This window comes from Caloramator sp. mosi_1 (assembly GCF_028622835.1).
GTDB lineage: Bacteria > Bacillota > Clostridia > Clostridiales > Caloramatoraceae > Thermobrachium.
On record NZ_CP117677.1, the window covers coordinates 2,212,175 to 2,442,860 of the forward strand.

The window sequence follows — 230,686 nt, forward strand, 5'->3', positions numbered from 1 at the left end:
TCGGAAAATGGTTATGAAATAAATCATAAAGAAGGCTATAACGCCGGAAAGTGGATATTGTTAGATTATGGTGAAGTAATTGCTCATATATTTTATGAAGAAGATAGAGAATTTTATGATTTAGAGAGACTTTGGATAGATGCCGAAGCGATAAATATATAATCTTTGACATATTAAGATTATTATAGTATAATATACAAAAATAAATATTATTGTCTTCTGAGGAGTAGTAGGAATTTACGACATTCAGAGAGCTGGTGGGTGGTGCAAACCAGTTGTACGAAGTTCTGAACTCGCCTCGATAAAAAGAAGGCAGGGAGACCTATATCTAATTAAGTGGACCAAATTTTGGTCAAATAGGGTGGTACCGCGAGAAGTAGCCTCGTCCCTATCGTTAGGGGTGAGGCTTTTTATATTGCAAAAATTACGGAGGTGTAGTTATGGCATTTTATGATTTTGAGAGAATAGAAAAAAGTGGCAAGAAAAATGGAAGCATAATAACAATTTTAATGGAGAAGATTTCTCAGAGAAACCTAAATATTATATGCTTGTAATGTTCCCATATCCATCAGGGAAAATTCATATGGGACACGTTAGAAATTATTCTATAGGTGATGTTATTGCAAGATTTAAGAGAATGCAAGGGTATAATGTACTTCATCCTATTGGATTTGATGCGTTTGGACTACCAACTGAAAATGCTGCAATCAAACACGGTATTCCTCAAAGGAATGGACAATAAGCAATATGTCAGAGATGGAGGAACAATTAAAAAGATTAGGATTTAGCTATGACTGGGAGAGAGAAGTTAAAACTTGTATGCCTGAATACTATAAATGGACTCAGTGGATGTTTTTACAGATGTATAAAAACGGTTTAGCTTATAAGAAAAAATCATTTGTAAATTGGTGTCCATCCTGTGAAACAGTTTTAGCAAATGAGCAGGTTGTAAATGGAGAATGCGAAAGATGTGGAACACCTGTTGGTAAAAAGAATTTAGAGCAATGGTATTTTAAAATAACTGATTATGCAGAGAGGCTCTTAAATGATATTGAAAGATTAAAGGGATGGCCAGAAAAAGTTAAAATAATGCAAGAAAATTGGATAGGTAAAAGCACAGGTGCTTTAATTGATTTTAAAATTGAAGGAAGAGAAGAGAAGATTACAGTATTTACAACAAGGCCAGATACAGTTTTTGGTGTTACGTATATAGTTCTTGCTCCGGAACATCCATTAGTTCAACAAATTTCAAAGGGTACAGAATACGAAGGGCAGGTTAATGAGTTCATAAATAAAATGCAATTTGTTAACGAAGTTACAAGAACATCATCTGATTTAGAAAAAGAAGGTGTATTTACAGGAGCATATGCTATAAATCCAGCAAATGGAGATAGAATTCCAATTCTTACAGCAAATTATGTACTTTTAGATTATGGAACAGGTGCTGTTATGGCGGTACCAGCCCACGATGAAAGGGATTTTGATTTTGCTAAAAAGTACAATTTACCTATAAAAGTTGTAATCAATCCTAATGAAGAAGTTTTAGATGCTAACACTATGTCTAAGGCATATACTGAAGATGGAATTATGTGTAATTCAGGTCAATTTGATGGAATGAATAATAGAGAAGCATATAATAAAATAATAGACTATTTAAAGGAAAAGGGTGCCGGTGACTACAAAGTAAACTATAGATTAAGAGACTGGTTAATATCAAGACAAAGATATTGGGGAGCACCAATTCCAATAGTATACTGTGAACATTGTGGCGAGGTACCAGTGCCAGAAGATGAGTTGCCTGTATTATTACCAGAAGATGTTGTATTTACAGGAAAAGGTGAATCACCACTTACAACATCAGAGTCATTTATGAATACAGTTTGTCCAAAATGTGGGGCAAAAGCAACAAGAGAAAAGGATACAATGGATACATTTGTATGTTCATCTTGGTATTTCTTAAGATACACTGATGCTAATAATGATAAACAGGCATTTGACTATCAAAAGGCAAAGTATTGGATGGATGTTGATCAATATGTTGGAGGAGTAGAACACGCAATATTACACCTTTTATATTCAAGATTCTTTACAAAGGCTTTATATGATTTTAAAATTTCACCAGTAGATGAACCATTTAGAAATCTATTAACACAAGGAATGGTTTTAAAAGATGGTGCTAAGATGTCAAAATCTAAAGGTAACATAGTAAGTCCTGAAGAAATAGTAAAACAATATGGAGCTGATACAGCAAGATTATTTGTTTTGTTTGCAGCACCTCCAGAAAGAGATTTAGAATGGAGCGATCAAGGAGCTGAAGGTTGCTTTAGATTTTTAAATAGAGTATGGAGATTAGTTGACGAATTAAAGGACAGATGCAGAATAAATAAAGCTATTGATGTTCAACAATTAACAAAAGATGATAAAGAAATGAGAAGAGTATTACATTCAGTTGTTAAAAAAGTTACTGAAGATATTACAGAAAGATTTAACTTTAATACTGCAATAAGTGCTACAATGGAACTTGTTAATGCAATGTATCAATATAAAGAAAAGGATAATGCTAAGGATGAAGTATTAAAAGAGGCAACAGAAAAGTTGTTATTAATATTAGCACCTTTTGTGCCACATATTACTGAGGAGTTATGGGAAATGATTGGTAAAGAGGGAAGTGTGCATAGTCAAATGTGGCCAGAATATGATACAGAAGCATTGAAGCAGGATGAAATAGAAATTGTAGTACAAATTAATGGCAAATTAAGAGGAAAAGTATTAGTTTCACCTACTGCAACTCAAGAAGAAACTTTATTAATAGCAAAGAATGACGAAAAAATAAAGCAAAGCTTAGAGGGAAAACAAATAGTAAAGGAAATAGTTGTACCAGGAAAAATTGTAAATATAGTTGTAAAGTAAAACAAAACTAAGCCATAGGTTGATAACCTATGGCTTTTGCTGTATTTATTAAGGTTTATAGTATTCGTAATATTGAATGATATCTTCTAATAAACGGGTATATTATGAATTAAAATTTGCAAATTTCTTTTATAAGGTTTATAATTAAAATATATAATTATAGGAGGTTGGTATTATGGAAAAACAAGTTATAAGCACAAATAATGCTCCAGCAGCAATAGGACCTTATTCACAGGCAATAAAATATGGTAATTTAGTATTTACATCTGGACAAATACCAATAAATCCTCATACAGGTGAACTTGTATCAAATGATGTAAAACTTGCAGCAAAACAATCATTAGAAAATGTTAAAGCTATATTAGAGGCTGCTGGCACTTCAATGGATAAGGTCATCAAAACAGTAATATTCTTAAAGGACATAAACGATTTTGCAGCTGTTAATGAAGTATATGGAGAATACTTTAAAGAAAAATGCCAGCAAGATCAACAGTTCAAGTAGGAAAACTTCCTAAGGATGCTTTAGTAGAAATTGAGGCAATTGCATACATAGAATAAAGGGCCTATCTTTTGAGGCCCCTTTTTCTTTTATATTTTCTATAAAATCCCCGAATCAGAAAAATGGCGATTATTGGATATAAATAGTTGCTATAATTTTTGGATTTTATATTATAATTAAAACTTGTTATATAGTCTTGAGTTGAAATTAAATCAATTGAATCAATAACCTTTCCATCAAGCAATAATTCTACTTTTCCTACAACTTCGTTTTTGTGAACATTTTTAAGGTTTTGTTTTAAAATTACGTTTTGAGCAGGTATTTTACTATTATTCTTATTTATAAGAAAATAAAAATCCCTGCTACTATAAACAGGTATTAAATTTTTCTCTTGATTTATATGAATATAGGTATAAGGTAAAGTACTATCTATTATTTTTTCTTTACTGAAATTGTTGAATCCATATTCAAATAATTTAATAACATCGTTATAGACTTGGGAGGAGATTTCATTACTACAACAATTAAATTAATTCCATCCTTTGATGCAGAACCAACAAAAGTGTTTTTAGCTTTAATTGTATAACCAGTCTTTACACCTGTTGCAAACTTATAATAATATTTCCCACCGTTCCAAAGAAGCTTGTTATGATTATTAAGGTATCGAGTTTCTGGTTGTTTGTTGGTTGGTGGAATTATATATTGTTTAGTTGCAACAATGGTTCTAAATGTTTCATTCCTCATTGCATATCTTGTTATAAGTGCCATATCAAATGCGGTTGTGTAGTGATTATCATCATAAAGCCCGTGAGGGTTAGAAAAGTATGTGTTTTTACAACCAATTTTTTTACATATTCATTCATTATTTTAGTAAATTCTTCAACGCTTCCAGAGATATGTTCTGCAAGTGCTTCTGCTACATCATTTGCTGAAGAAAGCATTAGTGCATATAGTAGTTGTTCAATAGTAAATTCTTCGCCCTCGTGTATATAAATTTTACTACCACCTACATAGGGGGATTTTTTCCAATTATAACTTTATCCTGCAAATTGCATTTTTCAAGCACAATTATTGTAGTTAAAATTTTAGTAATACTTGCAGGAGCTAAGATGCTATTTGAATTTTTTCGTATAGAATTTGACCAGTATCAGCGTCAATTAATATAGCTGATTCACAATTCAATTCAATATTGTCTTCTGCAAAAGCTGTTAGCCTAAATGGATTTAGACAAAAAATATAGTAACTATTATTATCAATATTTTTTCACCTTTTGTCTCTCTCCTTTCTAGTGGTTTAATTATACCAAAAAAAATCCATTAACAATACAGTTTAATTTTAATACAGTTGGGTAAAATTTTATTGAGGTGGTCAATATGAATTTTACTAAAAATCAAAAGATTGGTTTATATGCTTTATTTTTAATAATGTTAATAGTAGGTTCTATAAAATACTATTCAATTAAAGCAGGAAATAATGACATAGCTGTAATTAAAAGTGAAGATAATTGTAAAAAGAGATAAAAGTGTATATCTGTGGTGAAGTAAAAAGGCCTGGCGTTTATAAAATAGATGATGACAAACGTTTGATAGATTTAATATATATAGCTGGTGGTTTTACTGAGAATGCAAATTCAGAAGCAGTTAATTTGGCAATCAAATTAAAGGATGAAGATTATATAAGAATTCCAGCGAAAGGCATTAAGAATGGTAATGGTGAAGTTGTACTTTCAAATATAAATGAAAATAAGATTAATATAAATAAAGCTACAATAGAAGAATTAAAAAAATTACCCAGAATTGGAGATTCATTAGCAAGAAGAATTATAGAATACAGAGAAAAAATGGACAATTTAAAAGAATAGAAGATATAAAAAACGTAAGTGGAATTGGTGATAAGATGTTTGAAAATATTAAGGATTTTATATGTGTTTATTGATTAGATATGGTTAATGATATAAAATTAATTAGAGGGGAGGGATAATAATGACAGACATAAAGTTAACTCAAATGGTTAAAGCAGCTGGTTGAGCGGCAAAGATTGGTCCTGAGACCTTGGCACAGGTTCTGTGTCAATTACCTAAGGTATTTGATAATAATCTAATTGTTGGAATAGAAACATCTGATGATGCTGCTGTATATAAAATAAATGATGAACTTGCAATTATACATACTGTTGACTTTTTACTCCTGTTGTTGATGATCCTTATATTTTTGGCCAGATAGCAGCAGCAAATTCCTTAAGTGATATTTATGCAATGGGTGGAGATGTACTTTTGGCTCTAAATATAGCTTGTTTTCCTGCCTGCAAAGATATTAATATATTAGGTGATATATTAAAGGGTGGTGCAGATAAAGTAATAGAAGCAAAGGGTATTATTGCAGGAGGTCATACAATTGATGATAATGAGCCAAAGTATGGGCTATCAGTTATAGGATATGTTAATCCTAATAATATTTGGGTTAATTCCAATGCAAAAGCTGGTGATATGCTGATTTTAACAAAACCAATAGGAACAGGTATAATAAATACAGCAATAAAAGGAGACGTAGTAGAAGAAAAACAAATTGAAGAAGCAGTAAAAACTATGTCTACTTTAAATATGTATGCTGCTAATATTGCTAAGAAATATAAAATAAACTCTTGTACAGATATAACAGGTTTTGGACTTGCTGGGCACCTATATGAAATGGCAAAGGGTAGTAATGTTACAATTCATATTCAGTGGGATTCAATTAAATTATTAGATGGAGTTGAAGAATTTGCTAAAATGGGTATAATTCCTGCAGGATGTTATAGAAATAAAGATTATTTAAAGGGTAAATATATTAATTTAAAGAATAGTGAATTTATAGAAGATATAGTATTTGATCCTCAAACATCAGGAGGACTTGTATTTTCTTTAGAAAGTAATGAAGCAATAGAATTGTTAAGCGATTTAGAAAAGAATAATGTACAAGCTTTTATAGTTGGCTATGTTACAGACTTTGATGGAACATACATATATATTGAATAGGAGGTCAAAATGAGCAACTTATTATCATTACTTCCTAAGGTAGACACGTTATTAAATGAAAACAGAATAAAAAGCTTTTGGACAGATATCCAAGAAAATATGTCGTAGATATTGTGAGAGCAGTAATTGAAGGATATAGAAAAGGAGTTTTAGAAGGACAAATAAAAGAAATAAATAAAGAACAAATAATAAGAGATATATGTAATCAATTAGAAATTAATTATAAACCAAGTTTAAAAAGAGTTATTAATGCGACAGGAACAGTTATTCATACTAATTTAGGGAGATCCCCGATTTCAAAATATGCTCTTGAGCGAATTATAGAAATTGGAGGAAGATATAATAATTTAGAATACAATTTAGATGAAGGTAAGAGGGGATCAAGATATAGTCACGTAGAAAAACTACTCTGTAAAATAACAGGAGCAGAGGATGCAATAGTTGTTAATAATAATGCAGCTGCAGTATTATTAGTATTGTCGACAATTGCAAAAAATAAGGAAGTTATAGTTTCAAGAGGACAATTAGTAGAAATAGGAGGTTCCTTTAGAGTTCCGTTGGTTATGGAACAAAGTGGAGCAATACTAAAGGAAGTAGGAACGACAAATAGAACGCATCTATTTGATTATGAAAATGCAATATGTGAAAATACTGCGGCAATACTTAGGGTTCATCAGAGCAATTATAGAATTCTTGGTTTTACAGAGGAAGTTAGTATAGAAGAATTGGTTGAATTAAAGAAAAAATATGGTCTACCTCTTATAGAAGATATTGGTAGTGGAGTTTTTATAGATTTATCTAAGTATGGACTAAGTTATGAACCGACAGTACAAAATAGTATAAAAAAGGTGTAGATATTGTTACATTTAGTGGTGATAAACTATTAGGTGGGCCACAAGCTGGTATAATAATAGGAAAAAAGAATATATTCAAAGGATGAAGAAAAATCAGCTAACAAGGGCATTGAGAATAGATAAGTTTACATTAGCAGCTCTTGAAGCAACTTTAAATCTATATTTAAATGAAGAAGAAGTTATAAAAAATATTCCCATATTAAATATGTTGACACTTGATTATCAAGAATTAAAAAGAAGGGCAAATAAATTATTAAAAATTTTAAAGAAAGAAATAAATGCTGAAAGAGCAAAAATAACAGTTAGAGAAGATTTTTCTACAGTTGGTGGAGGAGCTATGCCTCTTGAGACAATCCCAACATTCGTAGTAACTATAGAGCCAAAAAATAAAAAGGTAGAAGAGGTTGAAGAAGAATTAAGAAAATGTGAGAATACCTGTAGTAGTGAGGGTAAACAAAAATACTATAATAATAGACCTTAGAACTCTTTTTGAGGATGATTATGTAATAATACAGAAAAATCTAAATAGCATCTTATAGGGGCAAAATTAATGCAAAATGTTATTATAGGAACAGCAGGACATATAGACCACGGAAAAACAACCTTAATAAAAGCATTAACAGGAAGAGATACAGATACATTAAAGGAAGAAAAAGAAAGAGGAATTACCATTAATTTAGGTTTTACCTATTTTGATCTACCAAGTAAAAGAAGAGCAGGTATTGTAGATGTCCCAGGACACGAGAAGTTTATTAAGAATATGTTGGCTGGAGTTAGTGGTATAGATATTTTTCTCCTGGTGATTGCAGCAGATGAGGGAATTATGCCGCAAACAAGGGAACATTTAAATATATTAAAATTGTTGGATATAAAAAAGGAATAGTTGTTTTAACTAAAATAGATTTAGTTGATAAAGAATGGCTGGAATTTGTTGTTGAAGATATAAAAGGATATTTAAAGAATACTCCTTTTAAGGATGCACCAATAATTCCAGTATCGTCAACAACTAAGCAAGGAATAGATAACCTAATAATTACAATAGATATATTAACACAAGAAATAAAGGGAGAGATTTAATTACCGACTTTAGGTTGCCAGTTGATAGATCCTTTACTGTAACGGGGTTTGGTACTGTTGTTACAGGTACATTGATATCAGGAAGTGTTTCTGTTGGTGAAGAATGTGAAATTTTTACAAAAGGTTTAAAAGGTAAAATAAGAAGTATACAAGTGCACGAAAAGGAAGTTAAAACAGCCTATGCAGGCCAAAGAGTAGCTTTAAATATTTCAGGTATAAAAAAGAAGATGTTAATAGAGGTGATGTTGTAGCAAAGCCTGGAAGTTTGGAAAATTCTTTAATGATTGATTGTAGATTAAATTATTTAGAGGATGCAACAAAAAATTAAAAAATAGAGACAGAATAAAATTATATCACGGTACCAAAGAGATTATTGGGAGAGTAATTTTATTGGATAAAGAAGAAATAGAGCCAGGAGACTCAGCTCTTGTTCAATTTAGACTTGAAGAGCCAATAGCTGCAAGGAGAGGAGATAAATTTATCATAAGAACGTATTCTCCTATGATTACAATAGGAGGGGAACGATATTAGAACCAAATGCTAAAAAGCATAAGTCGGGAGATATAAGAGTATTAGAAGAATTATTAATAAAAGAAAAGGGTAATGTTAAGGATATTGTAGAAGGGACTGTTGAAAAATATAGCAATCAATTTCCTAATATAGACGATGTAAAACGATTGATAGGAAGTGGAATTGAAAATTTACAAGAAATTCTTGAAAGTTTATGTAAAGAAAAAAGATTTATTTATTTGATTTAGGAAGTGAAAAAATATATCTTCATAGTTCATATATAAAACATATAAAAGAAAAGGCTATTAGGATCTTAAGCGATTATCATATTAAAAATTCTTTAATTAATGGTATGAATAAAGAAGAATTTAAAAATAAAGTATTTGATCAAGAAATAAGAAGTAAATTAGTTGATATTCTTTTCAATATTTTACAGGAGGATACGATTGACATTAAAACAAATTATGTAAAACTTAAAGATTTTGAAGTTAGACTTAATAAAAGGCAATTAGAATTAAAAGAAAAAATATTAAAAGTGCTGAATGAATCAAATTTAATGCCACCTAAAATTGAAACTGTTTTAAGTGATTTTGGAAGAGAAAAAGAAACTGCAAGGAGAATTTTAGATTTGATGATAGAGGATGAAATTATAATAAACATAGAGAATGAGTACTGTTTTTTAAAAGAAAAATTAGAAAGTGCAAAAGAATGGCTTAAGGAGTATATTATAAATAATGGCGAAATATTAACTTCAGAGTTTAGAGATGGATTGCAAATAAGTAGGAAATATGCTGTTATGATTTTAGAGTATTTTGATTCAATAAAGTTTACAAAAAGAATTGAAGATAAAAGGGTGTTGTATTGATAAAATTAATAGATATTTTTTATTTATTTTATTTACAAATATTATTTTTTATGTATAATAATAAAGCACGGGGGTAGATAGGTGCTGGTGTGCCTACCGGTCTTCAAAACCGAGTTGACGGGCTAATACCCCGTTGGGTGGGTTCGATTCCCACATACTCCCGCCAAAATAATGATGAAAACGCCTTAAAGGCGTTATTTTTTAGATAATAAGTTATAAACTAATTTTTCAATGTAGCAGCAAATTTCTTTACTAAAAAGTTTGACAATCAAAACAATATTTTATATAATAATTGTAAACCAAATAATAAATATAAGTTTACAACGGGAGGTATTTATGAAAGCAACAGAATTAGTAATTATTAGTTTGTTTTCTATTTTGACAGCTGTAGGTGCGTACATAAATATTCCTATATTTTATGTTCCATTTACTTTGCAAATTGTTTTTGTTATTATGTCTGGTATTATTTTAGGTTCAAAAAAGCTGCAATTTCACAGGTTGTCTATTTGTTAATGGGACTACTTGGTATTCCAGTCTTTGCAGGTGGAACTGCAGGAGTACAAGTAATACTTAAACCAAGTTTTGGATATTTAATAGGTTTTATATTTGGTGCCTATGCAACAGGAAAAGTATTAGAAATAAGCAAAAACAAAACCTAATTATTATGTTTTTAGCTTCTTTATTAGGTGTCGGTGTTGTTTATTTATTTGGTATAACTTATTTATATTTTATTTTAAATGTATACTTTAAAAAAGTGTTACCGTATTTTGGGCACTTAAGAATGGTATTTTAATATTTTTACCCTTTGATATATTGAAATGTTTGTTGGCTACATTTGCTGGATTTAAAATAAAAAAGTTGCAGATTTATAATTAAAAGTTTTAAAATACCCGATATTAACATATCGGGCTAATTTTTATTTGATATACATATTATGTAGACTTACCTCACCTGAGAGCAACTTTTCAATAGTTCCATTTTTATTTATAATCAATTGACCTTCAGCGTCAATATCAAGTACTTTTGCTACAAACCTTTCATTTGGTTTAATTATTTCTACCTCTTTATTTATTATTGCTGAATTTTTACGAACAATTTCTAAATATGGCATTATATTTTTAGTATATATGTATTCTAAATAAAATTTTTCAAATGTATTTAGTACTTCAGCAGTTAATTTCTTTCTGTCAATGTATTCTCCAGTTTCTATTTTTAATGAAGTTGCAATTTGATTTAGATCTGAAGTAAAGTCTTCAATTTCTTGATTAACGTTGATTCCTATTCCTATAATTAAGTAGTTTATATGATTTAATTCTGCGTTCATTTCCGTTAATATGCCACATAACTTCTTGTTATTTATTAGTATGTCATTTGGCCATTTAATTTTTATATCAATGTTAAATTTGCTTAGTGATTGGTATATTGCAGATGCAGTAAGAATTGTAAGCTTATGTGCTTCTGTTGGAGGTAAATTAGGATGAAGAATAATCGACATCCAAATACCTTTTCCTTCGGAGAAATCCAAGTTCTACCTAATCTTCCTCTTCCTTTTGTTTGTTCTTCTGCAATTATGACTAATCCATCCTTTGCATTATTAACTATAGACTTAGCATAAGAATTAGTAGAATCTATAGTTTGATAATACATAATATCTCTACCAATAAATTCTGTTTTTAGAAACGGATAAATTTCATCATAAGATAAAATATCAGGAGCACTGATTAGTTTATATCCATTATTAGTTAATGATTCAATTGTATAGCCTTCCTTCTTTAATTGATTTATATGTTTCCATATAGCAGCACGAGAAATTCCTAATAATTTACTTAGCTCTTCACCAGAAACAAAGGTATTTGACGCTTTTAATATATTCAGTATTTTGGACTTCATTTAATCACCCCATTGATATTATTACTATAGCCTTGAGCATAACTCAAAGACCTTGATTTTACTAGCCCGATAGGGCCAAATTTTTTATCACTCAAATTTATGTCATAGGATTTCCTCTCTTTTTGTCGAATTATACTATATAACCACACATAATACAAAAACAATAAGGAGGAAATCTCTATGTACCAACGTCAAGAAATATTTAATATAATTGAACTTTTTACTTCTCAAAAACTTATCAATTTTTATACTAAAATCTTTGATAGTCTTGATTTATCTATATTACCCGATAGGATTCCTTCTAAATATGGTCCTAATGGCTATTCTCGCCATGCTCTTTTAGAGCCTTTATTGTTATGAAATGTGAGAAGTTCGGCAAAATTACTGACCTAAAAGATTTTCTAGAAAATAATCTAATCATTGCTCAGCTTTGTGGTTTTAATATTCTTAAGCCTTTGCCTTCATACTCAGTTTTTCAGAGATTTATTAAAAATTTATCTAACTCTTATCTTAAGGAAATCATGAAAAATCAAGTTAATATTCTTAAAGAACTAGGATTTATTGACAACAACTTTATATCAGTTGATGCAACGCCTGTTAAAGCTAACACTAAATTTAATAATCCTAAATGCTTCGCAAATAACAAGTTTTCTAAAAATAACCCGCCTTCTTCTGATAAAGATTGTAAATTAGGTGTTCATACTGCTAATAACTCTATGAATGTTCAAGTTTCAGAAGATAAACCTAATAATTCAAAGAAAAAATATGAATTCTACTGGGGATACAAAAATCATGTTATTTGTGATGCTATCTCTGGTCTTCCCATTGCTGAATTTACTACAACCGCTGATGTCAATGAAATTTCTAACTTTACAGAAATCCTATCTGATACAAATGAGTGGTTCCCACTCAAAGGTAGTTATATTATTGCTGATAAAGGCTATGATTCAAAGCAAAATCATGACTTTATTCGTAATACCCTTAAAGGTCATGCTTTCATTGCATTAAATAAACGTGGAAGAAAGCCTAAAGACTTAACATCCACAGGTAATGTAATATGCGATGCTGGATTAGCAATGCATAAAGATGGCAAACAATATTTTGATTCCTATATTAAACAAAAGTTTTGCTGTCCTTTTAGAACTTCTAAAGATGATTCTTTATGTCCATGTAACCACGAAAAATTCTTTAACGGTAAGAAAAACAGAGGTTGTGTAAAATACATAAGTATTGGCACTGATTATAGATCTTCCATAAATCGTGATTCTATATTTTTCAAGAAAATATACAGTCTTAGAACTGAATCTGAAAGATACAATTCTAGATGGAAGAATCTAAATACTGAGCAAGCTTATGTTAAAAATATTAACTCTGTTGCTAATCTAAATACAATCGGACATATTTGTCTTTTAACTATTGCAATTGCTGCTATAAAATCTGGCTGTGTTGATAAATACAAATCCCTATCGGGATTAAAAGGACAGCTTAAACTAAGTTATATCAAAATTTTTAAGCATCAATTTCACCAAGGGGATAGTCTACCCTTTTTTGTTTCTTTCATTTCAATTTAAATTCCATTTTTGATAGTTAAGCTACGCTTAATAAAAATTGTAATAATTTAACTTTTGTTGTTTTATTTTTTATTTAATTATGCTCATATCTATTATTACTATTTTATTATATATTTAAAAATGTTATATAATCAATAAATAAAAAATATTGCATTCGTAGGAATAAATTGTTAAAATTAATAGAGAGGTGATATATGAAGCATATTATTATAATTATCGGTACAATTTTAGCTTTTTTACAAATACAGTGTATGTAAATGCAAATGTATTAGAAAATCAGTTAAATTGCAAATCTGCTGTTCTAATAGATGCCGAAAATGGAAAGGTTTTATTTGAAAAAATAAGGATGAAATAAGGGCTATAGCGTCCTTAACAAAATTGATGACATATTATACATTTATCGATGCATTAGGTAGTGATTATAAAAATAACTTTGTTATTTATAATTTAGATAATAAAAAATTTAATTATGATGAACCCATATTAAATGTTAATTATGGAGAAAAAGTTAAAGTAGATGATTTAATAACAGCAATGTTAGTATTTTCTGCTAATAATGCACCAGAAGTGCTTGAACAGGAGTATTATAGAGTAAAGAAAGAAAATTTAGTATATAGGATGAATGAAAATGCAAAATTGTTAGGGTTAAATAGGACTTTTTATATCAACTCTTCAGGATTAACTAAAAATAAAAATTACAATATATCAACTGCCTATGAACAGGCTTTACTTGCTTATATCATTTTAAATAAACATAGGGATATATTAAACTATACCTCTTTGCATAGTTTTAAGTTTAAAAATATTATATATCCTTCTACTAATAAGTTATTAGGAAGATTGAAAGGTGTAGATGGGTTAAAGACAGGTTATACAGAAGAAGCAGGATACTGTTTGATTGCAACACTTGATGCAACAAACTCAAAAGGAAAAGGAAAACCCTTAAGATTTATAAGTGTTGTTTTAGGTTGTGAAACAAAAGATGCAAGATTTGAGGATACTAAAAGAATATTAAATTATGCAATAGAAAATTATGAGAATTATGTAATTACAAATAAAACAAATCTTGAGGTTCAAAATAAAAATTATATTGGAAATAAATTGATTTACACACCAAAGACAGATGTTGCAGTGTTAATGAAAAATAATGACAATGTAGAAGTAAGTATAAATTTAAATAGTAAATTAAATAGAAAAATACATAAGGGCGATGTTATTGGTAAAATTGTGATTAAAACTAGTATTGATCAGATAGAAGTAGATGCGGTTGCTGCTTCCGATTTTAGTAAAAAAGTATTTTCTATAAGATAAGAGAATACATTGAAAATTATTTAAAAGGGTTGGGGTGGTTTGGATGGATAAGGTTAAAGATGACTTAATTTTATTGTGTGAGCGTTTTATTGAGCTGCCTGAAAACCTTCTTAAAGAAAATAAAATTTCAAAGGAACAATATGAAGAATTAACAAAAACAAAAAAGAGTTTCTTATTAATATAAAAAGTATGGCGGAGATGGATTAATGTATAAGTTGAATAATATTAAAATATTAATTCTAACCACATTTTTAACAATAATTACAATAGTTGTTGTTAAATTTCATCTATACAATCTTAATGATATGAAATACTTAGTTACCTCATATGGGAAGCTGGCTCCTTTTATATTTTTTATATTATGTATTTTAAGACCAATACTTCTTTTGCCAATAGGTTTGTTTTCAGTTCTTGGGGAATTTTATTTGGTTCTATAAAGGGAACAATACTAACTGTTTTAGGCAGTACAGTTGGTTCTATAATAGCTTATTATATTTCGTGGTTTTTAGGAGCAGATTTTTTCAAAATTATTTTGGAGATAAAATAGAAAAGTATTCATTTAATGAAAAAATGCTTTTAAAATAACTTTTTAATGAGAGTTATACCAATACTGCCCTGTGATTTTGTAAGTTATATCTGCGGACTTTCAAGAGTAAATATAATTAAATATACAATTGCATCATTTATAGGAATAATACCTGGAACATATGTTTATAGTTTATTTGGTAGTTCGTTAAATAACGTTTATTCTAAACAATTTATATTTTCTATTTTTATGATTATTTTATTATCATCAATTCCTTTTATATTAAGACGAAAACAAAAAGGAAAGAAAAGCGATGAACAAATAGTAAAATCATTGTTATCAGATATTGACAATGAAGTTTAAACAGTGTAAAATTTCCTGTAAAGGGAGTAACTCGACTCATTAGAGTATAACCAATCGTCATCGCGGCAAATGCCCGGTTGGTTAACAAGCTTTGCTTGTGAGTAAGACCTTTATCCATTTTTTAATGGATAAAGGTCTTTTGTTTTGTAATAATAAATTGTAAAGGAGGTTTTAGACGATGAAGGAATTTTATAACTTAACAAAGGAAGAACTTTTTAACAACTTACAAACAACAGAAAAGGGTATATCAGAACAAGAGGCAAAAAAGAGGTTAGAACAATATGGATTCAATGAATTTAAAGAAAAAAAGGTAAAACCACTTTCCAAAAGTTTATAGATCAATTTAAGGACTTTTTAGTAATTATTTTAATAATTGCAGCGATTATATCGGCACTTGTTAGTGAAATTGCAGATACAGTAATTATATTATTAGTTGTAATACTCAATGCTGTGTTAGGTGTTATACAAGAAAATAAGGCAGAAGAGTCTTTGAATGCTTTAAAAAGATGGCGGCACCTCTTGCACATATAATAAGAGATGGAATTTCAAAAGAAATTCCTGCAAGAGAACTTGTTCCAGGCGATGTTGTAGTACTTGAAGCTGGTAAATATGTGCCTGCAGATTTACGATTGATAGAGGCTTCAAATTTAAAGATAGAGGAGGCAGCATTAACTGGTGAGTCAGTACCGGTCGATAAAAATAGTGAAACTTTAGAAGAGGTTAATATACCAATTGGTGATAGAAAAAATATGGCCTTTATGTCGTCGATGGTGACTTATGGAAGAGGATTAGGTGTGGTTGTTCGAACAGGAATGGATACAGAAATTGGTAAGATTGCTGATATGATTTCAAAAGTTGAAGATGAAAAAACTCCGTTACAAGAAAAACTGGAGGAAGCAGGAAAGTGGATGGGTATATCTGCTCTTGTTATATGTGGAATAATGTTTGGTATAGGGGTTTTTGAAGGAAGAGAAGTATTTAATATGTTTATGACCTCTGTATCTCTTGCGGTTGCTGCAATACCAGAGGGACTTCCAGCAGTAGTTACTATTGTTTTGGCAGTGGGTGTACAAAAGATGATTAAGAGAAATGCTATAGTTAGAAAGCTACCTGCTGTTGAAACATTAGGTTGTGCAACAGTTATTTGTTCAGATAAAACGGGTACTTTAACACAAAATAAAATGACTGTAAAGAAGGTATATACCCTAAATGGATATGCTGATGATGTTTTAGATGCAAAGAAATTACTTCATATAGCAAATCTTTGTAATGATACAAAAGTAGTTGAAGAAAAAGGTAAAGTAAAGTTATTGGGGGATCCAACAGAAACAGCACTGGTAGATTATTCTTTAAATGTTTCTATTGATAAAAGAGAATTAGAAAACTTATATCCAAGGATAGATGAGATACCCTTTGATTCGGATAGAAAATTAATGACAACCTTCAATAAAATGGAAGAGAAGATCGAGGTAAATGTAAAGGGTGCACCAGATGTATTACTTGCAAAATGCTCATATATATTAGATGGGGAAAATATAAGAGAAATAAATGAGGATGATGTGATTAGGATAAAAGCTACAAATGAAGAAATGGCTAAAGAGGCTTTAAGAGTTTTAGCGTTTGCTTATAAGACAGTTGATAAAATAAATAAGAATGATGCTGAAAACAATCTTGTCTTTGTAGGATTAATTGGTATGATAGATCCTCCAAGAGAAGAAGCAAAGGAAGCTGTTAAAAAGTGTAAAACTGCTGGTATTAAACCTGTTATGATAACAGGAGATCATAAAATTACAGCAGTTGCAATTGCAAAGGAATTAGGTATTTTAAAAAGCAATGATGAAGCTATAACTGGTGCAGAATTAGAAGATATATCACAGGACGAATTGGTTGAAAAGGTTAAAAATTATTCTGTATATGCCAGGGTATCACCTGAACATAAGGTTAGAATAGTTGAAGCTTGGAAAGCTAATGGTCAAATTGTTGCTATGACTGGTGATGGAGTAAACGATGCACCTGCACTAAAGAAAGCTAATATAGGAATAGCAATGGGTATAACTGGAACGGATGTTTCTAAGGAAGCTGCTGATTTAATACTTACAGATGATAATTTTGCTACTATAGTTCTCAGCAGTTGAAGAGGGTAGAACTATTTATTCAAATATACGTAAGTCGATTAGCTTCTTGTTATCTTGTAATATTGGAGAAATATTAACACTTTTTATTGCTACATTATTTAATTGGGCTGAACCACTGTTACCAATACACATACTTTGGGTAAACTTAGTAACAGATACATTCCCAGCTTTAGCATTAGGAATGGAAATGCCAGAAAGCAACGTTATGAATGAACCACCAAGAGATCCAGATGAAGGGTTCTTCTCAAAGGGTCTGGGATTTAGAATAATATTACAAGGCATTTTTATTGGTATAGCCACATTAGTTGCGTTTAAATACGGAGAAAAATATAATGAAGAGATAGCAAGAACAATGGCATTTTATACATTGAGTTTATCACAGTTAGTACACGCATTTAATGTTAGATATTATAGTAAATCTGTAGTTTTTAATAATATGTTTAGTAATAAATATTTAAATTATGGTGTATTAGTTTCACTTTTAATTCAAATGGTAGTATTTGTTACACCCTTTACAAGAAGAATATTTAAAATAGAGTTATTAAACTTAGAACAGGTTATAGTTGTAGCAATATGCACAATATCAATTTTAATCGCTGTAGAAATAGCAAAATTATTTAGAAAAAAGCATAGTTAAAATAAAAAATTTAGGCTGAGGCTGTTAAAAAGTTATAATATACTTGGCCCCTTGAAGGACTTCTTTGGCATTCCTTCATTTCGCTAATCAAGTGTAAGCTTTTCTTTGTTTGAAAAGTCCTACCCTCGCGATGCCCTCATCCTTGAGGGCCGCTCGGCTCGTCACATCGTGTGCCGAATTACGGATTTTTTCAAAGTCTAAAGATGCACTTGCTAAAGCTTATGAAATATGCCAATTTGAAATCCTTTCAAGGGGTAATTTCTTAACCATAGCATCTTTTATGTTTGTCAACAATCTTTGCCTAAGCAAAAACTTAGGCTTTTATATAATATAAATGTTGCAAAAGTTTTTATATATATTACAATCTAAAAGTATTGACAATTGTCATAAAAATTGTATTATATAAAAAATAAAATACCTTTAAAGTGTATCGAAACAATTGGTAAGGGGAATAAAAATGAATAAAAATCAAAAAGTATCAAAGATTGTTACATTAGCTATGGCAATTGCATTAGTTACAGTATGTACTATGGTTATAAGAATACCATCAATAAAAGGATATACTAATTTTGGAGATATTATGATTTTTGTTGTTGCAGCTGTTTTTGGAAGAAAATATGGTTTTATTGCAGGCGGATTAGGTTCAATGCTTGCAGATTTATTAGGAGGATATTTTATATATGCTCCTGCAACATTAATTATTAAAGGAATTGAGGGATTTATATTTGCAATAGTTTATGAAAAATTAAACCAAGAAACTACTATTGCCACTTTAATCGCTGGTCTTATAGCGGCAACAGAAATGATGCTGGGATATTTTGCTTTTAACTACTATATGAATGGATATGCTTCTGCTATTGGTTCATTAATTCCTGGGGATTTAACTCAAGGGTTAGTGAGTTCAATTGTTGCAGTTCCAATAGTAATTGCTATTAAGAAAACAAAATTTAAGTTGATAAATCAAGAATAAATAAATAGTTGTAGGCTTCAATTTGTTGAAGGCAATAAGTATAAATTGACCCCTTTAACCTAATTAGTGACAGAAATCGCCCACTTCTATAAGTGGGTGATGAATGTTGCTAAAAGAGTGAAAAACAAACTACTAAAGTTAGCCATATGAATGGTAAAACTGGGGATGGAACAGCCCTTTGAGCGTGGGTAAACTTGCTCCGATGGGAGTATTGACCACGAAGCCACCACTTCTATAGGTGGTGGTAGTTCACTGTATACTTAAATAACTTACATTAAAGGGGTGTTTTAATAAGTAAAGTAGAGTAAAAGTTTGAAGACAATCTGTGTAATTATAATACAGCCTCTTATATCTGTATAAAGCATTAAAAATATGTTAATACTTTAAATAGCTACTAACATAGGAGGCGATTATATGTTTAATGAATCAAGAGAAACAAGAATTGTTAAAGATGGAGTATATCATCTTTCATTACAAATACCAGAAAAGGAATTCTTTTTAGTATATGATAATGTATCTGAAAACATTGCATCAGAAATATTAAACCACTATCTCAAAATACACCAAGACGATGGTGAACCACAAAACATAAATATTAAACATAACAGAAATGCACATATGATAAATATTGATGCAGATCTTAAGTATATAGGTAATGCAAAAAACAATGAGGGTTAGTGTATGTTTAAAAGTGTTTTACTAAGAATTGTAATACCATATATATTAGGAATATTTCTATTTTTTAATGATTATAATTTGGTTATTAGTGCAACTATTGTTGCACTATTTTTAGTTTATGTCTTTGTTTATAAACGAGATTTACATATATTTATACTATTTGTAATATTAGGAATCTTTATAGCTTTTATATCATCTTTTACTTTTAAAAATAAAACACAAAAGATAGAAAATGAAAATGCCTTTATAGGTGTTGTTACAAGCATTACATTAGATAATAAAAGTTGTATTGTAAGAAGTAGAGATTATAAATTAAAGTTGTTTTTAGATAACGATGTTAAATTATCTGTTGGAGATAAGATAGAGGTTACAGGGAATAGTATTAAGGATATAAATTATAAAAAATTATATAGTAAAAATATAAATGCATATATTAAAGTAACTGATTTAAAGAAAACAGGAACTAACAGAGGTTATATAATTGAATTGCTTAAATTAAGCGATAGATTCAAAAGAAACTTAAATGCCATTGATTCTAAATCTGGTGGAATAATAAATGGTTTGTTGACTGGAGATACAGAGGGGTTAGATCAGTATACTAAAGATGTTTTAAAGGATTTAAATTTAAGCCATATAGTAGTTGTATCGGGAAGCCATCTTGGCATTTTAGCAGTATTCACAGTAATAATCTTTGCTTCAAATTTTAAATTAAGATATATTTTTTAATAGTATTTACCTATAGTTATGTTGTTTTAGCAAATTTTTCTCCCTCTGCAGTTAGAGCCTTTATAATGATTATGTTAGCAATGTTGGCTCAGATTTTAAAGAAACATCCTAATTCTATAAATATACTGATTGCAACTTTTATCTTTATGACAGCAGATAATGCATACATAGTTTATGATATTGGTTTTATATTATCTGTAGTTTGTACCTTTGGGATTACTGTATTGACTCCAATTTTAAAACAAAAGATAGATGAAAAAATAGCTGTTAACCTATCAGCCTATATATTTACAATGCCAATAATATTATATTTAAGTGGATATATTTCTATATTTTCAGTTTTAACAAATGCGTTTATTTCTTATTTGGTTGCTTTTATAACAATTTTTTCTTTAATAACATTTACATTATTTTCAATAGCAAATTATAAGTTTATTTTATATCCTGTATTATTTTTAGGTCATATATTTATTAAATTACTGTATATTCTGAAGACAATTAATTTTAATTTATATGTTCCTAATTTTTCGATATATATGCTTATAATAAGTTATGTTATTATATTAATTTACTTTAATTTAATTAAAACGACAAATAAATTAAAAGAAAAGTACTAATAATATTATCAATAGTATTTTGTATAAATTTTTATCCTCAAAATAAATTGATAATTAACTTTATAGATGTAGGGCAAGGAGATTCAATATTCATAGAAACACCTCACAAAAAACAATATTAATTGATACTGGTGGAAATGTAAATGGAAATAATATGGCACAAAAACGAGTAGCACCTTTTATTAAAAAAGAGGCTATAATAAAATTGATGTATTGGTTATCACACATTTTCATAATGATCACGCTGGGGGATTAGAATATATCATAAATAATTTTGAAGTTAAATCTAAATTTGCATATCAGCCTGATAATAGTGAATTTATTGAATTAAAAAACAACGATAAACTTATAGTCGATGGTGTTGAATTTAGAATTATATCCAGTGAATCAACGCAAAACTCAAATGTAAATGAAAAATGCATAGTGATATCAGGAAAATATAGAGATTTTGATTTTCTTCTAACAGCAGATGCTGAATTGGAGTTAATGGAAAAAATTAATGGAGAATTTGAGGTAGTAAAAATGCCTCATCACGGATCAAGATATTCATTTAATGAAGGAGTTTTAAAAAATATAAAAATGCAAATAGCAATTTTTACTGTAGGAAAAAATAACTTTAATCATCCTTCTAAAGAGGTTATTGATTTGTTAGAAGGAAATAGTATAAAATATTACAGAACAGACAGAGATGGTACTATTCAAATATATACAGATGGAAAAAAGTATAAAATAAAATTAAACAGATAAAAGGATGATGTGAAATGGAATTAAATAATTTTAATGATTTTAAAAAAATATAAAAAATATAAAATCCTTGATTTTAATATATGGACAAGAAAAAACTCTCATCGACAATACAATAGATTTAGTTTACAATCTAATTACGCAGTTTAGAGAATTAAATATATTAATAATGGATGGAGAGAACGTAAACGTAGAATCTATAACAAATGCGTGTGAAACAACGCCTTTTATGTCTGACAGAAGAATTATACACATAAAAATTCGAATTTTGTATTTGAAAATAATGGGCTTTCTAATGAACTTGTTAAGTATTTAAATGATATACCTAATACAAATATTTTGCTTTTTTCAAGCTATACCAATATTAACAAAACAGGAAATTTATATAAATTATTTAAAACAAATGGGATGATTATTGAATATAAAAAATTAAAGGGAGATAGTCTTCAAGAATATATACAAAATTATATTGTAAGTGAAAAGAAAACAATTTCTAAATCAAATTTATTATATTTGACATCGGAACTTTCTCTTTGCAATGAAAATATTGATTTAGAATTAAAGAAATTAATTGACTTTTTAGGAGATAAGACAACTATTGATAAATCAGATATAGATTTAATTATATCTAAAAGTATTGAAAATAATGTATTTAGACTTTTAGACTATTTAATAATAAAAGATTTAGATAATGCAGTTAAAATTTACAATCAGATGGTTCTTCAAGGTGAAGAAGAGCTTATGATTTTGAGTATGATTTTTAGAAATTTCAAAATAATGTACTTGCTTAAAACTTATAGTGAAAACTATAGTGATGTAGTAAAAAGTACAATATAAAAGACTTTGCATTAAAAAATTATATAAAATGGATACAAAAGTATGAATTAAATAATCTTAAACGAAATATAAATAAATGTTATGAATATGATTTAAAGATAAAACAAGGAGAGCTAAATGCTTCTGTTGCTATAGAAAATTTAATAATAGAATTGTGTGCATAATAAAAACACCCTGTAAGGGTGTTTTTATTATGCAAGGGCTTTGTTTAGCTTTACAGTAAGTCTTGACTTCTTTCTTGATGCAGCATTTTTATGTATTACACCTTTTGCTGCAGCCTTATCAAGTGCTTTAACTGCTTGTGCATATAAAACCTTTGCTTCTTCGATATTGCCGCTGTTTAGTGCTATTTCAAACTTCTTTATAGCAGTTTTAACAGCTGACTTTACCATTTTGTTTCTTAGAGTTCTTCTTTCAGTAACTCTTATTCTTTTGATAGCTGATTTAATATTTGCCATTTTAATATCCCTCCTGAAATATTTTAATAAGTGGGACATTACAGCAGTTTGGGGACACGGCGAACAGTTTGTTCGTAACGATAGTATTATATCATTATGACTTAAAATAAGCAAGTGAATTTAAAATAAAAATAAAAAAATTTGGATGTATATACTAAATATAAAGATATAAAGGAGGGATAAGAGTGATAAGTATAAGAACAGATTTAGCTGTTGAAGCAAGGGAAATTTATAAAAAGGATAATAATACTGAAGTTCCAGGTGTTGAAGTAAATGTCAAAAAGCCTTATGAAGATGTTTCGGTAACTGTTGTTGAAATAAAGGATGAACGTGGTGCTAAAATAATGGGTAAGGAAATAGGTAAATATATAACAATAGAAGTACCTGGTATAAAACATTATGATGCTGAGGCACACGATAAAATAAGTGAAGTTTTGGCCAAAGAATTAGAAGAACTGATAGGAATAAAGGATGGAGAAACTGTGTTAGTTGCAGGATTAGGTAATTGGAATGTTACCCCTGATGCATTAGGTCCAAAGGTAGTTTCAAAACTATTAATAACGAGGCATTTAAAGCAGTTAATGCCTGAACATATAGATGAAGGAATAAATCCTGTTTGTGCATTAGCACCAGGAGTATTAGGTTTAACCGGTATTGAAACTGCTGAGATAATACAGGGTGTAATATCAAAGGTTAAGCCAAATTATGTAATAGCAATAGATGCATTAGCTTCAAGAAAAATGGAAAGAGTTGCTTCAACTATTCAAATAGGTAATACAGGCATAGGTCCTGGTTCTGGTGTTGGTAATAAAAGAATGGCCTTAAATAAAGATACTTTAGGAGTACCTGTAATTGCTATTGGTGTACCAACAGTAGTAGATGCTGCAACAATGGCGAATGATACAATTGATATGATTATAGATGAATTGATAAAACAGAGCAAAGATAATAAGGAATTTTATGACATAATTAAAAAGTTGATAAAAATGAAAAATATATTTTAATTAAAGAAATATTAAGTCCATATATTAGTGATTTAATGGTAACTCCAAAGGAGATTGATTCGTTAATAGATGATATGTCAAAAATAATAGCTAATTCAATTAATTTAGCAGTACATCCATCCTTAGATAAAGATGATATAAATAAATATCTTCAGTAATATTTCTAATTAAAAAATAATATATTTTTAAGAGGCCATTTACAAAGGGGATGAGGGAATGAGAAAAAATATGAAAATATAATTTTTAATGTAATTTATATTATACTATTATTGTGGCTTTTAGCATCAATTATTTCACCACTAATGTTGGCAAAAATTTGTATTCAAGCAGTTTTTATATTAGTACAATTAGTAAATCCAACAGTATAATGGATAATGTATATAGGAATATAGAGGACGAAGATAAAGTTAGCATATTACCGTTAGTTGTTAAACAGATTATAGGAATTGATATTGAAGATCCAACAAGTTATTTTGAAAGCCAGATACCATTAATAGGATATCTTGACTTATCTAATTTAATAACAAACCAAGATAAACCTGTAGTTATTGTAGCAGATAGTGAAAATGAGCAAAATAGTGATAATAATGAAATTGATGAACCTAAAGAGCCACCAAAAAAATGATGATTCAATAGCAGTTGTCAATCCAAATGATAAAAGTGATGTAGAAAAGAAAAAATAGATAGAAATAAACCTTTAGTTTTGATTTTTCATACACATACAACAGAGAGCTTTAATCCGAATAATTTAAAGGACAGAAATTTTACAACAGACTATAATTTAAATATTGTAAAAGTAGGTGAGGAACTAAAAAGGAGTTGGAAGAAAAATATGGTATAGCAGTTGTGCACGATATAACAATACACGATTTGCCTACGAGAGAAAAGGGGTATGAAAAATCAAGGCCTACAGTTTCAGCATATTTAAAAAATATCCAAGTATTAAATTAATTATAGACTTGCATAGGGATGCTACTACTTCAGCAAGTAGAACAACAGTTATAATAAACGATGAAAGATATGCAAGGCCTATGTTTGTTGTTGGAGCAAAAATAAAAATTACAAAGCCAATTATGAATTGGCTGAGAAACTAAATACACTAATAAACAATATGTATCCAAATTTCAGTAGAGGCATTGTTAAACAGAATGCAAAATATAATCAAGATTTATCAAGTAAAATGGTTTTACTTGAAGTTGGCTCAAACCTTAATTCATTGGATGAGGCTATTAGAACAAGTAAGATTATTGCAAAAGTAATTGCCATATATTTAAAGTAGGAATGTCACAGGACATTCCTACTTTAATTTCTTAAAACTATGTTGACATATTTATGAATTTTTGTGTTATAATCAATTATGACTATTTTTGTATCTTTTAAGGAGGTTAGGCTATGCCAAGCGATAGACAAAGGAAAATCCGTAATTTCTGTATCATAGCACATATAGATCACGGAAAATCTACATTAGCTGATAGATTGATAGAAAAAACAGGTACATTAACTCAAAGAGAAATGGAAGAGCAAGTATTAGATACAATGGAGCTTGAAAAGGAAAGAGGAATAACAATTAAAGCTCAAGCTGTTAGATTGATTCATAATGATGGTAATGACGAATATATACTTAATTTGATAGATACTCCAGGACACGTAGATTTTAATTATGAAGTTTCAAGAAGTTTAGCTGCCTGTGAGGGAGCAATTTTAGTAGTAGACGCAACACAAGGAATTCAAGCACAAACACTTGCTAACTGTTATTTAGCATTAGAACACGACTTAGAAATAGTTCCTGTAATTAATAAAATCGATTTACCAAGTGCAAGGCCAGAAGAAATAAAAAGGAAATAGAGGATGTAATTGGGCTTGACTGTAGTGATGCACCTTTGATATCTGCAAAGGTTGGATTGGGAATAGAGGATGTATTAAAGGCAATAGTTGAAAAGATACCTTGTCCTAATGGTGATGAAGAAGCACCTTTAAGGGCACTAATATTTGATAGCTATTATGATCCATATAAGGGTGTAGTGTGCTATATAAGAGTAAAAGAAGGTACAATTAAAAAGGGTACGAGAATAAAACTTATGATGTCAGGTAAAGAATACGAAGTTACTGAGGTTGGTATATTTAGACCAAGCTTTATGGAGGTTGAGCAGTTACAGGCTGGAGATGTTGGTTATGTAACAGCAAGTATAAAAAATGTTAGGGATGCAAGAGTAGGAGATACTATTACTGAAGCTGAAAGGCCAGCAACTGAACCATTACCAGGTTACAGACCTGCTATTCCTATGGTTTATAGCGGTATATATCCCGCAGACAGTTCAGATTACAATGATTTAAAGGATGCACTTGAAAAATTACAATTAAATGATGCTGCATTAACCTTTGAACCTGAGACGTCTGTGGCATTAGGTTTTGATTTAGATGTGGATTCTTAGGGCTTCTTCATATGGAAATAATACAAGAGAGATTAGAGAGAGAATATAATTTAAATTTAGTTACTACAGCACCAAGCGTTATTTATAAAATAATTAAAACTAATGGTGAAGTTATAGAGCTTACAAATCCAACAAATATGCCACCAACGACTGAGATAAGCTATATGGAAGAACCAATAGTTAATGCAAGTATTATTTGTCCATCAGATTATGTTGGAGCTGTAATGGAATTGTGTCAGGAAAAAGAGGAATATTTAAAAATATGGAATATCTTGAAACTACAAGAGTTATGCTTCATTATGAAATACCTTTAAATGAAATAATCTATGATTTCTTTGATGCATTAAAATCCAGGACAAAGGGTTATGCATCACTTGATTATGAACTTGCAGGATATAAGAGGTCAGAGTTAGTAAAGCTTGATATTCTATTAAATGGAGATCCTGTAGATGCTTTATCACAAATTGTTCCAAAGGAGAAGGCATATCAAAAGGGAAGAGCAATAGCTGAAAAGTTAAAGGAGATTATACCAAGACAACTTTTTGAAATACCAATTCAAGCAGCCATTGGATCTAAAGTAATTGCAAGAGAGACAGTTAAAGCATTAAGAAAAGATGTTTTAGCGAAGTGTTATGGTGGAGATATATCACGTAAGAAGAAACTGCTTGAAAAGCAAAAGGAAGGAAAGAAGAGAATGAAACAAATTGGAACTGTTGAAGTTCCACAAGAAGCATTTATGGCAGTATTGAAGGTGGAATAATGAAGGGACTTTATATTCATATACCATTCTGTAAAAGTAAATGTTATTACTGCGATTTTAATTCTGTTACTAACACAGAATATCAAGATGAGTATATAGATGTATTAATTAAGGAAATAGACTCGCTTGAAGAGGAAAATTTTGATACTATTTTCATTGGTGGGGGTACTCCCACCATTTTATCTATCAAAAATATGGAAAAATTATTATATAAATTAGAGAAATTTACACCAATAGAATATACTATTGAAGCTAACCCAGGAACTTTAAATAATGAAAAGCTAAGGTTGCTAAAAGCATATGGTATTAATAGGATATCAATGGGTTTGCAAAGTACAAATAACAATATACTTAATTCGTTAGGAAGAATTCATACTTATGAGGAATTTCTAAATAATTATAACGAAGCAAGAAGTTTAGGATTTAATAATATTAATTTGGACTTAATGTTTAATCTTCCAAATCAGAGTGTTAACGACTTTTTAAAAAGTTTAATGAAAGTTATAGAATTAAAACCACAGCACATCTCTTGTTATAGTTTAATTATAGAAGAAAATACTTTATTTGAAGAACTTTATCAAAAAGGTAAATTAAACCTATTAGATGAAGAAGAAGAAAGATTGCTTTATCATACTATGATAAAAACTCTCGAAAAATATGGATATCAACAATATGAAATATCAAATTTCTCTATGCCGGGTTTTGAATGCAAACACAATATTATATATTGGAATGACGATGATTATGTTGGAGTTGGTGCAGGTGCTCATTCATATATAAATGGAATAAGGTATAGCAATTTTAAAGATATAAAAAATATATATATAACATAAAAAAATTTAATAAAGCTGTGGAAGAAACTGTTGTTTTAACAGAAGAGGAGCATATGGAAGAGTTTATGTTCTTAGGGTTAAGGATGAATAAAGGTATAAACGTTAATAAATTTAAAAAATTATTTAACCAGGATATAATGAAAGTATATGGTAAACAAATATTAGACTTGACTAATAAAGGTTTAATTGAGAAATGCGGAGAAAATATAAGATTAACAGAGAAAGGCCGAGATTTATCTAATTTAGTCTTTGTTTCCTTTTAAAATGAAATTTTATAATAATAATGCATATATTGACAAAATATTTTAATAGTGATATTTTAAAATCGTAGTGATTAGCACTCGTAGCAAATGAGTGCTAACAAAAAAGGTGGAATAATGGAACTAGGTGAAAGAAAAAGAAAAATATTAAAGGCTATTGTAACTGACTATATAGAAACTGCTGAACCAGTAGGTTCAAGAACTATAGCTAAAAAATATTTGACTGATATAAGCCCGGCTACTATTAGAAATGAAATGGCGGACTTAGAAGATCTAGGACTATTAGAACAACCCCATACATCTGCTGGTAGAATTCCTTCGGACCTTGGATATAGGTATTATGTAGACCAAATAATGGAGATAAAGTATCCATCCCCACAAGAAATAGAAAAAATCAAATATATGCTTCAAATTCAAACAATTAATGAATTGGATAAAATTATAAAGAGAACCACTAAATTGATTTCTGATATAACAAGGTATACGTCTGCTGTTTTAACTCCTTCTGTTAGAAAGAGTTCAATTAGATCACTCCAACTAATACGTGTGAGTGACTATGATATTGTGGCAGTTGTTGTAACTGATACAGGTATTATAAAAAATGTTGTAATTAAATCACCAAATGCAGTTGATGATTCAAAAATTTTAAAGCTAAATAATTACCTAAACGAAAAATTGTCTGGTTTAACAATTAATGATATAGGTCTTTCAGTAATATCAGATATACAAAGTCATATGAAGGAATATAGTGAGATTTTTTCAGCAATTATTTCAGTAATATATGAAAGTTTAAAGGATGATGATGCAGAAGTATATCTTGAAGGAACAACTAATATTTTCGAGTATCCAGAATACGATGATAAAGATAAAGCAAGAACTTTCCTTTCATTTATAGAAGACAAAAATTATTAACTGACATTTTTTCAGATGATACTAATAATTTTTCTGTATATATTGGTTGTGAAAATGAAAATGATAAAATAAAGGATTGTAGTATTGTAAAAGCAACATATAATATTGCTGATAAAACAGCAGGTACAATTGGAATAATTGGTCCAAAGAGAATGGATTATTCAAGAGTTATTGGTATTTTAAAGTCGATTTCAAATGTCTTAAGCGAGGTATTTGAAAAAACTCTATAGTTGAGGTGATAGTGTGACAGAGGAGATGAAAGTTAGTGAAATGGAATTAGAAAAGGATGAAAAGAATTATCTTCAAAAGATGTTGAAGGTTCAGAAGTTGAAAAAGATGATTTTGAAACTACTTCTAATGATGAAATAACAGAAGATGTTATAACTTTAAAAAATCAGTTAGAAGAAAAGACTAAGGAGTGTAATGAGTATTTAGAATTATTGAGAAGAACTAAGGCAGAGTTCGATAATTTTAGAAGAAGAACACAAAAAGAAAAAGAGACAATATATGATGATGGATTTGCTGATGCAATAAAGAATATATTACCAATTTTAGATAATTTAGAGAGAGCAGTAGTTTCAACAGATGAAAGAAGTCCACTCTATGAGGGAGTTGAGATGACTTTAAAGTTGTTTAAAGATACATTAACAAAGTTAGGGGTAGAGGAAATACCTGATTTAAATGAAAAGTTCGATCCCAATTTTCATAATGCAGTAATGCATATAGAAGACGAAAACTTTGAAGAAAATATTATTGTTGAAGTATTCCAAAAGGGATACAAATATAAAGAAAAAATATTAAGATATAGTATGGTTAAAGTTGCAAATTAATAAAGAGGAGGAGATAAAATGGGAAAGGTAATAGGAATTGACCTTGGTACTACTAACTCTTGTGTTGCCGTAATGGAAGGTGGAGAACCTGTTGTAATTCCAAATTCAGAAGGTTCAAGAACTACTCCATCAGTTGTTGCATTCAAGCCAAATGGTGAAAGAATAGTAGGTCAAGTTGCGAAAAGACAGGCAATAACAAATCCAGATAGAACTATAATATCTATAAAAAGACATATGGGAACAGATCATAAGGTAAAAATAGATGATAAAGAATATACTCCGCAAGAAATATCAGCTATGATACTTATGAAATTAAAGGCTGATGCTGAAGCTTATCTTGGAGAGCCAGTTACACAAGCGGTTATAACTGTTCCTGCTTACTTTAACGATAGTCAAAGACAGGCTACAAAGGATGCAGGAAGAATAGCTGGACTTGAAGTTCTTAGAATTATAAACGAACCAACAGCAGCATCATTAGCTTATGGATTAGATAAGATGGATAAAAATCAAAAAATACTTGTTTATGACTTAGGTGGAGGTACATTTGACGTATCAATACTTGAAATAGGTGATGGAGTATTTGAAGTAAAAGCTACTAATGGTAATACTCATTTAGGTGGAGATGACTTTGATCAGAGAATAATTGATTACTTAGTAGAAACCTTCAGATCAGAAAATGGTATTGATTTAAGAAACGATAAAATGGCTATGCAAAGATTAAAAGAAGCAGCGGAAAAGGCAAAGATTGAATTATCAACTCTTTTATCAACAGAAATTAATTTACCATTTATTACAGCTGATGCAACAGGACCAAAGCACCTAAATGTAACTTTAACAAGAGCAAAGTTTGAAGAGCTGACTCACGATTTAGTTGAAGCTACAATAGAACCTATGAGAAATGCATTAAGAGATGCAGGTCTTACAATTGACCAAATTGATAAGGTTGTATTAGTTGGTGGTTCAACAAGAATTCCAGCAGTTCAAGAGGCAGTAAGAAAGTTTACTGGAAAAGAGCCAACTAAGGGAATAAATCCTGATGAATGCGTTGCGGTTGGTGCTGCAATTCAAGCAGGTGTATTAACTGGTGAAGTAAAAGATGTATTGTTATTAGATGTTACACCACTTTCATTAGGTATTGAAACATTAGGTGGAGTATTCACAACATTAATTCCAAGAAATACAACAATACCAACAAGAAAGAGCCAAATATTCTCAACAGCAGCCGATGGTCAAACATCTGTTGAAATACACGTACTTCAAGGTGAAAGACCAATGGCAAAGGATAATAAAACTCTTGGAAGGTTTACATTATCAGGAATTCCACCAGCACCAAGAGGAGTACCACAAATTGAAGTTACATTTGATATAGATGCTAATGGTATTGTTCACGTATCAGCAAAGGATTTAGGTACAGGTAAAGAAGCTAATATTACAATAACAGCTTCAACTAATTTAACAGAAGAAGAAATACAAAAGGCTGTAAAGGAAGCTGAAAAATATGCAGAAGAGGACAGAAAGAGAAAAGAAGAAATAGAAGTAAGAAATAATGCTGACTCTGTTGTATATCAAACTGAAAAAACATTAAAGGAATTAGAAGGTAAATTAACTCAAGAAGAGAAAAATACAATAGAAGAACAAATTAAAAAGGTTAAGGATGCATTAAATGGTTCTGATGTTAATGCAATAAAGGCAGCTACTGATGAATTAACACAAAAGTTCTATCAAATATCATCAAGAATATATCAACAATATGCACAACAAAATGAAACTGCTTCAACACAAAATGATAATGAAGTTCATGCAGATTATGATGTAAAAGACGACAAGTAATTTTCAACAAGGAGGGAGTATTCCCTCCTTATATAATGAAGGGTGGTGAATTGTTTGGCAAAGGACTATTACAAAATATTGGGTGTAGAAAGAAATGCAACTGATGAAGAAATAAAAAGTGCTTTTAGAAAATTAGCCTTAAAATATCACCCAGATAGAAACCCTGGAAATAAAGAGGCAGAAGAAAAGTTTAAAGAGATAAATGAAGCATATCAAGTTTTATCAGATCCACAAAAGAAGGCACAATATGATCAATTTGGTACAACTGATTTCAATGGCCAAGGCGGTTTTGGTGGTTTTGATTTCTCAAACTTCGGCGGTTTTGGTGGATTTTCAGATATATTTGATGACCTTGGTGATATATTTGGTGGTATGTTTGGACAAAGGAGAGAAAGAACAGGTCCCAAAGGGGAGCTGATTTAGAATATAATTTAGAATTATCATTTGAAGAAGCTGTTTTTGGTGTTAAAAAGGATATTGAAATATATAGAAATGAAGATTGTGACGTTTGTCACGGAACAGGTGCAAAGATAGGTACTTCGCCAAAAACTTGTGATAAGTGTCACGGTACAGGGCAAATAAAAGTACAAAGAAATACTCCATTTGGAAGTTTTGTAAGTGTTACTACTTGTGATAAGTGTCACGGCGAAGGTAAGGTAATTGAAACACCTTGTACAAATTGTGGTGGTAAGGGTAGAATAAGAAAGAAAAAATAATAAGTATAAATATACCAGCAGGCGTTGATAATGGAAATACTATTCCACTAAGGGGGCAAGGTGAACCTGGAATAAGGGGTGGAATGCCAGGCGATTTATATATCAATATAAGAGTTAAATCACATCCAAAATTTGAAAGAAGAGGAACTGATATATTCTGTGAGGTTCCAATATCCTTTATTAAAGCTATATTAGGTGGGGAAATTAAAATTCCAACACTTGAAGGAGATGTTCAACACGTAATTTCAGAAGGGACACAACCAGGAGAAATTATTAAGTTAAAAGGTAAGGGTGTTCCCAAAATTCGTGGTACAGGTAGAGGAGACTTGTATGCAAAATTAAAGGTAGAAATACCAAAGAATTTAAACTCAAAACAAAGGGAGCTATTAAAAAAATTAGCAGATGAGTTTGGAGAAGATATCGACAAAAGAAGACCTTTGCGGATAAAGTTAAAGATATGTTTAGTTAGGCATGTTTTAATACATGCCTTTTTACATATAATAAAAATTGATAAAATTCAATTGTTATAAATATAGATTGTGTTATAATAAAAACGTTAAAATTAACTAAGGAGGAAATGCTATGAATGGAGAATGGATTGAAGTCAAAGTTATTACAAAGAGTGAAGCAGTTGAACCTGTAGCGGGTATCTTTTATTCTTTAGATGTAAAAGGAGTTGCAATCGAAGATCCTAATGATATAACTGAAAGACCATCTGGTCCTTTTACTTGGGATTATGCAGATTATAATATATTTGAATATGGTAAAGACGCAGCTATAGTAAAAGCATATTTTAGCAAAGAAGAGAAAATAGAAGAAATAATAAAAACAATTGAAGAAAAGTTGATGGAAATAAAGGAACTTGGTATTGATGTAGGAATAGGTAAAGTTATAAGAAGTAAAGTACAAGAAGAAGATTGGGCAAATGAATGGAAAAAATATTATAAAACAACGAAAATAGGAAATAGAATAATAATAAAACCTAAATGGGAAGATTATAATCCTAAGGAAGGTGAATTAATAGTTGAATTAGATCCAGGTATGGCTTTTGGGACAGGAACACACGAAACCACAATGATGTGCATTGAATTTTTAGAAAAATATTGTAAAAAGGAGATAGAGTATTTGATATTGGTACAGGTTCAGGTATTTTATCCATTGTTGCTTCAAAATTAGGTGCTGGTGAAGTTATTGGAGTTGATTTAGATGAAGTAGCAGTAGATGCTGCTAAAATTAATGTAGAATACAACAAAGTTAACAATGTTAAAATTTTACACGGAAATTTAGTTGACGTAGTTGAAGGAAAAGCAAATATTGTAGTTGCAAATATAATAGCTGATGTTGTTATATATCTTTCTTCCTTTATAAAAAATTATATAAAAGAAGATGGACTATTTATATCATCAGGAATAATAAAGGATAAAAAGATGAAGTTGAGAAGGCATTGGTTCAGAATGGCTTTGAAATTATTGACATAAATAATAAAGGAGAATGGATTGCAATTGTTGCAAAAAGATAAGGAGGTAATTATGCATAAATTTTTGTCATACCTGACAATATCATAAATGATAAGATTAAAATTGAAGGAGATGATGTACAACACATATCAAAAGTTTTAAGACTTAAAATAAACGATATAATACAAATCTGTGATGGTAATAAAAATGAATATATTTGCAACATAATAGATATAAATAAAAAAATATTATTTGTGAAATAAAAGAAAGCTTTAAAAATGAAAATGAATCAAATGTAAATATTGTACTTTTTCAAGGATTGCCTAAAGCACAAAAATGGAACTTATAATACAAAAGGGTGTTGAAATTGGAGTAAAAGAATTTTACCCTATTTTAACAGAAAGAGTTGTTGTGAAAACAGATGGGAAAGATATAAGTAACAAATTAGAAAGATGGAATAGAATATCCTATGAAGCTGCTAAACAATCAAATCGAGGTATAATACCAAAAGTAAATGATCTACTAAGTTTTAAAGATGCATTGGATGAGCTAAAAAATTTGATTTAGTTATTGTACCTTATGAAAAGGAAAAGTCAATAAGTCTAAAAGATGTTCTTAAAGAAAAAAGATTTTAAAAATATTGCAGTTATAATTGGACCTGAAGGAGGCTTTAGTGAACAGGAAATTAATATTTTTTGGAAAATAATTTTAAGCCAATAACTTTAGGACCAAGAATACTTAGAACAGAAACTGCAGGATTAGTTGCAAGCACTATATTGCTTTATGAGTTATCAGATATAGGAGGAATGAAATGAAAAAGGTAGCATTCTATACATTAGGATGTAGAGTAAATCAATATGAAACAGAAGCTATGGCTGAAATATTCGAAAAAAATGGGTATGAAATAGTTGATTTTGATGACTATTCAGACGTTTATGTAATAAATACTTGCACCGTTACAAGTATTGGTGATAAAAAATCCAGACAAATGATAAGAAGAGCTAAAAAAATAATAAAGATGCAATTGTAATAGCAGTTGGTTGCTATGCTCAAGTTGCACCAGATGAGGTGTCAAAAATAGAAGACGTTGACATTATAATTGGAACTGATAATAAAAGTAAAATATTAGATTATATAAATGAGTATAGATTGACTAATAAAAAATTAAATAAAGTAAAAAATATAATGACAGTTAGAGAATTTGAAGAAATGGAAATAGATCATTATCAAGATAAAACAAGGGCCTTTTTAAAAATACAGGATGGATGTGATAGGTTTTGTTCCTATTGTTTGATACCATTTGCAAGAGGTCCTGTTAGAAGTAAAAGGTTTGAAACAATTATTGAAGAAGTAAAAAACTTGTTGAAAATGGTTATAAGGAAATTATATTATCAGGAATACATGTTGCTTCATATGGGAAAGACATTGGCAATGTAACTTTGGTTGATGTTATTGAAAAATTAAATGAATTTAATGGCTTAGAAAGAATAAGAATAGGCTCAGTAGAACCATCTTTTTTAATATAGAGAATATAACAAGACTTTCTAAGTGTAATAAATTATGCGAACATTTTCATTTATCATTACAAAGTGGATGTGATGAAACATTAAAAAGAATGAATAGACATTACACAACTGAAGAGTATAAAGAGGCTGTTTTTAATTTAAGAAAATATTTTTCTGATGTATCAATAACAACTGACATTATAGTAGGATTTCCTGGTGAAACAATTGAAGAATTTAATAAAACATATGAGTTCTTAAAAGAAATTAAGTTAAATAAATTACACGTATTTAAATACAGCCCAAGAAAAGGTACAAAAGCAGCTGAGTTTAAAGATTCTATAGATAATGAAGAAAAGAGAGAAGAAGTAAATTGTTAATTGAGTTAAGTGATATGTATGAAAAAGAATTTAATATGAAATTTTTAGGAAGGGAAATGGATGTATTGATTGAAGAGAAAAAGATGAATTATTTTATGGTTATACAAGAAATTACATAAAAGTTCAGGTAAGTTCAAAAGAAAACATAGAAGGAGAAATTATAAATACAAAAATAGTGAATGTTAATAATGACATATTAGTTGGTGAAATGGTATAATATGTATATGGGAGGTGAGACAAAATGGAATGTATTTTCTGTAAAATAGCTAACGGTGAGATTCCAGCTTCAAAAGTATATGAAGATGAAAATGTAGTTGCCTTTAAAGACATAAACCCTGTTGCACCTATACATATTTTAATAATTCCTAAAAACACTATGAATCTACATTAGATATAGACACAGAAGGAAATACATTAAATAATATATTTAAAGCTGTAAAAATAATTGTCAAGCAGTTAAATCTACAGGATGAAGGATTTAGACTTGTTACAAATACTGGGGAAAAAGCAGGCCAAACAGTAAAACATATCCATTTTCATCTTCTTGGTGGAAGAGATTTTCAATGGCCACCAGGTTGATGATATTAAATCAAAAATTAACAAATTTAATATATTTTATTGACAATATTTACACCTATAATATATAATATAATGTGTCCTTGATTGTGTGCTTAATTCACGGTACATCATAATAATGTATGCAATATGTTAAGCGGAGGGAGGGATAAAGGTGTCAGAAATTAGAGTAGGCGAAAACGAATCACTAGATAGCGCACTTAGAAGATTTAAAAGAAGTGTGCAATGGCAGGTGTTCTTTCTGAAATAAGAAGAGAGAGCATTATGAAAAGCCAAGCGTTAAGCGTAAGAAGAAGTCTCAAGCTGCTAGAAAGAGAAAGTTTAAGTAATGAAAGAAGGGTGAATATGTCACTCAAAGAAAGAATTCAAGAAGATTGGAAAGCTGCAATGAAAAATAAAGACAGATTTAGAGCTAATGTTCTAAATATGGCTAAAGCAGCAATATTACAAGCAGAAAAAGTTGATGGATCTAAACTTGATGATGAGCAAGTAATAGAAGTTTTAAATAAAGAGGTTAAACAAAGAAGAGACTCCATTGAGGAGTTTGAAAAAGGGAACAGGCAGGATCTTATAGAACAAACAAGTAAAGAAATAGAGATTTTGCTTGAGTACCTTCCTCAGCAATTAACAGAAGAAGAAATATCTGAAATTGTAAAAGAAGCCGTGAATGAAGTGCAAGCAAATTCAGTCAAGGATATGGGAAAAGTTATGGCGATCGTAATGCCAAAAGTTAAAGGAAGAGCAGATGGAAAATTAGTAAATCAAATAGTAAAGCAGTATCTGCAATAATATAAAGGGGTTAATAAAATAAGCAATTGTTATTTTGGGTGGTTTATGAAAAATCGAATTAAAACTAAAATAAGTGAATCTCTTGAGTTGCCAAAGGAAATAATTCTGAACATACCTTTTATTAAAATATTGGGAAACGATGAATTAGAAATTGAAAATCATAAAGGTATAGTTGAATACAGTTCAAATGTTGTACGCTTAAGAAGCAGTATTGGAATTATAAAAATTGAGGGTTCAAGTTTTTGATAAAAGAGATAAGCCAAGAGTCATTGATTTTGACGGGCAAAATAAAAAATTTGGAATTTTTAAAACTATAATCGGAGGGGTATATGGGTAGGGATCAAGATTTGTTAAGTGGATATATAGTTGTTGAATTAAAATCCTTAAGTATAGAAAAGTTCATAAATATTGCTTATAGCAATGGAATAAGATTATGGGATATTAAAAGAATTGATATTACGACTTCTCTCATCAAAACCTCTACCAGTGATTTTAAAAATTAAAAAAAGTTGCTAAGGCAACTAACTCTAAAATAAAGATAGTTCAAAAGTCAGGATTAGGTTTTCATTTATATAAAATTTTTAAAAGAAGACTTTTTTATAGGAATTGTTGTTTTTATTTTTATTTTATACTATTTATCTAATATAATTTGGATTATTGATATAAAAGGAAACAAAAATATATCCAATGATGAAATTATAAAAGTCCTATATAAAAATGGTATAAGAATAGGAGTAATGAAAAACAAATTAAATTTAAATAGGATTGAAGATAATATAATAAACGAAATACAACAAATATCATTAATTGCTTTATCTATAGATGGGGTAAAGTTAAACGTAGAAATAGTTGAAAGAACACTACCGCCAGAAATAGTAGACACAGAAAATCCAGTAGACATATTGGCCAAAAAAGACGGAATAGTTACAAAAATATTTTGTTATAGAGGAACACCATTAATTAAATCAGGGAATATGTTAAAAGGGACAAATATTAATAACTGGAGATATATTTAAAACTAACAGAAATGATAATTCAAAGGAATATGTAAAAACAGTTCATTCATTTGGCAGTGTTTATGCAAAAGTTTGGTATGAAATAATTGAAGAACAGGAGTTACTAAGTAAAGTAACAGAACGTACTGGGAATTTTGTAATAAATGAATATCTTATTATTAATGGGAAGAAGGTATACATAAATAAAAATGATGATAAATTTGAAAATTATGATAAAATAGAAGAGAGAACAAAAATAAACTTATTAGGATATAATTTACCAATTGAAAAAGTCAAAGAAAAATTATATGAAGTAAAAGTTATAAATTTAAATTATACAATAGATGAAGCAATAAAAATAGCAACAGAGAAGGCAGAAAAAGAAATGATTAAACAAATTCCAAAAGATGCTATAGTAATTGATAAAAAATATGATAAAATAATAGAAAAAATAAAGTAAAAGTAAGATTTCTTGTAATAACAGAAGAAGATATTGCTTACGAACAGCATAGATAGTTAGGAGGATAATAATGCAAAAAGAATCAAAAATAGTTATTGATAATTTAGATCAAATAGTTAATCTTTTTGGTAAGTTTGACGAAAATATTAAAATTATTGAACAATGTTTTAATGTCTTCATTGTTAACAGAGATAATGAAATTAAAATTACAGGTTTAGGACAAGTAGATTTAGCAACAAAGGTTGTACTAAAACTTTTAGATATAGCTAAAAGAAATGAAATTATAACAAAACAAACTGTTAACTATATAATTAGTCTTGTATTAGAAGATTGTGAAGAAAAAATTGAAAATATTTTAGATGATGTAATAATTACAACAGCAAAAGGAAAGCCAGTTAAATGTAAAACATTAGGTCAAAAATCTTATATTGAATCAATACGTAAAAATGAAATAGTTTTTGGTATTGGACCAGCAGGTACCGGAAAAACCTATCTTGCAATAGCTATGGCTGTTAAATTTTTAAGAGATAAAAAAGTAAGCAGAATAGTACTAACAAGACCAGCCGTAGAAGCAGGAGAAAGACTTGGTTTTTGCCAGGCGATTTACAAGAAAAAATTAACCCTTATTTAAGACCATTATATGATGCTTTATTTGACATTTTGGGAATAGAAAATTTTAACAAATATATGGAATCAGGTATAATCGAAGTGGCTCCTCTTGCATATATGAGAGGAAGAACACTTGATGACTGTTTTATAATATTAGATGAAGCCCAGAATACAACACCTGAACAAATGAAAATGTTTTTAACACGCTTTGGTTATGGGTCAAGAATTGTAGTAACCGGAGATTTAACGCAAATAGATTTAGGACAAGGTAGAATATCTGGCTTAAAGCAAGTTACAAAAATTTTAAAGAACATTCCTGGTATAGATTTTATATATTTTAATGAAAAAGATGTAGTTAGACATAAATTAGTTTCAGAAATTATAAAAGCATATAATAAATTTGATGAAGAAAATAATGAAAATAGGTGATTTTATGAATTACAAAAGAAAGATAATTGAAGAATTAATAAGTGAAAAAATAAAAAATATATTTGTTTTTACAGTTACATTTATTATTTTATTTTTTATTAGTTTTATTACTGTTATCCCTAAAAAGTATTCGTTACAAATTGGAGATATCGCTCCAGTAGATATAAAGGCTCCAAGGGATTTTGAAGATGATGAAGCAACTCAAGAGAAGATAAATAAAGCTTTAAGTGAAGTATTACCTAAGTACAATAAAGATTTAAATATAGCCAAAAAGTCTATAGACAACATAAATGAATTAATTAATAATGTTAAATATGAAAAAGAACAAAATATTGATGAGACAACAAAAATAGATAACTTAAAAAAGTTAACTAAAATAAACTTAAGTGATGAGGATATTAAGTTATTGCTGACATTAAATGACCAGGAATTAGATAATCTCCAAAAATTTTTAAATGATGTCTTAATAAAGGTTCTTTCATTAGATATAAGGGAAAACAATTTGGAAGATGTAAAAAAGCACAGCAAGATTTAGACTTTTATATAAAATCTTCTACATTAAATAAAAATTTAAAAGATTTATCAAATTCTATAGGAATAGCATCAATAAAACCAAATATGTTTTATGATTATGAAAAAACAGAGGAGCTTAAACAACAAATAAAAAGACAAATTGAACCAGTTATAATAAAAAGAATCAAAATATAGTATTAAAAGGTGAAGTTATTAATGAACATCATTTGAATTTAATGTCTAAAGCAGGTATATTATCACAAAGTAGAAAAAATGATTTTATTTTATTTATTGGTGTGACTATATTGATATTGTCTACTTTAGTTTTAATATTATTTTTAATAAAGAATGAAAGTAATATCTACACCAATTTAACATTCAATATTATTATATGTATTCTATTAATAATATCTGCTGTTTTAACTTTTGCTTTTAAGATTATATCTGTATATTTTATTCCCTCTTGTTTTTACCAATATTATCGACTTTGATATTTGGTCCAAAGACAGGACTTATTCTATCATTAATAAATACACTAATAGTTATTATTATTACCAATTTTAATATTAATGTTTCGGTTATGTATATAATGAGCTGTATTTTAGGAACCTTTTTACATCTAAGGTTCACGAAAGGAACAATATTTTGTTAAGTGGTTTATATGTGGGAATAATAAACTTTTTATTAGTATATTCTATAAATATATTGAATAATACAATTTATACACAAGCACTTTATAGTAGCTTTTTGGTATTATTAAATAGTATAGTCTCAGCTATATTTGCAATAGGGGTTTTACCTGTTTTTGAACAAATATTTGATACTTTAACTCCGATTAAACTTTTAGAGCTATCGAATCCAAATCAAATACTACTTAAAAATTATTATTTGAAGCTCCAGGTACATACCACCATAGTATTTTAGTTGGTAATTTAGCAGAAGCTGCTGCTAATGAAATTGGTGCAAATGCATTACTTGCAAGAGTAGGAGCATACTATCACGATATTGGTAAAATAAAAAGACCATATTTTTTAAAGAAAACCAAATTACAAATGATAATCCCCACGACAAGGTTACTCCAAAATTAAGTGTATCAATTATAACTTCACATATTAGAGATGGTTTAGAATTAGCTCAAAAATATAAACTGCCTAAAGCAATACAAGACATTATAATGCAACATCACGGAACAACACTTGTTAAATATTTTTATGTACAGGCATTAAACGAAGGAGACAATATAGTTGAAGATAATTTTAGATACGAAGGACCTAAACCAAACTCTAAAGAATCAGCTATTATAATGTTAGCAGATAGTGTAGAAGCAGCAGTAAGAACATTAAATAGTCCTACTATTGAAGATATAAAAAATATGGTTGAAAAAATAATAAAAGAAAAGCAGTTTGATAATCAATTAAATGATTCACCATTAACTTTTAAAGATATAGAGAAGATTAAAGAAGTATTTATTAAAGTTTTAATAGGAATTTTTCATACTCGAATCGAATATCCAGAGACAACAAAGGAGGAAATAATATGATAGAATTTGATAATAGACAAAATAAAATTCATTTTACAGATGATATGAAAAAATTAATTAAAAATGCCGTTGAATCTACAATAAGCTACGAAAATTTTAACAAACCATATGAACTTAGCATAATTATAACTGATAACTCTGAAATAAAAGAAATAAACAAACAATTTAGAGGTATAGACAAGGAAACAGATGTACTATCTTTTCCTATGTTAGAATTTGATGATGGTTATTATGAAGATGGTGAAGTTGAAATTGATATTGAAGATATTAATCCAGAGAGTGGAGCGGTTGTATTAGGGGATATGGTTATATCATTAGAAAAAGCAAAGGAACAATCTATAGAATATGGACATTCTTTTGAACGGGAATTAGCATTTTTAGTAGTACACAGTATGCTTCATTTGTTAGGTTATGATCACGAAGAAGATGATGATAGACTAATTATGAGACATAAAGAAGAGGAAATCTTAAATAATTTAGGTCTAATAAGGTAAGGTGAAAATATGAAGTTAAAAAAATATCTGACAGTTTTAATTATGCTATCGAAGGTATAATATATGCCATAAAAACCCAAAGAAATATGAAAATTCACCTTTTAGCAGCAATAATTGTTCTTTTTTAAGTTTATTTTTTGACTTTTCTAAGATAGAAATACTTATTTTGTTTTTTACTATAACACTTGTAATAGTTTTAGAGATGATCAATACAGCTATTGAAGCTACAATAGATGTTACCGCTAATTACTACCATCCATTAGCAAAAATTGCTAAAAATGTAGCAGCAGGAGCAGTTTTAATTTCTGCTATTAATGCTGTAATTGTTGGTTATTTGTTATTCTTTGATAGGTTAAAACCTATATCAAACACAGTTTTATTTAAAATTAAACAATCTGATATAACAGTGGTTTTTATTTGCTTAATACTTGTCATTATAGCAACTGTTATTATTAAGGCTGTTTATGGTGAAGGAACTCCTTTAAAAGGAGGTATGCCAAGTGGACACAGTGCTTTAGCCTTTGCAGCAGCAACAGCAATATCATTATTTATTCAAGATTTACTTATTATTACTTTAGTTTATTTTTTAGCATTTCTTGTTGCACAAAGTCGAGTAGAAGGTAAAATACACTCACTTTATGAAACTATTGTTGGGGCATTACTCGGAATATTGATAACAATTTTCATTTTTAAATTGTTATCATAAAGGGCAATGCCCTTTTATTATTAAAATTTAAATAAATAAAAACTTTTTTATAAAACTATTGAATTTTTCATAAAATTATATATAATAATAATTCCTACAGTATTAATAGAGGGGAATAACAATGGAGTACAAAAACCTAGTTGAAATAGCAAAACAAGCAATGGAGAAGGCTTATGTGCCACATTCAAAGTTTAGAGTAGGAGCAGCATTGCTAACAGATTGCGGAAAAGTTTTTACAGGTTGTAATATTGAAAACGCTACCTATGGAGCAACAAATTGTGCTGAAAGAACAGCAATATTTAAAGCCGTATCAGAAGGATATAAAAATTTTAAGAAAATAGCTATAATTAGTGATAGTTCAAACTATACATATCCTTGCGGTATATGTAGGCAGGTAATAATAGAATTTGGTAAAGATATTGAAGTTATCTGTTCAAATAAAAATGGGGAATATAAAGTATATAAAATAACTGAATTATTACCATATGCTTTTACAAGTGATGATATTGAAAGGAGCAATATAAATGAATAAGGAGTTTAAATCAGGTTATGTAACAATAATTGGTAGACCAAATGTAGGTAAATCAACCTTAATTAACGCGATAATGGGTGAAAAACTATTGATTACATCAAACAAACCACAAACAACAAGAAATACAATACAGGCAATTTTAACTAAAGAAAATTATCAAATAGTTTTTATGGATACACCAGGCCTTCATAAACCTAAGCACAAATTAGGTGAATATATGGTTAAAGTAGCACAAAGTACTTTATCTCAAGTAGATGTAATAGTCTTTGTTACAACTCCAGAAGAAGAATTAAATTTAGGAGATAAATATATAATTGATCAAATAAAAAATTCAAATTCAAGAAAAATTTTAGCTATTAATAAGGTAGATACAACTAATAAAGAAAAATTGGCAAAGACAATAGATACATATTACAATTATTTTAAATTTGATGAGGTTGTTCCAATATCAGCTCTAAAACAAAAAATATTGACGAATTAATTAAAGTTATAGTTAATAACTTACCATATGGACCTAAATATTTTCCAGATGATATGATTACAGATCAACCTGAAAGATTTGTAGTTGCTGAAATAATTAGAGAAAAACTATTACATAATTTACAAGAAGAAGTTCCTCACGGTACAGCTGTTGAAATAGTGACTATGAAGGAAGATAAAGACAAAAATTGTATTGATATAAATGCAACTATTTATTGCGAAAAGGATTCACATAAGGCTATAATAATAGGAAAAGGTGGACAAATGTTAAAAAGAATAGGCCAAACAGCAAGAATTGAAATTGAAAGGTTTTTAGGTTCTAATGTTTATCTTGAACTTTGGGTAAAAGTTAAAAAGGATTGGAGAGACAGTGATTCTATATTAAAAAGTTTAGGATATAAATAAAAAGGAGTGATGATTTTGTCAATACATAAAGTTCAAGGAGTTGTTTTAAAAACAAGGAACTATAGTGATTATGACAAAATCATCACTATTTTTTCTGATAAATATGGTAAAATAGATGTCTTATGTAATGGTGCACGAAAAACAAAAAGCAAACTACTCCATTTAACCCAACAGTTTAGTTTTGGCGAATTTATATTAAGTAGAAGTAAAGATATGTTTGTACTAAATTCTGGTAGTCTCAATAATTCATTTCAAACACTATTAAATGACTATCAAAAGTTAATGTTAGGGACATATTTCTTAGAATTAGTAGATAAATCAAGTGAAACAGAAAACAAAAATGTCTATATATTAGCACTTTTATTAAAAACATTATATATATTAAATGACGGAACTATAGATAACCATCTCCTTAAAGTGACCTTTGATTTTAAATTAATTTCTCTTATTGGATATACTCCACAAGTATTAAAATGTATTAAGTGTGGAAGAATACAAATGAATGAGTGTTTTTTGATGTAACAGAAGGAGGAATAATTTGTAATTCGTGTAATTCTTTAAAAGTAAACAAAATAAATAAAAAGAATTGGAATTATTAATTCAAATAAGGAATATAAAATTAGAAGATTTGGGTAAAATAAATTATGATAAAGCATCGTTAAATAAAATAGATAATCTTTTAGAACAGTATATAAAATATCAATTATCTATTACACTAAATACAGTTAGTTTTATAAAAAATATTTTTTAGGAGATGGTTATATGCAAGATATTACTTTAGAAAAAATTGATATATTAAGACAGCGTGCAAATGTTAGTTATGCTGAAGCAAAAGAAATACTTCAAAAAATAATGGTAATATAATTGATGCTTTAATAGAATTAGAATCTAAACAAAAACTTTTACACAAAATGTTGTTGATGTGAGCAACGAACTAACAGAAACTATTAAAGAGATAATTAAAAAGGTAATGTAACAAGAATTAAAGTAAAAAAGATGAGCGAGTTTTAGTCGATATCCCAGTAAATGCGGGAGTTGCAGCAGGAGCTTTATCATTACTTAATCCATATCTTTTAGTAATTGGAGCTATTGCAGCAATTGCTACTAAAGTATCTCTTGAAATAGAAAGACCAAATGGTAATGTGGAAGTAATTAATGACATAATAAAAGAAAAATATGATGAAGTTAAGGAAAATGTACAAGAAAAAGTAAACGACTTAAAGGCTAATACTTCACAAATCAAGTCAGAAGTAGAAGAAAAATAGAGGAATTTGCAAAAGAATTAAATAAAGAAGGAATAAGTCAGTTAATTCTGACTTATTCAAATTTTGACAAAATATACTATTGCAAAATTTTGTATTAGTGATAAAATATACATAAAAGATAAAAAATACACAAATTCCAGAAATTAAAAAAGATATAAAATGTACAAAAAATTATTACAATTTGTTGTTTTTATATAAAATGTATTGTAATTATTTCTCTGCATTTATATAATAATATATAATATTAGGAGTAATTATGCATATTAAATGCAGAGAGGGTGATTATTATTAAACTGACAAAGAGACAAGAAGAAATTATTGAATTAGTAAAAGAAATCAACCAATTACCAGTGAAAAACTGGCAGAAATGTTGAATGTAACAAGAGCAGCTTTAAGACCTGATCTTGCAATTTTAACAATGACTGGTATACTTGAGGCAAGACCAAAAGTAGGATATTTATATTCAAAAGAAGTAATAATAGTTTAATATACGAAGCAATAAAAGATATAAAAGTTTCTGAAATAAAATCAAAACCTGCAATTGTAACAGAAGATACGACAATATATGATGCAATAGTTCAGCTGTTTTTAAACGATGCAGGAACAATTTTTATAGTTAACAATGGTTATTTAACAGGTGCTGTTTCAAGAAAAGATTTCTTAAAAATAGCTATGGGAAATTCAGATATGCATAAGGTGCCTGTAGGAATTATAATGACACGAATGCCAAATATTATTACAGTTACAGATGAAGACCTAGCCTTTGATGCAGCAAAAAATAATAGAGCACGAAGTAGATAGTCTTCCTGTAGTAGAAAAGGTTATACAGGAGGATGGTAAGGAATTATATAAGATTACAGGGAAAGTATCAAAAACTAATATTACAAAACTTTTTGTTAAATTAGGGGAAGGAAAATAAAGGGGTTATTATTAGCTGCCGGGACATAAATAGTCCCATAGGGTTTGGTAAAAATTATTTAATATAAAGCAACAAAGACAGGGGGTTATCAACATGAGGTCAAAAAAGTATGTTTACCTTTTTAGTGAAGGTAACGCCAGTATGAAGAATTTATTGGGAGGTAAAGGTGCAAATCTCGCAGAAATGACAAACATAGGTTTACCTGTCCCACAGGGTTTTACAGTGACAACAGAGGCTTGTATAAGGTATTATGAGGATGGTCAGGTAGTAGGGGAGGATATAGTTGATCAAATATTTGAGCATCTGAAAAAGTTAGAGGATATTTCTGGTAAAAAGTTTGGAGATCCAGCTAATCCGCTCCTTGTATCAGTAAGATCTGGAGCCAGAGTTTCTATGCCAGGTATGATGGATACTATATTAAACTTAGGTCTAAATGATGAAACAGTTGAAGGACTTGCAAAGCTAACTAATAATGAAAGATTTGCGTATGACAGCTACAGAAGATTTATACAGATGTTTAGTGATGTTGTTATGCAAATAGAAAAGAGTTTATTTGAAAATATATTAGATGAAGTTAAAGAAGAAAACAATGCAAAATATGATACTGACTTAACAGCAGAAAATCTAAAAGAGGTTGTTAGAAGGTACAAGGAATTATACAAAAAGAAAAGGGAGAGGATTTTCCTTCAGATCCTAAGATGCAATTATTAGAGGCAGTTAAGGCAGTATTTCGTTCCTGGAATAATCCAAGAGCAATAGTTTATAGAAAACTTAATGATATACCAAGTGACTGGGGAACAGCAGTAAACGTACAAATGATGGTATTTGGTAATATGGGTGAAACATCTGGTACAGGAGTTGCTTTTACTAGAAATCCTTCAACTGGTGAAAATAAGATATTTGGAGAATTTTTAATGAATGCACAGGGTGAAGATGTTGTTGCTGGTATAAGAACTCCTCAGAGTATTGAAACATTAAAGGAAGTAATGCCTGATTGTTATGAAGAATTTATAAGAATTGCAAATATACTTGAAAAACATTATAAAGATATGCAAGATATGGAATTTACAATAGAACAAGGAAAACTTTATTTCTTACAAACAAGAAACGGAAAAAGAACAGCTCAAGCTGCTTTAAGAATTGCTGTTGAAATGGTTGAAGAAGGTTTAATTACAAAAGAAGAAGCTATGCTTAAGGTTGAACCAAAGCAACTTGATCAATTATTACATCCAATGTTTGACCAAACTGAATTAAAAAATGCAAAGGAAATAGCTAAAGGATTACCAGCTTCTCCAGGTGCAGCTTGCGGAAAAGTTTATTTTACAGCAGAAGAAGCAAAACTTAAGAGACAACAAGGTGAAAGAGTAATTTTAGTTAGAACAGAAACTTCACCTGAAGATATTGAAGGTATGGTTGCTGCGGAAGGTATTTTAACAGCAAGAGGAGGTATGACATCTCACGCCGCTGTTGTTGCAAGAGGAATGGGTAAATGTTGTGTTGCAGGATGCGGGAAATAAAGATTAATGAAGAAGGTAAATATTTTACAGTACAAGATATTACAATAAGAGAAGGCGATTATATTTCAATTGATGGTAGTACAGGAAAAGTGTATGGCCAAAAGATTAAAACAGTAGAACCAGAAATATCAGGATACTTTGGAACATTTATGGAATGGGCTGATAGCATAAGAAAGCTAAAAGTTAGAACTAATGCAGACACTCCAAGGGATGCAGCTCAAGCTGTAAAATTCGGAGCTGAAGGTATAGGACTTTGTAGAACAGAACATATGTTCTTTGAAGAAGATAGAATACCTGCTGTTAGAGAAATGATTGTAGCTAAGAATGAAGAACAAAGAAGAAAAGCATTAGATAAGCTACTACCAATGCAAAGACAAGATTTTATAGGTATTTATGAGGAAATGCAAGATAGACCTGTAACTATTAGATTATTAGACCCACCATTACACGAATTCTTACCACAAGAAGATGAAGATATAAGAGAATTGGCAAGTACAATGGGAATAACTTATGAAGAATTAAAGGCAACTGTTGATAGCTTAAAGGAATTCAATCCAATGTTAGGTCATAGAGGATGTAGATTAGCTGTTACATATCCAGAAATTGCTGAAATGCAAACAAGAGCAATAATTGAAGCAGCAATAGATGTTAAAAGAGATTAGGCTACAACATTGTACCAGAAATTATGATACCACTTGTAGGCGAAGTAAAAGAATTAAAATATGTTAAGGATATTATAGTTAAAGTTGCTGATGAAATAATAAAGAGATCAGATGTTGAATTAGAATATAAGGTTGGTACTATGATTGAAATTCCAAGAGCTGCTTTAACTGCTGATGAAATTGCTAAAGAAGCTGAGTTCTTCTCATTTGGTACTAATGATTTAACACAAATGACCTTTGGTTTCTCAAGAGATGATGCTGGTAAATTCTTAAAGGATTACTACGATAAGAAAATATTTGAATATGATCCATTCCAAAAGCTTGATCAAACAGGTGTAGGAAAACTTGTTAAAATGGCTTGTGAGTTAGGCAAACAAACAAGACCAGAAATTAAACTTGGTATTTGTGGAGAACACGGTGGAGAACCATCATCCGTTGAATTCTGTCATAATGTTGGATTAAACTATGTATCTTGTTCACCATTTAGAGTTCCAATAGCAAGATTAGCAGCAGCACAAGCACAAGTTAAAAATCCAAGAGACTGATTTAAAAGAGGGCTGATTTCAGCCCTCTTAATATTTGTTCTTAAAATATTCTGTTGCTTCCGTTATAAATTGTTTATGATTTTCCTTTTGAGAAGTAATTTCTTTTAATATTTTATAAAATGCTTTTTATTGCAGTGGTGAATGTTTTTATAATAATCGCGAGTTATTTTCCATAATTTATTCGGAAACATTAGCTGTGCAAGTAACAGTTTAAATTCTATATAGTTTATAGAACGTACTTTTTCATAGTTTTCAACAGCTTCTTTAAATAAATTAAAATCCCAACAGGTATTTCTTCTTTTTAATATTCTTTTTATAAAGACATAAAAATCGTTAATAGAATAATCGTATTTTGCCTTATCAAAATCAATAACATATATATCATTGTTAAAAATTATGTTTTTATTTACATAATCATAGTGACAAATTGATTTCTCTAATTTTTACTATTAAAATCAATTTGAGAAAGAATATACAATGAATCCTTAGCACTTTCAATATAATAATCAGAACTATCTAAAAATAGTTTTGAAAAGTCATCTTTATAATAAAAAGCCTTATTAGATGCATTTAACAGTTGTAGAAAATGCTTTTCATAACTTTCATATAAATTGTTGTCACCGTATATTATTTTACTTCCACTAATACTCTTAAAATTTCTTGTCACTAAATGGATTTTTGCTAAATTATAAGAAGCATTCACTACATCGCTTATATTATCATAATCACATTTACGTCCTTCAATCCATTCCATCAATATGAAATATTCTCCTTTATAATTTATATATGGAATACCTTTGCTATTTTTTAAAAATTTAGGGCATCGTATATTGAAGATGTTTAACCATTCAATTATTGAATAAATAAATAATATAGTAGCCTCATCGTGATAAGTTTTTTTAAACATTTTATTCCTGTATCTGTATAAACTTTATATACAGCTCTTGCCTTGTCGGAATCCTTAATCTTAATATTTTCAATTTTAAGTACAGTATCATTATATAAATTTAATATCTTTTTAATTTCATCCTTAGAATAACTTTTTCTTAATGGTTCTATAACATTTAATTCCATCATATCACCTCTTTTATCAATAAAATTATATGTTTATTATGTAAGTATTAGAATAAATATGTAACATATCAAGAATAATAAAATTGTTAGAAAAAATAAATTATCAAATTTAGCAGGTAAACGAAAATTTTTGTTGTATATTATAAATTAATAGATTAAAATATTGTGGTGGTTAAAATGAATATAAGAGAACAATATGAAAAATTAGAAGAAAAAATCTTATCTCCTTTAGCAACCTTATCTAAAAATTCTAAAGGTAGATTAAAAGCCGAGGAAAAATGTTCTATTAGAACTGATTTTCAAAGAGATAGGGATAGGATTATTCATTCAAAGGCATTTAGAAGATTAAAACATAAGACACAGGTATTTATAGCACCTGAAGGTGATCACTACAGAACGCGACTAACTCATACTTTGGAAGTTTCACAAATAGCAAGAACAATATCAAGGGCATTGCGTTTAAATGAAGATTTAACAGAAGCTATAGCCTTAGGCCACGATCTTGGTCATACACCTTTTGGCCATACTGGTGAAAAAGTACTTGACAAAATAACTAAAAGTGGTTTTAAACATTATGAGCAGAGTTTACGTGTAGTTGATTTTCTCGAAAAAGGAACGGGCTTAAATTTAACGCACGAAGTAAGAAACGGTATATTATGCCATTCATCGAATTTGGTAGCTGATACCAATGAAGGAAGAGTAGTTAAATTAGCAGATAAAATAGCCTATATAAACCACGACATTGATGATGCTGTAAGAGCAGGTATTTTATCCTTTGATGATTTACCTAAGGAGTGTATTAATGTTTTAGGTAAAGGACATTCTGATAGAATTAATACAATGATTACATCGGTTATAGATTATGCTTTAAAGTATGGTCAAATTGCATTAGAGGGAGAAGTTGGCCAAGCAACTTGGGAACTAAGGGAGTTTATGTTTAAAAATGTATATATTGGCTCAAAAGCAAAAACTGAAGAAGAAAAAGCTATTAAAATGATTGAAACTCTTTATGATTTTTATATAAATAATTTAGAAAAGCTACCAAATGAATTTCAAAATAAAATAGAACGTTGGGGAAAAGAGAGAGTTGTTTGTGATTTCATTGCTGGTATGACTGATAGATATGCCATAAATGAATTTCTAAACATATATGTTCCAAGTCCTTGGGGAAGAATATTTTAATTTTTTGTAAACAAGAAGGATTTGAATTGATAATGTCGAATAAAATATAATTGTGTCATTTAAATACATAGAATTTAAAATTTCTAAAAATATAGAAGGATTTTAACTAATTTTGTAGAAATATAAAGGTGATAAGATGGGTAGAATTCCAGAAGATATAATTAATAAAATTATTGAATATAATGATATAGTTGATGTTATATCCGATTATGTACAATTAAAAAAGTAGGACGAAATTATGTTGGAATATGTCCATTTCATAATGATAAAGGCCCATCACTAAGTGTATCTCCTGATAAACAGCTTTTTCACTGCTTTGGTTGTGGAGCAGCAGGTAATACAATTGGATTTATAATGAAAATTAGAAAATGTGAATTTAAAGATGCTTTGTTTTATTTGGCAGAAAGAGCAGGTATAGACATTAATTTTGATGATACAACAGATAAAAATAAGGAACAGAAGGAAAGATTGTATAAGATTAATATTGAAGCAGCAAGATTTTTTATAATAACTTAAAATATTCAAAGATAGCAGTAAATTATTTATATTCAAGAGGTATTGATAATAAAATAATTAATAGATTTGGATTAGGATATAGCCTAAACGAATGGGACGCACTACTAAAACATCTTAAAAGTAAAGGATATTCTGAAAATGATATGATTATAGCTGGACTACTAATTAAGTCAGATAAAGGTATTTATGACAGATTCAGAAACAGAATTATGTTTCCTATCTTTGATGTTAAAGGAAGAGTTATTGCATTTGGTGGACGAGTATTAGATGATAGTAAACCTAAATATTTGAATACGTCAGAAACATTAATCTTTGAAAAGGGTAAAAATTTATATGGTTTAAATTATGTAGTAAAAAATAGAAATATTGATAATATTATTGTTGTTGAAGGATATATGGACTGTATAAAACTTCATCAATATGGGTTAAACAATGTTGTTGCCTCTTTAGGGACAGCCTTAACAATAGAACACGCAAAATTGTTGAAGAGATACACTAATAACATATATATATGTTATGATGCTGATGCTGCTGGTCAAGCGGCTACTTTAAGAGGAATTGAAATTTTAGAATCTATGGGTTTAAACGTAAAAGTAATAATTGTTCCCAGTGGCAAGGATCCAGACGAGTTTGTAAAAAACTATGGAATTGATGCATTTAAAAAATTAATTGAAAATGCATTATTTATTACAGATTATAGGTTATTAAAAGCAAAAGAAGGGAAGAATATAAAAAATCAGTTTGATAAGGTTAAATATGTAAATGAAGCAATAGATATAATATCAAAGCTTAGGGATGATGTTTTGATTCAACATTATTCAGAAAATCTATCAGATGAAACAGGGATTTCATTAAATATTATTATTGATAAAATTAATAAAAATAGAACAAATATTACATCGAAGAATAATAATTCAAATATAAGGAATAATATTAAAGGAAATATTTACAATTTGGTACCAGCAAATAAAAAGGCTGAAGCTTATGTATTATCAATACTATTGCATAATCCATCACTGTATGAAAAAGTTTTTTCAAATATTAAACCTGAAGAATTTCTAACTGATGTATACAAAGAATTAGCCTATGATCTTTACTATAAAATTCCCAAGATAGAAGATATAGATAAAGAATATTATTTAAATAAATATCAAGAACAAGAAAAGATAGAGGACATAGCAAGAGTATTTTCATATTCCTTAGATGAACCAGCTAATGTAGAAAACATAATGTATGATGCAATAAAAACAATTAAACGCTTTTATTTAGAAAATAAAATTAATAGTTTAAAGAATGAAATAAAACAATGTGAACAACAAAATGATATACATAAATCTTTGCAATTAATGCAAAACTTAATAGAACTTCAAAAGGAGTTAGACAAAATATAGTGCCTGTGAAAGGAGGTATACTTTTGAAAAAGAAACATCTAAGCAAAAGAAACAAGATAAAAAGGCAGAAGATAATCAGTCAAAGGGCGCTAAAATGTCTGTTGTAAAAGAGTTAATTGAAAGGGGTAAAAAGGCAGGGTTTTTAACATACAAAGAGATAATGGAGACTTTAGGTGATGTAGACTTATCATCCGAACAGATTGATAAGATATACGAAATTTTAGAATCAATGGGTATTGAAGTTTTAGAGGATATGGATGATTTTAATCCAGAACAATTGTTAGAAGAGGATTTAGATTTATCTATTCCTGAAGGAATAAGTATTGATGATCCTGTAAGAATGTATCTTAAAGAAATAGGTAAAGTTCCATTGCTTTCTGCTGATGAAGAAATAGAACTGGCAAAAAAATAGAAAAAGGTGATCAGGAAGCAAAGAAAAAACTTGCTGAAGCGAACTTAAGATTAGTTGTAAGTATTGCAAAAGATATGTTGGAAGAGGAATGTTATTCCTTGATTTAATTCAAGAAGGTAATTTAGGTCTTCTTAAAGCAGTTGAAAAATTTGATTACAGAAAAGGTTATAAGTTTTCAACTTATGCAACTTGGTGGATAAGACAGGCTATAACAAGAGCTATAGCTGATCAAGCAAGAACAATTAGAATACCAGTTCATATGGTAGAAACAATCAACAAATTAATAAGAGTTTCAAGACAGCTTTTACAGGAGTTAGGAAGAGAACCATCAGCTGAAGAAATAGCAAAAGAAATGGATATGGAAGTTGAAAAGGTTAGAGAGATATTAAAAATTGCTCAAGAGCCAATTTCACTTGAAACTCAATTGGGGAAGAAGAAGATAGTCATCTTGGAGATTTTATACCAGATGATGATGCACCAGCACCTGCAGAAGCAGCAGCATATACGATGCTAAGAGAGCAATTGATGGATGTGTTAGATACACTTACCCCAAGAGAGGAAAAGGTATTGAGGTTAAGATTTGGTCTTGATGATGGAAGAGCAAGAACCTTAGAGGAAGTTGGTAAAGAGTTTAAAGTAACAAGAGAAAGAATTAGACAAATTGAAGCAAAAGCTCTTAGAAAGTTAAGACATCCAAGCAGAAGTAAGAAGTTAAAGGATTATTTAGATTAATAGGCTTACAAATGTAGGCCTTTTATTTTTAAAGGGAGTGAAGAAGTTGATACTATCTAATAGATTAGAGTCTGTTTTTAATATGATTGATAAGTCGGAATGTTTAGCAGATATAGGTACAGACCACGGATATATACCAATTAAAGCAATAATTGAAGGAAAGTGTAATAGAGCCATTGCTAGTGATATAAAAAGGGACCTATTGATGTTGCGTTTAAAAATATAAAAAGATATGGTCTTATAGACAAAATTGATTTAAGATTAGGACCTGGACTTTCTACTTTAAAAATTGGAGAAGCTGACACGATTGTTGTGGCAGGAATGGGTGGTAATTTAATTGCTGAAATTATAAAAAATGATATAGAATTAGCTAAAAATACAAATTATATAATACTTCAACCTGTACAATATCCAGAAGTACTTAGACAAGAACTATATAATATGAATTTTTATATTGAAGATGAAAACATTGTAAAAGATGAAAACAAATATTATCATATCTTAAAGCTATATTATGGTAAAAAGAACAACTATAATTCAGAAGCAGAATTTTTTGTTGGACCTGTAAACATACATAAAAAAATAAAGAGATTTTTGTTATATAGACGATAAAATACTGCATTTTGAAAAAATATTAAGGGGATTAGACAAAAATATTCATCATAATAAATACGCTGAAATAATAAATTTAATAAATAGTTTTAAGGAGTTGAAAAAATGTCTGTAAAATTAAAAAAATAATTGATTTTATTGAAAAACTCTATCCCAAAATATTAGCTGAAGATTATGATAATGTAGGACTATTAATTGGTGATGAAAATACAGAAATTAATAAAATTTTAATAACTGTTGATATTACATCAGAAGTCGTAAAGGAAGCAATTGAAAAGAAAGTTGACTTAATTATAAGCCACCATCCATTGATATTTAAACCAATTAAACAATTAAACAGAAAAAATATTATATCATCCTTAGTATTAGACCTTATAAAAAATAATATTAATGTATATGCACTCCATACAAATTATGACTTAGCCAATAACGGTATGAATGATATTTTAGCTGAAAAATTAAATTTGAAAGATATTTCTGTACTTTTAGAAACCAGTAAAGAATGCTTGTATAAAATTATTACATATGTTCCTATAAAGTATGCTGATGGTTTAAAGGAAGCTTTATTTAATGCAGGTGCAGGATGTATAGGTAAATATGATAAGTGTTCCTTTAATAGTTTAGGAGAGGGTACCTTTAGACCTCTTAATGGAACACATCCCTTTATTGGACAAATTAATAAATTAGAAAAAGTTGAAGAAATTAAAATTGAAACAGTAACCACTGAATCTAAATTAAATGCAGTTATTAATGCTTTAGTCAAAAATCATCCATATGAAGAACCAGCATATGATATAATAAAGCTTGAAAACAAGTTAATGCAGGGATTAGGTAGAATTGGATATATAGAAGATTTAATATGTGCTAAAGATTTTGCAATACAGGTAAAAAGATTTTTGATATTGAAAGGATAACTTTAATAGGGGATATAAATAAAATAATAAAAAAGTGGCTGTTGTAGGGGAGCAGGTAGCGACTTGATTAATACTGCAAAATCTAAGAACTGTGACTTAATACTAACTGGAGACGTTAAACATCATATTGCAATTGATGCTATAGAAAGTGGTATAGTTGTATTGGATGCAACTCATTATGGACTTGAGAAGGTATTTATAGATCATATAAGCTCTATATTATTAGATACTTTATCAGGGATCGACATTATAAAATCTTATTCTAAACAACCATATACCTTTATATAGGAAATATATTCTTGTTTACAAAGCATATAATAAGTGATATAATCTAAAAATGTAACAACGAAATATTATTGAGTAAGCTGGATGGTCGCTGCCGTGAATATTCACGGGAGAGGAAAGTCCGAGCTCCATAGGGCAGGGTGCTGGGTAATACCCAGTGGGGGCGACCCTAAGGAAAGTGCAACAGAGATATACCGCCACAATCAATCCTTTGATTGATGAGTGCAACAGATGTTGCGTGGTAAGGGTGGAAAGGTGAGGTAAGAGCTCACCAGCATACTGGCGACAGTGTGGCTCTGTAAACCCCACCTGGAGCAAGACCAAGTAGAAGGGCATTTGTGCTGGCCCGGCACGCCCTCGGGTAGTGTCGCTTGAACCTACTGGCAACAGTAGGTCTAGATAGATGACCGTCCTCGACAGAACTCGGCTTATAGGCTTACTCAATCTATATAAAAAGCACTGCAACTGCAGTGCTTTTTATGCTGTTTCTTCATTTAACACAAATTTCTTTATAACGTGAGCAACTCCATCTTCTTCATTTGTTTTAGTTACATAGTCAGCTATTTTTTAACCTCTGGAAACGCATTACCCATAGCAACTCCTAAACCAGCAAATTTAATCATATGTATATCATTTTCAGCATCACCTATACAGATTATTTCATCCTGTTTAATTCCAAGTTTTTCAGCAAGTAATTTTACTCCATATCCTTTATTTACTTTTTTATTTAAAAATTCTAAGAAAAATGGAGCACTTCTAACTATGGTGTATTTATTATATAGTTCATCAGGAAGGGCTTCTATAACTTTATTTAATTTTTCTTCCGGATCAACAAACATTATTTTAACAATAGTTGTATTAGAATCAATATTATCAAAATCTACAACTTCAAGTGGTATATTATTCATAGTAGCTTCAAGTTCACTATATTTATTTATTCGTGGTGTTATACAGGTATTAGGAGTTAGTGCGTGAATATTTACATCTAACTTTTTGCTTAAATTATACAATAGATTTAAATCATCAATTGTCATTACGTTTTGTGCTATTACCTTTCCAGACTTTACTTCTTGTATCACAGCACCATTATAGGATACAGCATATTCATTTTCACCAATTAGATTAAGTTTCTTTAAATACTTTTCAATTCCTTTAGTTGGTCTCCCAGTTGCTAAAACAACCTTTATACCCTTTTTTCTTGCAAATTTAATTGCCTCTAAATTAGCCTGTGAAATCTCTTTATTTTCATTTAATAAAGTTCCATCCATATCTAAAGCAATTAGTTTGTACATATTTGCTCCCTCCATTGATTTTGTTAAATTAATTATATCAGGTTTTTAAGTATTTTTTATGAATTTATTGTTAAAAATAATACTATATGAATTATATAATACAAATGAATAACTTTTTGTTGATAATAATTTTTGTTACTGTATAATAAATATATAATTATAGGAAAGAAGGGGTAAATATGACAAGAAAAATGAAAACAATGGATGGTAACACTGCCGCAGCAATATGTTGCCTATGCATTTACTGAAGTAGCAGCTATTTATCCAATAACTCCATCTTCTAATATGGCTGAAAAAGTAGATGAATGGAGTGCAGCAGGAAGAAAGAATATATTTGGTCAAGAGGTTAAAGTTATAGAAATGCAGTCTGAAGCAGGTGCTGCTGGTGCGGTACACGGTTCACTTCAAAGTGGAGCATTGACAACAACCTTTACTGCATCGCAAGGATTACTTCTTATGATCCCAAATATGTACAAAATAGCTGGCGAATTGTTACCGGGTGTATTTCATGTAAGTGCCAGAGCAATAGCAGCTCACGCACTATCAATTTTTGGAGACCATCAAGATGTGATGGCCGCAAGACAAACAGGTTTTGCACTGCTTGCATCTGCAAGTGTACAAGAAGCTATGGATTTAGGAGCAGTAGCTCATCTATCAGCAATAAAATCCAGAGTACCTTTTCTACATTTTTGATGGTTTTAGAACATCGCACGAAATGCAAAAGATTGAAGTGCTTGAATATGATGAATTAGCAAAATTAGTAGACTATAAAGCTTTACAGGAATTTAGAAACAGAGCTTTAAGGCCAGAAAGTCCCGTTACAAGAGGAACAGCACAAAATCCAGATATTTATTTCCAAGGAAGAGAAGCTGCAAACAGATTTTATGATGCTGTACCAGACATAGTTGAGTCATATATGAATGAAATTAACAAACTAACAGGAAGAAACTATAAACCCTTTAACTATTATGGAGCACCAGATGCTGAAAGAGTTATAGTTGCAATGGGTTCTGTCTGCGAAACAATTGAGAACTGTTGTAGATTACTTAATTTCAAAAGGTGAAAAGGTTGGTGTATTAAAGGTTAGATTATTTAGACCTTTTTCAATGAAACATTTCATTAACGAAATGCCTAAATCAGTTAAGTATATAGCTGTTTTAGACAGAACAAAGGAACCAGGTTCATTAGGTGAGCCACTATATGAAGATGTTAGAGCAGCGTATTATGATATGAAAGAAAGGCCTGTTATAGTTGGAGGAAGATACGGCTTAGGCTCAAAGGATACTACTCCTGGACAAATAATTGCAGTTTTTGAAAACTTAAAACTTAATGAGCCTAAGAATAAATTTACAATAGGAATTGTAGATGATGTTACATATACATCTTTACCTGTTGCAGAAGAAATAGATGTTACTCCAGAGGGAACAGTTTCTTGTAAGTTTTGGATTTGGATCTGATGGTACAGTTGGGGCAAACAAAAGTTCAATAAAAATTATAGGTGATAAAACAGACCTTTATGCACAAGCCTACTTCTCATATGATTCTAAAAAATCTGGTGGAGTAACAGTATCACATTTAAGATTTGGTAAAAAACCAATCAAACTTCCTTATTTAATTAAAAAGGCAGATTTTATTGCCTGTCATCATCCATCTTATGTATATAAATATGATGTTTTAGAAGGAATAAAAGATGGTGGAACATTCCTATTAAATTGTATGTGGTCTAAAGAAGAGCTGCCTGAAAAACTTCCGGCTGAAATGAAAAAAACACTGGCTGAAAAGAACATAAATTTTTATACAATAAATGCCTTTGACCTTGCAAGTAAAATAGGCTTAGGTGGTAGAATTAATATGATAATGCAAACTGCATTCTTTAAATTAGCTAATATTATTCCTTTTGAAGATGCAGTTAAGTACTTAAAGGATGCAGTAGTTGAAAATTACGGTCTAAAGGGTGAAGAGGTTGTTAGAATGAACCATACCGCAATAGATAAGGCAATAGAATCTTTAGTTAAGCTTGAAATTCCAAAAGATTGGAGTAATGTTGATGTAAATATTAAAGAAGATAAAAATAAACCAGAATTTATACAAAAATATTAGAACCTATGAATAAATTAAAGGGAGATGAATTACCTGTAAGTGCTTTTATTGGAATAGAAGATGGTACATTCCCAGCAGGTACGACAAGATATGAAAAAGAGGCATAGCAGTTAAGGTACCAAAATGGATACCAGAAAACTGTATACAATGTAATCAATGCTCCTTTGTGTGTCCTCACGCAGTAATAAGACCATTCTTATTAACAGATGAAGAAGTTAGAAATGCACCCGAGGGATTTAAACACTTAAAAGCAGGTGGAGAAAAGAATTTTGAAGGATATAATTTTACATTACAGATAAGTGTACTTGATTGTACAGGATGTGGAAACTGTGTTCAAGTATGTCCAGCAAAAACTAAGGCTCTTGAAATGGAATTAATTGAGACTCAAATGCACGAACAAAAGAATTACGACTACGCATTTAGTTTACCAGTTAAGCCAAATCCAATGAACAAAGAAACAATAAAGGGAAGCCAATTTGAACAGCCTTTATTTGAATTCCACGGTGCTTGTGCAGGTTGTGGTGAAACTCCATACATTAAAGTTTTAACTCAACTATATGGTGATAGGATGATTATAGCAAATGCAACAGGTTGCTCTTCGATATATGGTGGAAGTGCACCGTCAACTCCTTATTGTAAAAATGATAAAGGATATGGACCAGCCTGGGCAAACTCACTATTTGAAGATAATGCAGAATATGGATTAGGAATTCATCTAGGAGCGAAACAAATAAGAGAAAGAATGGTAACAAAATTACAAAGTATAGTTGAAATGATAGATGATTCATTAGTTAAAGAAGCGGTTATAAGTTATATAAATAATCACAATGATAAAAAACAGTCAAGGCTTGTTGCTGAGGCAATGGTTGAAAAATTAAAATCATATAAAGCTTCAAATGAAAATATAAAGATGGTTGTAGATGATGTTTTAATGCATAAGTATTATCTATCAAGAAAATCAACCTGGATAATAGGTGGAGATGGATGGGCTTATGATATAGGATATGGTGGATTAGATCACGTAATTGCGTCAGGTGAAGATGTTAAAATTTTAGTATTAGATACCGAAGTTTATTCAAATACTGGTGGTCAATCATCAAAAGCAACTCCAGCTGCAGCTATTGCACAATTTGCGGCATCTGGTAAGAAAACCAGAAAGAAGGACCTTGGTATGATGGCAATGAGCTATGGTTATGTATATGTTGCACAAGTTGCAATGGGTGCAGATAAAAATCAATATTTGAAGGCATTGATTGAGGCAGAAAACTATGATGGACCAGCAGTTATAATAGCATATTCACCTTGTATAAATCAAGGAATAAAGATAGGAATGGGTAATACTCAGGAAGAAGCAAAGCGTGCAGTTAATGCAGGATATTGGCATCTGTATAGATACAATCCTATGCTTAAGGAAGAAGGCAAGAACCCATTTACTTTGGACTCAAAGGAACCAACAATGCCACTTAGAGATTTCTTAATGGGAGAAGTAAGATATGCAGCCCTATCAAAAGTACAACCTGAACTTGCAGAATTAATGTATCAAAAGGCTGAAAAAGATTTAAAGGAAAGATATGAAACTTATAAAAAATTAGCACAAGATTAATTGCTTTAGGCACTGCATTGCAGTGCCTTTTATTTTATAATATAATATACCTATACATAAATTTAAAAGAGGTAAGGTGATAAATTTGGAGTTAGTCGATATACTAAAAGCACTTTCTGATGAAAATATGATAAAAATTATCAAAATGCTCGCTTGCTGCGATATGTGTGTTTGTGATATTTGTAGTAATTTAAACTTAAGCCAGCCTGCAGTATCGCATCATTTAAAGATATTGAGTGATGCTGAACTTTTAAGTACACAGAGAAGAGGAAAATGGATTTTTATTCAATTAACAGGGAAACCTTTGAATTTTTACAAAATGAAATAACAAAGCTTTTAGAAAAACCAAAAGAATGTCCATATAAAAAGTCAGATTGTGACTGTTTAGAATAAATTAAAATAGCTGGTATTTTACCAGCTATTTTAATTTTATTAAATTTATTTTTAATTTTAGTTGAAATTTTTGTAAAAATTATTAATATTTAATTAGGGGTGAGATTATGATATTAGAAAAAACATTATAAATATTGAAGGGGTAAGTTATGCCGAAATTTCTGATAATAAATTAATTTATTATCTTGGGAATAATTTTATCAAAATATCATTTAATAAACATTTATTAATCAAAATTAATGGAAAAATAATTCAAGAATCCTATGAAATCAAACCAGATGATATTATTGATGTTTCATTAGATAATAGTATCTATAAAAAATTATTTAATTTAGAAATTAATAATAATGGCCTTGAAGCCATTTTAAAAATTGATACAAATAAATTAAAAAGTTGGCGTTTGAAAAATACTTCAAAATCCAATACTTTGTATTTGGATTTTGAATTTACAAACGATAATCTTATTGATTCTGAAGTAAAAAACTTATTAATGAATTTTTAAATGAAAATAAAATTGTTTACGGGATAAGGTGGGAAAATTTAAATGATATAATAAAATTCGGCTATGGTATAATTGCACAAGGTAAAAGTCCTGTTGAACCAGTTGATGATAAAATAGAATATTTTTTGATGAAACTAATGGCGAAACTAATAAAGATAAATATTTAGAAATAGAAAATAAAATCGATTATTATAATGAAATAAAAGAAGTAGAATTCGTTGAAGCTGGTAAAGTATTAGCAATAGTTCATTCAGGACAGGATGGAATAGTCGGGTTTGATGTTTTTGGAAAAACAATACTCCCAAGAAAAAGGGAAATAAAAAAATAAAAAAGGACCTGGTTGTGAAGTATTAGATAATTTTAAACGTGCTATAGCACAAGTCTCAGGTATGCCAAGAATAAAAAATGATAGTATATGTGTCTTTCCAACCTATAAAGTTAAGGGAGATATTGATAAAAAAATAGGAAATATCGAATACAATGGATCTATTTATATTGAAGGTAATGTTTTGGAAGGGATAAAAATTATAGCAGGTAAAGAAATTATAATAAAGGGTAATGTAAATCAATCAGAAATTTATTCAAATTCTGATATTAATGTATCTGGTAATGTTATTGGCTCAAATTTAGTTGTTGGTGCAGAAACTATTATATATATGTCAATATACAATTATTTAAATGACATAAAAGATTATTTATTAAAACTTTATAAAGCGTTAACTGAAATTATACATAGCAAAAACAACGAACAAATTACATTAGATAAATTTTCGAAAATATTTAAGATACTAATAATTTCAAAGTTTAAAAATGAAAAGGATAAAATTAATGAAACATACAACAATTTAATAAATTTGCCTAAGATAGATTTGAATTTAAAAAAACAACTTCAGACAGTACAAAACCAACTACAATCTATGGAAATTAGTGGTGATGCAAATTTAATAAACAATGCAATGAAATATGTCGATTCTTTATTACAAAATATTGCATTTGATATGTCTCCAGCAAATATTTATGTAATGTATTGTCAAAATTCTAATATTATTTCTACAAACAATGTAGAAATATTAGGTAGCGGTTGCTATAATACAAATATAAATGCAGAAAACTCAGTAATATTTAAGCAAACGACAAGTGTACTGAGGGGAGGAAAGATTGAAGCTAAAAAATACATCAAGGTAAGTGAAGTTGGTTCTACACTTGGTGTTACAACTACGCTAAAAACTACTAAGGAGGGTGTAATAGAAGCCGATGTAGCTTATCAAAATACGATATTAATTTTTGATGAAATTAAATTTAAGATTGATGAACCTGTTAAAAAGTTAAAGGCCTATATAAAAAGGGAGAGTTAATTGTAGAAAACTTTAAACTTTAGGAGTGATGTTTATGTCTATTGAAAAAGTTGTTGTTTTTAAGCTAAATAATGAAGAATTGCAGTAGATATTCGTCAAATAGAAAGAATACTTGGATATGTTAATCCAACAAAGGTTCCAGAAGCACCTATGTTTGTTAGAGGGGTAATTAAATACCAAGAATCTATTCTTCCAATTATTGATTTAAATATTAAATTTAAACTCCAGTCAAATGAAAATATAAATTCTAAGATAATAGTAGTGAGAAATAATTCAAAATCTATAGGCTTATTAGTAGATGATGTTCAAGAAGTAATAGATATATATGAAAATGAATTGGAATCAACACCGGAAATAATTAATAGCTACTCAAATAAATATATCAATGGAATTATAAAAAGCAGGATAGAATAATAATGAAAATTGATACAGAAAAATTGTTGTCTTACGAAGAACTAAATACAATAACAACACTATAAATGGAGAGATATAAATGCAAGAAATAAAAGTTGGCATAGGAGATATGAATATAGCTAAATCACCAGATAAACTAATTACATTGGGATTAGGTTCTTGTGTTGGAATAGCTTTAATAGATAGTTTTAACAAAATTGCTGGATTATCACATATAATGCTTCCAGACAGCAAAGCGTTTTCAAATCTAAATAATCCAATGAAATATGCCGATACTGCCATTCCAATGTTAGTACAAAAACTAATTTCATCTGGAGCAAGTAGAAATAACTTAAAAGCAAAAATTGCTGGCGGTGCAAGTATGTTTAGCTTTGCTGATAAAAGTCCAATGATGGATATTGGTAAACGAAATGAAGAAGCTGTTAAATCAATATTGAAGGAATTAAATATACCAATAATTTCAGAAGATGTTGGTGGAAACAAAGGAAGAACTATGATTGTCGATCCAGGTACAGGTTCTGTAATTCTTAGAATCACTGGATTAGGTGTAAAGGAGCTGTAGTTATGTTTGAAAAAATAAGAGTTCTAGTAGTTGACGATTCAGCCTTTATGCGAAAAATGATTTCCGATATTATAAATTCTCAAAAGGATATGCAGGTAATATCTACTGCAAAAGATGGAATGGAAGCTATTGAGAAAGCCAGACAACTAAACCCTGATGTAATTACACTCGATGTTGAAATGCCTAAAATAAATGGTTTAGAGGCATTAATTGAATTAAAAAAATTTTCAAATGCACAAATTATAATGCTTAGTAGTTTAACAAGTGAGGGCTCTAATATTACAATCGAAGCCTTAAGATTAGGTGCCTTTGATTTTATACAAAAACCATCTGGAAGTATATCCCTTGATATTAATAAAGTTAAGGACGATATTGCTGAAAAAATAAGATATGCATATTCATATAAAAATAAATCAAAAATCAATCGTATAAAAGAAACTATCAATATCATAAATCATAAACCAAATACAATTAATCGTGGACAGTATAACGTTTTACTTTTAGGTGCTTCAACAGGTGGACCAAAAGTATTATTTGATTTAATTACAAAGCTACCAAAAGACATAAACATACCTGTTCTTGTTGTGCAACATATGCCTGTTGGTTTTACAAAAGCCTTCGCAGAAAGAATGAATAAAGCAAGTAATTTAGAGGTTATAGAAGCAGTTGATAAACAAAAATTAAAGAAAATACTGTTTATATAGCACCAGGTGGATATCATATGACTGTTGTTAATGGCGAAATACATCTTGATCTAACTCCTCAAATTCACGGTGTAAGGCCAGCAGTTGATAAATTGTTTATTAGTGCAGCACATTATTATAAATCAGGTGCCATAGCAGCAATTTTTACAGGTATGGGCAAGGATGGTGCTGAAGGAGTAATAGAGATTAAGAAGAACGGTGGTTTTGTAATTGCTCAAGATGAAGAATCTTCAGTTGTTTTTGGAATGCCAAAATCTGCAATTCAAACAGGCTGTGTTGATGTTGTATTACACGAAAACAATATACTTGATTATATATTAAAACTACTAAAGAGGGCGTGAAGCAATGGAATTCGAAAGAATAGAAAAGTTTGTTCAAAAAGAATATGGAATAAATTTATCAGCATATAAGTCTAAACAGCTAACAAGACGTATTGAAAATTTTATACAGCGTTCAGGTGCTAAAAATGAAACAGAATTTATTTCTAAACTATCAAGTGATGCAAATTTGAGTAAAAAGTTTTTAGATCATTTAACAATTAATGTATCAGAATTTTTAGAAACAAAGAGTTATTTTTAGATTTAGAACAAAAATTAAAGATTATTTAAAACCCGAAAAAAACACTTTAAAAATATGGAGTGCAGCTTGTTCTATAGGGGCTGAACCCTATACCTTAGCTATAATTATGGATAAGCTAACTCCTAACAAAAACATAATATAATTGCAACTGATATTGATCAAACAATATTAGAAGTTGCAAAACAAGGAGTTTATAATAAAAATGAAATTAGAAATGTAGACGATACTACTTTAAATAAGTATTTTACCCAAAAAGATGAGAAATTTTATATATCAGACGATATAAAAAACGAGTGACATTTAAAAAACACGATTTAATATTAGATAGATATGAAACTGGATTTGATTTAATTGTTTGCAGGAATGTAGTTATTTATTTTACACAGGAAACCAAAAATAATATCTATAAGAACTTTTACAATTCCTTAAAACCTGGAGGTCTATTATTTGTAGGTGCTACAGAAAGTATCTACAACTATAAAGAATTTGGCTATGAAAAAGCATCAACATTTATATATAGAAAACCGGGAGGTAATTAATATGGATATGTCCCAATATTTAGATGTTTTTTAGAGGAATCAACTGAAAACTTACAAACTTTAAATGAGAATATTCTCGAACTAGAAAAGGATCCTGAAAATAAAGACATTATTAATTCTATTTTCAGAGTAGCTCATACCTTAAAGGGTATGGCTGGAAGTATGGGGTTCAATGATATTGCTGAGCTAACTCATAAAATGGAAAACGTATTAGATAAATTCAGAAATGATGTTTTAAAGGTTGATTCTAATATAATTAATGTGCTATTCAAGTGTTTAGATACATTAGAAAATATGATAAATAATATTAGAGATGGAAATGATGAAAAGGAAAATATTGAAGATTTAATCAGTCTTTTAGAAGGAGTAGGAGAAAACAAAAAAGAGGAAAATGACAAAATATCCGATATTGATTTTACACTAAATATATATGATGAAAATATAATTAAACAAGCAAAAGAAAAAAACTATAATGTTTATGTAGCAGAGGTAATTCTAACAGATGATTGTCTTTTAAAATCAGCAAGATCCTTCTTAGTTTATAAGACTATAGAAGATTTAGGAGAAATAATAAAAACAGTACCTTCAGTCGATGACCTCGAACAAGAAAATTTTAATGACAGATTTTTTATTATGTTTTTAACTGAAAAGAAGGATGACGAAGTAAAAAAATTGATTATGAATATATCTGAAATTAAGCAGGTAAATATAAGACCTATTGGAAATTTAGAAAAAGCTAATTATGAATCAGAAATAAAACCTCAATCAGTTACTAAGGTCGAAACTAACAATGTTGCTATTACAAATACCAATAAACAGGTGAATATAAAGAGCAAAGAAGATGATAAAAACAAAAAGCCCATCAATCAGTTCGTGTTGACTTAGAAAGGTTAGATAAATTTATGAATCTTGTTGGTGAATTAGTTATTCACAGAACAAGATTGGAACAGATTAGTAACAATTATAGATTAGGTGAATTACACGAGACATTGGAACAAGTTGGTAGAATAACTTCAGACCTTCAAGATTTAGTAATGAAGGTTCGAATGTTACCAATAGAACGAGTATTTAATAGATTCCCAAGAATGATAAGAGATTTATCTCAGGAATTAGGAAAAGAAATAGAATTGATAATTAAAGGTGAAGAAACTGAGTTAGACAGAACTGTTATTGATGAAATTGGTGAACCTCTTGTTCATTTAATCAGAAATGCTGCAGACCACGGAATCGAAAAAGCCGAAGAAAGAATCAAGCTTGGTAAATCTCCAAAGGGAACAATTAAGTTGATTGCATATCAAGAAGGAAATAAAGCTGTAATTAAGATTGAAGATGATGGAAAGGGCCTTGATATTGAAAAAATTAAAAAGAAAGCCGAATCTTTAGGAATAAATACAGAGGGTATGTCTGAGAATGATATTAAAAATTTAATTTTTATGCAAGGATTTAGTACAAGTGAAAAGGTAACTGATATATCAGGTCGTGGAGTTGGAATGGATGTAGTTAAAACAAAAATTTCTAACTTAGGTGGTACAGTTGAGGTTATAAGTGAGAAAGGAAAAGGTACTGCTTTTATAATTAGATTACCACTAACTCTCTCAATTATTCAGGCATTACTTGTTAAAGTGTCAGGTGAAACTTTTGCAATTTCTTTAGGATTTATTGATAGAGTGATAAATATAAATGTTAATGAAATAAAATTAACAAATAACAAAGAAGTAATTCTATATAGAGACAAAATAATACCAATAATACGTTTATCAGACAAATTAGATTTGAATCCAATTGACTCGACCAATAAGTATATTGTAATTGTTAAAACAGGAGAAAAGACTGTTGGATTACTTGTCGATGAATTAATGGGTCAACAGGAAATTGTTATTAAGCCAATTGGCAAATTGCTTCAAAATTTAAGGGAATATGTAGGAGCGACAATTTTAGGTGATGGCTTGGTGACCTTAATTTTAGATGTCGCTGCAATAGTATAAAGTAGGTGATTCTATGGATTTAAAGCTAACAGATTTTCAAATTGATGCACTTAAGGAAGTTGGAAATATTGGTTCTGGTAATGCTGCAACCGCATTATCACAGTTAATAAATAAAAAGTAGATATGGAAATACCTCAGCTTGACATTTTGGAATTTAACGATATGATAAAAAGAGTAGGTAATGATGATGATGTAGTTGTAGCTGTTCTATTAAAGGTGTTTGGAGATGTTCTTGGAAATATACTATTTATGATTAAAAATGAAGAAGCTGAAAAGTTTACTAATGCACTTATGTTTGGAATGACTGAAATAAATGAGGATATGATATATTCAATATTTCAAGAAGTTGGAAATATATTAGGTAATTCATATTTAAATGCTATTGCACAGTTAGCAAATATGTCTGTACTGACATCTGTACCTTCAGTTGCTGTGGATATGCTGGCAGCAATTATGACAACAACTTTTATGGATGCCGAACAATATAGCGAAAATATTTTAGCTATAGACACAAAATTTATAGTAGATAACAATGAAATTGCAGGTAACTTTTTCTTTATACCAAAACCTGGTTCATTAGATATTTTATTAAATAAATTAGGCTTATGATAAAGGGAGGAATAAAAAATGGCAAGAGTATTAATAGTTGACGATGCAGCATTTATGAGAATGATGTTAAAGGACATACTAACAAAAATGGTTATGAAGTTATAGGAGAAGCACCTAATGGTGCAAAGGCAGTTGAGATATATAAAGTTGAAAGACCTGATGTTGTTACAATGGATATAACAATGCCTGAAATGGATGGTATTCAGGCTGTTAAAGAAATAAAATCATTCGATCCAAATGCAAAAATCATAATGTGCTCAGCAATGGGACAGCAAGCAATGGTTATGGAGGCAATTAAATCAGGTGCAAGAGACTTCATTGTAAAGCCATTCCAACCTGAAAGAGTTTTAGAAGCATTAAAGAAGGTGCTTGGTTAAGGAGTTGATTTATAATGCAAGTAGTAATCTTTAATATTGGTAAAGAAAGATTTGCTTTGGAAACAAGACTTGTTCACGGTATAGAAAAAATGATGAATATAACATCTGTACCAAAGTCACCATATTATTTTTCTGGTTTAGCAAACTTAAGAGGAAATATAATATCTGTAATAGATTTAAAAAGTATTTAAATGTAAATTCCGATAGAATACAGGAAAATATAATTATTGTAGAAGTTCAGGAAGAAAAAGTTGGACTTATGGTTGACAGTGTTCAAGAGGTTGTAGACATTACAGATGATATGCTTGAAAAAATAAATAATGAAAATACTTTTATAAAGGGTGTTATTAATTTTAAAGATTATATTGTAACTTTGTTAGATGGTGAAAATTTAATAAAGTAATAGGAGGGATAAGATGGGAGAAATACTGTCTCAAAGCGAAATTGATGCCCTCCTGTCTGCCTTAAGTTCAGGCGAATTAAGTCTTGAAGAAAAAGCAGATGAAACTAAACAAAAGGTTAAAAAATATGACTTTAAAAGACCAAATAAATTTTCAAAGGAACACGTTAAAACATTAGAAATGGTACACGAAAATTTTGCCAGAATTGCTTCTAACTACCTTACAGCAAATTTAAGAACATCAGTACAAATTAAAGTTATATCTGCAGAACAAATAACCTATGAAGAATTTATTCATTCAATATCAAACCCTACAATACTTATATCCTATTTCTTAGAACCCTTTAATGGATTGTTTCTATTTGAAACCAGTCCTCAATTTGTTTTCCAAACTATTGATATAATGTTTGGAGGAGAAGGTAAGGAAATTATAAAGGTTAGAGAATTTACAGAAATAGAAAAAAATATTATTAGGAAAATTAACTATAAGATGCTTGAAGGATTAAAACTTGCTTGGGAAGATATTATAGATGTCGAGCCCAAGATTGATTCTTTAGAAACTAACCCTGTATTAAATCAATTTTTAGCACCCAACGAACCTGTTGAATTAATAACGATGCAAGTTCAAATAAATAATAATCAAAGTTTTATAAATATGTGTATACCATATATTTCTATAGAAAAATTTATTGATAAATTAGTCATACAGTATAAAACCAATATAAAAAAGAATCAAATATTGAAACAACAAAAAACTTGAGAAAAATATTATGGGTGTTGAAGTTGATTCACACGTTGAATTAGGTAAGTCAATAATATCTGTACAAGACTTTTTAAATTTAACAGTGGGTGACTGTATTAAGCTGGATACCAAGATTAATGGTACATTAAATTTTTATATAGAAAACAATCTACATTATAAAGTATACCCTGGTGTTGTTGGTAAAAAAATGGGTGTACAAATAGCAGAAATTATAGATAAGGATGTGGAAGAATATGAATGATGGACTACTTTCGCAAGAGGAAATAGACGCTCTTTTGAATGGTGGTTTTTCACCAAAAGAAACACTTACAGAAACCGATAAAGATTTACTTGGTGAGATAGGTAATATATCTATGGGCTCTGCTTCAACTGCCCTATCAACTATTATAAACAGAATGGTTAATATTACTACACCAAGAGTTAGTTTAACAACATTACGTGAAATGAAAAAGGAATTTGATGTTCCTATCATATCTGTTGAAGTAGAATATATTGAAGGATTAATAGGAGCAAATCTCTTACTTATAAAGATTACTGATGCAATTGTTATAGCTGATTTAATGATGGGTGGTGATGGTACAAGACAAGCGGATACACTTTCAGAAATTGAAATAAGTGCTGTATCAGAAGCTATGAATCAAATGATTGGTTCATCAGCTACTTCTCTTTCACAAATGTTAAATATGCCAATTAACATTTCGCCACCTACTGCATCAGTGTGGGATGAAAAAATAATAAATTATCAGACAAAATTTTAGAAGATGATGAGATAGTAAAAATTTCTTTTAGACTTACAATTGATGCTTTAGTTGATAGTGAGATAATGTTACTTCTGCCTATACAAACTGCAAAAATGATTATAAATAAATTAACTGGTAATGGAGAGGAAGTATCAAAAGAACCAGAACAAACTTTTGATAATAATCAAATTATTGAAGACTATTTTATTGATACAAATGAAAGTATTCATCAAGTAAATTATACACCTCAAGAGATTAATAAACCACAATACAATGTTCAAAAGGCAGAATTTGCACCTCTTACACCTATAGCAACTAATGAAGTTAAAAACATAGATTTAATACTTGATGTACCACTTGAGAATATCCGTAGTTTTAGGTAGAACTAAAAAAACAATTAAAGATATCTTAGAATTATCTGTCGGTTCACTTGTTGAATTAGATAAATTAACAGAGGAACCTGTTGAAATACTTGTTAATGGTAAAAAAGTAGCTTTAGGGAAGTTGTAGTAATTGACGAAAATTTTGGTGTTAGAATAACAAGTATAGTTAGCAATGCTGAAAGAGTAAAAAGTCTGCAGGGAAAATAAATCTGCAGACTTTTTACTCTAAAGTTTTATAAATTTAATACGATAATCCTAATGAGGTGGTATAAATGAAAATTAACTTTTCAACTAACAATGTTATTAATATATATAAGAAGAATACAGTAAATAGCGAGGGAAATAAGAAAAAGTTAAATAAATCAGATTCGATTGAAATTTCTGATGTTAGCAAAGAGATTTCAAAATATTTTAATATGGCTAAGGAATATGATATCATTAACGAAAAAATAGATAAAATAAAAGCTCAAATAAAAAATAATAAATATGAAATCGATACTGAAAAAATAGCAAAATCAATACTCTCAGAATTAAAGGGAAGTGAACAAAAATGATAAAGGAAATCTTAATTTCTGAATTAAATATATTAAAACAATTTGAAGCTTTATTAGAAGATGAAAGAAAAGTATTACTTAACAATGAATCTTCAAAATTGCTTTATATAATAGAAGAAAAGAAAAATTTAGCTTTAGAATTATCAAAGTTAGAAAGAAAAAGAAAGGATATATATGGTAATAAAACTGCAAATGACCTTATTAATGAAGGGTTAGTTGATGAGGAGTTTATTGATGAATTTACAAGATTAACTGAAATTATAAAAGAAAAAAATGAATTAAATGCATTGTTAACAAAACAATCTTTATCCTACATTAAAATGTATACAAACCTTTTAAGCAAAGATAATAAAATTGTAACTTATAAAGGTACGGGAAAGGTAGATGAATCTGTACAAAGTATATTCAACACAACTATTTAGGAGGATCATTTATGAGCGGACTTTTTAATACATTTAACGTTTCAAAGAGGGAATGCAAGCTCAACAAACAGCATTACACGTTGTTTCACACAACATAGCCAATGCTAATACAGAAGGTTATTCTGTTCAAAGAGCAAACCTTAAAACAACGACACCCTTTGGTATGCCATCTTTGACAACATCAGCAGAACCAGGGCAAATAGGTACAGGAGTTAAAGTTGATAGCATAACAAGATCAAGGGATGAATTTTTAGATTTTTATATCAGAAAAGAAACAAGTACATTAGAAAATTACAAAGCAAGAGAACAATTTTTATCACAGATAGAAACGGTTTTTACAGAACCATCTGATACAGGTATAGGTACACTTTTAACTCGTTTTTGGGATGCTTGGCAGGGGTTAGCTACTAACCCTGAAAGCTCAACTTCAAGAGAACTCGTAAGAAGTAATGCCTTAGCACTTTGTGAAGGTATAAGGCATAATTATACACAACTTGAAGATATAGAAGCAAGTATATCTGATTTAATTCAAAATCAAGTTTTTGAAGTTTCAAGTATTTTAAAGCAAATTGCTGATTTAAATGAACAAATTAAAGCTGTAACAATAGGTGGAAAAAATCCAAATGATTTAATGGATAGAAGGGACTTATTACTTGACCAACTTTCACAAAGATTTTCAATTAAAACAAAGCCTACAGATTTTAATGGAATAGAACTTTATGGATATGAAGACTATGTAGACGAAAATGGAATAACAAAAACAAGGGAAGTTAAACTAATAACAGATACTAAAGTTGAACAAATCATGTATTTTATAAGTGATGCTGTTATTACTGATTCTAATGGTAATTCAATTAATAAAAAGATTTCCTAAAACTATAAACTTACCTGTTACAGTGAAATTTAAAGGTTTTATAAATGGAGACTTTAATAATCAATTTGAATCTCAAGAAATAGAAATAAATCAAGAAAACATACAAAAATATTTTCAAGTAGATAAGGATAATCCAAATAAAATTTTAAATATTATGCCACATATTTTTTATGGACAAGGAGAAAATAAAAATCCTAATGTAGATTTAGAGGGTCAAAGTGGTATAAAGCCTGTAAAGTTTGCTAACGGAAGTTTTAAAGGATTAGAGGCACTCTCAGATGAAATTAATAAATATAAAAATCAGCTAAATAAATTGGCAAAGGGAATTGCAATTGCAGTTAACACAATCCATAATGATGGTACTAATGAAAAAGGTGAAGCTTTTGGCAACTTTTGATGCAATAGCAGAGACAAGCGATGTTGCTGCAAAGGACTTAAAATTAGTAGATGATATAAAAAATGGTAAATTAGATAAGATAAATGCTGGTAAAACAGGCTCATATTCAGGAAATGGAGAAAGGGCCCTTCTTGTAGGTCAACTTAGAAATACAAGATTTAATATAGCTGAACTAAAAAGTAGAGACGATTTTAAAAGCAAAGATAAGGGTGTTAATTTAGATTTAGTTAATTTAAAAATGACAAGCAACGCATCAGGTTCGACAATAGAAGGATATTATAAGGGTACTATATCTGAACTTGGTGTTTCAAACCAAGAGGCAAAGAGAATGGTTAAGAACCAAGAAAACTTAGTAGATCAACTTGTAATAAGAAGAGAATCGGTATCTGGCGTTTCCATAGATGAAGAAATGACTAATATGCTTCAATTTCAAAGGGCGTATGAAGCAAATGCAAAAATGATTAGTGTAATAGATCAACTTCTTGACGTTGTTGTCAATGGACTTTTAAGAAGGTAGGTGATTAGATGCGTATTACTAATAAAGTACTTTCTAAGAATTTTTGAATAATGTAAGGGTAAACTTAGAAGAGATGCAGAAGCTTCAAAATCAATTGTCATCAGGACATACTGTACAAAAACCATCAGATGACCCCTTTAAAGTTGCTAGAACAATGGAACTTAAAGCATCAATTGAAGCAAATGAAAGATACAAAAAGAATATAGAAGAAGGAATTGGATGGCTTGATACTGTGGATGTTGCATTAGGTCAAATAGGAGATGCACTTCAAACAGTACGTGAAAAGGTTATTCAAAGTGGTAATGGTGGATATACTGAGACAGAAATGCACGCCTTAAAAAACATATAGAACAATTAAAGGATCAAATAATGCAGATAGGGAATACTTCCTATGATGGAAGATATATATTTGGTGGAGATAAAACAACAGAACCTCCATTTAAAAAGGATTCAGATGGAAATATTATATATAACGGTTCTAATAACGGATTAAAAAGGAAATGTCCTTTGGAGTAGATATGGATGTAGCAGTAAAGGGATGTGACTTTAATGCAACTCAATCTTCAACTTCTGAAGTTGGTCTTTTTAAGGTACTAACAGATATAATAAATAAATTAGATAAAAGTCAAAGTGCATCAGATGAACTTGGAAATTTAGATAAAGAAATGGATAATATTTTGAAAATAAGAGCTGAAGTTGGTGCAAAACAAAAGAGACTTGAGGATATGATGCAGAAAAATGATATGGAAACCTTTAATATGACTCAGCTTTTAGCTAAAACTTACGATATAGATATAGCACAAAAGGTTATGGAATATAAAGTAATGGAGAGTGTTTATCAGGCATCACTACAAACTGGTGCTAAAATATTACAACCAAGCTTATTAGACTTTTTAAGGTAGGAGATAGTTATGGAGATATCAACTAAATTCTTTGGAGATATTAATATACAGGAAGACAGCATTATTAATTTTAAAGATGGTATACCAGGCCTTGATGAATATAAAAGATACGTAATAATAGATATTGAAGATTCAAATATAAAATGTTTACAAAGTGTTGAAGAAAAAGATATAGCACTTTTAATCATTACACCTTGGGATTACTTTAAGGATTATGAAATAGAGTTATCAGACACAGAATTAATGGAATTAGATATTAATGACTATAAAGATGTTATGGTATACAATGTAATAACAGTTAGAGAAAATAAAATTACAGCTAATCTTTTGGCACCTATTGTAGTAAATATAAAAAATAATCAAGCTAAACAGGTAATATTAAATGAAAAGAAATATAGTATAAGGCAGGAGATATCATGCTCATATTAACCAGAAAACAAGGAGAAAAAATAAAAATAGGGAAGATATTGAAATTACAATTTTAGAAATTTCTCAAGGTAGTGTAAAGGTAGGAATTGAAGCACCTAAAAAATAAAAGTAATTAGATCAGAGTTAATAGATGAATTAAAGGAACAGAACAAGATTTCAATAGAAAATATAGAAGGATTCTTAAATAAAATCAAAAGGGAGGGGTAAATATGCCAAGTACCCTACGTATTACAGGTCTTGCAACAGGTCTTGATGTTGATAATATGGTTAAACAGCTTATGCAGGCAGAAAGAACAAAGGTAGATAAAATTAAGCAGGACAGACAATTAATACAGTGGAGACAGGATTTATATAGAGAAATAATAGGAGACTTAAATACATTTAAAAAGACATACTTTGATGTATTAAGCCCTGAAAAATATATATTATCTCAAAACAGTCTATCACCTTACAGCGTTAATATGTCATCATCTACTGTTGCTTTGAAGATAACAGCAACAGCAAGTGCAAGGGCTGGGCAGTATGAGATTAAAAATACAACTTTGGCACAGACTGCTAAAGTTATATCAAGTGAAATAACTGATATAAATAATAAGATAAATCAAAATGGTTCTTTTAGCATTGAATATAACGGATTGAGCAATCCAATAACTATAGATTATAATACAGACACCACATATAAAGATATTATAGATTCAATTAATACTAAATCAAATGGACAGTTAAAGGCATATTACAGTGAAATTACAAAAAAATAACAATAGAAACAGTAACCACAGGAAGTAGTACAAATATAACAATATTAGGTGCAGCAAGTATACTTGGTATTAATGATGGAAGTACAAGTGGTTCAGACGCAAGTTTTGAAATTAAGATACCTGGAGCTTCAGATTATACTATGGTAACAAAATCCAATAACACCTTTACAATTGATGGTTTGACATTTACTTTAAACGAATCAACAACAGAAAGTATAAAATTTTCAGTAGGAGTAGATTCTAAACCTGCTATAGATAAGATAAAGGAATTTGTTGAAAAATACAATGAGTTAGTGGATAAAATAAACAAAAAGATTTCAGAAAAAGAGCATATTCATATAAGCCTTTAACAGATGAACAAAAAAGGAAATGAAGGAAGATGAAATAAAGAAATGGGAAGAGAAGGCTAAAGAAGGGCTTTTAAAGGGAGATAGTACATTGCAAAATTTAGTGTACAATATGAGACAAGCTTTCTTTGAACCTTTAAAGGATGCAGGAATATCTCTTCAAGAGATAGGTCTTTCAACATCTAGTGATTATACTCAAAAAGGAAAGATAATCATTGATGAATCTAAATTAAAAAATGCATTGGAAAATAGACCAGATGATGTGTTAAATTTATTAACTAAAACATCTTCAATTGCATACGACCCAAATAAAACATATATAGGACGAAGTGATAGAAATAGTGAAATAGGTGTATTCCAAAGGATAAGGGATATTTTAGAAGACAATATAAGAACAACTAGAAATTCTTCAGGTAAAAAGGAGCACTACTTGAAAAAGCAGGTTTAAAGGGAGACTTTAGTGAATTTAATAATATGTTATATAAAGAGCTACAACAAAAAGACCGACTCATAGATGATTTAAATAAAAAATTGTTTGATAAAGAAAACAAATATTATCAACAATTTGCTAAATTAGAAAAAGCAATGCAAAAATATAATGACCAAGCAACCTGGCTATCTTCTCAATTAGGAGCGATGTTTAAATGATAAATATGTATGACCTATTTGTCGAATACAAAGATATAACAGAAAATATCATAAAATCTATAGAAAACGAAGATTTTGATTTACTTAATAAACTATTAGAAAACAGAGACATCATAATTAAAAAATAGATAAAATTGATGATAAGAGCAATTTAACAGAAATAGTTCAACAATTAAATATAATGGAATTAGAAAATAGTATAAAGGAGCTTTTAAATCAAAAACAAGAAAAAATAAAAAATAATTTAAGACAAGTAAAGGAACAAAGAAAAATAAATGCAAAGTATACTAATACAGAACCAGTAGATTCAATATTTGTCTATAAAAAACTTTAATATATGGAGGACTATCCTCCATTTTTATTTAAAATATAACATTTTGTCTATTTAATCTATAAAGTTACAAATAATTATTACGATATTTATATTAGATTAAGTAAACAAAGGATGGGGATTTTATGGATAGTGTCAAGCTCATTAACAATATTAATGAACAAGTAAAAATAAATCAAACATTAGATAAAAGAAATTCTTTATCTCCTATTGAAAATAAAAATTTGGATAAACAACAAATTAATATAAAAGAGATTGAAAAGGCTGTAGACAAAGCAAATAAAGTATTTAATGAAAGCACACACTTAAAATTTGAAATACATGATAAAACAAAAGATGTAATGATCAAAATTGTAAATGATGAAACAGGAGAAGTAATAAAAGAAATACCACCAAAAAATAATTGATATGGTCGCTAAGATGTGTGAAATTGCAGGCATTATTGTTGATGAAAAACGTTAGGGGTGACCCTTATGCCTATAAATCCTGTTACACTTGATAAAATAGACCTAAATACTATAAGACAAATAGAAACCAAAATTATTGATCGAATTGTACATCATACTACAGAAGCACAATCAAATAAAAATAATAACAATAATCAATTTGACTTAAACAAACAAAATCGAGCTATAGAGGAATTTGCAAAAATTTTATGTAAATATAATCTTAAGGTTGAAGGAAAAGTTGTGAAGGAAAAAGTAAAATTAAAAATATTAAACAAATATGATAAAATTCTTATAGAAAGTTATGTTGATGATATAGAACTTCTATTGAAATCTATACAGGACTATACAGGTAATTTAATAGACTTGAGGGGTAGTTTTATGTATAATAATAGTGCTTTAAATGCATATCAACAAAACAGTGTTTTCACTGCTTCTAAGGAAAAATTACTATTGATGCTATATGAAGGACTTGTTAGATTTATAAAACAAGCAATCACTTCTCTTGAAGATAAGGACTACCAAAAGCCCATACTAATTTGATTAAGGCACAAAATATAATTCTTGAATTTATGGCAACACTAAATATGGAAATAGGCGGAGAGCTTTCTAAAAGTTTAATGTCTTTATATGACTATATGTATAGAAGACTTGTTGAAGCAAACATTAAAAAGATATAAACATTGCAAAAGAAGTATTAGAATTTGCAGAGGAATTAAAGGATGCCTTTGAAGAAGCATATAAAAAATAAAAAAATAATTATATAATGTAAATTTATAGGCTCTAATGTAAAATAGAGCCTATTTTTGTTGTATTTTTGCTTTTCAAATGCTAAAGTTTATTATAAAATGTAATCAGATATATTTAATTGTAATTTTAATTTTATTTAAATATATTTTATACTTATATTTTTTAAAATTAACGTAATTTATGTTGACTTATGATACAATATGTAATAAATTGTTATATAGAAGTGTAATTACTCAAAAGGAGTGTATTTATGATAAAAAATATAGATAATTTGTCATATTTTTTAATAAAAAAGGATTAGATGCAACAAGTGAAAGAGGTAGAGCAATATCTAATAATATTGCAAATTTAAATACACCAGGTTATAAATCAAAAAGAGTCATATTTGAAGAAAAATTAAAAAATATAATGGATAATTCATCTATTTCATTGAAGACTACAAACAAAAATCATATTAATGATGGTAATTCAATGCAAAACATAAACCCACAGACTTTACAAGATAAATCAAAATCATTAAGATTAGATGGAAATAATGTAGATATTGACCTTGAAATGGCCAATTTAGCTGCAAATCAAATACTATATAATGCTTTAGTTAGTCAAGCTAACTCAAGAATTGCTATGAGAAGAGCTGTTATAAATGGTAAATAAGGGGTGATAATATGAACAGTATTTTCGCAGGTATGAGAATAAGTGCTAGTGGCCTTGCCGCTGAAAGACTAAGAATGGATATAATATCTAATAATATAGCAAACATAGAAACAACAAGAACTGAAAATGGTGGGCCTTATAAAAGAAAAATAGTTACCTTTAAAGAAAATCTTGATAGACAAATAAACAACATATCAAATAAATCTGAATTAAAATTTAATGGTGTTAAAGTTGATAAAATAATTGAAGATAATTCACCTTTTAAAAAGGTATATAATCCTAACCATCCAGATGCTGACAATGATGGATATGTTTTGATGCCTAATGTAAATATTTTAAATGAGATGGTTGATCTTATAACTGCAACGCGTGCCTTTGAAGCAAATGTAACAGCGTTAAACTCACAAAAGCAAATGGCCTTAAAGGCATTAGAAATTGGAAAGTAGGTGATTTAATTGCCAATAGATAAGGTTAATTTTTTAATTGATAATAATTTTATTACAAAACCTTCAATCGAAAAAATAACAATATTGATTTTTCTAATTTAATTAAGGAAAAATTAGACAAGCTCAATGATAAACAAATAGAAGCTGAAAACAAAACAATTGAACTAATAAAGGGTGAAGCAAAGGATATACATGAAGTTATGCTAACAGTTGAAGAGGCAAGACTATCATTAGAATTAGCAGTTCAAATAAGAAATAAACTTGTAGAAGCTTATCAGGAATTAAATAGAATGCAGGTATAGTTAACATAAAGGAGTGCTAATGATGAACAAATTTCTTAATTTTTTAAAAGTGTAGGTGATAAATGGAAGAACTTATCAAAATCTAAAAAGTCTCAATTATTGTTATTCTATCCGGTTTAGTACTTTCAATTATAACTTATGCAATATATTCAAACAGAGTAGAATATGATGTTCTTTTTCAAATTTAGAACCTCAGGATTCATCTAAGGTAATCGAAAAATTAAAAACAGACAAAATTCAATATAAAATTGAAGGTAATTCTATTTTAGTTCCAAAGGACAAGGTTGAAGAACTAAGACTTTCAATATTTTCAGACACCAATTTGCCTTCAAATTTAAAGGGTTTTGAACTTTTTGATCAAAATAAATTTGGTGTTACTGATACAGAGGCTAAAATAATGTATCAAAGGGCCTTAGAAGGTGAACTTGCAAGGACTATCCAAGGCTTTGACGAAGTTGAGAAAGCACGAGTACACTTAGTTTTACCTGAAGATTCAGTTTTTACACGTGATGAAGAAAAGGCAAGAGCTTCTGTTACATTAAAACTTAAAGGTAATAGTAAATTAAGTACTGAACAAGTTAAAGCAATTATATCTCTTATATCAGCAAGTGTTAAAAACTTACCTAAGGAAAATGTTGAAATTATAGATAGTAATATGAATCTTCTTAGCGAAAATATATTTGAAAACGAACAAAATGGTGTATTAACTTCTACAAAACAGCAAGAATTTAAAAATCAATTTGAAAAAATCTTCAAAATGATGTTAAAAATATGTTAGAAAAAGTTTTTGGGAAAGATAAGGTAACTGTGAAAATAAATGCTGATTTAGATTTCGATTCAAGACAAATCTCAACTATAAAATATGACAAGGATTCTATAATCCGTAGTCAACATAAAATAAAAGAAAACACAAATGATTCTAACTCACAAGGTTCGGGTGGAAGTCCTATTGACAATAATATGTCTAATACAATACAAAATAATAATCAGTCATCAACTTCTAATAGAGAAGAAGAAATAACTAACTATGAAATTGGACAAACTGAGGAAAAAATTATAAAAGCCCCAGGAGAAATAAAAAGATTGACTGTGTCAGTTGTAATAGACGGAAATTTAGATGAACTTGAGAAACAATCAATAAGGAATATTGTTTCAGCAGCAACAGGTTTATCTGAAGAAAGAGGAGATGTAATAAATATTGAAGCATTAGCCTTTAATGATGATTATAAAAAGAAAGCTCAGGCAGATTTAGAAGAAATGAAAAAACAGGAAGAACTGGCTAAAAGAAAAGAACTTATATTATGATTGGAGAAGCAGTAGCAGGGCTTATAGTTTTACTGGCTATAGCACTAATTTATAGAAAGAAAAATAAGAAAAATACAGAACAAATTGAAACAAATCAAATTGATATGTTAATTGGTGATGTAATACAAAAACAACCAATAGCTTATGAACCTGTTCTTGAAGATAATGAACAAGAAATGAATTTAGAAAAAGAAATAAAGAACTATGCTTCTACAAAACCTGAACAGGTAGTTGAACTTGTTAAGACTTGGTTAGCAGAGGATGAGAGGTGATAATTATGGCAAAAGACAAGGATAAACTTACGGGAGTTCAAAAGCCGCCATACTGTTTATCACTTTAGGTCCTGATGCTTCAGCTCCAATATTAAAAAAATTACCAGAAAATGATATACAAAAATTACTTTTGAAATAGCAAATATGCAAAAAATAAAAAAGAATTACGCGAAGAAGTATTGCAAGAATTTGTGAATTTAAACAAGGCAAAGGACTATATTATAGAAGGTGGGTTTGATTATGCTAAAAATCTGTTAAGTAAAGCATTAGGCCCACAAAAGGCAATGGAAATTATTGAAAAGGTTTCAGAAATAACTCAACAATATAGACCTTTTTCAATTGCACGAAAAGCTGATGCACAACAGCTATTAAATGTAATAATAAATGAACATCCACAAACTATAGCATTAATATTATGTTATTTACAACCTGAAAAGGCAGCACAACTTTTATCTGGGCTTCCTGAGGAACTTCAAACTGATGTTGCTAAAAGAATAGCAACAATGAGCAATACTTCTCCTTTAGTCATAGAAGAAGTTGAAGATATACTTGAAAAAAGCTTTCAAATGTTGTACGTTCAGATTATGCAACCATTGGTGGTGTTCAAACGTTGGTTGATATATTAAACAATGTTGATAGAAGTACTGAAAAATCAATTATAGAAGAACTAGATAGATATCAACCAGAACTTGCAGAAAAAATTAGAGATAGTATGTTTGTATTTGAAGATATTATTACACTTGATAATGCATCTATACAAAGAATATTAAGAGAAGTTGATATGAAGGTACTTGCACTTGCTCTTAAAGGATGCTCTGAAGATGTTTCTAATATTATTTATAGTAATATGTCTAAACGTGCTGCTCAAACATTAAAGGAAGATTTAGAGTTTATGGGACCTGTTAGACTGATAGATGTGGAAAAGGCACAGCAACAAATTGTTTCTATTATACGTAGGTTAGATGAAGCAGGAGAAATTGTTATGTCAAGGGGTGGTGATGATGCAATTATCGTATAATGTTATAAAAAGAACAGCTATAAACGATAAGGTAGTTTTGCCACCACCTTCGATAGATAAGTTTATTGATACAGCAGTTATTAAAAATAATGACGAAATAAAAATTGATGAAATAGTTGAAAATATAAAAAACAAGCTATATTTGAAGCAAAAAAATTATAAGTGATGCTAATAAAAGTGCTTTAGAAATAATAGAAAACGCAAAGAAAGATTCAGAAAAAATATTAGAAGATGCAAAAAAATAGGATATGATGAAGGTTTTAATAAAGGTTACAATGACGGTTATAATAATGCTATTTTAGAAGCAAAAAGGAAACTAACAAAATTATCGAAGAAGCTAATAATTATACAAATAATGTCTATAACGAAGTTAATAGTTATATTGAAAAAGCAAAGGATGATATTATTAATTTAGCTTTAGAAATCGCAAGAGAAATAATAAAAACGGAATTATCAATAAACCGTGAAGCTATTATTAATAGTGCACAAAAAGTACTTTCAAACGTAAAACAAAAAATAATATTATATTAAAGACTTCTCCAAATGATTACAAAACTTTAAAATCAAGACAGCAAGAGCTTGAACAATTTATTGATTCTAATAGTTCTCTGATGATATTAGCAGATACTGAATTAGAAAATGGTGATATTTATATTGAAACAAATAGTGGTATTATTGATGCAACTATCAATACACAATTAAAAACTATAGCAAATAAAATGCTAAAGGAATGATATCTATGTTTCAAATAGACTATTATAAACTATCACAAAAATTAAAGGTATTGAAACAATAAAATATATTGGTAAAGTAAAAAAGTAGTAGGACTTACGATTGAAGTTGAAGGAATTAATGCCTTTGTAGGTGAGTTATGTGCTATAAAATTACCAACTGGTAGAGAATTGCAGGCTGAAGTTGTTGGTTTTACCGATAATGGTATTTTATTAATGCCTTTAGGAGATCTTACAGGTGTTTCTACAGGATCCTTAGTCTTTCCAACTGGTAACCAATTAAAGGTACCAGTTGGAAAGGAATTGCTTGGTAAAATACTTGATGGATTAGGAAGACCTCTCGATGGTTCAAATATAAAATGCGAAGCAATGTATAATTTGGACTCTGATCCTCCAAATCCTTTACAAAGAAAAAGAATTACTGATATTATACCAACTGGAGTCAAAGCTATTGATGGTTTTTTAACCTGCGGTATAGGACAAAGAATTGGTATTTTTGCTGGTTCAGGTGTTGGTAAGAGTACTCTTTTGGGTATGATTGCTAAATATAGTGAAGCTGATGTTAATGTTATTGGTCTAATAGGTGAACGTGGTAGAGAAGTTAAGGAATTTATTGAGAAGGATCTTGGAGAAGAAGGGTTAAAAAATCAGTAATTGTTGTTGCAACCTCAGATCAACCTCCTTTACTAAGATTAAAGGGGGCATTTACAGCAACAGCAATAGCTGAATATTTCAGAGATCAAGGACTAAATGTTATGCTGATGATGGATTCTGTTACTCGTTTTGCTATGGCACAGCGTGAAGTGGGTTTGACTATAGGTGAACCCCTACTACAAAAGGCTATACACCTTCTGTATTTGCAATGTTACCAAGATTATTAGAACGTTCAGGAAATTCAAATAAAGGTTCAATTACAGCCTTTTATACAGTCTTAGTTGATGGCGATGACTTTAATGAACCAATTGCAGACGCTGTTAGAGGTATATTAGATGGACATATAGTTTTATCAAGAAAATTAGCTTCTATGAATCATTTTCCAGCAATTGATGTATTATCAAGTATATCAAGACTAATGCCTCAAATAACAGATGAAAATCACTATTTAAAGGCTGGTGAACTTAGGGACCTACTGGCTATTTATAAAGAGTCTGAAGATTTAATAAATGTCGGTGCATATCAAAAGGGTAGTAACGGTAAAATCGATAAAGCTATAGCTTTAAATGAAAAAATAAATAAATTTTTGAAACAAAAGATGAATGAACACTATACATTTGATAAAATATTACAAATGTTAACTTCAATAAATTAATAGGTGGTCATTGTTATGAACTATAAATTTAGGTTAGAAAAGCTACTGGATTTAAAAATTAAAGCCGAAGATTCGCTAAAAGTTCAAATGTCTGAATGTTTAAATAAAATTAAAGCAAAAAAGGAACAAATACAAATCATTAAAGATAAAATTACATTTAGTAAAAATAATACTTTTAATTCTTGCTATAGTTATGATTTAAAAAATTATATAAGCTATATTAACTTATTGGAAAGTAAATTAATTGAAGAACAAAATAAATTAAATATCCTCGAACAAGAACTTGAAAACATAAAAGAACAATTAATGAATGCTACTAAAGAAAGAAAGGTTTTAGAGAATCTTAAAGAAAAATCTTATGATGAATTTTTATTTGAGATACGTAAAAGTGAAAATAAGGTTATAGATGAAATGGCAATAATAAATTACTTTAAAAAGAATGGGGAATTATATGAAGATAGATAAACAACAATTCACTACCCCAAGTATAACTACTATTGATAGTTTAAGCTTAAATGGAAACGAAACAGAAAGTTTCAGTGATATTTTTATTAGTTTCTGTAATAATGTAGAACTTAATAATGATACTAACAATTCTGATGATTCATTCTCAGATAAACTAAAAAAACTATTTAATTTATTAGATAAGAATAATTTTTTAAATGGTAGCCAAATAGAAATTAATCAAAACCAAATAAACCATAAAAAAATTGACTATGTAAAAATCAAAAATTAGTTGACGAAATATATTCAATACTTACTGGAAGCTCTTCAACTAGTGAAATAATAAATAAACTAGATAAATATAAATTAGTTTTATGTGAAGATAATGAGGAATTAAAAACTAATATAAATTATTCTGAATTAGAATTTAAGTTATCTCAAATATTAAGCTTTGTTCAGCATCAGACATACAATTTTCAAAATTTTACTGTTCAAGAAGAAAACAAATTAAACGAAAATAATTCAAACAATCAATATAATTTAAATAATGTTAATAATACTAATGTAGAATTTGTATATCCTGAAAAGCAATTAAAAGATTTTAAAAATCAATCAATAGATAATTTTAAAATTCAACAATTTAATATAGAAACTATAGAACAAATAGATAATAGATTTATAAATATAAATAAAGTCAAACAATTAATTAATAATATAATTAAAAACGAGGAAATTGACCCCTTAAAACAAAATATCGAAACAATTATACCAAGATATACTTTTAAAACACAGCATAGTTTCTCTATAAAACAATTAACTACACTTGATGAATTAGAAGAATAAAATAATAGAGGTGGTATTATGGAAGAACAAAAAATTATTATACATTTAAAGAGGTATGTCAACTAACAGGATATAAAGATTCTGTTATACGCTATTATGAAAAGAATTTGAGCTAAATATTCAGAGAGACTCGAAGGGTAGAAGAATATTTACTCAAAATGACTTAAACTTATTGCTGCAAATAAAAAACCTGCAAGAAAAAGGATTAACTAATGGCCAAATAAAAAGATACTAATTAATCAAGAGGCAGCAATAACTTCAATTGACTCAACATTTGTATTAACCGAGAATAATCTAATTGAAAATAGTCAAGACAAAATAAAATTGATTGAAGAAAAATTAAATGCAATTAATAATAAATTAGAAGAAATTGATAAGAACGTATTTAGTAAAGAGCGTGATATACTAATTAGTGAAAATATGAAATTAAAAATGGAATTAAAACAAAAGTGTTATGAGATTATAGAACTTAAAGAAAAACTAAAATACGAAAAACAAACAAAAAAGGTATTATAAGTAAAATTTTTAGAAGATAGGTGACAAAATGCAAATCGAATCCATTAATTTATTTAAATTAATTAAAGAAAATAAAATGAAAGAATTTATGAAAATCAAAAAGTATTTGGTTTATCTATATTAGATTTCATTTTTAATAGTTCATACTTTATTTTAAATAATAAAATTGAAGGAATTAATATAGACACTAAATACTACATTTATGTTAAAGATACAACACTGTCTATTAATGAAATAATAGATAGTGTAATTAAAAATAAAAAGTTTCATTTAGAAATAAAATATGTAAATAGTAACATTTATAATGAAAACAATTCAAATAAATATATAATTCAAAAAACTACAAAACAATGGAACTACTTTTAAATAATTTTTTTAATTTAAAACCACAATATGAATACCACGATATTATTGTAGCAACAATAGATGTATCTAAAAATATGAGTTTAAGAATTGACATCCAAAATTCAATATTCAATTCTACAGATAAAAAAGAAAACCCATCGATAAAAACTACTTAAATAGAGAAATAAGTAGTAGTTATTTTTTAAAAGACTATTGCTATGTATTATATAAAAACCATATGCCTATAGGTTATGGTCAAATAATTAAAGATAGATCTCTTTATTATTTAGTTAATTTCGGTATAATTGAAGAATTTAGAGGTATGGGTTTTGGATATATATTCCTTAATTATATTCTTAATGATATAAAGGGAAAAAATAAAATCAAAAATTACATCTGAATGTTGATAATAATAATATTTCAGCAATAAATTTATATAAAAAATTTGGTTTTGTTGAAAAAGATAATACTATAATAATAAAAAGCATATAGAGGAACTAAAGCCCTCTATATGCTTTTATAGCTTCATTTATAATATTCATAGCTTTCTTTAGATCATCACAATTTATACAATATGAAATTCTAATTTCATTTTTTCCGAGTCCCTCTGTAGCATAAAATCCTGCTGCAGGTGCAACCATAACTGTCTCACCATTTAAGTTAAAATAAGTTAAAATCAGTTAATAACCATTTTGAAAAATGTTCTGCATCATCTATTGGCAATTTTGCTATTACATAAAAGGCTCCTTTAGGTTTTTCGCAAACAACTCCTTCAATATTTGATAGACCTTCAAACACAACATCTCTTCTTTTTGATACTCTTTTTAACCTCCTCAAAATAGCTTTTATCTGTATTTATTAAATTTGCAGCTCCAATTTGTTCAATTGTAGGAACACATAATCTTGATTGACACAACTTAAGTACGTTTTTAATTAACATTTTATTTTTACTTGCAATTAATCCTATCCTTGCTCCACAAGCACTATATCGTTTAGAAATACTATCAATCAGTATCACTCTATCTAATATTTCTTTAATATGCATAAAGCTTGTATATTTTAAATTATCATATACAAATTCTCTGTATACTTCATCTGCGATAATATATAAATTATTTGCTTTTGCAATATCTGCAATCATCCTTATTTCTTCTTCTGTATACACAACACCTGTTGGATTTCCTGGATTAGATAATAATATTGCTTTAGTTTTATTATCAATTAATTTTTCAATTTCTTTTCTTTCTGGTAAATGAAATCCGTTTTCTGCATAGGTTAAAAAAGGTTTAACATTAACCCCTGCAACTTCTGCAAAGCCATTATAATTTGTATAAAATGGTTCAGGTATAATTATATTGTCTCCAACATCACAAACTGCAAGTAATGCAAATAATATAGCTTCACTTCCTCCATTTGTAATCATTATCTCATCTTTTTCAAAATCTATATCCCATTCCAAATAATACTTTATAAAACTTTGAATGAGGTTATCTATACCTTGAGATGATGTATACTTAAGCACTGGTTCATTATATGATTTAATTGCCTCATAAAACTCATCTGGAGTTTTTATGTCTGGTTGTCCAATATTAAGATGATATACTTTAATTCCTTTTGATTTAGCCTCTTCTGCATAACAAGCTAATTTTCTAATAGGCGATTCTTGCATATTTAATATTCTTGTAGATAAATGCATCAGTATTACCCCCTCACAATATTTTACACTTATATATTACCATTATATATTCAAAAATAAACAATTGTTATAATTTTCTCATAATTATACTGTGAATATTTGCATAATATCCTACACCACTATTATGAATAGTTTCGTGATTAAAATATTTTCTATCCTCCAACGTATATGGTATTTTCCCCTTTAAAGAATCATCTTTGTTTTTGCATTGTACATACAATCACCCCTTTTTATTATTATTTCTATATTGTATAAAATTTATTTATATTAAATTTATTTATGTTTATATGTTTTTTATCGAATTTTGTAGTATAATATATATTTGCAAAATATTATTATTGATAAGGAAGGTTGGTACATATGAATAATAAAAAATATCTCATAGAAACTTGGGGTTGCCAAATGAACGAAGAAGATTCGGAAAAAATAGCAGGTATGCTAAAAGAATTAGGATATAGTAGTGCTACAACTCGTGAAGATGCTGATGTTATTATCTTCAATACTTGTGCTGTTAGAGAAAACGCAGAATTAAAAGTATACGGTAATATAGGACATTTAAAAGCATTAAAATCAAAAATCCTGATCTGATAATATGCATTGGTGGATGTATGATGCAGCAAAAAGGTATGCCTGAAGAAATAAAAAGAAATATCCTTATGTTGATATAATATTTGGTACACATAATATTCATAGGCTTCCTGAATTAATTAATAATGTGAAACAGGGTAATACAAATATAATAGAAGTCTGGGAACAAGAAGGTCAAATAATTGAAGGTCTTCCTGTTGAAAGAAAAAGTGATATTAAAGCATTTGTAACTATAATGCACGGATGTAATAATTTCTGTACCTACTGTATAGTACCTTATACACGAGGAAGAGAAAGAAGTAGAAAACCAGAAGCCATAATAGAAGAAATAAAAGATTTAGCTTCAAAGGGATATAAAGAAATAACTTTACTTGGTCAAAATGTTAATTCCTATGGAAAAGACCTTGATGATATGAGTTTTGCTAAACTTTTAAGAATGGTTAATGACATTGAAGGAATAGAGAGAATACGTTTTACTACATCTCATCCAAAGGATTTAACAGAAGATGTAATACTTGCAATTAAAGAATGTAATAAACTTTGTGAGCATATTCATTTACCTGTTCAGTCAGGAAGTACTAGAATATTAAGTAAAATGAATAGAAAATATACTAAAGAACAGTACTTAGAATTAGTGGATTTAATTAGAAAACACATTCCTGATGTAGCAATAACTACTGATATAATAGTTGGTTTTCCTGGAGAAACAGAGGAAGACTTTTTAGAAACTCTTGATTTAGTTAAAAAGGTACAATATGATTCAGCATTTACTTTTATTTATTCAATTAGAAAAGGAACACCTGCAGCAGAATACCAAGATCAAGTACCAGAGGATATAAAACACGATAGATTCAATAGATTAATTGAGGTAGTAAACAAAATAATAGAAGAAAAAATGCTTTATATAAAGATAAAGTAGTTGAAGTTCTTGTTGAAGAGGTAAGTAAAACTGACGAAACTAAGCTAACTGGAAGAACAAGAACTGGAAAATTAGTTCATTTTGAATCACAGGATACAAACTTGATCGGCAAACTTGTTAATGTAAAAATTACCGAGCCAAGAAACTTTATTCTTATTGGAGAATTTATTGAAGTAATAAGATAACGGCATATTAGTCTATGGCTATATGCCATTTTTTAAGGAGGTATGTATTTTGGGATTAACTCCAATGATGCAACAGTATTTAGAAATTAAACAATCCTGTAAAGATTGTATATTATTTTTTCGATTAGGCGACTTTTATGAAATGTTTTTGAAGATGCAAAAATAGTATCTAAAGAATTAGAACTCACTTTAACAGGCCGTGATTGTGGATTAGAAGAAAGAGCACCAATGTGTGGAGTTCCTTATCATTCTGCTGAAAATTACATATCAAGACTAATAGAAAAAGGATATAAAGTTGCAATATGTGAGCAAGTTGAAGATCCTAATGAAGCAAAGGGAATAGTTAGAAGAGAAATTGTTAAAATTGTTACACCTGGTACATTATTAGAAGGCAATTTATTGGAAGATGATAAAAACAACTTTATTGCTTGTATAAAAAAGAAAGTAATGGATTTAGTATATCAGTGTGTGATGTGTCAACAGGTGACTTCTTTGTTACATCGATGGAAAACAGCAATACTTACATCTTAATTGATGAATTATTTAAATATAAACCATCAGAAATACTAATTATTGAAACAAAGAACAATGATCTATTAATAAATTCAATTAAAGAAAAATTTAATTGCCTAATAGAAGTAGTTGATGATAACTCAGATTTCATTAATCTTAAAAATCATTTTAAAAATAAAATAGATATACTAAACGAATTGGAATTACATACAAGTTCAAAACTTTTTGACTATCTAAAAAGTACACAAAAATCAGTATTAGGTAATATTAATGATATAATTAAATATCAAATAAGCAATTATATGTTACTCGATACTAATACTAGGAGAAATTTAGAGTTAACAGAAACTATTATAAATAAAACTAAAAAAGGATCTCTTTTCTGGATATTAGATAAAACTCAAACATCAATGGGGGCAAGAAATCTTAGAAGATGGATTGAAGCACCACTTACTGATATAAATGAAATAACAAAAGACTTGATGCAGTAGAAGAATTTATAAATAATATCTACTATTTAGATGTTTTAAGAGAATCTTTAAAAAGATCTATGATATAGAACGCCTTGTTTCAAAAATTGTATATGGTTCAGCAAATGCTCGTGATCTTGTTTCATTGAAAAATTCAATATCTGAATTACCTAATATAAAAACAACTCTACAACATTTTAAATCAAAACTAATTAGAGATATATATAATAATTTTGACATATTAGAGGATATTTATAATTTAATTGATGCATCTATCGAAGATAATCCACCTGTTAGCGTTAAAGACGGAAATATAATAAAAAAGGTTTCAATAAAGATGTTGATAAGTATAGGGAAGCTTCTACAGAGGGTAAAAATTGGATAGCAGAATTAGAACAAAAAGAAAAAGAAGCTACTGGTATTAAATCGTTAAAAGTAGGATTTAATAAAGTATTTGGTTATTATATAGAAGTAACAAAAGCTAATCTATCAAATATACCAGAAGATAGATATATTAGAAAACAAACCTTAGCAAATGCTGAAAGATTTATAACACCAGAATTAAAAGATATTGAAAATACCATATTAAATGCTGAAGATAATTTACTTAAATTAGAATACGAGATTTTTGTAGATATCAGAAACAAAATATCTAATCAATCTAATAGAATTCAAAAAGTTGCTAAACTATTAGCTATTCTTGATACTATTCAATCCTTTGCAAAAGTATCAATAGAGAACAATTATTTTAAGCCAACTATTAATAATAATGGAATTATATCTTTAAAAGAAGCAAGACACCCAGTTATAGAAAAAATGATTAATGAACCCTTTGTGCCAAATGATTGTTTTATTGATAAAAATGAGAATATGATTTTAATAATAACTGGTCCGAATATGGCAGGAAAATCAACTTTTATGAGACAAGTAGCAATTATAAGTTTAATGGCACAAATCGGTTGTTTTGTTCCAGCTAAAAATGCAAATATATCTCTTGTTGATAAAATTTTTACCCGTATTGGTGCATCAGACGATATTTCATCAGGAAAAAGTACCTTTATGGTAGAAATGAGTGAAGTATCCTATATATTAAAAAATGCAACTTCTGATAGCTTATTAATTTTAGATGAGGTAGGAAGAGGAACAAGTACCTTTGATGGATTAAGTATTGCTTGGTCTGTAGTTGAATATTTAGCAAATAAAATTAAAGCAAAAACACTCTTTGCAACACATTATCACGAACTTACTGAATTAGAAGAAAAATATAGATGTATAAAAACTATTCAATCGAAGTAAAAGAATTCAACAATAAAGTAATTTTTCTTCACAAAATTAGACGAGGTAAAGTGGACCAAAGTTATGGAATTGAAGTGGCAAAACTTGCTGGTTTACCTGATGAAGTAATCTTAAAAGCTAAAGAAATCCTATCTCAATTAGAAGGTTCTAAAGAAAATACAATAAATAAAACAACTTACAAAAATATTCAAAAAAAGGAATATGAAAAAGAAGTTGCAGCAGAAAAGTTAGATCTAAATTTATTTAATTATAAAGAAAACGAAATTATAAATGAAATTAAAGAACTGGATATATTAAATATGACTCCTATGCAGGCCTTTAATTATATTTTTGATTTAGTAAACAGAGTAAAAAAATTAGGAGCTGATTAAATGGGTGAAATTAATATACTAAGCAATGAGCTAATAAATAAAATTGCTGCAGGCGAAGTAATTGAAAGACCAGCTTCAATAGTAAAAGAGTTGGTTGAAAATTCAATAGACGCTGGAGCTACTGAAATTATTGTTGAAGTGGAAAATGGAGGTATATCCGTTATAAGGGTATCTGATAATGGTAAAGGTATAAATGAAGATGATATAGAAAAGGCGTTTATGCGACACGCTACAAGTAAAATTAAAAATGAAAAGGACCTATTTAAAATAACTTCTCTTGGTTTTAGAGGTGAAGCTCTGGCAAGTATTGCATCTATATCTAAAGTGGAGTTGATAACAAAAACAAAAAATCTGACATAGGTGTTAAAGCTTACTTAGAAAACGGTAACATAATATCTAAAGAGTTTTGTGGTAGCACTACTGGTACAATAATAACTGTAAAAGATATTTTTTACAATGTCCCTGCCAGGTTAAAATTTTTAAAATCTCCTTCAAGAGAACAAGCATATATTACTGAATTGATGCAAAATATGGCACTATCACACCCACAAATATCATTCAAATATATATCAAATAAAAAAATATATTTATCACAACTGGTGATGGCAATTTAAAAAATGTAATATATGTTATATATGGTAAGAATGTATTTGACAATTTAATTGAGGTCAATTCTTCAAAAGAAACAATAACTTTAAAAGGCTTTATTGGAAACAGCAAACTGGAGAAAAACAATCGAAACTATCAATCTATCTTTGTGAATGGTAGATTAGTTAAAAATAAGACCATTACTGCTGCAGTAGAAAATGCGTATAAATCTATGCTATCAATAAATAAATTTCCTCTATTTGTTTTAAACCTATTTATTAATCCTGAACTTATAGATGTTAATGTTCATCCAACAAAAGCAGAAATAAAGTTTTCTGATGAACAAAAATATTTAAGGAAGTATTCTCGATTATAAAAGATTCTCTTATAAGAAAAGAATTTATTCCATCATATAAGATTGAAAGCAATATAATAGATAAAAAGATAGTTTTATGTTAAACAATGACTATAAAATTAGTTTTGAAGAAAAAAATAGTATATTTAACGAAAATATTGATAATAATTATAATGTCCCAACATCTTCTACTTTTCAAACAGAAGATAATTATAAAAATATAAGTTTTAATTTAAACACATTAGATATATCAAAAACTCAAAAACAAATATAAATGAACATAATAATATATCTAATTTAAATACTATCTCTAACATCTTTGAACAAAACAATGAGGAAAATTTAAAAATAAATACATCATTTCCGTCAATCACAGTTGTAGGACAGTTACATTTTACTTATATAATTGCTGAATCATCAGATGGTTTTTATTTAATTGACCAACACGCAGCACACGAAAGAATTCTGTTCGAAAAATATTTAGATGAGTATAATACTGGAGATTTAAATAAACAAATTTTACTTACTCCAATTATTTTAGAATTTTCGCCAAGCGAAAAAGAAAAAATCTTTGATAATGAATTACTATTTAAAAAGTTAGGATTTGATTTTGAAGACTTTGGTGGGACATCAATATCTTTAAGAGCTGTTCCTAATATATTAAAAATAAAAAATTATAAACAGTTAATTGAAGAAATGTTATTAAATATAAACACTGAAACAAGTACTAATTCTATAGAAAAAATCATATATACTATGGCGTGTAAAAATGCAGTTAAAGCTGGTGATAAATTGAATCACCAAGAAATATTAAATTTGTTTAAAGAACTTAGTAAATGTAAAAACCCCTTTACTTGTCCGCATGGGAGACCAACTATGATAAAATTCGATTACATTGATTTAGAAAAAAGTTTAAAAGAATAATGTAGGTGATAAAATGAAAAATAAAAAGCAAATAATAATTATAGCTGGTCCTACCGCTTCAGGTAAAACAAATTTAGGAATTGAGCTAGCTAAAAAAATAAATGGTGAAATTGTATCAGCGGATTCAATGCAAATTTATAAATATATGGATATAGGTACTGCTAAACCAAGTGTAGAGGAAATGCAAGGTATTAAGCATCATCTTATTGATATTATATATCCAGATGAAGAATTCAGTGTTGCACTTTTTAAGCAATATGCTGATAATGCCATAGAACAGATATATTCTAAGGGTAAAATACCTATAGTTGTTGGTGGTACAGGTTTATATATAAATTCTCTTACATATAGTTTAAACTTTAGTGAAAGTGAACCTGATAAACAATATAGAGATTATCTTGATAATTTAGCTAAACAATATGGTGCAAAATATTTACACGATATGCTTAAAAATATAGACCCTGATGCAGCAAATAATATACACCCAAACAATATAAAAAGAGTTATAAGGGCATTAGAAGTATTTAAAAATACAGGCAAAAGAATATCAGAATATCAAAGTACTACAAAACAAAATGAACCTGATTATGAGTTTGCATACTTTTGTCTTGATATGCCAAGAAATGTATTGTATGATAGAATAAATAAAAGAGTAGATATAATGTTTGAAAAAGGATTGATAGGTGAAGTAGAAAAGCTTATAACCCTTGGATACACAAGAGAACTGCAATCAATGCAAGCGATTGGTTATAAAGAAGTTTTTGATTATTTAGATGGTAAACTTTCATTAGAAGAAGTAAAAAATATTATAAAACAAAATACAAGAAGATATGCTAAACGCCAATTAACTTGGTTTAGAAAAGATAATAGAATTTATTGGCTTGAAGTCTTTAACAAACAACTCGACGAAATACTCTCAAATATGTTAGGATATATAGAAGGAAAATTAAAACTATTATAGAATATATTAATTAAAATTATAATTGGAGGATGATGTTATGGCAAAAAGTGTTAATAACTTACAAGATGTATTCTTAAATAATGCTAGGAAGGGCAAGATCCCTGTATCAATTCATTTGGTTAATGGTTTTCAATTAAAGGGTTTAGTAAGAGGATTCGATAGTTTTACAATCATATTAGAATCAGAAGGTAAACAAATATTAGTATACAAACATTCTGTTACAACTGTTACACCAGCTAAACCTATATTATATAATCAAGATGAACTAAATAATAATGTAAATAAATAACAAAGCTTTAAAGGCTTTGTTATTTATTTATTATATATGTTTACATAATATTTTTTATGTTGAATATTTGAGTTTTTTTGAATAAATGATAGAATATCTATGTTTGAGAAGGGAGGATAACACTAATGATTGAAGAATTATACAAATTAAACGGAATAAAAAGAAGTTGTTGAATTGTCAACAAAAGCAGAAGAAATAATTACTCCAATATTTAAAGAATTAAATAAAATTAAGGAGTACAATCAATTAAAGGTATTAAATGCAATGCAAAAAGAAAAACTAAGCGATTCTCATTTCACTTACAGTACAGGATATGGATATGGAGATATAGGTAGAGATATAGTAGATAGAATATATGCAAATATCTTCAATACAGAAGATGCCATTGTAAGACCTCACATAGTTTCAGGAACACACGCAATTGCTGCAGCACTACAGGCTGTATTAAGGCCAGGAGATACTTTGATGTCCATTACTGGAACGCCCTACGATACATTACTAAAAGTTATAGGTATAAAAGGTAATGGTATGGGTTCCTTAAAGGAATATGGTATAAATTATAAACAAATTGATTTAAACGAAAGCTTTAAAATAAATTTAGAAAAAGTTAGAGAAGAAATTAAAAAGGATCATTCTATAAAAGTTATATCTATGCAGCGTTCTACAGGTTATGGATGGAGACCAGCTTTAACTATCGATGATATTGAATTAGCTATAAATGAAATTAAAAAAATCAAAGAGGATATAATTGTTTTTGTTGATAATTGTTATGGTGAATTTTTAGATACTAAAGAACCTACTGATGTAGGAGCAGATTTAGTTGCTGGATCATTAATCAAAAACATAGGTGGCGGAATTGCTCCAACAGGAGGATATGTTGTAGGTAAAAAGATTTAATAGAATTGGTTTCATACAGATTGACCGCACCAGGTCTTGGAAAAGATTGTGGTTCTACGTTTGGTGTTATAAGGCAAATATTACAAGGATTATTCTTAGCACCTCATATTACTATAGAAGCTTTAAAGGGAGCCATATTTTGTTCTAAACTTATGGAATTAGCTGGATTTGAAGTTTCTCCAAAATATAACGAAAAAGAAGCGATATAATTCAAGCTATTAAATTTAATGACGAAAAACTATTAATAAACTTCTGCAAAGGTATCCAAAAGGGCTCTCCTGTAGATTCATTTGTAGAATGCGAACCCTGGGATATGCCTGGATATTCAGATCCCGTTATTATGGCTGCTGGAGCTTTTATACAAGGATCTTCTATTGAATTGAGTGCTGATGCACCAATAAGACCACCATATATAGCATATGTTCAAGGTGGATTAACATATGAACATTCAAAAATAGGTATTATGAAGGCATTATCAAATATAATTTAAAGGCCAACCCATTGTTGGCCTTTTCCTATTTATATCTTCTAAATACACCTATTACTTTTCCAAGAATAGTACAATTGTCAACTATTATAGGACTCATATGTGTATTTTCTGGTTGTAATCTTATATACCCATCTTCTTTAAAAAATCTTTTAACAGTAGCAGAATCATCAATAAGTGCAACAACAATATCTCCATTTTTAGCAACTGGCTGCTTTTCCACAATAACAAAGTCACCATCTAATATACCTGCATCTATCATACTTTCCCCTTCAATTTTTAATAAAAATACATCTGTATTGTTATTAAAATAATTAAGTGGCAATGGAAAATAATCTTGTATATCTTCAAAAGCAAGTATAGGGTTTCCAGCAGATACACTACCAATGATAGGTGCCTTTATTATATTATCATTGTCTTCAAATATGTTTTCATTTAAAATTTCAATAGCTCTTGGTTTTGTAGGGTCACGTCTTATAAGACCCTTTTTTCTAATTTTTCAAGATGTGCATGTACCGTTGAAGTAGATTTTAATCCAACAGCTAATCCAATTTCTCTTACAGAAGGGGATAACCTCTTGTTGCAATTTCCTGTCTTATAAATTCTAAAATCTTTTGCTGTTTATCACTTAATCCGTTTATTATCATTTATTCTACACCCCTTAAACTTTGTCTTTATTTTATTATATCATTAAACTTAAAAAGTTTCAAACTGATGTTCGATATACTTGACAACGAACATATGTTTGGTTATAATAATTTACAGAACATATGTTTGGAGGGTGTTAATTATGAGAAAACTTTTAAAAACATTGCTATCTTTTACATTGTTCTTTTTAATAATTTCATTATCCATTTCTAAAGTTTCAAGTTATTACAAAAATAATAAACAAAACAAAATAACTACATACGAAGAAATCGTAGTAAATAAAGGTGATACATTATGGAAAATCTCCATCAAACACACACCTAAAGACAAAGATGTAAGAAAAACTATCTATGAAATAAGAAAAATTAACAATTTAAATGATTGCATCATATATCCTGGACAAGTTCTAAAAGTACCTATTGACAAATAGGTACTTTTAGATAAAAATATAGAATTAGGTTTTATATTTTATAAAAAGGAGACAGGGTATATGGCTAAAAAATGTATTATCGATAATAATAAAGATTGTACAAACTGTAACGAATGTAATATATGCGATTTAAACAAAAATAAAATTTGTAATAATTGTATGGAATGTCTCAGCATAAATAAATTTGACTATAAAGAAATAAGTATTGATGGGATAATTGACGCAGAAGATTATGATGACTATATTTATGATGAGGAAACAATAGAACAAGAGGATGATGAGATACTTCTAAAAGATAGTATATATATAGATGAAACAGAATGGAGTAGAGAGGAAGAGTGATTTTTACTCTTCCTCTTTTTCTACCTTTATATTAGATAAAGGATTAGCATTAACTGCCATTCTTAATTTTTCATCATCTATATGTGTATATATTTGTGTTGTTGAAACACTCTCGTGTCCTAATATTTGTTGTAGTGCTCTTATATCTACATTTCCATATTTATACATTAACGTTGCAGCAGTATGTCTTAATTTATGCGGAGTGTATTTTTCATTACCAAGACCTGCCTTTTCAATGTATTTTTTAACAAGTATTTCTACTGTTCTTTTATTTATCCTGGTTTTTCTTTCACTTAAGAACAAAGCCCTTTGATCCTTAGCATCCTTTGGCCTTACTTCTAAATATCTATTTATCGCATCTATACAAGCCTGATTTAGATAGACTGTTCTTTCCTTATTTCCTTTTCCTATAACAGTTAATATATCACCTTTAATTTTATCAATATCAATTCCAACTAATTCCGATAATCTTAATCCACAATTTAAAAACAACATTATCATTGCATAATCTCTTTCTTTATGTTTTCCTTCAATTACATTAATTAATTTTTTACTCTGTTCTAAAGTTAAATAAACAGGATGTCTTTTAGATATTTTGGGACTCTCAAGTTCCTTAGCTGGATTTTCATTTATTAATTTAACTTTGGTCTCAAGATAATTAAAAAACGCCCTTATGGCTGCAGTTTTTCTTGCTCTTGCATAACTACTATTTTGACGTTCTAAAGTTATGTAATTTATAAAAGAGTAGATATCATACAAGGTTATATTTCGTATAAATTCTATATTAATATCATTTATTTTTATTTCATCAACAGTCGTTTCATTAATCGAATTATTTTTAATAAATTTTACATACTTTAAGAATAATTTTAAATCAATTTTATATCCTAAAACTGTATTATAGGATTTAGCCTTAACATTAATTAGATATGCAAGAAAATCATTTAGAATTATTGGACATTCTTTATCGTAAATAGCTGCTAAATTCATTTCAACCCCCTCTGAAAACAATATAACATTTCGCTAAATATCAATTTAGCGAAATTGCTGTATGGTATTTAGAAAATTGGTATACTAAAATTTAATTAAAAATTATTGCTTTATTTTTTCATCTTCTTCTTTTTCCCAATGTCATTATAAATTCTTTCTGAATAAACAAATATAACAAAATAAATAATGCAAATAGAATTATCCTTAGCATAACATCACCTTAAATTGTTATTTTTATTATATGTACTTATTATAGCTTCAATTAAAGCAGATTTAAAACCTTTATTTTCTAAAGTTCTTATACCTTCAATGGTTGTACCTCCAGGCGAACACACCATATATTTCAAATCACTTGTATTTATTTCACCAGTTTTTAACATTTCTGCTGTACCAATTATAGTATCACAAATGACATTCAATGCTTCTTTATGCGGTATCCCTATATATACACCTGCATCAACAAATGCTTCAATAAATTCTGATATAAAAGCAGGGCTACTTCCAGACAACGTTGAATATTTATTTATATCTTTCTCATCAACCTCTACGACCTTACCAATAGAGTTTAAAAGATCAATAATTTGCTTTTTTCTAAATCTAATATGTTTAAAAACGTTGCTGCAGTAATACCTTCATTAACCAATGCTGCAACATTAGGCATAATTCTTACTATTTTATCATAACCTGTATTTTTCTTTATTTCATCTATTGTTATTCCAGCTGCCATCGAAATCAAAACCTTATTACAATAATAATTTTCTTTTATTACACCATAAATATCTTTATAAACATTAGGTTTAACAGCCAAAAATATATATTGTGATTTTTCAATTATTTCATCACAGTTTTTACATATATTAACTCCAAACGTTTTATTAGCATTTTCAAGTTTATTTTTATCAATATCATAAATATAAATTTTATTGGTATTATATATTCCCTTATTAATTATACCTTTTATAATAGCGGTAGCCATATTACCAAAACCAATAAAACCTATCATAAATACCACCTCCATCTAAAAAACTTTCTTATTTAATTATAATCAAAAGGAAAACAAATTAAAAGAAATAAAAAAGCGACTTTTAACGTCGCTTTACACAGTTATTTCAGCCTCTATTTGTTCTATATCCTTATATTTATTAATAATTGGTTCAACTACATCATTAATAAATTCCTCTACCTGTTCCTTAGAACGACCTATATAATTCTTTTCATTCATTATATCATTTAAATCATCATCAACTAACTCAAATACTGGATCGCTAACAATTCTATTCAACAAATCATTTTCTCCTCCAAAAACCTTTATATTTTTAGCAGCTTCCATTGAATGCACCCTTATCCTTTCGTGTAGCTCTTGTCTATCGCCACCTTTTTTACACATTCCATCAGAATATTTTCTGTAGCCATAAATGGCAATTCCTCTCTTACTCTTTTTAAAATAATTTTTTCATTAACCACTAATCCAGAAGTAATATTTATATATAAATTCAATATCCCATCTACTGCTAAAAGGACTCTGCTAAAACCAATCTTCTATTTGCCGAATCATCTAACGTCCTCTCAAACCATTGTGTAGAAGCTGTAATATCAGCATTAGTTGAATTTACTATTACATATCTTGCTAGTGCTGATATTCTTTCTGATCTCATAGGATTCCTTTTATAAGGCATTGCAGAAGAACCTATCTGACTTTTTCAAAAGGCTCTTCAATTTCTTTAAAACTTTGAAGTATACGAATATCATTACTAAATTTGTAAGCACTTTGAGCTATACTTGATAATACATTTAAAACTAATGTATCTTGTTTTCTAGGATAAGTTTGACCAGTAACCCTAAAGTACTTGTTTTCAAAACCTAAAATATTACACACCATCTCATCAAGTTGCTTTACTTTATTATGATCACCATTAAATAATTTAAGAAAGCTTGCCTGTGTTCCTGTAGTACCTTTAACACCCAGTAACTTTAAATTTTCAATACAATATTCAAGTTGTTCTAAATCCATAAGCAAATCCTGCAGCCATAAACAAGCTCTTTTCCCAACTGTAGAAAGCTGTGCAGGTTGTAAATGTGTGTATGATAGCGTCGGTAAATCTTTATATTTCAACGCAAATTCCTTTAAATTTTTAATGCAAGATATTAATTTCTTTCTTAAAAGTTCTAACGATTCTTTTATTATAATAACATCTGTGTTATCACCTATATAACAACTTGTTGCACCTAAGTGTATAATTGGTTTTGCTTTTGGGCATTGTTCTCCATATGCATATACATGTGACATAACATCGTGTCTTGTTTCTCTTTCCTTTTGTTCAGCTACTTCATAATTAATGTTTTCAATATTTGCCTTTAATTCATCTATTTGTTCTTGTGTAATAGAAAGACCTAATTCTTTTTCAGCCTGAGCTAATGCAACCCATAATTTTCTCCAAGTTTTAAATTTCTTTTCATCCGAAAATAAATAGGACATCTCTTTACTTGCATATCTTTTTGTCAAAGGACTAATATACAAACATCTATCGTCCATATCATTCGCCTCCTAACGAAAATTTTAATTTATATATATATTTTGTTTCGTATTTATATTATAACATAATTAACAAAATATAAAAAGTAGGAGTATTTCTCCTACTTTAGTTTTTGAACAAAAGTTTCAATTCTATCTATGTTAAATAATACAATAAAATCTAAGGATCTTTATATAGTTACAATTTTTCATTTATTTTTTAAACAAAAATAAAAAGGAGAGTTAGACTCTCCTTTTAAAAAATTATCTTGGTTGAATTATAAATTTTATTGCCGTTCTCTCTTCACCATCAATATTCACATCAGTAAATGCAGGTATACAAATCAAATCAATTCCACTTGGTGCAACAAACCCTCTTGCGATTGCAACAGCCTTAATTGCTTGATTAATAGCTCCTGCACCAATTGCCTGCATTTCAGCAATTCCCTTTTCCCTAACAACACCTGCTAAAGCACCTGCTACAGAATTTGGATTTGATTTTGCTGAAACCTTTAATACTTCCATTTTTGTACCTCCTTAATGTTGCATATTATTGTTCTAATATTCTATATTCTACACGCAAATAAAAATTCCTTCTTAAATTTACAGGCTCTTTGTCAATAGTTGGGGCGGGCATTAGATTAGAATGCCTGTCCTTTCTTATTTGATAATGATTTTAGCAAGATAGATAGGATGAGGGGAGTTTACCCTTAAAAAATTGCACGACAAAAAGACCAACGATAGTTGGATTTCCTAAAATACAATATTTAACAGATTATTTATTACAACAATGAAGAATTCTATTCCTGAATCTATCAAAATTTCTATAGCCGAAGGCTATTCTTTTAATAACTTTGATTTTATTATTAAATCCTTCTATACAAGCATTTGTATAAGGAATATCAAAAGAATTACAAATCTCATTAAAATATCTGATATAGGTATTTGCACATCTTTTCAATTCATTGATACCACTATTTTGTGCAAGTTTAATCCAATCTTTTAAGAGGACACGAGCTTCGTTAGAAGAAGGTGAAGCATCAATAATACTCAATAACTTTTCCTTTAAAGTGTGGGCAATTGCTAATTCACTATTATAAGAAAACATAACTTGTAAAGCTAACTTTGAATCTGTATCAAGTAAGCCATATCTTTTTAAAATAAGCTTTTTACTTCTTTTAAAGTATTTTCTTAATTTAATTGATAGTTCTCTTTGGATACGTTTTCTTACCGCTTCTACTGCCCATATGACTTGTCTAATATAGTGAAATTTATCTATAACAATTACAGCATTTTTGAAATAAGTTTTAGCTAAATCAATATAGGGTTGCCACATATCACAAATAAAGTGTGTAACGCTATCGCGATTTTTAATTTTTCTAAAATAATCTATAAGAATATGCTCTTTTCTATCTTTAATAATGTCTAGTATTTTATGATTAACAGGATCGACTATTGCACAATGATATTTAGAACCACCAGAGTTACCTTTAAATTCATCTATAGATATTATTTTAGGTAAATTAGTAGGAGAAGAGTAAGATACATTATCAAAAATACGTTTTATAGTATCGATAGATAGATTAGTTTTTCTAGCAACTGATGTCATACTATATTCATTAGATAATTCATAAATTACAAACATAGCTAATCTATTAGTTATTCTATGATAACGAGGTAAAAATTCTATATGTTCATAAAATTTTTTGCCGCAGGCATTACAACGATATCTACGTTTTTTAAGAATGATAAAAGTATGTTTAAAGAATAAGGGTATGTCTTTAATACGCTGAATTCTATAATCGTGAACTCTTGTAACTTTGGAATTACAATTAGGGCAAGTACAAATTTTTTCTTAGTTTCTAAGTATATCTCAATGTACGTGTCATTATGAATAATCTTTTTATAATAACATCTTTAAAACCTAATAAATTTTTGATAGAATTATTAGTGTGCACTTGATGGATGCCTCCTTTCAGGTAAGGTTTTTGTTTGGTTATTTTAATTTTACCAGGTGTCTAATCAGGTGCACATATTTTTTGTAAAAAATATGCTGGGTCTACGCCCCAACATTTATTATAGAACCATTAAATATCCTCGAACAAGAACTTGAAAACATAAAAGAACAATTAATGAATGCTACTAAAGAAAGAAAGGTTTTAGAGAATCTTAAAGAAAAATCTTATGATGAATTTTTATTTGAGATACGTAAAAGTGAAAATAAGGTTATAGATGAAATGGCAATAATAAATTACTTTAAAAAGAATGGGGAATTATATGAAGATAGATAAACAACAATTCACTACCCCAAGTATAACTACTATTGATAGTTTAAGCTTAAATGGAAACGAAACAGAAAGTTTCAGTGATATTTTTATTAGTTTCTGTAATAATGTAGAACTTAATAATGATACTAACAATTCTGATGATTCATTCTCAGATAAACTAAAAAAACTATTTAATTTATTAGATAAGAATAATTTTTTAAATGGTAGCCAAATAGAAATTAATCAAAACCAAATAAACCATAAAAAAATTGACTATGTAAAAATCAAAAAATTAGTTGACGAAATATATTCAATACTTACTGGAAGCTCTTCAACTAGTGAAATAATAAATAAACTAGATAAATATAAATTAGTTTTATGTGAAGATAATGAGGAATTAAAAACTAATATAAATTATTCTGAATTAGAATTTAAGTTATCTCAAATATTAAGCTTTGTTCAGCATCAGACATACAATTTTCAAAATTTTACTGTTCAAGAAGAAAACAAATTAAACGAAAATAATTCAAACAATCAATATAATTTAAATAATGTTAATAATACTAATGTAGAATTTGTATATCCTGAAAAGCAATTAAAAGATTTTAAAAATCAATCAATAGATAATTTTAAAATTCAACAATTTAATATAGAAACTATAGAACAAATAGATAATAGATTTATAAATATAAATAAAGTCAAACAATTAATTAATAATATAATTAAAAACGAGGAAATTGACCCCTTAAAACAAAATATCGAAACAATTATACCAAGATATACTTTTAAAACACAGCATAGTTTCTCTATAAAACAATTAACTACACTTGATGAATTAATTGAAAATATTGATTCCTTAAAAAATATGATGAATCATATCTATCTTTAAAAGATTTATCTACTACAGATAAATATGTATTAAATAATAATCAATCTAATGCTATAAATTTAGAAAATAAAAACATTATTGAATCTAACATATTTTACAAAGTTGATAAAATAAATGAAATAGTCAATATTGTTGCAAGTAAAATAAAAAATATAAATAAGGAAAATATATACGAATTAAAGATAAATCTAAAACCAAAGGAATTAGGAGAAATAACCATAAAAATATCATATAACAATGGAAATATCAATGGCTTAATCGTTTCAACTAACAAAGAAGTGGCCAACCTGTTGAAGGAAAACATAGATTTTTTAAAGAACAATTATTAAGCTCCAATGATAATTACAAAGAAATAAACCTAAATGTTAAAGCAGATAGTGAGAATGATAGCTACAGTAAACAAAGTAGGGAGCAAAAACAAAGAAAGAAAAGCAAAAACATTGATTTTGTAGTACAGGAAGAATAAAAGGTGGTGCCTTATGGAAATTAATAAAATCTCAACTAATTCAGATTTAAATTTAAGAAATAAAAATTCAATATTAGATAAAAATGCTTTTTAAAAATCTTAACTGTACAACTTTCTAATCAAGACCCTCTAAATGCAAAGGATAATACAGAATATGTAGCACAGATGGCTCAATTTTCAGCATTAGAACAAATGCAAAATCTTAATAGCACAATGGAAAAAATGTATGTTTCACAAAGATTTAATCAAGCTATTAATATAATAGGCAAAGAAGTTGAAATTTTAGAAAATAATGAAGTTAAAAAAGTGCTTGTAGAATCAGTAAAAATGATAGGTTACGATATCTATTTAATATCGAATGAAAAAGATATAATATTGATGACGTTATTAGTATCAATATACCTTCTTTAAATGAAAATCAAATATATGAAAATTTAAAATAAGTGGGAGGAGATACAAATGTTAAGATCTTTATCAACAGGGGTAAGTGGAATGAAATCAAATCAAGTTAAAATGGATGTTATAGGTAACAATATAGCAAATGTCAATACTATTGCATTTAAATCAAGTAGAGTTACTTTTAAAGATATGCTAAGTCAAACTCTGCAAGGAGCCAATGAACCTACCGACAAGTTTGGTGGTTCCAATGCAAAGCAAGTAGGAATTGGAACATCAATTGCTAGTATTGATACTAATATGAACCAAGGTGCACTTCAACCTACAGGTCGAGCAACAGATTTAGCTATTGAAGGAAATGGTTTTTTATAGTAAGTGATGGACTTGAAACAAGATATACAAGAGATGGTTCCTTTACTATTGATAAAAATGGTGCATTAGTTACATCTGAAGGATTACACGTTAGAGGTGTTCTAAACTCAAGTATACAACTTAATGAAGGTAAATTAGAAGGAACTCCAGATTTTACACCTGGTGAAGAAGCTTTAGAACCAGAAGAGATAAATGCAGAAACCACCCTTGATCAATTAAAGGATATTTATATTCCCCTTGAGGCTACAATAGAAGGTTCAGAACAACCTATTAAACTTACAAGCTTTTCTATATCTGAGGATGGAACAATAAAAGGAATTTACGGAGACAAAACAATTACTATAGGTAAAATAACACTTGCTGCATTTCAAAATCCTGCAGGTTTAATGAAAATGGGTGGAAATACTTATAGTGTATCTGCAAACTCTGGGGAAGCTAAGATTGGTTTACCTAAGTCTTCGGGTTATGGTAAAGTTCAACAGGGGTTACTTGAAATGTCAAATGTAGATTTGGCAGAACAGTTCACAGAAATGATTGTAACAAGCAGAGCATTTCAAGCAAATTCAAGGACTATTACAACTTCAGATGAATTATTACAAGAATTATTAAACCTAAAAAGATAATGAGGTATAGTATATGATTAAGTTAACAGGATTAAATAACAAAGAATTTTATTTAAATTGTGATCTTATTGAAAAAATTGAAGTAACTCCAGATACAGTAATTACAACCACAACAAACAAAAAATATGTGGTAACTGAAGATCCTGAAACTATTATTCAACGAATTATCCACTTCAAGAGAGCGTATATGTCAACAAGACCGGAGGTAATAAAATGAAAAGGAATGATTTTTCAACCGCTGCTGGTCTATTGCTTGGTATAGCAGCTGTTATATTTGCAATGCTTAATGGAGGAAGTCTCAAAATATTTTGGAATGTACCTTCTCTTTTTATTACAGTTTTTGGTTCTCTTTTTGCAGTTATCATTTCATTTCCCTTTGATACTGTTAAAAGATTACCAGCCATATTAAAAAATGCCTTTGTAGATAAACATACACCGTCTGATGAATTAATAATAACCTTCGTTGAACTTTCTAAAAAGGCAAGAAGAAATGGTTTATTATCATTAGAAGATGAAATCAGCAAAATAGAGGATGAATTTTTAAAGCAAGGAATACAAATGGTAGTTGATGGATTAGAGCCAGAGACTATTAAAGATATTCTTGAATTAGAAATAGGAGAAATGGAAAAAGACATCAAAGTGGTATTTCCGTTTTAAAAGCTTGGTCAAGCCTGGCACCCGCCTTTGGTATGATTGGTACTCTAATTGGTCTAATACAAATGTTGTCACAGTTGCAGGATCAATCAAAGCTTGGTCCTGCTATGGCAGTATCACTAATTACATCCTTCTATGGAGCACTACTTGCTAACCTTGTTTTTACACCGCTTGCAAATAAATTAGAACTTAAAAGTCAAATAGAATCAAATAGACGTGAAATGATGCTTGAAGGAATATTAACTATTCAATCAGGAGTAAATCCAAGAATATTAGAAGACAAATTAAAAACATATCTTTCACCAATTGAAAGAAAGAAATATCAAGAAACTATAATACAAGGAAATGCGGTGACTGAAAATGAGTAGAAGAAAAAGAAACAGGAATCTGGAGGAGGGGGCGGAGGAGAATGGTTGACAACTTATGCTGACCTTATGACTCTTCTTCTAACCTTTTTCGTTCTTCTTTATTCCTTCTCCACCATTGATGCAATCAAATTTAAAGAAATATCTTGGTCATTAGCTAAGGCTCTTGGTGGAAAAGCAGGAGTAATAAATAATGGTGGAAATTTAGGACCTGTTCCAATAAATCAAAATCCTGGAGAAGGAATAAAAAATAAATCTGAAATCGAAAACAGTGAAACATCAAAATTATTTAATTCAATATCAAAGGAAATACAAGAAAAGAATTTACAAACAAAAATAACAATTAAAGAAGATGTAAGGGAGTAATAATAGAACTTCAAGAGAAGATTCTATTTGATCCAGGTAAAGCTATTTTAAAGGAAGAGAGTATAGATATGCTTTCTAAAGTTGCAGATATATTAAAAAATATACAAATGAAATAATAGTTGAAGGCCATACTGATACAGTTCCTATAAATACTGGTTATTATAAATCAAATTGGGAACTGTCTGCAGACAGAGCCGTTAAAGTAACACGATTTTTAGTTGAGTCAAAAGGATTAGATCCTAAAAAATTCAAGCTGTAGGATGTGGTGAATATAGACCTATAGCTTCTAATGACACACCTGAAGGAAGAAGTAAAAACAGAAGAGTTAATATTTTAATTCTAACAGTAGATAAGGGGAGTAAATAGATATGAGTGAACAAAAGAGCAATAAAATATTAGTAATTTTAGTAGTTATTACATTAGTTCTTGTTATAGGACTTGGAACAGTTCTTGGTTATTTTATCTTCTTTAAAGACAAAACAAATGCACCAATTCAAAATAATGTAAAATTAGAAGAAAAGGTATTAGATTTAAAGGAATTTGTTGTTAATCTATCTGATGAAAATAAAACTTATATAAGAATATCACTATCTTTAGCATACGATAAAAAGAATAAAAAACTTGATAAAGAATTGCAAGATAAAATACCAGCAATAAGAGATACTGTTATAAAAATATTAAGAAGAAAAACAACAGAAGACTTCAAATCTAACAATATGGACAATATTAAAAAGAATTAATAAAAGCTATTAATAACAATCTAATAAATGGAGAAATAATAAATATATACATTCAAGATATTATAATTCAGTAGGTGAATAAAATGGCTTATATAATTTTTGCACTTAAAATTTTTTTCTACTCCCCTTAATTCTTCTTTTAGTCGTTTTAACTACAAAAATTTTAAAAAACTATCAATATAAGTCTAAATATATAAAAGTAATTGAGAGGGTACAAATAGCACCAAACAATTACATATTGTTAATTAAAATAATTGACAAAACATATGTTATGGTAACAAGCAACAATTACTCTAAAGTACTATTTGATATTGAAGATTTTAAAGAGATAACAGAAAATAATGTAGATTTCAACTTGTTAAGATATATTAAAGATAACTTAAAATTAAAGAGGGAAGATTGACAATGAAAAGCAAATTAAAAATTATAGTATTATTTTTAACTATCTTTATGCTATCAAAGGTTGTTTATGCACAACCAATTAATTTAACTGTTCCAAAAGTAAATATATCAGTAGATAATGCAACAAATCCGAAAGAATATGTTGATAATATTAAACTACTAATACTTTTAACTAGCTTAAGTTTTATTCCATCAATAATACTTTTAATGACATCCTTTACAAGAATAATTGTTGTGTTTGGTTTTTAAGAAATGCACTCTCAACACAACAATCGCCACCAACGCAAGTTATAATAGGTTTAGCTTTGTTTATGACTTTTTTATTATGTCTCCAGTATATACAAAAATAAACAATGATGCAATCAAGCCCTATGTTGAAGGTAAAATAACCCAAGATGAAGCAATAAATATAGGGAGTAAACCATTAAAGGATTTTATGCTAAAACAAACCAGAGAAAAAGACTTAGCATTGTTTTATAAATATAGTGGGCAAAATAAACCTTCAGATAAATATGAAGTTCCCTTTAATATTTTAATACCCGCCTATGTTATAAGCGAATTAAAAACCGCTTTTCAAATGGGATTTTTACTATATGTACCTTTTATTGTAATAGATATGGTAGTAGCAAGTGTCTTGATGTCAATGGGTATGTTTATGCTACCACCTGTTTCAATTTCCCTTCCTTTTAAAATACTTTTATTTGTGTTAGCTGATGGATGGCATTTAGTAGTTAAAACATTAATTGAAAGCTTTATGTAGGTGATTTTATGAGTGAAAATTTTATACAATATATAGGAAAAGAAGCCATATTTACTGCACTTAAAGTAGCTGCACCAATTTTATTAGTATCTATGCTAATAGGACTTATAATTAGTATTTTTCAAGCTGTTACTCAAATTCAAGAGCAAACATTAACCTTTGTTCCAAAAATGTTGGCTATTATTTTTATAATGCTTTTATTAGGTCCTTGGATGTTGAATACATTAGTAAAATTTATAGAAACTATGATTAATAGTATGTTATATATAATTAGGTGATAGAATGCAAAATTTTGTTATTTACTTTTTAATTCTTGTAAGAATAACTTCAATGATGTTTACAGCACCATTTTTTCTGTTAAAAGTATACCTAATATAGTCAAAATAGGTTTTTCGTTAATATTATCAAGTTTTGTTATTTCTGTGTACAATTTTCCATTTAAAATTAGTATAAATAGTAACATTGATCTATTTATACTAATTTTAAATGAATTATTAATAGGATTATTCATTGGGTATATTGCACTTTTTGTATTTAATACCGTTAGAATATCTGGACAATTTATAGATTTTACAATAGGTTTTACTATGTCTCAATATTACGATCCTAACACAAATAGTACATCGACAAATATTGAAAGATTTTTCTACTGGTTGGCTTTAGCTATATTTATAACTTTCAACTTTCATCATATTATATTATCGGCTGTTATAAAAAGTTTTGAAGTCATACCATTAGGTTTTTTCTTAAATAACGAAAAAATTTTTATATCCTTTTTATACTTTTTAGCAAAAGCTTTTATTTAGGTATAAAATTGGCTGCACCAATCATTTTAGTTTTGTTTATTACAGAATTTACAATGGGTCTAATAGCTCGTGCAGTGCCACAAATAAATGTATTTATATTAGGTATGCCTATAAAAGTTATAGTTGGTCTTTTGTCAATTGCTACTATTTTGGGTGGTTACCTTCATTTATATGTGAAAATATTTGAAGGATTAAATAGTGATTTTATTAAATTTTTTAATTTGTTTCCTGTAATATTATTAGCTACAGACGACAAAACCGAAGAACCTACTCCAAAAAACTTAGAGAAGCACGAGAAAAAGGACAAGTAGCAAAAAGTATAGATTTAACATCCTCGATTATTTTAATGGGAATTACAATAATTTTGATAGTATTATCTGGTTTTTATTTTGAATATGGAAGAGCTTTTATTAATGAGAGTTTTAGATTAATAAACAAAAATGAATTAACATATAAATCAATTATGTCAATTGCTTTGTTTATGATAAAAAACGGATTTATTGCTTCTATGCCTATAATAATCACAGTTATGATGCTTGGTGTTATAGCAAATATTGCACAAATAGGACTTATTATATCAAAGGAGGGTTTAAAACCTCAACTTTCTAAGTTAAATCCAATTAATGGATTTAAGAGATTTTTTCTAAACGCTCAGTAATTGAGTTATTAAAATCAATAGCAAAAATTTTTGTTATTGCTTATTTTTCTTATAAATATGTCTCATCTGTTATATTTGATATATTAAAAATATCCGATTTAAATCCAGAAAACATTATTCCTTTTGCATCTAAGGTAATAAATGGTCAATTGATACGTTTAGTATTTATTTTGTTTGTATTAGGTATAATTGATTTTGTAATACAAAAACGACAACTAAAAAAGAACTAATGATGACTAAAGAGGAAATCAAAGAGGAAATGAAGCAGACAGAAGGAAATCCACAAATTAAATCTAAAATAAAACAAAAGCAAAGAGAAATAGCAATGAGAAGAATGATGCACGAAGTACCAAAAGCTACCGTTGTTGTGACTAACCCAACTCATTTTGCTGTAGCATTAAAATATGAAAGAGGACAAAGTGGTGCTCCTAAAGTAATAGCAAAGGGAAGTGACTTTTTAGCTTTAAAAATAAAAGAAGTGGCAAATAAGTCTAATGTACCAATAATTGAAAATAAAGAAGTTGCAAGAAATCTTTATTATAAATGCGAAATAAATGATGAGATACCTGTAGAGCTTTATCAGGTTGTTGCTGAAATTATTGCATATATTTATAGCTTGAAAAAATAGTGAGGGTGAAATGTGATGGACTTCAATAAAAACAACAATATTATAAAAAATATCTTGATGTGATAGTGGCATTGCTTGTAGTTCTTATAATTTTTATGATTATAATTCCGTTACCACCAACTGTTTTAGATATACTTCTTGCTGCAAATTTAACTTTTTCTTTAGTAATACTTCTTCTTACAATGTTTACAACAGATGTTTTAGAGTTTTCTGCTTTTCCCACAATCTTGCTTGTAACAACCCTATTTAGACTTGGTCTTAATATTTCATCTACAAGACTAATACTGGGAAGCGGAGAAGCTGGAGAAATAATAAAAGCATTTGGTAATTTTGTTGTTGGTGGAAATTACGTTGTAGGTTTTATTTTATTTATTATAATAATAGTAATTCAATTTGTTGTTATAACAAACGGTGCTGGTAGAGTTGCAGAAGTATCTGCAAGATTTACATTAGATGCAATGCCAGGTAAACAAATGAGCATCGATGCTGATTTAAATGCTGGAATAATAACTGAACAAGAAGCCAAAATAAGAAGAAAAAAACTTCAACAAGAGGCTGACTTTTATGGTGCAATGGATGGTGCCAGCAAATTTGTTAAAGGAGATGCTATTGCAGGGATTGTTATCACAATAATAAACCTGATTGGTGGAATAATAATTGGAATGATATTTTTAGGGTTACCTGCATTAGATGCATTAAAACACTTCGCATTATTAACTGTAGGGGATGGTCTTGTTAGTCAAATTCCAGCATTATTAATTTCAACTGCATCAGGTATTATTGTGACAAGAACATCAAGTGATGTATCATTAGGTAAAGAGCTTTCAACACAATTTACTTCATATCCCAAAGTTTTAGCTATTGCTAGCTTTATTATGTTTTTAATGGCTTGGATACCTAATTTACCTGCACCAGCATTCTTAATAATGTCTGGAGCAACTGGTGTTTCTGCTTATCTTTTATCTAAAGAAAAGCAAAATCAAGAGAGCATCACAGAAATTCCTGCTGCTGAAGTACAGACATCCTCAACAAGAGAACCAGAAAATGTTCTTCATCTTTTAAATGTAGAACCACTTGAAATAGAAATTGGTTATGGATTAATTCCTCTTGCGGATATATCATCTGGAGGAGATCTTTTAGATAGAATAGCAGGGGTAAGACGTCAGTGTGCGGTTGAACTTGGTATAATAGTTCAGCCAATAAGAATCAGAGATAATCTTCAACTTGCAACAAACGAATACAGAATAAAAATAAAAGGTACAATAGTAGGTAAAGGTGAAATATTATGTAATCATTTTCTTGCTATTGATGCAACAGGTGAAGGTTTACCAATTGATGGTATTAAAACTATAGAACCCGCATTTGGTTTGCCAGCTGTATGGATTCCTGATAACAAAAAAGATGAAGCTGAAATAATGGGTATTACTGTTATTGACCCTACAACCGTTCTTATAACACACTTAAGTGAAATAATAAAGAAACACTCATATGAATTATTAGGTCGTCAAGAAGTAAAATTGTTAATTGATAACATAAAAGAAAATTATCCTGCAGTAGTTGAAGAACTTATTCCAAATCTTATTAGTTTAGGAGAGCTTCAAAAGGTACTACAAAATCTATTGCGTGAACAAGTACCAATTAGAGATTTTGTTACAATATTAGAAACTTTAGCTGATAATGCTGTATTAACTAAAGATACAGAGCTTTTAACGGAATATGTCAGAATCTCATTATCAAGAACCATTTGTCGTAATTTAGTAGATGAACAAGGCGTTATCCGAGTAATTACTTTAGATCCAAATTTAGAAAATTTTATTTCTGAAAATATTCATAAATCATTACAGGGTTCTTATCCTGCGTTGGAACCTAATCTTACTACACAGATATATCATTCTATAAAAGATAATATTGAATTTAATCAATTTAATAATGATATACCAGTAATACTTGTAACTCCTAAAATAAGGTCTGCCTTTAAAAGAATGATTGAGATGGTTTTCCCACAAGTACAAGTTTTATCAATGAATGAAATACCAACCGACATACAAATAGAAACCATAGGGATGGTGACAGTTAAATGATAATTAAAAGATATATAGTTGATAATATGACTGAGGCAATGACAAGAATTCGTTATGAACTTGGCAACGATGCGATAATTGTAAGTCAACGCAAAATTAGGCAAAAAGGCCTATTAGGGCTTTTTAAACCTAAAAAATTGAAGTTACAGCCGCAGTTGATGATAAGAAACAAAGGGAGCCTTTAAATAAAACAACCGAATTAGAAAAGGAAATTAAAGAACTAAAAACTTTAGTTGAAAACTTAAGTAATCAAACAATTAAAAAAGCACAAAAAAAACTGAAGCTAATAGAAATAAATTCAGACAGAATTTAATTCATTCAGGAGTTCCAGAAGAAATTGCAGCTGAAATAATAGATTCTGTAAAAGAAAAAAATAAAGGTAAAAAATTAAACCAAAAGATTTATGAAAATGAATTTAAATCATTTTTGAGTACATTAATAGAAACTACTAAATATGAAGACGGAAAAATACACGTTTTTGTAGGCCCAACAGGTGTTGGTAAAACCACAACAATAGCTAAATTAGCTAGTTTGTTTTCACTATACAAAAACAAAAAAGTTGGTCTTGTTACTGTAGATACCTATAGAATTGGTGCTGTAGAACAATTAAGAACATATGCAGAAATATTGGGAATCCCCTTTAATGTAATTTATTCCATAAATGAAATTAAAAAAGTATTATCTGAAATGACAAATTGTGATATAATTTTTGTAGATACAACAGGAAGAAACAGCAAAAATGTTATGCAAATTCAAGAAACAAAAAGGCTTATACAAGAAATTAATCCAGATTATGTACATTTAGTAGTAAGTATGCTTACTAAAGAAAAGGACATTAAACGTATTGTGGAAGATTATAAAATATTAGATTATAACAGTTTAGTATTAACTAAACTTGATGAAACAAGTTACTATGGTTCCATACTAACAACTATTTATTATGCAAAAGTACCTGTATCTTATATTACAACAGGTCAAAACGTACCAGATGATATAGAAGAAGCAGAAAAGGAAAAACTAATTAACATGATTTTGGAGGCTGAATAGCCATGGATCAGGCACAAAAGTTAAGACAATTAGTAGAAAGAAAAAACAAGAATTACAAAAACAAATTTTAAAGTAATAACTGTATCAAGTGGAAAAGGAGGAGTTGGTAAAACAAGTTTTGTTGTAAACCTTGCAACAGCTCTTTCAAAACGTGGTTTAAAGGTTTGTATTCTTGATGCAGATTTCGGTATGGCTAATGTAGATATAATGTTTGGTTGTATGTCCAAATACAGCATTATAGATGTTTTAGAGGGCAATAAATCTATTGATGAAATAATTTTAAAGTCAATAGAAGGAATCGAAATAATACCAGGAGGTTCAGGATTAAGTAAAATATATACTATTGACGAAGATAAGAAAATTGAACTATTATCACAATTTGATAAACTAAATAACTACGATATTCTAATAATTGACACAGGTGCTGGTGCATCTGAAAATGTTTTAAATTTTATTGAAATAGCTGATGAAGTGATTGTAATTACAAACTCTGAACCTACAGCCCTCACAGATGCCTATAGCTTAATTAAAATAATATATTTAAATAATCTTAATTCAAATATTAATGTAGTTATTAACAGAGCTAAAAATATTAAAGAAGCTGAAGAAACTTTTAATAAAATAAGTTATACTGTTAAAACATTTATAGGTAAAAATATTAAATTCTTAGGTTTTATAGTAGAGGAACTCAGAATTGGACAAGCAATTAAAAAACAAGTTCCATATATATTAGAATATCCAAATACTGAATTTTCTTTATGTATTAATAGGATTGTTGCCAAATTATTAGGAACAGAAGATAACAATAAAAATAAATATACCTCATTTAAAGACTATTTTACTAAATTGTTTAAGGTGGTGGGGAGATGAATTTAAAATTGTCTGTAAATTTAAAAATAAATCAAAATATAGAAATTATAGATGCTGAAGTTACTTATAAAAGCATCGTTCAAGATATAAATGAGGATAGTTTGTATATTAGCTATCCTATACATCATAATAAACCTCTTCTTATCCATTCGGGTAGTGTAATCGAATTTTTTGTTACAACTGAAAGAGATATTGTGAAATGTAAATCTATAGTTTTAGGTAAAAAGAAGGAGGAAAATATTAATTTATTAGTTTTAAGTTTACCTGAAGTTATAGAAAGAGTCCAAAGAAGAGAGTATTTTAGGTTACCAATTACAATGCCAATCAAATATTATGGACTTCCAAAGGATAGAATATATACATCTCTAAGGGATGTACCGTCGGGGTATTTTTCAAGATTAGTGAATTCTGTTTCTATTGACTTAAGCGGCGGAGGAATAAAAATAGTATCTAATGAAACTCATAATCCTGGAGATTATTTAATAATTTCTATCAATATACCACAGGAAATAAATATTTTATGTTCAGTTGTTAGAATAGAACCTACAGACGATAAAAATAAATTTAAATTAGCATTAAAATTTGAAGGTATAGAGGAGACTACAAGGGATAAAATAATACAATTTATATTTAACAAATTACGTGAACAAAGTAAGCTGCTTAGATAGGAGTGATTGTTTTGAAGTGTTATAAGCAGTTTAATGAAAGAGAGGAAATGATTTTAAAATATATACCCTATGTTAAGTATATAGCCTCAAGGCTCCTTATAGGAATACCCCTGGGGTTGAATTTGATGATTTAGTTAGTTACGGAATAATAGGATTAATAGATGCCATAGAAAAGTTTGATCCATCTAAAGGAATTAAATTTGAAACCTATGCAACCCTTAGAATTAAAGGTTCAATTATAGATGAATTAAGAAAAATTAGTTGGATGCCAAAAAGTGCTTTTTCAAAACTGACTCAACTAAATTTAGCAAGAGAAAATTTAGAATCTAAATTAAATAGAGAACCTACAGAAAAAGAATTAGCTGACTATCTATCTGTATCTATAAATGATATCAGAACAATAGAATCTTATATAAATTATTTATCTGTTGTATCATTGGAAGATATATTTTACAAATCCGACGATGAAGATATACAATTCAAAAATATGATAGAAAATGAGAATAGCCCTCAACCAGATAAGATATTTGAAGAAGAAGAAATGCTAACAGCTTTAAGAAGTGCTTTAGATATGCTTCCAGAAAAGGACAAGCTTGTATTACAGTTGTATTATTATGAAAAATTAACATTAAAAGAAATAGGAAAAATATTAGAAATTACTGAATCAAGAGTATCACAATTGCACAGTAGAGCAATAATAAGATTAAGGGAAAGCTTAAAAAAGTTAAATTATATAGAATAGGGAGGAAATATGCCTTTAATTTTAATTATAGTAGGTATTATCTTAATTTATTATTCTTATATGTTAGATAAAAAAATCCTGATATTAAAAATACAACTAATGAAAATCAATTTGAAAAATTTTATATTGAAAATGTATCTATTTTAAATAATAAAGAAATTGAAAAATTAAAAGAGAATATAGATTATATAAATGAATCTATCTTAGCCCTTAACTTAAAAATCGAAGATTTAGAAAATGATTATAAAAAATTTTTTAGTAAGATAGACAATAAAGAAAAATTAAAATCAAAAGAAGTTTATTTAAATTATGAAGATAAAAGTAGAGATTTAAATAATAAAATAAAAGAATTATATGAACAAGGTTTAACAGTAGATGAGATATCATCAACCCTTAGAATAGGAAAGGGGAAGTACTATTAAGATTAGGTTTAAAAAAATAATGAATAAAATAAAAAACTATTTTAGAAATAAAGATTTTGTGTTAGGCTTAGGAATAGGTATTGTAATTGCTACATTGCTTATGTTAACATATTCGTATAATAATATTCCAAAATATAAAATAGAAAAAATGGCAAGAGATCTGGGTATGTTGTATCCAGATGAAATTAAATCTTATTTTGAAAAAAGTAGGGGATGAAAAGATGATAAGAGGATTATATATTGCTTCAAGTGGTATGATATCAAGACAATTACAACAGGAAAACCTTAGTAACAATATTGCAAACTTAAATAATCCAGGCTTCAAAAATGATAAGATATCTTTTAAATCATTTCACGAAGTCTTACTACAAAATTACGATAAAAAATTAGGTAATAAGAATTTTAAGCAACTTCTTGGAACAATGCCCTTAGGAATTGGAATAGATGAAACAAAAACTGATTTTTCACAAGGAATTTTAGAGGAAACTGGTAGAAATCTTGATTTTGCAATTGAAGGTGAAGGTTTTTTACAGTTTCCTATAACGGACAAGAATTTTATACAAGAAATGGTAGATTTAAAATTGATAAAGAAGGTTATCTTTCAACATTAGATAATAAAAGAATAGTTGGAATAAATGAAAATAATGAAAAGGTTTTTATAAAATTAGACAACAATAATTTTAGCTTTAATGATAATACAATAAAAACTACAAATGGTAATTACAAATTGCACATTGTTAAGGGAAATATGAAGAAAGAAAATGAAAATATGTACTCAACTACAAATATAGAGTTAGATAGCAATTCTATAGTGCATCAAAATAAGATTGAAAAAGCAAATATTGATACAATACAAATGATAACTGAATTGATTTCAGTAATGAGAAACTATGAGTCCAGTCAAAAGGTAATACAATCTATTGATGATACCCTTGGAAAAACAGTAAATGAAGTTGGTAACATCAATAGATAGTGAGGTGATTAAATGTTAAGATCAATTTGGAACAGTACATCTGGTTTATATTCAAATCAAACAAGAATTGATACAATATCTAACAATATCGCAAATATTAATACAAATGGATATAAACGTATTGATGTTAATTTTTCTGACATTTTGGTTGAAAATATAAATAGACTTGGAGTACCAATCATAGATAATGAAAAGGAAAAGTTTGTTGGTAGTGGTTGTAGGGTCAACGGTTATATAAAAAATAATTCTCAGGGTATCATTGAGAAAACAGACAAAAATTTAGATTTTGCTATTGAAGGGAATGGGTATTTTAGATTAATAGATAATAATGGTGATTATTTATATACAAGAAACGGTAATTTTTTGTTGATGCAAACAATAATTTAGTCGATGCTAACGGTAATAAATTAGATATTTCCCTATATACAGAAGAATATATAGACTATGAAAAAATTAATGTAAAGGAAAATGGAGATATATATTTAAATGAAGAAAAAATAGGCAAAATAAATTTATATGATTTTGATAGTGAAGATAACTTATATAGTATAGGAAACAGCCTATATAAAGGAATTAATCCTAAACCTATTAACTCTTCAATAAAACAAGGCCATATAGAAAAATCAAATGTTGATATATCAAAAGAATTAACAGATCTATTAGTAACTCAAAGAGCATTTGAATTAAATTCAAGATCATTAAAAACCTCTGAAGAAATGTGGCAAATTGCAAACAATTTAAGGTCAAAATAGTATAAAAAACCCTTTAAAGTATATAATTTTAAAAAAGCTTTAAAGGGGTTTTTTATATGAATATAGATAACTTTTATTTAGAAGCAGTTAACAACTATAACAAAAAAATTATAAAAAGGCTTTAAATTATTTTTTTAAAACTTTAGAATATAAATCTAATTATTTAACTTACTATAATATTGGTGTTTGCTATATAGAATTAAATGAATTTAATTTAGCAATTCAATATCTAAAAAATCTATTTATTTTAATAAACATTTTGAAAATACATATATAAATTTAGCATATTGTTATTTCAAAAAAAGGATTATAAATCTTGTTATAGAATTATAAAAGAAGGAGTAGTGGCAACAAATAGTGATAGACTAAACAATATTGAAAAAAATTTGTTTAGTATAATAATAAACGGAGGTAACAATGAATTTAATAAAAAGGCTAAATAAAGGGGATAAGGTTGCACTTATAGCACCAGCAGGTGCCATATTTGATGATAGCCTAATAGTAAAATCTGTTAATAAAATAAACGAATTTGGTTATGATGTTAAATTAGGTAAAAATATTAAAGCCAAATATGGCTATCTTGCTGGAGATGATAAAAAAGATTAGAAGATTTAATGATGGCTTTTGAAGATAATGAAATAAAGGCAATATTTTGTATAAGAGGTGGTTATGGTTCTATTAGATTATTGGACAAGATTAATTATAATATAATTAATAATAATAAAAAGATATTTGTAGGTTACAGTGATATAACTGCACTTCATTCATCTTTTTCACATTTAAACTTTCCTACTTTTCACGGTCCTATGTTTAATTACGATCTTTTTAAAAATGATAATAACTATAATCTATTATTTGACTTTTTAGAAGGAAAAATTAATGAATTAAATTATAAATTATTCCCAATTAGAAATGGAAATATTGAAGGTAAACTTGTTGGAGGAAATCTGTGTGTTCTTTGTTCCTTGATTGGTACACAGTATCAATATAAGTTTAAAAAATCTATATTATTTATAGAGGAGATCAATGAAGAACCCTATAAAATTGATAGGTTTTTAAATCAACTTTACCATTCAAATATTTTAAATGATGTTAATGGAATAATTTTAGGTAGTTTTACAAAATGTATGCCTGAAGATATAGATAAGAGCTTTTCCTTTGAGTATATATATAATTATTTAAAAGATCTAACTGTTAAACCAATTTATTATGGTTTGAATTGTGGACACGATTTTACAAACAATATTCTTCCACTTAACATACCTGTAAAAATTGTTGACAACAAATTAATAATAAAAAAGGAGATGTTTTCATTGATTGACTTTTTTCTGAAGCAAAAAAATTCAAAGCAACTTAATAGAGTTTAGAAGATATTTGCATATGCATCCAGAAATAGACAGACAATTAAATAATACAGCAAATTTTGTTGAAGACGTATTAATTAAATACAATATTAAATATAAACGTTTTGACAACTGTGGCATTATAGCTGAAATTGGTGAAGGTGAAAAAATTATAGCCCTTAGAGCCGATATGGACGCTTTAACAATAGAGGATAAAAAAGTGTTCCATATAAATCAAAAAATAAAGGTTTAATGCACGCCTGTGGACACGATGCTCATACAGCTATACAATTAGGATCATGTATTTTATTAAAGCAATATGAACATCTATTTAATGGTAAAGTAAGATTTATTTTTCAACCAGCTGAAGAAACTGACGGCGGAGCAAAAGATATGATTCATTACGGGGCTTTAGATAATGTTTCCTTTATAAGTGGTTTACACGTAGAAGAAACTTTAGATACTGGTATTATTGGTATAAATAGAGGAATTGTAAGTGCTGCTTCAAATCCTTTTAAAATAATAATTAAAGGTAAAGGTGCTCACGGTGCTCACCCAGAAGATGGAATTGATCCAATTATTGTAGCTTCAAAAATAATTGATAATGTACAAGTAATTATATCAAGAGAAATTTCTGCTCTAAATAGTGCAGTTATAACTATCGGTAAAATAAATGGTGGAACAGCACCTAATGCAATAGCTGAAGAAGTAGTGCTTGAGGGGATTATTAGAACTTTAGGAAATACAACAAGAAAATATGTAATTGACAGATTCTTGTCTATATTAAAATTAACATCTGAAACTTTCAGAAGCGAATTGAATATAGATTTAAAAGATGGCTACCCATCTTTTACAATGATGATATTTTAATTGAAACTTTAGAATGTATACAAAGCGAAAATTCTAACTACTTTACTATAAAAATGCTTGATTATCCAAGTATGGGGGTAGAGGACTTTGCATACTATACAGAAAAGGTTCCAGGAATATATTATAAATTAGGATGTAGAAATGTACAAAAAGGCATAGTTCATCCAGCCCACGGGAGCTACTTTGATATAGATGAAGAATGCTTATGGATTGGATGTGGAGTTCAGTGTTCTATAGTGCAAAAATACTTAATAGGTTCTATAATAAATGTTGGGGCGTAGACCCAGCATATTTTTACAAAAAATATGTGCACCTGATTAGACACCTGGTAAAATTAAAATAACCAAACAAAAACCTTACCTGAAAGGAGGCATCCATCAAGTGCACACTAATAATTCTATCAAAAATTTATTAGGTTTTAAAGATGTTATTATAAAAAGATTATTCATAATGACACGTACATTGAGATATACTTAGAAACTAAGAAAAAATTTGTACTTGCCCTAATTGTAATTCCAAAGTTACAAGAGTTCACGATTATAGAATTCAGCGTATTAAAGACATACCCTTATTCTTTAAACATACTTTTATCATTCTTAAAAAACGTAGATATCGTTGTAATGCCTGCGGCAAAAAATTTTATGAACATATAGAATTTTTACCTCGTTATCATAGAATAACTAATAGATTAGCTATGTTTGTAATTTATGAATTATCTAATGAATATAGTATGACATCAGTTGCTAGAAAAACTAATCTATCTATCGATACTATAAAACGTATTTTTGATAATGTATCTTACTCTTCTCCTACTAATTTACCTAAAATAATATCTATAGATGAATTTAAAGGTAACTCTGGTGGTTCTAAATATCATTGTGCAATAGTCGATCCTGTTAATCATAAAATACTAGACATTATTAAAGATAGAAAAGAGCATATTCTTATAGATTATTTTAGAAAAATTAAAAATCGCGATAGCGTTACACACTTTATTTGTGATATGTGGCAACCCTATATTGATTTAGCTAAAACTTATTTCAAAAATGCTGTAATTGTTATAGATAAATTTCACTATATTAGACAAGTCATATGGGCAGTAGAAGCGGTAAGAAAACGTATCCAAAGAGAACTATCAATTAAATTAAGAAAATACTTTAAAAGAAGTAAAAAGCTTATTTTAAAAAGATATGGCTTACTTGATACAGATTCAAAGTTAGCTTTACAAGTTATGTTTTCTTATAATAGTGAATTAGCAATTGCCCACACTTTAAAGGAAAAGTTATTGAGTATTATTGATGCTTCACCTTCTTCTAACGAAGCTCGTGTCCTCTTAAAAGATTGGATTAAACTTGCACAAAATAGTGGTATCAATGAATTGAAAAGATGTGCAAATACCTATATCAGATATTTTAATGAGATTTGTAATTCTTTTGATATTCCTTATACAAATGCTTGTATAGAAGGATTTAATAATAAAATCAAAGTTATTAAAAGAATAGCCTTCGGCTATAGAAATTTTGATAGATTCAGGAATAGAATTCTTCATTGTTGTAATAAATAATCTGTTAAATATTGTATTTTAGGAAATCCAACTATCGTTGGTCTTTTTGTCGTGCAATTTTTTAAGGGTAAACTCCCCTCATCCTATCTATCTTGCTAAAATCATTATCAAATAAGAAAGGACAGGCATTCTAATCTAATGCCCGCCCCAACTATTGACAAAGAGCCACTTAATAAAGCAAAAAGAGCTCTAAAATTTGATTGAGCTCTTTTTATTTTTGTAATTTATATAATTTGCAATTATAAAAAAGAGCAAAATGCTCTCTCTATGGTGGGCCTTCAGGGACTCGAACCCCGGACCGACCGGTTATGAGCCGGTTGCTCTAGCCAGCTGAGCTAAAGGCCCAAAATCTATTTTAATTATAAAAAATTATTTTTATAATGTCAAGTATTTTTTATAAGTTATATTATAAATTAGTAAGTGTAGTGAATATAATTAAATATATAAATCTAATAAAGGGGTTTTTATGACTTTAGATATTAATGAATTAAAAGAAATTCAAAATATATTAAAAAATAGATACGGTATTGAAGTTATAGAATTCAAAAAAAGAGAACCGTATATAATATTATTTCAACTTCTAATAACAGCTACTGTTTAAAGGAAGTAAATCATAATTTAAATAGGTTTAAATGGCTTCCATCTTTTATGATATTTTTAAAGGATAATGCTTTTCTAAGTTGCCCTTCATTAATTGAAGATATAAAAGGTCAATATTATTTTAAACTAAACAATCACAAATATTATTATTTAACTAAATGGATCAATGGAGAAGAATGTGATATCGATAAAATCGAAAATGCACTAAATACAATAAAATTATTAAGTGATTTTCATAAGCAGGCAGAAGGTTTTTATTCAAAACATATAATATATGAAGACGCAAAAATAATTAAAGAATTTACAAAAAGAAAGATGATATCATAGTATATAAAAATTCAATAATAAATAAAAAAATTATGTCCTACTTTGATATATTATTTATTGAAACATTTAATAGTCAAATGAATCTGGCTGAAAAATCATTAATATATCTATTAAGTTCAAACTATAGAAACCTAAATAAACTTGCAATTAAAAAGAAAACAATATGTCATAACAGTTTTTATTACCAAAACATTATTGAATCAAATAATACTTTGTATCTAATTGATTATGATAAAATAATATATGAAAGTGTTGAATATGATCTTGGTAAATTCATTCAAAGAATAATGTTTAGAAAATCATATAGCTGGGATTTTGATAAAGCAAAATTGCTAATAGATAAATATATATGTTGTTATGGCAAGACAATTGATTTTAGACTATTATTATCAATTATTATTTTCCCTCATAAGTATTGGAAATTAGGTAACAAAAATATGATAAGAAAAAATACTTAGATGAAATATATTATATTAGAAGATTAAAAAAGATAATTAATTCAAATATTTATATACTAAAATTCATTGATGAATTTGAAAGATACTATATTAATTCAAATATCTAGATAGACTCTATGTCTATTTAGATATTTTTTGTTGTCGCAAAATGAAATAATTTTTGTATATACTTTTAAAAGGAAAAAAATAAAATATGAAGAATAAAATAATAGAGGTGGTATTATGGAAGAACAAAAAATTATTATACATTTAAAGAGGTATGTCAACTAACAGGATATAAAGATTCTGTTATACGCTATTATGAAAAGAATTTGAGCTAAATATTCAGAGAGACTCGAAGGGTAGAAGAATATTTACTCAAAATGACTTAAACTTATTGCTGCAAATAAAAACCTGCAAGAAAAAGGATTAACTAATGGCCAAATAAAAAGATACTAATTAATCAAGAGGCAGCAATAACTTCAATTGACTCAACATTTGTATTAACCGAGAATAATCTAATTGAAAATAGTCAAGACAAAATAAAATTGATTGAAGAAAAATTAAATGCAATTAATAATAAATTAGAAGAAATTGATAAGAACGTATTTAGTAAAGAGCGTGATATACTAATTAGTGAAAATATGAAATTAAAAATGGAATTAAAACAAAAGTGTTATGAGATTATAGAACTTAAAGAAAAACTAAAATACGAAAAACAAACAAAAAAAGGTATTATAAGTAAAATTTTTAGAAGATAGGTGACAAAATGCAAATCGAATCCATTAATTTATTTAAATTAATTAAAGAAAATAAAATGAAAGAATTTATGAAAATCAAAAAGTATTTGGTTTATCTATATTAGATTTCATTTTTAATAGTTCATACTTTATTTTAAATAATAAAATTGAAGGAATTAATATAGACACTAAATACTACATTTATGTTAAAGATACAACACTGTCTATTAATGAAATAATAGATAGTGTAATTAAAAATAAAAAGTTTCATTTAGAAATAAAATATGTAAATAGTAACATTTATAATGAAAACAATTCAAATAAATATATAATTCAAAAAACTACAAAACAATGGAACTACTTTTAAATAATTTTTTTAATTTAAAACCACAATATGAATACCACGATATTATTGTAGCAACAATAGATGTATCTAAAAATATGAGTTTAAGAATTGACATCCAAAATTCAATATTCAATTCTACAGATAAAAAAGAAAACCCATCGATAAAAACTACTTAAATAGAGAAATAAGTAGTAGTTATTTTTTAAAAGACTATTGCTATGTATTATATAAAAACCATATGCCTATAGGTTATGGTCAAATAATTAAAGATAGATCTCTTTATTATTTAGTTAATTTCGGTATAATTGAAGAATTTAGAGGTATGGGTTTTGGATATATATTCCTTAATTATATTCTTAATGATATAAAGGGAAAAAATAAAATCAAAAATTACATCTGAATGTTGATAATAATAATATTTCAGCAATAAATTTATATAAAAAATTTGGTTTTGTTGAAAAAGATAATACTATAATAATAAAAAGCATATAGAGGAACTAAAGCCCTCTATATGCTTTTATAGCTTCATTTATAATATTCATAGCTTTCTTTAGATCATCACAATTTATACAATATGAAATTCTAATTTCATTTTTTCCGAGTCCCTCTGTAGCATAAAATCCTGCTGCAGGTGCAACCATAACTGTCTCACCATTTAAGTTAAAATAAGTTAAAATCAGTTAATAACCATTTTGAAAAATGTTCTGCATCATCTATTGGCAATTTTGCTATTACATAAAAGGCTCCTTTAGGTTTTTCGCAAACAACTCCTTCAATATTTGATAGACCTTCAAACACAACATCTCTTCTTTTTGATACTCTTTTTTAACCTCCTCAAAATAGCTTTTATCTGTATTTATTAAATTTGCAGCTCCAATTTGTTCAATTGTAGGAACACATAATCTTGATTGACACAACTTAAGTACGTTTTTAATTAACATTTTATTTTTACTTGCAATTAATCCTATCCTTGCTCCACAAGCACTATATCGTTTAGAAATACTATCAATCAGTATCACTCTATCTAATATTTCTTTAATATGCATAAAGCTTGTATATTTTAAATTATCATATACAAATTCTCTGTATACTTCATCTGCGATAATATATAAATTATTTGCTTTTGCAATATCTGCAATCATCCTTATTTCTTCTTCTGTATACACAACACCTGTTGGATTTCCTGGATTAGATAATAATATTGCTTTAGTTTTATTATCAATTAATTTTTCAATTTCTTTTCTTTCTGGTAAATGAAATCCGTTTTCTGCATAGGTTAAAAAAGGTTTAACATTAACCCCTGCAACTTCTGCAAAGCCATTATAATTTGTATAAAATGGTTCAGGTATAATTATATTGTCTCCAACATCACAAACTGCAAGTAATGCAAATAATATAGCTTCACTTCCTCCATTTGTAATCATTATCTCATCTTTTTCAAAATCTATATCCCATTCCAAATAATACTTTATAAAACTTTGAATGAGGTTATCTATACCTTGAGATGATGTATACTTAAGCACTGGTTCATTATATGATTTAATTGCCTCATAAAACTCATCTGGAGTTTTTATGTCTGGTTGTCCAATATTAAGATGATATACTTTAATTCCTTTTGATTTAGCCTCTTCTGCATAACAAGCTAATTTTCTAATAGGCGATTCTTGCATATTTAATATTCTTGTAGATAAATGCATCAGTATTACCCCCTCACAATATTTTACACTTATATATTACCATTATATATTCAAAAAATAAACAATTGTTATAATTTTCTCATAATTATACTGTGAATATTTGCATAATATCCTACACCACTATTATGAATAGTTTCGTGATTAAAATATTTTCTATCCTCCAACGTATATGGTATTTTCCCCTTTAAAGAATCATCTTTGTTTTTGCATTGTACATACAATCACCCCTTTTTATTATTATTTCTATATTGTATAAAATTTATTTATATTAAATTTATTTATGTTTATATGTTTTTTATCGAATTTTGTAGTATAATATATATTTGCAAAATATTATTATTGATAAGGAAGGTTGGTACATATGAATAATAAAAAATATCTCATAGAAACTTGGGGTTGCCAAATGAACGAAGAAGATTCGGAAAAAATAGCAGGTATGCTAAAAGAATTAGGATATAGTAGTGCTACAACTCGTGAAGATGCTGATGTTATTATCTTCAATACTTGTGCTGTTAGAGAAAACGCAGAATTAAAAGTATACGGTAATATAGGACATTTAAAAGCATTAAAATCAAAAAATCCTGATCTGATAATATGCATTGGTGGATGTATGATGCAGCAAAAAGGTATGCCTGAAGAAATAAAAAGAAATATCCTTATGTTGATATAATATTTGGTACACATAATATTCATAGGCTTCCTGAATTAATTAATAATGTGAAACAGGGTAATACAAATATAATAGAAGTCTGGGAACAAGAAGGTCAAATAATTGAAGGTCTTCCTGTTGAAAGAAAAAGTGATATTAAAGCATTTGTAACTATAATGCACGGATGTAATAATTTCTGTACCTACTGTATAGTACCTTATACACGAGGAAGAGAAAGAAGTAGAAAACCAGAAGCCATAATAGAAGAAATAAAAGATTTAGCTTCAAAGGGATATAAAGAAATAACTTTACTTGGTCAAAATGTTAATTCCTATGGAAAAGACCTTGATGATATGAGTTTTGCTAAACTTTTAAGAATGGTTAATGACATTGAAGGAATAGAGAGAATACGTTTTACTACATCTCATCCAAAGGATTTAACAGAAGATGTAATACTTGCAATTAAAGAATGTAATAAACTTTGTGAGCATATTCATTTACCTGTTCAGTCAGGAAGTACTAGAATATTAAGTAAAATGAATAGAAAATATACTAAAGAACAGTACTTAGAATTAGTGGATTTAATTAGAAAACACATTCCTGATGTAGCAATAACTACTGATATAATAGTTGGTTTTCCTGGAGAAACAGAGGAAGACTTTTTAGAAACTCTTGATTTAGTTAAAAGGTACAATATGATTCAGCATTTACTTTTATTTATTCAATTAGAAAAGGAACACCTGCAGCAGAATACCAAGATCAAGTACCAGAGGATATAAAACACGATAGATTCAATAGATTAATTGAGGTAGTAAACAAAATAATAGAAGAAAAAATGCTTTATATAAAGATAAAGTAGTTGAAGTTCTTGTTGAAGAGGTAAGTAAAACTGACGAAACTAAGCTAACTGGAAGAACAAGAACTGGAAAATTAGTTCATTTTGAATCACAGGATACAAACTTGATCGGCAAACTTGTTAATGTAAAAATTACCGAGCCAAGAAACTTTATTCTTATTGGAGAATTTATTGAAGTAATAAGATAACGGCATATTAGTCTATGGCTATATGCCATTTTTTAAGGAGGTATGTATTTTGGGATTAACTCCAATGATGCAACAGTATTTAGAAATTAAACAATCCTGTAAAGATTGTATATTATTTTTCGATTAGGCGACTTTTATGAAATGTTTTTGAAGATGCAAAAATAGTATCTAAAGAATTAGAACTCACTTTAACAGGCCGTGATTGTGGATTAGAAGAAAGAGCACCAATGTGTGGAGTTCCTTATCATTCTGCTGAAAATTACATATCAAGACTAATAGAAAAAGGATATAAAGTTGCAATATGTGAGCAAGTTGAAGATCCTAATGAAGCAAAGGGAATAGTTAGAAGAGAAATTGTTAAAATTGTTACACCTGGTACATTATTAGAAGGCAATTTATTGGAAGATGATAAAAACAACTTTATTGCTTGTATAAAAAAGAAAGTAATGGATTTAGTATATCAGTGTGTGATGTGTCAACAGGTGACTTCTTTGTTACATCGATGGAAAACAGCAATACTTACATCTTAATTGATGAATTATTTAAATATAAACCATCAGAAATACTAATTATTGAAACAAAGAACAATGATCTATTAATAAATTCAATTAAAGAAAAATTTAATTGCCTAATAGAAGTAGTTGATGATAACTCAGATTTCATTAATCTTAAAAATCATTTTAAAAATAAAATAGATATACTAAACGAATTGGAATTACATACAAGTTCAAAACTTTTTGACTATCTAAAAAGTACACAAAAATCAGTATTAGGTAATATTAATGATATAATTAAATATCAAATAAGCAATTATATGTTACTCGATACTAATACTAGGAGAAATTTAGAGTTAACAGAAACTATTATAAATAAAACTAAAAAAGGATCTCTTTTCTGGATATTAGATAAAACTCAAACATCAATGGGGGCAAGAAATCTTAGAAGATGGATTGAAGCACCACTTACTGATATAAATGAAATAACAAAAAGACTTGATGCAGTAGAAGAATTTATAAATAATATCTACTATTTAGATGTTTTAAGAGAATCTTTAAAAAGATCTATGATATAGAACGCCTTGTTTCAAAAATTGTATATGGTTCAGCAAATGCTCGTGATCTTGTTTCATTGAAAAATTCAATATCTGAATTACCTAATATAAAAACAACTCTACAACATTTTAAATCAAAACTAATTAGAGATATATATAATAATTTTGACATATTAGAGGATATTTATAATTTAATTGATGCATCTATCGAAGATAATCCACCTGTTAGCGTTAAAGACGGAAATATAATAAAAAAGGTTTCAATAAAGATGTTGATAAGTATAGGGAAGCTTCTACAGAGGGTAAAAATTGGATAGCAGAATTAGAACAAAAAGAAAAAGAAGCTACTGGTATTAAATCGTTAAAAGTAGGATTTAATAAAGTATTTGGTTATTATATAGAAGTAACAAAAGCTAATCTATCAAATATACCAGAAGATAGATATATTAGAAAACAAACCTTAGCAAATGCTGAAAGATTTATAACACCAGAATTAAAAGATATTGAAAATACCATATTAAATGCTGAAGATAATTTACTTAAATTAGAATACGAGATTTTTGTAGATATCAGAAACAAAATATCTAATCAATCTAATAGAATTCAAAAAGTTGCTAAACTATTAGCTATTCTTGATACTATTCAATCCTTTGCAAAAGTATCAATAGAGAACAATTATTTTAAGCCAACTATTAATAATAATGGAATTATATCTTTAAAAGAAGCAAGACACCCAGTTATAGAAAAAATGATTAATGAACCCTTTGTGCCAAATGATTGTTTTATTGATAAAAATGAGAATATGATTTTAATAATAACTGGTCCGAATATGGCAGGAAAATCAACTTTTATGAGACAAGTAGCAATTATAAGTTTAATGGCACAAATCGGTTGTTTTGTTCCAGCTAAAAATGCAAATATATCTCTTGTTGATAAAATTTTTACCCGTATTGGTGCATCAGACGATATTTCATCAGGAAAAAGTACCTTTATGGTAGAAATGAGTGAAGTATCCTATATATTAAAAAATGCAACTTCTGATAGCTTATTAATTTTAGATGAGGTAGGAAGAGGAACAAGTACCTTTGATGGATTAAGTATTGCTTGGTCTGTAGTTGAATATTTAGCAAATAAAATTAAAGCAAAAACACTCTTTGCAACACATTATCACGAACTTACTGAATTAGAAGAAAAATATAGATGTATAAAAAACTATTCAATCGAAGTAAAAGAATTCAACAATAAAGTAATTTTTCTTCACAAAATTAGACGAGGTAAAGTGGACCAAAGTTATGGAATTGAAGTGGCAAAACTTGCTGGTTTACCTGATGAAGTAATCTTAAAAGCTAAAGAAATCCTATCTCAATTAGAAGGTTCTAAAGAAAATACAATAAATAAAACAACTTACAAAAATATTCAAAAAAGGAATATGAAAAAGAAGTTGCAGCAGAAAAGTTAGATCTAAATTTATTTAATTATAAAGAAAACGAAATTATAAATGAAATTAAAGAACTGGATATATTAAATATGACTCCTATGCAGGCCTTTAATTATATTTTTGATTTAGTAAACAGAGTAAAAAAATTAGGAGCTGATTAAATGGGTGAAATTAATATACTAAGCAATGAGCTAATAAATAAAATTGCTGCAGGCGAAGTAATTGAAAGACCAGCTTCAATAGTAAAAGAGTTGGTTGAAAATTCAATAGACGCTGGAGCTACTGAAATTATTGTTGAAGTGGAAAATGGAGGTATATCCGTTATAAGGGTATCTGATAATGGTAAAGGTATAAATGAAGATGATATAGAAAAGGCGTTTATGCGACACGCTACAAGTAAAATTAAAAATGAAAAGGACCTATTTAAAATAACTTCTCTTGGTTTTAGAGGTGAAGCTCTGGCAAGTATTGCATCTATATCTAAAGTGGAGTTGATAACAAAAACAAAAAATCTGACATAGGTGTTAAAGCTTACTTAGAAAACGGTAACATAATATCTAAAGAGTTTTGTGGTAGCACTACTGGTACAATAATAACTGTAAAAGATATTTTTTACAATGTCCCTGCCAGGTTAAAATTTTTAAAATCTCCTTCAAGAGAACAAGCATATATTACTGAATTGATGCAAAATATGGCACTATCACACCCACAAATATCATTCAAATATATATCAAATAAAAAAATATATTTATCACAACTGGTGATGGCAATTTAAAAAATGTAATATATGTTATATATGGTAAGAATGTATTTGACAATTTAATTGAGGTCAATTCTTCAAAAGAAACAATAACTTTAAAAGGCTTTATTGGAAACAGCAAACTGGAGAAAAACAATCGAAACTATCAATCTATCTTTGTGAATGGTAGATTAGTTAAAAATAAGACCATTACTGCTGCAGTAGAAAATGCGTATAAATCTATGCTATCAATAAATAAATTTCCTCTATTTGTTTTAAACCTATTTATTAATCCTGAACTTATAGATGTTAATGTTCATCCAACAAAAGCAGAAATAAAGTTTTCTGATGAACAAAAATATTTAAGGAAGTATTCTCGATTATAAAAGATTCTCTTATAAGAAAAGAATTTATTCCATCATATAAGATTGAAAGCAATATAATAGATAAAAAGATAGTTTTATGTTAAACAATGACTATAAAATTAGTTTTGAAGAAAAAAATAGTATATTTAACGAAAATATTGATAATAATTATAATGTCCCAACATCTTCTACTTTTCAAACAGAAGATAATTATAAAAATATAAGTTTTAATTTAAACACATTAGATATATCAAAAACTCAAAAACAAATATAAATGAACATAATAATATATCTAATTTAAATACTATCTCTAACATCTTTGAACAAAACAATGAGGAAAATTTAAAAATAAATACATCATTTCCGTCAATCACAGTTGTAGGACAGTTACATTTTACTTATATAATTGCTGAATCATCAGATGGTTTTTATTTAATTGACCAACACGCAGCACACGAAAGAATTCTGTTCGAAAAATATTTAGATGAGTATAATACTGGAGATTTAAATAAACAAATTTTACTTACTCCAATTATTTTAGAATTTTCGCCAAGCGAAAAAGAAAAAATCTTTGATAATGAATTACTATTTAAAAAGTTAGGATTTGATTTTGAAGACTTTGGTGGGACATCAATATCTTTAAGAGCTGTTCCTAATATATTAAAAATAAAAAATTATAAACAGTTAATTGAAGAAATGTTATTAAATATAAACACTGAAACAAGTACTAATTCTATAGAAAAAATCATATATACTATGGCGTGTAAAAATGCAGTTAAAGCTGGTGATAAATTGAATCACCAAGAAATATTAAATTTGTTTAAAGAACTTAGTAAATGTAAAAACCCCTTTACTTGTCCGCATGGGAGACCAACTATGATAAAATTCGATTACATTGATTTAGAAAAAAGTTTAAAAGAATAATGTAGGTGATAAAATGAAAAATAAAAAGCAAATAATAATTATAGCTGGTCCTACCGCTTCAGGTAAAACAAATTTAGGAATTGAGCTAGCTAAAAAATAAATGGTGAAATTGTATCAGCGGATTCAATGCAAATTTATAAATATATGGATATAGGTACTGCTAAACCAAGTGTAGAGGAAATGCAAGGTATTAAGCATCATCTTATTGATATTATATATCCAGATGAAGAATTCAGTGTTGCACTTTTTAAGCAATATGCTGATAATGCCATAGAACAGATATATTCTAAGGGTAAAATACCTATAGTTGTTGGTGGTACAGGTTTATATATAAATTCTCTTACATATAGTTTAAACTTTAGTGAAAGTGAACCTGATAAACAATATAGAGATTATCTTGATAATTTAGCTAAACAATATGGTGCAAAATATTTACACGATATGCTTAAAAATATAGACCCTGATGCAGCAAATAATATACACCCAAACAATATAAAAAGAGTTATAAGGGCATTAGAAGTATTTAAAAATACAGGCAAAAGAATATCAGAATATCAAAGTACTACAAAACAAAATGAACCTGATTATGAGTTTGCATACTTTTGTCTTGATATGCCAAGAAATGTATTGTATGATAGAATAAATAAAAGAGTAGATATAATGTTTGAAAAAGGATTGATAGGTGAAGTAGAAAAGCTTATAACCCTTGGATACACAAGAGAACTGCAATCAATGCAAGCGATTGGTTATAAAGAAGTTTTTGATTATTTAGATGGTAAACTTTCATTAGAAGAAGTAAAAAATATTATAAAACAAAATACAAGAAGATATGCTAAACGCCAATTAACTTGGTTTAGAAAAGATAATAGAATTTATTGGCTTGAAGTCTTTAACAAACAACTCGACGAAATACTCTCAAATATGTTAGGATATATAGAAGGAAAATTAAAACTATTATAGAATATATTAATTAAAATTATAATTGGAGGATGATGTTATGGCAAAAAGTGTTAATAACTTACAAGATGTATTCTTAAATAATGCTAGGAAGGGCAAGATCCCTGTATCAATTCATTTGGTTAATGGTTTTCAATTAAAGGGTTTAGTAAGAGGATTCGATAGTTTTACAATCATATTAGAATCAGAAGGTAAACAAATATTAGTATACAAACATTCTGTTACAACTGTTACACCAGCTAAACCTATATTATATAATCAAGATGAACTAAATAATAATGTAAATAAATAACAAAGCTTTAAAGGCTTTGTTATTTATTTATTATATATGTTTACATAATATTTTTTATGTTGAATATTTGAGTTTTTTTGAATAAATGATAGAATATCTATGTTTGAGAAGGGAGGATAACACTAATGATTGAAGAATTATACAAATTAAACGGAATAAAAAAGAAGTTGTTGAATTGTCAACAAAAGCAGAAGAAATAATTACTCCAATATTTAAAGAATTAAATAAAATTAAGGAGTACAATCAATTAAAGGTATTAAATGCAATGCAAAAAGAAAAACTAAGCGATTCTCATTTCACTTACAGTACAGGATATGGATATGGAGATATAGGTAGAGATATAGTAGATAGAATATATGCAAATATCTTCAATACAGAAGATGCCATTGTAAGACCTCACATAGTTTCAGGAACACACGCAATTGCTGCAGCACTACAGGCTGTATTAAGGCCAGGAGATACTTTGATGTCCATTACTGGAACGCCCTACGATACATTACTAAAAGTTATAGGTATAAAAGGTAATGGTATGGGTTCCTTAAAGGAATATGGTATAAATTATAAACAAATTGATTTAAACGAAAGCTTTAAAATAAATTTAGAAAAAGTTAGAGAAGAAATTAAAAGGATCATTCTATAAAAGTTATATCTATGCAGCGTTCTACAGGTTATGGATGGAGACCAGCTTTAACTATCGATGATATTGAATTAGCTATAAATGAAATTAAAAAAATCAAAGAGGATATAATTGTTTTTGTTGATAATTGTTATGGTGAATTTTTAGATACTAAAGAACCTACTGATGTAGGAGCAGATTTAGTTGCTGGATCATTAATCAAAAACATAGGTGGCGGAATTGCTCCAACAGGAGGATATGTTGTAGGTAAAAAGATTTAATAGAATTGGTTTCATACAGATTGACCGCACCAGGTCTTGGAAAAGATTGTGGTTCTACGTTTGGTGTTATAAGGCAAATATTACAAGGATTATTCTTAGCACCTCATATTACTATAGAAGCTTTAAAGGGAGCCATATTTTGTTCTAAACTTATGGAATTAGCTGGATTTGAAGTTTCTCCAAAATATAACGAAAAAGAAGCGATATAATTCAAGCTATTAAATTTAATGACGAAAAACTATTAATAAACTTCTGCAAAGGTATCCAAAAGGGCTCTCCTGTAGATTCATTTGTAGAATGCGAACCCTGGGATATGCCTGGATATTCAGATCCCGTTATTATGGCTGCTGGAGCTTTTATACAAGGATCTTCTATTGAATTGAGTGCTGATGCACCAATAAGACCACCATATATAGCATATGTTCAAGGTGGATTAACATATGAACATTCAAAAATAGGTATTATGAAGGCATTATCAAATATAATTTAAAGGCCAACCCATTGTTGGCCTTTTCCTATTTATATCTTCTAAATACACCTATTACTTTTCCAAGAATAGTACAATTGTCAACTATTATAGGACTCATATGTGTATTTTCTGGTTGTAATCTTATATACCCATCTTCTTTAAAAATCTTTTAACAGTAGCAGAATCATCAATAAGTGCAACAACAATATCTCCATTTTTAGCAACTGGCTGCTTTTCCACAATAACAAAGTCACCATCTAATATACCTGCATCTATCATACTTTCCCCTTCAATTTTTAATAAAAATACATCTGTATTGTTATTAAAATAATTAAGTGGCAATGGAAAATAATCTTGTATATCTTCAAAAGCAAGTATAGGGTTTCCAGCAGATACACTACCAATGATAGGTGCCTTTATTATATTATCATTGTCTTCAAATATGTTTTCATTTAAAATTTCAATAGCTCTTGGTTTTGTAGGGTCACGTCTTATAAGACCCTTTTTTCTAATTTTTCAAGATGTGCATGTACCGTTGAAGTAGATTTTAATCCAACAGCTAATCCAATTTCTCTTACAGAAGGGGATAACCTCTTGTTGCAATTTCCTGTCTTATAAATTCTAAAATCTTTTGCTGTTTATCACTTAATCCGTTTATTATCATTTATTCTACACCCCTTAAACTTTGTCTTTATTTTATTATATCATTAAACTTAAAAAGTTTCAAACTGATGTTCGATATACTTGACAACGAACATATGTTTGGTTATAATAATTTACAGAACATATGTTTGGAGGGTGTTAATTATGAGAAAACTTTTAAAAACATTGCTATCTTTTACATTGTTCTTTTTAATAATTTCATTATCCATTTCTAAAGTTTCAAGTTATTACAAAAATAATAAACAAAACAAAATAACTACATACGAAGAAATCGTAGTAAATAAAGGTGATACATTATGGAAAATCTCCATCAAACACACACCTAAAGACAAAGATGTAAGAAAAACTATCTATGAAATAAGAAAAATTAACAATTTAAATGATTGCATCATATATCCTGGACAAGTTCTAAAAGTACCTATTGACAAATAGGTACTTTTAGATAAAAATATAGAATTAGGTTTTATATTTTATAAAAAGGAGACAGGGTATATGGCTAAAAAATGTATTATCGATAATAATAAAGATTGTACAAACTGTAACGAATGTAATATATGCGATTTAAACAAAAATAAAATTTGTAATAATTGTATGGAATGTCTCAGCATAAATAAATTTGACTATAAAGAAATAAGTATTGATGGGATAATTGACGCAGAAGATTATGATGACTATATTTATGATGAGGAAACAATAGAACAAGAGGATGATGAGATACTTCTAAAAGATAGTATATATATAGATGAAACAGAATGGAGTAGAGAGGAAGAGTGATTTTTACTCTTCCTCTTTTTCTACCTTTATATTAGATAAAGGATTAGCATTAACTGCCATTCTTAATTTTTCATCATCTATATGTGTATATATTTGTGTTGTTGAAACACTCTCGTGTCCTAATATTTGTTGTAGTGCTCTTATATCTACATTTCCATATTTATACATTAACGTTGCAGCAGTATGTCTTAATTTATGCGGAGTGTATTTTTCATTACCAAGACCTGCCTTTTCAATGTATTTTTTAACAAGTATTTCTACTGTTCTTTTATTTATCCTGGTTTTTCTTTCACTTAAGAACAAAGCCCTTTGATCCTTAGCATCCTTTGGCCTTACTTCTAAATATCTATTTATCGCATCTATACAAGCCTGATTTAGATAGACTGTTCTTTCCTTATTTCCTTTTCCTATAACAGTTAATATATCACCTTTAATTTTATCAATATCAATTCCAACTAATTCCGATAATCTTAATCCACAATTTAAAAACAACATTATCATTGCATAATCTCTTTCTTTATGTTTTCCTTCAATTACATTAATTAATTTTTTACTCTGTTCTAAAGTTAAATAAACAGGATGTCTTTTAGATATTTTGGGACTCTCAAGTTCCTTAGCTGGATTTTCATTTATTAATTTAACTTTGGTCTCAAGATAATTAAAAAACGCCCTTATGGCTGCAGTTTTTCTTGCTCTTGCATAACTACTATTTTGACGTTCTAAAGTTATGTAATTTATAAAAGAGTAGATATCATACAAGGTTATATTTCGTATAAATTCTATATTAATATCATTTATTTTTATTTCATCAACAGTCGTTTCATTAATCGAATTATTTTTAATAAATTTTACATACTTTAAGAATAATTTTAAATCAATTTTATATCCTAAAACTGTATTATAGGATTTAGCCTTAACATTAATTAGATATGCAAGAAAATCATTTAGAATTATTGGACATTCTTTATCGTAAATAGCTGCTAAATTCATTTCAACCCCCTCTGAAAACAATATAACATTTCGCTAAATATCAATTTAGCGAAATTGCTGTATGGTATTTAGAAAATTGGTATACTAAAATTTAATTAAAAATTATTGCTTTATTTTTTCATCTTCTTCTTTTTCCCAATGTCATTATAAATTCTTTCTGAATAAACAAATATAACAAAATAAATAATGCAAATAGAATTATCCTTAGCATAACATCACCTTAAATTGTTATTTTTATTATATGTACTTATTATAGCTTCAATTAAAGCAGATTTAAAACCTTTATTTTCTAAAGTTCTTATACCTTCAATGGTTGTACCTCCAGGCGAACACACCATATATTTCAAATCACTTGTATTTATTTCACCAGTTTTTAACATTTCTGCTGTACCAATTATAGTATCACAAATGACATTCAATGCTTCTTTATGCGGTATCCCTATATATACACCTGCATCAACAAATGCTTCAATAAATTCTGATATAAAAGCAGGGCTACTTCCAGACAACGCTGAATATTTATTTATATCTTTCTCATCAACCTCTACGACCTTACCAATAGAGTTTAAAAGATCAATAATTTGCTTTTTTCTAAATCTAATATGTTTAAAAACGTTGCTGCAGTAATACCTTCATTAACCAATGCTGCAACATTAGGCATAATTCTTACTATTTTATCATAACCTGTATTTTTCTTTATTTCATCTATTGTTATTCCAGCTGCCATCGAAATCAAAACCTTATTACAATAATAATTTTCTTTTATTACACCATAAATATCTTTATAAACATTAGGTTTAACAGCCAAAAATATATATTGTGATTTTTCAATTATTTCATCACAGTTTTTACATATATTAACTCCAAACGTTTTATTAGCATTTTCAAGTTTATTTTTATCAATATCATAAATATAAATTTTATTGGTATTATATATTCCCTTATTAATTATACCTTTTATAATAGCGGTAGCCATATTACCAAAACCAATAAAACCTATCATAAATACCACCTCCATCTAAAAAACTTTCTTATTTAATTATAATCAAAAGGAAAACAAATTAAAAGAAATAAAAAAGCGACTTTTAACGTCGCTTTACACAGTTATTTCAGCCTCTATTTGTTCTATATCCTTATATTTATTAATAATTGGTTCAACTACATCATTAATAAATTCCTCTACCTGTTCCTTAGAACGACCTATATAATTCTTTTCATTCATTATATCATTTAAATCATCATCAACTAACTCAAATACTGGATCGCTAACAATTCTATTCAACAAATCATTTTCTCCTCCAAAAACCTTTATATTTTTAGCAGCTTCCATTGAATGCACCCTTATCCTTTCGTGTAGCTCTTGTCTATCGCCACCTTTTTTACACATTCCATCAGAATATTTTCTGTAGCCATAAATGGCAATTCCTCTCTTACTCTTTTTAAAATAATTTTTTCATTAACCACTAATCCAGAAGTAATATTTATATATAAATTCAATATCCCATCTACTGCTAAAAAGGACTCTGCTAAAACCAATCTTCTATTTGCCGAATCATCTAACGTCCTCTCAAACCATTGTGTAGAAGCTGTAATATCAGCATTAGTTGAATTTACTATTACATATCTTGCTAGTGCTGATATTCTTTCTGATCTCATAGGATTCCTTTTATAAGGCATTGCAGAAGAACCTATCTGACTTTTTCAAAAGGCTCTTCAATTTCTTTAAAACTTTGAAGTATACGAATATCATTACTAAATTTGTAAGCACTTTGAGCTATACTTGATAATACATTTAAAACTAATGTATCTTGTTTTCTAGGATAAGTTTGACCAGTAACCCTAAAGTACTTGTTTTCAAAACCTAAAATATTACACACCATCTCATCAAGTTGCTTTACTTTATTATGATCACCATTAAATAATTTAAGAAAGCTTGCCTGTGTTCCTGTAGTACCTTTAACACCCAGTAACTTTAAATTTTCAATACAATATTCAAGTTGTTCTAAATCCATAAGCAAATCCTGCAGCCATAAACAAGCTCTTTTCCCAACTGTAGAAAGCTGTGCAGGTTGTAAATGTGTGTATGATAGCGTCGGTAAATCTTTATATTTCAACGCAAATTCCTTTAAATTTTTAATGCAAGATATTAATTTCTTTCTTAAAAGTTCTAACGATTCTTTTATTATAATAACATCTGTGTTATCACCTATATAACAACTTGTTGCACCTAAGTGTATAATTGGTTTTGCTTTTGGGCATTGTTCTCCATATGCATATACATGTGACATAACATCGTGTCTTGTTTCTCTTTCCTTTTGTTCAGCTACTTCATAATTAATGTTTTCAATATTTGCCTTTAATTCATCTATTTGTTCTTGTGTAATAGAAAGACCTAATTCTTTTTCAGCCTGAGCTAATGCAACCCATAATTTTCTCCAAGTTTTAAATTTCTTTTCATCCGAAAATAAATAGGACATCTCTTTACTTGCATATCTTTTTGTCAAAGGACTAATATACAAACATCTATCGTCCATATCATTCGCCTCCTAACGAAAATTTTAATTTATATATATATTTTGTTTCGTATTTATATTATAACATAATTAACAAAATATAAAAAGTAGGAGTATTTCTCCTACTTTAGTTTTTGAACAAAAGTTTCAATTCTATCTATGTTAAATAATACAATAAAATCTAAGGATCTTTATATAGTTACAATTTTTCATTTATTTTTTAAACAAAAATAAAAAGGAGAGTTAGACTCTCCTTTTAAAAAATTATCTTGGTTGAATTATAAATTTTATTGCCGTTCTCTCTTCACCATCAATATTCACATCAGTAAATGCAGGTATACAAATCAAATCAATTCCACTTGGTGCAACAAACCCTCTTGCGATTGCAACAGCCTTAATTGCTTGATTAATAGCTCCTGCACCAATTGCCTGCATTTCAGCAATTCCCTTTTCCCTAACAACACCTGCTAAAGCACCTGCTACAGAATTTGGATTTGATTTTGCTGAAACCTTTAATACTTCCATTTTTGTACCTCCTTAATGTTGCATATTATTGTTCTAATATTCTATATTCTACACGCAAATAAAAATTCCTTCTTAAATTTACAGGCTCTTTGTCAATAGTTGGGGCGGGCATTAGATTAGAATGCCTGTCCTTTCTTATTTGATAATGATTTTAGCAAGATAGATAGGATGAGGGAGTTTACCCTTAAAAATTGCACGACAAAAAGACCAACGATAGTTGGATTTCCTAAAATACAATATTTAACAGATTATTTATTACAACAATGAAGAATTCTATTCCTGAATCTATCAAAATTTCTATAGCCGAAGGCTATTCTTTTAATAACTTTGATTTTATTATTAAATCCTTCTATACAAGCATTTGTATAAGGAATATCAAAAGAATTACAAATCTCATTAAAATATCTGATATAGGTATTTGCACATCTTTTCAATTCATTGATACCACTATTTTGTGCAAGTTTAATCCAATCTTTTAAGAGGACACGAGCTTCGTTAGAAGAAGGTGAAGCATCAATAATACTCAATAACTTTTCCTTTAAAGTGTGGGCAATTGCTAATTCACTATTATAAGAAAACATAACTTGTAAAGCTAACTTTGAATCTGTATCAAGTAAGCCATATCTTTTAAAATAAGCTTTTTACTTCTTTTAAAGTATTTTCTTAATTTAATTGATAGTTCTCTTTGGATACGTTTTCTTACCGCTTCTACTGCCCATATGACTTGTCTAATATAGTGAAATTTATCTATAACAATTACAGCATTTTTGAAATAAGTTTTAGCTAAATCAATATAGGGTTGCCACATATCACAAATAAAGTGTGTAACGCTATCGCGATTTTTAATTTTTCTAAAATAATCTATAAGAATATGCTCTTTTCTATCTTTAATAATGTCTAGTATTTTATGATTAACAGGATCGACTATTGCACAATGATATTTAGAACCACCAGAGTTACCTTTAAATTCATCTATAGATATTATTTTAGGTAAATTAGTAGGAGAAGAGTAAGATACATTATCAAAAATACGTTTTATAGTATCGATAGATAGATTAGTTTTTCTAGCAACTGATGTCATACTATATTCATTAGATAATTCATAAATTACAAACATAGCTAATCTATTAGTTATTCTATGATAACGAGGTAAAAATTCTATATGTTCATAAAATTTTTTGCCGCAGGCATTACAACGATATCTACGTTTTTTAAGAATGATAAAAGTATGTTTAAAGAATAAGGGTATGTCTTTAATACGCTGAATTCTATAATCGTGAACTCTTGTAACTTTGGAATTACAATTAGGGCAAGTACAAATTTTTTCTTAGTTTCTAAGTATATCTCAATGTACGTGTCATTATGAATAATCTTTTTATAATAACATCTTTAAAACCTAATAAATTTTTGATAGAATTATTAGTGTGCACTTGATGGATGCCTCCTTTCAGGTAAGGTTTTTGTTTGGTTATTTTAATTTTACCAGGTGTCTAATCAGGTGCACATATTTTTTGTAAAAAATATGCTGGGTCTACGCCCCAACATTTATTATAGAACCAATTTACAAATTATTTTACTATTTACAAATAAAAATAATAAGGATAGTTTAAAACCATCCTTATTATTTTGCATATTCAATTGCTCTAATCTCTCTAATTACATTAACCTTTATTTGACCAGGATATTCTAACTCACTTTCTATTCTTTTACTATATCCCTCGCCATTTGAATTGCATCAGCATCTGAAATTTGTTCTGGTTTTACCATAATTCTTATTTCTCTACCAGCTTGAATAGCATATGATTTTTCAACACCTTCAAAGGAATCTGCTATTTCCTCTAATTTTTCTAATCTCTTTATATATGCTTCAAGTGTTTCTCTTCTTGCTCCTGGTCTTGCTGCAGAAATTGCATCTGCTGCTTGCACTAATATAGCTTCAATTGTTTGTGGTTCAACATCTCCGTGATGTGCCGATACAGCGTGTATAACTGCTGGAGATTCATTATATTTCTTTAATATATCTCCACCAATAAGAGCGTGCGGTCCTTCAATTTCGTGATCTAAAGCTTTACCTATATCATGTAAAAGACCTGCTCTTTTTGCAAGTGCAACATCAGCTCCAAGCTCAGAAGCCATTAAACCTGCCAAATATGAGAACCTCAATAGAATGTTTTAAAACATTTTGTCCATAGCTAGTTCTGTACTTTAGTCTACCAAGCAATCTAATTAACTCACTATGTAAACCGTGTACACCAGTTTCAAAAGTAGCTTGTTCGCCTTGTTCACGAATATCGTTTTCAACTTCTTTTTTGCCTTTTCAACCATTTCTTCAATTCTGGCAGGATGTATTCTCCCATCAGCTATTAATTTTTCTAATGCAAGTCTTGCAACTTCTCTTCTTATTGGATCAAAACCTGATAATATCACTGCTTCAGGAGTATCATCAATTATTAAATCAATACCTGTTAGTGTTTCAAGTGTTCTAATGTTTCTACCTTCTCTACCAATTATTCTACCCTTCATTTCATCATTTGGTAGGCTTACAACTGAAACTGTGGTTTCTGCAACGTGATCTGCAGCACATCTTTGTATTGCACAAGCAATTATTTCTCTAGCCTTTTTATCAACCTCTTCCTTTGCTTTAGTTTCTATTTCTTTAATTAACATTGCTGCATCGTGTTTAACTTCTTCCTTTACATTGTTTAATATAATTTCCTTAGCCTCTTCTGTTGTTAAATTAGCAATTCTTTCAAGTTCTTGAACTTGTTTTTGTAAACTTCATTCATTTGGTCTTGTAATTCTTGAATTTCTTGTTGTTTCTTTACAAGGTTTTCTTCTCTTGCTTCTAATGCTTCTACTTTTTATCGAGAGTCTCCTCTCTTAAAATTAATCTCCTCTCCATTCTTTGGATTTCATTTCTTCTTTCTCTTACTTCTTTTCGAATTCATTTCTTAGCTTATGGACCTCTTCTTTTGCCTCAATCATAGCTTCTTTTTCTTTGATTCTGCTTCTTTTTCAGCATCAGATACAATTTTTTAGCTAATTCCTCAGTTGATTGTATCTTTTTTCAGATATATTCTTTCTTATAAAATAGCCTAAAAAGAAGGCTATCACTCCTGTAGCCCCAATTAATAAAAGCCAAACAAGCGTTTCTATACACAACACCTCCCTCTACAGTCAAACAATATTTATTGTATAACAAATTAGTTGTTTTTTATTTATAAAGTTAATCAACAAGAGACTCTTTAAACATTTAACTAAAATAGAAGCAAGAATTAACGAAAAATTAAACCATTATTTGTATTTATTTTATTATAGTTTTAATTTTATGTCAAGTTACAGGGGTAACACTACTAACCGTATCAATTAATTCTACTTTATATTTTTTATCAGCAGATTCTAATAGATGCATATTATGAGTCACCATAATAATCTGTCTATTAAACATCTTAGAAACCTGTTTTAAAAATTCTGCAACATTAATTACATAATCTTCACTTACATGTTTTGCTGGTTCATCTAATATTAGTGGTCCATTTATCTTTGGATTATGTGCTTCTAAGAGAGCTATTCTAAGTGCCAAGGAAACTATATCCACTACTCCTCCTCCTCTTGACACTTCAGGTCTAGTTGTAACATTCTGACCATTTTCTAAAGGTGTTATAACATAAAAATCTGCTTCGTTTCTATTTGCCTTTTCATTTAACTCTATCTTAAATTCAATATTAGAATTAAAAATGTATTGCAAACAATTTGTAACAATATGTTCAATTTGTTGTTTTGATTGATCTCTGGCATATTCAGACACGTTTTGAAGCAACCTTCTAGATTCTAATAAGGTTAGCTCCCTATTTTCCAATGCCTTTAATTTATCTTCTAATTTTTCCTTTTCACTGTTTAGAGCCTGTAGCTGTCCTCTAAGTTCAAAATATTTTTCTTTTTCTGCTTCCAATTTATCGTTCATTATTTTTAATTTTTCTGACCACATATTATCACCCTATATATCCTTTGGTATTAAGCTTTCTGCCTCATCTATTAACCTCACAATTTCCTTTTCTAAGTTTTTATTTCTTGTTCTAAATTTTCTGGTTCAAAACCTAATTTTTTAATTTCATCCATCAATTCTTTTTTGTATTTGTAGCTGTTCTAATCTTGTTTCTGCTTTAATTCGTTTATTTTTGCATATTCAAGTCTTCGCTTTAAATCATTTAATTTTTCTTCGTAATTATGCATATCTTATTCCTCCTCCATTGTACTTAAAATTTTATCAATTTTATTTTCATTAACTTCACTTCCACACATAGGACAAACGTTTATAATTTTTAATGTATACTTGTATTCATCTACTAAACTATTAATTTCACTTACACATTTTCTATATTCAACTGTTAAATCCTTTATTTCTTTTTCAATTGTATTATGACTCATAATAAAAGTATTGGCATTTTTATATTTAGATACTTTATTGTCTATACAAGAAATTTTATCAATACATTTTTCTAATTCCTTAAACTTTTTCATATATTCATTTCCTTTAGAAATAGATGTTGTACAAGAAATATATTTGTTATACTTATCTATTAATTGTATATACCTCTTCAATGACTGTTCTATTTTTGGTATCATCTCATTTAAGATTGAAACATTTCTTGTATTAATTTCAATACTTGATACCATTTTGATTTCTTTATTTAATTTTATATCTTTTTCTTTTAATTCATATAAAATAAAATATTTTTGTAGTAAATCAATTAATGTTTTTATTCTAAAATTTGCTATATCTATGTTTGATGTTTTTACAAACACTTTTTCTTGTTCTAAAATATCTTGATTAATTAACTTAAGATTACAACTAATAGTATTCAATTTAATATATTGGTTTATTTTATTCTCTAATAATCCTATATTAAATTTTTCTATGTCCTTTAATATTTTAACTATTTTTTCCTGTTCAGCAGCCTCTCTGTTTAATTGATTTAAAGAATTACTATATTCTTTAATTTTATTCAATAAATCTATCTTATCTCTTAAATTTTTTAATATATTTTCCTTTTTACTTATATATTTCTCTAATTCATATACATAATTTAATGAATCTATTTTTTTATCTATTTCACTTAAATTGTCTTTTACAAGCTTTGAATCACTCTGAATTAAATTTATGTCTTTATTTATATCCTTTATAGCTTCATCTATAATATTTAATCCAACAATTTTGCCTATTGCTTTTGATTTTAAGGAATTAGGTTGACTTAACAAAAAGGTCCTTCTAATTGTTCTGATAAATTTAGACACATATCATTATCCTTATCTATTCTTATTTTTCTTATTTTATGTGCCTCTTGTATATCTAAGGGTATATCATTACCAAACCCTTCATAGACAGTTTCTTCTCCATTTTTTATAAGCCTGTACGTATTTTTTGTTTTTGTTCTTTCTCTTATTATTTTAACTCCGTCAGATAAAGTTAACGTAACTCTGCAATAGTTAGAATCAAACCTTATAAATTCAACTCCCTTTGGTTCATTAAACAAACACCACTTCAACGCCCTAATAATTGCTGATTTTCCATTATCCGAAGGACCTACAATAACATTAAGATTTTCACTCAAATCAAGTTTAGTATGCTTATGTGATTGAAAATTTTCAATTTCAATTGATTTAATATAAATCAATCTATCACCTCTTTTGATAAAAGTAAATGTGCCCTAGATAGTCTATCTAAGACCTCACTTTTTATTTCATCTGGAATTGATTCTTTTTCGCAATCTCCTCAACTATTTGATTAATACTTAATATCTCAAACTCACCATAATTATTAACAGTTTGAATTATATTGTTGAATATTATTTCCCTTTGTTCCTGTATTTTAATAAAACTTCTATCAAGTACATCTTCACCTATTGGTGCTGATTTTATTTTTTCAATGGTAATAGATATGTCTTCACCAATATCTATTACCGCAAAACTTGATGTCTTTTAATTTCAAAGATACTGTTATTTATTCTAACTACAGCACCAGGATTGACAAAATATTTATCTTCAGCTTTAATTACTCCAAAGCCAGTATGGTAATGTCCACATAACGTAATATCTGCTTCTGTTTTTTAATAATTTCTTCTATTGTTGTATGTGGAACTTCCTTTATAAATGGCTTTTCCATTAGCATACCGTGTACAATATGTATTAAATAATCACATTCATCTTTATTTATTATATATTTACTTTTAAATGGATCTACATCTATATCATAAACATAACTTGAGCCAGTAATTTTCACTTTAATATTTCTATCAAATAATTCTACAGGTTTATCATCTAAAATCCAAACTATGCCTAATGTTTCAAGAATTCCTATGATGGTTCTATTAACTGTATTTGGATTTTGTCCATAAATATCGTGATTGCCTAAAACCATATAAATAGGTTTAGGAAACCTATTTAATAAATCTATAAATTTTTGCATCACAGAAAGTGAAACATCAGGTCTATCCAATAAATCTCCACCAAACAACACATAATCAATCTTATTATATTTAACATATTTAAGTAATTCCTCAAACTTATTAAAAAGGGTAGACTCAAAATCATCTAATCTTGCTCTTGGATTTGTTCCTCTTATATGCGTATCTGTGAAAAACAAAAATTTCATTAATATCTACTCCCATTCTATTTCTTTATCAATTTTTTTAATTACCTTCTTTATTTCTTCGTTTGTATATCCTTTATAATATAAAAACCTTGCTATTTTATTTAAAGAATCATTGTCTTTTTATAGGATTTTAACTTCTTAAGTGCCAAATTATATGCATTGTTTATCATTTCATCTTCATCAAAATTTAGTTTTTCAACAATGCTATTGTTTACACCCTTTATTTTTAATTCATTCACTATTCTTAATCTACCTAACTTATTCATTTTAATCTTTTTCTTACGAATTTATTAGCATATTTAAAATCATCAATTAATTCATAATCCTGAAGTTTATTAATAATAATTTCAATACTGTTATCACTATAACCTTTTTGCTTTAATTTATCAATAAATTCTTTTACAGTATAATCTCTTACATTTAATAAATTTAATGCGTACTTATACCCCTTACTTATTTCACACTTCTGTATTAAATTTAATAGTTCTTGTTCATTTATTACTTTATCAATCTTGATATTATATTTTAATATATCCTCTAAATCGGCAGAAAAACGATATATTCCATCTATGTATATATTATATCTATCACTATTACTCTTTTGCTTTTCAATTCCGGTTATCTGCATTTAATCAACTCCTTTTAAATTGAAAATAAACATCCCTTTTATGGGATGTTTATTAAAAACTACTCTTCAGTTTTATTGCCTAAATTTAAATTACTTGCCAAATTTGATAAAGGTAGATTATACTTTTGTCTTATTGTATTTTCAATTTCTAATGCTACTTGTGGATTTTCTTTTAAATAATTTTTGCATTTTCTCTTCCTTGCCCAAGCTTTATATCTTTATATGAAAACCAAGCTCCACTCTTTTGTATTATGTTGTTATTTACTGCTACATCTAAAATATTACCTTCCTTTGATATACCTTCACCATACATAATATCAAATTCTGCTTGCTTAAAAGGTGGTGCAACCTTATTTTTAACTACCTTAACTCTGGTTCTGCTTCCTAAAACATCTTCTCCTTGCTTGATTGAGTCAACTTTTCTTACATCTAGTCTTACTGATGCATAGAATTTTAGTGCTCTACCACCAGGTGTTGTTTCTGGACTACCAAACATTACTCCAACCTTTTCTCTTAATTGGTTTATAAATATAGCAACACACTTTGACTTGTTTATTGCACCTGCCAATTTTCTTAATGCTTGTGACATAAGCCTTGCTTGTAATCCTACAAAAGCATCACCCATTTCACCCTCAATTTCTGCCTTTGGTACTAATGCAGCAACTGAGTCAATTACAATTACATCAATAGCACCAGACCTAACTAACGCTTCTGCTATTTCAAGTGCTTGTTCACCAGTGTCAGGTTGAGAAACAACTAAATTTGATACATCTACACCTAACTTTGTTGCATATGTAGGATCTAAAGCGTGTTCTGCATCTATAAAAGCTGCAGTACCTCCATTTTTTGTGCCTCAACGATTATATGAAGTGCTACAGTTGTTTTACCTGATGATTCTGGACCATATATTTCAACAATTCTTCCTCTTGGAACTCCTCCTATTCCAAGTGCTATATCTAAATCAAGAGAACCCGTAGATATTGCTTCAACATTCAATTTTGAATTTTCACCTAACTTCATTATTGAACCTTTGCCAAACTGTTTTTCTATTTGGCTCAATGCCAATTCTAGTGCCTTTTGTTTTTCATTCATATTTTATCCTTCCTTTCCCGAACATCTGTTCTTATTATATAATATTTTTTATTTATGGTCAATATCATTATTTTTTAATTTTTAACTCAATTATGATATTATCATTTATAATGCATAATTTTAAGGCTTATTTATATACATTTATAATAAAAAGAATAAGAGCAGTTTTTAATTGCTCTTATTCTTTTGAATTTATACACTTTCTATTTTTCTCAATATAATCAATTCCCGAAATAATTGTTATTATTGTTGCTAAATACATTATATAAATATATATATTATATCCTTTATATTTTAACTCAATTAAAGCTGCTATTATAGCTATAATTTGTGTTACAGTCTTTAATTTTCCCCATTTACTTGCTGCAATTATATTACCTTCTGATGCAGCTACTGCTCTTAATCCTGTTATTGCAAATTCACGTGCTAATATTATCACAACTAACCAAGATGGTATTGTTTGTCGTTCTACTAAAGCAACAAGTGCCGCCGTAACTATTAACTTATCTGCCAACGGATCCAAGAATTTTCCAAATTTAGTTACTTGATTTCTATTTCTTGCTATATACCCATCTAAACTATCAGTTAATGCTGCTATAATAAAAATTATAGTAGCAATCCAATTTCCATAGGGTATTTTTACTAAAAGAAAAAACAAAAACAAAGGAACCAAAAATATTCTGGATATTGTTATCTTATTTGCTAAATTCATAGTCATCAACTCCTAATAAATCATAATTATAAGCCTTTGTTATTTTAACTTTAACAATATCACCTTTTTTATATTCTAAACTTGTTTCAATATAAACTGTTTGATCAATCTCTGGTGCATCGGCATAGGTTCTGCCATAATAAACTCCTTCTTTTGTTATTCCGTCAATAATTACCTTAACTTCTTCTCCAATTAATCCCTATATTTTTTCTAAAGATATTTTACTTTGTATTTTCATTAACTTTTCTTTTCTAAAGGCTTTTATTTCATCACTTATTTGATTATCAAATAATGCTGCCTTTGTTCCTTCCTCTTGAGAGTATTCAAATATACCTACCCTATCTAACCTATATTCCTTTATAAAATCTACTAATTCATTAAAATCCTCATCAGTTTCATTTGGAAAACCAACTATCAATGACGTTCTAATTACAGCTTTTGGTATATTTTTTCTTATATTATTTATAACTTCTAATATTTTTTCCTTTGTTGTTCTTCTATTCATTAGTTTTAATATTTTGTTACTTATGTGTTGTATTGGTATATCAAAATATTTACATATTTTTTCACTATTTTTTATTGTTTCTATTAATTCTAAATCTATTTCTTCAGGATACGAATACATAACTCTTATCCATTCTATACCTTCTATCTTTTCAATTTCTTTAAGCAATATTGATAAAGATTTCTTTTATATATATCAATACCATACATTGTTGTATCTTGTGCTACTATTATTAATTCCTTAACACCTTTACTTGACAATTGTCGTGCTTCCTTTAAAATATCTTCTATTTTTCTACTTCTATATCTACCTCTTAATTGAGGGATTATACAATAACTACAATTATTATTGCACCCTCAGCAATTTTTAAATATGCATAATGATTAGGTGTTGATAATATTCTTTCATTATATTCTAAATTATAATTTATATTTCCTACTTTTACAATCTTATTATTTCCTTTTAATATATTATTAACAACTTCAACTATATTTTGATAATTGCCTGTACCTACAACAGCATCTAATTCTGGCATTTCATCTAACAAATCTTGTTTATATCTTTCTGCCATACATCCAGTTGCTACAATACCTTTACAAATTCCATTTTGTTTGTTTTGTGCCATTTCTAATATAGTTTCTATTGACTCCATTTTAGCAGATTCAATAAAACCACAAGTATTAACTATAATTATATCTGCAGTTTTTTCATCATTTACAATCTCATAGCCATTCTCTCTTAATTCGTGCAACATTACTTCTGCATCAACTCTGTTTTTATCACAGCCTAACGAAATCAATCCAACTTTATATTTCATCAAATCAACTCCTTTTGTATTTCCTGGGCAATTATAGCCCATTATTTAATATTATCTCTTTTTTGCTCTTTTTACTCATTTTTTTATTATTTTACTTATTTATCTTAATTATGATTTTATATGACAAAAATCAACCTCATATATTTTATAATATATGAGGTTGATTTACAATATATATTAATATTTTTCTACATCTTGTTTTGAGATTAATACTTGTCTTGGCTTACTTCCTTCTTGCTTTCCTATTATTCCACGTTGCTCCATTTCCTCAATTAACCTTGCTGCTCTATTAAATCCTATTCTTAACCTTCTTTGTAACATTGAAGCAGATATTTGTCCACTTTCAACAGCAATATTTATGGCTTCGTTTAAAAGTTCATCCTCAAATTCTCCATTATTATCAGATGGACTATTTATATTTTTTTCAATATTGTCTATAATATCTTCTTTATAATCTGCACTACTATTATTTTTCAAATATGATACAATACTTTCAACCTCTTTGTCTGAAATAAATGCACCTTGAATTCTTATAGGTTTACTCTCTCCAATTGGCATAAATAGCATATCTCCTCTTCCTAATAGTTTTTCTGCACCTGCCATATCCAATATAGTTCTTGAATCTACTTGGCTGGAAACAGCAAAAGCTATTCTTGATGGAATGTTAGCTTTAATAACACCTGTTATTACATCTACAGAAGGTCTTTGTGTTGCAATTACAAGGTGCATACCTGCTGCTCTTGCCATCTGTGCTAATCTACAAATAGCGTCTTCTACATCATTTGGAGCAACCATCATTAGGTCTGCTAACTCATCAATTATTATAACTACTTGTGGTAGCTTTTTAGATGGATCATTAGTCTCCATTAACTTATTATAGCCTTCAATATTTCTGACATTATTTTCAGCAAATAACTTGTATCTCTGAGTCATTTCATTTACTGCCCAATAAAGAGCAGATGCTGCCTTTTAGGTTCAGTTACTACAGGTATTAATAAATGTGGTATTCCATTATAAACTGATAGCTCTACTACCTTTGGATCTATTAATAGCATTTTTACATCATTTGGTGATGATTTATATATAATACTTGTAATCAAAGTGTTGATGCACACACTTTTTCCCGAACCAGTTGCACCTGCAATCAATAAATGAGGCATTTTAGACAAATCAGTTACAATACATTTGCCAGTTATGTCTTTTCCTAATGCAAAGGCCAAATTGGACTTAAACTCCAAAATTCCTTTGACTCTAAAACCTCACGCAATGTAACAGGAACGACCTCCCTATTTGGAACTTCAATTCCAACTGCTGATTTACCTGGTATAGGTGCTTCTATTCTTACTGATGATGCCGCTAAATTTAATGCAATGTCATCAGCTAGATTTACTATTCTACTTACTTTAACACCTGCACTTGGTTGTATTTCATATCTTGTTACAGATGGCCCTCTATTTACCTGAATTACTTTTGCATCAACTCCAAAACTATTTAATGTATCTTCTAAAAGTTTTGCATTTTGTAATAACTCTTTTTGTCCTGCAACTGACCTTTATAGCTATTTTCACAAAGTAGTTCCATAGGTGGAAACTTATATTCAATTAAATTGCTTTTTCCTTTGCTTATTTCTTCATTTAAGTTATCAACTGCAGTTTCTTTTTCTTTTTTTCAATAAAATCCTCTCTTGAATCTTTAGTTTCTTTTAAAAAGTCAACAATCTTTATTTTTTTATCTATCTTTTCTATATTTTCTCTTATGTCTTTTACCTCAACATCTACTTTGTTGTTATAATTCTGTCTTTCCCTTTTATCTGTTTCATCTATGACTGTTTCTTTATTATTTTTAAATCTTATAAATATTGATTTAATATATCTGATCAAAGGAATTAATATAGATTTTTCAGTAATTAAAAGGAATAAGACAATTGTAATACATACTAATACAATGTATGAACCTACTTTTCCAAAAATATATATAGTTGGAGTAGCTAATAATTCACTAATAACTCCTCCCCTTTATTGTCTATACCATTTAAATATGCATCCTTAATTTTATATATAAACTTTTTGTTAGGATTTTTTATTGAATAAGGTATAGTTAACATAACATTTATTATGTATAACAATAATGAAATATAATAAAATTTGTTGCTAACTTTACCCCTTTTAGTATAAAAGCTACACCTACAAATAAAAATATACAGGAAATATATAGGCACCCAATCCAAACATACCCATAACAAATTCTCTAATTAATATACCTGCAATGCCTGTAGGTTTAATATAGATGCTAAGTCCAATTATCAAGGAAATTCCAAATATTATTACTCCATATATTTCCTTTTTACATTATTATTATCTTCTATTCTTTTATTTTTTCTTGCCATCCTACCACCTCTTAAACTTTCTTCTATTAAGAAATATAACATAATAACAAAAAAGCAAATGCTATTTTATGCATTTGCTTTTTCTATTAATTCTCTAAGTTTTATAATTGCTTCCCTATGCCTCCTACTTCATCTATTAAACCTAACTCAACTGCTTGATTACCGATCAATATAGTACCCATATCATTTAAAAGTTCATCTGTTTCTAACATTAATTCCCTTAATTTTTCTTTGGAAACTTTGCTATTTCTGGTAATAAAATTCAATATTCTATCCTGCATCTTTTGAAAATAGGCAAAAGTTTAGTGGAACGCCAATAACTAAGCCATTCATTCTTATAGGATGTATTATCATTGTAGCTGTCGGAGATATAAAAGAATATTTTGTTGCTACTGCCAGTGGTACACCTATACTATGTCCTCCACCAACAACCAAAGATACTGTTGGCTTAGTAATGCTATTTATCATCTCAGCAATTGCAAGTCCTGCTTCAACATCTCCTCCTACAGTATTTAAAATGACTAAAAGTCCTTTTATATTAGGATTTTCCTCTACATTTACAAGTTGAGGAAATATGTGTTCATATTTTGTTGATTTTGTTTGTGGCGGAAGAACTGTATGTCCTTCTATCTGTCCTATTATAGTCATAGTAAAAATATCTGAAGTAAATGGTGGTGGTGGAAAATTTCCTAACTCCTTTATATTTTCAGTGTCATTTATATTTTTTTATTAGCGTTAGGTTCAATCTCTTCATTCTTTATTAAAAAATTCATAATATCACCTCTATATTAGTCTAACCAACATAAATTTAATTTATAATATATAAAAACGAAAGTCCCTACAAAATTTTGTAGAGACCTATAATATATATCACAAATCAAAGGCTTCGTGCAGAGCCTTTATGGCAGATTCTGTGTCTTCTTCTTTAACTAAACACCAAATAGTTGTATGAGAATCTGCTGTTTGTAATACCTTTATATTTCTTTCCTTTAATGCTTTTAATATTTTTGCCATTATTCCAGGTATACCTCGCATTCCATTTCCTATAACAGCTATCTTACTGCAATTTGATATAATTTTATACTTTATCTTTAACATTTCCAGTATCTTTATTACACTTTGTTCTTGTTTTGAATTAATTGTAAAAACCCTATAATCTGGGAACACATTGATTAAATCAATGCTAATCTTATTATTAGCTAATATTTCAAAAATATCATCTGTATTTTGACAATTCTCATCATATTCAATGCTAACTTGTGTCCTTGACGACATATGTGTTATACCTGTTATTATTCTTCCTATATTTTCACGGGAAGTTGTTATAAGGGTTCCTCTACTATCACTCATAGTATTTTTAATATAAACAGGTATATTTGATTTCATAGCAAATTCAACAGCTCTTGGATGAATAACCTTTGCACCTTGATCTGCAAACTGGAATACTTCATTATAGCTCATTGTTTCAATCAGATGTGCATTATTTACTATTCTTGGATCCGCTGTCATAATACCGTCTACATCTGTATATATTTCAACAAAATCCGCTTTTAGAGCTGCACCAAGGGCAGTACCTGTTATATCACTTCCACCTCTTCCTAAAGTTGTTATTTCACCACTCTGTGTCATACCTTGGAATCCAGCAACAATAGGAATATATCCATCATTTATTGTATTTATAATTCTATTTGTATCTATTCTTAATATATCTGCATTACCAAAGTTTTCATTTGTTATAATCCCAGCCTGTCCTCCAGTTAATACCCTAACCTTAAACCCTCTCTTTGCCAAAACCTCTGATAAGACAACACAGGAAATAATCTCACCACAAGCCATCAATATATCATATTCTCTCTTTTCTAAATATATCTTTTCATTGTCAAGAAGTGATAGTAGTGTATCAGTTGCATAGGGATCACCCTTTCTACCTATTGCCGAAACAACAACAACAGGCTTATACCCCCTTTTATAGCATCTAATACTTTATCAGCAACCATTTCTCTTCTCTGATGTGTTGCAACTGAAGTGCCTCCAAACTTTTGGACAATAATTTTCATAGTAGGGCCTCCTCTAGCCATTTGATAACACTACTATATAATACTAATTATCTATAAAATCTGTTATTAAAATTTACTTTTTAAATCAAAAAGTATTGTTTTTGCAAATACATTTATTCTTTTGCTCCAAGGAATCTCAACATAATCTCTGCTCTTAAATGAAAATAGAGAGAAATTTGACGAAGTAATTAAACTTTCAATTTCACCTGTTAATCTGTTAAATACAATATCACAATCACCAATTGTTCCAAATTTACTTCCCTCTGAAACATCAATAATTTCAAGTTCCATCAAATCAGAAAATCTTTTGCTCATATATAACCCCTCCTTTACTATAATATTATATAGTCGGTTGCAGAATTCTGCAACCATTGATTTTACTATTTTTTAGCCATAAGGCTTTTATATTTTCCTCCACTGTGGCATTATTAAATTATAACAACCTTTAAAACTATCCACAGAGGAGGAGAATAGCATGTTTTGTATTAGCAAAATTAAGCAACTTAACTTTTTGAGCAAGTATCTGAATTTAAAAATATGGTTACTAAACAACCCGTAGGGTTTATTAAATTGCTTGCTGATAATTTTGATATTAATACATTTATCCCTAATTCTTTTAAAGAACATTACTATTCAGATTTAGGAAGAAATCGTGAATATGAGCTTTCTTCTATATTATCATCTTTGCTAATTATGCAAATATTTCATATACCTACAACTGCGTTGTTAAATCTATTTCTTGTATTTTCTACTGAAATTAGAGAATTTTGTGGTTTCTATAAATCTATACCTGATGAATCTTTTTCAGTAGATTTAAAACTACTTTTGAAAGTGATATCGCAGATTTATTTAATTCTATGGTTCCTAAAGTTATTGATATATGTGAAGATATTAATAATCTTCTTCCTGCTGATTCCCCATATAAAAATTTAAACTCAATTTTGATATATGATACATCTGGATTAAAGCCTCGTGTAAAAGAAAATAATCCTAAAACACTTGCAAGTGAAATAAATAAGCAAAAAGCATATTCAAAAATTATTAATGACAAGAACTTTAATCCCTATGCTGCCGCATATAAAAACATGCCTAAGTATTCTCAAGCTAACCCAAATATACGACTTGATTTCGTAAATGGACATTTTGGTTACTTCTATAAATTTGGATTATTAACTAATGGTTGGGGTATACCTTTAAGCATAAAATTCTTCGAAGAAGACTTTTATAAATCTGTAGAAAAAGAATTCTCTACTCCTGAAGAACAAAAATATTTTTATGATAATGCTTCATTGAAACCAGTAATTGTACCATTTTTGAATAACTTAAAAAAATATTCAAATTTTAAATTTAAAACTTTTTTAGGTGATTCAGAATTTGATAGTTATGATAACTTTGGATTATTTAAACATTTAGAATTTGAAAAAGTTCTTATCCCACTTAATCCTCGTAGCCAATCCAATACAAAAATTGGAGAACTTGAATATAATACCGAAGGTATTCCTATATGCCCCTTAACACAAGAACCTTTTAAATTTGATGGTTCTTGTAAAGGCAAAAATAGAAGTTTAAGATATAAGTTTACTTGCCCTAAATCACATCGTGATAAAAATGGTAAACCTTATCATACATGTGAAAATCCATGTACTGATAGCAAAAGTGGTCGTATGACCTATGTTTATCCTGATAAAAATTTTAGACTTTATCCTGGTATTATAAGGAACTCTGTGGAATGGGAAAAACTTATTCAATACGTTGTTGTATTGAGAGAGAAATAGCATCTTTAAAATCAAACCCTTGTATACAGCAACCTAAAACTGTTAATACCTATACAATGCGTGCTGACTTATATTTGACTGCTATATCTAAACTTATAAATGTAATATTGGCTTACGCCATAAATAAACCTGAATATTTAAGAAGTATATCAAAACTTCTTAAAATACCTGCTTAATCCACATATCCACAATCCAAAATTTGTATTTATGCTTCGCATGCCTTTTTTATCAAAGGTTTTTGGCATGTTCTTTTTTTGTGATTTTTTTAGTAAAATCCAAAAAGTTATCCACAATTTTAATTTTTACATTCTGCAATCATCTATATAATATTATATGAAAAAGATGGTTTATAGACCTGTCGATCCAAAACCATCTTCTCCTCTTAAAGTATAATCTAAATTTTCCAATTCCTCTATCTGTGGAATAACTACCTTATTTATTACCATCTGAGCAATTCTATCCCCTCTTTTTATTCGAAAGGGTTCCTTACCAAGATTAATAATTATAACACCAATTTCTCCTCTATAGTCACTATCTATTGTACCAGGTGAATTAACTAATGCTATACCATTTTTCAATGCTAAGCCACTTCTTGGTCTAATTTGAGCTTCATAACCTTTAGGCAAACTTATTGAAATTCCTGTAGGTATTAGGCGTATTTCCATTGGTTTAATAATTAACTCTTCTTCTACATTTGCATATAAATCCATTCCGCAAGACCCTTCTGTCATAAACTTGGGAAGTGGTAAATCTTTTGCGTTTTCCAGTCTTCTTATCTTAAGTCTCATTTTTTACCCCCATATCAATTTTTTATATTTTTCTTCATCAACATTTTTACCAACAACAGCTACAGATTTTATTCCTTTAGAAAATATTTTTTCAATTATTGAGTTAATTTCACTTTCCGTTATTTGATCTATTTTACTTAAAACCTCAGAAGGTTCATAAACTTTATCTTGCAATAGTAATGATTTACCCATACTAAACATTCTATTTGCAACACTCTCTAAACCTAAAATGTAGTTACCTTTAAGTTGCTCTTTTGCTTTTTTAATCTGTTCACTTCCTATTCCTAATTTACACAAATTATATATTTCTTCTTTTATATATGATATTGCTCTTTCTACATGAACCTCATTTAAAGCAAAATAGATATTAAAAGAACCACAGTTTATATAGGATGATGGGAATGAATATATAGTATATACTAATCCATTTTCTTCTCTTAGCCTTTGAAACAAACGTGAACTCGTTCCTCCACCAAAGTAATTATTAATCGCAGATAGTGTATAAATCTCTTCATTACCTAATTCAATACCATTTAAAGCTAATCCAATATGTACCTGTTCAATATCCTTTTGTTTTACTAAAATACTATTGTTTACTTGTGGAGCTGAAATGCTAAAACCTTCATTCTTGTCAAAATTATCTTTGCTAAAGTATGATTCTAATTTTTCTAATATTCTATTTTGATCAAAATTACCAGCAATTGCAATAACAATATTTTTATAATTATATGTTTTACTCATATAATTAGTAATTTTATCCTTAGTCATATTATCTATAGTACTATGTGTTCCTAAAATAGTATAGGATAAACTATCCCCATCCCAAGTAGCTCTAGACAGTAAATCACCAAGTAGATCCTCTGGAGAATCTTCATACATATTAATTTCCTCTTTTATAACCCCTTTTTCTCTTTCTATGTCATCTTCATTCATATTTGCATTCAACAACATATCCATTAAAACATCTATTGCTATATCAATATGTTGGTCTATCATCTTTACATAATAACAGGTTGCCTCTTTGCTTGTGAAGGCATTTATTTGTCCACCTAATCCCTCGATATCCTCTGCAATCTGCTTAGCAGTTCGATTTTTGTTCCCTTAAACATCATATGTTCAATAAAATGGGATATCCCATTAATATCTTCATTTTCATATCTCGATCCGCTCTTTACCCAAACACCAACACTTACAGAATTAACATATGGTATAAACTCTAAAGCTACACGAATCCCATTACTTAAATTCAATACTTGATACATACTAACCTCCTACTAAACCTAATAAATAGGTAATAATTTTAATAACAGAACTAATTTTTCACTCTATGTTATAAAAAAGGCTTATAATAAGCCTTATTGTTTTTCATTTTCTTTAGTTTCCTCTTTTTAATTGCATCTTTTCTTGATAGATTTATTCTACCTTGATTATCTATTTCTGTTACCTTAACTAATATTTCATCTCCAACGTTTACCACATCTTCAACTTTATTTACTCTCTCGTGAGCTAACTTTGAAATATGTACTAAGCCTTCCTTACCGGGTAAAATTTCAACAAATGCACCGAATTGTGTAATTCTATTAACTCTTCCTAAATAAATTTCTCCAACTTGAACTTCCTTTGTTATACCTTCAATTATTTTCTTCGCCCTTTCTCCAGATTCAATACTTGGTGCACAGATATATAATCTTCCATCATCCTCTATGTCTATTTTTACTCCAGTTTCAGCTATTATCTTGTTTATAGTCTTTCCTCCTGGTCCTATAACATCTCTTATTTTATCTGGATCAATAAGCATAGGTATTATTCTTGGTGCATATTTTGAAAGTTCTTTTTAGGTTCAGCTATTGTTGATAACATTGTATCTAATATTTTTAATCTTGCCTCTCTTGCTTGCATTATAGCTCTTTTAATTACATCCTCTGGCAATCCCTTTATTTTAGTATCAACTTGAATAGCTGTTATTCCCTTTTCTGTACCTGCAACTTTAAAGTCCATATCCCCAAAAGTCTTCAATTCCTTGTATGTCAGTTAGTATTTCAGCTTTAGTTAATTCTTCATCAGTAACAAGCCCCATAGCTATTCCCGCAACAGGTCTTTTAATTGGAACACCTGCATCCATTAAAGCAAGTGTACTTGCACAAACACTGGCTTGAGATGTTGATCCGTTTGAACTTAAAACCTCAGAAACCAATCTTATTGTGTAAGGGAACTCATTTTCTGGTGGTATAACAGGTTCTAAAGCTCTTTCTGCTAAAGCCCCGTGACCAATCTCTCTTCTTCCTGGTCCTCTTAAAAATTTTACTTCTCCTGTTGAATAAGGTGGGAAATTATAATGGTGCATATATCGTTTAAATTCTTCGTCTCCTAAACCATCAAGTATTTGAACATCACCAAGTGCACCTAAAGTTGCAGCTGTTAACACTTGTGTTTGTCCACGTTGGAATAATCCTGAACCATGTGTTCTTGGTAATATGCCTACTTCACAATATAACGGTCTAATTTCATTAAACATTCTTCCGTCAGGTCTTCTCTTTTCCTCTAATATCATTTTTCTGACGTGTTCCTTCATTATTCTATACATAACATCGTCTATATCTTTTTCTGCATCTTCAAACACTTCAGCAAAATGTGCAAAAACTTCCTCTTTTACTAAATCAACTTTTTCTTGTCTTTCTTGTCTATCAGTATACTGCATTGCCTCCCACAATTTATCAGTAGCATATTCCCTTACTGCAGTTTCAATTTCATCTGGAACCTTATAAAGCTGCGGAATTCTCTTTTCCTTACCACATTTTTGTGTTACTTCTTCTTGGAACTTTATCATTTCCTGACAAGCATTAAAACCAAACATAATGGCATTAAACATATCTTCTTCTGGTATTTCCTGTCCACCAGCTTCTATCATCATAACTCTTTCTTTTGTAGCTGATACTATTAAATGAAGATCACTTTCTTCTCTTTCCTTTGCTGTTGGGTTAACTACAAAATTACCATTTATTCTACCCACTAAAACTGCTGCACAAGGTCCTTCAAAAGGTATATCTGAAATACATAAAGCCAAAGATGCTCCATTCATTGCAACAATTTCTGGAGGATTGTCAGGGTCTACTGAAAGAACTGTACAAATAACCTGAACATCATTTCTGTAACCCTTTGGAAATAGTGGTCTAATTGGTCTATCTATAGCTCTTGCTGACAAAATTGCCTTTTCTGTTGGTTTTCCTTCTCTTTTTATAAAACCTCCGGGTATCTTTCCTACAGCATATAATCTTTCTTCGTAATCAACACTTAGAGGGAAAAATCTACTCCTTCCTTTGGTTCTTCTGATGCATTTGCTGTAACTAAAACTACAGTTTCTCCATAACTAAATAATACTGCTCCATTTGAAAGTAATGCATATTTTCCAATATCTGCTTTTACTTCTCTTCCAGCGATATTTGTTGTAAAAACATTATGCATCTAATAGCCTCCCTTCTTTTTCTCTTTTATTATTATTTCATAAAAATTATAATTTAAACATTTCTTACAATAATATTATTCCATATATTGCACATTTAGAAACAGGTTTAAAAAATAGAGCGGATTTTCCGCTCTATTTTTTAGTTATTATTTTCTTATTCCTAAATCTTGAATAAGTTGACGATACTTTTCAATGTCAGTCTTCATAAGATAGTTTAAAAGACCTCTTCTCTTACCAACCATCTTTAAAAGACCTCTTCTTGAATGGTGATCTTGCTTGTGAACTTTTAAGTGTTCAGTTAGATGATTGATTCTTTCTGTTAAAAGTGCAATTTGTACTTCTGGAGAACCTGTATCTCCTTCGTGTCTTTTGTACTTGTTGATAATTTCTTGCTTAATTGTCTTATCCATTGTTACACCTCCTAAATTATTAACCCCTTGTGCAAGGTTAACGCCGGTGCTACGATAACTTTGCACAGGTTACAGACAAATTATATCAAAAGGATTGTTAATTGTAAATAGATTATTTTACAAATTTCTTGCAATAACAATATCTTCCCTAATTCTCTCTTTAAGGTCAATAATACTTTCAAACTTTTGTTCATCTCTAATGAATTTTATAAACTCAACTGATATTTCTTTTCCATATAAATCCATATTCAACCCAAATATATGAGTTTCCAACACTTTTTGATTACCATTAAATGTTGGCTTATATCCTATATTGGAAATTGAAGAATAAATTTTATTATTTATTTTTGTTTTTGTTGCATAAACACCATTTCTTAAGGCTATTCTATCATCAATGTATATATTAGCTGTTGGATAACCCATTTCCCTTGCTATCTGATTAGCTTTATTAACAATTCCAATAATATTGTATTGATACCCTAATAATTTATTTGCTTCCTCTATTAAGCCTTTTTCTAATTTTTCCCTTATAGCTGAACTTGATACCTTTATACCATCTAATTTTATCTCATCAATAACTACTGTAGAATATCCGTAATATTTACCCTTCAACTTTAGTAAATCAACATTACCCTTAGCCTTATTGCCAAATCTATAATCAAATCCACATACAACCTGTTTTACTTTCAAATTATTAACTAAAAATTTTATGAAATCCTCTGCACTTAGATTTAATAATTCTTCATTTGTTTTTAATAATATAAGATAATCTACCTCAAGTTCTTTAATAAGTCTTATTTTAGTTTTACTATCTGTAATTATGTTATGTTTTTTTCTGGGAACAATAACTCTTCTGGGTCTTGCCAAAAGTTAATACAACACTTTTTGTGTTGGTTTTTTAGCATCTATTACAGCTCTTTTAATAATTTCCCTATGTGCAAGGTGTACCCCATCAAACATCCCTAAAGCAACTACAGATTCAGATTCTAAAATCACATCTTTAAATGATTCAACAACTATCTTCATACTAAACACCTTAAATTAATATTTTTTCTGATTTAAGTTTATTATCTTTAATTTTTCCAATTCCTAAAAAACATCATTATTATCATATACCCTATATAATTTATTTTCTAATTCCATTTTCAAATAAGCACCATTTAAAAATTTTTTAGCTTGATTCTCATTTAATTTAATTATTGAATATTCAAGAACAGCATCTATAGTTAACATAAAATTATTTATGTTTTCTAATGAAATTTCATCTAAAGTAACTGTATTATCTATAATAAACTTACCAGATTGTGTCCTCAATAGAAAACTCATATATGCACCATATCCCATTCTTTTACCTAAATCATAGCACAAACTTCTAATATATGTTCCCTTTGAACAATGTACCTTTAAAAGAACACTTTTTTGCATACATTTAATATATCTAATGCATATATCCTTACTTTTCTACTTGGAATTTCAAAATTTTCCCCTCTTCTTGCCAATTCATAGGCTCTTTGTCCATTTACTTTTATTGCTGAATATGTTGGAGGAATTTGTTCAATTTCACCAATAAATTCTTGTGTTACACTTTTTAATTTATCATAATCTATTGTAATATCACCATTAAACTCATCTACGACTTTCCCATATTTATCAAAGGTATCAGTCACTTTACCAAAGGTTACTTCACATATATATGTTTTGTCTTGTGCTGTTATATAATCTACAATTTTTGTAGCCTTACCTATACAGATCGGAAGAACTCCTGCAGCTCCTGGATCTAATGTTCCAGTATGTCCAATTTTTTTAATATTTAACCTTTTTCTTAGAAAAGAAACTACATCGTGCGATGTCATTCCAGGAGGTTTTAATATATTAATTACTCCATTCATCGTATTTCACCCAAGCTTTTTTATTTCATTAATTATCTCGCTTTCAATTTCGTCAATTTTTTTATTTTTAATTGTACATCCAGCTGCCTTTATATGTCCTCCTCCTCCATATTTTAATGCGATATCCTTTACATCAAAATAATCCTTTGATCTAAAACTTATTTTATAAGTATCTAAATCAATTTCTTTTATTAAAATTCCTACCTCTACATTTTCTATATCCCTTGCTATATTAACAAGTTCACCTGCTTCATCTTCTGTAGCTTCACACTCTTCAAGCATCTGTTTTGTCAGTTTTATTGTTGCTACTTTACCATCTAAATAAGTCTTTAAAGTAGAAGTAACCTTAGACATCAACTTAATACCATTTAATGTTTTTAAATCTATTATTCTGTAATAAATATTTGTAAAATTTATTCCTGTATCAATAAGATTTGCTATTATCTTCATAGTTTTTGAGGAGGTATTTGAAAATTTAAAACCTCCTGTATCAGAAACAATAGACGTGTAAAGACATTCTGCAATTATTCTTGTAATATTAAAATCGAGATTTGCATAAATTTCATACAGCATTTCTCCAACACTTGATGCCTTAGAATCAACTAAATTAATATTACCAAAATTAGTATTAGTGATATGATGATCTATATTAACTATAATATCAGCTTTTTCTATTAATTCTTTACAGTCACCTAATCTATCTTCATCTCCACAATCCAAAACAAATAAACATTCATATTTGTTGTTGAACTGGTTAACATTTTTTATATTATAAAAGCCATTTAAAAATGAAAATTTATTAGGAGCTTGACCTTCAACAAATACATCTACATTTTTATTTAAATCTAATAATAAATTATAAAGACTAAGAATAGACCCCATACTATCACCATCCGGTGAAGTATGGGATACTACTGCAAAGTCATTATAAGAATCTATTATTTTCTTAAGTTCATCAAGCCTATTCATTTTTATTTATCTCCCTTAATATATCATTTATTTTCATACTGTACTCTATTGATTGGTCAAGCTCAAAAATTAATTCGGGAGTATATCTCATTTTTATTCTATTGCCAAGTTCCTTTCTTAAAAACCTGATGCACTTTTTAAACCCTCTAAACAGTTTTTCTTAGATTCATTATCAGCAAATACACTAACATAAACCTTTGCATATCTTAAATCCTTGGTCACATCTACGTGTGTTATTGATGTTAAAGGTGGAATTCTTGGATCCTTTAATTCATTCTGAACAATATTACTTAAAACTTTTTAACTTCCTCTGAAAGTCTAATATTTCTTTCAAATGCCATATAAATGCACCTCTTTACTTTCTTTCAACTTCCTTCATTGTATAGGTTTCAAAAACATCTCCTTCTTTTATATCATTAAATCTTTCAATTGTTAATCCACATTCATATCCAGCAGCTACTTCTCTTACATCATCTTTAAATCTTTTTAATGATGATATTTTTCCTTCGTATATTACTATACCATTTCTTATTACTCTTATACTATCATTTCTATTAACTTTACCATCTTCAACATAGCATCCTGCAATTGTTCCAACTGATGATACCTTAAATGTTTGTCTTACCTGTAATCTTGCAGTAACTACTTCTGTAAATTCAGGATCTAACATACCCTTCATTGCTGCTGTTATATCATCAATAGCTTCGTATATTATTCTATATGTCTTTATTTCAACACTTTCCTTTTCTGCAAGTTGTCTTGCCATTCCATCTGGTCTTACGTTAAATCCTATTATTATTGCATTAGATGCAGAAGCCAATGATACGTCAGTTTCTGTTATTGCACCTACTGCACCGTGTATTACTTTTACCTTAACTTCTTCATTTGATAATTTTTCTAAGGATTGTCTTATTGCCTCTACTGAACCCTGTACATCTGCCTTAACAATAATATTAAGTACCTTGACTTTTCCTTCTTTAATTTGTGAGAAAAGATCCTGTAGTGATACCTTTGCATTTGCAGCAAACATTTCTTCTCTTTGTTTTTCTTTTCTTATTTCAGCAATTTCACGTGCAGTTTTTTCATCTGTAACAACATAAAATTTTTCACCAGCATTTGGCACTTCAGAAAGTCCTAAAATTTCTACAGGCATTGAAGGTCCAACTTTTGTAACCTTTCTACCCTTGTCATCAATCATAGCTCTAACTTTACCATAAGCAGTTCCAGCTACAACTGCATCTCCTACCTTTAAAGTACCTGCCTGTATTAAAGCAGTAGCAACTGGCCCTCTACCTTTATCAAGCTTTGATTCTATTATTGTTCCCTTTGCAGCCCTATTTGGATTTGCCTTTAACTCTTGCATTTCTGCAACAAGTAAAATCATTTCAAGTAATGTATCTATACCTTGATGTGTATGGGCTGACACAGGTACACAAATAGTATCTCCACCCCAATCTTCTGCTATTAATCCATACTCTGTAAGCTCCTGCTTTACTCTATCTGGGTTAGCTCCTGATTTATCAATCTTATTAATAGCTACAATTATAGGTACATTTGCTGCTTTAGCATGGTTTATAGCCTCAACTGTTTGTGGCATTACACCATCATCAGCAGCTACAACTAATATGGCTATATCTGTAACCTTTGCACCCCTTGCTCTCATTGCAGTGAAAGCTTCGTGTCCTGGAGTATCTAAAAACACTATCTTTTGTCCATTTACATCAACGCTATAAGCTCCGATATGTTGTGTAATTCCTCCGGCTTCGTGAGCAGCAACCTTTGAATTTCTAATAGCATCAAGCAGTGATGTTTTTCCGTGGTCAACGTGCCCCATTACTGTTACAACTGGAGGTCTTGGCATCATATCTTCTACTTTATCTTCAAAATCATTAATTAATACTTCTTCCTTCTCTTTTACTTGCTCCATTTCAAGTATAATATTGTATTCTTCTGCTATTTTTTCAGCTACTTCAAAATCTATTTCGTGATTAATTGAAGCCATTACACCCTTTAAAATTAACTTCTTTATTATTTCAGCAGCTGGTTTTTGATCTTTTGAGCAAACTCACCTACTTTTATTGTCGGTGGAATAACAACTATTCCTATTTCTTCTTCATCATTTTTATTTTTTCTTTAATTTGAGTTTGTTTAATCTTTTCACTTCTTGGCTTCTTTCTGATTTTTTCGTTCTTTGTATAATTATCATCCATTAATCCTAAATCATCAAATTCATTTTCATCATTATGATCTTCCGTTTTTGTTTCTTCTTTTGGCTTATTAGATGCTGATTCCTTTTTACCGTTTAATTCCTCTATATACTCTTTTATTATATTAGCATCTTCACCTTCTATTACGCTCATATGATTTTTAACCTCTATACCGAACTCATTATAAAGAAGCTCTATTACTTCCTTGCTTGATTTATTTATTTGTTTTGCTAATTCATAAACTCTAATCTTTGACAATACTGTCACCCCCACTAATATTTTCTTCAATTTTTTTAAGAATGCCTCTGCAAAATTTCTGTCTTTAATTGATAAAACCGACCTCATTGACTTACCAATAAAATAACCTATGCTTTCTTTATCGCCAAATATCACATAAGGTACACCATAATTTTTGCCATATTAATAAATTTGTTTTTAGTATTTTCACTTGCATCCATAGATATAATTAATAGTTTACATTTACCTTTTTAATATCTATTTCAACACCATCATCACCAGAAGTTAAATTCCTGACCTTTGAATAAGCCCAAGAAAATTATATAATTTATTGTCCACTCTCTAATTCCTCCTTTAGCCTTTCATAAACCTCAGGAGATATTGAAACTTCTAATGCTTTTTCAAATTTTTTAGCCTTATACGCTTTTTCAAAACATTCTACATTTCTACAGATATAAGCTCCTCTACCAGGTGCTTTTCCTGTTAAATCTATTTTTACTTCACCTTCTTTATTTCTGACAACTCTTATTAATTCCTTTTAGGTTTCATTTCCATACACCCAAGACACATTCTTTGAGGAATCTTTTTAACTTTCATTTTTTATTCCTCCTTATTCGATGTTGGCTTGAGATTCACTTTTAATATCAATTTTCCATCCTGTAAGTTTTGCAGCAAGTCTTGCATTTTGACCTTCTTTCCCTATTGCTAATGATAGTTGATAGTCTGGTACAACAACTCTTGCTATTCTTTCTTTTTCATCAATTATTTCAACACTTAATACTTTTGCTGGGCTTAAAGCATTTTCTATAAATTCAGCTGGATCTTTGCTCCACTTTACTATATCTATCTTTTCTCCCTTTAATTCATTTACTACATTTTGTACTCTAACACCCTTTGGACCAACGCAAGCCCCTGTTGGATCAACATTTTCATCCCTTGAGTAAACAGCAATTTTTGACCTGGAACCTGCTTCTCTTGCAATGCTCTTTATTTCAACTATGCCCTCATATATTTCAGGAACTTCTAATTCGAATAATCTTTTTACAAGTCCTGGATGAGTTCTTGAAATTATTATATTTGGTCCTTTAGTTGTCTTCTTAACTTCAACTACATAAAATTTTAAAATATCACCGTGGTTATAAGTATCATTTGGCATTTGTTCACTTGGATTAAGTAATGTTTCTATTTTGCCAATGTCTACAAGAACCTTATCCTTTTCCTTTTTTGAACAATACCAGTTATTATGTCATTTTCCTTCTCAACAAATTCTTCATATATTATATTTCTCTCTTTTTCTCTTATAATTTGAATAACACGTTGTTTTGCTACTTGAGCAGCTGCTCTTAGAAAATCCTTTGGAGTAATTTCAATATCAACTATATCATCTAAATTATATCTAATATCTATATTCCTTGCATCCTCCAAACTTATCTCTAATAGGTTATCATAGACATCTTCAACAACCTTCTTCTGAGCATATACGTGTATTTCACCTGTTTCTCTATTTATAGTTACCTTTAAATTCTGTGCTGTACCATAATTTTTTCTATACGCTGCCCCTATAGCTGACTCAAGTGCATTAAATATGGTATCTTCATCAATGCCTTTTTCTTGAACAAGTAATTTTACAGCTTCAATTAATTCAACTGAATTCATTTTTATCTCCCCTTTCCACTCAACCTGATAAAAAGATATCATCAAATTTTATATTTTTATCTTCACCATCTACATTTAAAATAATATTATTTTCACTAAAATTTACTAATTTACCATATAAAGCTGTATAATCCTCATTGGCAAGTCTAACTTTAACATTTTTTCCTATGGCCTTTTTAGAGCTTTTTCCTCTTCAATTAACTTTAATTCACCTGGTGATGAAACCTCAAAATAGTAGCCAAATTCAATTGGATCAACTTTATCTAATTCATCACTTACTCTTCTACTTATCTTAGTACAATCATCTAAAGTAACTCCATCTTCTTTGTCTATGTAAATTCTTAAGTACCACTCGCCAGATTCTTTTAAGAACTCTACATCAATAAAATCACAGCCTAACTCTTCAACTATTGGTTTTGCTATTTTCTCAACTTCGTTCTCAATTCTATTAAACATCATATCCCTCCTTTATTATTTCTATTTTTAGTCGGTTGCAGAATTCTGCAACCATTGATTTTACTATTTTTTAGCCATAAGGCTTTTATATTTTCCTCCACTGTGGCATTATTAAATTATAACAACCTTTAAAACTATCCACAGAGGAGGAGAATAGCATGTTTTGTATTAGCAAAATTAAGCAACTTAACTTTTTGAGCAAGTATCTGAATTTAAAAATATGGTTACTAAACAACCCGTAGGGTTTATTAAATTGCTTGCTGATAATTTTGATATTAATACATTTATCCCTAATTCTTTTAAAGAACATTACTATTCAGATTTAGGAAGAAATCGTGAATATGAGCTTTCTTCTATATTATCATCTTTGCTAATTATGCAAATATTTCATATACCTACAACTGCGTTGTTAAATCTATTTCTTGTATTTTCTACTGAAATTAGAGAATTTTGTGGTTTCTATAAATCTATACCTGATGAATCTTTTTCAGTAGATTTAAAACTACTTTTGAAAGTGATATCGCAGATTTATTTAATTCTATGGTTCCTAAAGTTATTGATATATGTGAAGATATTAATAATCTTCTTCCTGCTGATTCCCCATATAAAAATTTAAACTCAATTTTGATATATGATACATCTGGATTAAAGCCTCGTGTAAAAGAAAATAATCCTAAAACACTTGCAAGTGAAATAAATAAGCAAAAAGCATATTCAAAAATTATTAATGACAAGAACTTTAATCCCTATGCTGCCGCATATAAAAACATGCCTAAGTATTCTCAAGCTAACCCAAATATACGACTTGATTTCGTAAATGGACATTTTGGTTACTTCTATAAATTTGGATTATTAACTAATGGTTGGGGTATACCTTTAAGCATAAAATTCTTCGAAGAAGACTTTTATAAATCTGTAGAAAAAGAATTCTCTACTCCTGAAGAACAAAAATATTTTTATGATAATGCTTCATTGAAACCAGTAATTGTACCATTTTTGAATAACTTAAAAAATATTCAAATTTTAAATTTAAAACTTTTTTAGGTGATTCAGAATTTGATAGTTATGATAACTTTGGATTATTTAAACATTTAGAATTTGAAAAAGTTCTTATCCCACTTAATCCTCGTAGCCAATCCAATACAAAAATTGGAGAACTTGAATATAATACCGAAGGTATTCCTATATGCTCCTTAACACAAGAACCTTTTAAATTTGATGGTTCTTGTAAAGGCAAAAATAGAAGTTTAAGATATAAGTTTACTTGCCCTAAATCACATCGTGATAAAAATGGTAAACCTTATCATACATGTGAAAATCCATGTACTGATAGCAAAAGTGGTCGTATGACCTATGTTTATCCTGATAAAAATTTTAGACTTTATCCTGGTATTATAAGGAACTCTGTGGAATGGGAAAAACTTATTCAATACGTTGTTGTATTGAGAGAGAAATAGCATCTTTAAAATCAAACCCTTGTATACAGCAACCTAAAACTGTTAATACCTATACAATGCGTGCTGACTTATATTTGACTGCTATATCTAAACTTATAAATGTAATATTGGCTTACGCCATAAATAAACCTGAATATTTAAGAAGTATATCAAAACTTCTTAAAATACCTGCTTAATCCACATATCCACAATCCAAAATTTGTATTTATGCTTCGCATGCCTTTTTTATCAAAGGTTTTTGGCATGTTCTTTTTTTGTGATTTTTTTAGTAAAATCCAAAAAGTTATCCACAATTTTAATTTTTACATTCTGCAATCATCTATATTTCTATTTTTTGTATACATCAAAAAATAATTCATTATATACAAAAACATAAATATAGAGTGGGTTTTACCCACTCTGTGTCAAAAATATTAAGCACACATTTATTATAACATCACTCTATATTTATTCTAAGTTAAAACAATGAAAGTTGGTTTGTTTCTGGTAATCCTTTTAAACATCCGTGTGCATCTAATATTTCTATAACAGTTTTAGTTGCCTTTGCTCTGATTCTTAAATCCTCCTTTGAAACAAAAGGTCCTTGTTCTCTTGCAGCAACAATATTTCTTGCAGCATTTTCTCCAACTCCCTGAAGTGCCCTAAAAGGTGGTAATATACCTTCTTCCGTAATTAAAAACTTTACTGAATCAGATTTATAAAGGTCAACTGGAATAAATTTTAATCCTCTTTTGTACATTTCCAATGCAATTTCCAAAATTGTCATTAACCCTTTTTCCTTTTGGGATGCAGAATTTCCCAAAGCTTCAATCTCCTTGATTTTACTGATAATAACCTTTTCACCTTTTACAATTAAATCAGCATCAAAATCATCAGCTCTTACTGTAAAATACGTAGCATAATATGCTTCTGGATAATACACCTTAAAATATGCTATTCTAACAGCCATCATAACATAGGCAACAGCGTGTCCCTTAGGAAACATATACTTAATTTTATTGCAGGACTGTATATACCAATCTGGTACATTATTTTGCTTCATTATTTCTATATCTTCATCCCTTAATCCTTTTCCTTTTCTTACTCTTTCCATTATATTGAAGGCCGTTTTAGGTGGTACGCCGCTATAAATCAAATACAACATTATATCATCTCTTGTACATATTACTTCCTTTAATGTAGCTAATCCTTGTCTTATAATATCCTGTGCATTATTTAGCCAAACATCTGTACCGTGTGATAGCCCAGATATTCTTACTAAGTCAGAAAAGTTTTGTGGTTGCGTATCTATAAGCATCTGTCTAACAAACTTCGTTCCAAATTCAGGTAGACCAAGCGTTCCTACTTCACAATTTATATCTTCCTTAGTTATTCCTAATGGCTCAGTTGACGTAAATAATTTTATGACATTTTTATCGTCAAGTGGTATATCCTTAGGATCTATTCCTGTTAAATCTTGAAGCATTCTTAATACTGTAGGATCATCGTGCCCCAGAATATCAAGTTTTAATAATCTACCACTTATAGAATGATAGTCAAAATGTGTTGTTGTTACCTCTGAATTAATATCATCTGCTGGTTTTTGTACTGGTGTAAACTCATAAATTTCCTTATCTCTTGGAACTACCATAATACCACCAGGGTGTTGACCTGTAGTTCTCTTTACACCTGTACATCCTTTAACAAGCCTTTCCATCTCAGCAGTTGTTGCTTTAATTCCTCTCTCTTCTAAATAATTCTTAACAAATCCATAGGCTGTCTTCTCTGCTATTGTACCAATAGTACCTGCTCTAAAAACGTGTCCCTCACCAAATAGTTCTTCTGTATATTTATGTGCAACAGGTTGATACTCTCCTGAGAAATTTAAATCTATATCTGGTTCTTTGTCTCCTTCAAAGCCTAAAAATACTTCAAAGGGTATATCAAAGCCATCCTTTTTATACTTAGTATTACATACTGGACAATACTTATCTGGTAAGTCAACCCCTGCACCTACACTACCATCAAGGAAAAACTCTGAATTTTTACACTTTGGACATACATAATGCGGTGGCAACGGATTTACTTCTGTTATTCCACACATTGTAGCAACAAAGGAAGAACCTACTGAACCTCTAGACCCTACTAAATAACCGTCATTAAGCGACTTTGCAACAAGTTTATGGGCAATCAAATACAAAACTGCATAGCCATTGTTTATAATAGAATTTAGCTCCTTCTCCAAACGTTTTTCTACTACTTCAGGTAGCTTTTCACCATAAATACTATGAGCATTATCCATTGTCATTTTTCTTATTTCTTCATCAGCTCCATCTATTTTTGGTGGAAATGTTTCTTCTGGTATAGGCTTAATCTCTTCAACTAAATCAGCAATTATATTAGGATTTTTTATTACTACTTCATAAGCCTTTTCTTCACCTAAATATTTAAATTCTTCAAGCATTTCATCTGTGGTTTTAAAATATAAAGGAGCTTGATTATCAGCATCGTCAAATCCTTGTCCAGCCATCAAAATTCTTCTAAAATATTCATCGTGTGGATCTAAAAATGAACATCTCCTGTAGCAACAACAGGTTTTTTATACTTTTCTCCTAATTCAACAATTCTTTTGTTATATTCATATAGTTTATCTACACTATCAACTTTTCCATTTTCATATAAAAACATATTATTACCAATTGGCTGTATCTCAAGATAATCATAAAACTTGATTATTTCTTCTATTTCTTTCAGATAAATTATTTAAAATAGCTCTGTATAACTGTCCCGCTTCACAGGCAGTTCCTATGATAAGCCCATCCCTCATTTGCTCAAGTAAACTTTTTGGTATTCTTGGCCTTTTAAAGAAATAATTACAATGAGCCATTGAAATTAACTTGTATAAGTTATATAGACCTTGATAGTTTTTCACTAATATTACAATGTGATAAGTATCAGCCTTTTTAATATCAAAATTACCACTATATTGAACATTAATATCAGAAAGTTTAACAACTTCCTTTTCTTTTAGCATATCAATAAATTTTAAAAATATATGTGCCGTTGCCTCAGCATCATCAACTGCTCTATGATGATTTTCTAAGCTTATACCTAAGTGTTCTGCTATTATATTAAGCTTATGTCTCTTTAAATCTGGTAACAGCCATCTTGCCAAAGGAAGTGTGTCTAAAATGGAATAGTTAAACTGTAAATTATATTTTTTAAACTTTTCTCTCATAAAACCTGTATCAAATTTAGCGTTATGAGCTACTAATACAGCATCCCCAGCAAACTCAATAAATTTAGGAAGTACATCTAAAATTGTTTCTTTGTCCTTCACCATTTCATTTGTTATACCCGTCAGTTTTTGTATTTCATCCGATATTTCTCTTCCTGGATTTATTAACACAGAAAACCTATCAACAATTTGATAGTTTTTAATCTTAACAGCACCAATTTCTATTATTTCATCTGTTTGGGGGTTAAAACCTGTAGTCTCTATATCAAAAACTATAAATTCTCCATCTAAAGAATATTCTTTAGGGTTATATACTATTGGTTCTCCATCATCAACTAAATATCCTTCAACTCCATATATAACCTTTACACCATATTTTTGCTGCATCCATAGCTTCAGGAAACGCTTGCACAACTCCGTGATCAGTTATTGCTATTGCCTTATGCCCCCACTCTTTAGCTCTTTGAATTAACTTTGAGGCAGAACTTACTCCATCCATTCCACTCATCTGTGTGTGAAGATGTAGCTCAACCCTTTTTTCTTCACAACAATCAATTCTTTTAATTTTCTCCTTTTTATCTATAAATTTTGCCATAACTACAATTTCATTAATATAACTATCGTAAGTTGCCTCTCCTATTACCTTTAAATAACTTCCTTCAGTTATCTGTGATTTAACTTCATCAATTTTTTCAGGTTTAGGAAACAATTTAACTGTAATTGAACTTGTATAATCTGTAATAAAAAGGACATAATATATTTCCCATTTTTAGTCTCTTTTACATCAACTTTAAATACTTCTCCTTCTATTTCAACTATGCCCGATGTTTCTGTGATAGACACGATTTTAACTGATTCTGCCTTTATAGGCTTCCCAAAAATATAAGGATTGTCGTTATTTGCATTATTGTTATTATTATCTTTAACCTTTGCTTCACATTCACTCTTTAAATAGACACTCTTTTCTCTAATTTCTTGCATATATTGATTTATGAGTTTATTGTCTTCATCATATTTTAATTTATTATATTCATCAATTAAAAGTTCATCATACTTAAAGTATATGTTAAAGTTTTTATTATAGATATTATAAATCTCCTTCTTTAACAGTTTATCAATTTGTCTACTTTTTAGCATATTTACAGTAAACTCATTATCTATGTTAAATTCAATTATATCCTCCTTAATATTTAACTTACTCGATATCAAAACAGAACATATTGAGGGATACTGCTTTAAAATATCCCTCAACATAATTCTAAAACTTTCTTCATTTATATTTTGGTTATCCAGATTTTTATTCATATAATCTATATATAACTCTAAATTGTTATCTAACTTTAACTTATTTTTAAAAGCATTAATGAGCTTTGTTTTCAATTCCTGATTTGTTTCTACATATGATTTTAAAAATACCTCATATCTTTTCGTTTTCTTATCTACAATTACCTTTTCTATAAACAGCTTATCTAATATTTCATTATTCTTCAAATCTGAGATTTCAAGAAGTAGTTCACTTAATGCTTTGGACATTTTTAAACCTCCTATTTATGCCCTAAGACACTTTAAAATATCGTAATACATCTTTAATCTGGCCTTAAAACCTCTAAAAACCCTAATTTTTCTTCCTTCATTATATGTGTCATATCCTTCATCTCAACATTTTTTACTTTATACTGCATTTTTTTGCGTGTTTTGTTAATGCAACTTCTACTCCATACTTAGTAATGTCCATTTTATCCATACTTTCTAAAACATATCTTCTTATTGCACGTTGACCTGATAGGTTTGGAGCAATAAATTGTGCTAAGTCTGTTGCAAGTCTTCCACTTGAAAATATGCCAACAGACATATCTGCTTCATTATTTAAAACTGGATTTAATAAGTCTAATATATGGTTTGGTGTAAGACCTATTAAATCAGCATCTAATAATAAAATAATATCAGCATCTGTACTATCCAATCCAGTTTTAATTGCTGCACCCTTTCCCATATTGATCTTATTATCAACTACTTTTACCCCTTTACTTTTTGCAACTAAAGCAGTATTATCACTTGAACCATCATTTACTACAATAATATTTCTTATACATTCAACTTTTTGACAACATCAATAACATCCCCAACAGTTTTCTCCTCATTATATGCAGGAATAATACAATCAATACTCATTAAAATTCCCCTTAGTAGCTATTATAATTTATTTATTTCTTCTATCAATTCACTGATAATATTTTCTTCACTTACCTTCTTAATTATTTTACCTTTTTAAAAATCAAGGCTTCCTTTATTCCTCCTGCTATTCCTATATCAGCTTCCTTTGCTTCGCCTGGTCCATTAACAACACATCCCATAACAGCAACTTTTATAGGTTTATTAATATTTCTTAATTCCTCTTCTACTTTTTAGCAAGTCCTATTAAATCAATTGAAGTTCTTCCACAAGTTGGACAAGATACAATTTCCACACCAAATCTTCTAACACCACAAGCCTGTAATATTTCTTTACCAAGCCTTATCTCTTCAACAGGATCGTCTGTCAATGATACTCTTATAGTATCGCCTATACCATCTATTAAAAGAGAACCTATACCTATTGAAGACTTAACTGTTCCACTAAAGATCGTTCCAGCCTCCGTAACCCCTAAATGTAGAGGATAATTTGTATTTTTTGATAAAAGTCTATAACTTTCTACAGTTTCCTTTACATTAGATGATTTAACTGAAATTACTATATCTTCAAACCCATACTTTTCAAGTATCTCAACATTCTTAATTGCACTTTCAACAAGTGCTTCTGGACAGGGCCTTTTATATCTTTCTAAAATTTCCTTTTCAAGTGAACCTGAATTAACTCCAACTCTAATTGGAACAGAATAAAATTTTGCAGCATCAACAACTTCCTTTATTCTTGTTTCACTTCCTATATTTCCTGGATTTATTCTTAAAGCATTGGCACCATTTTCTACTGATTTAATTGCTAATCTATAATCAAAATGTATATCTGCTACTAGAGGTATATCTATTTGTTCTACTATTTTTTTAATTGCATCTGCTGCTTCAAAATCTGGAACAGCTACTCTTATTATTTCACATCCTTCCTTTTGAAGCCTTTTTATTTGTTCAACAGTTTTAACGACATCTCTTGTATCTGTATTAGTCATAGATTGAACTGATATAGGACTGTCTCCTCCAACAAACATATTACCTACTTTTATTTTTTTGTTTTTCTTCTATTCATAAATTATCACCTTTTTATAATAGTTTAAATCTAAGTATATCTTTATACGTAATAAAAATTGCAAACAATATTAGAATTGTAAACCCAATCAAATTAACAATACCAATTTTATTTTCATCTATCTTTTTTCTTGTTATTCCTTCAAATAACAATATTATAACCCATCCACCATCTAATGCTGGGAAAGGTATTAAATTCAAAACTCCTAAATTTATGCTAAGCAGTGCCGCAAAGGATAAAAGACTCAAAAGACCATATTTTGCGGCTTCTCCAGACATTTTAACTATTGCTACTGGTCCTCCTACATCATCTGATGAAATATTTCCTCTTAATGCTCTGCCTAAAAATATTCCCATCTGTTTTACTGTAAAAATCGTCTTATTAAACCCCTCTGATAAAGAAGTAAAATGCCTGCTTTTTGTACAGTAGGAACAATTCCGATAACATATTTACCTCTTTCTTCACTATAAACAGGCGTAACAGAAAACTTCTTTATATCACCATCTCTTTTTATTGTTAAGTTTATTGGCTGTTCCCTATTTTCTGCTATTTCTAAAATAAAATCCTCCCAAGTTCTAACCTTTTTATTATTTACCTCAATAATTTTATCATTTACTTTAATACCAGCATTGTAGGCAGGATATCCCACTTCTACTTCACTTATGATTGGTCTTACAACACCTGCATTAAAAGCAATTATAGCAAATAATATTATCGCTATAACAAAATTCATGAATGCACCTGCTACAATTACTATAAGTCTTACCCAAGGACTCTGATTGCAAAATGCTCTTGGATCTTTTGATTCTCCCTCTTCACCTAACATTTTTACATATCCACCTATAGGAAAAAGCCTTAAAGAATAATTTGTTTCTCCCTTTTTAAACCCAAATAGCTTTGGTCCCATTCCTATTGCAAATTCAAGAACTTTAATTCCAGATAATTTTGCAGTAACAAAATGCCCAAGTTCATGGCTTGTTATTAATAAACCGAAAACAAAAATTGTTGCCAACAACGTTTGCATAAAAACACCACCCTATTTTATAATACTTCTAACATATTCTCTAACTTTTTTTCTAAATCAATAATATACTCTAAATTAAAGCTATATTCCACTTCAAATTTATTCATTGCCTCTTTAATAACAACTGGAATATCTAAAAATTTAATTTTATTGTTTAAAAATAAATCTACTGCTTCTTCATTTGCAATATTACATACAGCTGGCATTGTTCCTCCAACTTTTCCAGCCTCATAGGCTAATTTCAAACATTCAAAGGTTTCAGTATCTGGCTCTTCAAAAGTTAAAGTATTATTTTTTATCAAATCAAGATAACCTATCAAAGATTCAGTTCTGTTTGGATATTCAAGTGCATATTGAATAGGATGTCTCATATCGGTATTTGAAAGCTGTGCAATTATTGAACCGTCTTTATATTCAACCATTGAATGTATTATACTTTGAGGATGAATAACAACCTTAATATTGTCGTAATCTACATCAAACAAATAATGTGCTTCTATTACCTCTAATCCTTTATTCATAAGTGTTGCTGAATCTATAGATATCTTCCTTCCCATATTCCATCTTGGATGCTTTAGAGCCATTTCTGGAGTAACTTCTGTTAAATCCTTCTTCTTTTTGCCCCTAAAGGGTCCTCCTGATGCTGTTAAAATTAATTTATTAACTGTACCCTTATTTTCACCATTTAAGCACTGAAAAAGTGCACTGTGTTCACTATCAACTGGTATTATTTTGGATTTAGATTTTGATAGTTCAGACTTTATTATACTTCCCCAACAACTAAAGTTTCTTTGTTAGCAAGAGCTATATCTTTACCTTCTCTAATTGCAGCTATGGTTGGTCTTAAACCAATCATTCCTACTACAGATGTCAAAACTACGTCTACATTATGTAATGTACTTATAAATTCTAAACCTTCAATTCCTGAAAGCACCTTTGTTCCAAAGTTTTCCACCCTGTTTTTTAATTCATTTACGAGATTTTCATTCATTATTACAACGTATTCGGGTCTAAATTCACTAACCTGCTCAACTAATTTATTTATATTAGAGTGTGCAGACAAAGCTACAACCTTAAAGTCATCCCTTTTGTTACGAACTACATCCAGTGCTTGAGTTCCAATCGAACCTGTTGATCCTAATATACTTAAACGTTTCATATTATTCTCCTTTCTATATCAATTAGTTCTTTTGTAAATATGACCATAAACGGTCCAAATATAACCCCCAAAGATTAAAGATTATAACTCCCACATATAGTGCAAATAAAGAAATAACAGGATGAATTTTTAAAGAACTACCTACCATCTTAACCTGCAATATCTCTCTTATAATCTGCAATAGGGCATATAAACTTATAAGGCCAATGGATAAAAAATATCTTTTATTTATAAAAGCAACTACACTCCACGGTATAAAAATTAATGCTGGACCTAAGACAGGTAACAAATCTAGTATACCACAAATTAAACCTATAGTTAATGCATTTTCAATACCTAATACAAAAAACCAGCTATTGTAAGTAATGTAGTAATAATAACAAGTTTTAATTCAATTAAAGCAACAGAAGTTAATTTGATAAACGAATTGATAAAGGCAGCAATATATTTATTATTAATATTAAGGACAATAAAATCAGACATTTTATTGAAATCTAAACTTATTATTATACTAATTATAAATACTATAAATATCTTTAGGAGCTCATTTATTGTACCAACTGTTTTATTAAAAAACTAAACTCATTATTTTTAAATAAATTTATTTTTGTATTAGATTATTTGTCAGTTCATTATAATAGTTATTTGAAATTATCATATATATTTTATTTACTTCGATTATTATATATTTTAAAAAATATATGTCAAAAACACTAAAATACCAATAACAAAAATATAAGATAAGCTCACTGAAATATTTCTATTTATTTTAAGTCTTAATAAATTTTTATAAAAGGTTCCATAAGTAATGCAATTATAATTGCTACAAGAAATGGCCACAAAAACAAGGCACAACTTAAGAATAACAATAACCAATAAATCTATTATTATTATCTTAAGTAATGCCTTTAAATTAATATTCATATTTATCATCCTAAAACAATTACTATATAATAATATACGACAGGAATAACATACAGTATGCTATCAAACCTATCTAAAATTCCTCCGTGTCCGGGCATTATATTCCCATAGTCCTTTATACCTACGTGTCTTTTTATCAACGAAGCTGACAAATCACCTATTTGTGATACAATAGCTCCCATTACTCCTAATATTATTAGATGAATAAGTGATATGTCTATATTACCATTAAAACTCTTCCAGACAACAAGACCTATAACACTTCCCAATATTCCGCCAATTGAACCTTCTACTGTTTTTTAGGACTAACATCGGGACATAGCTTCCTTTTTCCAAAGAACATACCTGTAAAATAGGCAAATGTATCACAACACCAAGCAATTAAAAATACAATCCATATTAATCTATTTCCATTTTCAAACTCGCTTATTTTAACAAGCAGATTGAAAAAACTAATTATATAAATATATCCTACAATAGTAAAAGCAGAGGATATAATTGAATATTTTTATTAAATATAGGATAAGCCATTGATAATAAAAGTAATGCATAAATCAAAACAATATTGTACTTTGTTAAATCAAATGTATAAAGAACAAATTGGTTTATTATGTAAAAAACGATAATTAAAGGAGTAATAACCTTATATTTATTTTTAAAAGCATTAATATACTCGTACACAGCTATAGCAGTTACTATTGATACACCAATCTTTAAAGTTAATCCCCTGATATTACAAAAATAGCAATATCGGAATGGCTATTAAAGCACTCATTATTCTTGTTTTCATATCTTCACCTTCTCTACTTTATACCACCAAATCTTCTATCTCTATTTTGATAATCATATATAGCCCTATATAAATGCTCTCTTTTAAAATCTGGCCAATATATGTTTGAATACCAAAACTCAGTATATGCAACCTGCCATAAAAGAAAATTACTTAATCTATATTCACCACTTGGTCTTATTAATAAGTCTGGGTCTGGCATATTAGCTGTGTATAAATTTTTACTTATTAATTCTTCGTTTATGTCTTCAATATTTATTTTATTTTCCTTTATGAGCTGTGCTATTTTTATTACTGCATTTTTAATTTCATCACGTCCACCATAATTTAATGCAAGGTTTAACATCAAGCCAGTATTGTTCTTCGTCTTTTCAAAGGCATTTTTTAACTCTTCCTGACATATTATTGGCAACTTGCTTATATCTCCTATTGAATTTATAATAACATTATTTCTATGTAATTCCTCAACTTCAGATCTTAAATATTCCACAAGTAAATTCATTAAAGCATTAACTTCATCACTTGGTCTTTTCCAATTTTCAGTTGAAAAGGCATATAAAGTTAAATATTTTACTCCGAGCTCTGAACTTGCTTTAACAATTTCTCTTATAGTTTCTACTCCCGCTTTGTGACCAAATGTTCTTGGTAAATTTCTCTTTTAGCCCATCTACCATTACCATCCATAATTATAGCAATATGCTTAGGAATATTACCTTTATCAATTTGTTCTAAAATATTTTTAGATTGTTCCTTTTTTTCTTATTAAAAAATACCATTTTTACCTCCTAAATAAAATAAATTTTTTATGCCAAAGCTCAAAGCTTTGGCATATTATATATTATTTATTTAAAGAACATTAAAAATATGAATAATATATCTTAATGGAGGTCTGTTGTTCAATCTTGATTATCCTTTTTCTTCACCAATTTTTACTCCCTTAGGATTATTAACTTCAATTAACTCATATTTAATATTATAATTTTTTAAATATTCCTCAACATCTTCTATCCTATGAGCTAAAAACTTATTCACATCCATATTAAACAGTTAATATCTCCTTTTCCTTAGCTTCTACTAACTTATCTATCTCCTTAATAAAGTTATCAGTTATCTTTTGTACTTCTTCTTCCGTTCTCTTAATTTCATCCTCTGAGAAATTGCCTTCCTTTTAAGTGCCTTTAATTTATCGTTTGCATCTCTTCTAACTGATCTAACTGCAACCTTTGTATCTTCTCCGTGCTTTTTAACAACCTTAACAAGATTTTTTCTTGTTTCTTCAGTAAGCTCTGGAATAACCAGTCTTATTACTTGACCATCATTAGTTGGATTAATACCTAAATCTGATTTTTGTATAGCCTTTTCAATATCCTTTAATGCATTTTTATCCCAAGGTTGTATTACTAAAACTCTTGGCTCAGGAATTGATATAGAAGCAAGCTGTGCTATATGAGTTGGTGTTCCGTAGTAATCTACAGTAATTTTGTCAAGCATTGCTGCATTAGCTCTACCTGCCTTTAATCCTTGTAGTTCCTTCTTTAGAAGTTCTAGTGATTTTTTCATCTTTTCTTCAGAAGCAACAATTACTTCTTTAATCATTAAAAAACCTCCTTTATTAATTTTCAACAACAGTACCTATGCTTTCTCCAAGTACTGCCCTTTTATATTCCCTGGTTCATCAAGTGCAAATACTATAATCGGAATATTATTGTCCTTACATAGTGATGTTGCAGTTGAATCCATTACCTTTAAATCTCTTTCTAATACCTGCATAAAAGTTAATTTATCAAACTTTTTAGCATCCTTATTTTTATTTGGATCAGAATCATATACCCCATCAACCTTTTTAGCAAGTAATATAGCCTCTGCTTCTATCTCTGCAGCTCTTAGTGCTGCTGCTGTATCAGTTGAAAAGTATGGATTACCAGTTCCTGCTGCAAATATAACAACTCTTCCTTTTTCAAGGTGTCTTACTGCTCTTCTTCTTACAAATGGTTCTGCTATTTCCCTCATTTCTATTGCAGTTTGAACTCTTGTTTTAACTCCAATAGATTCTAGTGAATCCTGAAGAGCCATCGCATTAATACAAGTTGCTAACATTCCCATATAGTCGGCAGTTGTTCTATCCATATCTATTCCATTTCTACCTCTCCATATATTTCCTCCACCGACAACACAGCCAACTTCAACACCCATATCAACAATATCTTTAATCTCTTCAGAGATTCTCTTAATAACTTCAAAATCAAAGCCATAGCCCTTTTCACCAGCTAATGCTTCACCACTTAATTTTATCATAACTCTTTTATATTTTGGAGCTGTCATATTTATACCTCCAACTTAATATATTCTATTAAAACTTAAAATATCCTTCTTAAAAAAGAGAACACAGGTGTGTTCTCTTTTAAAATTACGCCCTTGTTTGCTTCATAACTTCTTCAGCAAAGTTTTCTTCTTTCTTTTCTATTCCTTCACCCTTTTCAAATCTTACGAACTTCTTAACTGTAAGTTCTGCATTTGCTTCTTTTGACTTTTCTTCAACAAACTTTCTTATAGTCTTATCTTGATCTCTTATCCATAGTTGCTCTATTAAACATACTTCTTTAAAGTATTTTTGTAATCTACCTTCAACCATCTTTTCAACAACTTTTTCTGGTTTTCCTTCATTTAGTGCTTGTTGTCTGTAGATTTCTCTTTCTTTTTCAATAACTTCTTGTGGTACATCTTCCTTAACAAGATATAGTGGATTTGCTGCAGCAATTTGTAGAGCAAGTTCCTTAGCTACTTCCTTAGCTACTTCATTTGTTGCTCCTTCAACTTGAACCATAACAGCTATTCTTCCACCACCGTGGATGTAGTCCATAATAACACCATTTTCAACATTGAATCTTTCAAATCTTCTAAATGTCATATTTTCTCCAAGTTTAGCTATTAAAGCAGTTATAGCTTCCTTAACAGTCATATTTTCATCTGCTATGTACTTTTCTTCTAATATTTCTTCAACTGTATTAGCCGTTGAATAAGCTGCTTGCTTAGCAAGATTCTTAGCAAGGTTTACAAAATCTTCATTCTTACCAACGAAGTCTGTTTCGCAGTTAACTTCAACAACTGCACCTACCTTACCATCTTCTGTTATATATGTTTCAACAACACCTTCAGCAGCAACTCTTCCTGCCTTCTTAGCAGCAGCTGCTAAACCCTTTTCTCTTAGGATTTCAATAGCCTTTTCCATATCTCCTTCTGCTTGAACAAGTGCCTTTTTACAATCCATCATTCCTGCACCAGTTCTTTCTCTTAATTCACTTACCATCTTAGCTGTAATTTGCATAACCGATTCCTCCTTAATGTTATTAAAGGTAAGGGTTAAGATACCCTTTACCCTTACCTTTTAATATTATTCTGCTAATTGTTCACCTTGTCTTCCTTCAAGAACAGCATCTGCTATCTTTGATGCAATTAGCTTAACAGCTCTTATAGCATCATCATTACCTGGTATTACATAATCAACATCATCTGGATCACAGTTAGTATCAACAATACCAACTACTGGAATACCAAGTATTCTTGCTTCTGCAACAGCGTTCTTTTCCTTTCTTGGGTCAACTACGAAAAGAACTATATTATCCTTATCAATCTTATTTAGCTTTGCTAATTCCTTAATTCCGCCAAGGTTCTTTTCTAATTTTTCCATTTCATTCTTTAGCTTAATAACTTCCTTCTTTGGAAGAAGATCAAATGTACCATCTTCAGCCATCTTTTGAAGTTCATTTAATCTTGCTATTCTTGTCTTAATAGTTCTGAAGTTTGTAAGCATTCCACCTAGCCATCTTTCATTTACATAGTGCATATTACATCTGATGGCTTCTTCCTTAACTGAATCTTGTGCTTGCTTTTTAGTTCCTACGAAAAGAACTTCCTTTCCTTCAGCAGCTGCATTCTTTACGAATTCATAAGCTTCTTCTAACTTCTTTGCAGTCTTTTGAAGGTCGATAATATAGATTCCATTTCTTTCTGTGAAGATGTACTGTGACATTTTAGGATTCCATCTTCTTGTTTGATGTCCAAAATGAACACCAGCTTCTAATAATTGCTTCATTTGAATAACTGACATATAGGCACCTCCTGGTTTTATTCCTCCACTCTACTCATTTTTTTAAAAGGCCTTTTCACAGGCACCCTTTTAAAAATTGTAGAGTGTGTGTTTTTCACGATTGATAGTATAACACATATTAGTAATATAATCAATAATTATTTTAACAAATAAAGAAAAATTTATTCATATTTTTTACAAAAGAAAGAAGCTAAAAATTAGCTTCTTAGCTTCTTTAATTCGTCAAGTAATTTGTCATTTAATATCTTTATGTGTGTACCCTTCATTCCAAGTGATCTTGATTCAATTACCCCAGCACTTTCAAACTTTCTTAGTGCATTTACTATTACAGATCTTGTAATACCTACTTTATCTGCAATCTTACTTGCAACAAGTAAACCTTCATTTCCTTCAAGTTCATTGAATATATGTTCAACTGCTTCTAATTCAGAATATGAAAGCGTTCCAATTGCAAGTTGAACAACTGCCTTCTTTCTTGCTTCTTCTTCTATTTCATCTTGTTTTGATCTTATTATTTCCATACCTACAATAGCTGCACTATACTCAGCTAATACTAAATCCTCATCTGTAAATTCTTCTCCAAATCTTGCTATTAGTAATGTTGCAAGTCTTTCTCTATTACCTATAATAGGTACTATTGTTGTAATTTTATCTGCAAATAGACAATTAACATCATTTTCAAAAACACAAACACCCTTTGACTTTATGTTTGGTCTTGTTTCTGATATTTGCATTAGGCTATTATTGTAGTCTTCAGGGAATTTTTGCTCTCTAATAACTATGTTCTTAACAATATCACATTCAAATTCATCTCTTAATTGATATCCTAATATTTTACCCTTTCTGCTTACAACATAAACATTGCAATTCATTACCTCACTTAAAGTCTTGCAAATATCTCCAAATACTACTGGTTCAGTTGCTGATTTTTGTAAAATTTTATTTAACATTCTTGTCTTTTCTAGTAAGCTGTACATAATCATTCTCCTTTCTAAATAATATAATTTTTTTCTGATGTATCTTTAACAAATTCTGTAGTTCTCTGCTTTACATATTCTCTATTTACAGTAACAATTTTTGTTCAATATCAGGTGCTTCAAAGGAGACATCTAAAAGCACTTTTTCAATAACAGTATGAAGTCTTCTTGCACCAATGTTTTCATTTGTTTTATTCATCTTGTATGAAACTTCAGCAATTTCTTCAATTCCATCTTCAGTAAATACTAATTCAATTCCTTCAACCTTTAGCAATTCTTTATACTGTTTAATCAAAGCATTTTTAGGTTCCATTAATATCTTTACAAAATCCTCTTTAGTTAAATCATTTAATTTAACCCTAACTGGGAATCGTCCTTGAAGTTCTGGTATTAAATCTGATACCTTTGATACGTGGAAAGCACCAGCAGCTATGAATAATATATGATCCGTTTTAACAGGACCATATTTTGTATTAACTGTGCTTCCTTCTACAATAGGTAATATATCCCTTTGAACACCTTCTCTTGAAACGTCAGGACCATTTTTATTATTTTTCCCAGCTATCTTATCTATTTCATCTATAAATACAATTCCATCTTCTTCAGCTCTTTTAACTGCAAGCTTATTTATTTCCTCTAAATCTAATAATTTGTTTGCTTCTTCATTTTTAAAAATATTTAGTGCATCCTTTACCTTTACCTTCTTAGTCTTTTTCTTCTTAGGAAGAATACCTCCTAATATATCATCAAAATTTATATTTAAATCACTTATATTCCCTCCGGCAATAACCTCAAAGGGTAAAGATGAACTATCCTCAACCTCAATCTCTATCTCCATATTATCAAGTAGTCCCATCTCAAGTTGATGAATTATCTGTTGACGTTTTAAATTTATATCTTCTTCATTTTCATATTGACTAATATTTTTATTATCATTTTGAAATCCAAAGATATAATCAAAAGGATTCTTGTTTGCTTTTTTATTTGGAAGGGGTGCTATTACATCAACCACCCTCATTTTAGCCATTTCATAAGCCTTTTCTTGAACTTCCTTAATTTTTTCTTCTTTAACAAGCCTAATTGAATTTTCTACCAAGTCTCTTATAATTGAATCTACATCTCTACCTACATAGCCAACTTCAGTGAATTTTGTTGCCTCAACCTTGACAAAGGGGCATTAACTAATTTTGCCAGTCTTCTTGCTATTTCTGTTTTACCTACACCAGTTGGCCCTATCATTAAAATATTCTTTGGAATAATATCTTCCTTTATTTCATCTGCTGCCATTCTTCTTCTATATCTATTTCTTAAGGCAACAGCAACCATCTTTTTAGCCTCATCCTGACCAATTATATACTTATTAAGTTCTTGAACTATCTTTTTGGAGTTAATTGTTCCATTCATATCCCACCAATTTAAAGCTCCAATACGTTGATATTGTTATTTGTATATACACATATCTCTGAAGCAATTTCTAATGATTTAAAGGCTATTTCCTTTGGGGTCAGATCAGTATTTTGTTTTAAAGCTCTTGCAGCTGCTAAAGCATACATTCCTCCTGAACCAATTGCGGCAATACCATCATCAGGTTCAATAACTTCTCCTCCACCAGATATGATGAGAAGCGTTTCTTTATCTGCAGCTATCATCAAAGCTTCAAGCTTTCTAAGTGCCTTATCACTTCTCCAGAAATTTGCAAGCTCTACAGCAGCCTTCCTTAAATTTCCATTATATTCGGTGAGTTTATCTTCAAATTTTTCAGCAAGAGTAAAAGCATCTGCTACTGAACCTGCAAAACCAATTAGAACTTTGTCATTATATATCTTGCGTATTTTATTTGCAGATGATTTGATGATAGTATTTTCTCCAAAAGTTACTTGTCCATCACCTGCAATTGCTACCATATTTACATCCTTAACAGCAACTATTGTCGTTGCTCTAAACATATTTATAACCCCCAATGTTATTTATAAAATCATTTTTTAAAATTTTTTGAATTGTTTATTTCCCATCAGCAATATAACTATAACATAATGCAAACGATATTGCAACATTTTTTTATTTTTTTCGACATATTTTTTAATTTAAACAATAAGATTTGTACAATTTTTCTGATTTTATTATTTGCAGTTTTTATTTATACATACTAACTTTTTTCTCCCCTGACATTCTTTTCATAAAGTGTCTCGCCGCATTTGGGGCATTTTTCATTAGTAGGTTTATCCCAACTTACATAATTACATTTTGGAAAATTACTGCATCCATAAAATGTTTTACCCTTTTACTTCTTCTCACAACAACCTTTGAACCGCATAATGGACAATTAACATCAAGCTCATCTAATATAGGTTTTGTATTTTTACACTCAGGATATCCTGGGCAGGCCAAGAACTTACCATATTTACTCTTTTTATAACCATATTCCTACCGCATTTTTCACATTTAATATCTGTTACTTCAACCTTTTCTTCTATCGATACCTTTTCTATTGTATGTTCAGCTAACTCAATTTGTTTCTTTAATGGCTTAAAGAAGGAATCTACAACTTCAACCCAATTTTCTTGTCCTTCTTCTATCTCATCCAGCTTTTTTCCATTTCTGCAGTAAATTCGACATCCACTATATCCCTAAAGTTTTCATTTAAAAGTTCTGTTACAATTATACCTAATTCTGTAGGTATAAAATATTTCTTTTCCTTTTCAACATATCCACGCTCAAGTATTGTACTTATTATAGGTGCATATGTACTTGGTCTTCCAATCCCCTTCTCCTCTAATACTTTTACTAATGTAGCTTCTGTATATCTTGCTGGTGGCTGAGTAAAATGTTGTTTACTGTCTAAATTTATTAATGTCAATACATCATCAATATTTATTTCTGGTAATTTTGCTTCTTTTTCATCTTCCTCTTGTTGATATACAGATAAATATCCATTGAATTTTAAAATACTTCCAGATGCTTTAAATATGTAATCACCTGCTAAAATATCAACAGATGTAGTATCATATACTGCTTCAGACATCTGACTTGCAATAAATCTATTCCAAATAAGATTATAAAGTTTATATTGATCATTGGTTAAAGAATCCTTAATATGTTCAGGATGTCTGTTAACTGAGGTTGGTCTTATTGCTTCGTGTGCATCCTGAATATTTCCCTTTGTTTTATAGCTTTTTGTTGTATGAGGTGCGTATTCTTTTCCAAAATTATTAATTATGTATTCCTTTGCCTCCTTTTGTGCTTCCTCTGAAATTCTTACAGAATCAGTTCTCATATAGGTAATTAACCCCACTGTTCCTTCACCTTTTATATCTATACCTTCATACAATTGCTGTGCTATTGACATAGTCTTTTTGTAGTAAAATTTAACTTTTTAAAGGCCTCTTGTTGTAAAGAACTTGTTGTAAAGGGTGGAAGTGGGCTCTTTTTCTTTTCTTGTTTTTTAACATTTATAACTTTGTATTCTACATCTTTTAAGTTGTTTAATATTTGATCTACTTGTTCTTTATTTTTAAGTTCTAATTTTTCGTTATCTTTTCCATAAAATTTAGCTTCAAATTGCTTATTTTTATTTTTTAATTTTGCAGTTATAGACCAATATTCTTCAGGTACAAAATTATTTATTTCCAGTTCTCTTTCACATATAAGCTTTACTGCTACTGATTGAACCCTACCAGCTGATAGTCCCCATTTAACTTTCTTCCATAAAATCGGACTTATTTCATAACCAACTAATCTATCTAAAACTCTTCTTGCCTGTTGTGCATTCACTAAATTCATATTTATTTTACGCGGACTTTTTATAGCCTCATTTAGAGCCTTCTTTGTAATTTCGTGAAATTCAATTCTGCACTCTTCGTTAAAATTAAGGCCCAGAATGGTAGCAAGGTGCCAAGATATAGCCTCTCCTTCCCTATCTGGGTCTGTTGCAAGATAAACTTTTTGACATTTTTTAGCTTCCTTTTTAATTCGTCAATAAGCTTACCTTTACCTCTAATGGTTATATACTTAGGTTCATAATTATTCTCTATATCAACACCTAATTGACTTTTAGGTAAATCCCTTACATGTCCCATAGAAGCAGCTATTTTATATCCTTTTCCTAAAAATTTGCCTATAGTTTTTGCCTTTGCTGGTGACTCAACTATTACAAGAGATTGAGCCATTTTAACACCTCCAGTAACTATTTAACAATAACTGTATTATAACAGAAAATTTTATAAAATCAAGATTTTATGATAACATAATTCCCCCGTAAAGTCTTTTTATTATTCCTTTGCATTCAAGTATAGTTAATTTTGATAACAAAAACTTGTTTCACAATTACACTTTAGCTTTATTTGTTCAAAGGTCAAGCTACCTTCATTAATGCATCTAATAATATTCTGTTCAAACTCATCTAATTCTATATTATATTTTGATATACTACTTCTTATACCTAATTCTTCAAGTATATCCTCAATTGAATCTACTAATTTTGCCCCATCCTTAATAAGCTTATTGCATCCCTTACTTTGCTCTCTATAAATGTCTCCAGGCACTGCATAAACATCTTTACCCTGCTCTAATGCACAATTAACTGTTATCATAGAACCACTATTTATGCCTGCTTCAACCACCAAAACAGCCTTAGATAACCCACTTATAATTCGATTCCTTTCAGGAAAATTAAAACTATAGGGCTTCATATCAGGCAGATATTCCGTGATAACACAACCGTTGTCAATTATTTTATTCATCAACTTTATATTTTCCTTGGGATATATATTATTAAATCCTGAACCTAAAACAGCAACTGTAAAACCATTAGCATCTAACGCACCCTTATGGGCTTCTGTATCAATCCCACGAGCCATACCACTTACTATTCCTAAATTATACTTTGATAATTCTAAGCTAAGTTTATATGCTACAGTTTTTCCGTAATTAGTTGCCCTTCTTGAGCCAACAATAGCTAAAAGATATTCTGGTAACATAATATTTCCTATGTAAAATAAACCTATAGGTGCATCATCTATTAACTTTAAAGTTGCTGGATATGTTTCATCTGTAATAAAAGTAAATTTTATATTTTTCTTATCCATTTGTTTTAATATCTCTCTACTTTGTTGTAGGTTCCTATTGTTTATTATATATTCAGACGTGATAATATCTATACCCATACTAACTAATTCATTTAAATTTATGTTAAATAGCTTTTCTGGAGTAATATTTAAATTAATAATTTCTCTTTTAATCTTCTGTTAATTTTTAGCATAAAAAACCATAATTTATATTCTAAACTCATAAACATCACCTATCTCAACAATGTACCATCTAACTTTCTATATTGCAGTGCCTCAGCAATATGGTTTGCTTTTATATCTTCACTTTCTTCTAAATCTGCTATTGTTCTTGATATCTTTAGTATTTTTGCATAGGACCTTGTTGTCATATTAAAGCTTTTATATGCATTTTCTAATAATTTCTCTGCTTCAATATCTAATCTACAATATTTTTTATATGCTTTGATTTCATACTTGAATTATACAAAATACCTTCATTTTTAAATCGTTTTGCCTGAATTTCTCTTGCCTTAATAACTTTTTTAATATTTCTATTGAAGCTATTTCGTCCTTATTATTTTGTAATTCTTCAAATTTGACAGGTGAAAGTTCTATATGAATGTCTATTCTATCTAATATTGGACCTGATACTTTTGATAAATAATTTTTATTTGCGATTCAGTACATTTACACTCTTTAATATCCGAACCATAATACCCACAAGGACAAGGATTCATTGCTGCAACAAGCATAAATTTTGCAGGAAACGTATATTTTGCCTTAACTCTTGAAATTGTAACTACTCCATCCTCAAGTGGTTGCCTTAACGCCTCAAGTGCCTCTCTTTTAAACTCAGTAAACTCATCTAAAAAAGCACACCATTATGTGCCAACGAAACTTCACCTGGAATTGGAACTGTTCCTCCGCCTATTAAAGAGTTAGTAGATACATTTACGTGTGGATTTCTAAATGGAGGATAAAATATCATACTATCTTCCTTCAAAGCTCCAACTATACTATACACCTTTGATACTTCCAAACTCTCTTCGTATGTTAGATAAGGTAAAATTGAGGGGATTCTTTGAGCTATCATAGTTTTCCCTGAACCAGGTGGACCATACATCAGTATGTTATGAAAACCTGCTGCAGCTATTTCAACAGCCCTTTTAGCAAAACTATGACCCTTTACTTCATTAAAATCAACTCCGTATTTCATATTTGTAATATCATATTTTATCGTCTGAACCTTTGTAAGCTGTACTTCTCCGTTTAAATAATCAACAACTTCTCTTAAACTATCTACAGGAAATATGTCTATACCCTCTATCATTTTAATTTCATTGATATTATCAACAGGAATAAAAATCCTTCTAAATCCCTTTGACCTTGCCTCTATTATCATAGGGAGAAGACCTCTTACTCGGCGAATAGTACCATTTAAAGCAAGTTCTCCTACAAAAATATCCCCTTCAATATCACCTCTTATTTCTCCACAAGCCTTTAATATCGAAATTGCTATTGGCAAATCAAGATGATTTCCTTCTTTTTAAAGAAGCTGGTGCAAAATTAACCAATACCTTGCCCTTTGGAAATTCCAAATTAGAATTTTTATAGCACTTCTAACTCTTTCTTTAGATTCCTTGATAACTGCATCTGGCAACCCAACCATATTAAAGGCAGGAAGACCTGCCTGGATATCAACTTCTATATCTAAGACAAATCCATCCATACCCATTAAAAAATGGAGTTTACTCTACTAATCATAATCATCCTCCCCTAAAAAATAATTTATTGTAAATTATATCCTCCTTTTATGAAATTTAATCATATATTAAAACAAAAACCGTGAACAACAAAGGTTCACGGTCTTAAAAGGCATCCTTAATTAAATTTATTTCTTTAACTGTATTTCTGTCTTTATCTACATATACTTCAACAACATCAAATCTTATTTTATACTTATTCGTTCTATTTTCATTAAGATAGCCTAAGGCTACCTTTTTTATTTTTTCAATTTTTTTATAATTTACTGCTTCACAAGGTAGGCCATAACGTATAGAACTTCGTGTTTTAACCTCTATAAAGGATATACAATCCTTTTCAATAGCAACTATGTCTATTTCTCCAAAGATATTTTTATAGTTTGTTTTAACTACCCTATATCCATTTTTAATAAGAAAATGTTTAGCAGCTTCTTCTCCTAAGTTTCCCAATACCCTGTTATTCATAGTATCACCCTAAACAATATTCTTTAAAAACTTCTCCTATGTATTTCACAAGGTCCATACTTTTTATTGCCTCTATATGTTCCTTTGTACCATATCCTTTATTCTTTTCAAAGGAATAAAACGGATATTTCAAAGCAATCTTATCCATAAATTCATCTCTTTCAACCTTTGCAACAATTGACGCTGCACCTATTGATGCAGATAAGTCATCACCTTTAACTAATGAAGCATAATCAATTCCTAAATCAAGCTTTACAGCATCAATTAATAAAAATCAGGCTTTACACTAAGCCCCTCTATAGCTCTTTTCATTGCAAGCTTAGTTGCATTTAATATATTTAAATCATCAATTTCCTCTTCTGAAGCAAAGGCTATTGAATAGGAAACACAGCTCATTTTTATTGCTTCTGAGATTTCTTTTCGTTTAGTTTCAGATAATTTTTTGAGTCTTTTATCTCATATATAGGATTATTTAAATCTAAAATAACAGCTGCTGCATAAACAGGACCAGCTAACGGACCTCTACCGACTTCATCAACTCCAGCAATAAATCTATATCCCTTATTTAATAAATCCTTTTCGTAAATCAATCTTTTTCATATTCCTCTAATATTTTTTGCTGCTTTTTAAATTTGTTCTCATATTTTTTAAAAAGATTTACTATAGATTTTTTTCCTCATTATAATAGGAAGTTTTTAAATTTAAAAACTCTTCATAGGATGAATTTTTAAGTAGATTCTCTAACTCTTTAAGCTTCATTTTGCACCTCTTCATCATATATTGGTGATTCTAAAGTAATTTTTCCTAACTTACCTGATCTATAGTCCTCAAATAGAATATTTGCAGCACGCAAAGTATCTATCTCTCCACCCGATACAATACATCCCCTCTTTTACCTATTTCCTTTAATACCTCAAGAGCAGATTTATCTAAATCAATTTTATATCTATCCTTCAATAAATTAGGAAACTTATCCTTCATCTCCTCAATAAACTTTAATGACAATTCTTCTATATCAATAATTTCTTCCTTAATAGATTTTGTATAGGCTAAATGTAGGGCAACTTTTTCATCCTCAAATTTAGGCCATAATATACCTGGAGTATCCAACAGTTCAAATTCCTTATTTACCTTAATCCATTGCTTAGATCTGGTAACTCCTGGCAAGTCACCAGTTTTAGCACTTGATTTATTTGATATTTTATTTATAAAAGAAGATTTTCCTACATTGGGTATACCAACTACAAGTGCACGTATTGGTCTTCCTACAATCCCTTTTGCAGCCTTCCTTTCAAACTTCTCCTTTACTGCTTCCTTTAAAACTGGATATACCCTTGATATATTTTTGCCTGTTACAGAATCTATATCTAAAGCATATATTCCTCTATCTTTAAAATATTTTATCCATTCTTTTGTAATCTTTTCATCTGCTAAAGTACATTTGTTTAACAGTACTACCTTAGGTTTATTTTTTATCAAATCATCTATATCAGGGTTTTTACTACTTACAGGTATCCTTGCATCTAAAAGTTCTATTACAACATCAATTATTTTCAAGCTTTCTTCTATTTGTCTTTTTGTTTTGACCATATGGCCTGGGTACCACTGAATATTCATAACATCCCCTCCTTTTGTAATTATATAAAAACATTATATAAAGTAAAATGGGACTGAAACTCAGCCCCATTAGTCCATAATTTCCTTAACCTTTGTAGCAGCCTTACCTACTCTCTTTCTTAAGTAGTAAAGCTTAGCTCTTCTTACTTTACCTCTTCTTACAACTTCAATCTTGTCAATCATTGGTGAGTGAACAGGGAATGTTCTTTCAACACCAACACCGTAAGCAATCTTTCTTACTGTAAATGTTTCTCTTAGACCACCATTTTGTCTCTTTAAAACAATTCCTTCAAATACTTGGATTCTTTCTCTGTTTCCTTCCTTAACCTTTACGTGAACCTTTACAGTATCTCCAGGTCCAAAGTTTGGAATATCACTTCTTAATTGTTCTGCTTCAATAGCTCTAATGATATCCATGTCCTTTACCTCCCTTTTATCATAGACGTTCATGCTGTTGCAGAGGAACGCCCGTTTTTTACACAACGATAATTATATCACATAAAAATAAATATATCAACAACAATTTTCATATTTTTAACTCTTTATTCTTCTTTTGACTGTATTATTTCCTTTAACATATCCTGCTCTTCTTTAGTTAATTTCTTTTTATTTAATAGATCTGGCCTTCTTTCATAGGTTATTTTTAATGATTGATATTTTCTCCATCTCCTAATATTTTCGTGGTGACCTGATAGTAATACATCAGGAACCTTCATCCCTCTAAAAACTTCAGGTCGAGTATATTGCGGATATTCCAATAAACCATCATAAAAGGACTCATCTTGATAACTTTCTGCCTTGGGTAAAACTCCTGGAACTAATCTGCTTATACAATCTATTATCGCCATACTTGCAATTTCTCCGCCAGTTAAAACAAAATCACCAATTGAAATTTCTTCATCTACAATCTTTAAAACTCTTTCATCAATTCCTTCATAATGACCACATAAAATTACAATATGTTCTTTTTGAAGAAATCTATTAGCATCCCTCTGTTCAAATCTCTTTCCCTTGGTGACATCATTATAGTGTACGGTTTTTTCCCATATCTGTTTATTAAATAATCGACAGCATTGTATATCGGTTCTGCCTGCATAACCATACCCGCTCCACCACCATAGGGATAATCGTCAACTTTTCTATGTTTATTATTTGAAAAGTCTCTTATATTTATTGTATTAATTTCAATAATACCATTTTCTTGTGCTTTTTTAGTATACTATGGTTTAACGCCTCAAACATTTCAGGAAATAAAGTTAAAACATCAAATTTCATCTTAATCCCTCTAATAAATTTATTTTCATTACAGAATTGTTTATGTCCACTTCTTTAACAACATCCTTTATTGCAGGTATAAGTAAACTACTGTTTTCATCTTTTATTTCATACACATCATTGCTACCTGTACTAAAAACATCTGTTATTTTCCCTAAATACTCTCCTTCTAACGTATAAACATCAAGCCCAATTAAGTCTGCAATAAAATATGCGTCCTCCTCCAACTTAACTGCATTTTCTCTATCTATATATATATATACTTTCTTATATTTTTCCGCCTCTGTCATATTGTTTATGCCTTCTAATTTTAATATCACTAAATTTTTAAAGTATTTTACACCTTCAACATTAACCTTATTATATGTATCCTTTTCCTTAAAAAAACAAACTTAAGCTTATTAAATCTTTTAATATCATCTGTTAATGGATATACCTTTACCTCACCCTTAACTCCGTGAGTATTTATTATCTGACCAATCTTTAGATAGTTTTTCATAATTTTACCACCTTCTTATGTTAAAAGAGTTAGGATTACCTAACTCTTTTTATTATATTATTTCAACTATTACCCTTTTATTTTCTTTAATTGCAGCGGCTTTAACAACAGTTCTTATAGCCTTTGCAATTCTTCCTTGCTTACCTATTACCTTACCCATATCTTCTGGAGCAACCTTTAATTCAATAATAACTGATTGCTCTCCAGATATTTCCTTTACCTGAACTTCATCAGGATTGTCAACAAGTGACTTGGCGATTACCTCAACCAATTCCTTCATGGTAATCCACCTCCATTATTCTATAACACCAGCTTTTTTAAATAGACGCTTAACTGTATCTGATGGTTGAGCTCCATTTGCTAACCACTTCTTTGCATTTTCAACATCAATCTTTATATCTGCTGGCTCAGCAATTGGATTGTAGTATCCTATTTCTTCAATGAATCTACCATCTCTTGGTGATCTTGAATCAGCAACAACTATTCTGTAGAAAGGAGCCTTCTTAGCACCCATTCTTCTTAATCTTATCTTTACTGCCATAGTTTTCACCTCCTTACAATACACGTTGTCATAATTTATTTAAAGAAAGGAAATTTAAATTTCCCTTTTTCATATTTTTTGCATATCTCCAAATTGTTTCATCATCTTTCTGGCTTGCTCAAATCCATTAAGCAGTTTATTTACCTCTTGGATTGATGTTCCTGAGCCTTTAGCTATTCTCTTTTTCTACTCGCATTAATAATTGAAGGATTTCTTCTTTCTTCTTTAGTCATAGATTTAATAATAGCTTCAGCGTGTAGTAATTCCTTTTCATTTACTTCCATATCGCCAAGCTTCGAAACATCTACGCCAGGAATCATTTTAACTAAATCCTTTAAAGGCCCCATCTTTTTCATTTGCTGCATTTGATCAAGAAAATCTTCGAGTGTAAACTCTTGGCTTAATAACTTCTTTTCAAGTTCTGCAGCCTTCTTTTCATCAATTGCCTCTTGAGCTTTTTCTATTAGGCTTAATATATCTCCCATTCCTAATATTCTTGAGGCCATTCTATCTGGATGGAACACCTCAAAGTCATTTAGCTTCTCACCTGTTCCTACAAACTTAATAGGTGTATTTGTTACTGCCTTTACTGAAATAGCAGCTCCACCTCTTGTATCTCCATCTAACTTTGTTAGTATGACTCCTGTTAGTTCAAGATTATTATTAAAATGTTCTGCAACATTGACAGCATCCTGACCAGTCATTGCGTCTACAACTAACAGAATTTCATTTGGTTTAACCTCAGATTTTATATTTTTAAGTTCCTGCATAAGCTCTTCGTCTATATGAAGTCGACCAGCAGTATCTATAATAACATAGTCTCTCTCTTGCTTTTTGCATTTTCTATACCTGCTTTTGCTATATCTACTGGATCTACCTTATCACCTAAACTAAATACAGGAATATCAATTTGATTACCTAATATTTGTAACTGCTTTATAGCAGCCGGTCTATATACGTCTGCTGCAACAAGAAGCGGCTTTTTATTGTGTTTTTTCAAATGCAGTGCAAGCTTTGCAGCCATTGTAGTTTTACCTGCACCTTGTAGACCAACCAGCATAATTACAGTTGGTGGATTATTGGCTGGTCTTAACTTACTTTCTGTGCTTCCCATCAGCTTAATTAATTCTTCATTAACAATTTTTATAACCTGCTGTGCTGGAGTAAGGCTCTCCATTACCTCTTCTCCAACAGCCCTTTCAGAAACACTTTTTACAAATTCCTTAACAACTTTATAATTAACATCAGCTTCAAGAAGGGCTAATTTAACCTCACGCATTGCATCCTTTACGTCTTTTTCAGTTAATTTACCCTTACCCCTTAATTTTTTAAATGTTTCTTGAAGCTTAGACGTAAGCCCTTCAAAAGCCATAAGATGACCTCCTAATCAAATATCTAAAAGCTTATTTAAAATATCCAATGATTGTTTTATGTCATCATATTCTTGGTACTTACTTAATAATGTTTTTATTTTAATAAGCTCTTGTTTTTGTTTTAAAAACCTATCTACCAAACCTAATTCTTCTTCATAATCTAACAAAGCTTTTTCACTTCTTTTTATTATATCGTGTACTGCCTGCCTTGATATACCATACTCCTCAGCAATCTCAGCAAGCGACATATCCTCTTCAAAATGTCTTGACATTATATCTCGTTGTTTCTCAGTTAATAAATTTCTATAAAAATCTAACAAGAGAATAATATAACTCAATCTATCCATATCAGCACATCCCTAAATGATAATAACAAAATATTATAAATGTGTCAAGTATTTTTACTTAACATCACAATAAAGCATTTGCAAATTCCTTTGGATCGAATTCCTGTAGATCCTCTATTCCTTCTCCAACACCTATCATTGAAACAGGAATATTAAGTTCATTTGCAATTGAAATTACAACCCCTCCCTTTGCTGTCCCATCTAATTTTGTCAAAATCAATCCATTAACATTTGCAACATTCATAAACTCTTTTGCCTGATTTAAAGCATTTTGTCCTGTTGTAGCATCAAGTACAAGGAATGTTTTTTATAGGCATTCTCATATTCTCTTTCAACAATCCTATTTATTTTCTTAATTCTTCCATTAAATTCTTTTTATTATGAAGTCTTCCTGCAGTATCACAAATTAATATATCTACTCCTCTTGCCTTTGCTGCTTGAATAGCATCAAAAACAACTGCTGCAGGATCAGCACCCTCTTGATGTTTTATTATATCAACTCCACTTCTTTGCCCATACCTCAAGCTGATCAATTGCAGCTGCTCTAAAAGTATCTGCTGCTGCAAGCATAACTTTATACCCCTTTTGTTTTAAATAATGGGACATTTTACCGATTGAAGTTGTTTTTCCAACTCCATTTACACCTACAACTATATAAACAGCGGGTGTTGACTGAGGAATAACAGATTGCTTTTCATTATCCAAAATATCTGAAATTATTTCCTTTAGAAGATCTTTGACCTTTGATGGATCGTCTATGCGGTTTTCTTTAACCTTCTTCCTGAGCATCTCTATTATCTTCGTTGTAGTATTAACACCTACGTCTGATGTTATTAATATCTCCTCTAACTCTTCATATAATTCATCATCTATAGTTTTTGTGAAGGATAGTAAAGCATCTACCTTATCATTTATTACATTTCTTGTCTTTGTTAGACCTTGTTTTAATTTTTCAAACCACGACATATTATTTTCCTCCCTCTAACTTTAATGAAACAACCTTTGATACTCCCTTTTCCTCCATAGTAACACCATAAAGAGTATCAGCAGCCGCCATAGAACCCTTTCTATGTGTTATTATAATAAATTGAGTCCTTGTTGAATAGTCCTTTAAAAAGTCAGCAAACCTATTAACATTAGCATCATCTAAGGCAGCTTCTATTTCATCAAGAACACAGAAGGGCGTAGGCTTCATTTTTAATATAGCAAAAATAAGTGCTATAGCTGCAAGCCCTCTTTCACCACCAGATAATAAAGATAATGTTTGAAGTTTTTACCTGGAGGTTGAACTATAATTTCTATTCCTGAATTTAAAACATCCTCTCCATCAAGCCTTAAATCTGCATAACCCCTCCAAACAATTCCTTAAAGGTTATATTGAAGTTTTCCCTTATAACTCTAAAATTAAATTTAAATTGTTCAGTCATCCTTTGAACCATTTCATTTATAACACCAACCAAAGACTTTTCAGCATTAATTAAGTCTTCCCTCTGTTGTTTTAAAAATGTATATCTTTCTATAACCCTTTTATATTCCTCTATGGAATTAACATTTACATCCCCAAGCAATCTTATATTACTCTTAAGTTCATTTACTCTTTTTGATATTTCACTAATATTTTTAATATCCTTTTTATATTTTACAGCCTGAGGAATAGATAGTTCATACTCTTCCCAAAGTTTATTTGTTAAAACCTCAATCTCATTTTCAAGCCTATTTTTCATAATATCAAGCTTATGAACTGAATTTATTATAGAAGATATATTCTCTTCTACTGATACTATTTCTTTTTCTTTTGTTTGTATAATATCAGAAATTTCCTTTTTCCTTCCTTCAAAGGTGTAATATTCCTCTTTTACTTTTATAATGTCTTCTGCATACTTCTGCAGTTCAATTAAATTCTTTCTTATATTTTCCTTTGTTTCTTCTATTTTTATATTTAAATTTTCTATTTCTAATTCATAGTTCTTTATTCTATTTTCATAATTATTTTTTCCTTTTCTAGCTGTTTCCTTCTTTCACTTATTCCCTCTAAAATTTTATTTTTTCAGCATAAAGAATCCTCTTATCTGTTAATTCCTTATATAAAACATCCTTATTTACTTGTAAATCCCTTATATTCTTTTGGGTATTCTCAACATATTCTTGAATCGAAGCTTGTTTTTCTTCTAATGCATTTAATTGTTCTTGTCTCTCTAAAAGCTTATTGTTGAGATTTTGAGTTTCTATATTAATATGTTCTAATTCTACCTCAATGTCTTTAATATTTTTGTTTATATCTTCAATCTGTTTATCATAGAATAATTGCTTTCCAACTAATATTTGTATCTCCTTTTCAATATCTTTAATTTCCTGTTCTATTTCATTCTTTTTATTAAAGTAACTATTAATTCTCTCATTGTTCATAGAAATACTCTTATCATACTCAAGAGCTGTATCCTTAAGCGTACATAGATTTTTATTTAATTCTTCTATCTCATTTTTTCTTGAAAAATACCGTTGGTTTTACCTACGCTACCACCAGTAAAACTTCCTCCAGCATTTATTACATCACCCTCTAATGTAACTATCCTTACTGAATAATCTATTGCCTTTGCTATTTTTTTGCATTATCTAAATTATTACATACGATAACTCTGCCCAGTATATTCCCTACTACATTTTTATATTCTTCATTAAAGCTTACAATCTCGTTTGCCAAACCCAAATATCCATGCATTTCCTTTATTTTTTCATCTATTATATATGGTTTGTATTTAATCGTATTTAATGGATAGAAGGTAACTCTTCCAATATTATTCTTTTTAAGCACTTCTATAAGTTGTATTGCTACATTTTCATTTTTTACAACAATATTTTGAATTGCTGCTCCTAATGCAATTTCAATTGCCACCTCATATCCTTTTGGAACCTTTAAAATATCTGAAACTGCACCTAATACACCAGAATTCTCTTTATAATTAGTTAAAATATATTTTGTTGCTTTATTAAATCCCTCTAATTCATTCTCCATAGAAATTAAAGCATTGCATCTTGCCTCTTTTGACTTTATATCTGATATAAGGTTATTTTTCTCTGTTTGTAATCTTTTCGCCTCTTGTTCTAAAAATTAATTTGCTGCAAAACTGAATTATACAAATCTAATTTATTGTTCTTCTTTTCACTTAAATTATTATAATTATTATTATTTGCTTCTTTTTCCTTATAAACCCTCTCTAATTCCTCCATCTTTTGATTTTTTAGATAATCTATCTGTTCTTTACGTCTTTCAAAATTCTGTAGCGTTATTTCATAGGAGTTTATTTTATTTTTCTCTTGGGAGATATCATTAAGCAATTGCAATAATCCTGACTTTTTTCCTCTACATCTGTTTCTATTTCAATGTATTTTTTATTTATGATGTTGTATTCCTTCTCAATTTTATCTATATCTGATTTAATTACCTGTATCTCATCTAAAACTTCATTATTATCTAAAGCTAAATTTTGTATACTTGAATCAATTTCCGTAACGTACTGCTTATTATTCTCAATTTCATTTTTTAATCTTTCTATTTCATTTATAAAGTTTGCATATCTCTCATTTAATACCTTTATTTCTCCCTGTTTGTTTTCTTGATTTTTTCAAGTTCTAATCTCTCTGATGATACTCTTTCTAATTCTTTTCTATTTCAGCCATAGTTTGTTTTAACGATATAATCTCTTCCTTTAAGTTATGCTTTCGTGTTTCTTCCTGCTCCTTACTCTGATTTATTGTATCTACATCAACTACAATCTTTTTATATTTTTCTCTTGCCTCATTATAATTATTTAATATTAAGTTTATTTCTAATTCCTTAAGTTCTTCTTTATAAGTTAAGTATTTTTTAGCCACTTCAGACTGTTCCTTTAAAGGTTCAATCTGTGATTCTAATTCTGAAATAATGTCATCTAATCTTAATAAATTTTGTCTTGTGTTTTCAAGTTTTCTCTCAGCCTCTAATTTTCTTGTCTTATACTTTACTATACCTGCAGCTTCTTCAAATAGATTTCTTCTATCCTCCGAACGGGTACTTAAAATTTCATCTACTCTACCTTGTCCAATTAATGAATACCCATCCTTACCTATACCTGTATCCATAAAAATTTCTTGAATATCCCTTAGTCTACAAGGTGTATTATTAATCAAATATTCACTTTCCCCAGAACGATAAAGCCTTCTTGTAACTGTTATTTCTGTATATTCAATAGGAACAATCCCATCAGAATTATCAATTGTTAGAGATACTTCAGCACAACCTAATGGTTTTCTTGTTTCTGTTCCTGCAAAGATAACATCCTCCATCTTTGCTCCTCTTAGAGTCTTTGCACTCTGTTCTCCTAAAACCCATCTTATTGCATCAGATATGTTGCTTTTTCCACTTCCATTAGGTCCAACTATAGCAGTAATACCAGCATTAAAATCTAATTCAATTTTATCAGCAAATGACTTAAATCCTTTAACCTCAATTCGTTTTAAATACAATCTAAACACCCTCTCTAATAGTAAAAAATAAGTAAGCACTTTAAATTTGGTGTCCTGTAATATATCTAACATATCTATTTTAATTATATATTTAAATAAGTGTCAAGCTAACATAAAATTAAGTGCCATAAACAGTAAAAGAATAACATCCTTTACCTTATGGCACTTTCAAAAACTAATATTTAACTTTAAATTATCTTGGTTCAACAATAAATTTAATTGCTGTTCTTTCTTCTCCGTCTATTTCAACTTCTGAAAAAGCTGGAATAACAACTAAATCAATTCCATTTGGTGCTACAAATCCTCTGGTTATTGCTATAGCCTTTATAGCTTGGTTTACTGCACCTGCACCTATTGCTTGTATTTCTGCTGATGCTCTTTCTCTTAAAGTTGCAGCTAAAGCACCTGCTACAGCCTTTGGTTGTGATTGAGCTGATACCTTTAATACTTCCATATATAACTCCTCCTTCATATAGACTATAATTATTACTATACTTTATATATTCTATATAGAGGAGGTTTTTCCTTCTTTATGTTGTCAAGTTAATATAATCAAATAACGACATTTTATAACATTTTTCATTACTATTAATGCATATCTCAAACAAATTTATATCTTCTTTTGATGTACTATAAGTTTTTGTCTGAAATTTGTTGTAATGTGTCGTAAAAAATCTTTTTTATCTGCATAAAGTTTTGATAAGGTTTTTAGGTTTACAATCAAATCAATAGTTTTAGATTCTTTAAAATACTTTTGTATCACATATAAAATCATATCATTTAACAAACTTGATTCAACAAGCTCCCTGAAAGCAGGATGAAAAGGACCTGCAACTACATTCTTACCAAGAGTAAAATCCTCTGAAACTTGTAGACCAATTTTCATTATATATATATTGTTTTTATAAAATAATTTATAAAGTTCCTTGCAAATATAAACAGCTTCCATTATCTCTAAGGGTTTATACAAACCTTCTTTATATAAAATCTCTAAATAAGTATCTTTAACAACTAACGTTGGATAAATCCTTACAAAATCAGGTTTTAACTCTATAAACTTTTTGCTGTATAAATATCTTTTTCCAAGGAATCACCATAGAGTCCAACCATCATTTGAAGTCCTAAATTAAACCCGAACTCCTTTATTAACTTTGACGCTGAAATAACATCTTCACTTGTATGACCTCTACATTGTTTTTTTAACACCTCATCATCCATTGACTGTGCACCAAGCTCTATATTTTTAACACTATATTTTTTAGATTATCAAGTATTTCTCTGTCAATATAATCTGGTCGTGTAGATAGCCTAATTTCATCTACCATTCCCATATCTACATATTTTTTAGCTACCTCTAAAAACTCCCTCTGCTTTTCTAAATCAATTGCAGTAAAACTTCCACCAAAGAAGGAAATCTCAATATGTGAATTTTTTCTATCTATAGTTTTTAAATGTTCTTCAATTATATGATAAACATCTTTAACTTCTATATCTTTATATTGTCCAGTTATCCTCTTTTGGTTGCAGAATATGCAATCGTGGGGACACCCCTTATGTGGAACAAATATTGGTATTATATAATGTTTCATTTTTTAATCAACTCCTAATGTTTTCAAAGCTTCCCTTGCTGCATTTTGTTCTGCTTCCTTTTGCTCTTTCCAATTCCCTTTCCATACAGCGTATCATCTAAATATACATTAATTTCAAAGGTTTTATTATGATCTGGACCATATTCATTTGCAACTCTGTAAGTAATTTTTTATTTATGTCCCTTTGAACATATTCCTGCAATTTAGATTTATAATCATTATAGTTTATATCATTACTAAAAAGTTCTATTTTTTCTTCTAAATTTTTTATAACAAACTTCTTAGCCTTTTCAAAGCCTCTATCTAAGTATATTGCAGCTATAACAGCCTCACAACAATCTGCAAGCAAAGAATCCTTTTGTCTTCCTCCTGTTAATTCCTCTCCCTTTCCTATTCTTAGATATTCATTAAATTTTAATTTTCTTGCCATATCCGCCAAAGATGATTCACATACAACCGATGCCCTAATCCTTGTTAATTTGCCTTCAGGTTTATTTTTAAACTTTTTGAACAAATACTCACTTACAATTAAACTTAGAACGGAATCTCCTAAAAATTCCAATCTTTCATTATGGGAATTATATCCTAAATTAAACTGGTTTGCATAAGAACTGTGTGTTAACGCAATATCTAACAACGAAATATTTTCAAAATCAACATCTATTATCTCTTCTAAATGCTTTAACTGCTTTTTTCTTATCTTATCCATATAATGCCCCCTAATGGTTTGTTGTCACATTCCATAAGTTAACTTTATATAAATAAAATTAACTTATGAAATATGTTAAAAGCCCCGAATAAATCGGGACTATGTTAAAAATCTGTATTTTCCTTTATGTACTCAACTACATCTCCAACAGTTTGAATTTTTTCTGCCTCTTCATCTGGGATTTCTAAATCAAACTCATCTTCAAGAGCCATAATTAATTCAACTACATCTAATGAATCTGCACCTAAATCATCCATAAATGATGATTCCATTGTAATATCCTCTGGATCTATTCATAAAACTTCTGAAATTCTTTCCTTAACTCTTTCAAAAATCATAAGTTCACCTCCCTTCAAACTCAACTATATAATATTACATATATTGTAATGAGTCAACATAAATTATTATTTCTTATCTTATATTATGAATAGATTCAGTCTATTATTCAAAATTTATCTTAGTTAACTCTTGCTTTATATCATCAAGAATTCTACCATCATAGGCTGCCTTTGCTTGTCTTATTGCATTTTTAAAGGCTTTAGCATTAGAGCTTCCGTGTGCTTTTATTACAAGTCCATCTACTCCAAGTAATATTGCACCGCCGTATTCAGTATAATCAAATTGTTTTTTAAATTTTTTAAATACAGGTTTTAATAATAAACCTCCTATTTTACTTCTAAAAGAGGACATTATTTCTTTTTTAAAATATCAAAAATAGTTCCTGCAACACCTTCATATACCTTCAAAATCATATTTCCAGTAAATCCATCACATACCACAACCTGAACATCTCCATTTGGTATGTCTCTTCCCTCTATATTTCCTACAAATCCCTTTATTTTATCTTTAATTATTTCATAACTTTGCTTTGTTAATTCATTACCTTTTTCTTCCTCTGAACCTATGTTAGCAAGGGCAATTTTAGGATTATTCATCCCTAAAACTTTATTTACATATACTTCTCCCATCATAGCAAACTGCAACAAATTATTAGGCTTACAATCTGCATTTGCTCCTGCATCAACAATTATAAAAGGTCCATTTTTACCTGGCAGCACAGGCGTTAATGCAGCCCTATCAATTCCTTTTATTCTGCCTAACAAAAATATACCTCCTGCCAAAATAGCACCTGTACTTCCTGCTGAAATTAGTGCATCTGCTCTTCCTTCCTTTAATATTTTAAAAGCCATAACTAATGATGAATCTTTTTTCTTCTTATTGCCATAGTTGGCGATTCATTATTTTCAATTACTTCTGTAGCATTAACAACTTCAATATTTAGTCCACTTATATCATATTTTTGTATCTCTTTATTTACTTTTTCTTCTGCACCAACCAAAATTATATCTAAGCCATATTCCTTTGCAGCCTCAATAGCACCCTTTACTATCTCCTGTGGTGCATTATCTCCACCCATAGCATCTATTACTACTTTCATCATATCCCTCCTTACTTTGTTAATTTTTAGTATACTATTTTTATAAATTAATTCAAGACAATTATACAAAATACTAATAATTTTGGTATTGTTTATATTAAAAGCATAAAAAAGAAAGTCTACAAGAGACTTTCTTATTTCTCAACAACTACTCTATTTTTGTAGTAACCACAATTTCCACACACTCTATGTGCAAGCTTCATTTCATGGCATTGTGGGCACTCAACCATTCCTGGCATAGCTAGTTTCCAAGTTTGTGCTCTTCTCATATCTCTTCTTGACTTTGAATGTCTTCTGGCTGGATTACCCATTGTTACACCTCCTTAATCTCGGTTAAAAAAGTTTTTTAATTTTTCTAGTCGTGGATCAATTATTTGTGTATCACAACTACAAGTGGATTTATTTAAATTTGTGCCACAAACTGGACACAATCCTTTACAGGATTCACTACAAAGGGTTTTTAAAGGTACATTTAATAGGATATTATCCTCAATCAACTTTGTAATATCTATAAAGTTGTCAATAATCTTGTACCCTAATTCATCCTGTGATTTTCTAAATTCTTCTTCAAATTCAATGTTTAAGTCCTTTACAATTTCATCTAAGCACCTTGAACAAACTGTTTTAACCTTAGCTAAAATGTGACCTTTAAAAACTACTCCATCTTCAATTTTACTTAAGGTACCTTTTATATGTATTGGACCCTCAAAGGTATATTCATTATTGTTAAAGTCAATCTTCGCTAAGCTAAAGTCTTCACAAACATCCTTATCAACGGATTTACCTATAAGTAAATCCTGCACATCAATCTTCATAAACTCACCTCAATCAAAGTGCCACAATTAATTATATAAGCTGTGTTTTGAAAAGTCAAGGCTTAAATTATGATATGGCAAGAAAAATATGTTTATTTTTCTTGCCATAATTTTATTATAAACCTCTAACTATTTCAACTGTGTCTCGTGCTATCATTAACTCTTCATTAGTTGGTATTACAAATACCTTAACCTTTGAATCTTCAGTTGAAATTTCTTGTATCTTTCCTCTTACCTTATTCTTTTCTGCATCAACCTTTATTCCAAGGTATTCCATATTCTTGCACACTTCAAATCTTGTTTCAGGTGAATTTTCTCCTAAACCTGCTGTAAATACTAGTACATCAAGTCCACCCATAGCTGCTGTATAAGCTCCGATATACTTTTAACCTTGTAGTGGAACACATCAAGTGCTAACTGAGCTCTTTCATTTCCATCAAAAGCTGCATTTTCAATATCTCTAAAATCACTGCTTACACCTGAAATTCCAAGTACTCCAGACTTCTTATTCATTATATTATTTACTTCTTCATAGCTTAAGTTTTCTTCCTTTTGTAGGAAAGTTACTATTGCTGGATCTATATCACCACATCTTGTTCCCATTGCAAGACCTTCAAGTGGAGTAAATCCCATACTTGTATCAACTGACTTTCCACCATCAATTGTTGCAACACTCGCACCATTTCCTAAGTGGCAAGTAATTATCTTTAAATCCTTTATATCTTTTCCAACTTGCTCTGCTGCAATCTTTGATACATACTTATGAGATGTTCCGTGGAATCCGTATCTTCTTATTCCGTGCTTTTCGTATAATTCATATGGTAGAGCATACATATAAGCGTGTTTTGGCATTGTTTGATGGAAGGCAGTATCAAATACAGCAACCATTGGAGTTTGTGGCATTAAGTCCTTACAAGCATTAATTCCTATTATATTTGGTGGGTTATGTAGTGGTGCTAAATGTGTACATTCTTCAAGTACCTTCATTACATCTTCTGTAATTAAAACTGATCCTGAATACTTTTCTCCACCGTGAACCACTCTGTGACCTACAGCTGAAATTTCATTCATATCTTTAATTACACCATAGTTTTCATCTAATAGGGCATCAAGAACAACTTTAATAGCATCCTTATGATCCTTCATTGGCTTTTCAACTACTATTTTATCCATTCCATCTGGTTGATGCTTTAATTGTGAACCTTCAATTCCTATTCTTTCAACAAGGCCCTTTGCCATTACCTTTTCATTTTCCATATTGATTAATTGGTACTTTAAAGATGAACTTCCACAGTTGATTACTAATACCTTCATTTGTTTATCCCCTTTCCTTGCATTATAGATTAATTCCTTGTGCTTGAACTGCTGTTATAGCAACAACATTTACTATATCTTCAATGCTACATCCTCTTGATAAATCATTTACAGGTGCAGCAAATCCTTGACAAATTGGTCCTATAGCTTCAGCACCAGCTAATCTTTGAACAAGCTTATATCCTATATTACCAGCTTGTAAATCTGGGAATACTAACACATTTGCCTTTCCTGCAACTGAACTATTTGGAGCCTTTAATTCAGCAACCTTTGGCACAATTGCAGCATCCAGTTGTAATTCTCCATCTATCATTAAATGTGGTGCCTTTTCCTTTGCTATTTCAGTAGCCTTAACAACCTTATCTACAAGTTCGTGCTTTGCACTTCCTTTAGTTGAGAAGGACAGCATAGCAATTCTTGGTTCAATTCCACATAAAACCTTACCAGTGTTTGCTGTAGCTATTGCTATTGAAGCAAGTTCTTCTGCTGATGGATTTGGGTTAACAGCACAGTCTGCAAATAACATTAATCCTTCTTCACCATATTGTTTATTTGGTATTTCCATAACAAAGCAACTTGAAACTATTGACATACCAGGTGCAGTCTTTATTATTTGAAGTGCTGGTCTTAGAAGGTCACCTGTTGAGTGGATAGCACCTGAAACAAGACCATCTGCATCCTTCATTTTAACCATTATTGTACCAAAATATATTTCATCCTTTATTATTTCCCTTGCCTGTTCTAATGTTACACCTTTGCTCTTTCTTAACTCATAAAATTCATTTACGTATGTATCGAACTTTTCTGATAAAACTGGGTCTATTATTTCAACACCCTCTATGTTTGCTCCTACTTCCTTTGCTGTAGCTTCAATTTCTTCCTTTTTACCTATTAAAACAATCTCAGCTAATCCTTCTCTTTTAATTATTTCTGCAGCCTTTACAGTTCTTTTTCATTTCCTTCAGGTAGAACTATTCTTTTTTGTCTTGTTTTGCTTTTTGCCATATAGTTTGCATTATTGACATAATCATACCCCTTTCTTTTATATTATTACGCATTGTAAAACTATTTATCAATGCGTGACAAATAATCCTTTTATAAATATAATATAGTTATCAAATAATTAGGAGGTATTACTAATGAATGTTACAGGAATAATAGTAGAATACAACCCTCTACATAATGGTCACATTTATCATATAAACAAAACAAAAGAACTAACTAAATGTGATGCATTAATTGCTGTTATGAGTGGTTATTTTGTACAGCGAGGTGAGCCAGCCTTTATTGACAAATGGCTAAGAACTAAAATGGCCCTCCAAGCTGGTGTAGACTTAGTTATTGAACTTCCTGTAATATACTCAAAATCAAGTGCAGAAGGTTTTGCCTTTGGTGCTATAGCAACCTTAGATTCAACTAACATTGTTAATAATATTTGTTTTGGTAGTGAATGCGGAGATATATCTCAACTATATAAAATTGCAGAAGTTTTGGTGTATGAACCCAATGAATATAGACAATATTTAAAGGATTATCTTAAATTAGGGTTGTCATTTCCTTCTGCCAGGTTAAAAAGTCTCAACAATTATATAATATATCACAATTTGTTAAATGTAAATGATATTGATGTAGAAAATATTCTAAAAACTCAAATAACATATTAGGAATTGAATATATAAAGTCAATCTTAAAATTAAACTCAAAATTAAAGGCCTATACAATTAAAAGAATTGTAAATAATTACAATCAAGATAATTTAACTGGAAACATCTCAAGTGCAACTTCTATAAGAAAAAACATAAATAATCAAGAAGTTGTAAATTCTATGCCAAAATTTTGCTATGAAACAATAAAAGAAGAAATAAAAATAATAATGCCCCCATAAGCTTAAAAGCTTTGAGGACATCATCTATTATTCTATAAGAACAAAATCACCACAGGAACTTAAAAATATACTAGACGTTTCAGAGGGTTTAGAGTTTAAATTAAAGCAGGCTGCCGAAGATACATCAGATATATATCAATTAATAGATTATGTAAAATCTAAAAGATACACACAAACAAGAATTCAACGCATATTAATTAATATACTACTAAATCATACTAATGATTTACTTTATAAAGTAAATCAAAAACCTGAGTATATAAGAATTTTAGGTTTTAACGACAAAGGGCGTGAACTAATAAAAAGAATGAAAAAGGAATCTTCAGTCTCTTTAATTACAAATCCAAGTAAATATGATTATGACAAGCTAAAGTTAGATATAGATGCATCTGACATTTACGCAATTGCATTAAAGGATAAAAAAGGTTGGCAAAGTGGGATCTAAAAACAAACCCTATTTACTGGCAGCTATAGAATCTAACTGCTTTAAAAGTCCTTCTATTTCCTTCATAGCTGCCTGTCTTCCCTTTTCTATAGTCTCTTCTGCGTGTTCAAAACCTATTGGATCAACATCATCAATATCAACACGTATAAGTTTATCAGCATCTTGCTTTTTCAGCTCAAAAAGTTCTTTTTCCATTAAATCTATAGATTCATATAGAACGTGAAATATACTTTTACAATTTGAAGTATTTAAATTAAACCCCACATCTACTCCTATTACATAATCAACTCCATAATTTTTTAATATTTTAGAAGGAACCCTTTCTAAAACGCCTCCATCTACCAAAACCATATCATCCTTATATACTGGTATAAATACACCAGGTATTGATATACTTGCCCTTACTGCTTCGTAAACCTTTCCTTCCTCAAATACAACAAGTCTTTTATTTTTTAAATCCGTTGCAACTACGAAAAATTTTTTATTTAAATCCTTAAATTCCGTATCCTTAGTTAACAATTTAATGATTTCACATATTCTATCACCTTTAACAAATCCCAATCTTGGTACTGCAATATCAATATAGGTTTTTTATTAAGATTTTTACATAAAGCTGATACATATTTAAAATCAAACCCACTACAATAAAGAGCACCCACAACAGAACCTATGCTACTTCCTGATACTGCATCCGCAATTACTCCATATTTCTCCAATATTTCTATTACACCAATATGAGCTAACCCTCTTGATGCACCAGAACCCAAAGCTAATCCTATTTTTAGGTTTTTATACATATACCATCCCTACCAATCATAAATATTATTAAAAAATATATTCGAGGTGGCTATGGAAAAGTTTTATTTCATTCTAATTGCAGTATCATTTATATTACTATTAATAAAAAATATAATAGTTTAGGAATAAAATTAATTATTTTAATGTTTCTAATTTTAATAGTTCTAAATCCTAATGTATCTTTAAATTCTGCAAAGGAGGGGCTAAGTCTATTTTTGTATACGGTTTTTCCATCTCTTTTCCCATTTTTTATTATTAATGATTTGCTGATGTCAGTAGGAATTGCAGAAAATATAGCATATATTTTTAATAAACCAATAAATAAAATATTTAAAACATCAGGTTATGGTGCCTACGCTTTTATTATAAGTATTTTTTCCGGTTATCCTGCTGGGGCAAAAGTTGTTAAGGAACTTATTGAAGCAAAAATAACCCCTAAAGAAGGGGAAAAATACTTACCTTCAGCAGCACCTCTGGTCCTCTATTCATAATAGGTGCTGTAGGTGCTGGTATGTTAAAAAGCAATCTATTAGGCTATATATTATATGCCTCCCACATTATTGGTTCTATATTAAATGGTATTATATGTAATCTATTTTCTAAAAGAGAAAAAAAGAATACATATATGAACATAAAAATACTACGATAAATCTAAATAATTCAATTAAAAATTCCCTTATAACTATGGGATTTATATCTGGATATATAATACTATTTTCAGTTGTAATTAACCTATTAGATGCAATAAATTTTTTTAATCTACTTTCCTTATTATTGTCAAATGTGTTTAGGATAGATAGTTCTATTCTTTCAATTTTTATTAAATCACTTTTTGAAATATCCAACGGCTGTAAACTACTTGTCTCATCTAATATGTCTAATAAACTTTTATTAATAAGTTTTATTCTATCCTTTAGTAGTATCTCAATACTGTACCAGGTAAAGGGAGTTCTTAATGGTTGTAATATTAATTTTAAAAATTATATACTTGCAAAAATAAATCACGGTCTTCTTTCTGCTATAGTTTGTTATTTAATATGTAAATATATGAATATAAATACATTTATGTTACAAAACAGTATAAATATTAATAGTTTGTTTATATTTACGAACATTTTATTATTAACACTTATATTTATACTAAATACATTATATTTTTTATTGAAAAAAATAATTAACGATTTGATTTAAATTTGTCCTTTATGTCAATTATGATTTCATCTGGCACTAACCCCTTTAAGCACCCACCATACATTGCTACCTGCTTAACTGATGATGAGCTTAAATAGGAATATTGACTACTTGTCATCATAAACAAAGTTTCAATATTTTCGTCTAACTTATTATTCATAAGAGCCATCTGAAATTCATACTCAAAATCTGACACTGCACGAAGACCCTTAATTATGATTTTAGATTCCTTTTCCCTCATAAAATCTATTAAAAGCCCCTTAAAGCTTTCAACCTCAACATTTTCAATATTTTTTGTTACTCTTTTAATAAGTTCTACCCTCTCCTTTGAATTAAAGAGGGGATTTTTTTCTCAGGATTTTCTAACACTGCAACTATTACCTTATCGAAAATCTTTGATGCTCTTTGAATTATATCAAGATGCCCATTGGTTATTGGGTCAAAACTCCCTGGGTAAACAACTATTTTTGACATTCTATTCCTCCTTACTCCAAAAAGCTATAGTTGTACGACCATATTTTTCAATTCTTGTCCTTTTAATATTCCCAATTTTATCTGGGATAACATCATTTACATCCTGTTCAGAAACAATAACACCATTATCGTTTAATAAATCTTTTTTGTATATTATCTCGATAGACTTTTCAACTAATCCCTTACCATAGGGTGGATCTAAAAAATAAGATCAAATTTTTCTCCACGCCTTGCTAAAAGTTCTAATGCTATAAAGGCATCCTGTTTATAATGTTCACTATATTCATCAAACTTAAGATTTTTTATATTATCAACCAAATAATTATAGGCCTCTTTACTTTGCTCAATAAAAATACATTTTTAGCCCCTCTGCTTATAGCTTCTAAGCCTAAATTGCCACTACCAGCAAATAAATCTAATACATTCTCATAACTATAATGATAATTTAATATATTAAACATTGATTCCTTTACTCTATCTGAAGTTGGCCTTGTATTAAGTCCCTCTGGTGCCTTTATAACTCTACCTCTTGCAATACCTGTTATTATTCTCATATAATGCCCTCCTTACATAAGCCTTAAAATATTTTAACACATATTGCAAAAAGTAAAATACGAACCAGAAAGCAATAAAAAGAACCCCGAAGGGTTCCTTTTATTAATAATTTCCTTGAGCGTGCATTGCATCAGCAACCTTAATAAATCCTGCAATGTTTGCACCTGCAACAAGATTGTATCCAAATCCGTAATCTTCTGATGCCTTAACTACATTATTATAGATATTTACCATTATTTGATGTAGTTTTTGGTCTACTTCTTCTGCTGTCCAAGACATTCTCATACTATTTTGTGACATTTCAAGAGCTGATGTTGCAACACCACCTGCATTTGCAGCCTTTGCTGGTCCTACAACTACTCCATTTTCTAAGAAATATTGAATAGCTTCATTTGTACAAGGCATATTAGCACCTTCACAAACATACTTAACTCCATTAGCTACTATTTGCTTTGCATGTTCTAAATGTATGTCATTTTGTGTAGCACAAGGCATTACTATATCAACCTTAACACCCCAAGGTTTTTCTCCAGGGAAGAATTGAACACCAAACTTATCTGCATAGTCTTGTACTCTATCTCTACCTGAATTTCTCATCTCTAATAGATAATCAATCTTTTCACCTACAACTCCATCTGGATCATAAATATATCCATCTGGTCCTGATAGAGTAACAACCTTACCACCTAAATCAGCAACCTTTTTACAAGCACCCCAAGCAACATTACCAAATCCTGAAACAGCAACTGTCTTACCTTCAAATGTTTCTCCATCGTGCTTTAACATTTCTTGGCAGAAATATGTAACTCCATAACCTGTTGCTTCTGGTCTTATTAAGCTTCCTCCATATGATAAGCCCTTTCCTGTTAATACTCCGTTTTCAAAGGCACCTCTAATTCTTCTGTAGTGACCGTATAAATATCCTATTTCTCTTGCACCTACACCAATATCTCCTGCTGGTACGTCAACATCCGGACCAATATGTCTGTATAGCTCTGTCATAAAGCTTTGACAGAATCTCATTATTTCAGCATCTGATTTTCCTCTTGGATCAAAATCTGATCCTCCCTTTCCTCCGCCTATTGGTAGCCCTGTTAATGAATTTTTTAATATTTGTTCAAATCCAAGGAACTTAATTACGCTTAATGTTACTGATGGATGGAATCTTAATCCTCCCTTATATGGACCAATTGCACCATTAAACTGAACTCTAAATCCTCTATTTACATGTAAGTTTCCTTGATCATCAACCCATGGCACTTTAAACATTACTTGTCTTTCTGGTTCACAAAATCTTTCTAATAGATTTTCTTCAATATACTCTGGATGTTTTTCTAAAACTGGAATTAATGAAGGTAAAACTTCTTCAACAGCTTGTAAAAATTAAATTCTGGTTCGTGAGGATTTCTCTTCTTAACATTTTCAATTACGTTTGCAACATAATCAGCTGGTGACATTTTTACTTTTACCATTTAAATACCCCTCTTGCTTTCGCAATCTTCTAATAATATTATGCATTATTTCCTTCATTTTATCAAGTCGAAATAATCGTTTATTTCATTATTTTTTAAATTCTTATTCTTTATATTACGTTTTTCTTTATTTTTTGAATAATTTTAATTTTTGTTAAGAATTTTTTGTTCTTTTTAAAAATGAAGAAATGCAAAAGGAATGCCAAGGAAATCCTTCAAGGAGTCCAAACATATTATAGCTTTTTCAACAGCCTCAAAGAAAAGGAGCCTAATTAAAGGCCCCTTTTCTTTGTATTGTTATTTACCTGCTAAATTTCTTTCGTAAGCTTCAACCATTTTCTTAACCATATAGCCACCAACTGAACCACAATCTCTTGATGTCATATTTCCCCAATATCCTGATGTTGGAACTTGAACTCCTATTTCATTTGCCACCTCATATTTGAACTGTTCTAATGCTGCCTTTGCTTCAGGTACTATTGTTCTGTTTTTCATTTTACTGCACCTCCTGTTTGTTTTTCTATTATTAATTTAACCCTTTTTGATTTTTTTACTCTAGTAATTTAAGACAACCATTAACAGAGGTGCTATTTTTGTTAGTTGAATGTAGCTGTATCAATTTTTTCTTTAAATAACAAATTTATTTTATTTTTTAAAGGTATAAAGTCATCGCTATCTATTAAATTATCTTCTATTATCTTTTTAGCTAAATCTTTAGTCTCCTTTAAAATTTCAATATCTTTAATAATATCAGCTATCTTGAGGTCTGGTAATCCGTGCTGTCTAAGTCCAAAAAGTTCACCTGTTCCTCTGAGTTCTAAATCCTTTTCAGATATAACAAAACCATCATTTGTTTTTGTCATAATGCCCAATCTTTCAATTGAATCCTTATTTGTAGCATCTGATATTAATATGCAATAGGACTTTAAATTGCCTCTTCCTACTCTTCCTCTTAATTGATGTAGTTGTGCAAGACCAAATCTCTCAGCGTTTTCTACTACCATAACTGTAGCATTAGGAACATTTACTCCTACCTCTACAACAGTCGTAGATACTAAAACCTTTATTTTTCCTTCTTTAAAATTACACATTATTAAATCTTTTTCTTCATTTGACATTTTGCCGTGCAATATAGCCGCCATATTTTTATTTCCATTAAATACACTATTTACAAGATATTCATATGCTTCCTCAGCTGATATTGCATCTATTTTTTCAGATTCCTCAACTAACGGACATACAATATATGCTTGCTTGCCTTCCTCTACCTCTTTTTAATAAAATTATAAACTCTTTCCCTCATTGTACTTCTAACAAAATAAGTATCTATCTTTTGTCTACCCTTTGGTAGTTCATTTATTATCGATATATCCATATCACCGTATAGAAACAAAGCCAGTGTTCTTGGTATTGGTGTTGCAGTCATAACCAGAACGTGGGGATTATGACCCTTTGAAATAAGACAGGACCTTTGTCTAACACCAAATCTGTGCTGTTCATCTGTAACTACCAGAGCCAAATTCTTAAATTCAACATTTTCTTGCAATAATGCGTGTGTACCAATTATTATGTCTATTTCTCCCCTTAAAAGTGCATCTAAAATATTTTCCTTCTGTTTTTTAGGTGTACTTCCTGTTATTAACTCTATATTCAATCCAAATCTATCTAAAAGCGATTTTACTGAATGGTAGTGCTGCTCTGCTAATATTTCCGTAGGTGCCAGCATAGCAGCTTGATACCCTGCCATTGCACAATTAAACATTGCTATTGCTGCAATTACAGTCTTACCAGAACCTACATCACCTTGAACCAATCTATTCATAGGTCTATTTTTCTTCATATCAAGTAATATTTCTCTAATTGTTCTTGATTGTGCGTTTGTCAATTCAAATGGTAAAGCTTCCTTTAAATCCTTTAATCTATCCGATAATTGTATAGGATATGCACTTAAATCAGAACTTATACTTTTTTAAAATATTGTAACCCAAGTTGTAAAACAAGTAACTCTTCAAACTTCAATCTATAAATACTTTTATTAAGCATATGTTTGCTTTTTGGAAAATGGATATTATCTAAAGCTGTATTGATATCTAATAGATTAAATTCCTTCAGCAACTTGTAAGGTAGTATATCCTTAACTATTTCTACTTTTTTTCTAAGGCATTTTTAATTATTTTTCTTAAGCTTTTTTGTGTTAAATATTTATTTAATGGATATATAGGTAAAATATTTTCACTAATATCAAAGGACTCCTCATAATTTTTTCATATTTTGGATCTACTATCTGTAATTCAGCAAATCTTCTATTTATTTTACCATAAAGAAGTACCTTTTCACCTATTTTAAATGTTTTCTTCATATAAGGTTGATTAAACCATATACCAGTAATATACCCTGTATCATCCTTGAAAACTATAGAGGTTAATCTTTTTCCTGTCTGTGTTTTTTTAGTACCATTAATTAATGCAACTTCTACAATTAGTGTTGCTACTTCTCCATCCTTTAAATCTTTTATCTTTTTATATTTGCTCTATCCTCATAATCTCTTGGAAAATAATAAATAGCATCTTCAACAGTTTTTATTCCAAGCATATTTAAATATTGTGCATTTTTTCTCCAACGCCCTTTAAATATCTAATATCCATATATTCACGTCCTTTTTATTTTTAAACGCCATGAACTTGTATAATCCATGGCGTTTACTTAAATTATTCAACTGATATTAAATAATAGTAAAGTGGTTGTCCACCGTAATAAACGGTAACATCAACATTTTTGTATTTTTCTTCCAATTTGCTTTGTATATTTTCTGCCTCTTCCTCAGTTATTCCATTACCATAGAATATCGTAATTAATTGGCTATTTTCATCTACTAACGTATCTATAAGCTTTATTGTAATTTCTTCAAGACTTTCAGAGGCTTCAATTAATTTACCGTTTGCTATAGCGATTTTATTGCCCTCTTTAACTTCTACATCATTAAATACTGTATCTCTAACTGCGTAAGTAACTTGACCTGTTTTGACTGTTTTTATTACTTCGCATAATGTTTCATAGTTTTCCTCTGGTTTTGCATCATAATCAAAGGATACAAGTGCAGTTACACCTTGTGGAATACTCTTAGTAGGTACAACAAATACATTTTTGCTTGATAAATCCCTTGCCTGTTCTGCAGCTAAAATTATGTTGCTGTTATTTGGTAAAACAAAAATATTTTTAGCATTAATACTATTAATTGCAGATAAAATGTCCTGTGTGCTTGGATTCATAGTTTGGCCGCCTTCTATTACAAAGTCAACTCCTAAGTCCTTAAATATATTTGTTATTCCATCACCCATTGCAACAGTTACAATTCCATATTCCTTCTCTTCCTGTTTAACTGAATTGTTTACTTTTATCTTTTCATCCTCATCATCAACAATATGTCTATGTTGTTCCTTCATATTATCTATTTTTATCTTCATTAGTTCCCCTATTTTTAACGCCTCTTCAAGAACTATACCAGGATTATTGGTATGAATATGAACCTTTATTAATTCTTCTGTACCAACCACAACCATAGAGTCTCCAAGGTGTTCTATCTTATTCTTAAATTTATCAGGATCAGCTCCCTTTGTTTTTATAAAAATTCAGTACAGTAGGCAAATTTGATATCCTCTGTATTAAAGACATCCTGAGCTGTTATTTTCTCCTCTTTTATTGTTTCAATATCCTTCTTAAGCTCTTCTACTTTACCTTCTCTTATGTATCTAAGCATACCCTTATATATTACAAGAAGGCCCATTCCACCTGCATCAACTACATTTGCTTGTTTTAAAACAGGTAATATTTCAGGAGTTTTATTTAATGAATCCTCCGCTGCCTTACAAACTAAATTTAAAAACTCTTCAAAATCTGATGTATGTTTTGCTATTTCAATTGCTTTATCCGCTGATTCCCTTGATACTGTTAAAATAGTACCTTCTGTTGGCTTCATAACAGCCTTATAGGCAGTTGCTACTCCCTCTTTTAGAGCAAGAGCAAAATCCTTTGTAGTTACTTTTTCTTTATCCTTTAAAAATTTTGCAAATCCTCTTATAAGCTGAGAAAGAATTACACCTGAATTACCACGTGCCCCCATTAGTGTTCCCATAGAAGCTGCATCAACAACTGCTTTTATATTTTCGTTTGTTACTTTGTTAAGTTCTGCTACCGCTGACATCATAGTTGCTGACATATTGGTTCCTGTATCACCATCTGGAACAGGAAAAACGTTAAGTGCATTAACCATTTCTTTATTTCTTTCCAGTTCATATGCACCATTTATTATCATATTTTTTAAACTATGTCCATCAATAACACTAATCTTCAAAGTCAGTACCTCCTAACATTACACTCTTATTCCTTGAATATTTACAGTAATTCTTTTACATTTATTCCTGTTAAAGCTTCAACTGTATACTTAACCTTCTGCATTATATTATCTGCTATAACTGAAATCTTTGTACCATATTCAACTATGATGTATAAATTTATTACAACTCCATCCTCTTCAGATATTATTTTAACCCCTTTACCTAAATTTTCTCTTTTTAATAATTCCCAAAAACCGTCACTTGCTCTTTTGAAGCCATTCCAACAACTCCATAACACTCCATTGTAGCAGCGCCAGCTATATTTACTAAAACTTCATCTGAGTATTCTATAAAACCAAACTCATTGTTCAACTTAACAGCCATTTTTAAACCTCCCAAAACTTCTTATTCTATTTATTAATTGTATATTAAATACATTTTTTATTCAAGATATATAATATAAAAATTAATCAACTGTAAAGTAAAAACACTTTACAAATCGAAAAAATAAATATATAATGTAATAGGATGATTACTCCGGTTGCAATTATTTTTTATATCTGATAAAATATTTACAGTCAAAGCAAGCGACTTCATAAAGGAGGTGTAATACAATGTCAAGAAGATGCGAAATATGCAATAAAGGACTAGTATTTGGTGTACAATACAGCCACTCACACCGTAAATCAAACAGAACTTGGGCTCCAAACATTAAGAGAGTTAAAGCTGTTGTAGATGGTCAAACTAAGCGTATATATGTTTGTACGAGATGCCTACGTTCAGGAAAAGTACAACGTGCTCTATAAAAAATGTGCTTATATAAGCACATTTTTTATTTTACCATATTTTATTTATACCATATATTATAATACAAATCCCTACAATTAAAACCCAAATCCACCAAGGTGCAAGAATTGCTAAAATTAAGCCTAATCCAAAAATATAAGTAACAACCCCACATAATATCTATCACACCATATCTTCTTAATCTTTCTTAAATAATTCATTTTCATCCCCTAAAAATTGTTATAGTACTTAATTCCAAGATATATAAAAACAACACCTATTGCAGTCATCCATATCCATAAAGGCAAAAAGTTAATATTAAAACTATTCCTATTCCTATTAAAAAATATGATAAAAGTTTTTTATATTTATAATTCATATAAAAAACCCCATAATAAATGCTTTATATTATTATATGCATCTACTATGGGAATTTTTATAAATTATTTAAAATTGATTTAACAAGCAATAGATTCTAATGCATATCTACTTTATTGATAATACATTAAGTTTGTTTTTGTTTTATAACAATTAGTATACCTTCCTTAACCTTTATAGAGCACTTTTTTCAATAAATTCATTTGAAACTCCTATTGACTGTCCTAATGATATTCTGCCGTCTATCAATTTATACTTTAAACCTTCCGTTGTTATACCATCGACTACTAACGTTAAAGGTATTAAAGATAATATCTCTCCTACTTCACCCTCTACTTCTAAAAATCTTTACAAATATATATGTACGCTGAATCTGTGGCAATATATGCATCTATACCTTTATTTATTATTTTATACAACAAATTAATGTTAATTAAACTATGATCTATTCTTGAACCAATACCGCTAATTATACATATTTTTTAGCACCTAAATTTAGGGCATAATCAATACAAAGCTCAGTATCACTAAAATCCTTTTCTTTAGGGTAAGAGACTATTTTTACTCCTTTTTCTAAAAAATATTCATATACCTTCTTATCTATTGAATCTAAGTCTCCAATTATAATATTTGGAATAACCCCTCCTGCATAGCATAAATTGCTCCACCATCTGAACAGATTACAACATCAGTATCCTTTAACTCTTTTTAAAAGCTTCTTTAGAGTCATAGCCGTGTGCTATAATTACTGCCTTCATTTTTTCACCACTTTTTAAATTGACTAGTTGTTTTTTAATATCATCTGATTCAAATATTGCAGAACCTGCAACTAATACATTAGCTCCTGCCTCAACAACTTCTTTAAAATTATCTAACTTTATTCCACCATCTACCTCAATATCTACATCCAATCCCCTCGAATGTATAGTAGTCTTCAGCTTTTTAATCTTTTCTATCATATTTGGGATAAACTTCTGTCCTCCAAAACCTGGATTAACAGTCATAATCAATACCATATCAATATACTCTAAAGAATAATCTAAAACACTTAAGGGAGTTGCTGGATTTAATGCTACACCTACTTTCTTTCCAAAACTCTTAATATTTTGTATTGTTCTGTTTAAATGTCTGCAGGCCTCAGCATGAACAGTTATAATATCCGCCCCAGCATTTACAAAATCTTCAATATAAAAGTCTGGATTTTCTATCATTAGATGAACATCAAATACTAAATTACTATTTTTTCTTATTGCCTTAACAACTGGTGCACCAATTGTAATATTAGGAACAAAATGTCCATCCATAACATCAATATGAAGGTAATCTGCTCCAGCTTCTTCAACCTTTTTATGTCTTCATATAATCTTGAAAAATCTGCTGAAAGAATTGATGGTGCAATCTTTATCATCATTAGTACCTCCTATTTTGTTGTAGCTCAGTTAAAAATTTTATATAGTTATCATATCTATCCTTTGATATTATACCTTCCTCTACCTTATTTTTTATCATACAATCTTTTTCTTTATAATGAAGGCAGGATGTAAATTTACATCCTAAACTGTATTGATTAAACTCTTTAAAACAATTTTGAAGTTCTTCTATATCAATGAAGGATAGATCTATTAATGAAAAACCAGGGGTATCTACTAAATATGTGTTATTATCAATATCAATTAATTCTGCGTGTCGTGTAGTATGCTTACCTCTGCTTACCTTTTTACTTATTTCGCCTGTTTGCATAACTACTTTATTTTGAACTTTATTAAATATTGTTGATTTACCAACACCTGATGGCCCAGCAAATACAGTTGTCTTATCCTTTAAAATTTCTTTTATTTCTTCAATACCCTCACCGGTTTTTGCATTTGTTTTAATAACTTTATATCCTATATTACTATAAATTTTATTTAAGTAATCAAATTTATTGTCTACATCAAGATCACATTTATTAAAACAAATCACAGCATCAATGTTATTATACTCTGTAAGAACTAAAATCCTATCAAGTACCTCAAGGCTAATATCTGGTCCTTAAGTGCAAATACAAGTATTGCTTGGTCTATGTTACTTACTTGAGGTCTTATCAATTCATTTTTCCTCGGCATTATTTTGTCAATGATTCCTTTTTCTTCATCAATCCTATCAACAATAACATTGTCTCCAACAATTGGAGACAATTTATCCTTTCTAAATTTTCCTCTTGCTTTACACTCAATTATACTGCCATCGTCTAATTTCACATAGTAAAATCCTGCAATGCCTCTTACAATACGGCCTTGCTGCATCTTATAACCTCCCTATTGATTATTTCCTGTGTTATTTTGTTCTTCAGTTTGTTCAAGTTCCTTTTTATTAATAACTACGTTAATCATAGTTCCTTCGTTTACTGTTACTCCAGCTGCAAAATCTTGGGAAATAATAACATCTTCAATATATTTTGAATCATATCCATAGGTTATATTTCCTAATACTAAATTCGCTGCTGCAAGAGCTTGCTTTGCTTCATCTATGCTTCTACCTAAAAGTATTGGTACTTTAGTAAACTTTTCTTCTTTGCCATCACTAATGACTATATTAATTTCTGTTCCTTCTATAACTTCGGTATTTGGTTTTGGATCTTGATCCATTATTTTATTTTTATCTACTTCGTCACTATATTTTCTTTCTATATTTCCTCTCTTTAAACCATTGCTTTTTAGAAGTATTTCAGCCTCAAGTAAATCCAGCCCCTTTAAATCAGGCACAAGTACTTTTTTCTGTCCTGCACTCAGTTTTACTCTTATTGTAGAACCTTCCTTAACCTTTATTCCATCCTCAGGATACATTTTTATTATGGTTCCCTCAGGTTTATCACTATATTCCTTTCCTTCAACCTCAAGTTTTAATTTTAAGGGATCAAGTCTTAATTTTGCTTCCTCCTCACTTAAACCTATTAGGTTAGGTACTTCAACATCCTTAACAATAAAATTTTTATTAAAAACTATATAACCTGCTGTAAACAATACAACCAAAACAGACAACGTAATAAATAAAGGTTTAATAATACTCTTCTTCTTTTATTCTTAAGAGCCTTATCTAACTCCTTTGCGTCAATTATTCTTGTTGACTGGGTTTCATCAAAGTTATTAATTACAGCATTTGGATTTTCTTTAACCTTTATAATATCCTCTATTAGCTCCTTTGCACTTTGATATCTTTTAAACATATCCTTCTCTAATGCTTTTTAACTATATCATTTACAGCCTTTGGTATAGTTACATCTATTTCAATAGGTTCCTTAAAATCTTCTTGAATATGTTTAATAGCTACAGAAATTGGACTTTCTGCATCAAAGGGAGTCTTCCTGTTAGCATCTCATACATAACAACACCGAGTGAATAAATATCCGTTCTATGGTCACTAAAGCCACCCTTTGCCTGTTCTGGAGATAGATAATGTACTGAGCCTAATACTTTATTTGTGTTAGTAACTGTAGCAACAGTTGAAGCCCTTGCTATTCCAAAATCTGTTACTTTAATTGTTCCTTCTTCTGTTACAACTATGTTGTGGGGTTTTATATCCCTATGCACAACTCCATTTTTGTGGGCATTTTCTAACGCCATAGCTATCTGGAGGATTATATCTAATACCCTTTTATATCCAATCTTGCCATTACTTTTTATATATTCCTTAAGAGTTTGACCTTTAATATATTCCATTACAATATAGTAGATGTTATCCTGTTCTCCTACATCAAAGATTGATACAATGTTAGGGTGCGTTAAGCTTGCTGCAGCTATGGATTCTCTTTTAAATTTCTTAACAAAATCTTCATCCTGAGTAAATTCCTGTTTTAAAACCTTAACTGCAACATATCTATTAAGAAGTTGGTCCTTTGCTTTATATACAACAGCCATTCCACCTTCTCCAATTTGTTCTACAATTATATAACGTCCACCTAAGGTTGTACCTATTAGATTCATTTCCCCACCTCCTTTTGTGCAATTATGACTGAAATATTATCTGCACCACCACGTTCATTTGCAGTATCAATCAACGTTTTAACTGGATCTTTTTCTGTTAAAACAATATTTTTATCTCTTGTTCTGTTATATAATTTGTTAGTCCATCTGTACAAAGAAGCACTATCTCATCATCTTTAAGTTCAAAATCAACAATATCCACCATTACATACTCATCAACCCCTATTGCCCTTGTTATTAAATTCTTTTGGGGGTGATTTTCAGCCTCCTCCTGTGTAATTGTGCCCTTCTTTACAAGTTGCTGTACAAATGAGTGATCCTCTGTTACCTTTATTATGTAATCACTTGTAATTCTGTAGGCTCTTGAATCACCAACGTGACCTATTATAGCCTTCTTTTCCAGTAACAAACAACAAGTAACTGTTGTTCCCATACCCTTTAAATTATTATTCTGCTTTGATACCTTATATACAACATTATTTGCATATACAATTGCATCTCTTATAAGTTCTAATTTATCTTCTGTTGAATTAAAATTATTGAAAACATATTCCCTTATTGAAGTTGAAGCAATTTCACTTGCAATCTCTCCTCCATTGTGGCCCCCATTCCATCTGCAACTATCATAAGACTATAATTTGGGGATTTAAAAACCAAAACATAATCTTCATTTAGCTCTCGTTTTTTACCAATGTCAGTTTTACAGAATATATACACAAAACCACCTCTTTAAATTTCTTGATACCTTCTTCTTAGCTGCCCACAGGCTGCATCTATATCAGTCCCCAATTCTCTTCTTATTGTAGTTTCTATTCCTTTAGCTTCTAAAATATTCTTAAATTTAATTATTTTATCTTGATTAGACCTCTTTAAATTTCTTTCGGTAACTGCATTTACTGGTATTAAATTTACGTGGCACAAGATTCCTTTTAACTTTTCTGCTAATTCTTCAACGTGTTCCTTCTCATCATTTACTCCATCTATCATCGTATACTCAAATGTAATTCTTCTATCTGTTTTACCAACATAGTATTTACACGCATCTAATAATTGCTCCATAGAGTATCTATTTGCTATAGGCATTGTTTTTTTCTTATTTCATCATTAGGTGCGTGTAGCGATATTGCAAGTGTTATTTGGTAATTTAAATCTGCTAACTTTTTATTTCTGGTACCAATCCACAGGTTGATATAGTTATATGTCTCATACCAATATGCAGACCCTCTGGTTCTCTTAAGAGCTCAAGAAACTTTATAGTATTATCAAAATTGTCAAGGGGTTCACCCGTTCCCATTAAAACAACATTTGAAATCCTTTCTTTTATATCATTTTGAACAGTTATTATTTGTCCAATCATCTCTCCTGGTGTTAAATCCCTGACCTTTCCTCCAATAGTTGAAGCACAAAATTTACACCCCATACTACATCCAACCTGTGTTGAGATGCATATAGAATTACCATAATTATACCTCATTAAAACACATTCAATCAAATTTCCATCGCGTAATTTTAATAGATATTTTACAGTTCCATCTACTTTAGATACCTGTTTTTTGCTATTTCCATATTTTTTATATATCCTATATTTGACAGTTTTTCCCTTAAAGCCCTTGATAAATCTGTCATATCTTCAAAGTCTTCTACACCCTTATGAATCCATTTAAAAACCTGTTTAGCTCTAAATTTGGGTTCACCTAATTCTTCGATAAAATTCTGCATCTCCTTTAAACCTAAACTCCTTAGCTCTATCATACCATCACCTTATTCTTTTTAGTTTTGCTATAAAGAAGCCATCCATTTTATGAATATTTGGGAATAACTTTAAAAACTTATTTTCTGTACATATGCCTTTTGGTAAAAATTGATTAACATCATCTAACACAAAGTTTTCATTATCCTTTAAAAATTCTTGTATAACTTTTTCGTTTTCCTGTTTAGTTATCGTACAAGTACTATATACAATATATCCATCCTTCTTTACATATTTTGCTGCATTATTTAAGATAGTCCTTTGAATACTTGTTAATGTAATAATATCTTCTCTTTTAACATTATACTTTATTTCTGGCTTTTTCTAAGCAGCCCAAGTCCAGAACAAGGTGCATCTACCAATACTCTATCCGCATAATCTATGTACTCTTCCATAAAAACTTCTGCATCCTTTAATTTTGCATCGATTATATCAATACCCAGTCTATCAGAATTACTTTTTATTAATTTCAACTTGTGTTCGTGAATATCAAAGGCAATTACCTGTCCTTTATTATTCATAAGCTGTGCAATATGTGTTGTTTTACCACCAGGTGCACTACACAAATCTAAAACCTTCATACCTTCTTTAACATCTAAAACCCTACTAACAAGCATAGAACTTT

General features: G+C 29.0%; 211 protein-coding genes, 2 tRNA genes, 1 other RNA gene, 116 pseudogenes and 1 other annotated feature (2 of these 331 cut by a window edge). Of the genes and pseudogenes, 195 read left to right on the plus strand and 135 right to left on the minus strand.

Translation table 11 applies throughout. The features are described from left to right. The 3 genes and pseudogenes from rsfS to PL321_RS15685 form a co-directional block, all read left to right on the plus strand. A protein-coding gene (rsfS, locus tag PL321_RS15675) for a ribosome silencing factor (protein WP_273964622.1) crosses the window boundary here: on the plus strand, positions 1 to 162 show its final stretch. It extends 177 nt beyond the left edge of the window; 162 of the gene's 339 nt are visible here — the last part of the coding sequence; its start codon lies beyond the left edge, outside the window; it ends in the stop codon at positions 160 to 162. A gap of 50 nt (positions 163 to 212) precedes the next feature. Then, positions 213 to 393: a binding site (T-box leader), on the plus strand. 47 nt (positions 394 to 440) lie between these two features. After that, positions 441 to 2,910: pseudogene (gene leuS / locus PL321_RS15680) on the plus strand (leucine--tRNA ligase). A gap of 175 nt (positions 2,911 to 3,085) precedes the next feature. After that, positions 3,086 to 3,468, plus strand: a pseudogene (locus PL321_RS15685) (RidA family protein). A 5-nt stretch (positions 3,469 to 3,473) separates the two neighbouring features. Here the strand turns inward: PL321_RS15685 and PL321_RS21735 are convergent. Together PL321_RS21735 and PL321_RS15690 are read right to left on the minus strand one after the other, a co-directional pair. Then, the gene (locus PL321_RS21735; RefSeq protein ID WP_443110808.1) at positions 3,474 to 3,917 is read right to left on the minus strand and encodes a hypothetical protein; all 444 of its coding nucleotides are present in this window, start codon (positions 3,915 to 3,917) and stop codon (positions 3,474 to 3,476) included. Next, a pseudogene (locus PL321_RS15690) lies at positions 3,842 to 4,404 on the minus strand (D-alanyl-D-alanine carboxypeptidase family protein). Before PL321_RS15690 ends, PL321_RS21735 begins: the two are co-directional and overlap by 76 nt. A 378-nt stretch (positions 4,405 to 4,782) precedes the next feature. Here PL321_RS15690 and PL321_RS15700 point away from each other — a divergent pair. The 8 genes and pseudogenes from PL321_RS15700 (at position 4,783) to PL321_RS21745 (ending at position 10,521) form a co-directional block, all read left to right on the plus strand. After that, positions 4,783 to 4,929 carry a hypothetical protein gene (locus tag PL321_RS15700; protein ID WP_273962633.1) on the plus strand — a complete coding sequence of 49 codons (147 nt, stop codon included), beginning with the start codon at positions 4,783 to 4,785 and terminating at the stop codon, positions 4,927 to 4,929. A 2-nt stretch (positions 4,930 to 4,931) separates the two neighbouring features. Further along, positions 4,932 to 5,344, plus strand: a pseudogene (locus PL321_RS15705) (helix-hairpin-helix domain-containing protein). A gap of 47 nt (positions 5,345 to 5,391) precedes the next feature. Then, a pseudogene (selD, locus tag PL321_RS15710) lies at positions 5,392 to 6,422 on the plus strand (selenide, water dikinase SelD). Between the two features lie 9 nt (positions 6,423 to 6,431). After that, positions 6,432 to 7,815 (plus strand): annotated as a pseudogene (gene selA, locus PL321_RS15715) (L-seryl-tRNA(Sec) selenium transferase). Positions 7,816 to 7,826: 11 nt separating this feature from the next. Further along, a pseudogene (selB, locus tag PL321_RS21740) lies at positions 7,827 to 9,728 on the plus strand (selenocysteine-specific translation elongation factor). A 69-nt stretch (positions 9,729 to 9,797) separates the two neighbouring features. After that, positions 9,798 to 9,894 (plus strand) — tRNA-Sec (locus tag PL321_RS15725). A gap of 170 nt (positions 9,895 to 10,064) precedes the next feature. After that, positions 10,065 to 10,241, plus strand: coding sequence for a hypothetical protein (locus PL321_RS15730; RefSeq protein ID WP_273962635.1), 177 nt, complete (start codon positions 10,065 to 10,067; stop codon positions 10,239 to 10,241). Further along, a pseudogene (locus tag PL321_RS21745) lies at positions 10,154 to 10,521 on the plus strand (biotin transporter BioY). The gene PL321_RS15730 and the pseudogene PL321_RS21745 overlap by 88 nt, the downstream one beginning before the upstream one ends. A 123-nt stretch (positions 10,522 to 10,644) precedes the next feature. Here PL321_RS21745 and PL321_RS15740 read toward each other — a convergent pair. Beyond that, positions 10,645 to 11,618, minus strand: a pseudogene (locus PL321_RS15740) (biotin--[acetyl-CoA-carboxylase] ligase). A gap of 180 nt (positions 11,619 to 11,798) precedes the next feature. Between PL321_RS15740 and PL321_RS15745 the strand changes: the two are divergent. The 14 genes and pseudogenes from PL321_RS15745 (at position 11,799) to PL321_RS21760 (ending at position 22,897) form a co-directional block, all read left to right on the plus strand. Then, entirely contained in the window at positions 11,799 to 11,978 is a 180-nt protein-coding gene (locus PL321_RS15745; protein WP_273962636.1) for a hypothetical protein, read from the plus strand. After that, entirely contained in the window at positions 11,975 to 13,189 is a 1,215-nt protein-coding gene (locus PL321_RS15750; RefSeq protein ID WP_273962637.1) for a transposase, read from the plus strand. Before PL321_RS15745 ends, PL321_RS15750 begins: the two co-directional genes overlap by 4 nt. Positions 13,190 to 13,570: 381 nt before the next feature. Continuing rightward, entirely contained in the window at positions 13,571 to 14,500 is a 930-nt protein-coding gene (locus tag PL321_RS15755; RefSeq protein WP_273962638.1) for a D-alanyl-D-alanine carboxypeptidase family protein, read from the plus strand. Positions 14,501 to 14,543: 43 nt separating this feature from the next. Then, on the plus strand, positions 14,544 to 14,684 hold the full coding sequence (locus tag PL321_RS15760) for a hypothetical protein (RefSeq protein ID WP_273962639.1): 141 nt from the start codon (positions 14,544 to 14,546) through the stop codon (positions 14,682 to 14,684). Positions 14,685 to 15,092: 408 nt separating this feature from the next. Further along, positions 15,093 to 15,389 carry a TVP38/TMEM64 family protein gene (locus tag PL321_RS15765; RefSeq protein WP_273962640.1) on the plus strand — a complete coding sequence of 99 codons (297 nt, stop codon included), beginning with the start codon at positions 15,093 to 15,095 and terminating at the stop codon, positions 15,387 to 15,389. A 178-nt stretch (positions 15,390 to 15,567) separates the two neighbouring features. Then, positions 15,568 to 18,161: pseudogene (locus PL321_RS15770) on the plus strand (calcium-transporting P-type ATPase, PMR1-type). 457 nt (positions 18,162 to 18,618) lie between these two features. Further along, a complete protein-coding gene (locus PL321_RS15775) occupies positions 18,619 to 19,131 on the plus strand; it encodes an ECF transporter S component (RefSeq protein ID WP_273962641.1) in 513 nt (170 codons plus the stop codon). 414 nt (positions 19,132 to 19,545) lie between these two features. Next, the gene (locus PL321_RS15780) at positions 19,546 to 19,809 is read left to right on the plus strand and encodes a hypothetical protein (protein WP_273962642.1); all 264 of its coding nucleotides are present in this window, start codon (positions 19,546 to 19,548) and stop codon (positions 19,807 to 19,809) included. A gap of 3 nt (positions 19,810 to 19,812) precedes the next feature. Then, a complete protein-coding gene (locus tag PL321_RS15785; protein WP_273962643.1) occupies positions 19,813 to 20,535 on the plus strand; it encodes a ComEC/Rec2 family competence protein in 723 nt (240 codons plus the stop codon). Next, positions 20,535 to 21,152 (plus strand): ComEC/Rec2 family competence protein, encoded by a 618-nt coding sequence (locus PL321_RS15790; RefSeq protein WP_273964626.1) that lies wholly within the window; start codon positions 20,535 to 20,537, stop codon positions 21,150 to 21,152. The genes PL321_RS15785 and PL321_RS15790 overlap by 1 nt, the downstream gene beginning before the upstream one ends. Before the next feature lie 213 nt (positions 21,153 to 21,365). Further along, a complete protein-coding gene (locus PL321_RS15795) occupies positions 21,366 to 21,899 on the plus strand; it encodes a ComEC/Rec2 family competence protein (RefSeq protein ID WP_273962644.1) in 534 nt (177 codons plus the stop codon). 67 nt (positions 21,900 to 21,966) lie between these two features. Beyond that, on the plus strand, positions 21,967 to 22,212 hold the full coding sequence (locus PL321_RS21750; protein WP_443110669.1) for a hypothetical protein: 246 nt from the start codon (positions 21,967 to 21,969) through the stop codon (positions 22,210 to 22,212). Beyond that, positions 22,188 to 22,733: pseudogene (gene holA / locus PL321_RS21755) on the plus strand (DNA polymerase III subunit delta); the annotation flags it as partial. The gene PL321_RS21750 and the pseudogene holA, both read left to right, overlap by 25 nt. A 32-nt stretch (positions 22,734 to 22,765) precedes the next feature. Continuing rightward, complete coding sequence (locus tag PL321_RS21760; RefSeq protein WP_443110809.1) at positions 22,766 to 22,897, plus strand: hypothetical protein; 132 nt, start codon at positions 22,766 to 22,768, stop codon at positions 22,895 to 22,897. Positions 22,898 to 22,924: 27 nt separating this feature from the next. Here the strand turns inward: PL321_RS21760 and rpsT are convergent, their stop codons facing one another. Beyond that, on the minus strand, positions 22,925 to 23,191 hold the full coding sequence (rpsT, locus tag PL321_RS15805) for a 30S ribosomal protein S20 (RefSeq protein WP_273962645.1): 267 nt from the start codon (positions 23,189 to 23,191) through the stop codon (positions 22,925 to 22,927). A 185-nt stretch (positions 23,192 to 23,376) separates the two neighbouring features. On the opposite strand from rpsT, the pseudogene gpr reads away from it, so the two are divergent. The 37 genes and pseudogenes from gpr to ppdK all read left to right on the plus strand — a co-directional run bounded on the left by gpr (position 23,377) and on the right by ppdK (position 49,543). Then, positions 23,377 to 24,353 (plus strand): annotated as a pseudogene (gene gpr / locus PL321_RS15810) (GPR endopeptidase). 209 nt (positions 24,354 to 24,562) lie between these two features. Then, a complete protein-coding gene (locus PL321_RS15815) occupies positions 24,563 to 24,820 on the plus strand; it encodes a hypothetical protein (RefSeq protein WP_273962646.1) in 258 nt (85 codons plus the stop codon). A gap of 78 nt (positions 24,821 to 24,898) precedes the next feature. Further along, positions 24,899 to 25,474: pseudogene (gene spoIIP, locus PL321_RS15820) on the plus strand (stage II sporulation protein P). A gap of 113 nt (positions 25,475 to 25,587) precedes the next feature. Then, positions 25,588 to 27,387, plus strand: a pseudogene (gene lepA / locus PL321_RS15825) (translation elongation factor 4). Further along, a complete protein-coding gene (gene hemW / locus PL321_RS15830) occupies positions 27,387 to 28,220 on the plus strand; it encodes a radical SAM family heme chaperone HemW (RefSeq protein WP_273962647.1) in 834 nt (277 codons plus the stop codon). Before lepA ends, hemW begins: the two are co-directional and overlap by 1 nt. Before the next feature lie 17 nt (positions 28,221 to 28,237). Then, positions 28,238 to 28,483: a hypothetical protein gene (locus PL321_RS15835; RefSeq protein WP_273962648.1), complete on the plus strand. Its 246-nt coding sequence runs from the start codon at positions 28,238 to 28,240 to the stop codon at positions 28,481 to 28,483. Positions 28,484 to 28,597: 114 nt separating this feature from the next. Then, positions 28,598 to 29,622, plus strand: a pseudogene (gene hrcA / locus PL321_RS15840) (heat-inducible transcriptional repressor HrcA). 13 nt (positions 29,623 to 29,635) lie between these two features. After that, positions 29,636 to 29,761 carry a hypothetical protein gene (locus tag PL321_RS15845; protein WP_273962649.1) on the plus strand — a complete coding sequence of 42 codons (126 nt, stop codon included), beginning with the start codon at positions 29,636 to 29,638 and terminating at the stop codon, positions 29,759 to 29,761. Next, positions 29,758 to 30,222 (plus strand): nucleotide exchange factor GrpE, encoded by a 465-nt coding sequence (grpE, locus tag PL321_RS15850; RefSeq protein WP_273964627.1) that lies wholly within the window; start codon positions 29,758 to 29,760, stop codon positions 30,220 to 30,222. The genes PL321_RS15845 and grpE overlap by 4 nt, the downstream gene beginning before the upstream one ends. 72 nt (positions 30,223 to 30,294) lie before the next feature. After that, positions 30,295 to 32,052 carry a molecular chaperone DnaK gene (dnaK, locus tag PL321_RS15855; RefSeq protein WP_443110810.1) on the plus strand — a complete coding sequence of 586 codons (1,758 nt, stop codon included), beginning with the start codon at positions 30,295 to 30,297 and terminating at the stop codon, positions 32,050 to 32,052. 54 nt (positions 32,053 to 32,106) lie between these two features. Next, positions 32,107 to 33,298: pseudogene (gene dnaJ / locus PL321_RS15860) on the plus strand (molecular chaperone DnaJ). Positions 33,299 to 33,350: 52 nt separating this feature from the next. Then, positions 33,351 to 34,287 (plus strand): annotated as a pseudogene (prmA, locus tag PL321_RS15865) (50S ribosomal protein L11 methyltransferase). Between the two features lie 120 nt (positions 34,288 to 34,407). Continuing rightward, complete coding sequence (locus tag PL321_RS21765; protein WP_443110811.1) at positions 34,408 to 34,488, plus strand: hypothetical protein; 81 nt, start codon at positions 34,408 to 34,410, stop codon at positions 34,486 to 34,488. 73 nt (positions 34,489 to 34,561) lie between these two features. After that, positions 34,562 to 35,040, plus strand: a pseudogene (locus PL321_RS15870) (RsmE family RNA methyltransferase). After that, positions 35,037 to 36,324: pseudogene (gene mtaB, locus PL321_RS15875) on the plus strand (tRNA (N(6)-L-threonylcarbamoyladenosine(37)-C(2))-methylthiotransferase MtaB). The pseudogenes PL321_RS15870 and mtaB overlap by 4 nt, the downstream one beginning before the upstream one ends. Before the next feature lie 24 nt (positions 36,325 to 36,348). Beyond that, positions 36,349 to 36,686: pseudogene (locus tag PL321_RS15880) on the plus strand (histidine triad nucleotide-binding protein). Positions 36,687 to 36,837: 151 nt separating this feature from the next. Then, positions 36,838 to 37,012: pseudogene (rpsU, locus tag PL321_RS15885) on the plus strand (30S ribosomal protein S21). Between the two features lie 16 nt (positions 37,013 to 37,028). Then, positions 37,029 to 37,472, plus strand: a complete 444-nt coding sequence (locus PL321_RS15890) for a GatB/YqeY domain-containing protein (protein WP_273962651.1) — start codon at positions 37,029 to 37,031, stop codon at positions 37,470 to 37,472. 45 nt (positions 37,473 to 37,517) lie between these two features. Beyond that, positions 37,518 to 37,718 (plus strand): YabP/YqfC family sporulation protein, encoded by a 201-nt coding sequence (locus PL321_RS15895; protein ID WP_273962652.1) that lies wholly within the window; start codon positions 37,518 to 37,520, stop codon positions 37,716 to 37,718. Between the two features lie 83 nt (positions 37,719 to 37,801). Beyond that, positions 37,802 to 38,488 (plus strand): annotated as a pseudogene (locus PL321_RS15900) (sporulation protein YqfD). Then, a complete protein-coding gene (locus tag PL321_RS21770) occupies positions 38,481 to 38,927 on the plus strand; it encodes a sporulation protein YqfD (RefSeq protein ID WP_443110812.1) in 447 nt (148 codons plus the stop codon). The pseudogene PL321_RS15900 and the gene PL321_RS21770 overlap by 8 nt, the downstream one beginning before the upstream one ends. A 70-nt stretch (positions 38,928 to 38,997) precedes the next feature. Continuing rightward, positions 38,998 to 39,965 (plus strand): annotated as a pseudogene (locus tag PL321_RS15905) (PhoH family protein). Between the two features lie 4 nt (positions 39,966 to 39,969). After that, positions 39,970 to 40,500, plus strand: a complete 531-nt coding sequence (locus PL321_RS15910; RefSeq protein WP_273962653.1) for a hypothetical protein — start codon at positions 39,970 to 39,972, stop codon at positions 40,498 to 40,500. Positions 40,501 to 40,508: 8 nt separating this feature from the next. After that, entirely contained in the window at positions 40,509 to 40,673 is a 165-nt protein-coding gene (locus PL321_RS15915) for a hypothetical protein (protein ID WP_273964629.1), read from the plus strand. Positions 40,674 to 41,141: 468 nt separating this feature from the next. Continuing rightward, entirely contained in the window at positions 41,142 to 41,402 is a 261-nt protein-coding gene (locus tag PL321_RS15920; protein ID WP_443110670.1) for a hypothetical protein, read from the plus strand. Then, on the plus strand, positions 41,396 to 41,566 hold the full coding sequence (locus PL321_RS21775; protein WP_443110814.1) for an HDIG domain-containing metalloprotein: 171 nt from the start codon (positions 41,396 to 41,398) through the stop codon (positions 41,564 to 41,566). The genes PL321_RS15920 and PL321_RS21775 overlap by 7 nt, the downstream gene beginning before the upstream one ends. A gap of 23 nt (positions 41,567 to 41,589) precedes the next feature. Next, entirely contained in the window at positions 41,590 to 42,018 is a 429-nt protein-coding gene (locus tag PL321_RS15925; protein ID WP_443110815.1) for a hypothetical protein, read from the plus strand. After that, positions 42,015 to 42,512, plus strand: coding sequence for an rRNA maturation RNase YbeY (gene ybeY, locus PL321_RS15930; RefSeq protein WP_273962654.1), 498 nt, complete (start codon positions 42,015 to 42,017; stop codon positions 42,510 to 42,512). The genes PL321_RS15925 and ybeY overlap by 4 nt, the downstream gene beginning before the upstream one ends. 23 nt (positions 42,513 to 42,535) lie before the next feature. Then, positions 42,536 to 43,218 (plus strand): annotated as a pseudogene (locus tag PL321_RS15935) (diacylglycerol kinase). Positions 43,219 to 43,339: 121 nt separating this feature from the next. After that, positions 43,340 to 43,750: a cytidine deaminase gene (locus tag PL321_RS15940; RefSeq protein ID WP_273962655.1), complete on the plus strand. Its 411-nt coding sequence runs from the start codon at positions 43,340 to 43,342 to the stop codon at positions 43,748 to 43,750. Continuing rightward, positions 43,743 to 44,635, plus strand: a pseudogene (gene era, locus PL321_RS15945) (GTPase Era). Before PL321_RS15940 ends, era begins: the two are co-directional and overlap by 8 nt. Positions 44,636 to 44,650: 15 nt before the next feature. Next, positions 44,651 to 45,157 carry a DNA repair protein RecO gene (gene recO, locus PL321_RS15950; RefSeq protein WP_273962656.1) on the plus strand — a complete coding sequence of 169 codons (507 nt, stop codon included), beginning with the start codon at positions 44,651 to 44,653 and terminating at the stop codon, positions 45,155 to 45,157. Between the two features lie 64 nt (positions 45,158 to 45,221). Then, entirely contained in the window at positions 45,222 to 45,386 is a 165-nt protein-coding gene (locus PL321_RS15955) for a hypothetical protein (protein WP_273962657.1), read from the plus strand. A gap of 265 nt (positions 45,387 to 45,651) precedes the next feature. Beyond that, positions 45,652 to 45,705, plus strand: a pseudogene (locus PL321_RS15960) (hypothetical protein); the annotation flags it as partial. Between the two features lie 72 nt (positions 45,706 to 45,777). Next, positions 45,778 to 45,900, plus strand: coding sequence for a hypothetical protein (locus PL321_RS15965; RefSeq protein WP_273962658.1), 123 nt, complete (start codon positions 45,778 to 45,780; stop codon positions 45,898 to 45,900). A 287-nt stretch (positions 45,901 to 46,187) separates the two neighbouring features. Beyond that, positions 46,188 to 46,819 (plus strand): annotated as a pseudogene (locus PL321_RS15970) (helix-turn-helix transcriptional regulator). Positions 46,820 to 46,912: 93 nt separating this feature from the next. Further along, positions 46,913 to 49,543: pseudogene (gene ppdK, locus PL321_RS15975) on the plus strand (pyruvate, phosphate dikinase). A gap of 104 nt (positions 49,544 to 49,647) precedes the next feature. Here ppdK and PL321_RS21780 read toward each other — a convergent pair. The 3 genes from PL321_RS21780 to PL321_RS15985 form a co-directional block, all read right to left on the minus strand. Continuing rightward, entirely contained in the window at positions 49,648 to 49,971 is a 324-nt protein-coding gene (locus PL321_RS21780) for a phosphotransferase (protein ID WP_443110816.1), read from the minus strand. An 8-nt stretch (positions 49,972 to 49,979) separates the two neighbouring features. Further along, positions 49,980 to 50,297 (minus strand): hypothetical protein, encoded by a 318-nt coding sequence (locus PL321_RS15980; protein ID WP_273962659.1) that lies wholly within the window; start codon positions 50,295 to 50,297, stop codon positions 49,980 to 49,982. A gap of 98 nt (positions 50,298 to 50,395) precedes the next feature. Next, entirely contained in the window at positions 50,396 to 50,620 is a 225-nt protein-coding gene (locus PL321_RS15985) for a hypothetical protein (RefSeq protein WP_273962660.1), read from the minus strand. A gap of 174 nt (positions 50,621 to 50,794) precedes the next feature. On the opposite strand from PL321_RS15985, the gene PL321_RS15990 reads away from it, so the two are divergent. The 7 genes and pseudogenes from PL321_RS15990 (at position 50,795) to rnpB (ending at position 57,108) form a co-directional block, all read left to right on the plus strand. Continuing rightward, complete coding sequence (locus PL321_RS15990) at positions 50,795 to 51,799, plus strand: deoxyguanosinetriphosphate triphosphohydrolase (protein ID WP_273962662.1); 1,005 nt, start codon at positions 50,795 to 50,797, stop codon at positions 51,797 to 51,799. Positions 51,800 to 52,045: 246 nt separating this feature from the next. Beyond that, positions 52,046 to 52,315 (plus strand): CHC2 zinc finger domain-containing protein, encoded by a 270-nt coding sequence (locus PL321_RS15995; RefSeq protein ID WP_273964632.1) that lies wholly within the window; start codon positions 52,046 to 52,048, stop codon positions 52,313 to 52,315. Between the two features lie 11 nt (positions 52,316 to 52,326). Beyond that, entirely contained in the window at positions 52,327 to 53,706 is a 1,380-nt protein-coding gene (gene dnaG / locus PL321_RS16000) for a DNA primase (protein ID WP_273964633.1), read from the plus strand. A 94-nt stretch (positions 53,707 to 53,800) separates the two neighbouring features. Then, positions 53,801 to 54,850, plus strand: a pseudogene (rpoD, locus tag PL321_RS16005) (RNA polymerase sigma factor RpoD). Between the two features lie 82 nt (positions 54,851 to 54,932). Continuing rightward, a pseudogene (locus PL321_RS16010) lies at positions 54,933 to 55,462 on the plus strand (tRNA (adenine(22)-N(1))-methyltransferase). Between the two features lie 125 nt (positions 55,463 to 55,587). Further along, positions 55,588 to 56,664 (plus strand): annotated as a pseudogene (locus tag PL321_RS16015) (Nif3-like dinuclear metal center hexameric protein). Between the two features lie 69 nt (positions 56,665 to 56,733). Then, positions 56,734 to 57,108, plus strand: an RNA gene (gene rnpB, locus PL321_RS16020) — RNase P RNA component class A. Positions 57,109 to 57,138: 30 nt separating this feature from the next. Here rnpB and yidA read toward each other — a convergent pair. Beyond that, positions 57,139 to 57,953, minus strand: a pseudogene (gene yidA / locus PL321_RS16025) (sugar-phosphatase). 179 nt (positions 57,954 to 58,132) lie between these two features. On the opposite strand from yidA, the pseudogene nifJ reads away from it, so the two are divergent. The 51 genes and pseudogenes from nifJ to PL321_RS21810 all read left to right on the plus strand — a co-directional run bounded on the left by nifJ (position 58,133) and on the right by PL321_RS21810 (position 87,921). Next, positions 58,133 to 61,656, plus strand: a pseudogene (gene nifJ / locus PL321_RS16030) (pyruvate:ferredoxin (flavodoxin) oxidoreductase). Between the two features lie 76 nt (positions 61,657 to 61,732). After that, on the plus strand, positions 61,733 to 61,984 hold the full coding sequence (locus tag PL321_RS16035; RefSeq protein ID WP_273962664.1) for an ArsR/SmtB family transcription factor: 252 nt from the start codon (positions 61,733 to 61,735) through the stop codon (positions 61,982 to 61,984). Between the two features lie 551 nt (positions 61,985 to 62,535). Further along, the gene (locus PL321_RS21785) at positions 62,536 to 62,718 is read left to right on the plus strand and encodes a flagellar assembly protein A (RefSeq protein ID WP_443110817.1); all 183 of its coding nucleotides are present in this window, start codon (positions 62,536 to 62,538) and stop codon (positions 62,716 to 62,718) included. Next, positions 62,670 to 62,879, plus strand: a complete 210-nt coding sequence (locus PL321_RS21790; protein WP_443110818.1) for a flagellar assembly protein A — start codon at positions 62,670 to 62,672, stop codon at positions 62,877 to 62,879. Before PL321_RS21785 ends, PL321_RS21790 begins: the two co-directional genes overlap by 49 nt. Before the next feature lie 61 nt (positions 62,880 to 62,940). Further along, positions 62,941 to 63,906, plus strand: a complete 966-nt coding sequence (locus tag PL321_RS16040) for a FapA family protein (protein WP_337960868.1) — start codon at positions 62,941 to 62,943, stop codon at positions 63,904 to 63,906. Positions 63,907 to 64,014: 108 nt separating this feature from the next. Further along, on the plus strand, positions 64,015 to 64,320 hold the full coding sequence (locus PL321_RS16045; protein ID WP_273964634.1) for a chemotaxis protein CheW: 306 nt from the start codon (positions 64,015 to 64,017) through the stop codon (positions 64,318 to 64,320). A 79-nt stretch (positions 64,321 to 64,399) separates the two neighbouring features. Beyond that, positions 64,400 to 64,882, plus strand: coding sequence for a chemotaxis protein CheD (locus PL321_RS16050; RefSeq protein ID WP_273962665.1), 483 nt, complete (start codon positions 64,400 to 64,402; stop codon positions 64,880 to 64,882). A 2-nt stretch (positions 64,883 to 64,884) separates the two neighbouring features. Further along, positions 64,885 to 65,927 (plus strand): annotated as a pseudogene (locus tag PL321_RS16055) (protein-glutamate methylesterase/protein-glutamine glutaminase). Positions 65,928 to 65,931: 4 nt separating this feature from the next. Beyond that, positions 65,932 to 66,704: pseudogene (locus tag PL321_RS16060) on the plus strand (CheR family methyltransferase). 1 nt (position 66,705) lies between these two features. Further along, positions 66,706 to 68,689: pseudogene (locus tag PL321_RS16065) on the plus strand (chemotaxis protein CheW). Between the two features lie 13 nt (positions 68,690 to 68,702). Then, a complete protein-coding gene (locus PL321_RS16070) occupies positions 68,703 to 68,810 on the plus strand; it encodes a chemotaxis protein CheC (protein WP_273962666.1) in 108 nt (35 codons plus the stop codon). Between the two features lie 2 nt (positions 68,811 to 68,812). Further along, positions 68,813 to 69,298 carry a chemotaxis protein CheC gene (locus PL321_RS16075; RefSeq protein WP_273962667.1) on the plus strand — a complete coding sequence of 162 codons (486 nt, stop codon included), beginning with the start codon at positions 68,813 to 68,815 and terminating at the stop codon, positions 69,296 to 69,298. A gap of 18 nt (positions 69,299 to 69,316) precedes the next feature. Then, positions 69,317 to 69,675: pseudogene (locus tag PL321_RS16080) on the plus strand (response regulator). Positions 69,676 to 69,689: 14 nt separating this feature from the next. Further along, positions 69,690 to 70,078 (plus strand): annotated as a pseudogene (locus PL321_RS16085) (chemotaxis protein CheW). Between the two features lie 13 nt (positions 70,079 to 70,091). Beyond that, positions 70,092 to 71,079: pseudogene (gene fliM / locus PL321_RS16090) on the plus strand (flagellar motor switch protein FliM). Continuing rightward, positions 71,072 to 72,168, plus strand: a pseudogene (fliY, locus tag PL321_RS16095) (flagellar motor switch phosphatase FliY). The pseudogenes fliM and fliY overlap by 8 nt, the downstream one beginning before the upstream one ends. Positions 72,169 to 72,233: 65 nt before the next feature. After that, positions 72,234 to 72,515: a flagellar biosynthesis anti-sigma factor FlgM gene (gene flgM / locus PL321_RS16100; protein WP_273962668.1), complete on the plus strand. Its 282-nt coding sequence runs from the start codon at positions 72,234 to 72,236 to the stop codon at positions 72,513 to 72,515. Beyond that, positions 72,512 to 72,937 (plus strand): flagellar protein FlgN, encoded by a 426-nt coding sequence (locus PL321_RS16105; RefSeq protein WP_273962669.1) that lies wholly within the window; start codon positions 72,512 to 72,514, stop codon positions 72,935 to 72,937. Before flgM ends, PL321_RS16105 begins: the two co-directional genes overlap by 4 nt. 52 nt (positions 72,938 to 72,989) lie before the next feature. Beyond that, complete coding sequence (gene flgK / locus PL321_RS16110) at positions 72,990 to 73,811, plus strand: flagellar hook-associated protein FlgK (RefSeq protein ID WP_273962670.1); 822 nt, start codon at positions 72,990 to 72,992, stop codon at positions 73,809 to 73,811. A gap of 22 nt (positions 73,812 to 73,833) precedes the next feature. Beyond that, positions 73,834 to 74,208 (plus strand): FlgK family flagellar hook-associated protein, encoded by a 375-nt coding sequence (locus PL321_RS16115; RefSeq protein WP_273962671.1) that lies wholly within the window; start codon positions 73,834 to 73,836, stop codon positions 74,206 to 74,208. Then, positions 74,195 to 74,725, plus strand: a complete 531-nt coding sequence (locus PL321_RS16120) for a flagellar basal body rod C-terminal domain-containing protein (protein ID WP_273962672.1) — start codon at positions 74,195 to 74,197, stop codon at positions 74,723 to 74,725. The genes PL321_RS16115 and PL321_RS16120 overlap by 14 nt, the downstream gene beginning before the upstream one ends. Before the next feature lie 43 nt (positions 74,726 to 74,768). Continuing rightward, entirely contained in the window at positions 74,769 to 75,074 is a 306-nt protein-coding gene (locus tag PL321_RS16125; protein WP_273962673.1) for a flagellin N-terminal helical domain-containing protein, read from the plus strand. A 20-nt stretch (positions 75,075 to 75,094) separates the two neighbouring features. After that, entirely contained in the window at positions 75,095 to 75,241 is a 147-nt protein-coding gene (locus tag PL321_RS16130; RefSeq protein WP_273962674.1) for a hypothetical protein, read from the plus strand. Then, positions 75,226 to 75,627, plus strand: a complete 402-nt coding sequence (locus tag PL321_RS16135; protein ID WP_273962675.1) for a flagellin — start codon at positions 75,226 to 75,228, stop codon at positions 75,625 to 75,627. Before PL321_RS16130 ends, PL321_RS16135 begins: the two co-directional genes overlap by 16 nt. Before the next feature lie 9 nt (positions 75,628 to 75,636). Further along, positions 75,637 to 76,056, plus strand: coding sequence for a flagellar assembly protein FliW (fliW, locus tag PL321_RS16140; RefSeq protein WP_273962676.1), 420 nt, complete (start codon positions 75,637 to 75,639; stop codon positions 76,054 to 76,056). Positions 76,057 to 76,114: 58 nt separating this feature from the next. Then, the gene (locus tag PL321_RS21795) at positions 76,115 to 76,162 is read left to right on the plus strand and encodes a hypothetical protein (RefSeq protein ID WP_443110819.1); all 48 of its coding nucleotides are present in this window, start codon (positions 76,115 to 76,117) and stop codon (positions 76,160 to 76,162) included. A gap of 103 nt (positions 76,163 to 76,265) precedes the next feature. Beyond that, a complete protein-coding gene (locus PL321_RS16150) occupies positions 76,266 to 76,814 on the plus strand; it encodes a flagellar cap protein FliD N-terminal domain-containing protein (RefSeq protein ID WP_273962677.1) in 549 nt (182 codons plus the stop codon). Between the two features lie 68 nt (positions 76,815 to 76,882). Then, complete coding sequence (gene fliD / locus PL321_RS16155; protein WP_273964635.1) at positions 76,883 to 77,164, plus strand: flagellar filament capping protein FliD; 282 nt, start codon at positions 76,883 to 76,885, stop codon at positions 77,162 to 77,164. Positions 77,165 to 77,183: 19 nt separating this feature from the next. Beyond that, positions 77,184 to 77,609: a flagellar filament capping protein FliD gene (gene fliD, locus PL321_RS16160; RefSeq protein WP_273962679.1), complete on the plus strand. Its 426-nt coding sequence runs from the start codon at positions 77,184 to 77,186 to the stop codon at positions 77,607 to 77,609. Positions 77,610 to 77,623: 14 nt separating this feature from the next. Next, positions 77,624 to 77,809 (plus strand): annotated as a pseudogene (locus PL321_RS16165) (flagellar filament capping protein FliD); the annotation flags it as partial. 5 nt (positions 77,810 to 77,814) lie between these two features. After that, positions 77,815 to 77,937: a hypothetical protein gene (locus tag PL321_RS16170; protein WP_273962680.1), complete on the plus strand. Its 123-nt coding sequence runs from the start codon at positions 77,815 to 77,817 to the stop codon at positions 77,935 to 77,937. Positions 77,938 to 77,990: 53 nt separating this feature from the next. Continuing rightward, the gene (locus PL321_RS16175; protein WP_273962681.1) at positions 77,991 to 78,143 is read left to right on the plus strand and encodes a hypothetical protein; all 153 of its coding nucleotides are present in this window, start codon (positions 77,991 to 77,993) and stop codon (positions 78,141 to 78,143) included. Positions 78,144 to 78,265: 122 nt separating this feature from the next. Beyond that, positions 78,266 to 78,547: a flagellar protein FlaG gene (locus PL321_RS16180; protein ID WP_273962682.1), complete on the plus strand. Its 282-nt coding sequence runs from the start codon at positions 78,266 to 78,268 to the stop codon at positions 78,545 to 78,547. 495 nt (positions 78,548 to 79,042) lie between these two features. Beyond that, positions 79,043 to 79,266 (plus strand): annotated as a pseudogene (gene fliS, locus PL321_RS20405) (flagellar export chaperone FliS). 397 nt (positions 79,267 to 79,663) lie between these two features. After that, entirely contained in the window at positions 79,664 to 79,990 is a 327-nt protein-coding gene (gene flgB / locus PL321_RS16190; protein WP_443110820.1) for a flagellar basal body rod protein FlgB, read from the plus strand. An 11-nt stretch (positions 79,991 to 80,001) separates the two neighbouring features. Next, on the plus strand, positions 80,002 to 80,436 hold the full coding sequence (flgC, locus tag PL321_RS16195; protein WP_273962683.1) for a flagellar basal body rod protein FlgC: 435 nt from the start codon (positions 80,002 to 80,004) through the stop codon (positions 80,434 to 80,436). Positions 80,437 to 80,507: 71 nt separating this feature from the next. After that, positions 80,508 to 80,738: pseudogene (fliE, locus tag PL321_RS16200) on the plus strand (flagellar hook-basal body complex protein FliE); the annotation flags it as partial. A gap of 187 nt (positions 80,739 to 80,925) precedes the next feature. Beyond that, a pseudogene (gene fliF, locus PL321_RS16205) lies at positions 80,926 to 81,516 on the plus strand (flagellar basal-body MS-ring/collar protein FliF); the annotation flags it as partial. Beyond that, entirely contained in the window at positions 81,510 to 82,043 is a 534-nt protein-coding gene (locus PL321_RS16210) for a flagellar M-ring protein FliF C-terminal domain-containing protein (RefSeq protein ID WP_273962684.1), read from the plus strand. The pseudogene fliF and the gene PL321_RS16210, both read left to right, overlap by 7 nt. Then, a complete protein-coding gene (locus tag PL321_RS16215) occupies positions 82,040 to 82,315 on the plus strand; it encodes a hypothetical protein (protein WP_273962685.1) in 276 nt (91 codons plus the stop codon). The genes PL321_RS16210 and PL321_RS16215 overlap by 4 nt, the downstream gene beginning before the upstream one ends. Before the next feature lie 5 nt (positions 82,316 to 82,320). After that, positions 82,321 to 83,333, plus strand: a pseudogene (gene fliG, locus PL321_RS16220) (flagellar motor switch protein FliG). After that, positions 83,314 to 83,499: a hypothetical protein gene (locus tag PL321_RS16225; protein ID WP_273962686.1), complete on the plus strand. Its 186-nt coding sequence runs from the start codon at positions 83,314 to 83,316 to the stop codon at positions 83,497 to 83,499. The pseudogene fliG and the gene PL321_RS16225 overlap by 20 nt, the downstream one beginning before the upstream one ends. A 161-nt stretch (positions 83,500 to 83,660) precedes the next feature. Next, positions 83,661 to 83,864, plus strand: a complete 204-nt coding sequence (locus tag PL321_RS21800) for a FliH/SctL family protein (RefSeq protein WP_443110821.1) — start codon at positions 83,661 to 83,663, stop codon at positions 83,862 to 83,864. Continuing rightward, positions 83,852 to 84,067: pseudogene (locus tag PL321_RS16230) on the plus strand (FliH/SctL family protein); the annotation flags it as partial. The gene PL321_RS21800 and the pseudogene PL321_RS16230, both read left to right, overlap by 13 nt. A gap of 99 nt (positions 84,068 to 84,166) precedes the next feature. Next, positions 84,167 to 85,373, plus strand: a pseudogene (gene fliI, locus PL321_RS16235) (flagellar protein export ATPase FliI). Positions 85,374 to 85,388: 15 nt separating this feature from the next. Continuing rightward, positions 85,389 to 85,838, plus strand: a complete 450-nt coding sequence (fliJ, locus tag PL321_RS16240) for a flagellar export protein FliJ (protein ID WP_273962687.1) — start codon at positions 85,389 to 85,391, stop codon at positions 85,836 to 85,838. Continuing rightward, positions 85,813 to 86,109 carry a hypothetical protein gene (locus PL321_RS16245; protein WP_273962688.1) on the plus strand — a complete coding sequence of 99 codons (297 nt, stop codon included), beginning with the start codon at positions 85,813 to 85,815 and terminating at the stop codon, positions 86,107 to 86,109. The genes fliJ and PL321_RS16245 overlap by 26 nt, the downstream gene beginning before the upstream one ends. A 663-nt stretch (positions 86,110 to 86,772) precedes the next feature. Further along, positions 86,773 to 86,895 (plus strand): annotated as a pseudogene (locus PL321_RS21805) (MerR family transcriptional regulator); the annotation flags it as partial. An 89-nt stretch (positions 86,896 to 86,984) separates the two neighbouring features. Next, positions 86,985 to 87,176, plus strand: coding sequence for a hypothetical protein (locus PL321_RS16250; RefSeq protein WP_273962689.1), 192 nt, complete (start codon positions 86,985 to 86,987; stop codon positions 87,174 to 87,176). A gap of 350 nt (positions 87,177 to 87,526) precedes the next feature. Further along, positions 87,527 to 87,697 (plus strand): hypothetical protein, encoded by a 171-nt coding sequence (locus tag PL321_RS16255; RefSeq protein WP_273962690.1) that lies wholly within the window; start codon positions 87,527 to 87,529, stop codon positions 87,695 to 87,697. Positions 87,698 to 87,705: 8 nt separating this feature from the next. After that, positions 87,706 to 87,921: a GNAT family N-acetyltransferase gene (locus PL321_RS21810; protein ID WP_443110822.1), complete on the plus strand. Its 216-nt coding sequence runs from the start codon at positions 87,706 to 87,708 to the stop codon at positions 87,919 to 87,921. Between the two features lie 97 nt (positions 87,922 to 88,018). Here PL321_RS21810 and PL321_RS16260 read toward each other — a convergent pair. Further along, positions 88,019 to 89,217 (minus strand): annotated as a pseudogene (locus tag PL321_RS16260) (pyridoxal phosphate-dependent aminotransferase). Between the two features lie 67 nt (positions 89,218 to 89,284). Continuing rightward, positions 89,285 to 89,437, minus strand: coding sequence for a hypothetical protein (locus PL321_RS16265; RefSeq protein WP_273962692.1), 153 nt, complete (start codon positions 89,435 to 89,437; stop codon positions 89,285 to 89,287). A 140-nt stretch (positions 89,438 to 89,577) separates the two neighbouring features. Here PL321_RS16265 and miaB (PL321_RS16270) point away from each other — a divergent pair. From miaB (PL321_RS16270) to PL321_RS16310, 9 genes and pseudogenes are all read left to right on the plus strand, one after another. After that, positions 89,578 to 90,909: pseudogene (miaB, locus tag PL321_RS16270) on the plus strand (tRNA (N6-isopentenyl adenosine(37)-C2)-methylthiotransferase MiaB). Between the two features lie 49 nt (positions 90,910 to 90,958). After that, positions 90,959 to 93,559: pseudogene (gene mutS, locus PL321_RS16275) on the plus strand (DNA mismatch repair protein MutS). Beyond that, on the plus strand, positions 93,560 to 93,919 hold the full coding sequence (gene mutL / locus PL321_RS16280) for a DNA mismatch repair endonuclease MutL (protein ID WP_273962693.1): 360 nt from the start codon (positions 93,560 to 93,562) through the stop codon (positions 93,917 to 93,919). A gap of 271 nt (positions 93,920 to 94,190) precedes the next feature. After that, positions 94,191 to 94,523: a hypothetical protein gene (locus PL321_RS16285; protein WP_273964639.1), complete on the plus strand. Its 333-nt coding sequence runs from the start codon at positions 94,191 to 94,193 to the stop codon at positions 94,521 to 94,523. Between the two features lie 76 nt (positions 94,524 to 94,599). Further along, positions 94,600 to 94,776: a hypothetical protein gene (locus PL321_RS16290; protein WP_273962694.1), complete on the plus strand. Its 177-nt coding sequence runs from the start codon at positions 94,600 to 94,602 to the stop codon at positions 94,774 to 94,776. Positions 94,777 to 94,871: 95 nt separating this feature from the next. Then, positions 94,872 to 95,426 carry a hypothetical protein gene (locus PL321_RS16295; RefSeq protein ID WP_273964640.1) on the plus strand — a complete coding sequence of 185 codons (555 nt, stop codon included), beginning with the start codon at positions 94,872 to 94,874 and terminating at the stop codon, positions 95,424 to 95,426. 13 nt (positions 95,427 to 95,439) lie between these two features. Next, complete coding sequence (gene miaA, locus PL321_RS16300) at positions 95,440 to 96,387, plus strand: tRNA (adenosine(37)-N6)-dimethylallyltransferase MiaA (protein WP_273962695.1); 948 nt, start codon at positions 95,440 to 95,442, stop codon at positions 96,385 to 96,387. Positions 96,388 to 96,424: 37 nt separating this feature from the next. Then, positions 96,425 to 96,676, plus strand: coding sequence for an RNA chaperone Hfq (hfq, locus tag PL321_RS16305; RefSeq protein ID WP_273962696.1), 252 nt, complete (start codon positions 96,425 to 96,427; stop codon positions 96,674 to 96,676). A 174-nt stretch (positions 96,677 to 96,850) separates the two neighbouring features. Beyond that, positions 96,851 to 98,063, plus strand: a pseudogene (locus PL321_RS16310) (methionine gamma-lyase family protein). Positions 98,064 to 98,088: 25 nt separating this feature from the next. On the opposite strand, the pseudogene lexA (PL321_RS16315) reads toward PL321_RS16310, so the two are convergent. Continuing rightward, a pseudogene (gene lexA, locus PL321_RS16315) lies at positions 98,089 to 98,707 on the minus strand (transcriptional repressor LexA). Positions 98,708 to 98,850: 143 nt separating this feature from the next. Between lexA (PL321_RS16315) and yneA (PL321_RS16320) the strand changes: the two are divergent. Beyond that, on the plus strand, positions 98,851 to 99,138 hold the full coding sequence (gene yneA, locus PL321_RS16320; RefSeq protein WP_273962697.1) for a cell division suppressor protein YneA: 288 nt from the start codon (positions 98,851 to 98,853) through the stop codon (positions 99,136 to 99,138). Between the two features lie 60 nt (positions 99,139 to 99,198). Then, a complete protein-coding gene (locus PL321_RS16325) occupies positions 99,199 to 99,480 on the plus strand; it encodes a hypothetical protein (RefSeq protein WP_273962698.1) in 282 nt (93 codons plus the stop codon). Between the two features lie 3 nt (positions 99,481 to 99,483). Here the strand turns inward: PL321_RS16325 and PL321_RS16330 are convergent, their stop codons facing one another. The 6 genes and pseudogenes from PL321_RS16330 to PL321_RS16355 all read right to left on the minus strand — a co-directional run bounded on the left by PL321_RS16330 (position 99,484) and on the right by PL321_RS16355 (position 104,831). Continuing rightward, complete coding sequence (locus tag PL321_RS16330) at positions 99,484 to 100,470, minus strand: tyrosine recombinase XerC (RefSeq protein ID WP_273962699.1); 987 nt, start codon at positions 100,468 to 100,470, stop codon at positions 99,484 to 99,486. A 215-nt stretch (positions 100,471 to 100,685) separates the two neighbouring features. Continuing rightward, positions 100,686 to 101,072 (minus strand): pyrroline-5-carboxylate reductase family protein, encoded by a 387-nt coding sequence (locus PL321_RS16335; protein ID WP_443110823.1) that lies wholly within the window; start codon positions 101,070 to 101,072, stop codon positions 100,686 to 100,688. Then, the gene (locus PL321_RS16340) at positions 101,036 to 101,473 is read right to left on the minus strand and encodes a pyrroline-5-carboxylate reductase family protein (protein ID WP_273962701.1); all 438 of its coding nucleotides are present in this window, start codon (positions 101,471 to 101,473) and stop codon (positions 101,036 to 101,038) included. The genes PL321_RS16335 and PL321_RS16340 overlap by 37 nt, the downstream gene beginning before the upstream one ends. 93 nt (positions 101,474 to 101,566) lie before the next feature. Beyond that, positions 101,567 to 103,003: pseudogene (purB, locus tag PL321_RS16345) on the minus strand (adenylosuccinate lyase). Between the two features lie 243 nt (positions 103,004 to 103,246). Further along, a complete protein-coding gene (locus tag PL321_RS16350) occupies positions 103,247 to 103,507 on the minus strand; it encodes a stage V sporulation protein S (protein ID WP_027307498.1) in 261 nt (86 codons plus the stop codon). Positions 103,508 to 103,757: 250 nt separating this feature from the next. Further along, positions 103,758 to 104,831 (minus strand): ISL3 family transposase, encoded by a 1,074-nt coding sequence (locus PL321_RS16355; RefSeq protein WP_273964333.1) that lies wholly within the window; start codon positions 104,829 to 104,831, stop codon positions 103,758 to 103,760. A 244-nt stretch (positions 104,832 to 105,075) separates the two neighbouring features. Here PL321_RS16355 and PL321_RS16360 point away from each other — a divergent pair, with 244 nt between their 5' ends. The 35 genes and pseudogenes from PL321_RS16360 to PL321_RS16515 all read left to right on the plus strand — a co-directional run bounded on the left by PL321_RS16360 (position 105,076) and on the right by PL321_RS16515 (position 124,706). Beyond that, positions 105,076 to 105,273 (plus strand): flagellar FliJ family protein, encoded by a 198-nt coding sequence (locus PL321_RS16360; RefSeq protein WP_273964641.1) that lies wholly within the window; start codon positions 105,076 to 105,078, stop codon positions 105,271 to 105,273. Continuing rightward, positions 105,248 to 106,138 (plus strand): hypothetical protein, encoded by an 891-nt coding sequence (locus PL321_RS16365; RefSeq protein ID WP_273962702.1) that lies wholly within the window; start codon positions 105,248 to 105,250, stop codon positions 106,136 to 106,138. The genes PL321_RS16360 and PL321_RS16365 overlap by 26 nt, the downstream gene beginning before the upstream one ends. 152 nt (positions 106,139 to 106,290) lie before the next feature. After that, the gene (locus PL321_RS21815; RefSeq protein WP_443110824.1) at positions 106,291 to 106,467 is read left to right on the plus strand and encodes a flagellar hook-length control protein FliK; all 177 of its coding nucleotides are present in this window, start codon (positions 106,291 to 106,293) and stop codon (positions 106,465 to 106,467) included. A gap of 233 nt (positions 106,468 to 106,700) precedes the next feature. Beyond that, positions 106,701 to 106,763 (plus strand): annotated as a pseudogene (locus PL321_RS16370) (flagellar hook capping FlgD N-terminal domain-containing protein); the annotation flags it as partial. Between the two features lie 6 nt (positions 106,764 to 106,769). Further along, entirely contained in the window at positions 106,770 to 107,015 is a 246-nt protein-coding gene (locus PL321_RS16375) for a hypothetical protein (protein WP_273962703.1), read from the plus strand. A gap of 48 nt (positions 107,016 to 107,063) precedes the next feature. Next, positions 107,064 to 107,372, plus strand: a complete 309-nt coding sequence (locus PL321_RS16380; RefSeq protein ID WP_273962704.1) for a flagellar hook-basal body complex protein — start codon at positions 107,064 to 107,066, stop codon at positions 107,370 to 107,372. A 47-nt stretch (positions 107,373 to 107,419) separates the two neighbouring features. Further along, positions 107,420 to 107,995: a flagellar hook-basal body complex protein gene (locus PL321_RS21820; RefSeq protein ID WP_443110825.1), complete on the plus strand. Its 576-nt coding sequence runs from the start codon at positions 107,420 to 107,422 to the stop codon at positions 107,993 to 107,995. A 13-nt stretch (positions 107,996 to 108,008) separates the two neighbouring features. After that, positions 108,009 to 108,212, plus strand: a complete 204-nt coding sequence (locus PL321_RS16395) for a flagellar FlbD family protein (RefSeq protein WP_273962706.1) — start codon at positions 108,009 to 108,011, stop codon at positions 108,210 to 108,212. Next, positions 108,209 to 109,017, plus strand: a pseudogene (locus PL321_RS16400) (motility protein A). Before PL321_RS16395 ends, PL321_RS16400 begins: the two are co-directional and overlap by 4 nt. Positions 109,018 to 109,032: 15 nt before the next feature. Beyond that, positions 109,033 to 109,380, plus strand: a pseudogene (locus tag PL321_RS16405) (flagellar motor protein MotB); the annotation flags it as partial. A gap of 91 nt (positions 109,381 to 109,471) precedes the next feature. After that, the gene (locus tag PL321_RS21825) at positions 109,472 to 109,639 is read left to right on the plus strand and encodes an OmpA/MotB family protein (RefSeq protein WP_443110826.1); all 168 of its coding nucleotides are present in this window, start codon (positions 109,472 to 109,474) and stop codon (positions 109,637 to 109,639) included. Between the two features lie 109 nt (positions 109,640 to 109,748). Next, on the plus strand, positions 109,749 to 110,120 hold the full coding sequence (locus PL321_RS16410; RefSeq protein ID WP_273962707.1) for a flagellar basal body-associated FliL family protein: 372 nt from the start codon (positions 109,749 to 109,751) through the stop codon (positions 110,118 to 110,120). Between the two features lie 160 nt (positions 110,121 to 110,280). Then, positions 110,281 to 110,523, plus strand: coding sequence for a flagellar biosynthetic protein FliO (locus tag PL321_RS16415; protein ID WP_443110827.1), 243 nt, complete (start codon positions 110,281 to 110,283; stop codon positions 110,521 to 110,523). 2 nt (positions 110,524 to 110,525) lie between these two features. Next, the gene (locus PL321_RS16420) at positions 110,526 to 110,771 is read left to right on the plus strand and encodes a hypothetical protein (RefSeq protein WP_273962709.1); all 246 of its coding nucleotides are present in this window, start codon (positions 110,526 to 110,528) and stop codon (positions 110,769 to 110,771) included. Then, on the plus strand, positions 110,761 to 111,282 hold the full coding sequence (locus PL321_RS16425) for a flagellar type III secretion system pore protein FliP (protein ID WP_273962710.1): 522 nt from the start codon (positions 110,761 to 110,763) through the stop codon (positions 111,280 to 111,282). Before PL321_RS16420 ends, PL321_RS16425 begins: the two co-directional genes overlap by 11 nt. Before the next feature lie 8 nt (positions 111,283 to 111,290). Then, positions 111,291 to 111,560: a flagellar biosynthesis protein FliQ gene (gene fliQ, locus PL321_RS16430; protein ID WP_273962711.1), complete on the plus strand. Its 270-nt coding sequence runs from the start codon at positions 111,291 to 111,293 to the stop codon at positions 111,558 to 111,560. Between the two features lie 120 nt (positions 111,561 to 111,680). Continuing rightward, positions 111,681 to 112,399, plus strand: a pseudogene (locus PL321_RS16435) (flagellar biosynthetic protein FliR). Positions 112,400 to 112,407: 8 nt separating this feature from the next. Beyond that, a pseudogene (locus PL321_RS16440) lies at positions 112,408 to 113,374 on the plus strand (EscU/YscU/HrcU family type III secretion system export apparatus switch protein). A 59-nt stretch (positions 113,375 to 113,433) separates the two neighbouring features. Then, entirely contained in the window at positions 113,434 to 115,455 is a 2,022-nt protein-coding gene (flhA, locus tag PL321_RS16445) for a flagellar biosynthesis protein FlhA (protein ID WP_273962712.1), read from the plus strand. Next, positions 115,452 to 116,502 (plus strand): annotated as a pseudogene (gene flhF / locus PL321_RS16450) (flagellar biosynthesis protein FlhF). The gene flhA and the pseudogene flhF overlap by 4 nt, the downstream one beginning before the upstream one ends. Before the next feature lie 75 nt (positions 116,503 to 116,577). Beyond that, entirely contained in the window at positions 116,578 to 117,372 is a 795-nt protein-coding gene (locus PL321_RS16455) for a MinD/ParA family protein (protein WP_273964643.1), read from the plus strand. Further along, positions 117,369 to 118,040 (plus strand): flagellar brake protein, encoded by a 672-nt coding sequence (locus PL321_RS16460; protein WP_273962713.1) that lies wholly within the window; start codon positions 117,369 to 117,371, stop codon positions 118,038 to 118,040. Before PL321_RS16455 ends, PL321_RS16460 begins: the two co-directional genes overlap by 4 nt. 47 nt (positions 118,041 to 118,087) lie before the next feature. Further along, positions 118,088 to 118,782, plus strand: a pseudogene (locus PL321_RS16465) (FliA/WhiG family RNA polymerase sigma factor). Positions 118,783 to 118,922: 140 nt separating this feature from the next. After that, positions 118,923 to 119,204 (plus strand): DUF6115 domain-containing protein, encoded by a 282-nt coding sequence (locus PL321_RS21830; RefSeq protein WP_443110828.1) that lies wholly within the window; start codon positions 118,923 to 118,925, stop codon positions 119,202 to 119,204. Between the two features lie 19 nt (positions 119,205 to 119,223). Further along, positions 119,224 to 119,421 (plus strand): hypothetical protein, encoded by a 198-nt coding sequence (locus tag PL321_RS16470; protein ID WP_273962714.1) that lies wholly within the window; start codon positions 119,224 to 119,226, stop codon positions 119,419 to 119,421. A 4-nt stretch (positions 119,422 to 119,425) separates the two neighbouring features. After that, positions 119,426 to 119,815, plus strand: coding sequence for a flagellar hook-basal body complex protein (locus tag PL321_RS16475; protein ID WP_273962715.1), 390 nt, complete (start codon positions 119,426 to 119,428; stop codon positions 119,813 to 119,815). After that, positions 119,785 to 120,177: a flagellar basal body rod C-terminal domain-containing protein gene (locus PL321_RS21835; RefSeq protein ID WP_443110829.1), complete on the plus strand. Its 393-nt coding sequence runs from the start codon at positions 119,785 to 119,787 to the stop codon at positions 120,175 to 120,177. The genes PL321_RS16475 and PL321_RS21835 overlap by 31 nt, the downstream gene beginning before the upstream one ends. A gap of 12 nt (positions 120,178 to 120,189) precedes the next feature. After that, on the plus strand, positions 120,190 to 120,564 hold the full coding sequence (locus PL321_RS16485; RefSeq protein WP_273962717.1) for a flagellar hook-basal body complex protein: 375 nt from the start codon (positions 120,190 to 120,192) through the stop codon (positions 120,562 to 120,564). Between the two features lie 227 nt (positions 120,565 to 120,791). Beyond that, a complete protein-coding gene (locus PL321_RS21840) occupies positions 120,792 to 120,929 on the plus strand; it encodes a flagellar basal body rod C-terminal domain-containing protein (RefSeq protein ID WP_443110830.1) in 138 nt (45 codons plus the stop codon). A 417-nt stretch (positions 120,930 to 121,346) separates the two neighbouring features. Continuing rightward, positions 121,347 to 121,535 (plus strand): hypothetical protein, encoded by a 189-nt coding sequence (locus tag PL321_RS16490; protein WP_273962718.1) that lies wholly within the window; start codon positions 121,347 to 121,349, stop codon positions 121,533 to 121,535. Positions 121,536 to 121,543: 8 nt separating this feature from the next. Continuing rightward, positions 121,544 to 122,296 carry a S66 peptidase family protein gene (locus PL321_RS16495; RefSeq protein ID WP_273962719.1) on the plus strand — a complete coding sequence of 251 codons (753 nt, stop codon included), beginning with the start codon at positions 121,544 to 121,546 and terminating at the stop codon, positions 122,294 to 122,296. A gap of 13 nt (positions 122,297 to 122,309) precedes the next feature. Then, entirely contained in the window at positions 122,310 to 122,525 is a 216-nt protein-coding gene (locus tag PL321_RS16500) for a hypothetical protein (RefSeq protein ID WP_273962720.1), read from the plus strand. Then, entirely contained in the window at positions 122,525 to 123,142 is a 618-nt protein-coding gene (locus tag PL321_RS16505; RefSeq protein WP_273962721.1) for a M20 metallopeptidase family protein, read from the plus strand. The genes PL321_RS16500 and PL321_RS16505 overlap by 1 nt, the downstream gene beginning before the upstream one ends. Then, entirely contained in the window at positions 123,142 to 123,423 is a 282-nt protein-coding gene (locus PL321_RS16510; protein WP_337961199.1) for a hypothetical protein, read from the plus strand. Before PL321_RS16505 ends, PL321_RS16510 begins: the two co-directional genes overlap by 1 nt. 209 nt (positions 123,424 to 123,632) lie before the next feature. Beyond that, positions 123,633 to 124,706 (plus strand): ISL3 family transposase, encoded by a 1,074-nt coding sequence (locus PL321_RS16515; protein WP_273964333.1) that lies wholly within the window; start codon positions 123,633 to 123,635, stop codon positions 124,704 to 124,706. Positions 124,707 to 124,974: 268 nt separating this feature from the next. On the opposite strand, the gene PL321_RS16520 is transcribed toward PL321_RS16515, so the two are convergent. Further along, positions 124,975 to 125,051 (minus strand) — tRNA-Ile (locus PL321_RS16520). A 121-nt stretch (positions 125,052 to 125,172) separates the two neighbouring features. Here PL321_RS16520 and PL321_RS16525 point away from each other — a divergent pair. The 7 genes and pseudogenes from PL321_RS16525 to PL321_RS21850 all read left to right on the plus strand — a co-directional run bounded on the left by PL321_RS16525 (position 125,173) and on the right by PL321_RS21850 (position 127,556). Then, positions 125,173 to 125,307, plus strand: coding sequence for a hypothetical protein (locus tag PL321_RS16525; RefSeq protein WP_273962723.1), 135 nt, complete (start codon positions 125,173 to 125,175; stop codon positions 125,305 to 125,307). Positions 125,308 to 125,354: 47 nt separating this feature from the next. After that, complete coding sequence (locus PL321_RS16530) at positions 125,355 to 125,633, plus strand: hypothetical protein (RefSeq protein WP_273962724.1); 279 nt, start codon at positions 125,355 to 125,357, stop codon at positions 125,631 to 125,633. A gap of 32 nt (positions 125,634 to 125,665) precedes the next feature. Continuing rightward, positions 125,666 to 126,091 (plus strand): spore coat protein, encoded by a 426-nt coding sequence (locus tag PL321_RS16535; RefSeq protein ID WP_273962725.1) that lies wholly within the window; start codon positions 125,666 to 125,668, stop codon positions 126,089 to 126,091. Positions 126,092 to 126,407: 316 nt separating this feature from the next. After that, positions 126,408 to 126,503 (plus strand): annotated as a pseudogene (locus tag PL321_RS21845) (MerR family transcriptional regulator); the annotation flags it as partial. Positions 126,504 to 126,618: 115 nt separating this feature from the next. Continuing rightward, positions 126,619 to 126,831, plus strand: a complete 213-nt coding sequence (locus PL321_RS16540; protein WP_273962726.1) for a hypothetical protein — start codon at positions 126,619 to 126,621, stop codon at positions 126,829 to 126,831. A 330-nt stretch (positions 126,832 to 127,161) separates the two neighbouring features. Then, positions 127,162 to 127,332, plus strand: coding sequence for a hypothetical protein (locus PL321_RS16545; RefSeq protein ID WP_273962690.1), 171 nt, complete (start codon positions 127,162 to 127,164; stop codon positions 127,330 to 127,332). Positions 127,333 to 127,340: 8 nt separating this feature from the next. After that, entirely contained in the window at positions 127,341 to 127,556 is a 216-nt protein-coding gene (locus PL321_RS21850; RefSeq protein ID WP_443110822.1) for a GNAT family N-acetyltransferase, read from the plus strand. A gap of 97 nt (positions 127,557 to 127,653) precedes the next feature. On the opposite strand, the gene PL321_RS16550 is transcribed toward PL321_RS21850, so the two are convergent. From PL321_RS16550 to PL321_RS16560, 3 genes are all read right to left on the minus strand, one after another. After that, complete coding sequence (locus tag PL321_RS16550) at positions 127,654 to 127,797, minus strand: hypothetical protein (protein WP_273962727.1); 144 nt, start codon at positions 127,795 to 127,797, stop codon at positions 127,654 to 127,656. A 90-nt stretch (positions 127,798 to 127,887) separates the two neighbouring features. Next, entirely contained in the window at positions 127,888 to 128,853 is a 966-nt protein-coding gene (locus tag PL321_RS16555; protein ID WP_273962728.1) for a pyridoxal phosphate-dependent aminotransferase, read from the minus strand. Positions 128,854 to 128,921: 68 nt separating this feature from the next. Further along, on the minus strand, positions 128,922 to 129,074 hold the full coding sequence (locus tag PL321_RS16560; protein ID WP_273962692.1) for a hypothetical protein: 153 nt from the start codon (positions 129,072 to 129,074) through the stop codon (positions 128,922 to 128,924). A gap of 140 nt (positions 129,075 to 129,214) precedes the next feature. Between PL321_RS16560 and miaB (PL321_RS16565) the strand changes: the two are divergent. The 9 genes and pseudogenes from miaB (PL321_RS16565) to PL321_RS16605 all read left to right on the plus strand — a co-directional run bounded on the left by miaB (PL321_RS16565) (position 129,215) and on the right by PL321_RS16605 (position 137,699). Then, positions 129,215 to 130,546 (plus strand): annotated as a pseudogene (miaB, locus tag PL321_RS16565) (tRNA (N6-isopentenyl adenosine(37)-C2)-methylthiotransferase MiaB). Positions 130,547 to 130,595: 49 nt separating this feature from the next. Continuing rightward, positions 130,596 to 133,196: pseudogene (gene mutS / locus PL321_RS16570) on the plus strand (DNA mismatch repair protein MutS). Beyond that, a complete protein-coding gene (gene mutL, locus PL321_RS16575; protein ID WP_273962693.1) occupies positions 133,197 to 133,556 on the plus strand; it encodes a DNA mismatch repair endonuclease MutL in 360 nt (119 codons plus the stop codon). A gap of 271 nt (positions 133,557 to 133,827) precedes the next feature. Next, positions 133,828 to 134,160, plus strand: coding sequence for a hypothetical protein (locus tag PL321_RS16580; RefSeq protein WP_273964639.1), 333 nt, complete (start codon positions 133,828 to 133,830; stop codon positions 134,158 to 134,160). A gap of 76 nt (positions 134,161 to 134,236) precedes the next feature. Continuing rightward, on the plus strand, positions 134,237 to 134,413 hold the full coding sequence (locus PL321_RS16585; protein WP_273962694.1) for a hypothetical protein: 177 nt from the start codon (positions 134,237 to 134,239) through the stop codon (positions 134,411 to 134,413). A 95-nt stretch (positions 134,414 to 134,508) separates the two neighbouring features. Continuing rightward, on the plus strand, positions 134,509 to 135,063 hold the full coding sequence (locus PL321_RS16590; protein ID WP_273964640.1) for a hypothetical protein: 555 nt from the start codon (positions 134,509 to 134,511) through the stop codon (positions 135,061 to 135,063). A gap of 13 nt (positions 135,064 to 135,076) precedes the next feature. Then, positions 135,077 to 136,023, plus strand: a pseudogene (gene miaA / locus PL321_RS16595) (tRNA (adenosine(37)-N6)-dimethylallyltransferase MiaA). Positions 136,024 to 136,060: 37 nt separating this feature from the next. Beyond that, on the plus strand, positions 136,061 to 136,312 hold the full coding sequence (hfq, locus tag PL321_RS16600) for an RNA chaperone Hfq (protein WP_273962696.1): 252 nt from the start codon (positions 136,061 to 136,063) through the stop codon (positions 136,310 to 136,312). A 139-nt stretch (positions 136,313 to 136,451) separates the two neighbouring features. Beyond that, positions 136,452 to 137,699: pseudogene (locus PL321_RS16605) on the plus strand (methionine gamma-lyase family protein). Positions 137,700 to 137,724: 25 nt separating this feature from the next. On the opposite strand, the pseudogene lexA (PL321_RS16610) reads toward PL321_RS16605, so the two are convergent. Further along, a pseudogene (lexA, locus tag PL321_RS16610) lies at positions 137,725 to 138,342 on the minus strand (transcriptional repressor LexA). A gap of 143 nt (positions 138,343 to 138,485) precedes the next feature. Here lexA (PL321_RS16610) and yneA (PL321_RS16615) point away from each other — a divergent pair. Together yneA (PL321_RS16615) and PL321_RS16620 are read left to right on the plus strand one after the other, a co-directional pair. After that, positions 138,486 to 138,773 (plus strand): cell division suppressor protein YneA, encoded by a 288-nt coding sequence (gene yneA, locus PL321_RS16615; RefSeq protein ID WP_273962697.1) that lies wholly within the window; start codon positions 138,486 to 138,488, stop codon positions 138,771 to 138,773. 60 nt (positions 138,774 to 138,833) lie between these two features. Next, positions 138,834 to 139,115, plus strand: a complete 282-nt coding sequence (locus PL321_RS16620) for a hypothetical protein (protein ID WP_273962698.1) — start codon at positions 138,834 to 138,836, stop codon at positions 139,113 to 139,115. 3 nt (positions 139,116 to 139,118) lie between these two features. Here the strand turns inward: PL321_RS16620 and PL321_RS16625 are convergent, their stop codons facing one another. The 10 genes and pseudogenes from PL321_RS16625 to PL321_RS16675 all read right to left on the minus strand — a co-directional run bounded on the left by PL321_RS16625 (position 139,119) and on the right by PL321_RS16675 (position 148,818). Continuing rightward, positions 139,119 to 140,105 carry a tyrosine recombinase XerC gene (locus tag PL321_RS16625; protein WP_273962699.1) on the minus strand — a complete coding sequence of 329 codons (987 nt, stop codon included), beginning with the start codon at positions 140,103 to 140,105 and terminating at the stop codon, positions 139,119 to 139,121. 215 nt (positions 140,106 to 140,320) lie between these two features. Next, the gene (locus PL321_RS16630) at positions 140,321 to 140,614 is read right to left on the minus strand and encodes a pyrroline-5-carboxylate reductase dimerization domain-containing protein (RefSeq protein ID WP_273962700.1); all 294 of its coding nucleotides are present in this window, start codon (positions 140,612 to 140,614) and stop codon (positions 140,321 to 140,323) included. Positions 140,615 to 140,670: 56 nt separating this feature from the next. Then, positions 140,671 to 141,108 (minus strand): pyrroline-5-carboxylate reductase family protein, encoded by a 438-nt coding sequence (locus PL321_RS16635; protein ID WP_273962701.1) that lies wholly within the window; start codon positions 141,106 to 141,108, stop codon positions 140,671 to 140,673. Positions 141,109 to 141,201: 93 nt separating this feature from the next. Beyond that, positions 141,202 to 142,639 (minus strand): annotated as a pseudogene (gene purB / locus PL321_RS16640) (adenylosuccinate lyase). Positions 142,640 to 142,882: 243 nt separating this feature from the next. After that, positions 142,883 to 143,143 carry a stage V sporulation protein S gene (locus PL321_RS16645; RefSeq protein WP_027307498.1) on the minus strand — a complete coding sequence of 87 codons (261 nt, stop codon included), beginning with the start codon at positions 143,141 to 143,143 and terminating at the stop codon, positions 142,883 to 142,885. A gap of 248 nt (positions 143,144 to 143,391) precedes the next feature. Then, positions 143,392 to 144,464, minus strand: a pseudogene (locus tag PL321_RS16655) (ISL3 family transposase); the annotation flags it as partial. A 300-nt stretch (positions 144,465 to 144,764) separates the two neighbouring features. Further along, positions 144,765 to 146,218 (minus strand): annotated as a pseudogene (rny, locus tag PL321_RS16660) (ribonuclease Y). 256 nt (positions 146,219 to 146,474) lie between these two features. Beyond that, positions 146,475 to 147,107: an ATPase gene (locus PL321_RS16665; protein ID WP_273962730.1), complete on the minus strand. Its 633-nt coding sequence runs from the start codon at positions 147,105 to 147,107 to the stop codon at positions 146,475 to 146,477. Positions 147,108 to 147,379: 272 nt separating this feature from the next. Then, positions 147,380 to 148,402: a hypothetical protein gene (locus PL321_RS16670; RefSeq protein ID WP_273962731.1), complete on the minus strand. Its 1,023-nt coding sequence runs from the start codon at positions 148,400 to 148,402 to the stop codon at positions 147,380 to 147,382. Beyond that, a complete protein-coding gene (locus tag PL321_RS16675) occupies positions 148,396 to 148,818 on the minus strand; it encodes an AAA family ATPase (protein WP_273962732.1) in 423 nt (140 codons plus the stop codon). The genes PL321_RS16670 and PL321_RS16675 overlap by 7 nt, the downstream gene beginning before the upstream one ends. A 164-nt stretch (positions 148,819 to 148,982) precedes the next feature. Between PL321_RS16675 and PL321_RS16680 the strand changes: the two genes are divergently transcribed. Beyond that, positions 148,983 to 149,126: a hypothetical protein gene (locus PL321_RS16680; RefSeq protein WP_273962733.1), complete on the plus strand. Its 144-nt coding sequence runs from the start codon at positions 148,983 to 148,985 to the stop codon at positions 149,124 to 149,126. A 69-nt stretch (positions 149,127 to 149,195) separates the two neighbouring features. On the opposite strand, the gene PL321_RS16685 is transcribed toward PL321_RS16680, so the two are convergent. From PL321_RS16685 to PL321_RS16735, 12 genes and pseudogenes are all read right to left on the minus strand, one after another. After that, complete coding sequence (locus tag PL321_RS16685; RefSeq protein ID WP_273962735.1) at positions 149,196 to 149,795, minus strand: metallophosphoesterase family protein; 600 nt, start codon at positions 149,793 to 149,795, stop codon at positions 149,196 to 149,198. Between the two features lie 6 nt (positions 149,796 to 149,801). Further along, a pseudogene (locus PL321_RS21855) lies at positions 149,802 to 149,894 on the minus strand (hypothetical protein); the annotation flags it as partial. A gap of 2 nt (positions 149,895 to 149,896) precedes the next feature. Beyond that, positions 149,897 to 150,061, minus strand: coding sequence for a RecX family transcriptional regulator (locus tag PL321_RS16690; RefSeq protein ID WP_273962736.1), 165 nt, complete (start codon positions 150,059 to 150,061; stop codon positions 149,897 to 149,899). Next, positions 150,058 to 150,423, minus strand: a complete 366-nt coding sequence (locus tag PL321_RS16695; protein ID WP_273962737.1) for a RecX family transcriptional regulator — start codon at positions 150,421 to 150,423, stop codon at positions 150,058 to 150,060. The genes PL321_RS16690 and PL321_RS16695 overlap by 4 nt, the downstream gene beginning before the upstream one ends. A gap of 59 nt (positions 150,424 to 150,482) precedes the next feature. Continuing rightward, a pseudogene (recA, locus tag PL321_RS16700) lies at positions 150,483 to 151,515 on the minus strand (recombinase RecA). Positions 151,516 to 151,693: 178 nt separating this feature from the next. Continuing rightward, positions 151,694 to 152,227, minus strand: a complete 534-nt coding sequence (gene pgsA / locus PL321_RS16705; protein WP_273962738.1) for a CDP-diacylglycerol--glycerol-3-phosphate 3-phosphatidyltransferase — start codon at positions 152,225 to 152,227, stop codon at positions 151,694 to 151,696. Beyond that, a pseudogene (gene rimO / locus PL321_RS16710) lies at positions 152,211 to 153,552 on the minus strand (30S ribosomal protein S12 methylthiotransferase RimO). The gene pgsA and the pseudogene rimO overlap by 17 nt, the downstream one beginning before the upstream one ends. Before the next feature lie 174 nt (positions 153,553 to 153,726). Then, positions 153,727 to 155,086: pseudogene (locus tag PL321_RS21860) on the minus strand (DNA translocase FtsK); the annotation flags it as partial. 97 nt (positions 155,087 to 155,183) lie between these two features. Continuing rightward, positions 155,184 to 155,429 carry a hypothetical protein gene (locus PL321_RS21865; RefSeq protein WP_273962739.1) on the minus strand — a complete coding sequence of 82 codons (246 nt, stop codon included), beginning with the start codon at positions 155,427 to 155,429 and terminating at the stop codon, positions 155,184 to 155,186. A gap of 572 nt (positions 155,430 to 156,001) precedes the next feature. Beyond that, a pseudogene (locus PL321_RS16725) lies at positions 156,002 to 156,655 on the minus strand (ClpP family protease). Positions 156,656 to 156,805: 150 nt separating this feature from the next. Further along, a pseudogene (gene dapG, locus PL321_RS16730) lies at positions 156,806 to 157,992 on the minus strand (aspartate kinase). A gap of 66 nt (positions 157,993 to 158,058) precedes the next feature. Next, positions 158,059 to 158,307: a YlmC/YmxH family sporulation protein gene (locus PL321_RS16735; protein WP_273962740.1), complete on the minus strand. Its 249-nt coding sequence runs from the start codon at positions 158,305 to 158,307 to the stop codon at positions 158,059 to 158,061. Between the two features lie 542 nt (positions 158,308 to 158,849). Between PL321_RS16735 and PL321_RS16740 the strand changes: the two genes are divergently transcribed. Both PL321_RS16740 and PL321_RS16745 read left to right on the plus strand, forming a co-directional pair. Then, positions 158,850 to 159,767 (plus strand): hypothetical protein, encoded by a 918-nt coding sequence (locus PL321_RS16740; protein WP_273962741.1) that lies wholly within the window; start codon positions 158,850 to 158,852, stop codon positions 159,765 to 159,767. After that, positions 159,722 to 159,943: a hypothetical protein gene (locus PL321_RS16745; RefSeq protein ID WP_273962625.1), complete on the plus strand. Its 222-nt coding sequence runs from the start codon at positions 159,722 to 159,724 to the stop codon at positions 159,941 to 159,943. Before PL321_RS16740 ends, PL321_RS16745 begins: the two co-directional genes overlap by 46 nt. Positions 159,944 to 160,114: 171 nt before the next feature. Here the strand turns inward: PL321_RS16745 and dut are convergent, their stop codons facing one another. The 15 genes and pseudogenes from dut to PL321_RS16815 form a co-directional block, all read right to left on the minus strand. Next, complete coding sequence (gene dut / locus PL321_RS16750; protein WP_273962742.1) at positions 160,115 to 160,555, minus strand: dUTP diphosphatase; 441 nt, start codon at positions 160,553 to 160,555, stop codon at positions 160,115 to 160,117. A gap of 3 nt (positions 160,556 to 160,558) precedes the next feature. Next, positions 160,559 to 161,323 (minus strand): M16 family metallopeptidase, encoded by a 765-nt coding sequence (locus PL321_RS16755; protein WP_443110831.1) that lies wholly within the window; start codon positions 161,321 to 161,323, stop codon positions 160,559 to 160,561. A 78-nt stretch (positions 161,324 to 161,401) separates the two neighbouring features. Then, positions 161,402 to 161,817 (minus strand): annotated as a pseudogene (locus tag PL321_RS21870) (M16 family metallopeptidase); the annotation flags it as partial. Positions 161,818 to 161,885: 68 nt separating this feature from the next. After that, positions 161,886 to 164,017: pseudogene (locus PL321_RS16765) on the minus strand (polyribonucleotide nucleotidyltransferase). Positions 164,018 to 164,164: 147 nt separating this feature from the next. After that, positions 164,165 to 164,428 (minus strand): 30S ribosomal protein S15, encoded by a 264-nt coding sequence (gene rpsO / locus PL321_RS16770; RefSeq protein ID WP_273962744.1) that lies wholly within the window; start codon positions 164,426 to 164,428, stop codon positions 164,165 to 164,167. Positions 164,429 to 164,545: 117 nt separating this feature from the next. Further along, positions 164,546 to 165,454: pseudogene (locus PL321_RS16775) on the minus strand (bifunctional riboflavin kinase/FAD synthetase). A 63-nt stretch (positions 165,455 to 165,517) separates the two neighbouring features. After that, positions 165,518 to 165,853: a hypothetical protein gene (locus PL321_RS16780; RefSeq protein WP_273962745.1), complete on the minus strand. Its 336-nt coding sequence runs from the start codon at positions 165,851 to 165,853 to the stop codon at positions 165,518 to 165,520. Beyond that, positions 165,832 to 166,317: a tRNA pseudouridine(55) synthase TruB gene (gene truB, locus PL321_RS16785; RefSeq protein WP_273962746.1), complete on the minus strand. Its 486-nt coding sequence runs from the start codon at positions 166,315 to 166,317 to the stop codon at positions 165,832 to 165,834. Before truB ends, PL321_RS16780 begins: the two co-directional genes overlap by 22 nt. Positions 166,318 to 166,323: 6 nt before the next feature. Next, a complete protein-coding gene (locus PL321_RS16790; protein WP_273962747.1) occupies positions 166,324 to 167,286 on the minus strand; it encodes a DHH family phosphoesterase in 963 nt (320 codons plus the stop codon). Further along, a pseudogene (gene rbfA, locus PL321_RS16795) lies at positions 167,279 to 167,627 on the minus strand (30S ribosome-binding factor RbfA). The gene PL321_RS16790 and the pseudogene rbfA overlap by 8 nt, the downstream one beginning before the upstream one ends. Positions 167,628 to 167,641: 14 nt before the next feature. Continuing rightward, positions 167,642 to 169,751: pseudogene (infB, locus tag PL321_RS16800) on the minus strand (translation initiation factor IF-2). 307 nt (positions 169,752 to 170,058) lie between these two features. Then, positions 170,059 to 170,327 (minus strand): annotated as a pseudogene (gene rnpM / locus PL321_RS16805) (RNase P modulator RnpM). A 13-nt stretch (positions 170,328 to 170,340) separates the two neighbouring features. Beyond that, positions 170,341 to 171,386 (minus strand): annotated as a pseudogene (gene nusA / locus PL321_RS16810) (transcription termination factor NusA). Between the two features lie 19 nt (positions 171,387 to 171,405). Further along, complete coding sequence (locus PL321_RS21875; RefSeq protein ID WP_443110832.1) at positions 171,406 to 171,555, minus strand: hypothetical protein; 150 nt, start codon at positions 171,553 to 171,555, stop codon at positions 171,406 to 171,408. Further along, a complete protein-coding gene (locus PL321_RS16815) occupies positions 171,552 to 171,842 on the minus strand; it encodes a hypothetical protein (protein WP_273962748.1) in 291 nt (96 codons plus the stop codon). The genes PL321_RS21875 and PL321_RS16815 overlap by 4 nt, the downstream gene beginning before the upstream one ends. A gap of 540 nt (positions 171,843 to 172,382) precedes the next feature. Here PL321_RS16815 and PL321_RS16820 point away from each other — a divergent pair. Together PL321_RS16820 and PL321_RS16825 are read left to right on the plus strand one after the other, a co-directional pair. Next, positions 172,383 to 172,886: a hypothetical protein gene (locus tag PL321_RS16820; protein WP_273962624.1), complete on the plus strand. Its 504-nt coding sequence runs from the start codon at positions 172,383 to 172,385 to the stop codon at positions 172,884 to 172,886. 367 nt (positions 172,887 to 173,253) lie between these two features. After that, a complete protein-coding gene (locus PL321_RS16825; protein ID WP_273962625.1) occupies positions 173,254 to 173,475 on the plus strand; it encodes a hypothetical protein in 222 nt (73 codons plus the stop codon). A gap of 281 nt (positions 173,476 to 173,756) precedes the next feature. Here the strand turns inward: PL321_RS16825 and PL321_RS16830 are convergent. From PL321_RS16830 to pta, 53 genes and pseudogenes are all read right to left on the minus strand, one after another. Next, positions 173,757 to 177,770, minus strand: a pseudogene (locus tag PL321_RS16830) (PolC-type DNA polymerase III). A 412-nt stretch (positions 177,771 to 178,182) separates the two neighbouring features. Beyond that, positions 178,183 to 178,605 (minus strand): glycosyltransferase family 2 protein, encoded by a 423-nt coding sequence (locus PL321_RS16835; RefSeq protein ID WP_337961202.1) that lies wholly within the window; start codon positions 178,603 to 178,605, stop codon positions 178,183 to 178,185. Positions 178,606 to 178,709: 104 nt separating this feature from the next. Beyond that, positions 178,710 to 179,718, minus strand: a pseudogene (ispG, locus tag PL321_RS16840) (flavodoxin-dependent (E)-4-hydroxy-3-methylbut-2-enyl-diphosphate synthase). A gap of 52 nt (positions 179,719 to 179,770) precedes the next feature. Then, positions 179,771 to 180,112 (minus strand): site-2 protease family protein, encoded by a 342-nt coding sequence (locus PL321_RS16845; RefSeq protein ID WP_337960869.1) that lies wholly within the window; start codon positions 180,110 to 180,112, stop codon positions 179,771 to 179,773. Between the two features lie 5 nt (positions 180,113 to 180,117). After that, entirely contained in the window at positions 180,118 to 180,780 is a 663-nt protein-coding gene (locus PL321_RS16850) for a M50 family metallopeptidase (RefSeq protein ID WP_273962749.1), read from the minus strand. 17 nt (positions 180,781 to 180,797) lie between these two features. Continuing rightward, positions 180,798 to 181,939, minus strand: a pseudogene (locus PL321_RS16855) (1-deoxy-D-xylulose-5-phosphate reductoisomerase). Between the two features lie 22 nt (positions 181,940 to 181,961). Continuing rightward, positions 181,962 to 182,228, minus strand: a complete 267-nt coding sequence (locus PL321_RS21880; RefSeq protein ID WP_443110671.1) for an AI-2E family transporter — start codon at positions 182,226 to 182,228, stop codon at positions 181,962 to 181,964. 640 nt (positions 182,229 to 182,868) lie between these two features. Continuing rightward, positions 182,869 to 183,362, minus strand: a pseudogene (locus tag PL321_RS21885) (phosphatidate cytidylyltransferase). Positions 183,363 to 183,666: 304 nt separating this feature from the next. Beyond that, positions 183,667 to 184,388: pseudogene (locus tag PL321_RS16870) on the minus strand (isoprenyl transferase). A 171-nt stretch (positions 184,389 to 184,559) separates the two neighbouring features. Then, positions 184,560 to 184,685: a hypothetical protein gene (locus PL321_RS16875; RefSeq protein ID WP_273962751.1), complete on the minus strand. Its 126-nt coding sequence runs from the start codon at positions 184,683 to 184,685 to the stop codon at positions 184,560 to 184,562. A gap of 7 nt (positions 184,686 to 184,692) precedes the next feature. Then, positions 184,693 to 185,249, minus strand: a pseudogene (gene frr / locus PL321_RS16880) (ribosome recycling factor). 16 nt (positions 185,250 to 185,265) lie between these two features. Then, positions 185,266 to 185,975: pseudogene (pyrH, locus tag PL321_RS16885) on the minus strand (UMP kinase). Between the two features lie 85 nt (positions 185,976 to 186,060). Continuing rightward, positions 186,061 to 186,978, minus strand: a complete 918-nt coding sequence (gene tsf, locus PL321_RS16890) for a translation elongation factor Ts (protein ID WP_273962752.1) — start codon at positions 186,976 to 186,978, stop codon at positions 186,061 to 186,063. Positions 186,979 to 187,044: 66 nt separating this feature from the next. After that, complete coding sequence (rpsB, locus tag PL321_RS16895; protein WP_273962753.1) at positions 187,045 to 187,761, minus strand: 30S ribosomal protein S2; 717 nt, start codon at positions 187,759 to 187,761, stop codon at positions 187,045 to 187,047. Between the two features lie 197 nt (positions 187,762 to 187,958). Next, on the minus strand, positions 187,959 to 188,738 hold the full coding sequence (gene codY / locus PL321_RS16900; RefSeq protein ID WP_273962754.1) for a GTP-sensing pleiotropic transcriptional regulator CodY: 780 nt from the start codon (positions 188,736 to 188,738) through the stop codon (positions 187,959 to 187,961). Positions 188,739 to 188,823: 85 nt separating this feature from the next. Further along, positions 188,824 to 189,852, minus strand: a pseudogene (gene hslU, locus PL321_RS16905) (ATP-dependent protease ATPase subunit HslU); the annotation flags it as partial. Positions 189,853 to 189,863: 11 nt separating this feature from the next. Beyond that, on the minus strand, positions 189,864 to 190,142 hold the full coding sequence (locus PL321_RS20415; RefSeq protein WP_337960870.1) for an AAA family ATPase: 279 nt from the start codon (positions 190,140 to 190,142) through the stop codon (positions 189,864 to 189,866). Between the two features lie 11 nt (positions 190,143 to 190,153). Further along, entirely contained in the window at positions 190,154 to 190,684 is a 531-nt protein-coding gene (gene hslV / locus PL321_RS16910; protein WP_273962755.1) for an ATP-dependent protease subunit HslV, read from the minus strand. Between the two features lie 200 nt (positions 190,685 to 190,884). Then, positions 190,885 to 190,989 (minus strand): annotated as a pseudogene (locus PL321_RS21890) (hypothetical protein); the annotation flags it as partial. After that, positions 190,968 to 191,126, minus strand: coding sequence for a topoisomerase DNA-binding C4 zinc finger domain-containing protein (locus tag PL321_RS21895; RefSeq protein ID WP_443110672.1), 159 nt, complete (start codon positions 191,124 to 191,126; stop codon positions 190,968 to 190,970). The gene PL321_RS21895 and the pseudogene PL321_RS21890, both read right to left, overlap by 22 nt. Before the next feature lie 184 nt (positions 191,127 to 191,310). Then, a pseudogene (gene topA / locus PL321_RS16915) lies at positions 191,311 to 192,904 on the minus strand (type I DNA topoisomerase). A gap of 126 nt (positions 192,905 to 193,030) precedes the next feature. Next, the gene (gene dprA, locus PL321_RS16920; RefSeq protein ID WP_273962756.1) at positions 193,031 to 193,900 is read right to left on the minus strand and encodes a DNA-processing protein DprA; all 870 of its coding nucleotides are present in this window, start codon (positions 193,898 to 193,900) and stop codon (positions 193,031 to 193,033) included. Between the two features lie 134 nt (positions 193,901 to 194,034). After that, positions 194,035 to 194,250: a hypothetical protein gene (locus tag PL321_RS16925; protein WP_337961203.1), complete on the minus strand. Its 216-nt coding sequence runs from the start codon at positions 194,248 to 194,250 to the stop codon at positions 194,035 to 194,037. A gap of 1 nt (position 194,251) precedes the next feature. After that, a pseudogene (locus PL321_RS21900) lies at positions 194,252 to 195,518 on the minus strand (YifB family Mg chelatase-like AAA ATPase). Between the two features lie 133 nt (positions 195,519 to 195,651). Then, on the minus strand, positions 195,652 to 196,011 hold the full coding sequence (locus tag PL321_RS16950; protein WP_273962757.1) for a YraN family protein: 360 nt from the start codon (positions 196,009 to 196,011) through the stop codon (positions 195,652 to 195,654). Positions 196,012 to 196,015: 4 nt separating this feature from the next. After that, positions 196,016 to 196,276 (minus strand): hypothetical protein, encoded by a 261-nt coding sequence (locus PL321_RS16955; RefSeq protein ID WP_337961205.1) that lies wholly within the window; start codon positions 196,274 to 196,276, stop codon positions 196,016 to 196,018. Continuing rightward, a pseudogene (locus PL321_RS21905) lies at positions 196,276 to 196,601 on the minus strand (ribonuclease HII). Before PL321_RS21905 ends, PL321_RS16955 begins: the two are co-directional and overlap by 1 nt. 158 nt (positions 196,602 to 196,759) lie before the next feature. Then, a pseudogene (ylqF, locus tag PL321_RS16970) lies at positions 196,760 to 197,628 on the minus strand (ribosome biogenesis GTPase YlqF). Positions 197,629 to 197,697: 69 nt separating this feature from the next. After that, entirely contained in the window at positions 197,698 to 198,045 is a 348-nt protein-coding gene (gene rplS, locus PL321_RS16975) for a 50S ribosomal protein L19 (RefSeq protein WP_027307451.1), read from the minus strand. Between the two features lie 125 nt (positions 198,046 to 198,170). Continuing rightward, a pseudogene (gene trmD, locus PL321_RS16980) lies at positions 198,171 to 198,820 on the minus strand (tRNA (guanosine(37)-N1)-methyltransferase TrmD). A 79-nt stretch (positions 198,821 to 198,899) separates the two neighbouring features. Continuing rightward, a pseudogene (gene rimM / locus PL321_RS16985) lies at positions 198,900 to 199,402 on the minus strand (ribosome maturation factor RimM). Positions 199,403 to 199,454: 52 nt separating this feature from the next. After that, complete coding sequence (locus PL321_RS16990) at positions 199,455 to 199,682, minus strand: KH domain-containing protein (RefSeq protein ID WP_027307448.1); 228 nt, start codon at positions 199,680 to 199,682, stop codon at positions 199,455 to 199,457. Positions 199,683 to 199,697: 15 nt separating this feature from the next. Beyond that, entirely contained in the window at positions 199,698 to 199,943 is a 246-nt protein-coding gene (gene rpsP, locus PL321_RS16995; RefSeq protein ID WP_027307447.1) for a 30S ribosomal protein S16, read from the minus strand. A gap of 35 nt (positions 199,944 to 199,978) precedes the next feature. After that, positions 199,979 to 201,315 (minus strand): annotated as a pseudogene (ffh, locus tag PL321_RS17000) (signal recognition particle protein). A 15-nt stretch (positions 201,316 to 201,330) separates the two neighbouring features. Further along, entirely contained in the window at positions 201,331 to 201,663 is a 333-nt protein-coding gene (gene ylxM / locus PL321_RS17005; protein WP_273962760.1) for a YlxM family DNA-binding protein, read from the minus strand. Positions 201,664 to 201,727: 64 nt separating this feature from the next. Beyond that, positions 201,728 to 202,629, minus strand: a pseudogene (ftsY, locus tag PL321_RS17010) (signal recognition particle-docking protein FtsY). A gap of 1 nt (position 202,630) precedes the next feature. Then, positions 202,631 to 202,858, minus strand: coding sequence for a hypothetical protein (locus PL321_RS17015; RefSeq protein WP_443110673.1), 228 nt, complete (start codon positions 202,856 to 202,858; stop codon positions 202,631 to 202,633). 139 nt (positions 202,859 to 202,997) lie between these two features. Then, complete coding sequence (locus PL321_RS17020) at positions 202,998 to 203,387, minus strand: hypothetical protein (RefSeq protein WP_273962761.1); 390 nt, start codon at positions 203,385 to 203,387, stop codon at positions 202,998 to 203,000. A 307-nt stretch (positions 203,388 to 203,694) separates the two neighbouring features. Then, on the minus strand, positions 203,695 to 204,069 hold the full coding sequence (locus PL321_RS17025) for a hypothetical protein (RefSeq protein WP_273962762.1): 375 nt from the start codon (positions 204,067 to 204,069) through the stop codon (positions 203,695 to 203,697). Between the two features lie 190 nt (positions 204,070 to 204,259). Beyond that, positions 204,260 to 204,676 carry a hypothetical protein gene (locus PL321_RS17030; RefSeq protein ID WP_273962763.1) on the minus strand — a complete coding sequence of 139 codons (417 nt, stop codon included), beginning with the start codon at positions 204,674 to 204,676 and terminating at the stop codon, positions 204,260 to 204,262. An 89-nt stretch (positions 204,677 to 204,765) separates the two neighbouring features. After that, positions 204,766 to 204,999: a hypothetical protein gene (locus tag PL321_RS17035; protein ID WP_273962764.1), complete on the minus strand. Its 234-nt coding sequence runs from the start codon at positions 204,997 to 204,999 to the stop codon at positions 204,766 to 204,768. Positions 205,000 to 205,380: 381 nt separating this feature from the next. Further along, positions 205,381 to 206,166: pseudogene (locus tag PL321_RS17040) on the minus strand (chromosome segregation SMC family protein); the annotation flags it as partial. Positions 206,167 to 206,359: 193 nt separating this feature from the next. Then, a complete protein-coding gene (locus PL321_RS17045) occupies positions 206,360 to 206,620 on the minus strand; it encodes a stage V sporulation protein S (protein ID WP_027307442.1) in 261 nt (86 codons plus the stop codon). A 156-nt stretch (positions 206,621 to 206,776) separates the two neighbouring features. Continuing rightward, positions 206,777 to 207,220: a hypothetical protein gene (locus tag PL321_RS17050; protein ID WP_337961207.1), complete on the minus strand. Its 444-nt coding sequence runs from the start codon at positions 207,218 to 207,220 to the stop codon at positions 206,777 to 206,779. Next, positions 207,217 to 207,755: pseudogene (locus tag PL321_RS17060) on the minus strand (radical SAM protein). The gene PL321_RS17050 and the pseudogene PL321_RS17060 overlap by 4 nt, the downstream one beginning before the upstream one ends. A 23-nt stretch (positions 207,756 to 207,778) precedes the next feature. Beyond that, positions 207,779 to 207,868, minus strand: coding sequence for a hypothetical protein (locus tag PL321_RS20420; RefSeq protein WP_337961208.1), 90 nt, complete (start codon positions 207,866 to 207,868; stop codon positions 207,779 to 207,781). Further along, positions 207,853 to 208,464 (minus strand): ribonuclease III, encoded by a 612-nt coding sequence (rnc, locus tag PL321_RS17065; RefSeq protein WP_337960871.1) that lies wholly within the window; start codon positions 208,462 to 208,464, stop codon positions 207,853 to 207,855. Before rnc ends, PL321_RS20420 begins: the two co-directional genes overlap by 16 nt. A gap of 104 nt (positions 208,465 to 208,568) precedes the next feature. Beyond that, on the minus strand, positions 208,569 to 208,757 hold the full coding sequence (gene acpP / locus PL321_RS17070; RefSeq protein ID WP_273964656.1) for an acyl carrier protein: 189 nt from the start codon (positions 208,755 to 208,757) through the stop codon (positions 208,569 to 208,571). A 148-nt stretch (positions 208,758 to 208,905) separates the two neighbouring features. Beyond that, a pseudogene (gene plsX / locus PL321_RS17075) lies at positions 208,906 to 209,902 on the minus strand (phosphate acyltransferase PlsX). 134 nt (positions 209,903 to 210,036) lie between these two features. Continuing rightward, the gene (gene rpmF, locus PL321_RS17080) at positions 210,037 to 210,213 is read right to left on the minus strand and encodes a 50S ribosomal protein L32 (RefSeq protein WP_027307437.1); all 177 of its coding nucleotides are present in this window, start codon (positions 210,211 to 210,213) and stop codon (positions 210,037 to 210,039) included. Between the two features lie 12 nt (positions 210,214 to 210,225). After that, positions 210,226 to 210,717 carry a YceD family protein gene (locus PL321_RS17085; protein ID WP_273962767.1) on the minus strand — a complete coding sequence of 164 codons (492 nt, stop codon included), beginning with the start codon at positions 210,715 to 210,717 and terminating at the stop codon, positions 210,226 to 210,228. Between the two features lie 115 nt (positions 210,718 to 210,832). Continuing rightward, positions 210,833 to 212,031 (minus strand): annotated as a pseudogene (locus PL321_RS17090) (acetate/propionate family kinase). 22 nt (positions 212,032 to 212,053) lie between these two features. Then, positions 212,054 to 213,056 (minus strand): annotated as a pseudogene (pta, locus tag PL321_RS17095) (phosphate acetyltransferase). 114 nt (positions 213,057 to 213,170) lie between these two features. Between pta and PL321_RS17100 the strand changes: the two are divergent. The 3 genes and pseudogenes from PL321_RS17100 to PL321_RS17105 form a co-directional block, all read left to right on the plus strand. Then, entirely contained in the window at positions 213,171 to 213,695 is a 525-nt protein-coding gene (locus PL321_RS17100) for a nucleotidyltransferase family protein (RefSeq protein ID WP_273962768.1), read from the plus strand. 20 nt (positions 213,696 to 213,715) lie between these two features. Further along, positions 213,716 to 213,916 carry a nucleotidyltransferase family protein gene (locus PL321_RS21910; protein ID WP_443110833.1) on the plus strand — a complete coding sequence of 67 codons (201 nt, stop codon included), beginning with the start codon at positions 213,716 to 213,718 and terminating at the stop codon, positions 213,914 to 213,916. Between the two features lie 10 nt (positions 213,917 to 213,926). Continuing rightward, positions 213,927 to 214,361, plus strand: a pseudogene (locus tag PL321_RS17105) (nucleotidyltransferase family protein); the annotation flags it as partial. Between the two features lie 9 nt (positions 214,362 to 214,370). On the opposite strand, the gene PL321_RS17110 reads toward PL321_RS17105, so the two are convergent. Next, on the minus strand, positions 214,371 to 214,922 hold the full coding sequence (locus tag PL321_RS17110; protein ID WP_273962769.1) for a patatin-like phospholipase family protein: 552 nt from the start codon (positions 214,920 to 214,922) through the stop codon (positions 214,371 to 214,373). Further along, positions 214,874 to 215,158, minus strand: a complete 285-nt coding sequence (locus PL321_RS17115; RefSeq protein WP_273962770.1) for a patatin-like phospholipase family protein — start codon at positions 215,156 to 215,158, stop codon at positions 214,874 to 214,876. The genes PL321_RS17110 and PL321_RS17115 overlap by 49 nt, the downstream gene beginning before the upstream one ends. A gap of 216 nt (positions 215,159 to 215,374) precedes the next feature. Here PL321_RS17115 and PL321_RS17120 point away from each other — a divergent pair, with 216 nt between their 5' ends. Together PL321_RS17120 and PL321_RS17125 are read left to right on the plus strand one after the other, a co-directional pair. Further along, positions 215,375 to 215,650, plus strand: a complete 276-nt coding sequence (locus PL321_RS17120; RefSeq protein WP_273962771.1) for a hypothetical protein — start codon at positions 215,375 to 215,377, stop codon at positions 215,648 to 215,650. A gap of 193 nt (positions 215,651 to 215,843) precedes the next feature. Continuing rightward, the gene (locus PL321_RS17125) at positions 215,844 to 216,350 is read left to right on the plus strand and encodes a hypothetical protein (protein ID WP_273962772.1); all 507 of its coding nucleotides are present in this window, start codon (positions 215,844 to 215,846) and stop codon (positions 216,348 to 216,350) included. On the opposite strand, the pseudogene coaD reads toward PL321_RS17125, so the two are convergent. From coaD to PL321_RS17175, 10 genes and pseudogenes are all read right to left on the minus strand, one after another. Continuing rightward, positions 216,334 to 216,824: pseudogene (gene coaD / locus PL321_RS17130) on the minus strand (pantetheine-phosphate adenylyltransferase). The gene PL321_RS17125 and the pseudogene coaD sit on opposite strands and share 17 nt — an antisense overlap. Position 216,825: 1 nt before the next feature. After that, positions 216,826 to 217,378 (minus strand): annotated as a pseudogene (gene rsmD / locus PL321_RS21915) (16S rRNA (guanine(966)-N(2))-methyltransferase RsmD). Positions 217,379 to 217,481: 103 nt separating this feature from the next. Further along, positions 217,482 to 218,836 (minus strand): annotated as a pseudogene (gdhA, locus tag PL321_RS17145) (NADP-specific glutamate dehydrogenase). Between the two features lie 312 nt (positions 218,837 to 219,148). Beyond that, the gene (locus tag PL321_RS17150; RefSeq protein WP_273962775.1) at positions 219,149 to 219,346 is read right to left on the minus strand and encodes an alpha/beta-type small acid-soluble spore protein; all 198 of its coding nucleotides are present in this window, start codon (positions 219,344 to 219,346) and stop codon (positions 219,149 to 219,151) included. Between the two features lie 101 nt (positions 219,347 to 219,447). Continuing rightward, positions 219,448 to 220,095, minus strand: coding sequence for a helicase-related protein (locus tag PL321_RS17155; protein WP_337961210.1), 648 nt, complete (start codon positions 220,093 to 220,095; stop codon positions 219,448 to 219,450). A gap of 20 nt (positions 220,096 to 220,115) precedes the next feature. Beyond that, complete coding sequence (locus tag PL321_RS17160) at positions 220,116 to 220,736, minus strand: DEAD/DEAH box helicase (protein ID WP_273962776.1); 621 nt, start codon at positions 220,734 to 220,736, stop codon at positions 220,116 to 220,118. A 259-nt stretch (positions 220,737 to 220,995) separates the two neighbouring features. Then, positions 220,996 to 221,091 carry a hypothetical protein gene (locus tag PL321_RS21920; protein WP_443110834.1) on the minus strand — a complete coding sequence of 32 codons (96 nt, stop codon included), beginning with the start codon at positions 221,089 to 221,091 and terminating at the stop codon, positions 220,996 to 220,998. Continuing rightward, a pseudogene (locus PL321_RS17165) lies at positions 221,058 to 221,443 on the minus strand (OB-fold nucleic acid binding domain-containing protein). The gene PL321_RS21920 and the pseudogene PL321_RS17165 overlap by 34 nt, the downstream one beginning before the upstream one ends. Positions 221,444 to 221,559: 116 nt before the next feature. Next, positions 221,560 to 223,163 (minus strand): annotated as a pseudogene (locus PL321_RS17170) (DAK2 domain-containing protein). A gap of 57 nt (positions 223,164 to 223,220) precedes the next feature. Beyond that, positions 223,221 to 223,569: pseudogene (locus tag PL321_RS17175) on the minus strand (Asp23/Gls24 family envelope stress response protein). A 230-nt stretch (positions 223,570 to 223,799) separates the two neighbouring features. On the opposite strand from PL321_RS17175, the gene rpmB reads away from it, so the two are divergent. Next, positions 223,800 to 223,991, plus strand: a complete 192-nt coding sequence (gene rpmB, locus PL321_RS17180; protein ID WP_027307423.1) for a 50S ribosomal protein L28 — start codon at positions 223,800 to 223,802, stop codon at positions 223,989 to 223,991. 532 nt (positions 223,992 to 224,523) lie between these two features. Here the strand turns inward: rpmB and PL321_RS21925 are convergent. The 11 genes and pseudogenes from PL321_RS21925 to rsmB form a co-directional block, all read right to left on the minus strand. Continuing rightward, positions 224,524 to 224,664 carry a hypothetical protein gene (locus tag PL321_RS21925; protein ID WP_443110835.1) on the minus strand — a complete coding sequence of 47 codons (141 nt, stop codon included), beginning with the start codon at positions 224,662 to 224,664 and terminating at the stop codon, positions 224,524 to 224,526. Between the two features lie 154 nt (positions 224,665 to 224,818). After that, positions 224,819 to 225,028: a hypothetical protein gene (locus PL321_RS21930; RefSeq protein ID WP_443110836.1), complete on the minus strand. Its 210-nt coding sequence runs from the start codon at positions 225,026 to 225,028 to the stop codon at positions 224,819 to 224,821. 19 nt (positions 225,029 to 225,047) lie between these two features. Then, positions 225,048 to 225,757 (minus strand): annotated as a pseudogene (rpe, locus tag PL321_RS17185) (ribulose-phosphate 3-epimerase). A 2-nt stretch (positions 225,758 to 225,759) separates the two neighbouring features. Further along, a pseudogene (gene rsgA, locus PL321_RS17190) lies at positions 225,760 to 226,634 on the minus strand (ribosome small subunit-dependent GTPase A). Between the two features lie 12 nt (positions 226,635 to 226,646). Beyond that, positions 226,647 to 227,369, minus strand: a complete 723-nt coding sequence (locus tag PL321_RS17195) for a PASTA domain-containing protein (RefSeq protein ID WP_273962777.1) — start codon at positions 227,367 to 227,369, stop codon at positions 226,647 to 226,649. Continuing rightward, the gene (locus PL321_RS17200) at positions 227,330 to 227,554 is read right to left on the minus strand and encodes a hypothetical protein (RefSeq protein ID WP_273962778.1); all 225 of its coding nucleotides are present in this window, start codon (positions 227,552 to 227,554) and stop codon (positions 227,330 to 227,332) included. Before PL321_RS17200 ends, PL321_RS17195 begins: the two co-directional genes overlap by 40 nt. A gap of 100 nt (positions 227,555 to 227,654) precedes the next feature. Then, a complete protein-coding gene (locus PL321_RS17205) occupies positions 227,655 to 228,311 on the minus strand; it encodes a protein kinase domain-containing protein (RefSeq protein ID WP_273962779.1) in 657 nt (218 codons plus the stop codon). A 97-nt stretch (positions 228,312 to 228,408) separates the two neighbouring features. Then, positions 228,409 to 228,897, minus strand: coding sequence for a protein phosphatase 2C domain-containing protein (locus PL321_RS17210; protein WP_337961213.1), 489 nt, complete (start codon positions 228,895 to 228,897; stop codon positions 228,409 to 228,411). Continuing rightward, entirely contained in the window at positions 228,867 to 229,028 is a 162-nt protein-coding gene (locus PL321_RS17215; RefSeq protein ID WP_273962780.1) for a hypothetical protein, read from the minus strand. The genes PL321_RS17210 and PL321_RS17215 overlap by 31 nt, the downstream gene beginning before the upstream one ends. A 12-nt stretch (positions 229,029 to 229,040) precedes the next feature. Further along, positions 229,041 to 230,063: pseudogene (gene rlmN, locus PL321_RS17220) on the minus strand (23S rRNA (adenine(2503)-C(2))-methyltransferase RlmN). 4 nt (positions 230,064 to 230,067) lie between these two features. Next, positions 230,068 to 230,686, minus strand: a pseudogene (rsmB, locus tag PL321_RS21935) (16S rRNA (cytosine(967)-C(5))-methyltransferase RsmB); it runs 708 nt beyond the window's last position.

Excerpts from the sequence above, each read along its gene's own strand:
- PL321_RS15700 (WP_273962633.1), top strand. The coding sequence starts at position 4,783 with ATGAATTTTACTAAAAATCAAAAGATTGGTTTATATGCTTTATTTTTA.
- PL321_RS15730 (WP_273962635.1), top strand. The coding sequence starts at position 10,065 with ATGAAAGCAACAGAATTAGTAATTATTAGTTTGTTTTCTATTTTGACA.
- PL321_RS15745 (WP_273962636.1), top strand. The coding sequence starts at position 11,799 with ATGTACCAACGTCAAGAAATATTTAATATAATTGAACTTTTTACTTCT.
- PL321_RS15750 (WP_273962637.1), top strand. The coding sequence starts at position 11,975 with ATGAAATGTGAGAAGTTCGGCAAAATTACTGACCTAAAAGATTTTCTA.
- PL321_RS15755 (WP_273962638.1), top strand. The coding sequence starts at position 13,571 with ATGACATATTATACATTTATCGATGCATTAGGTAGTGATTATAAAAAT.
- PL321_RS15760 (WP_273962639.1), top strand. The coding sequence starts at position 14,544 with ATGGATAAGGTTAAAGATGACTTAATTTTATTGTGTGAGCGTTTTATT.
- PL321_RS15765 (WP_273962640.1), top strand. The coding sequence starts at position 15,093 with ATGAGAGTTATACCAATACTGCCCTGTGATTTTGTAAGTTATATCTGC.
- PL321_RS15775 (WP_273962641.1), top strand. The coding sequence starts at position 18,619 with ATGAATAAAAATCAAAAAGTATCAAAGATTGTTACATTAGCTATGGCA.
- PL321_RS15780 (WP_273962642.1), top strand. The coding sequence starts at position 19,546 with ATGTTTAATGAATCAAGAGAAACAAGAATTGTTAAAGATGGAGTATAT.
- PL321_RS15785 (WP_273962643.1), top strand. The coding sequence starts at position 19,813 with ATGTTTAAAAGTGTTTTACTAAGAATTGTAATACCATATATATTAGGA.
- rpsT (WP_273962645.1), bottom strand. The coding sequence starts at position 23,191 with ATGGCAAATATTAAATCAGCTATCAAAAGAATAAGAGTTACTGAAAGA.
- PL321_RS15815 (WP_273962646.1), top strand. The coding sequence starts at position 24,563 with ATGGATAATGTATATAGGAATATAGAGGACGAAGATAAAGTTAGCATA.
- hemW (WP_273962647.1), top strand. The coding sequence starts at position 27,387 with ATGAAGGGACTTTATATTCATATACCATTCTGTAAAAGTAAATGTTAT.
- dnaK (WP_443110810.1), top strand. The coding sequence starts at position 30,295 with ATGGAAGGTGGAGAACCTGTTGTAATTCCAAATTCAGAAGGTTCAAGA.
- PL321_RS15890 (WP_273962651.1), top strand. The coding sequence starts at position 37,029 with ATGTCACTCAAAGAAAGAATTCAAGAAGATTGGAAAGCTGCAATGAAA.
- PL321_RS15895 (WP_273962652.1), top strand. The coding sequence starts at position 37,518 with ATGAAAAATCGAATTAAAACTAAAATAAGTGAATCTCTTGAGTTGCCA.
- PL321_RS15910 (WP_273962653.1), top strand. The coding sequence starts at position 39,970 with ATGAATTACAAAAGAAAGATAATTGAAGAATTAATAAGTGAAAAAATA.
- ybeY (WP_273962654.1), top strand. The coding sequence starts at position 42,015 with ATGATAGAATTTGATAATAGACAAAATAAAATTCATTTTACAGATGAT.
- PL321_RS15940 (WP_273962655.1), top strand. The coding sequence starts at position 43,340 with ATGGAGTACAAAAACCTAGTTGAAATAGCAAAACAAGCAATGGAGAAG.
- PL321_RS15980 (WP_273962659.1), bottom strand. The coding sequence starts at position 50,297 with ATGGAATGGATTGAAGGACGTAAATGTGATTATGATAATATAAGCGAT.
- PL321_RS15985 (WP_273962660.1), bottom strand. The coding sequence starts at position 50,620 with ATGATGGAATTAAATGTTATAGAACCATTAAGAAAAAGTTATTCTAAG.
- PL321_RS15990 (WP_273962662.1), top strand. The coding sequence starts at position 50,795 with ATGAATATAAGAGAACAATATGAAAAATTAGAAGAAAAAATCTTATCT.
- PL321_RS16040 (WP_337960868.1), top strand. The coding sequence starts at position 62,941 with ATGCCAAGAATAAAAAATGATAGTATATGTGTCTTTCCAACCTATAAA.
- PL321_RS16050 (WP_273962665.1), top strand. The coding sequence starts at position 64,400 with ATGCAAGAAATAAAAGTTGGCATAGGAGATATGAATATAGCTAAATCA.
- PL321_RS16070 (WP_273962666.1), top strand. The coding sequence starts at position 68,703 with ATGGATTTAAAGCTAACAGATTTTCAAATTGATGCACTTAAGGAAGTT.
- PL321_RS16075 (WP_273962667.1), top strand. The coding sequence starts at position 68,813 with ATGGAAATACCTCAGCTTGACATTTTGGAATTTAACGATATGATAAAA.
- flgM (WP_273962668.1), top strand. The coding sequence starts at position 72,234 with ATGAAAATTAACTTTTCAACTAACAATGTTATTAATATATATAAGAAG.
- PL321_RS16105 (WP_273962669.1), top strand. The coding sequence starts at position 72,512 with ATGATAAAGGAAATCTTAATTTCTGAATTAAATATATTAAAACAATTT.
- flgK (WP_273962670.1), top strand. The coding sequence starts at position 72,990 with ATGCAAGCTCAACAAACAGCATTACACGTTGTTTCACACAACATAGCC.
- PL321_RS16130 (WP_273962674.1), top strand. The coding sequence starts at position 75,095 with ATGCAGATAGGGAATACTTCCTATGATGGAAGATATATATTTGGTGGA.
- PL321_RS16135 (WP_273962675.1), top strand. The coding sequence starts at position 75,226 with ATGTCCTTTGGAGTAGATATGGATGTAGCAGTAAAGGGATGTGACTTT.
- fliW (WP_273962676.1), top strand. The coding sequence starts at position 75,637 with ATGGAGATATCAACTAAATTCTTTGGAGATATTAATATACAGGAAGAC.
- PL321_RS16150 (WP_273962677.1), top strand. The coding sequence starts at position 76,266 with ATGCCAAGTACCCTACGTATTACAGGTCTTGCAACAGGTCTTGATGTT.
- fliD (WP_273962679.1), top strand. The coding sequence starts at position 77,184 with ATGAAGGAAGATGAAATAAAGAAATGGGAAGAGAAGGCTAAAGAAGGG.
- PL321_RS16170 (WP_273962680.1), top strand. The coding sequence starts at position 77,815 with ATGTATGACCTATTTGTCGAATACAAAGATATAACAGAAAATATCATA.
- PL321_RS16175 (WP_273962681.1), top strand. The coding sequence starts at position 77,991 with ATGGAATTAGAAAATAGTATAAAGGAGCTTTTAAATCAAAAACAAGAA.
- PL321_RS16180 (WP_273962682.1), top strand. The coding sequence starts at position 78,266 with ATGGATAGTGTCAAGCTCATTAACAATATTAATGAACAAGTAAAAATA.
- flgC (WP_273962683.1), top strand. The coding sequence starts at position 80,002 with ATGAACAGTATTTTCGCAGGTATGAGAATAAGTGCTAGTGGCCTTGCC.
- PL321_RS16210 (WP_273962684.1), top strand. The coding sequence starts at position 81,510 with ATGTTAGAAAAAGTTTTTGGGAAAGATAAGGTAACTGTGAAAATAAAT.
- PL321_RS16215 (WP_273962685.1), top strand. The coding sequence starts at position 82,040 with ATGATTGGAGAAGCAGTAGCAGGGCTTATAGTTTTACTGGCTATAGCA.
- PL321_RS16225 (WP_273962686.1), top strand. The coding sequence starts at position 83,314 with ATGATGCAATTATCGTATAATGTTATAAAAAGAACAGCTATAAACGAT.
- fliJ (WP_273962687.1), top strand. The coding sequence starts at position 85,389 with ATGAACTATAAATTTAGGTTAGAAAAGCTACTGGATTTAAAAATTAAA.
- PL321_RS16245 (WP_273962688.1), top strand. The coding sequence starts at position 85,813 with ATGGGGAATTATATGAAGATAGATAAACAACAATTCACTACCCCAAGT.
- PL321_RS16255 (WP_273962690.1), top strand. The coding sequence starts at position 87,527 with ATGGAACTACTTTTAAATAATTTTTTTAATTTAAAACCACAATATGAA.
- mutL (WP_273962693.1), top strand. The coding sequence starts at position 93,560 with ATGGGTGAAATTAATATACTAAGCAATGAGCTAATAAATAAAATTGCT.
- PL321_RS16290 (WP_273962694.1), top strand. The coding sequence starts at position 94,600 with ATGTTAAACAATGACTATAAAATTAGTTTTGAAGAAAAAAATAGTATA.
- miaA (WP_273962695.1), top strand. The coding sequence starts at position 95,440 with ATGAAAAATAAAAAGCAAATAATAATTATAGCTGGTCCTACCGCTTCA.
- hfq (WP_273962696.1), top strand. The coding sequence starts at position 96,425 with ATGGCAAAAAGTGTTAATAACTTACAAGATGTATTCTTAAATAATGCT.
- yneA (WP_273962697.1), top strand. The coding sequence starts at position 98,851 with ATGAGAAAACTTTTAAAAACATTGCTATCTTTTACATTGTTCTTTTTA.
- PL321_RS16325 (WP_273962698.1), top strand. The coding sequence starts at position 99,199 with ATGGCTAAAAAATGTATTATCGATAATAATAAAGATTGTACAAACTGT.
- PL321_RS16330 (WP_273962699.1), bottom strand. The coding sequence starts at position 100,470 with ATGAATTTAGCAGCTATTTACGATAAAGAATGTCCAATAATTCTAAAT.
- PL321_RS16340 (WP_273962701.1), bottom strand. The coding sequence starts at position 101,473 with ATGATAGGTTTTATTGGTTTTGGTAATATGGCTACCGCTATTATAAAA.
- PL321_RS16350 (WP_027307498.1), bottom strand. The coding sequence starts at position 103,507 with ATGGAAGTATTAAAGGTTTCAGCAAAATCAAATCCAAATTCTGTAGCA.
- PL321_RS16365 (WP_273962702.1), top strand. The coding sequence starts at position 105,248 with ATGGGGAATTATATGAAGATAGATAAACAACAATTCACTACCCCAAGT.
- PL321_RS16375 (WP_273962703.1), top strand. The coding sequence starts at position 106,770 with ATGGCTCAATTTTCAGCATTAGAACAAATGCAAAATCTTAATAGCACA.
- PL321_RS16380 (WP_273962704.1), top strand. The coding sequence starts at position 107,064 with ATGTTAAGATCTTTATCAACAGGGGTAAGTGGAATGAAATCAAATCAA.
- PL321_RS16395 (WP_273962706.1), top strand. The coding sequence starts at position 108,009 with ATGATTAAGTTAACAGGATTAAATAACAAAGAATTTTATTTAAATTGT.
- PL321_RS16410 (WP_273962707.1), top strand. The coding sequence starts at position 109,749 with ATGAGTGAACAAAAGAGCAATAAAATATTAGTAATTTTAGTAGTTATT.
- PL321_RS16420 (WP_273962709.1), top strand. The coding sequence starts at position 110,526 with ATGAAAAGCAAATTAAAAATTATAGTATTATTTTTAACTATCTTTATG.
- fliQ (WP_273962711.1), top strand. The coding sequence starts at position 111,291 with ATGAGTGAAAATTTTATACAATATATAGGAAAAGAAGCCATATTTACT.
- PL321_RS16460 (WP_273962713.1), top strand. The coding sequence starts at position 117,369 with ATGAATTTAAAATTGTCTGTAAATTTAAAAATAAATCAAAATATAGAA.
- PL321_RS16470 (WP_273962714.1), top strand. The coding sequence starts at position 119,224 with ATGAATAAAATAAAAAACTATTTTAGAAATAAAGATTTTGTGTTAGGC.
- PL321_RS16475 (WP_273962715.1), top strand. The coding sequence starts at position 119,426 with ATGATAAGAGGATTATATATTGCTTCAAGTGGTATGATATCAAGACAA.
- PL321_RS16485 (WP_273962717.1), top strand. The coding sequence starts at position 120,190 with ATGTTAAGATCAATTTGGAACAGTACATCTGGTTTATATTCAAATCAA.
- PL321_RS16490 (WP_273962718.1), top strand. The coding sequence starts at position 121,347 with ATGAATTTAATAAAAAGGCTAAATAAAGGGGATAAGGTTGCACTTATA.
- PL321_RS16495 (WP_273962719.1), top strand. The coding sequence starts at position 121,544 with ATGATGGCTTTTGAAGATAATGAAATAAAGGCAATATTTTGTATAAGA.
- PL321_RS16500 (WP_273962720.1), top strand. The coding sequence starts at position 122,310 with ATGCATCCAGAAATAGACAGACAATTAAATAATACAGCAAATTTTGTT.
- PL321_RS16505 (WP_273962721.1), top strand. The coding sequence starts at position 122,525 with ATGCACGCCTGTGGACACGATGCTCATACAGCTATACAATTAGGATCA.
- PL321_RS16525 (WP_273962723.1), top strand. The coding sequence starts at position 125,173 with ATGACTTTAGATATTAATGAATTAAAAGAAATTCAAAATATATTAAAA.
- PL321_RS16530 (WP_273962724.1), top strand. The coding sequence starts at position 125,355 with ATGATATTTTTAAAGGATAATGCTTTTCTAAGTTGCCCTTCATTAATT.
- PL321_RS16535 (WP_273962725.1), top strand. The coding sequence starts at position 125,666 with ATGTCCTACTTTGATATATTATTTATTGAAACATTTAATAGTCAAATG.
- PL321_RS16545 (WP_273962690.1), top strand. The coding sequence starts at position 127,162 with ATGGAACTACTTTTAAATAATTTTTTTAATTTAAAACCACAATATGAA.
- PL321_RS16550 (WP_273962727.1), bottom strand. The coding sequence starts at position 127,797 with ATGGTTGCACCTGCAGCAGGATTTTATGCTACAGAGGGACTCGGAAAA.
- PL321_RS16555 (WP_273962728.1), bottom strand. The coding sequence starts at position 128,853 with ATGCATTTATCTACAAGAATATTAAATATGCAAGAATCGCCTATTAGA.
- mutL (WP_273962693.1), top strand. The coding sequence starts at position 133,197 with ATGGGTGAAATTAATATACTAAGCAATGAGCTAATAAATAAAATTGCT.
- PL321_RS16585 (WP_273962694.1), top strand. The coding sequence starts at position 134,237 with ATGTTAAACAATGACTATAAAATTAGTTTTGAAGAAAAAAATAGTATA.
- hfq (WP_273962696.1), top strand. The coding sequence starts at position 136,061 with ATGGCAAAAAGTGTTAATAACTTACAAGATGTATTCTTAAATAATGCT.
- yneA (WP_273962697.1), top strand. The coding sequence starts at position 138,486 with ATGAGAAAACTTTTAAAAACATTGCTATCTTTTACATTGTTCTTTTTA.
- PL321_RS16620 (WP_273962698.1), top strand. The coding sequence starts at position 138,834 with ATGGCTAAAAAATGTATTATCGATAATAATAAAGATTGTACAAACTGT.
- PL321_RS16625 (WP_273962699.1), bottom strand. The coding sequence starts at position 140,105 with ATGAATTTAGCAGCTATTTACGATAAAGAATGTCCAATAATTCTAAAT.
- PL321_RS16635 (WP_273962701.1), bottom strand. The coding sequence starts at position 141,108 with ATGATAGGTTTTATTGGTTTTGGTAATATGGCTACCGCTATTATAAAA.
- PL321_RS16645 (WP_027307498.1), bottom strand. The coding sequence starts at position 143,143 with ATGGAAGTATTAAAGGTTTCAGCAAAATCAAATCCAAATTCTGTAGCA.
- PL321_RS16665 (WP_273962730.1), bottom strand. The coding sequence starts at position 147,107 with ATGAACGATAAATTGGAAGCAGAAAAAGAAAAATATTTTGAACTTAGA.
- PL321_RS16685 (WP_273962735.1), bottom strand. The coding sequence starts at position 149,795 with ATGAAATTTTTGTTTTTCACAGATACGCATATAAGAGGAACAAATCCA.
- PL321_RS16690 (WP_273962736.1), bottom strand. The coding sequence starts at position 150,061 with ATGAATAAGTTAGGTAGATTAAGAATAGTGAATGAATTAAAAATAAAG.
- PL321_RS16695 (WP_273962737.1), bottom strand. The coding sequence starts at position 150,423 with ATGCAGATAACCGGAATTGAAAAGCAAAAGAGTAATAGTGATAGATAT.
- pgsA (WP_273962738.1), bottom strand. The coding sequence starts at position 152,227 with ATGAATTTAGCAAATAAGATAACAATATCCAGAATATTTTTGGTTCCT.
- PL321_RS16735 (WP_273962740.1), bottom strand. The coding sequence starts at position 158,307 with ATGAGCAAAAGATTTTCTGATTTGATGGAACTTGAAATTATTGATGTT.
- PL321_RS16740 (WP_273962741.1), top strand. The coding sequence starts at position 158,850 with ATGGTTCCTAAAGTTATTGATATATGTGAAGATATTAATAATCTTCTT.
- PL321_RS16745 (WP_273962625.1), top strand. The coding sequence starts at position 159,722 with ATGGGAAAAACTTATTCAATACGTTGTTGTATTGAGAGAGAAATAGCA.
- dut (WP_273962742.1), bottom strand. The coding sequence starts at position 160,555 with ATGAGACTTAAGATAAGAAGACTGGAAAACGCAAAAGATTTACCACTT.
- PL321_RS16755 (WP_443110831.1), bottom strand. The coding sequence starts at position 161,323 with ATGACTAAGGATAAAATTACTAATTATATGAGTAAAACATATAATTAT.
- rpsO (WP_273962744.1), bottom strand. The coding sequence starts at position 164,428 with ATGGATAAGACAATTAAGCAAGAAATTATCAACAAGTACAAAAGACAC.
- PL321_RS16780 (WP_273962745.1), bottom strand. The coding sequence starts at position 165,853 with ATGCAAAAAAGTGTTCTTTTAAAGGTACATTGTTCAAAGGGAACATAT.
- truB (WP_273962746.1), bottom strand. The coding sequence starts at position 166,317 with ATGAATGGAGTAATTAATATATTAAAACCTCCTGGAATGACATCGCAC.
- PL321_RS16790 (WP_273962747.1), bottom strand. The coding sequence starts at position 167,286 with ATGAATAGGCTTGATGAACTTAAGAAAATAATAGATTCTTATAATGAC.
- PL321_RS16815 (WP_273962748.1), bottom strand. The coding sequence starts at position 171,842 with ATGTTTAATAGAATTGAGAACGAAGTTGAGAAAATAGCAAAACCAATA.
- PL321_RS16820 (WP_273962624.1), top strand. The coding sequence starts at position 172,383 with ATGGTTCCTAAAGTTATTGATATATGTGAAGATATTAATAATCTTCTT.
- PL321_RS16825 (WP_273962625.1), top strand. The coding sequence starts at position 173,254 with ATGGGAAAAACTTATTCAATACGTTGTTGTATTGAGAGAGAAATAGCA.
- PL321_RS16845 (WP_337960869.1), bottom strand. The coding sequence starts at position 180,112 with ATGGGAATATTTTTAGGCAGAGCATTAAGAGGAAATATTTCATCAGAT.
- PL321_RS16850 (WP_273962749.1), bottom strand. The coding sequence starts at position 180,780 with ATGCAAACGTTGTTGGCAACAATTTTTGTTTTCGGTTTATTAATAACA.
- tsf (WP_273962752.1), bottom strand. The coding sequence starts at position 186,978 with ATGCAAATTACAGCTAAGATGGTAAGTGAATTAAGAGAAAGAACTGGT.
- rpsB (WP_273962753.1), bottom strand. The coding sequence starts at position 187,761 with ATGTCAGTTATTCAAATGAAGCAATTATTAGAAGCTGGTGTTCATTTT.
- codY (WP_273962754.1), bottom strand. The coding sequence starts at position 188,738 with ATGTACAGCTTACTAGAAAAGACAAGAATGTTAAATAAAATTTTACAA.
- PL321_RS20415 (WP_337960870.1), bottom strand. The coding sequence starts at position 190,142 with ATGAATGGAACAATTAACTCCAAAAAGATAGTTCAAGAACTTAATAAG.
- hslV (WP_273962755.1), bottom strand. The coding sequence starts at position 190,684 with ATGTTTAGAGCAACGACAATAGTTGCTGTTAAGGATGTAAATATGGTA.
- dprA (WP_273962756.1), bottom strand. The coding sequence starts at position 193,900 with ATGGGTATAGATATTATCACGTCTGAATATATAATAAACAATAGGAAC.
- PL321_RS16950 (WP_273962757.1), bottom strand. The coding sequence starts at position 196,011 with ATGAATAACAGGGTATTGGGAAACTTAGGAGAAGAAGCTGCTAAACAT.
- rplS (WP_027307451.1), bottom strand. The coding sequence starts at position 198,045 with ATGGATATCATTAGAGCTATTGAAGCAGAACAATTAAGAAGTGATATT.
- PL321_RS16990 (WP_027307448.1), bottom strand. The coding sequence starts at position 199,682 with ATGAAGGAATTGGTTGAGGTAATCGCCAAGTCACTTGTTGACAATCCT.
- rpsP (WP_027307447.1), bottom strand. The coding sequence starts at position 199,943 with ATGGCAGTAAAGATAAGATTAAGAAGAATGGGTGCTAAGAAGGCTCCT.
- ylxM (WP_273962760.1), bottom strand. The coding sequence starts at position 201,663 with ATGGATAGATTGAGTTATATTATTCTCTTGTTAGATTTTTATAGAAAT.
- PL321_RS17015 (WP_443110673.1), bottom strand. The coding sequence starts at position 202,858 with ATGAAGCCTACGCCCTTCTGTGTTCTTGATGAAATAGAAGCTGCCTTA.
- PL321_RS17020 (WP_273962761.1), bottom strand. The coding sequence starts at position 203,387 with ATGAAAAATAGGCTTGAAAATGAGATTGAGGTTTTAACAAATAAACTT.
- PL321_RS17025 (WP_273962762.1), bottom strand. The coding sequence starts at position 204,069 with ATGAACAATGAGAGAATTAATAGTTACTTTAATAAAAAGAATGAAATA.
- PL321_RS17030 (WP_273962763.1), bottom strand. The coding sequence starts at position 204,676 with ATGGAGAATGAATTAGAGGGATTTAATAAAGCAACAAAATATATTTTA.
- PL321_RS17045 (WP_027307442.1), bottom strand. The coding sequence starts at position 206,620 with ATGGAAGTATTAAAGGTATCAGCTCAATCACAACCAAAGGCTGTAGCA.
- rnc (WP_337960871.1), bottom strand. The coding sequence starts at position 208,464 with ATGGATAAGATAAGAAAAAAGCAGTTAAAGCATTTAGAAGAGATAATA.
- rpmF (WP_027307437.1), bottom strand. The coding sequence starts at position 210,213 with ATGGGTAATCCAGCCAGAAGACATTCAAAGTCAAGAAGAGATATGAGA.
- PL321_RS17085 (WP_273962767.1), bottom strand. The coding sequence starts at position 210,717 with ATGAAGATTGATGTGCAGGATTTACTTATAGGTAAATCCGTTGATAAG.
- PL321_RS17100 (WP_273962768.1), top strand. The coding sequence starts at position 213,171 with ATGAATGTTACAGGAATAATAGTAGAATACAACCCTCTACATAATGGT.
- PL321_RS17115 (WP_273962770.1), bottom strand. The coding sequence starts at position 215,158 with ATGTATAAAAACCTAAAAATAGGATTAGCTTTGGGTTCTGGTGCATCA.
- PL321_RS17125 (WP_273962772.1), top strand. The coding sequence starts at position 215,844 with ATGGGATTTATATCTGGATATATAATACTATTTTCAGTTGTAATTAAC.
- PL321_RS17150 (WP_273962775.1), bottom strand. The coding sequence starts at position 219,346 with ATGAAAAACAGAACAATAGTACCTGAAGCAAAGGCAGCATTAGAACAG.
- rpmB (WP_027307423.1), top strand. The coding sequence starts at position 223,800 with ATGTCAAGAAGATGCGAAATATGCAATAAAGGACTAGTATTTGGTGTA.
- PL321_RS17200 (WP_273962778.1), bottom strand. The coding sequence starts at position 227,554 with ATGTTTAAAAGATATCAAAGTGCAAAGGAGCTAATAGAGGATATTATA.
- PL321_RS17205 (WP_273962779.1), bottom strand. The coding sequence starts at position 228,311 with ATGAATCTAATAGGTACAACCTTAGGTGGACGTTATATAATTGTAGAA.